Annotated in this window: 219 protein-coding genes, 5 tRNA genes and 5 pseudogenes (1 of these 229 running past the window's edge); 100 read left to right on the plus strand and 129 right to left on the minus strand. The window is 61.1% G+C overall.

The genetic code is table 11. The features are described 5' to 3' along the window. From A4A58_RS22445 to A4A58_RS22465, 5 genes and pseudogenes are all read right to left on the minus strand, one after another. Window positions 1–325, minus strand: a 325-nt coding sequence (locus tag A4A58_RS22445; RefSeq protein ID WP_139069904.1) for a hypothetical protein, incomplete at its 3' end; no start/stop codon positions are given. 125 nt (window positions 326–450) lie between these two features. Beyond that, window positions 451–1479 (minus strand): FecR family protein, encoded by a 1029-nt coding sequence (locus A4A58_RS22450; protein ID WP_158005722.1) that lies wholly within the window; start codon window positions 1477–1479, stop codon window positions 451–453. Then, window positions 1479–2039 (minus strand): RNA polymerase sigma factor, encoded by a 561-nt coding sequence (locus tag A4A58_RS22455; RefSeq protein ID WP_068736339.1) that lies wholly within the window; start codon window positions 2037–2039, stop codon window positions 1479–1481. Before A4A58_RS22455 ends, A4A58_RS22450 begins: the two co-directional genes overlap by 1 nt. Then, window positions 2036–2677: a secretin and TonB N-terminal domain-containing protein gene (locus A4A58_RS30870; RefSeq protein ID WP_349509590.1), complete on the minus strand. Its 642-nt coding sequence runs from the start codon at window positions 2675–2677 to the stop codon at window positions 2036–2038. Before A4A58_RS30870 ends, A4A58_RS22455 begins: the two co-directional genes overlap by 4 nt. Window positions 2678–3026: 349 nt before the next feature. Further along, window positions 3027–3858 (minus strand): annotated as a pseudogene (locus A4A58_RS22465) (alpha/beta hydrolase fold domain-containing protein). Window positions 3859–4160: 302 nt separating this feature from the next. On the opposite strand from A4A58_RS22465, the gene A4A58_RS30875 reads away from it, so the two are divergent. The 7 genes from A4A58_RS30875 to A4A58_RS30885 all read left to right on the plus strand — a co-directional run bounded on the left by A4A58_RS30875 (window position 4161) and on the right by A4A58_RS30885 (window position 11933). Then, complete coding sequence (locus A4A58_RS30875; RefSeq protein ID WP_158005724.1) at window positions 4161–4316, plus strand: hypothetical protein; 156 nt, start codon at window positions 4161–4163, stop codon at window positions 4314–4316. 2768 nt (window positions 4317–7084) lie between these two features. After that, window positions 7085–7594 carry a (2Fe-2S)-binding protein gene (locus tag A4A58_RS22490; protein ID WP_068736350.1) on the plus strand — a complete coding sequence of 170 codons (510 nt, stop codon included), beginning with the start codon at window positions 7085–7087 and terminating at the stop codon, window positions 7592–7594. Next, a complete protein-coding gene (locus A4A58_RS22495; protein WP_068736352.1) occupies window positions 7591–8607 on the plus strand; it encodes an FAD binding domain-containing protein in 1017 nt (338 codons plus the stop codon). Before A4A58_RS22490 ends, A4A58_RS22495 begins: the two co-directional genes overlap by 4 nt. 172 nt (window positions 8608–8779) lie before the next feature. After that, window positions 8780–10984, plus strand: coding sequence for a xanthine dehydrogenase family protein molybdopterin-binding subunit (locus A4A58_RS22500; protein WP_068736354.1), 2205 nt, complete (start codon window positions 8780–8782; stop codon window positions 10982–10984). Between the two features lie 126 nt (window positions 10985–11110). Then, complete coding sequence (locus tag A4A58_RS22505) at window positions 11111–11347, plus strand: hypothetical protein (RefSeq protein WP_068736869.1); 237 nt, start codon at window positions 11111–11113, stop codon at window positions 11345–11347. Window positions 11348–11547: 200 nt separating this feature from the next. After that, window positions 11548–11784 carry a hypothetical protein gene (locus tag A4A58_RS30425; RefSeq protein ID WP_139069905.1) on the plus strand — a complete coding sequence of 79 codons (237 nt, stop codon included), beginning with the start codon at window positions 11548–11550 and terminating at the stop codon, window positions 11782–11784. Continuing rightward, window positions 11784–11933, plus strand: coding sequence for a hypothetical protein (locus tag A4A58_RS30885; RefSeq protein ID WP_158005725.1), 150 nt, complete (start codon window positions 11784–11786; stop codon window positions 11931–11933). The genes A4A58_RS30425 and A4A58_RS30885 overlap by 1 nt, the downstream gene beginning before the upstream one ends. Before the next feature lie 401 nt (window positions 11934–12334). Here the strand turns inward: A4A58_RS30885 and A4A58_RS30890 are convergent, their stop codons facing one another. From A4A58_RS30890 to A4A58_RS29780, 8 genes and pseudogenes are all read right to left on the minus strand, one after another. Then, entirely contained in the window at window positions 12335–12589 is a 255-nt protein-coding gene (locus A4A58_RS30890; protein WP_068736356.1) for a hypothetical protein, read from the minus strand. Between the two features lie 501 nt (window positions 12590–13090). Then, window positions 13091–13264, minus strand: coding sequence for a DUF3606 domain-containing protein (locus tag A4A58_RS29775; RefSeq protein ID WP_081422003.1), 174 nt, complete (start codon window positions 13262–13264; stop codon window positions 13091–13093). A 475-nt stretch (window positions 13265–13739) separates the two neighbouring features. Continuing rightward, entirely contained in the window at window positions 13740–13955 is a 216-nt protein-coding gene (locus A4A58_RS22525; protein ID WP_068736360.1) for a hypothetical protein, read from the minus strand. Window positions 13956–14339: 384 nt separating this feature from the next. Beyond that, window positions 14340–14459 (minus strand): annotated as a pseudogene (locus tag A4A58_RS31565) (DUF892 family protein); the annotation flags it as partial. A gap of 399 nt (window positions 14460–14858) precedes the next feature. Then, window positions 14859–16985, minus strand: coding sequence for a catalase (locus A4A58_RS22535; protein WP_068736363.1), 2127 nt, complete (start codon window positions 16983–16985; stop codon window positions 14859–14861). 353 nt (window positions 16986–17338) lie between these two features. After that, complete coding sequence (locus A4A58_RS22540) at window positions 17339–18157, minus strand: hypothetical protein (protein ID WP_349509585.1); 819 nt, start codon at window positions 18155–18157, stop codon at window positions 17339–17341. A gap of 397 nt (window positions 18158–18554) precedes the next feature. After that, window positions 18555–18713, minus strand: coding sequence for a hypothetical protein (locus A4A58_RS30895; protein ID WP_158005726.1), 159 nt, complete (start codon window positions 18711–18713; stop codon window positions 18555–18557). 66 nt (window positions 18714–18779) lie between these two features. Continuing rightward, on the minus strand, window positions 18780–19004 hold the full coding sequence (locus A4A58_RS29780) for a hypothetical protein (RefSeq protein WP_081422027.1): 225 nt from the start codon (window positions 19002–19004) through the stop codon (window positions 18780–18782). Between the two features lie 299 nt (window positions 19005–19303). Here A4A58_RS29780 and A4A58_RS22550 point away from each other — a divergent pair, with 299 nt between their 5' ends. From A4A58_RS22550 to A4A58_RS30435, 4 genes are all read left to right on the plus strand, one after another. After that, window positions 19304–20047, plus strand: coding sequence for a class I SAM-dependent DNA methyltransferase (locus A4A58_RS22550; protein WP_068736367.1), 744 nt, complete (start codon window positions 19304–19306; stop codon window positions 20045–20047). Window positions 20048–20162: 115 nt separating this feature from the next. After that, entirely contained in the window at window positions 20163–20540 is a 378-nt protein-coding gene (locus A4A58_RS22555; protein ID WP_068736369.1) for a hypothetical protein, read from the plus strand. Window positions 20541–21093: 553 nt separating this feature from the next. Continuing rightward, window positions 21094–23001 carry a hybrid sensor histidine kinase/response regulator gene (locus tag A4A58_RS22565; protein ID WP_081422004.1) on the plus strand — a complete coding sequence of 636 codons (1908 nt, stop codon included), beginning with the start codon at window positions 21094–21096 and terminating at the stop codon, window positions 22999–23001. Between the two features lie 299 nt (window positions 23002–23300). Next, window positions 23301–23507, plus strand: a complete 207-nt coding sequence (locus A4A58_RS30435) for a hypothetical protein (RefSeq protein ID WP_139069907.1) — start codon at window positions 23301–23303, stop codon at window positions 23505–23507. Window positions 23508–23816: 309 nt separating this feature from the next. Here the strand turns inward: A4A58_RS30435 and A4A58_RS22570 are convergent, their stop codons facing one another. After that, a complete protein-coding gene (locus tag A4A58_RS22570) occupies window positions 23817–25472 on the minus strand; it encodes an acetolactate synthase large subunit (RefSeq protein ID WP_068736875.1) in 1656 nt (551 codons plus the stop codon). A 264-nt stretch (window positions 25473–25736) separates the two neighbouring features. Between A4A58_RS22570 and A4A58_RS22575 the strand changes: the two genes are divergently transcribed. Further along, complete coding sequence (locus A4A58_RS22575; protein ID WP_139069908.1) at window positions 25737–26006, plus strand: hypothetical protein; 270 nt, start codon at window positions 25737–25739, stop codon at window positions 26004–26006. Further along, entirely contained in the window at window positions 25985–27094 is a 1110-nt protein-coding gene (gene dinB, locus A4A58_RS22580) for a DNA polymerase IV (RefSeq protein WP_068736374.1), read from the plus strand. Before A4A58_RS22575 ends, dinB begins: the two co-directional genes overlap by 22 nt. A 153-nt stretch (window positions 27095–27247) precedes the next feature. On the opposite strand, the gene A4A58_RS22585 is transcribed toward dinB, so the two are convergent. The 4 genes from A4A58_RS22585 to A4A58_RS22600 form a co-directional block, all read right to left on the minus strand. After that, window positions 27248–27493 (minus strand): hypothetical protein, encoded by a 246-nt coding sequence (locus A4A58_RS22585; RefSeq protein ID WP_068736375.1) that lies wholly within the window; start codon window positions 27491–27493, stop codon window positions 27248–27250. A gap of 222 nt (window positions 27494–27715) precedes the next feature. Further along, on the minus strand, window positions 27716–28486 hold the full coding sequence (gene xth, locus A4A58_RS22590) for an exodeoxyribonuclease III (RefSeq protein ID WP_068736377.1): 771 nt from the start codon (window positions 28484–28486) through the stop codon (window positions 27716–27718). Then, window positions 28483–28731 carry a hypothetical protein gene (locus A4A58_RS22595; RefSeq protein ID WP_349509586.1) on the minus strand — a complete coding sequence of 83 codons (249 nt, stop codon included), beginning with the start codon at window positions 28729–28731 and terminating at the stop codon, window positions 28483–28485. The genes xth and A4A58_RS22595 overlap by 4 nt, the downstream gene beginning before the upstream one ends. A 122-nt stretch (window positions 28732–28853) precedes the next feature. Beyond that, on the minus strand, window positions 28854–29363 hold the full coding sequence (locus A4A58_RS22600) for a ferritin-like domain-containing protein (RefSeq protein WP_068736379.1): 510 nt from the start codon (window positions 29361–29363) through the stop codon (window positions 28854–28856). Between the two features lie 331 nt (window positions 29364–29694). On the opposite strand from A4A58_RS22600, the gene A4A58_RS31855 reads away from it, so the two are divergent. Further along, on the plus strand, window positions 29695–29916 hold the full coding sequence (locus A4A58_RS31855; protein WP_068736380.1) for a DUF6894 family protein: 222 nt from the start codon (window positions 29695–29697) through the stop codon (window positions 29914–29916). Window positions 29917–29943: 27 nt separating this feature from the next. On the opposite strand, the gene A4A58_RS29785 is transcribed toward A4A58_RS31855, so the two are convergent. From A4A58_RS29785 to A4A58_RS22610, 3 genes and pseudogenes are all read right to left on the minus strand, one after another. Continuing rightward, window positions 29944–30105 carry a DUF2934 domain-containing protein gene (locus tag A4A58_RS29785; protein WP_081422005.1) on the minus strand — a complete coding sequence of 54 codons (162 nt, stop codon included), beginning with the start codon at window positions 30103–30105 and terminating at the stop codon, window positions 29944–29946. A gap of 195 nt (window positions 30106–30300) precedes the next feature. Then, window positions 30301–30515, minus strand: a pseudogene (locus A4A58_RS31570) (hypothetical protein). 1147 nt (window positions 30516–31662) lie between these two features. After that, window positions 31663–33069: a PLP-dependent aminotransferase family protein gene (locus tag A4A58_RS22610; protein WP_068736382.1), complete on the minus strand. Its 1407-nt coding sequence runs from the start codon at window positions 33067–33069 to the stop codon at window positions 31663–31665. An 88-nt stretch (window positions 33070–33157) separates the two neighbouring features. Here A4A58_RS22610 and A4A58_RS22615 point away from each other — a divergent pair, with 88 nt between their 5' ends. From A4A58_RS22615 to A4A58_RS30440, 5 genes are all read left to right on the plus strand, one after another. Further along, complete coding sequence (locus A4A58_RS22615; RefSeq protein ID WP_068736877.1) at window positions 33158–33577, plus strand: cupin domain-containing protein; 420 nt, start codon at window positions 33158–33160, stop codon at window positions 33575–33577. 19 nt (window positions 33578–33596) lie between these two features. Continuing rightward, window positions 33597–34052, plus strand: coding sequence for a carboxymuconolactone decarboxylase family protein (locus A4A58_RS22620; RefSeq protein WP_068736384.1), 456 nt, complete (start codon window positions 33597–33599; stop codon window positions 34050–34052). Between the two features lie 39 nt (window positions 34053–34091). Then, a complete protein-coding gene (locus A4A58_RS22625; RefSeq protein ID WP_068736387.1) occupies window positions 34092–34736 on the plus strand; it encodes an HD domain-containing protein in 645 nt (214 codons plus the stop codon). Window positions 34737–35601: 865 nt separating this feature from the next. Then, window positions 35602–35955 carry a hypothetical protein gene (locus tag A4A58_RS22635; protein WP_244499836.1) on the plus strand — a complete coding sequence of 118 codons (354 nt, stop codon included), beginning with the start codon at window positions 35602–35604 and terminating at the stop codon, window positions 35953–35955. Window positions 35956–36501: 546 nt separating this feature from the next. After that, window positions 36502–36939, plus strand: coding sequence for a hypothetical protein (locus A4A58_RS30440; RefSeq protein ID WP_139069910.1), 438 nt, complete (start codon window positions 36502–36504; stop codon window positions 36937–36939). A 298-nt stretch (window positions 36940–37237) separates the two neighbouring features. Here A4A58_RS30440 and A4A58_RS22645 read toward each other — a convergent pair whose 3' ends face one another. Beyond that, window positions 37238–37534: a hypothetical protein gene (locus A4A58_RS22645; protein WP_068736392.1), complete on the minus strand. Its 297-nt coding sequence runs from the start codon at window positions 37532–37534 to the stop codon at window positions 37238–37240. Between the two features lie 1148 nt (window positions 37535–38682). Between A4A58_RS22645 and A4A58_RS22650 the strand changes: the two genes are divergently transcribed. From A4A58_RS22650 to A4A58_RS30445, 7 genes are all read left to right on the plus strand, one after another. Beyond that, entirely contained in the window at window positions 38683–39003 is a 321-nt protein-coding gene (locus tag A4A58_RS22650; RefSeq protein WP_068736394.1) for a hypothetical protein, read from the plus strand. A gap of 2 nt (window positions 39004–39005) precedes the next feature. Beyond that, complete coding sequence (locus A4A58_RS22655; RefSeq protein WP_139069911.1) at window positions 39006–39263, plus strand: hypothetical protein; 258 nt, start codon at window positions 39006–39008, stop codon at window positions 39261–39263. 65 nt (window positions 39264–39328) lie between these two features. Beyond that, on the plus strand, window positions 39329–40684 hold the full coding sequence (locus tag A4A58_RS22660; protein ID WP_139069912.1) for a hypothetical protein: 1356 nt from the start codon (window positions 39329–39331) through the stop codon (window positions 40682–40684). 225 nt (window positions 40685–40909) lie between these two features. Beyond that, window positions 40910–41149 carry a hypothetical protein gene (locus A4A58_RS22665; protein WP_068736402.1) on the plus strand — a complete coding sequence of 80 codons (240 nt, stop codon included), beginning with the start codon at window positions 40910–40912 and terminating at the stop codon, window positions 41147–41149. Window positions 41150–41197: 48 nt separating this feature from the next. Further along, window positions 41198–41416: a hypothetical protein gene (locus A4A58_RS22670; RefSeq protein WP_068736405.1), complete on the plus strand. Its 219-nt coding sequence runs from the start codon at window positions 41198–41200 to the stop codon at window positions 41414–41416. A gap of 81 nt (window positions 41417–41497) precedes the next feature. Next, a complete protein-coding gene (locus tag A4A58_RS22675; RefSeq protein ID WP_068736407.1) occupies window positions 41498–41737 on the plus strand; it encodes a hypothetical protein in 240 nt (79 codons plus the stop codon). 695 nt (window positions 41738–42432) lie between these two features. Beyond that, complete coding sequence (locus A4A58_RS30445) at window positions 42433–42978, plus strand: hypothetical protein (RefSeq protein ID WP_139069914.1); 546 nt, start codon at window positions 42433–42435, stop codon at window positions 42976–42978. Between the two features lie 86 nt (window positions 42979–43064). Here the strand turns inward: A4A58_RS30445 and A4A58_RS22685 are convergent, their stop codons facing one another. Next, window positions 43065–43868, minus strand: coding sequence for a hypothetical protein (locus A4A58_RS22685; protein WP_139069915.1), 804 nt, complete (start codon window positions 43866–43868; stop codon window positions 43065–43067). Here A4A58_RS22685 and A4A58_RS22690 point away from each other — a divergent pair. After that, window positions 43849–44547, plus strand: coding sequence for a hypothetical protein (locus A4A58_RS22690; RefSeq protein ID WP_139069916.1), 699 nt, complete (start codon window positions 43849–43851; stop codon window positions 44545–44547). The two genes, A4A58_RS22685 and A4A58_RS22690, sit on opposite strands and share 20 nt — an antisense overlap. Before the next feature lie 86 nt (window positions 44548–44633). On the opposite strand, the gene A4A58_RS31175 is transcribed toward A4A58_RS22690, so the two are convergent. Then, window positions 44634–44810: a DUF6471 domain-containing protein gene (locus tag A4A58_RS31175; protein ID WP_192855928.1), complete on the minus strand. Its 177-nt coding sequence runs from the start codon at window positions 44808–44810 to the stop codon at window positions 44634–44636. A 358-nt stretch (window positions 44811–45168) separates the two neighbouring features. Here A4A58_RS31175 and A4A58_RS22695 point away from each other — a divergent pair, with 358 nt between their 5' ends. Beyond that, window positions 45169–45348 (plus strand): hypothetical protein, encoded by a 180-nt coding sequence (locus tag A4A58_RS22695; protein WP_139069917.1) that lies wholly within the window; start codon window positions 45169–45171, stop codon window positions 45346–45348. A 19-nt stretch (window positions 45349–45367) separates the two neighbouring features. Here the strand turns inward: A4A58_RS22695 and A4A58_RS22700 are convergent, their stop codons facing one another. From A4A58_RS22700 to A4A58_RS22720, 4 genes are all read right to left on the minus strand, one after another. Continuing rightward, window positions 45368–45934, minus strand: coding sequence for a hypothetical protein (locus tag A4A58_RS22700; protein WP_068736417.1), 567 nt, complete (start codon window positions 45932–45934; stop codon window positions 45368–45370). 18 nt (window positions 45935–45952) lie between these two features. Beyond that, window positions 45953–46999, minus strand: a complete 1047-nt coding sequence (locus A4A58_RS22705) for a hypothetical protein (protein ID WP_068736419.1) — start codon at window positions 46997–46999, stop codon at window positions 45953–45955. 958 nt (window positions 47000–47957) lie between these two features. Further along, window positions 47958–48236 (minus strand): hypothetical protein, encoded by a 279-nt coding sequence (locus tag A4A58_RS22715; RefSeq protein WP_068736421.1) that lies wholly within the window; start codon window positions 48234–48236, stop codon window positions 47958–47960. Window positions 48237–48368: 132 nt separating this feature from the next. Further along, window positions 48369–48443, minus strand: a tRNA-Asn gene (locus A4A58_RS22720). Window positions 48444–48719: 276 nt separating this feature from the next. On the opposite strand from A4A58_RS22720, the gene A4A58_RS31180 reads away from it, so the two are divergent. Next, window positions 48720–48893, plus strand: a complete 174-nt coding sequence (locus A4A58_RS31180; RefSeq protein ID WP_170849674.1) for a hypothetical protein — start codon at window positions 48720–48722, stop codon at window positions 48891–48893. A gap of 50 nt (window positions 48894–48943) precedes the next feature. Here the strand turns inward: A4A58_RS31180 and A4A58_RS22725 are convergent, their stop codons facing one another. Genes A4A58_RS22725 through A4A58_RS22740 form a run of 4 tightly spaced genes read right to left on the minus strand, consistent with a single transcriptional unit; the run spans window position 48944 to window position 53712 of the window. Further along, window positions 48944–49648: an ABC transporter ATP-binding protein gene (locus A4A58_RS22725; RefSeq protein ID WP_068736422.1), complete on the minus strand. Its 705-nt coding sequence runs from the start codon at window positions 49646–49648 to the stop codon at window positions 48944–48946. Continuing rightward, a complete protein-coding gene (locus A4A58_RS22730) occupies window positions 49635–51515 on the minus strand; it encodes a branched-chain amino acid ABC transporter ATP-binding protein/permease (RefSeq protein WP_068736426.1) in 1881 nt (626 codons plus the stop codon). Before A4A58_RS22730 ends, A4A58_RS22725 begins: the two co-directional genes overlap by 14 nt. Then, the gene (locus A4A58_RS22735) at window positions 51512–52387 is read right to left on the minus strand and encodes a branched-chain amino acid ABC transporter permease (protein WP_068736430.1); all 876 of its coding nucleotides are present in this window, start codon (window positions 52385–52387) and stop codon (window positions 51512–51514) included. Before A4A58_RS22735 ends, A4A58_RS22730 begins: the two co-directional genes overlap by 4 nt. Window positions 52388–52395: 8 nt before the next feature. Beyond that, window positions 52396–53712: an ABC transporter substrate-binding protein gene (locus A4A58_RS22740; RefSeq protein ID WP_068736881.1), complete on the minus strand. Its 1317-nt coding sequence runs from the start codon at window positions 53710–53712 to the stop codon at window positions 52396–52398. Between the two features lie 348 nt (window positions 53713–54060). On the opposite strand from A4A58_RS22740, the gene A4A58_RS22745 reads away from it, so the two are divergent. From A4A58_RS22745 to A4A58_RS31575, 4 genes are all read left to right on the plus strand, one after another. After that, window positions 54061–55032 carry a LysR family transcriptional regulator gene (locus A4A58_RS22745; RefSeq protein WP_068736431.1) on the plus strand — a complete coding sequence of 324 codons (972 nt, stop codon included), beginning with the start codon at window positions 54061–54063 and terminating at the stop codon, window positions 55030–55032. Window positions 55033–55205: 173 nt separating this feature from the next. After that, on the plus strand, window positions 55206–55385 hold the full coding sequence (locus tag A4A58_RS22750) for a hypothetical protein (protein ID WP_068736432.1): 180 nt from the start codon (window positions 55206–55208) through the stop codon (window positions 55383–55385). Between the two features lie 86 nt (window positions 55386–55471). After that, a tRNA-Cys gene (locus A4A58_RS22755) sits at window positions 55472–55545 on the plus strand. Window positions 55546–55676: 131 nt separating this feature from the next. Further along, window positions 55677–56000: a hypothetical protein gene (locus tag A4A58_RS31575; protein WP_349509587.1), complete on the plus strand. Its 324-nt coding sequence runs from the start codon at window positions 55677–55679 to the stop codon at window positions 55998–56000. Between the two features lie 28 nt (window positions 56001–56028). Here the strand turns inward: A4A58_RS31575 and A4A58_RS22765 are convergent, their stop codons facing one another. The 5 genes from A4A58_RS22765 to A4A58_RS22785 all read right to left on the minus strand — a co-directional run bounded on the left by A4A58_RS22765 (window position 56029) and on the right by A4A58_RS22785 (window position 65914). After that, the gene (locus A4A58_RS22765) at window positions 56029–56763 is read right to left on the minus strand and encodes a tRNA-uridine aminocarboxypropyltransferase (protein ID WP_068736434.1); all 735 of its coding nucleotides are present in this window, start codon (window positions 56761–56763) and stop codon (window positions 56029–56031) included. Between the two features lie 56 nt (window positions 56764–56819). Next, a complete protein-coding gene (locus A4A58_RS22770; protein WP_068736436.1) occupies window positions 56820–59897 on the minus strand; it encodes an efflux RND transporter permease subunit in 3078 nt (1025 codons plus the stop codon). Window positions 59898–59929: 32 nt separating this feature from the next. Beyond that, entirely contained in the window at window positions 59930–63052 is a 3123-nt protein-coding gene (locus A4A58_RS22775) for an efflux RND transporter permease subunit (RefSeq protein ID WP_068736437.1), read from the minus strand. Window positions 63053–63114: 62 nt separating this feature from the next. Next, complete coding sequence (locus A4A58_RS22780; protein ID WP_068736439.1) at window positions 63115–64503, minus strand: efflux RND transporter periplasmic adaptor subunit; 1389 nt, start codon at window positions 64501–64503, stop codon at window positions 63115–63117. Further along, on the minus strand, window positions 64493–65914 hold the full coding sequence (locus A4A58_RS22785; RefSeq protein WP_244499851.1) for an efflux transporter outer membrane subunit: 1422 nt from the start codon (window positions 65912–65914) through the stop codon (window positions 64493–64495). The genes A4A58_RS22780 and A4A58_RS22785 overlap by 11 nt, the downstream gene beginning before the upstream one ends. Window positions 65915–66303: 389 nt before the next feature. Between A4A58_RS22785 and A4A58_RS31580 the strand changes: the two are divergent. The 3 genes and pseudogenes from A4A58_RS31580 to A4A58_RS22795 form a co-directional block, all read left to right on the plus strand. Next, a pseudogene (locus A4A58_RS31580) lies at window positions 66304–66419 on the plus strand (DUF1365 domain-containing protein); the annotation flags it as partial. 201 nt (window positions 66420–66620) lie between these two features. After that, window positions 66621–67850, plus strand: coding sequence for an SAM-dependent methyltransferase (locus A4A58_RS22790; RefSeq protein WP_068736444.1), 1230 nt, complete (start codon window positions 66621–66623; stop codon window positions 67848–67850). Between the two features lie 122 nt (window positions 67851–67972). After that, a complete protein-coding gene (locus tag A4A58_RS22795) occupies window positions 67973–69013 on the plus strand; it encodes a cysteine synthase A (protein WP_068736446.1) in 1041 nt (346 codons plus the stop codon). A gap of 11 nt (window positions 69014–69024) precedes the next feature. Here A4A58_RS22795 and A4A58_RS22800 read toward each other — a convergent pair whose 3' ends face one another. Genes A4A58_RS22800 through A4A58_RS22815 form a run of 4 tightly spaced genes read right to left on the minus strand, consistent with a single transcriptional unit; the run spans window position 69025 to window position 73537 of the window. Then, on the minus strand, window positions 69025–69771 hold the full coding sequence (locus A4A58_RS22800; RefSeq protein ID WP_068736448.1) for an amino acid ABC transporter ATP-binding protein: 747 nt from the start codon (window positions 69769–69771) through the stop codon (window positions 69025–69027). Window positions 69772–69777: 6 nt separating this feature from the next. Then, window positions 69778–71298, minus strand: a complete 1521-nt coding sequence (locus A4A58_RS22805) for an amino acid ABC transporter permease (RefSeq protein ID WP_068736450.1) — start codon at window positions 71296–71298, stop codon at window positions 69778–69780. After that, entirely contained in the window at window positions 71295–72506 is a 1212-nt protein-coding gene (locus tag A4A58_RS22810) for an amino acid ABC transporter permease (protein WP_068736452.1), read from the minus strand. Before A4A58_RS22810 ends, A4A58_RS22805 begins: the two co-directional genes overlap by 4 nt. A 14-nt stretch (window positions 72507–72520) precedes the next feature. After that, complete coding sequence (locus tag A4A58_RS22815) at window positions 72521–73537, minus strand: amino acid ABC transporter substrate-binding protein (RefSeq protein WP_068736454.1); 1017 nt, start codon at window positions 73535–73537, stop codon at window positions 72521–72523. A gap of 337 nt (window positions 73538–73874) precedes the next feature. Between A4A58_RS22815 and metC the strand changes: the two genes are divergently transcribed. Further along, window positions 73875–75071, plus strand: a complete 1197-nt coding sequence (metC, locus tag A4A58_RS22820; protein WP_068736883.1) for a cystathionine beta-lyase — start codon at window positions 73875–73877, stop codon at window positions 75069–75071. Between the two features lie 26 nt (window positions 75072–75097). On the opposite strand, the gene A4A58_RS22825 is transcribed toward metC, so the two are convergent. Genes A4A58_RS22825 through A4A58_RS22850 form a run of 6 tightly spaced genes read right to left on the minus strand, consistent with a single transcriptional unit; the run spans window position 75098 to window position 86325 of the window. Next, the gene (locus tag A4A58_RS22825) at window positions 75098–75436 is read right to left on the minus strand and encodes a lipid-A-disaccharide synthase N-terminal domain-containing protein (RefSeq protein WP_068736456.1); all 339 of its coding nucleotides are present in this window, start codon (window positions 75434–75436) and stop codon (window positions 75098–75100) included. Beyond that, window positions 75437–76192, minus strand: coding sequence for a glycosyltransferase family 2 protein (locus A4A58_RS22830; RefSeq protein ID WP_068736458.1), 756 nt, complete (start codon window positions 76190–76192; stop codon window positions 75437–75439). It lies immediately after the preceding gene. A 56-nt stretch (window positions 76193–76248) separates the two neighbouring features. Continuing rightward, entirely contained in the window at window positions 76249–77091 is an 843-nt protein-coding gene (locus A4A58_RS22835; protein ID WP_068736461.1) for a phosphatase PAP2 family protein, read from the minus strand. Continuing rightward, window positions 77091–78833, minus strand: coding sequence for an ArnT family glycosyltransferase (locus A4A58_RS22840; RefSeq protein WP_068736463.1), 1743 nt, complete (start codon window positions 78831–78833; stop codon window positions 77091–77093). Before A4A58_RS22840 ends, A4A58_RS22835 begins: the two co-directional genes overlap by 1 nt. Window positions 78834–78883: 50 nt before the next feature. After that, window positions 78884–81109, minus strand: a complete 2226-nt coding sequence (pbpC, locus tag A4A58_RS22845; RefSeq protein ID WP_081422008.1) for a penicillin-binding protein 1C — start codon at window positions 81107–81109, stop codon at window positions 78884–78886. Beyond that, window positions 81106–86325 carry an alpha-2-macroglobulin family protein gene (locus A4A58_RS22850; RefSeq protein ID WP_068736465.1) on the minus strand — a complete coding sequence of 1740 codons (5220 nt, stop codon included), beginning with the start codon at window positions 86323–86325 and terminating at the stop codon, window positions 81106–81108. Before A4A58_RS22850 ends, pbpC begins: the two co-directional genes overlap by 4 nt. A gap of 507 nt (window positions 86326–86832) precedes the next feature. Here A4A58_RS22850 and A4A58_RS22855 point away from each other — a divergent pair. Beyond that, complete coding sequence (locus A4A58_RS22855) at window positions 86833–87186, plus strand: hypothetical protein (protein WP_139069918.1); 354 nt, start codon at window positions 86833–86835, stop codon at window positions 87184–87186. A gap of 261 nt (window positions 87187–87447) precedes the next feature. On the opposite strand, the gene A4A58_RS22860 is transcribed toward A4A58_RS22855, so the two are convergent. The 5 genes from A4A58_RS22860 to A4A58_RS22880 form a co-directional block, all read right to left on the minus strand. Continuing rightward, window positions 87448–87524: transfer RNA gene (locus A4A58_RS22860), tRNA-Arg, on the minus strand. 1371 nt (window positions 87525–88895) lie between these two features. Then, on the minus strand, window positions 88896–89510 hold the full coding sequence (locus tag A4A58_RS22865) for an Isoquinoline 1-oxidoreductase subunit (protein ID WP_068736469.1): 615 nt from the start codon (window positions 89508–89510) through the stop codon (window positions 88896–88898). Continuing rightward, window positions 89507–90037: a (2Fe-2S)-binding protein gene (locus A4A58_RS22870; protein ID WP_068736471.1), complete on the minus strand. Its 531-nt coding sequence runs from the start codon at window positions 90035–90037 to the stop codon at window positions 89507–89509. The genes A4A58_RS22865 and A4A58_RS22870 overlap by 4 nt, the downstream gene beginning before the upstream one ends. Next, window positions 90034–92808 carry a xanthine dehydrogenase family protein molybdopterin-binding subunit gene (locus A4A58_RS22875; RefSeq protein ID WP_068736473.1) on the minus strand — a complete coding sequence of 925 codons (2775 nt, stop codon included), beginning with the start codon at window positions 92806–92808 and terminating at the stop codon, window positions 90034–90036. Before A4A58_RS22875 ends, A4A58_RS22870 begins: the two co-directional genes overlap by 4 nt. A 40-nt stretch (window positions 92809–92848) precedes the next feature. Continuing rightward, window positions 92849–93937 (minus strand): hypothetical protein, encoded by a 1089-nt coding sequence (locus A4A58_RS22880; RefSeq protein ID WP_068736475.1) that lies wholly within the window; start codon window positions 93935–93937, stop codon window positions 92849–92851. Window positions 93938–94319: 382 nt separating this feature from the next. On the opposite strand from A4A58_RS22880, the gene A4A58_RS22885 reads away from it, so the two are divergent. The 3 genes from A4A58_RS22885 to A4A58_RS22895 all read left to right on the plus strand — a co-directional run bounded on the left by A4A58_RS22885 (window position 94320) and on the right by A4A58_RS22895 (window position 96960). Beyond that, window positions 94320–94748 (plus strand): DUF1801 domain-containing protein, encoded by a 429-nt coding sequence (locus A4A58_RS22885; RefSeq protein ID WP_068736477.1) that lies wholly within the window; start codon window positions 94320–94322, stop codon window positions 94746–94748. Between the two features lie 292 nt (window positions 94749–95040). Next, window positions 95041–95898, plus strand: a complete 858-nt coding sequence (locus A4A58_RS22890; protein ID WP_204378197.1) for an FkbM family methyltransferase — start codon at window positions 95041–95043, stop codon at window positions 95896–95898. Window positions 95899–95988: 90 nt separating this feature from the next. After that, window positions 95989–96960: a TRAP transporter substrate-binding protein gene (locus tag A4A58_RS22895; RefSeq protein WP_081422010.1), complete on the plus strand. Its 972-nt coding sequence runs from the start codon at window positions 95989–95991 to the stop codon at window positions 96958–96960. Window positions 96961–96976: 16 nt separating this feature from the next. Here the strand turns inward: A4A58_RS22895 and A4A58_RS22900 are convergent, their stop codons facing one another. The 3 genes from A4A58_RS22900 to A4A58_RS31185 form a co-directional block, all read right to left on the minus strand. Beyond that, window positions 96977–97477, minus strand: a complete 501-nt coding sequence (locus A4A58_RS22900) for an FKBP-type peptidyl-prolyl cis-trans isomerase (protein ID WP_086937130.1) — start codon at window positions 97475–97477, stop codon at window positions 96977–96979. Between the two features lie 90 nt (window positions 97478–97567). Further along, window positions 97568–97747, minus strand: coding sequence for a hypothetical protein (locus tag A4A58_RS22905; protein WP_068736481.1), 180 nt, complete (start codon window positions 97745–97747; stop codon window positions 97568–97570). A gap of 136 nt (window positions 97748–97883) precedes the next feature. Next, window positions 97884–98045: a hypothetical protein gene (locus A4A58_RS31185; RefSeq protein ID WP_165826827.1), complete on the minus strand. Its 162-nt coding sequence runs from the start codon at window positions 98043–98045 to the stop codon at window positions 97884–97886. Window positions 98046–98354: 309 nt separating this feature from the next. On the opposite strand from A4A58_RS31185, the gene A4A58_RS22910 reads away from it, so the two are divergent. Further along, the gene (locus A4A58_RS22910; RefSeq protein WP_068736890.1) at window positions 98355–98699 is read left to right on the plus strand and encodes a DUF6481 family protein; all 345 of its coding nucleotides are present in this window, start codon (window positions 98355–98357) and stop codon (window positions 98697–98699) included. A 72-nt stretch (window positions 98700–98771) separates the two neighbouring features. Here the strand turns inward: A4A58_RS22910 and A4A58_RS22915 are convergent, their stop codons facing one another. Together A4A58_RS22915 and A4A58_RS22920 are read right to left on the minus strand one after the other, a co-directional pair. Then, a complete protein-coding gene (locus tag A4A58_RS22915) occupies window positions 98772–99260 on the minus strand; it encodes a cupin domain-containing protein (RefSeq protein ID WP_139069920.1) in 489 nt (162 codons plus the stop codon). Between the two features lie 125 nt (window positions 99261–99385). Then, window positions 99386–99628 carry a pentapeptide MXKDX repeat protein gene (locus A4A58_RS22920; protein ID WP_068736892.1) on the minus strand — a complete coding sequence of 81 codons (243 nt, stop codon included), beginning with the start codon at window positions 99626–99628 and terminating at the stop codon, window positions 99386–99388. A 250-nt stretch (window positions 99629–99878) separates the two neighbouring features. On the opposite strand from A4A58_RS22920, the gene dctP reads away from it, so the two are divergent. Further along, window positions 99879–100901 carry a TRAP transporter substrate-binding protein DctP gene (dctP, locus tag A4A58_RS22925; protein WP_068736484.1) on the plus strand — a complete coding sequence of 341 codons (1023 nt, stop codon included), beginning with the start codon at window positions 99879–99881 and terminating at the stop codon, window positions 100899–100901. Between the two features lie 27 nt (window positions 100902–100928). Here dctP and A4A58_RS22930 read toward each other — a convergent pair whose 3' ends face one another. From A4A58_RS22930 to A4A58_RS22945, 4 genes are all read right to left on the minus strand, one after another. Then, a complete protein-coding gene (locus tag A4A58_RS22930) occupies window positions 100929–101825 on the minus strand; it encodes a hydroxymethylglutaryl-CoA lyase (RefSeq protein ID WP_068736486.1) in 897 nt (298 codons plus the stop codon). A gap of 32 nt (window positions 101826–101857) precedes the next feature. Beyond that, window positions 101858–103870 carry an acetyl-CoA carboxylase biotin carboxylase subunit gene (locus tag A4A58_RS22935; protein ID WP_068736894.1) on the minus strand — a complete coding sequence of 671 codons (2013 nt, stop codon included), beginning with the start codon at window positions 103868–103870 and terminating at the stop codon, window positions 101858–101860. A gap of 2 nt (window positions 103871–103872) precedes the next feature. Continuing rightward, the gene (locus A4A58_RS22940) at window positions 103873–105477 is read right to left on the minus strand and encodes a carboxyl transferase domain-containing protein (RefSeq protein WP_068736488.1); all 1605 of its coding nucleotides are present in this window, start codon (window positions 105475–105477) and stop codon (window positions 103873–103875) included. Between the two features lie 166 nt (window positions 105478–105643). After that, window positions 105644–105949, minus strand: coding sequence for an ETC complex I subunit (locus A4A58_RS22945; protein ID WP_068736490.1), 306 nt, complete (start codon window positions 105947–105949; stop codon window positions 105644–105646). A gap of 263 nt (window positions 105950–106212) precedes the next feature. Here A4A58_RS22945 and A4A58_RS22950 point away from each other — a divergent pair, with 263 nt between their 5' ends. Then, the gene (locus tag A4A58_RS22950; RefSeq protein ID WP_068736492.1) at window positions 106213–107397 is read left to right on the plus strand and encodes an OpgC domain-containing protein; all 1185 of its coding nucleotides are present in this window, start codon (window positions 106213–106215) and stop codon (window positions 107395–107397) included. Window positions 107398–107488: 91 nt separating this feature from the next. After that, window positions 107489–107565: transfer RNA gene (locus A4A58_RS22955), tRNA-Pro, on the plus strand. 21 nt (window positions 107566–107586) lie between these two features. Here A4A58_RS22955 and A4A58_RS22960 read toward each other — a convergent pair. From A4A58_RS22960 to A4A58_RS22980, 5 genes are all read right to left on the minus strand, one after another. Further along, window positions 107587–108027 carry a DUF192 domain-containing protein gene (locus A4A58_RS22960; RefSeq protein ID WP_244499852.1) on the minus strand — a complete coding sequence of 147 codons (441 nt, stop codon included), beginning with the start codon at window positions 108025–108027 and terminating at the stop codon, window positions 107587–107589. Window positions 108028–108229: 202 nt separating this feature from the next. After that, entirely contained in the window at window positions 108230–108889 is a 660-nt protein-coding gene (locus tag A4A58_RS22965) for a cold-shock protein (protein ID WP_068736497.1), read from the minus strand. Between the two features lie 193 nt (window positions 108890–109082). Further along, entirely contained in the window at window positions 109083–109844 is a 762-nt protein-coding gene (locus A4A58_RS22970; protein ID WP_068736499.1) for an SIR2 family NAD-dependent protein deacylase, read from the minus strand. A 104-nt stretch (window positions 109845–109948) separates the two neighbouring features. Beyond that, a complete protein-coding gene (locus A4A58_RS22975) occupies window positions 109949–110359 on the minus strand; it encodes an H-NS family nucleoid-associated regulatory protein (protein ID WP_204378198.1) in 411 nt (136 codons plus the stop codon). A gap of 82 nt (window positions 110360–110441) precedes the next feature. Next, complete coding sequence (locus tag A4A58_RS22980) at window positions 110442–110681, minus strand: hypothetical protein (protein ID WP_068736896.1); 240 nt, start codon at window positions 110679–110681, stop codon at window positions 110442–110444. A gap of 143 nt (window positions 110682–110824) precedes the next feature. On the opposite strand from A4A58_RS22980, the gene A4A58_RS22985 reads away from it, so the two are divergent. Next, on the plus strand, window positions 110825–111298 hold the full coding sequence (locus A4A58_RS22985) for a hypothetical protein (protein WP_068736503.1): 474 nt from the start codon (window positions 110825–110827) through the stop codon (window positions 111296–111298). Window positions 111299–111422: 124 nt separating this feature from the next. On the opposite strand, the gene A4A58_RS22990 is transcribed toward A4A58_RS22985, so the two are convergent. The 3 genes from A4A58_RS22990 to A4A58_RS23000 all read right to left on the minus strand — a co-directional run bounded on the left by A4A58_RS22990 (window position 111423) and on the right by A4A58_RS23000 (window position 112353). Then, window positions 111423–111620 carry a DUF3606 domain-containing protein gene (locus A4A58_RS22990; protein WP_068736505.1) on the minus strand — a complete coding sequence of 66 codons (198 nt, stop codon included), beginning with the start codon at window positions 111618–111620 and terminating at the stop codon, window positions 111423–111425. 116 nt (window positions 111621–111736) lie between these two features. Continuing rightward, window positions 111737–111985 carry a DUF6719 family protein gene (locus A4A58_RS22995; RefSeq protein WP_068736508.1) on the minus strand — a complete coding sequence of 83 codons (249 nt, stop codon included), beginning with the start codon at window positions 111983–111985 and terminating at the stop codon, window positions 111737–111739. Between the two features lie 161 nt (window positions 111986–112146). Next, window positions 112147–112353 carry a hypothetical protein gene (locus tag A4A58_RS23000; RefSeq protein ID WP_068736510.1) on the minus strand — a complete coding sequence of 69 codons (207 nt, stop codon included), beginning with the start codon at window positions 112351–112353 and terminating at the stop codon, window positions 112147–112149. A gap of 283 nt (window positions 112354–112636) precedes the next feature. On the opposite strand from A4A58_RS23000, the gene A4A58_RS30905 reads away from it, so the two are divergent. Beyond that, a complete protein-coding gene (locus A4A58_RS30905) occupies window positions 112637–112804 on the plus strand; it encodes a hypothetical protein (RefSeq protein ID WP_158005728.1) in 168 nt (55 codons plus the stop codon). A 225-nt stretch (window positions 112805–113029) separates the two neighbouring features. Next, window positions 113030–113215: a hypothetical protein gene (locus A4A58_RS30455; RefSeq protein WP_139069921.1), complete on the plus strand. Its 186-nt coding sequence runs from the start codon at window positions 113030–113032 to the stop codon at window positions 113213–113215. Window positions 113216–113347: 132 nt separating this feature from the next. Here A4A58_RS30455 and A4A58_RS23010 read toward each other — a convergent pair whose 3' ends face one another. Next, a complete protein-coding gene (locus A4A58_RS23010; RefSeq protein WP_068736515.1) occupies window positions 113348–113671 on the minus strand; it encodes a hypothetical protein in 324 nt (107 codons plus the stop codon). Further along, window positions 113668–113883 (minus strand): hypothetical protein, encoded by a 216-nt coding sequence (locus A4A58_RS30460; RefSeq protein ID WP_139069922.1) that lies wholly within the window; start codon window positions 113881–113883, stop codon window positions 113668–113670. Before A4A58_RS30460 ends, A4A58_RS23010 begins: the two co-directional genes overlap by 4 nt. 247 nt (window positions 113884–114130) lie before the next feature. Here A4A58_RS30460 and A4A58_RS23020 point away from each other — a divergent pair, with 247 nt between their 5' ends. Both A4A58_RS23020 and A4A58_RS23025 read left to right on the plus strand, forming a co-directional pair. After that, window positions 114131–114382, plus strand: coding sequence for a hypothetical protein (locus A4A58_RS23020; RefSeq protein ID WP_349509588.1), 252 nt, complete (start codon window positions 114131–114133; stop codon window positions 114380–114382). A gap of 96 nt (window positions 114383–114478) precedes the next feature. Further along, window positions 114479–114844: a PRC-barrel domain-containing protein gene (locus A4A58_RS23025; protein ID WP_068736518.1), complete on the plus strand. Its 366-nt coding sequence runs from the start codon at window positions 114479–114481 to the stop codon at window positions 114842–114844. An 80-nt stretch (window positions 114845–114924) separates the two neighbouring features. Here A4A58_RS23025 and A4A58_RS29810 read toward each other — a convergent pair whose 3' ends face one another. Further along, a complete protein-coding gene (locus tag A4A58_RS29810; protein ID WP_081422012.1) occupies window positions 114925–115098 on the minus strand; it encodes a DUF3606 domain-containing protein in 174 nt (57 codons plus the stop codon). A gap of 216 nt (window positions 115099–115314) precedes the next feature. Between A4A58_RS29810 and A4A58_RS30910 the strand changes: the two genes are divergently transcribed. Continuing rightward, window positions 115315–115485, plus strand: coding sequence for a hypothetical protein (locus tag A4A58_RS30910; protein ID WP_158005730.1), 171 nt, complete (start codon window positions 115315–115317; stop codon window positions 115483–115485). A 31-nt stretch (window positions 115486–115516) separates the two neighbouring features. Here the strand turns inward: A4A58_RS30910 and A4A58_RS23030 are convergent, their stop codons facing one another. The 3 genes from A4A58_RS23030 to A4A58_RS31690 form a co-directional block, all read right to left on the minus strand. Continuing rightward, window positions 115517–115738, minus strand: coding sequence for a hypothetical protein (locus A4A58_RS23030; RefSeq protein ID WP_068736520.1), 222 nt, complete (start codon window positions 115736–115738; stop codon window positions 115517–115519). 294 nt (window positions 115739–116032) lie between these two features. Continuing rightward, window positions 116033–116218 (minus strand): hypothetical protein, encoded by a 186-nt coding sequence (locus tag A4A58_RS23035; RefSeq protein ID WP_116662218.1) that lies wholly within the window; start codon window positions 116216–116218, stop codon window positions 116033–116035. Window positions 116219–116426: 208 nt separating this feature from the next. Then, the gene (locus A4A58_RS31690; protein ID WP_283804905.1) at window positions 116427–116552 is read right to left on the minus strand and encodes a hypothetical protein; all 126 of its coding nucleotides are present in this window, start codon (window positions 116550–116552) and stop codon (window positions 116427–116429) included. Window positions 116553–116713: 161 nt separating this feature from the next. On the opposite strand from A4A58_RS31690, the gene A4A58_RS23045 reads away from it, so the two are divergent. The 4 genes from A4A58_RS23045 (at window position 116714) to A4A58_RS23060 (ending at window position 119135) form a co-directional block, all read left to right on the plus strand. Next, entirely contained in the window at window positions 116714–117238 is a 525-nt protein-coding gene (locus A4A58_RS23045) for a PAS domain-containing protein (RefSeq protein WP_068736524.1), read from the plus strand. A gap of 163 nt (window positions 117239–117401) precedes the next feature. After that, entirely contained in the window at window positions 117402–117569 is a 168-nt protein-coding gene (locus A4A58_RS23050; protein WP_244499837.1) for a hypothetical protein, read from the plus strand. A gap of 138 nt (window positions 117570–117707) precedes the next feature. Next, window positions 117708–118157: a VOC family protein gene (locus A4A58_RS23055; protein WP_068736531.1), complete on the plus strand. Its 450-nt coding sequence runs from the start codon at window positions 117708–117710 to the stop codon at window positions 118155–118157. A gap of 330 nt (window positions 118158–118487) precedes the next feature. Further along, window positions 118488–119135: a glutathione S-transferase family protein gene (locus A4A58_RS23060; protein WP_068736532.1), complete on the plus strand. Its 648-nt coding sequence runs from the start codon at window positions 118488–118490 to the stop codon at window positions 119133–119135. A 21-nt stretch (window positions 119136–119156) separates the two neighbouring features. Here A4A58_RS23060 and A4A58_RS30915 read toward each other — a convergent pair whose 3' ends face one another. Together A4A58_RS30915 and A4A58_RS23065 are read right to left on the minus strand one after the other, a co-directional pair. Further along, a complete protein-coding gene (locus tag A4A58_RS30915; protein ID WP_158005731.1) occupies window positions 119157–119309 on the minus strand; it encodes a hypothetical protein in 153 nt (50 codons plus the stop codon). 12 nt (window positions 119310–119321) lie between these two features. Continuing rightward, on the minus strand, window positions 119322–119576 hold the full coding sequence (locus tag A4A58_RS23065) for a PilZ domain-containing protein (protein WP_068736534.1): 255 nt from the start codon (window positions 119574–119576) through the stop codon (window positions 119322–119324). 327 nt (window positions 119577–119903) lie between these two features. Here A4A58_RS23065 and A4A58_RS23070 point away from each other — a divergent pair. The 3 genes from A4A58_RS23070 to A4A58_RS23080 all read left to right on the plus strand — a co-directional run bounded on the left by A4A58_RS23070 (window position 119904) and on the right by A4A58_RS23080 (window position 121048). Then, window positions 119904–119978: transfer RNA gene (locus A4A58_RS23070), tRNA-Glu, on the plus strand. A gap of 158 nt (window positions 119979–120136) precedes the next feature. Further along, the gene (locus tag A4A58_RS23075; protein ID WP_086937133.1) at window positions 120137–120676 is read left to right on the plus strand and encodes a hypothetical protein; all 540 of its coding nucleotides are present in this window, start codon (window positions 120137–120139) and stop codon (window positions 120674–120676) included. A gap of 135 nt (window positions 120677–120811) precedes the next feature. After that, entirely contained in the window at window positions 120812–121048 is a 237-nt protein-coding gene (locus A4A58_RS23080) for a hypothetical protein (RefSeq protein ID WP_068736536.1), read from the plus strand. Between the two features lie 21 nt (window positions 121049–121069). On the opposite strand, the gene A4A58_RS23085 is transcribed toward A4A58_RS23080, so the two are convergent. Next, complete coding sequence (locus tag A4A58_RS23085; RefSeq protein ID WP_068736537.1) at window positions 121070–121663, minus strand: DedA family protein; 594 nt, start codon at window positions 121661–121663, stop codon at window positions 121070–121072. 192 nt (window positions 121664–121855) lie between these two features. Between A4A58_RS23085 and A4A58_RS23090 the strand changes: the two genes are divergently transcribed. Then, the gene (locus A4A58_RS23090) at window positions 121856–122146 is read left to right on the plus strand and encodes a hypothetical protein (RefSeq protein ID WP_175368942.1); all 291 of its coding nucleotides are present in this window, start codon (window positions 121856–121858) and stop codon (window positions 122144–122146) included. A gap of 3 nt (window positions 122147–122149) precedes the next feature. On the opposite strand, the gene A4A58_RS23095 is transcribed toward A4A58_RS23090, so the two are convergent. After that, on the minus strand, window positions 122150–122410 hold the full coding sequence (locus A4A58_RS23095; protein WP_068736902.1) for a hypothetical protein: 261 nt from the start codon (window positions 122408–122410) through the stop codon (window positions 122150–122152). 156 nt (window positions 122411–122566) lie between these two features. Here A4A58_RS23095 and A4A58_RS23100 point away from each other — a divergent pair, with 156 nt between their 5' ends. Together A4A58_RS23100 and A4A58_RS23105 are read left to right on the plus strand one after the other, a co-directional pair. After that, the gene (locus tag A4A58_RS23100) at window positions 122567–123583 is read left to right on the plus strand and encodes a PrsW family glutamic-type intramembrane protease (RefSeq protein ID WP_068736540.1); all 1017 of its coding nucleotides are present in this window, start codon (window positions 122567–122569) and stop codon (window positions 123581–123583) included. Between the two features lie 123 nt (window positions 123584–123706). Next, window positions 123707–124282, plus strand: a complete 576-nt coding sequence (locus A4A58_RS23105; protein WP_068736541.1) for an HdeD family acid-resistance protein — start codon at window positions 123707–123709, stop codon at window positions 124280–124282. 23 nt (window positions 124283–124305) lie between these two features. Here the strand turns inward: A4A58_RS23105 and A4A58_RS23110 are convergent, their stop codons facing one another. From A4A58_RS23110 to epmA, 3 genes are read right to left on the minus strand one after another with little or no spacing between them, the layout of a single operon-like run. Next, complete coding sequence (locus A4A58_RS23110) at window positions 124306–124584, minus strand: hypothetical protein (protein ID WP_081422013.1); 279 nt, start codon at window positions 124582–124584, stop codon at window positions 124306–124308. A 40-nt stretch (window positions 124585–124624) separates the two neighbouring features. After that, the gene (locus tag A4A58_RS23115; protein WP_068736544.1) at window positions 124625–125725 is read right to left on the minus strand and encodes a lysine-2,3-aminomutase-like protein; all 1101 of its coding nucleotides are present in this window, start codon (window positions 125723–125725) and stop codon (window positions 124625–124627) included. Next, window positions 125722–126774: an EF-P lysine aminoacylase EpmA gene (gene epmA / locus A4A58_RS23120; protein WP_068736545.1), complete on the minus strand. Its 1053-nt coding sequence runs from the start codon at window positions 126772–126774 to the stop codon at window positions 125722–125724. Before epmA ends, A4A58_RS23115 begins: the two co-directional genes overlap by 4 nt. 138 nt (window positions 126775–126912) lie before the next feature. Here epmA and efp point away from each other — a divergent pair, with 138 nt between their 5' ends. Further along, window positions 126913–127479: an elongation factor P gene (efp, locus tag A4A58_RS23125; protein WP_068736546.1), complete on the plus strand. Its 567-nt coding sequence runs from the start codon at window positions 126913–126915 to the stop codon at window positions 127477–127479. Between the two features lie 167 nt (window positions 127480–127646). Then, window positions 127647–128876 (plus strand): lytic murein transglycosylase, encoded by a 1230-nt coding sequence (locus A4A58_RS23130; protein WP_068736551.1) that lies wholly within the window; start codon window positions 127647–127649, stop codon window positions 128874–128876. A gap of 9 nt (window positions 128877–128885) precedes the next feature. Here the strand turns inward: A4A58_RS23130 and A4A58_RS23135 are convergent, their stop codons facing one another. The 3 genes from A4A58_RS23135 to A4A58_RS23145 are packed head-to-tail and all read right to left on the minus strand — an operon-like array spanning window position 128886 to window position 132643. Further along, window positions 128886–130274 (minus strand): class II fumarate hydratase, encoded by a 1389-nt coding sequence (locus A4A58_RS23135; RefSeq protein WP_068736553.1) that lies wholly within the window; start codon window positions 130272–130274, stop codon window positions 128886–128888. A gap of 9 nt (window positions 130275–130283) precedes the next feature. Next, window positions 130284–131264: a tripartite tricarboxylate transporter substrate-binding protein gene (locus A4A58_RS23140; RefSeq protein ID WP_068736555.1), complete on the minus strand. Its 981-nt coding sequence runs from the start codon at window positions 131262–131264 to the stop codon at window positions 130284–130286. 29 nt (window positions 131265–131293) lie between these two features. Continuing rightward, a complete protein-coding gene (locus tag A4A58_RS23145; protein ID WP_068736557.1) occupies window positions 131294–132643 on the minus strand; it encodes a class-II fumarase/aspartase family protein in 1350 nt (449 codons plus the stop codon). 131 nt (window positions 132644–132774) lie between these two features. On the opposite strand from A4A58_RS23145, the gene A4A58_RS23150 reads away from it, so the two are divergent. Next, window positions 132775–133524: a GntR family transcriptional regulator gene (locus A4A58_RS23150; RefSeq protein WP_068736559.1), complete on the plus strand. Its 750-nt coding sequence runs from the start codon at window positions 132775–132777 to the stop codon at window positions 133522–133524. A 41-nt stretch (window positions 133525–133565) separates the two neighbouring features. Here the strand turns inward: A4A58_RS23150 and recJ are convergent, their stop codons facing one another. The 7 genes from recJ to A4A58_RS23185 form a co-directional block, all read right to left on the minus strand. After that, on the minus strand, window positions 133566–135404 hold the full coding sequence (gene recJ, locus A4A58_RS23155; RefSeq protein ID WP_068736562.1) for a single-stranded-DNA-specific exonuclease RecJ: 1839 nt from the start codon (window positions 135402–135404) through the stop codon (window positions 133566–133568). A gap of 47 nt (window positions 135405–135451) precedes the next feature. Beyond that, window positions 135452–136171 carry a haloacid dehalogenase type II gene (locus A4A58_RS23160; protein WP_068736564.1) on the minus strand — a complete coding sequence of 240 codons (720 nt, stop codon included), beginning with the start codon at window positions 136169–136171 and terminating at the stop codon, window positions 135452–135454. Between the two features lie 79 nt (window positions 136172–136250). Continuing rightward, window positions 136251–136703 (minus strand): GNAT family N-acetyltransferase, encoded by a 453-nt coding sequence (locus tag A4A58_RS23165; protein WP_068736565.1) that lies wholly within the window; start codon window positions 136701–136703, stop codon window positions 136251–136253. 10 nt (window positions 136704–136713) lie between these two features. Beyond that, complete coding sequence (gene glpX, locus A4A58_RS23170) at window positions 136714–137712, minus strand: class II fructose-bisphosphatase (RefSeq protein WP_068736567.1); 999 nt, start codon at window positions 137710–137712, stop codon at window positions 136714–136716. Between the two features lie 57 nt (window positions 137713–137769). Continuing rightward, window positions 137770–139092: a homoserine dehydrogenase gene (locus A4A58_RS23175; RefSeq protein WP_068736568.1), complete on the minus strand. Its 1323-nt coding sequence runs from the start codon at window positions 139090–139092 to the stop codon at window positions 137770–137772. Between the two features lie 77 nt (window positions 139093–139169). After that, window positions 139170–140390 (minus strand): LL-diaminopimelate aminotransferase, encoded by a 1221-nt coding sequence (locus tag A4A58_RS23180; protein WP_068736569.1) that lies wholly within the window; start codon window positions 140388–140390, stop codon window positions 139170–139172. A 93-nt stretch (window positions 140391–140483) separates the two neighbouring features. Continuing rightward, complete coding sequence (locus A4A58_RS23185; protein WP_433993651.1) at window positions 140484–140798, minus strand: hypothetical protein; 315 nt, start codon at window positions 140796–140798, stop codon at window positions 140484–140486. A gap of 339 nt (window positions 140799–141137) precedes the next feature. Between A4A58_RS23185 and A4A58_RS23190 the strand changes: the two genes are divergently transcribed. The 3 genes from A4A58_RS23190 to A4A58_RS23200 all read left to right on the plus strand — a co-directional run bounded on the left by A4A58_RS23190 (window position 141138) and on the right by A4A58_RS23200 (window position 144392). Then, window positions 141138–142877 carry a PHA/PHB synthase family protein gene (locus A4A58_RS23190; protein ID WP_244499855.1) on the plus strand — a complete coding sequence of 580 codons (1740 nt, stop codon included), beginning with the start codon at window positions 141138–141140 and terminating at the stop codon, window positions 142875–142877. 147 nt (window positions 142878–143024) lie between these two features. After that, window positions 143025–143426, plus strand: coding sequence for an MAPEG family protein (locus tag A4A58_RS23195; protein ID WP_068736572.1), 402 nt, complete (start codon window positions 143025–143027; stop codon window positions 143424–143426). Window positions 143427–143450: 24 nt separating this feature from the next. Next, a complete protein-coding gene (locus tag A4A58_RS23200; protein ID WP_068736575.1) occupies window positions 143451–144392 on the plus strand; it encodes a glutaminase in 942 nt (313 codons plus the stop codon). Window positions 144393–144499: 107 nt separating this feature from the next. On the opposite strand, the gene A4A58_RS23205 is transcribed toward A4A58_RS23200, so the two are convergent. Then, complete coding sequence (locus A4A58_RS23205; protein WP_068736576.1) at window positions 144500–144697, minus strand: DUF2735 domain-containing protein; 198 nt, start codon at window positions 144695–144697, stop codon at window positions 144500–144502. 516 nt (window positions 144698–145213) lie between these two features. Here A4A58_RS23205 and A4A58_RS23210 point away from each other — a divergent pair. Then, window positions 145214–146248 carry a glutamine synthetase beta-grasp domain-containing protein gene (locus A4A58_RS23210; protein WP_068736577.1) on the plus strand — a complete coding sequence of 345 codons (1035 nt, stop codon included), beginning with the start codon at window positions 145214–145216 and terminating at the stop codon, window positions 146246–146248. Window positions 146249–146315: 67 nt separating this feature from the next. Next, a complete protein-coding gene (locus A4A58_RS23215; RefSeq protein WP_139069923.1) occupies window positions 146316–146939 on the plus strand; it encodes a GNAT family N-acetyltransferase in 624 nt (207 codons plus the stop codon). Window positions 146940–146999: 60 nt separating this feature from the next. Here A4A58_RS23215 and argC read toward each other — a convergent pair whose 3' ends face one another. From argC to A4A58_RS23240, 5 genes are all read right to left on the minus strand, one after another. Next, the gene (argC, locus tag A4A58_RS23220; protein WP_068736583.1) at window positions 147000–148058 is read right to left on the minus strand and encodes an N-acetyl-gamma-glutamyl-phosphate reductase; all 1059 of its coding nucleotides are present in this window, start codon (window positions 148056–148058) and stop codon (window positions 147000–147002) included. Next, on the minus strand, window positions 148058–148741 hold the full coding sequence (locus A4A58_RS23225) for an FMN-binding negative transcriptional regulator (protein ID WP_068736585.1): 684 nt from the start codon (window positions 148739–148741) through the stop codon (window positions 148058–148060). The genes argC and A4A58_RS23225 overlap by 1 nt, the downstream gene beginning before the upstream one ends. Before the next feature lie 215 nt (window positions 148742–148956). After that, complete coding sequence (locus tag A4A58_RS23230) at window positions 148957–149946, minus strand: MBL fold metallo-hydrolase (protein WP_068736588.1); 990 nt, start codon at window positions 149944–149946, stop codon at window positions 148957–148959. A 145-nt stretch (window positions 149947–150091) separates the two neighbouring features. Beyond that, window positions 150092–151081, minus strand: a complete 990-nt coding sequence (locus tag A4A58_RS23235; RefSeq protein WP_068736589.1) for an MBL fold metallo-hydrolase — start codon at window positions 151079–151081, stop codon at window positions 150092–150094. A gap of 147 nt (window positions 151082–151228) precedes the next feature. Next, window positions 151229–151759: a DedA family protein gene (locus A4A58_RS23240; RefSeq protein WP_068736591.1), complete on the minus strand. Its 531-nt coding sequence runs from the start codon at window positions 151757–151759 to the stop codon at window positions 151229–151231. A 279-nt stretch (window positions 151760–152038) separates the two neighbouring features. Here A4A58_RS23240 and A4A58_RS23245 point away from each other — a divergent pair, with 279 nt between their 5' ends. Together A4A58_RS23245 and parE are read left to right on the plus strand one after the other, a co-directional pair. Beyond that, complete coding sequence (locus tag A4A58_RS23245) at window positions 152039–152419, plus strand: hypothetical protein (protein ID WP_068736593.1); 381 nt, start codon at window positions 152039–152041, stop codon at window positions 152417–152419. Between the two features lie 102 nt (window positions 152420–152521). Continuing rightward, window positions 152522–154570, plus strand: coding sequence for a DNA topoisomerase IV subunit B (gene parE, locus A4A58_RS23250; RefSeq protein ID WP_068736595.1), 2049 nt, complete (start codon window positions 152522–152524; stop codon window positions 154568–154570). Between the two features lie 144 nt (window positions 154571–154714). On the opposite strand, the gene A4A58_RS23255 is transcribed toward parE, so the two are convergent. Next, entirely contained in the window at window positions 154715–155311 is a 597-nt protein-coding gene (locus tag A4A58_RS23255; protein ID WP_068736596.1) for a TetR/AcrR family transcriptional regulator, read from the minus strand. A 134-nt stretch (window positions 155312–155445) separates the two neighbouring features. Here A4A58_RS23255 and A4A58_RS23260 point away from each other — a divergent pair, with 134 nt between their 5' ends. The 4 genes from A4A58_RS23260 (at window position 155446) to A4A58_RS23275 (ending at window position 158363) form a co-directional block, all read left to right on the plus strand. After that, window positions 155446–156414 (plus strand): SDR family NAD(P)-dependent oxidoreductase, encoded by a 969-nt coding sequence (locus A4A58_RS23260; protein WP_068736597.1) that lies wholly within the window; start codon window positions 155446–155448, stop codon window positions 156412–156414. A 103-nt stretch (window positions 156415–156517) separates the two neighbouring features. Beyond that, the gene (locus tag A4A58_RS23265) at window positions 156518–156709 is read left to right on the plus strand and encodes a hypothetical protein (RefSeq protein WP_068736598.1); all 192 of its coding nucleotides are present in this window, start codon (window positions 156518–156520) and stop codon (window positions 156707–156709) included. A gap of 94 nt (window positions 156710–156803) precedes the next feature. Next, window positions 156804–157574, plus strand: a complete 771-nt coding sequence (locus tag A4A58_RS23270; protein ID WP_068736599.1) for an SDR family NAD(P)-dependent oxidoreductase — start codon at window positions 156804–156806, stop codon at window positions 157572–157574. 18 nt (window positions 157575–157592) lie between these two features. Then, window positions 157593–158363 carry an SDR family NAD(P)-dependent oxidoreductase gene (locus A4A58_RS23275; protein ID WP_068736600.1) on the plus strand — a complete coding sequence of 257 codons (771 nt, stop codon included), beginning with the start codon at window positions 157593–157595 and terminating at the stop codon, window positions 158361–158363. A gap of 6 nt (window positions 158364–158369) precedes the next feature. Here A4A58_RS23275 and A4A58_RS23280 read toward each other — a convergent pair whose 3' ends face one another. The 3 genes from A4A58_RS23280 to A4A58_RS23290 all read right to left on the minus strand — a co-directional run bounded on the left by A4A58_RS23280 (window position 158370) and on the right by A4A58_RS23290 (window position 161573). Further along, a complete protein-coding gene (locus tag A4A58_RS23280; protein ID WP_081422015.1) occupies window positions 158370–159602 on the minus strand; it encodes an FAD-dependent oxidoreductase in 1233 nt (410 codons plus the stop codon). A gap of 73 nt (window positions 159603–159675) precedes the next feature. Next, window positions 159676–160071: a nuclear transport factor 2 family protein gene (locus A4A58_RS23285; RefSeq protein ID WP_158005732.1), complete on the minus strand. Its 396-nt coding sequence runs from the start codon at window positions 160069–160071 to the stop codon at window positions 159676–159678. A gap of 2 nt (window positions 160072–160073) precedes the next feature. Continuing rightward, window positions 160074–161573, minus strand: coding sequence for a caspase family protein (locus A4A58_RS23290; protein WP_068736603.1), 1500 nt, complete (start codon window positions 161571–161573; stop codon window positions 160074–160076). Window positions 161574–161805: 232 nt separating this feature from the next. On the opposite strand from A4A58_RS23290, the gene A4A58_RS23295 reads away from it, so the two are divergent. The 5 genes from A4A58_RS23295 to A4A58_RS23315 all read left to right on the plus strand — a co-directional run bounded on the left by A4A58_RS23295 (window position 161806) and on the right by A4A58_RS23315 (window position 167652). After that, window positions 161806–162114 (plus strand): hypothetical protein, encoded by a 309-nt coding sequence (locus A4A58_RS23295; RefSeq protein WP_068736605.1) that lies wholly within the window; start codon window positions 161806–161808, stop codon window positions 162112–162114. A 369-nt stretch (window positions 162115–162483) separates the two neighbouring features. Then, the gene (locus A4A58_RS23300; protein ID WP_081422016.1) at window positions 162484–163098 is read left to right on the plus strand and encodes a TetR/AcrR family transcriptional regulator; all 615 of its coding nucleotides are present in this window, start codon (window positions 162484–162486) and stop codon (window positions 163096–163098) included. A 120-nt stretch (window positions 163099–163218) separates the two neighbouring features. Continuing rightward, window positions 163219–164595 carry an MFS transporter gene (locus tag A4A58_RS23305; protein WP_068736608.1) on the plus strand — a complete coding sequence of 459 codons (1377 nt, stop codon included), beginning with the start codon at window positions 163219–163221 and terminating at the stop codon, window positions 164593–164595. Window positions 164596–164943: 348 nt separating this feature from the next. Next, window positions 164944–166461: a DEAD/DEAH box helicase gene (locus A4A58_RS23310; protein WP_068736611.1), complete on the plus strand. Its 1518-nt coding sequence runs from the start codon at window positions 164944–164946 to the stop codon at window positions 166459–166461. Between the two features lie 123 nt (window positions 166462–166584). Continuing rightward, window positions 166585–167652 (plus strand): GGDEF domain-containing protein, encoded by a 1068-nt coding sequence (locus A4A58_RS23315; protein WP_068736613.1) that lies wholly within the window; start codon window positions 166585–166587, stop codon window positions 167650–167652. 105 nt (window positions 167653–167757) lie between these two features. Here A4A58_RS23315 and A4A58_RS23320 read toward each other — a convergent pair whose 3' ends face one another. From A4A58_RS23320 to A4A58_RS23355, 8 genes are all read right to left on the minus strand, one after another. Next, window positions 167758–168204: a TfoX/Sxy family protein gene (locus A4A58_RS23320; protein ID WP_068736615.1), complete on the minus strand. Its 447-nt coding sequence runs from the start codon at window positions 168202–168204 to the stop codon at window positions 167758–167760. A 213-nt stretch (window positions 168205–168417) separates the two neighbouring features. Further along, complete coding sequence (locus tag A4A58_RS23325) at window positions 168418–168828, minus strand: HesB/IscA family protein (RefSeq protein ID WP_086937128.1); 411 nt, start codon at window positions 168826–168828, stop codon at window positions 168418–168420. A gap of 63 nt (window positions 168829–168891) precedes the next feature. Beyond that, window positions 168892–169293: an SUF system Fe-S cluster assembly protein gene (locus A4A58_RS23330; protein WP_068736616.1), complete on the minus strand. Its 402-nt coding sequence runs from the start codon at window positions 169291–169293 to the stop codon at window positions 168892–168894. Next, window positions 169290–170537 (minus strand): cysteine desulfurase, encoded by a 1248-nt coding sequence (locus tag A4A58_RS23335; RefSeq protein ID WP_068736618.1) that lies wholly within the window; start codon window positions 170535–170537, stop codon window positions 169290–169292. Before A4A58_RS23335 ends, A4A58_RS23330 begins: the two co-directional genes overlap by 4 nt. Continuing rightward, entirely contained in the window at window positions 170534–171853 is a 1320-nt protein-coding gene (gene sufD / locus A4A58_RS23340; RefSeq protein WP_068736620.1) for a Fe-S cluster assembly protein SufD, read from the minus strand. The genes A4A58_RS23335 and sufD overlap by 4 nt, the downstream gene beginning before the upstream one ends. Window positions 171854–171864: 11 nt before the next feature. After that, window positions 171865–172623, minus strand: a complete 759-nt coding sequence (sufC, locus tag A4A58_RS23345) for a Fe-S cluster assembly ATPase SufC (RefSeq protein WP_068736622.1) — start codon at window positions 172621–172623, stop codon at window positions 171865–171867. Window positions 172624–172778: 155 nt separating this feature from the next. Further along, the gene (sufB, locus tag A4A58_RS23350; protein WP_068736624.1) at window positions 172779–174260 is read right to left on the minus strand and encodes a Fe-S cluster assembly protein SufB; all 1482 of its coding nucleotides are present in this window, start codon (window positions 174258–174260) and stop codon (window positions 172779–172781) included. Window positions 174261–174368: 108 nt separating this feature from the next. Then, window positions 174369–175577 (minus strand): cysteine desulfurase family protein, encoded by a 1209-nt coding sequence (locus A4A58_RS23355; protein WP_244499839.1) that lies wholly within the window; start codon window positions 175575–175577, stop codon window positions 174369–174371. A 277-nt stretch (window positions 175578–175854) separates the two neighbouring features. Between A4A58_RS23355 and A4A58_RS23360 the strand changes: the two genes are divergently transcribed. Continuing rightward, window positions 175855–176502 (plus strand): alpha/beta hydrolase, encoded by a 648-nt coding sequence (locus tag A4A58_RS23360; RefSeq protein WP_068736626.1) that lies wholly within the window; start codon window positions 175855–175857, stop codon window positions 176500–176502. 99 nt (window positions 176503–176601) lie between these two features. On the opposite strand, the gene A4A58_RS23365 is transcribed toward A4A58_RS23360, so the two are convergent. Together A4A58_RS23365 and A4A58_RS23370 are read right to left on the minus strand one after the other, a co-directional pair. Continuing rightward, window positions 176602–178125, minus strand: coding sequence for a porin (locus A4A58_RS23365; RefSeq protein ID WP_068736628.1), 1524 nt, complete (start codon window positions 178123–178125; stop codon window positions 176602–176604). Between the two features lie 309 nt (window positions 178126–178434). Beyond that, complete coding sequence (locus tag A4A58_RS23370) at window positions 178435–179544, minus strand: anhydro-N-acetylmuramic acid kinase (RefSeq protein WP_068736630.1); 1110 nt, start codon at window positions 179542–179544, stop codon at window positions 178435–178437. A 157-nt stretch (window positions 179545–179701) separates the two neighbouring features. On the opposite strand from A4A58_RS23370, the gene tyrS reads away from it, so the two are divergent. The 4 genes and pseudogenes from tyrS to A4A58_RS23390 all read left to right on the plus strand — a co-directional run. Then, window positions 179702–180952: a tyrosine--tRNA ligase gene (tyrS, locus tag A4A58_RS23375; protein WP_068736632.1), complete on the plus strand. Its 1251-nt coding sequence runs from the start codon at window positions 179702–179704 to the stop codon at window positions 180950–180952. 84 nt (window positions 180953–181036) lie between these two features. Next, window positions 181037–182254: an MFS transporter gene (locus A4A58_RS23380; protein ID WP_068736912.1), complete on the plus strand. Its 1218-nt coding sequence runs from the start codon at window positions 181037–181039 to the stop codon at window positions 182252–182254. A gap of 110 nt (window positions 182255–182364) precedes the next feature. Then, window positions 182365–184059, plus strand: coding sequence for a methyl-accepting chemotaxis protein (locus A4A58_RS23385; RefSeq protein ID WP_068736633.1), 1695 nt, complete (start codon window positions 182365–182367; stop codon window positions 184057–184059). Between the two features lie 177 nt (window positions 184060–184236). Continuing rightward, window positions 184237–185928 (plus strand): annotated as a pseudogene (locus tag A4A58_RS23390) (methyl-accepting chemotaxis protein); the annotation flags it as partial. A gap of 78 nt (window positions 185929–186006) precedes the next feature. On the opposite strand, the gene A4A58_RS31860 reads toward A4A58_RS23390, so the two are convergent. Together A4A58_RS31860 and A4A58_RS23395 are read right to left on the minus strand one after the other, a co-directional pair. Continuing rightward, entirely contained in the window at window positions 186007–186777 is a 771-nt protein-coding gene (locus A4A58_RS31860; protein WP_081422029.1) for an SDR family oxidoreductase, read from the minus strand. Window positions 186778–186882: 105 nt separating this feature from the next. Continuing rightward, window positions 186883–188106, minus strand: a complete 1224-nt coding sequence (locus tag A4A58_RS23395; protein ID WP_068736634.1) for an ABC transporter substrate-binding protein — start codon at window positions 188104–188106, stop codon at window positions 186883–186885. A 240-nt stretch (window positions 188107–188346) separates the two neighbouring features. Between A4A58_RS23395 and A4A58_RS23400 the strand changes: the two genes are divergently transcribed. After that, window positions 188347–189090: an IclR family transcriptional regulator gene (locus A4A58_RS23400; protein WP_068736635.1), complete on the plus strand. Its 744-nt coding sequence runs from the start codon at window positions 188347–188349 to the stop codon at window positions 189088–189090. Window positions 189091–189135: 45 nt separating this feature from the next. Here A4A58_RS23400 and A4A58_RS23405 read toward each other — a convergent pair whose 3' ends face one another. Continuing rightward, window positions 189136–192369 carry a DUF3971 domain-containing protein gene (locus tag A4A58_RS23405; RefSeq protein ID WP_244499840.1) on the minus strand — a complete coding sequence of 1078 codons (3234 nt, stop codon included), beginning with the start codon at window positions 192367–192369 and terminating at the stop codon, window positions 189136–189138. Here A4A58_RS23405 and A4A58_RS31585 point away from each other — a divergent pair. The 5 genes from A4A58_RS31585 to A4A58_RS23420 all read left to right on the plus strand — a co-directional run bounded on the left by A4A58_RS31585 (window position 192325) and on the right by A4A58_RS23420 (window position 197721). Beyond that, a complete protein-coding gene (locus tag A4A58_RS31585) occupies window positions 192325–192885 on the plus strand; it encodes a hypothetical protein (protein ID WP_244499841.1) in 561 nt (186 codons plus the stop codon). The two genes, A4A58_RS23405 and A4A58_RS31585, sit on opposite strands and share 45 nt — an antisense overlap. Window positions 192886–193080: 195 nt before the next feature. Continuing rightward, on the plus strand, window positions 193081–193221 hold the full coding sequence (locus A4A58_RS30920) for a hypothetical protein (RefSeq protein WP_158005733.1): 141 nt from the start codon (window positions 193081–193083) through the stop codon (window positions 193219–193221). Between the two features lie 20 nt (window positions 193222–193241). Continuing rightward, the gene (locus tag A4A58_RS29820; RefSeq protein WP_081422017.1) at window positions 193242–194036 is read left to right on the plus strand and encodes a peroxiredoxin; all 795 of its coding nucleotides are present in this window, start codon (window positions 193242–193244) and stop codon (window positions 194034–194036) included. A gap of 91 nt (window positions 194037–194127) precedes the next feature. Next, the gene (locus A4A58_RS23415) at window positions 194128–195486 is read left to right on the plus strand and encodes a M23 family metallopeptidase (protein WP_068736916.1); all 1359 of its coding nucleotides are present in this window, start codon (window positions 194128–194130) and stop codon (window positions 195484–195486) included. An 87-nt stretch (window positions 195487–195573) separates the two neighbouring features. Next, window positions 195574–197721, plus strand: coding sequence for a carbamoyltransferase C-terminal domain-containing protein (locus A4A58_RS23420; RefSeq protein WP_068736638.1), 2148 nt, complete (start codon window positions 195574–195576; stop codon window positions 197719–197721). Here A4A58_RS23420 and A4A58_RS23425 read toward each other — a convergent pair. Then, a complete protein-coding gene (locus A4A58_RS23425; RefSeq protein WP_068736642.1) occupies window positions 197718–198698 on the minus strand; it encodes a tripartite tricarboxylate transporter substrate binding protein in 981 nt (326 codons plus the stop codon). The two genes, A4A58_RS23420 and A4A58_RS23425, sit on opposite strands and share 4 nt — an antisense overlap. A 196-nt stretch (window positions 198699–198894) precedes the next feature. Then, window positions 198895–199764 carry a fumarylacetoacetate hydrolase family protein gene (locus tag A4A58_RS23430; protein WP_068736644.1) on the minus strand — a complete coding sequence of 290 codons (870 nt, stop codon included), beginning with the start codon at window positions 199762–199764 and terminating at the stop codon, window positions 198895–198897. A 228-nt stretch (window positions 199765–199992) separates the two neighbouring features. Between A4A58_RS23430 and A4A58_RS23435 the strand changes: the two genes are divergently transcribed. Continuing rightward, the gene (locus A4A58_RS23435) at window positions 199993–200622 is read left to right on the plus strand and encodes a helix-turn-helix domain-containing protein (RefSeq protein WP_068736649.1); all 630 of its coding nucleotides are present in this window, start codon (window positions 199993–199995) and stop codon (window positions 200620–200622) included. Window positions 200623–200729: 107 nt separating this feature from the next. Here the strand turns inward: A4A58_RS23435 and A4A58_RS31695 are convergent, their stop codons facing one another. The 5 genes from A4A58_RS31695 to A4A58_RS23460 all read right to left on the minus strand — a co-directional run bounded on the left by A4A58_RS31695 (window position 200730) and on the right by A4A58_RS23460 (window position 207447). Next, a complete protein-coding gene (locus tag A4A58_RS31695; protein ID WP_068736651.1) occupies window positions 200730–201113 on the minus strand; it encodes a hypothetical protein in 384 nt (127 codons plus the stop codon). Window positions 201114–201286: 173 nt separating this feature from the next. Beyond that, the gene (locus A4A58_RS23445; protein WP_068736652.1) at window positions 201287–202165 is read right to left on the minus strand and encodes an NAD(P)-dependent oxidoreductase; all 879 of its coding nucleotides are present in this window, start codon (window positions 202163–202165) and stop codon (window positions 201287–201289) included. Window positions 202166–202168: 3 nt separating this feature from the next. Continuing rightward, a protein-coding gene (gene prfB, locus A4A58_RS23450) for a peptide chain release factor 2 (protein WP_139069924.1) occupies window positions 202169–203300 on the minus strand; the annotation gives its coding sequence in 2 pieces (ribosomal slippage) (window positions 202169–203230 and window positions 203232–203300; 1131 coding nt in all). 108 nt (window positions 203301–203408) lie between these two features. After that, window positions 203409–205901: a penicillin-binding protein 1A gene (locus tag A4A58_RS23455; RefSeq protein WP_068736654.1), complete on the minus strand. Its 2493-nt coding sequence runs from the start codon at window positions 205899–205901 to the stop codon at window positions 203409–203411. Window positions 205902–206148: 247 nt separating this feature from the next. Further along, the gene (locus A4A58_RS23460; protein WP_086937134.1) at window positions 206149–207447 is read right to left on the minus strand and encodes an N-acetylmuramoyl-L-alanine amidase; all 1299 of its coding nucleotides are present in this window, start codon (window positions 207445–207447) and stop codon (window positions 206149–206151) included. A 699-nt stretch (window positions 207448–208146) separates the two neighbouring features. Between A4A58_RS23460 and A4A58_RS23465 the strand changes: the two genes are divergently transcribed. Then, window positions 208147–211347 (plus strand): Rne/Rng family ribonuclease, encoded by a 3201-nt coding sequence (locus A4A58_RS23465; RefSeq protein ID WP_068736656.1) that lies wholly within the window; start codon window positions 208147–208149, stop codon window positions 211345–211347. Between the two features lie 286 nt (window positions 211348–211633). Here A4A58_RS23465 and A4A58_RS23470 read toward each other — a convergent pair whose 3' ends face one another. From A4A58_RS23470 to A4A58_RS23480, 3 genes are all read right to left on the minus strand, one after another. Next, window positions 211634–212974, minus strand: a complete 1341-nt coding sequence (locus A4A58_RS23470; protein ID WP_068736658.1) for a dicarboxylate/amino acid:cation symporter — start codon at window positions 212972–212974, stop codon at window positions 211634–211636. A 118-nt stretch (window positions 212975–213092) separates the two neighbouring features. Continuing rightward, window positions 213093–213704, minus strand: a complete 612-nt coding sequence (locus A4A58_RS23475; protein ID WP_433993653.1) for a biotin transporter BioY — start codon at window positions 213702–213704, stop codon at window positions 213093–213095. Between the two features lie 11 nt (window positions 213705–213715). Further along, a complete protein-coding gene (locus A4A58_RS23480; protein ID WP_068736661.1) occupies window positions 213716–214918 on the minus strand; it encodes a pyridoxal phosphate-dependent aminotransferase in 1203 nt (400 codons plus the stop codon). Window positions 214919–215032: 114 nt separating this feature from the next. On the opposite strand from A4A58_RS23480, the gene A4A58_RS23485 reads away from it, so the two are divergent. The 4 genes from A4A58_RS23485 to A4A58_RS23500 all read left to right on the plus strand — a co-directional run bounded on the left by A4A58_RS23485 (window position 215033) and on the right by A4A58_RS23500 (window position 219495). Beyond that, window positions 215033–216445, plus strand: a complete 1413-nt coding sequence (locus tag A4A58_RS23485; RefSeq protein ID WP_433993652.1) for a M48 family metalloprotease — start codon at window positions 215033–215035, stop codon at window positions 216443–216445. Window positions 216446–216559: 114 nt separating this feature from the next. Continuing rightward, entirely contained in the window at window positions 216560–217408 is an 849-nt protein-coding gene (locus A4A58_RS23490; RefSeq protein ID WP_068736665.1) for a DUF3313 family protein, read from the plus strand. A gap of 105 nt (window positions 217409–217513) precedes the next feature. Continuing rightward, window positions 217514–218239 carry a response regulator gene (locus A4A58_RS23495; RefSeq protein ID WP_068736667.1) on the plus strand — a complete coding sequence of 242 codons (726 nt, stop codon included), beginning with the start codon at window positions 217514–217516 and terminating at the stop codon, window positions 218237–218239. Continuing rightward, window positions 218236–219495 (plus strand): ATP-binding protein, encoded by a 1260-nt coding sequence (locus tag A4A58_RS23500; RefSeq protein ID WP_081422021.1) that lies wholly within the window; start codon window positions 218236–218238, stop codon window positions 219493–219495. Before A4A58_RS23495 ends, A4A58_RS23500 begins: the two co-directional genes overlap by 4 nt. 240 nt (window positions 219496–219735) lie before the next feature. Here A4A58_RS23500 and A4A58_RS23505 read toward each other — a convergent pair whose 3' ends face one another. From A4A58_RS23505 to A4A58_RS30930, 4 genes are all read right to left on the minus strand, one after another. Next, a complete protein-coding gene (locus tag A4A58_RS23505; RefSeq protein ID WP_068736671.1) occupies window positions 219736–220863 on the minus strand; it encodes a patatin-like phospholipase family protein in 1128 nt (375 codons plus the stop codon). A gap of 103 nt (window positions 220864–220966) precedes the next feature. Continuing rightward, window positions 220967–221119, minus strand: a complete 153-nt coding sequence (locus A4A58_RS30925; protein WP_158005734.1) for a hypothetical protein — start codon at window positions 221117–221119, stop codon at window positions 220967–220969. A gap of 47 nt (window positions 221120–221166) precedes the next feature. After that, complete coding sequence (locus A4A58_RS23510) at window positions 221167–222126, minus strand: MBL fold metallo-hydrolase (protein ID WP_068736672.1); 960 nt, start codon at window positions 222124–222126, stop codon at window positions 221167–221169. 97 nt (window positions 222127–222223) lie between these two features. Then, the gene (locus tag A4A58_RS30930; protein WP_081422022.1) at window positions 222224–224305 is read right to left on the minus strand and encodes a methyl-accepting chemotaxis protein; all 2082 of its coding nucleotides are present in this window, start codon (window positions 224303–224305) and stop codon (window positions 222224–222226) included. A gap of 389 nt (window positions 224306–224694) precedes the next feature. Here A4A58_RS30930 and A4A58_RS23520 point away from each other — a divergent pair, with 389 nt between their 5' ends. From A4A58_RS23520 to A4A58_RS23530, 3 genes are all read left to right on the plus strand, one after another. Then, window positions 224695–225954, plus strand: a complete 1260-nt coding sequence (locus A4A58_RS23520) for a GGDEF domain-containing protein (protein ID WP_081422030.1) — start codon at window positions 224695–224697, stop codon at window positions 225952–225954. A 133-nt stretch (window positions 225955–226087) separates the two neighbouring features. Next, complete coding sequence (locus A4A58_RS23525; protein ID WP_068736676.1) at window positions 226088–226870, plus strand: DsbA family protein; 783 nt, start codon at window positions 226088–226090, stop codon at window positions 226868–226870. 200 nt (window positions 226871–227070) lie between these two features. Continuing rightward, window positions 227071–227267, plus strand: partial view of a cation diffusion facilitator family transporter gene (locus A4A58_RS23530; protein ID WP_204378200.1) — the 5' portion only. The gene runs 709 nt beyond the window's last position; only the first 197 of its 906 coding nucleotides appear in the window; its start codon is at window positions 227071–227073; its stop codon lies beyond the right edge, outside the window.

Here is a 227267-nt window from a genome sequence, read left to right on the forward strand (position 1 = left end):
CCTGCACGGCCCGCATATCCTGCATGGCGCGCGCTGCACGCGCCAGCGAACCCTGTGTCTGCCGCGCCGCCGCAGCCGCCTGCTGCGCTGCATAGGTTGCGGCATCCGACGCGATGTTCGGTGCGGAAGTCGCCAAGGTGCTGCCGCCGTTCAGGGCGCGGGCATCAACGCCAGTCGATCCCAGCAGGACGCTGACGACACTGACGCTGGCCAGCATCAACCGGCGCGACAAAGGCGAGCCTGCAGACACGATCGCGACCGCCTGCATCCGCGCATCGCGCATCGATCGGGATTTCAGGCTGCAGCGAATCTTGCGTGCGGGCATCTCAGGTCCTTTCGCGAAAACAACATCGGTTTCATTACGAAGACGGATGCCACATGCGGTTTCCACCGAAATGACGACTCTTTTTTCGCGCCTAGTATGAACAGATGCCGCAGCGAATGGGATGGTCAGCCAACAAGTACGACACCGCCGGGCAGCGAGCGCACCCGCAGATCCATGGCTTTGGAAATGAAATCAATGACGTCGTCGATCCGGTCGAGGCGAAAATTAGCCACCACCTGGCGCCGCGCGAGCGCCGGATCGAGCAACACGACGCGACCCGCACGATAACGATTGACCTCGTCGATGACCTCCGCCAGGGGCGCACGTCGGAACATTAACAGGCCACGCTGCCAGGCCGTGACGAGTTCCGAATCGACTGGCGCGACATCGCCATTGCCGTCTTCGTCGTATTTGACCTGCTGCCCCGATGCGAGCGCGAATGACTTGTCGTGGCACGTGACATCCACGCGACCATCGATGCAATTGACGCGAACATTCGACCCGGTCTTGCGGATGATGAACGATGCGTCCCGCGACATCACACGTCCTGAACCAGCCACCACGGTAATGTCTGCCGCATGTCCAGGACGGCTGGCGATGGCGGCCTCGCCGGCCAACAGCTCAAGCTGCACATTGCCATCGCGTGGAGATCTGACGTCGAGACTGGTTCGCGTATTCAGCTCGATGGCGACCCGGTCGTGAAGATCGAGCTGGCGCTGCTCACCGGTTCCGGTGCGATAATCGGCCGCCAGTTCCATCGCCGAAGGCCACAGATCGAGCGGCGGCCTGACCACCGCGACGCCGGCTGCCGAAGCAGCCAGAGCGGCACCGCCGATCAGGACGCCGCGCCGGCTCGGCCGGAAATTTGAGCGCAGCACCGTCGCGGTTGCAGGAGCCGCAGCGGGAGCGCGCTCGGCCTGCTGCGCGGCATCGTGCAGCACCGTCCAGAGCAGCGACGCCTCGGCGAATTCGGAGGCGTGGGCCGGACTGATGGCGCGCCAGCGGTCGAGCGCTGCGAGGTCGTCTGTGGTCGCCTTGCCGCTCTGGAGCCGCCGCAACCAGCCGAGCGCTTCGGCACGCAGCGATGCTGCCGATGCGCCGCGGATCGGCGCCGGCATATCCGGATCGGTGCTATCGGTCTCGAACTGTTTCATCATGTCGAAGACGGTTCTCGACCGCCGCTTCCGCCCCCAATGTGACGATTTTTATTCAGGACATCGCTGAGATAGTCCAGCGCAAGGCTCAATTCGCGGTCGACCACCCGCACAGTGATGCCGTGGCGGACGGCGATTTCCTTGTAGGGCAGTTCCTCCAGCCGGGCAGCGATGAAGATCGCGCGGCGGCGCGGCGGCAGCTGATTGATCGCGACCGACAGCGCCTGCACCTCCATCCGCGCTTCGGCGATCCGACCGGGATTGAGATCATCCTGGGCGCGCCGATGCAGCGCGTCGAGCTCGGCGACGGTGACTTGGGCGCGTTCCGAGCGACCTCGATCGGCGGCCAGGTTAATGGCGATGCGATAGAGATAGGCACGAGGATTGCGCACAGCCATCGCCGATCCGCCGGCCTGGGCGCGGTCGAGCTTGAGCCAGGCTTCGTGCAGCAATTCGCTGGCGAAATCGGCCGACCCATAGCGGCGCGCCAGCCGTTCCCGCAGGCCATGATAATCGTCCACCAGAAGTCGGCGCAGCGTCGTGAAGAAATTTTCGGTCACCGGATATTGACCGCATTGCCCGGGATCGCGCCTATTCTGGCGCAATAGTCCGCGCTTGCGCCTTCCGAGGTGACCAGCAACGTGATTGGCTGCGGCAGACCGCTCGGCGGCGCGCCGAAGGCAAGGCCGCGAAACCGCGCCTTCAGCAAGGCATCGCGGTCTGCATCGCCCGATGATGTGAGTAATTGGGCGCGGTCGACCATCCCGTCGGCCCCGATCCATAGCCGCGCCATGGTCCGATAAGCGCCCGGTGTCGTATCCACCCGCTCGCACAACACCCTCCCCAATGCGATCTGGATCGTCGCCGAATATGACTCGAAGCGCTGCGCGGACGAAGGAGGCACCTCACGCGAGGAAGCAGATATGTTGCCAGTTGGTACGGGAACGATTGCAAATCCCTGCCCTTCGACGGCACGAACCGCAAGCCCGCTGCCGGACACCATCTGACGCAGCGCTGCCTCCGGTGTAAATCGCCCCACGACCGAATTTGAATGACGGCCATCCGTGATCGAAGCGTCGAGTAACAATTGTTCTTTTGAAATCCTGCCGAACGCCTCCAATGCCCGGTCAAGCGGCATCGTCGGCAGATTGAAGTCCAGGAACTTTTCGGCCGCATGCGCGAGATGTATGAGCGACATTGCCAGCACAGCGCCACTCAACAGCCGGAGAACGCTCATCATGAGCCCGCATTAATTCGTACCGCACCGCCGCGTTACCATGAACCATGATGTTATCGTCAAAGCGCGATCTTCGAAATAGCGCGCGCTGACCACTTGCATTCGTGCGGTTATCCGGCGTGTGGTATCCACAGCGTGTGACAATGCGGTGACAAATTATATCCTCAATCCTTCGATTAAGATTTGATGACATTAGAGGCATTGAGCCGATGTCCGCTTTGCGCCAAAGGCGGACGGCTTTGTTGCCGGTCGTTATCGTACCTCGATATTTACGAACGCAGACGACTGGCTCGCAATCCTTGCGCAGCCCCTACGGAACTAGATCTGACAATCGATGCTTGATGAATTGTCCGGCTGACCTAAGCGCCAACCTCGCGTCTGTAAGGCCGCCATTCCACAGAGGCCATGCATGGATCATGTCGGGCCATACCTCCAAGGTCGTCGCGACGTCGGCTATCGCGGCAGCCTCCGCGAAACGCGTCGCGTCTGCGAGCAAAGTTTCGGCTGACCCGACCTGAATGAGTGTTGGAGGAAATCCGCTGAGGTTCGAGAACAGCGGAGACAGAAATGGGCTCCTGCGGTCGAGCGATGCCGGAGCATAGGCGTCAGCCAGTTCCTCGAGGTAGCCACGGTGGATGATCGGATCGATCTGGTCCTTGCTCTGTAGCGTCGTCCCGGACATTGAAAGATCGGTCCAGGGCGAAATCAGCCAAGCGCATGCCGGCGGCTCCTCATTGGCGCTGCGCAAAGCATTGATCAGGGTAATTGTGAGATTGCCGCCAGCGCTGTCACCGCCAACTACGATATTGCCGGCATCTATGCCCTGCTGGCGCAGATATCGCCAAGGTGCTTATGCCAGCAGCCCGCCCCGCCTCTGTCACGAGGCGTCGATGACTGAGGATTGATCCCGAACAAAAACCGCCGCCATGAAAATACAGAAGCACGCGCGTCGTATCTGCCCCCGGTGAGAAGGACCATTCCCCCGCGACATTTCCGCAATCGACAGTCCGCAACTCGACATCGTCGGCCACCGGCCAGATCGACCCGACTTCATCAAGTCGCTGCCGGCGCTGATCCCACCCGACCGGGCGGGGCTTTGACAACAGTACTGCGCGAATATTCGCAATCCCACTTTCGGCCAAGGATGATCTCCCCCGAACATTGGTGAAAATTGAGCGGCAATGTCAAAACTCGCAGAAGCACGTCTAGAGGGAACGCGGGTATTGCGCCAGCAGCGGACATTGCGAGACAAATTAAGACGAAGTTTGACGGTCACATTGCTCGTCCGTGCGATGAACATCAGGCGCCTCGCCGCCAACTGATAGTCAATCGGTTGATCGAGTACTGAGAACGTCAATCATCATCGCGACTTACAGCAATCACACGCAGGCGCACTGTTGCACCGGGCCACGACTGGGCCACTTGACCTTATGCGATTGATTTCATGAATCCGCCGATGACGCTGCCGATTAGGCAAATCCATTCCATTGCCGGTGAGAACGCAATCTATGAAATATTCGCCGCCATTGCCGTCATCTGTGATCTGCCCGAACCTGATGACTCCTTCGTCTCGCAGCCAAATGACTATGTCGGCAAATAGGCGCTCGAAGTCCGCTCCCTCAGGGTAGCCAGCATTTCGGATGCCTTCCCGAAATTGATCAACGCCGAGATCCACACGAGCAATTCCGTTCTTTAGCAGCTCACGAAGTATCGCGGCGACGACCAAGCCCTGGGCATCTAGATTGTCCGGCCAGGAGCGAGGTTCATCTTCAGACCCATTTCGTGTCCTCCCCGATTCGTGATCAGGTACACAATTGCATGGATGGCAGGCGGCCGCGAGTCGCGGGCCGGTTGCTCCCGTTATTCACAGACTACGCGAAGGTAGATCATGTCGGAATTGGTCGCTTCAACTAGATGAAATGCGAGACGTCATATGGCTCTTGTTCTTGGCCCGAGCCCCACACTCCCGAATAGCAGCGGGGTATCTATGGTGCGTCAGGATTCTGCTTCTCGTTTCGAGTGCGCCCAACCAGAGGAACAAGCCCGTTAGCGATCCGAAAGGCAGCATAATCCATCCGAAGGCGGCCGGGAAATCTCGACCATCGAACGTGCCGCTAAGAAAGCCCCACGCTAGCCAGAGCAGCGGCACGGCAAAACACACTGCCATCATCTTGAACACATTGGGGTTCATCGAGGCCTACCTTAGAATATCGGAATCCGTTGTCGCCACTATCGGCTCACTCAAAGATCGCCCGACAATCGCATTGCCCCCTCTACTCCAATCGGTGCAGCGGTCCCGATCTCGATATCTGGATGCTTCCATTCTTCACTGCCCCAGTGGGGGGCATAGCTGTACTTTGTTTGATTGACGTCGGTCTGGCACGTCTAGCCGGAGTGACGAGCAGACCTCGCATCTCCCAACCAAACGACGACCGCCCCAATGAGAGCTCATGACAAAGGTGCAGAATTTGAGATGCCTACTATCATCGGAGCGCTTATTTTCTTGGTACCGATCGTCCTTCTAGCGGGCGACGGGTCGAAGCTTGCGGCGTCACGCTTATCTGCGGGTTGGGTTTGGCTAAAGATCGCGGTCGAGACGGTTATGCTCGCCGGTTGCTTGTTCGGCTTCATCGCTGCTTTGCAATTCTACCCAGACGAACTGGGTTCATCATTGATATTAATAGCGCTCGCGGGACTCGGGGCTATTGTGTGCGGGAGCGCAATTGTCGGCAACCTCCCAGGATTGCAGCCGCGCTCCTGACCAAGGACCCAATGTGCTTCTACTTTAACGGCACGACATCCCTTCGGACATGTCGCCCCAATAGCCGCACTGAGTGGCCGATGCAGCGGGCCTGTTTAGATGCGCGGATCGCGGGCGCTGAGATCGCTGCGGAAGAGGACAAGAAATGCAGCCGCCAGTACGGCAGCCGGAAGGAAGATGAATAATCGTTTTTTCATGTCGCGCTTCTTACGCGATCCCGCCCCGTTTTCCAAATGACGTCGCTAGACGGCCACCAGCTATCGCGAGATCATCCTAGACGCAACTACCCTATATGATGTTCTATTCTTGGTGTGTCGGCTACGTGATCTCCTTTGGAATCTTCCGAATGGCACTTTCTTGTATCGTGCGCGTGTGGCCGAAAATCAGAACCATCTCTAGAGAACGAGCCCAGCACTCCGGAATAAACAACGAGCAGCAAATGCGAACGCCTGCGATCATCCTACCATTGTCCGCGGCCGGGACGGTTATTTCCGGCCTTTGCTACCTCATCATCTCTACGCCTAACCACTTCGCGAAGGCCGCAGCCATAAGAGCAAATCCGAATGGTGACATATTTTGGCTAGAGGACTGGGAATTTAATCGAATGGCCAGCCTGGCATGCGCTGGCGTTTCGTTGGTCATCTTTGTCTGGTCTTACATTGTACTATGGAAAGCGCAGCGTGATGAACAGACGCCGCCACGTTCTTGAGCAGCGAGCCAAACCTTCCTGACCGATTGCAAACTCAGAGAACCGGGGACGTCACGATGAGTCTTTTTAGGAGAGTTGCGTTACTGATCGCAGCAGCGCTTCTTTTCGCCATTCTCGACGTGATTTTTGCGATCGTCTGTATGTTTGTCCACTCAAAACTTTGGCTGGGACGGGTCGATATCACCGCCTACCACACGGCGGCAGTCCTGCTCTGGCCGATGCTGCTGGGGGGATTAGTGTCCTGCGCTGGACTTTACTGGGTGTGGAGGAAGTCTGGCCAAGATAGGGCCAGCCCGCTCCAGCAAGGATGACGCCCTACCCCCATCGAATAAAATGGCGGGGTGCCAGACGTCCCCGGCGCCGTCTGAAAGTGGATTGAACAGCATATGCGCATTGAGCCAGGCGACTACGAAGTTCTCGTAAACGAACAGCGGACTGGCGGCACTTATGCCGATCTCAAGATCGCTGTCGCGGTTGCAGAGAGGCTGCACAAAAGCAATGCCCCTCACACGATCACTGTTCGTAGCATCTCTGCGGGCGTCACCGTCTGGCCGACTCCAGCCTCTGACGGATCCCGGTGACACCTCCCTGCTCGGCGGGCCGAACGCGGCGCACGACTCGGAAAGACCGTGGTGACACATGCGAAACGAAAGACGATTTCGACCACGGCTTGACGCTCCCCGATACCCCCCGCCAAATCCTGGCGCTCCGCCGACGCGACTTGGCGGCGAACGCACTGGGAAGTGTCAATAACGCTGACCGAAAGCCACAGATCTCGGACAGTTGCCTCAAGCAATGCTTCATGAGAGGCTGTGCTACTGGCCGAGCCTAAAAACCCGGGCCTATGACCCCGGTGCCGGCGATGCGTGACTCTCTTCGACTCGTGCGGGGGAATCAGATGACGCAAAACAACACGGTGGCGAAGACCCGTAATAACATTTCGGTAGCGTTGGTCGTCAACGGCACCGGACAGCGGTTTTCAGTTGCGCCTTGGACAACATTGCTCGACGCGCTCCGTGACCAGCTCGACCTAACCGGTACCAAAAAGGGCTGCGACCATGGTCAGTGCGGTGCTTGCACGGTGCTGGTTGATGGTCGCCGCGTCAATTCATGCCTGACGCTAGTAGTCATGAAGGACGGCGCTGAAGTGACAACTATTGAAGGCCTTGCGCCCAGCGGCGGCCTGCATCCGCTGCAACAGGCCTTTATCGACCACGACGCCTTCCAGTGCGGGTACTGTACCCCCGGACAGATTTGCTCGGCGGCAGGGCTGATCGCCGAAGGCAAGGCGAAGACCGACGATGAAATCCGCGAGCTAATGAGCGGCAATCTCTGCCGCTGTGCCGCCTATCCCAACATTGTTGCAGCGATCAGGCAGGCAATGTCCGTGATGGTTGAAAAGCCATGATCAATTTTCATTATTCGCGTGCGAGCGACGTTGCGGACGCAGTGCAGCAGATCAGGGCGGACCCGGCCGCCAAATTTATCGCTGGCGGCACAAACCTCCTCGACCTGATGAAAGAGGATGTCGAGCGCCCGTCCCTGCTCATCGACATTACACGTCTACCGCTCAAGACCGTTGGGGAAACAGCTGGCGGTGGTGTGCGGATCGGCGCACTCGTGCCGAACAGCGACTTCTCCTACCACCCTCTGATCGAGCAGCGGTATCCGGTCGTTTCCAGCGCAATCCGGGCCGGTGCCTCGCAGCAATTGCGCAATATGGCCTCAACCGGTGGGAACTTGCTGCAACGGACACGCTGCGCTTACTTCTACGATACGGTGACGCCGTGCAACAAGCGGACACCCGGCAGCGGCTGCTCCGCAATCAACGGCATTAATCGGGGGCATGCGATTCTCGGTACAAGCGAAGCCTGCATCGCCACGCACCCATCCGACATGTGCGTGGCTCTATTGGCCCTGGAAGCAACAGTTCACGTTGCGGGGCCCAAAGGTGAACGCGCGATTGCCATTGCGGACTTCCACCGGCTCCCCGGCGACACACCGCAGCGGGACACCAATCTGGATCGGGATGAAATCATCATTGCGATTGAACTCCCCGCGCAAGGCTTCGCCAAAAACTACACTTACCTTAAAATACGCGACCGTCTCTCTTACGCCTTCGCGCTTGTGTCAGTCGCGGTCGGACTAGAGATGGACGGCGGCACTATTCGCCAAGCGCGACTCGCACTCGGTGGCGTCGCGCACAAGCCGTGGCGGGATTTCGCAGCCGAAGCGGCCTTGAATGGTCAGGTTGCGAGCCCTGAGACCTTTAGGCGTGCTGCGGATGTGCTGCTACGTGACGCCAAGGGCTTTGCCCACAACACTTTCAAGATCGAACTGGCGCGCCAAGCGGCAATGCGCGCGCTGACCCAAGCTGCAAATGGCACGCCGCAGTCGCAATCGAATAAGAAGATCGCGTGAGGGCGCGATGGCCCAATTCACTGCTCCCTGCCCGCCGCGTGAAGGCGACATTAGCCGCCGCAGCGTCCTGCAGGGTGCTGTTGCGCTTGGGGCGCTCGGACCCGTCCGAGCCGCAGACGTGGTGCCTCATGCCGCCATCGCAGTCGACCACAAAAGCCAAGTGAGCAAGCCAATGACCTCTTACATCGGTACTGCGACCTCGCGCATTGACGGACACGCGAAGGTGACCGGCGGGGCTAAATACGCCGCCGAATTCAACGTGCCTGGCCTCGTCCACGCTTTCGTTGTCGCATCGACCATCGCTAAAGGACGCATCTTGCGTATCGATGCGAGCGAGGCGCTCCGCGTGGAGGGCGTAATCGATGTGCTGACGCACGAAAAACGGCCGCGCATGGCCGATACCGATCAAGCTTACAAAGACGATGTGGCGCCGGAGGGCACGCCGTTCCGGCCGCTTTATGACGGCAGGATCCTATTCAACGGACAACCGGTGGCCCTTGTGCTTGCGGAAAGGTGGGAGATCGCGCGCTTAGCCGCCTCGCTGGTGCACGTGGAGTACGAACAGGAAGCGCACGTCACGGACCCGTACCGTCAGCGTGAAGCCGCCTTCGTATTGCCGGAGCCGGCGAAATCGCGGGGCAATGCAGCAGAGGCCTTTGCCGCGGCCGATGTGCGCCACCAAGGCGAGTATCACGTCCCGATCGAACATCACAATCCCATGGAACCGTTTGCGTCGACGGTGACATGGGACGGCGGCGGCAAGCTGACGGTCTATGACAAGACCCAAGGTGTGCAGAACGTTCAGCGCTATGTGTGCAGCATATTCGACATGAATCCGGACGATGTGCGCGTCGTATCGCCATTTGTTGGTGGGGCGTTCGGCTCGGGACTGCGTCCGCAATATCAAGTGGTCCTGGCCGTGCTTGCGGCACGCGCGCTGGAGCGCTCAGTCCGTCTCGTTCTGACGCGCCAGCAGATGTATTCGCTTGGTTACCGACCCGCCATGATTCAACGAATTGAGTTGGGCGCGACTACCGGTGGAACGCTCAATGCGATCACGCACGATGCGATCACGGTGACGTCGCAATACGAAGACTTCTATCGGAACGAGACTACGTGGTCCGGCTTGCTCTACAAATCCGCTAATGCGCAGTACACGCACAAACTCACCCGACTCGATCTTCCGACATCATGCGACATGCGCGGTCCGAGCGCTACGACTGGTGTCTATGCGCTCGAATCCGCGATGGACGAACTCGCGGTTGCACTTAGCCTTGACCCGCTAGAACTGCGTCTGCGGTGTTACTCGGATCGCGATCAGAACAACGGCGACGTGCCGTTCAGCAGCAAGAATTTGCGCGAATGCTACCGCCAAGGTGCGGAAATGTTTGGTTGGGAAAAGCGCAACCGCGAGCCCCGTTCGATGCGCGACGGCAGCGAGCTGGTCGGCTGGGGCATGGCGACAGGCGTCTGGGAAGCGCTACAGGTCCCGATCACTGTCCGAATTAAGCTGACCGCGAACGGTCACGCTGAGGTGGCATGCGCAACCTCGGATATCGGCACGGGCACCTACACCATCATGGCCCAGGTAGCGGCCGACGCGCTCGGACTGCCGCTCGACAACATTAGTATCAAGCTTGGCGACTCCACACTCCCGCAATCGCCGGTAGAAGGTGGATCATGGATCGCGGCATCGGTGTCAAACGGGATCGTGACGACAAGCAACGCGATCCGCGAGGAATTACTGCGTCTGGCGAAGCGAGTGCCGGATTCGCCGTTCGCAAATGCAACAAGCGACGAGGTCGCACTTGCGGACGGCAGGCTCGTGAGCCGGCTAGATGCGTCGCGCGCGATATCGATCGCGGACGTGATGCGGGTTGGCGCAGTCGACCGCATCGAACAGGAGAAATCCACCAGCTTTGCCAATGACGGAAAGCATGCGCACAACGCGCATTCTGCGCTCTTCGCTGAAGTGAAGGTGGACGAACAGCTTAGTGTCATCCGCGTTACCCGCATCGTGAGTGCGGTTGCGGCCGGGCGAATCTTGAACCCCAAGACAGCGCACAGCCAGGTCATGGGCGGCGTGGTGTGGGGTATTGGAATGGCGCTGCACGAGGAGACGCTGATCGATCACAAGTTCGGTCGCATCATGAATGCCAACATCGCCGAATACCATGTCCCGGTAAATGCCGACGTTCACGACATCAAGGTGATCTTCGTCGAGGAGCAGGATCACATCGTCAATCCGCTCGGCATCAAGGGTTTGGGTGAGATCGGTCTTGTCGGCGTCGCCGCGGCAATAGCCAATGCGATCTACCACGCGACCGGAAAACGAGTGCGCGATCTGCCGATTACATTAGATAAGTTGCAGCGCTGATTTCTGCGGAGCTCGAGCCCAACAAAGCCGCCCGGGCTACACGCCTGACGGTCTCTTCGGCGCGGTGGGATATTGATTGATGGAACTAGCACCCCTGAGGCTGCTTGAGCCTTGCTGGAGGCAGGCATGCGCGCGGGCACGGTAGCTTTAATCGCAGCATTGGCGGCCCTTCTCGGTGCTGCTGGCTGGTACGCGTACCAAGGCCTCATCGTGCCTGGCGAGCCCATGCCGCGGGATAGCTACATCGCGCTGACGATCGGTGTGGTTTTATCCATTATCGTCGGCGCCGGGTTGATGACCCTGCTCTTCTTTAGCAGTCGGCGCGGGTACGACGAGCCGCCTACTTTCAAGAAAGAGGATTGAAACCGACTGGCCAGCAAAAAGTCGCGGCTATCGTCAGGTCACCTGCCAGCACAGGGCAATGAGCCTCAACGTCGCCCCAGCCGTCGATTGCAAAGCTACACAGCTATGAGCGCTACCGAACCGGCAGACCACAAACCTCGGCATATAGTTGACGTACAATTTGTTGGTGCGGCATCAGGTTCGGACCCGGGGATGGTTTATTGGACCACGAAATCAAGAAGCCCGCTCGTCTGCAACGGCTTCACGGCCTATCGATCCAGGTGCGTCAGATTGTCATCGGTCGCCTAGATGACTTGCAGGCTTGGCGGGTTTCCACCCTGCTGCGCGATGCAACGACGCCGGCGGAGGCAGACGAAGCGGAACGTCAACTAAAAGTCTGGGAATCACTAGCCCTGCAAGGAGAAGTCCGTGCAGGGTCTGAAAGAATTAGCTCATGATGGTTTATCAAGAAAACATCGCGCCGCCGACACCGCTGCCGTCAACCGACGACGAGACGACAAAATTAAAACTGAAGGTGGCCGCTGACGAAGATCGTTGGGTCAAAAACTTCATTGACCGTTTGACGGGCGCTCTTCGGGGTACTTAAGGCATCGAACAAGAGGCTAGCCACAGCGTCAGGTCCTGACCGCAAAGCGTTCGCTGGTATTGCACTTCGTGCATTCGAAGGTCCGCACGTCCATGCCCGGTGCAGTAGGCTCAATGGAGTCAAGCCGCATAGGTGTGCCGCATTTAGAGCAAGGCAGGATTCCGATTTCAGCGCGGCTGAATAGTGGATTTGGATGGATTGATGACATCATGCTTCCCCCTATTGGGCGGGAGCATTCGAGGACTCTCAGTCACCGGTAAAGACCACGAAGGGGCCGGTGATGGATGGAACTAGACGCCTCATAGGTCCGGTTGTCGGCTCAGTTCAAATTAGGCCACTGCCTACTTGCGCCCATCGTCCGGGTTCCGTCGCTGAAACTAATGCAATCTTCTCAACTAAGCTCAGAGGGATTCGTAGAGGGACCGTAGGCTCGCCGTAGCGACCGCTGCCAACATGACGGCCAACGCCGCGGCGAGTTCCGCCTCTTGCCTTTGGTCATGCGTGTCTGTCCACCATTGACCGATTCTGCTCTGCATATCCGATCCCGGCAATACGCTCTTGAGGAATATCTGCTCATCCGCTTTGCTGAGGAATGCGCGGGCTTTCCATGATGATCGCGGCGATAACGGCAGTGGCACTAATTGCGACAGCAGCATTTCTGCTGTCCGTCGCGTGGCTTTAAAGGCCTAACCGGCAGCTGACCACCAATGGAAGTATACCTTATGGCTTCCGCCTCTAACGCACGCTGCCGTTTGCGCGTCTCTCCCGTTGTAGGCAATGAGATCCCCAATCGGTTCGCCTGACGTCTGACGGCCTGCACATTACGTTTCATGGCCGCAGCAATTTTGATCGGCGATGCCCCCGCTTCAGCCATGGCTTTAAGTTTTTCACTTTCTTCGGCCGACCAAGGCCGGATTAGCGGCATCATCACTCATACTCCACCAATCGAAGCGGCGTCTTTTCCCTATGGCGCTCGTAGGCTGCAATCGCCTGGTTCGACAGCAGCAGAGGACTGACGACCCCCTGCCCGATCTGGCACGCGACATACTTCCCGATAAATTCAAACGCTTCTTGCGGATAGGGCAAGCGCCCAACCCCCGCGAGGTAATCCAGCGCGATCTTTACGGATTGCTCGTGCAGGGATTCCGCTGACTGGCTCAGGCTGCCAGCTCCTTGCGAACTGCGGCGGCTGAGTTGCCGACCTTGTCGACCGTCTTCTGCAGCTTGTCTTTGTCCACGCCGAGCTCCTTGGTCCAGTACTTGACCTCGTGCGCCTCGTGCATGTTGATCTTGCTGCGATCGGGCTGACCTTTATTCGTCAGATCGTCCATGGCGTCCTCCAGTGCTTGATGCCTAAAGGAACGAATTTCTGACCCTCTTGTTCCAGCGTGGTCAGTATGGCGGATGGCAGCAATAGGCCGGGAAGTCGAGCTCGTTGCGGTATTGATGCCGGCCTTCTAAAGGCACGAGGTGTCTTTTTGCCGCCGCTTGATCTGCACGCGCATGCGCGCGAATCGGCGCTTACGTGAGTCCCATGGCAACACGTTGGCCACGGCGAATGAACTTTGGGTTGAGTGGCGGGTTGAGACGTATGCCCAAGCGCACACGGACATCGGCTCCTATGGGCCTCCAACCTTCCCAGTCGGAATCCTGCTCGCAGATGATGCCGGCAATGCCGATGGCCGGAAATTCCAAGACCGGCCCATTTCGTCCGATCAAGAAATCGGCGAGCGACAAGGAGCGTGCTCACTCTGCGAAAGCGACGCTCCGTAAATCATTGCAGAAGCAGCGAGCTATGCAGCGCGGCTAGCTGTTGCGCTGAAGGTCGTTCTGCCGAAGGAACGAGAGGCCATGCACCGTAAGGCGGTGATGATCGGTCTCCCCTTCACCGTGCAGCTGGTCAAGATGCTGGGAAAGCTGGGCGCGGACGCCCGGTGCTTCCGAATGTCCTGAGAGGGCGCCATAAATATTGATGGCGCGGTCGACGGCTGGGATGTTCATGGCGAGCTTTCTGATGGTCATAGCTACCCGTTCACCGTCGCCATGTGCGACAGTTGTCTGGAGTCAAGCCCCGTTACTTCCGATCGTTCCGAAGTTTCTCAGTTCTCGGTCGTATCCAGGGGGGATCTTACCGGATGATGGATCGAGTTCGCATTCAGCCAGTCCTCGTTGTCTGCAGCTGAGATCCAGTAGTGTGCCATCTGTAAAAGCCGGAGAGCTTCAGCTTGGTCCGTGGCTTCTTTTGCCTGTCTCGCTGCATCGGATGCCATCAACCGAAACGACGTACCTTGGCGCATTTTCGCTCTCCATTTCAGCGAAAACATAAGCGACTGTTGCGCGAAAGGTTTCTTCGACGGACAAAGGACTTATGAGATCCGGCTCCAGTGAGGAGCCGGACATATAGCCTCAGAAATCATGCTCTGCTTCGACGTTAACAACAGATTTGGCCAGCGCGGTCAACGCAACGTCAATGGCCTTCTCTTCTTTCAGCGTTGCATCGAGAAGCGAGACAGCATCTGGCATCCCATGAATAAGCCGCCCCAGCTCACCGGGGCCTGCAACGCGCGATTTCTTTCCAAGACGCGATGACCGCATTCACCCAGCGCTAAGGTTCACCCGCGCCCTGTCGGGGCAAACGAGAAAAGGGCCCCCCTGAGGGGAGCCTTTTGATTTGAAGAGCAACGCGCTCAGCGGTGGCCGTGGTGCATTCCACGATGCATGTGACCATGGACGTCAGCAATGCGTCGCCGCCTTTTTTCTTTCCTCACTCATGAATTGGAACGGAAGCACGAAGAGCATTGCGGCAACTGATATTGCCTTCATTCCTCCCTACGTTTTCGATCAGCGTAGACCATCCCATTGCTGGTGAAATTCAAAGCAGGCCCCTGCGCTCGAAACAGACCATTCCATGCCGTCACATAAGAGTTACCGTTTTGTGGCGGCGCTTTTTTTCACCTTGGGCTCGCGGGTCCAGAGCCGAAGGTCGGCTAGCATTGCGACAAAACCTGCTATGTCCTTCTTCGCCGTCAAAGCGACGACGCCCTCGTCCAACGAGTCCTCGATGCCGGCCTTCGCGAACAATGGCCTTGCCGCTTCGACGTAAGCGATGAACTTGCAGTGCGCGAATGCATCGGCCACGAAATCGCGCGCTGTCGATTGAGCCAGCAGATCACTGATGCCGCTCTCGCCGGGGAGAAGGGCAACAGCATCGAACAGGACCGAAGGACCGCCATCGATCATCTCGTCGACCTCAATGAGCGTCCCGTCGTCGGCTTCTGCACCGGTCACCTTCGGTGCAACTATCGCGCAGCTCCCACCTGCTTTGATGACTGCCGCCTTCAAAGCGTTCAGTAGCTTGGCGTCGACACCGTCCGTCACAAGGATCCCCAGTTTCCGCCCTTCAAAGTGTTGCGGACCGTTCGTGACGATGCTGAGGGCAGGAGAGGCCTCCAGATCGTGTCGCGTAGCCACCGCCGCATCGGCGGGTTTGGGCATCTTCCTCAGACCGAGCATCTCGCCGACCTTGCCGGCGAGAACCTCGTCTATGTTCAACAGATGGGACACCATGCGCTCGCGGATCACCGGGGTCTTCACCTTGCTCAGTTCGAAGGTGAGCGCCGCAGCGATATGCTGCTGTTCGCCCTCGGTCTGGCTGATGAAGAACTGCCGGGCCTGGCTGTAGTGGTCTGCGAAACTCTCGGGCCGAAGCCTGCGCTTGGCCCCGTCTTCGATGTCGGCGAAGCTCCGGAAGCCCTTGGCAACCGACTCCCGTGGACCAAGCCCGAATGAGTTCGGCTGATAGTTCGCTCGGCCAACCGGATTGCGCATGGCCATGTGGCCGTCCTGCTGAAAATGGGCGAAGGGGCACTTCGGGGCGTTGATCGGAAGGTGCGTGAAGTTCGGGCCCCCAAGCCGCTTGAGCTGAGTATCGAGGTACGAGAAGTTCCGGCCCTGCAGCAGCGGGTCGTTCGAGAAGTCGATGCCCGGCGGTACGTTCTGCGTCATGAATGCGACCTGTTCGGTCTCCGCAAAGAAGTTGTCGGGCATGCGGTCGAGGACGAGACGTCCGATCGGGATGGGCGGAAGCAGCTCTTCCGGAATGATCTTGGTCGGATCGAGGACGTCGAAGTCGAACTTGTCGGCGAAGTCCTGATTGAACAATTGAACCTGAAGCTCCCACTCCGGATAGTTGCCAGACTGGATCGCCGTCCAGAGATCGCGCCGGTGGAAGTCTGGATCGGCGCCATTGATCTTAACGGCCTCGTTCCACAGCACGGATTGCAGACCCAGCTTCGGTTTCCAGTGGAATTTGATGAAGGTCGACTCGTCCTTGGCGTTGACGAGCCGGAAAGTGTGGACGCCGAAGCCTTCCATGAAACGGAAGGAGCGCGGCAAGGCGCGGTCGGACATCACCCACATGATCATGTGCATGCTTTCCGGCGTCAGCGAGATGAAGTCCCAGAAATTATCGTGCGCTGACTGTGCTTGCGGAAATGCGCTGTCCGGTTCTTCCTTCACGGCGTGGATGAGATCCGGAAACTTGATTGCGTCCTGGATGAAGAACACGGGGATGTTGTTGCCGACGATGTCCCAGTTGCCTTCTTGGGTGTAAAGCTTCACGGCGAAGCCGCGGACGTCGCGCGCCAGGTCGAATGACCCCTTGCTACCCGCCACCGTGGAGAACCGGACAAACGCTGGCGTGCGCTCGCCGGCGCGCTGGAAGAGATCGGCGCGGGTGTATTTCGCCTGAGACTTGTAATTCTCAAAGAAGCCGTGCGCCGCATAGCCGCGCGCATGGACGACCCGCTCTGGAATGCGTTCGTGGTCGAAATGAAAGATCTTCTCGCGGAAGTGGAAATCCTCGAGCAATGTCGGCCCGCGGGCTCCCGCTTTGAGTGAGTTCTGGTCGTCGAGGACCGGACCGCCCTGCGCCGTCGTTAAGGTCTCATCACCTGGGCCAGCGATTTGGTGGAGTTCGCCGCCCTCTCGACGAACGAGCTTCTGGTCATGGATGCTGGCGCTGGCGTCCGATCGCTTAGTCGATTTGGCCATGTGGGTCCCGCTCTCTCTCTCGAAGGATTCAAAACTGCGGCGTTCCAACTGAACCGGCAGTCATCCGTTCCGGGGGCGACCATCGATTCTGCGGTCGAATCCTCCGCATACCCAAAGGCGCAATGCACCTTGCTTCTCGGCTGCAAAGAGGTCCGCATCGACGGCCGAATAGCGATCCACCGGTCTCGTCGCGGTCGCGAGCGCACAGCAACTAACTGATCGACACAGGAGACTTAAAAAACGCCGCCGGTCCCCCGGCGGCGTTTCGTTCATATCACCTGAGTAACAGAATCAGGATGATCAGCGGGATCGGAATTCCAAGTAGCCATAGCAGAATAGGCATTATTCTCTCCTTATCGCTTGCGACGCGTTTTCCAAGTTCCGTCTCGAAGCCCACCACCCTCGGTCGCCGCCAAGCTCGCAGAGAAAGCGCCGATCAGTAGTGAAGCCGTGAGCCAAAAGGCGAGCTGAATCGCAGCCTTGCGAGCAGTATCGGCTGAGGCCTTGGCGTCATTGATGACTTCGGTAACGCGCTTGTCCGCGTCGGGTTCGCTCAAACCGGTGCGAGCGGCCACGACTTTATTGACGTAAGCGCGATCGGCAGGCTTCAGCTCACCGGCTCGGAGGCTAGAGGCCATTATGCGGGACAGTTCACCGCGCGCGTCAGCACTGTTGCCATCGCCGGAGGGTGTCGATGGACGCAATAGTGCGTCGATGTAGCCTTCGGCCGGTCCCGCCTGCGCCGCAGACGCGGTCGCACCGGCAGAGGCTCCTAACGTCACGCCGCTTAAAACGGTCGTCGCTGGCGAAGCCAGGAGTACTGCACCGAGCACCGTTGCAAATGCCCATGCCAGAAACCCATGCGCGGTGTCGCGGAAATAGACTTCATCCGAATGAACGCCAATCCAGCGCGACCGCAGACGACCAGCGAGATATCCGCCGATCGACGAAGAGATCATCGCGATGACGATCAGATAAATTCCCGTAGTGATTTTGAATGTCGTAGCCGATACACCGGAGGACCAGGGCGACACGACAGACAAGCCAAGCCCTGTTCCGAAAGCGATAAGAACGAGTGTCAACGCGAGCGAGACGACGGCACCAGCCGCGACTGCAGCCCACGAGACACCAGCAACTGAAGGCTCGTCTAGGCCAGGGGCAGCCGGCTGCACGACAACAGTATCAATCATTGTGAAATTCCCATTGGAGCGGCTCCGGAATAGATACCGATGCCCACACAATGTGCAGCCGAACGCATAGTTCCGCCCGGACTTAGCAAATGGGTGTCCCCACTCGGACGCCTTCTACAAAGGTGTCGCTAGACAGAGTCGTGGCAGCCCAAACTACTCGATGAACCCAGGATAGACTTTGTTGAAGAGCACGGTCCGCGCGTGGGAAATGTGCAGCGCGCTATGCCTGTCGAGATGTGTAAGCCGACGCCATCCTCTCGGACGAGAGAAGCACGATCCACTACGAAGATCCTAACGAACCGCGCATGGGACTCGAGGCTATCGGTCGGCCCGATAGATGAAGGTCGACAAAATGGAAGAGCCGCCCACTGAGGCGACCTTATTTCCCGCGTTCGATGTCGCGAGCTTGCTGTTCTAGTTCGTCGGTCAGTTGCAGTATGTGGCGTTGCGTTTCGGTGTCGGTCACCATACGCGCGAGCGCTCGATACTTCGCCACTTTATCCCGCAGCTCTCTGACGTTGTTTCGCCGATTGTCCATTATTCGCTCCCCGAGATTTATGACTCGGAAGCGCGAAGAATGTTTCAATGGACACAAGGGTTTCTCTTAGTCTGGGCCGGGTGTATCGTATTTTCTCGGCGGTCGAAGGCCCGGCGAGCTAAGCCAGTCCTCCATATGGGCGGCGATCTCGGTTTGCCGAGCCTTTTTCAGGACCTCATCCCGAATGGGTCCATATGCCAACATCTTTGCTTCGTGGCGCAGATTTTGCGCTTCTTCAAGCAACCGCTGTTTCAAAGATTCTGATAGTTTAAAACGTCGCCTATTGATCATGGCGCGCTCCTTTCCATCAGGGGAAGGCGGGAGCGCAATCGGCGTTCTCATCACCGATAAAAGCTACATACAGGGCGATGATGTCTATTGAACCGGCCAGGCTACGTAAGGTTCCTCTCTCTAAATCAAACTAGGCTACTACCGAAATCAAACTAGCCGCTGCGGCCGGAGACCGGCCAGTACCGAAACCGGCCATGACTCAATTTTCGCGGCCCATTCCGTTCTCATTCAAACAGATGAAGACCTCGCCCACGCATCGTGCTTAGCGTCCGGCCGTTCGGCTCACAGGACGCATCCTTATGCTCAACGGAGACACGTCCAGCGAGAGCTATCGCGCCAGCCACCAGTCGGCGGATATCGTTGCCGACTATGCCAAGACCTTCGAGGTGGGCTATTGCGCGGCACTATGGCGGAACGTCGAGCAGCCCTTGCTCGAAAGCATTCTGCGCCCACTCGGAGGGCCAGAGCGAACAAGTCTCGATTTCGCGTGCGGAACCGGCCGCATTACTAAGGTCTCAGCCTCGTTCTTCGGCTCGGTTGTCGGAGTCGACGTGTCGGAAGCTATGCTCCTGGCAGCGTCAGTACCCGATAATGTCACGTTACGCTGCATCGACATCACGAATGACCCTGGCCAACAGATATTTGACGTCGCCACCGCGTTTCGATTTTTCCTGAATGCAGAGGATGCGCTTAGGCGCGATGCCTTGCGGGCGATCTACCGGTACCTCCGCAAGGATGGCGTGCTGGTGTGCAACATCCAATTGAATGCGACGTCGCCAATCGGGATGGTCAGTCGTATCCTGAACTGGGCATATCCAAGGAGGCCTCGCAACACCCTGACCTTGGACCAATTTTCGAGAGTGCTGTCGGCTGAGGGATTTGAGGTAATTGAGAGCACGTATTACGGCTATCTCCCGCGACCGGGCAGCTTCCTTCCGCGCCTCTGTGAAGTGCTGGTCGGACCATTCGAAAAGATATGCCGGAGCCTCAAGGTCCCGGGTTTTCTCGCGGAGCATTTTCTCATTGTGTCGCGAAAGGCGTAGGCCGAACGCGCATCTAAATTCCGTCCTATCACAAGTTCCCGGCCCAAACGGATTCGACTTTTGTTCTTGATATGTTCTAATCAAGGATATGAGTGACAGACCCGCGAGCTGGCGCATGCCGACGCCCGAACAGATGGAAAAGATGGCTTCCAAGCCAAGCCGCCCACCGGAGCCACCTGTTCCGGCGCCCGGCCCTGCAGACGATCTGCCGGAGGCGTATTGGGATTCCATCATTCGGGATCCTCGCGGCCAGATCCGCACCGGTGTTCCCATCCAACAGCGACGCTTGTCCGAAATTCCTCGGCACGTCCTGAGAGTGACCTGTCGCCGCTGTGACCGCATTGTGGAAATCAAGACAGTGGATGCTGTGCGCCTCTATGGCCAATATGCCGTCTGGAAAGACGTGGGCATGAAGCTGCTCGACAACGGCTGCCAAGAACACACAGGACGCCTTGAGGAAGATGGTTGCTGGCCGTCATTTGAGACGACATAGCGCTTTTTGATTTTTCATTTTTGACTGTCACGCTTGGATGCCCATATGGCTCCGAAATATCACCCCACGCCCCTATCAGGCCGCAACCGGAAAGCTCTGAATAAAGAGCTCCGACATGCGCGCGGGATGACCGCCATCCTGGCCACCCAGTCCAACTAGAAAGCCCAGCTACGGGGCGCGCGGGACTTCTCCAAATTTGCCGGCCTTGACACAGCCGCCTTTGAGGTGCCGAACACTGCAATGGCAAATAAAGCTCAGTTCTCCATTCTCCCTTATCAGCGGCGCCCGGGATTCTGGCGCGCAGCTATTTCCCGCAAAGATGGGGCCGTCCTGACTATGAATGGCATTACATTGAAAAGCGTTGTCACGTCCGCGGATTTCCCATCAGAAGAAGAGGCTTATACGGACGCCGAGAAGGTTATCCGTATGATTTAGACAGAGGATTCCACCAGCTCAGTAGACGCGCGCTACCGGAATCGGACTGCGACAGCGGTGCAGCCTTGTGGGTACCGCCAAATCGGATGCGCGCTAGTAGTTTCGCGGGAAGTGAACGATGGCAGAGACAAACAACGCTGAACGCGGCCTTTTCGAAAGCGAGCGTGCCTTTCGGCTCCTCGTTCAAGGCGTCACAGATTATGCGATCTATCTGCTGGACCTGAACGGCATTGTAGCAAATTGGAATGCAGGCGCCGAGAAGATAAAAGGATATTCCGCAGATGAAATCGTGGGCCAGCACTTTTCGGTGTTCTACCCCCCGGAAGACCGGGAAGCAGGACTTCCCGCCGCTGCGCTAGAGATCGCTCGCCGGGATCAGCGCTTCGAAGCCGAAGGCTGGCGGATGCGCAAAGACGGTTCGCGATTTTTTGCTTCCGTCGTCATTGATGCCATTTATGAAGATGGTGTGCTTATCGGCTTCGCGAAAATCACGCGGGACATCACCGAGCGAATGCAGGCACGCTTCGCATTAGACGAGAGCGAAAATCATTTTCGCCTGCTGGTGGGAAATGTCACGGACTATGCTCTGTACATGCTTGATCCGGAAGGTCGGGTCACCAGCTGGAACTTGGGTGGCCAGCGAATCAAAGGCTATCTTCCGGAAGAAATTATTGGCCAGCACTTTTCGCGCTTTTACACCCCTAGTGATCGTGAAGCGGGAAAGCCGGCGCATGCTCTTGAGACTGCCCGCAAGAAGGGCCGTTATGAGGAGGAAGGCCTACGCGTCCGCAAAGACGGCACGTTTTTCTGGGCGAGTGTGGTCATTGATCCCGTCCGCAATGACGCAGGTGAGCTGATCGGCTTTGCCAAGATAACGCGCGATATCACGGAACGACGTAATGCAGCGCAGCAGCTTGAACGAATACAAAAGCAGCTGGCTGAATCACAGAAGATGGATGCGCTCGGTCAGCTGACCGGCGGAGTGGCGCATGACTTTAATAACCTGCTTATGGCGGTTACAGGTAACACTCGGCTCATCAAGCGCCACGCCATTGACCCTCGCGTGGTCAAGGCAGCAGACGCGATTGAGGCAAGTGTTCGTCGCGGGGCTGCGCTAACGCGCCAGCTCCTGACTTTTGCGCGGCGCCAACAAGTCAACCCGGTGCTGCTTGACGTTGGAGAGACGGTGCAGGCTGTGCGCGAAGTCTTGGCCACGGTCCTAGGCAGCGCGATAAAGCTCGAAATCTCCGTACCGGCCGGAATCTGGCCGGTCTTCGCGGATCCAACCGAACTCGAGACCGCAATCATCAATCTCGGCATCAACTCTCGTGATGCCATGCCCGACGGGGGCACGTTGACGATCACAGCAGAAAATCATCGTGTCGCGGACGATGATGATAAAGGCGAGCATGTGAATATCAAAGTGATCGATACCGGCGCTGGCATTCCTGAGGATGTCATTGCGAAGGTGTTCGACCCGTTCTTCACGACCAAACCTGTCGGCAAGGGAACGGGATTAGGGCTCTCGCAGGTCCATGGCTTTGTCAACCAGGCCGGCGGCAGGGTCGAGGTCAAAAGCAAGCTCGGCGCAGGCACGGAAATCGTCATTCGGCTCCCGCGCGGAGAGGGCCATGCTGGGACGCATGAGGCAGAGGTTCTGGCCGAAGGCGCCGGTACCGTTCTTCTCGTCGAAGACAATCCCGATGTTGCAACCTCCAGCACCGTTCTTTTGGAAGAGCTGGGATATCGCGTGAGATGGGTAACGGACGCAGAGTCCGCAATGCGCGAAATTGAGCGCGACGGCATCGACGTTGTATTCAGTGATATTGTGATGCCGGGAAAAATGGATGGTCTCGGCCTCGCTCGCAATCTCAAACGCAGTCATCCGCACATGCCGGTGGTTCTTGCGACAGGCTATAGTGACGCCTCACGGAAATCGGGTTCGGAGTTTCTGCTATTGCGCAAACCCTACGAGCTTCACGAACTCAGCAATGCATTGGAGACAGCTCGCAACAGTGTCGCTTGACAGCATCCTCTGATCATCCTTGTGAAGCGCGCCCGGTCGGGCCGGCTCTGCACCGCTTTCCGTGCTGAACCAGTTTCTAAAGGTGATTGCCTCTCACAACCGAAAATATGTTGTGCCACAGAGCGACCACCGCGCCGAGCTCGGCTCGGAACGATGTTCAGTTGATCGCATAGCCGGAACGGACAAAGTCCTCCCGAGGAGGAACACTACGGTATTTTGGGCGATTTATTTCTCCGCGGCTCTTTACGTCTGATTTATAGAGCGCAGAATGAGATCCATTATGCAGTCGGGAGGAAGCGATGAAAGAGCTTCTACACGCAAGAGCAATGGAGAGCATTTGTCGACAGCGCGCCTCGTTCTTTCCCGAGGAAAGCTGGAAATTTCTAGCAGAAGCCGAAATGTGGAAGCACCGGGCGCTTGATTTGATTATCGACCATCACGTTGACTGCAACCAGTCGGCTCCACCAGATGCTACTGAACCTTCTTGTATTCAAGGGTCGCACTAGGTCCTTCACTTCGGCACTGCGGGTTTTATTCACGTATCAGCGGCGAGCTGCGCCGCATACACGAAATCCAATGGCCCGAAATAGATACGCCTGCAGTTGTCATACGCGCCTCCGCGACGACGGAATCAAAACATGGACACGGCCGCCCTCGGCGCGACTGACGATCGCCATGCAGATTGGTTCTCCCAAGCACACCTCCGGGAACAAGAACAACTTTCGGTATATTGGACTCTCGATTTCGCAACATGGAGAGACCGACGAAGAGGTCCGTTGGTATTGCAAATGCTTCCAATAATGGTTTTTTCGCGCCTATTGCTGCATGTCGGCTAGTTCGTCCACCAAAACACGAACATTCTCGCTGTAGTCCACCGGCACCACCACGAGGTGGAGGCCACCGGCCGCGAAGGCCTTCTCCAGTGTCGGCGCCAGACCGCCCGCCTCGGTCACGCGATGACCCTGGGCACCGTAGGACTGCGCGTAGGCGACGAAATCCGGATTGCCGAAAGTCATCCCCGCATCGGCGAAACCGTCGACGGCCTGCTTCCATCTGATCATCCCGTAGGCGTGATCCTCGATTACGAGCACGACGAGATCGAGCTTCAGACGCTGGGCGGTCTCCAGTTCCTGCGAATTCATCATAAAACCGCCGTCGCCGGCGACAACGAGCACACGGCGCTTCGGATTCAGCAGCGCCGCCATCATGCCCGACGGAAGCCCCGCTCCCATCGTCGCAAGCGCGTTGTCGAGCAGCAACGTGTTGGCGACGTCCGTGCGGTAGTTGCGCGCGAACCATATCTTGTACATCCCGTTGTCCAACGCGACGATGCCGTCCGCCGGCATGACCTGGCGGACGTCGTGGACGATCCGCTGCGGCGTCAGCGGAAAGCGGTCTTCGCTGGCACGGTCGCCGATGTGGCGCAGGATGTCCGCGCGCACGCCGTCCCACTGCGTGGTCTGCTGGAGCTTCCCTTCGAGCTCGGTCGCCAACATGTCGAGACCTTTCGCGATGTCGCCGATAAGTTCAGCTTGCGGGTAGTAAACCTCCTCGACCGTCGCTGGCGTAAAGCCGATGTGAAGCACCTGATGGCGACCACGCCCCATGATGAATGGCGGCTTTTCGATGGTGTCGTGGCCGATGGTGATGATCAGGTCGGCGCAGTCGATTGCGCGATGCACGTAGTCGCGTTCGCTCAGCGCCGCGGTGCCGACATAGTAGTCGGACGCCCCGCCGACGGCCCCCTTCCCCATCTGCGTGTTGAAGAATGGGATCTTCACCCGGCGGACGAATTCGGAGAGCGCGGGCGCGAGCCTGGGCCTGCTTGCACCGGCACCGAACATGAGCAACGGGCATTTCGCCGAGAGGATGAGCTCGGCGGCCTTCCGGACGGCGTCCATCGAGGGCGCCGGGAGATCGGTCAGGTGAACCGGGACGACCGAAACGCCGGAAACCTTCTCCGCTGCGACATCTTCCGGAAGCTCCAGGTGCACGGGTCCGGGACGCTCCTCCATCGCAATCCGGAAAGCGTTCCGGACGACGGTCGCGATGGAAGACGCACCTACGATCTGCTGCGACAGTTTCGTGAGTGGCTTCATGCTCGCGACGACATCAACGATCTGGAAGTGCGCCTGCCGGCTGGCGTGGATCGCCTTCTGGCCAGTGATCAGGACCATCGGCATGCCTCCCAGCAGCCCATAGGCAGCCCCTGTAGAGAGATTCAGGGCTCCGGGCCCCAAAGTGCTGAGCGCGACACCTGGCCTCCCTGTGAGGCGCCCGTGGGTCGCAGCCATGAAGGCGGCGGGCTGCTCGTGACGAGTGACAACCAGTTCGATAGAAGACTTGCGCAAGCTCTCGACGACGTCGAGGTTCTCCTCGCCGGGGACGCCAAAGATGCGGTCGACGCCCTCGTTTTCGAGAGCCGCCACTAGCAAATCGGAGCCTTTCATTTCCCGGTCCTCGTTGTTCATCATCAAGCTCCTCCGTTCGCGCAGTACCGGTATTGGACAAACAGGTCCATTTAATGAAACGTTTGGTGGACTTGGCGCCTGAGGCGCGCCTTCGCAGATTGCTAGGATACGCGCCTCCTCGATAGCACCTGCCTGGAACCGACCGGCAGCCGACAGGACGATGGTTGCTGACCCGAGTTCGAGAAGCCATATCCTCGGCTGTTGACGCTCCGATCTGCTTGGCCTGTAAGATCGTAGTCCAAGGCCTGAAGAAGGATGCAACAGATGCGCATAATGTGGATCGGCGTACTTGCCATCATGCTGCCCGCTGCCGCGCTGGCGCAAGACATCACGCAGCGCCCCGTCCGAACCGAACGCATCTCAGGCACTCCAGTGGGCGTCGGCCTCTATGAGGTTGCTCCAGACGACACCGTTCTGATCGACTGGCGCGCCATCGAGGCGGCGGCCGATGGACCGGCCGATCGCGCATCGACCCCGGTTGCGAAGGCGATGCTGGCGATCAGAGACAGCAAATGGAAACCGATGGCGAGGTGACGGACGACGTCGCGCCAGAAACCCGACAGCGTAAGATCATCCATATCGACATGGATGCCTTCTACGCGTCAGTCGAACAGCGGGATAATCCAGAGCTTCGCGGCCAACCTGTCGCCGTCGGCGGCTCTCGGGAGCGCGGCGTCGTGGCAGCAGCGAGCTACGAAGCCCGCAAATTTGGCGTCCGCTCGGCGATGCCGTCCGTTACAGCCAAACGTCAGTGTCCAGATCTAATCTTCGTGAAACCGCGCTTCGAGGTCTACAAGACTATCAGCCAGCAGATCCGTGAGATCTTCGCCGAGCATACACCCATCGTCGAACCGCTATCCTTGGACGAGGCTTATCTGGACGTCACCGAAAACCTTCAGGGTATTCGACTAGCGCGCGACATTGCGCTGGCTATCCGCGCTAAAATCAAGGACGAGACCGGGCTTAACGCCTCCGCCGGCATCTCCTACAACAAGTTCCTGGCCAAGCTCGCCTCCGACCATCGCAAGCCAAACGGTCAGTATGTCATCTCTCCGGAGATGGGCCCGGCCTTCGTGGAGACGCTGCCCGTCGGCAAGTTCCACGGCATCGGACCGGCGACGGCTGCCAAATTCAATGCATTGGGTATCCAGACAGGCCTCGACATCCGGAACCAGACGCTGACGTTCCTGGAAGCGCACTTCGGCAAAGCCGGGACCTATTACTACTGGATATCGCGCGGCATCGACGAGCGGCCGGTCCACGCCAACCGGATCCGGAAGTCGGTCGGTGCCGAGAACACGTTTTCCGACGACCTCGCGGACTTCGATGCCATGGTCGCCGAATTGCAGCCCCTCATCGACAAGGTGTGGCGCCATTGCGAGAACACGGGCAATCGCGGAAGGACGGTGACCCTCAAGGTGAAGTTCTCCGACTTCGAGATCATATCGCGAAGCCGGTCCGTCGCCTTCATCGTCGGGAGCCGCGACGACCTCGCAAACATCGCCGTCGGCTTGCTCGAAAATGCGATCCCGCTGCCGAAGGCGGTGCGGCTGCTCGGTATTTCACTATCGTCGCTTCAATCGGACGTCGAAGAAGCTCCGCAACTCGATCTGCCGATGTAAGTTGCCGTTCGATGGCACAGGCGACCTACATCTTCACCGCGGAAAAGGGCGGCGTAAGCTTCGCGTGGCTGGACGGATTGCGCCGGCGGCACTTCCCCCGACCGTAACGTGCTGTTCGGCGCATCTCAAAATGGCGTCCGGCGATGCGGGACTTCAGCGGCGTCGAGCGAAAAGCATCCCGCCGATGAAGGCGATGGCTAGCATTCCGAGCGGTGCCGCCTTCGTTATGTCCTTTAGCATCTCGAGATAGGTCTCCGGCTGCTTAGCAGCCTCGATTTTGTCCTTGAAATGCCGCCCGACCTTGTCGACTTGCTCCGTCGCCGCGTTCACAGCGTCCTTCGCCGCGTCGAGACCTCTCTCGCCGAAAGTTCCAGCACCCTCATCGCCGTCCTGGCCCATAGCCGTTCTCCTGAATGAGACTGCACGACCAAGTGCCACGCGGACACTACGTTCCAATCCGCGCTGCAAATCGCATCTGCGGCCGAGGTACCACGGGCGCGATGTCCACTCTAAGGATTGTGACGGTGCGGCGGAGGGAATGCCATCTTCAGGCGTGCGCACTCGGTTCGGAGGCCCGCGATATCGGACATCCGGCATCACCGGTGGGACCGGGGCGCAACCCTACTTAAGAGTGATCCAGGCTGGCGCGTGATCGCTGGGATCCGGTTTGCCGCGCACCGCGCGGTACACGCCGGCCTTTTGGAGATGCGGTCGCAGCGCAGGACTGAGAAGCAGATGATCGATGCGAAGACCGGCATCCCGCTCGAAGCGGTTTCGCCAATACGACCAGAACGTATACATCGGTTCGTCGGGATGGCATTCGCGAAGCGCATCGGCCCAGCCCTGCTTTAGCAATTTAGCAAACGCCGCCCGCCCCTCGGGTTGAACCAAGGCGTCCTTGTCCCACGACTTCGTCGGATAGATATCGTTCGGCGTCGGCACGACGTTGAAGTCGCCGGCGATCACGGCGGGCGCACCGGATTTCAGCAGCTTGCCAGCGTGCGCGTTCAACCGCTTCAACCACGCCAGCTTGTAGTCGAATTTCGGTCCCGGCTGCGGATTGCCGTTGGGCGCGTAGACACACGCGATCAGCACGCCGCCGATGGCGGCCTCGATGTAGCGGCTCTGGTTGTCGTTGGCATCGCCTGGCAGGCTCCGTCGCGTCACCACGATCTCGGATTTCCGCGCGAGAATCGCAACGCCGTTCCAAGTTTTTTGACCGACCCACTCGGCTGCGTATCCGGCCTTGCCCAGCGCCCCTTCCGGAAACTCGGATTGAGCGGCCTTCAGTTCCTGAAGACAGACGACGTCCGGTTTGGACGACTTCAGCCAAGCAAGCAGATTGGGAAGCCGCTTGTTGACGTTGTTCACGTTGAACGTCGCGATCTTCACGCGTTCTCCCTCGTCCGACTTGCCCTCAGACTAGCGAACCATGCCGCATATGGCGTGTTCTTCACCATGTACCTGTTGACGTCCGGGTTGCCATTGGACCACCAGACCGGGCCGCGTTCGCCCAATGCCTGCTTGGCATCGTCCACGTCGCGATTGGCCGCCGCTTCCGCCTCCTCGTCACTTGCGTTCTTTGCGGTCCTGACCGCGCGTCGCGCCCGCATCAACTCGGTCACGAGCGCGGCCATTTTTGCTTCAGGCAAGAGGGATTGGCCAGGCGCAGAGGCGGCCCTTCACGACGAAGTACCTGCCGTCTGGCGTCACGGGATGCTGAAGCGTCACTTTCGATTGTCGGCCACGGGCCGACGCTTCAGGCCACCGCCTTCTTGTTGACGCCCTTCCGCAACGCGATGGTGTTCAGTTTGGTGTTGGCCGCCTTCTCTTCGTTGAGATTGGTCGTAAGCAGCCGCACGACGTCATCGTGCCCGAGCTCTTCCGCCCAAGCGATCAGGGTGCCATAGCGCGCGATCTCGTAATGCTCGACGGCCTGGGAGTTAGCAACGATGGCGGCGTCCAGGACCGCCTTGTCGTCGATCTCGCTTGCGGTCGCCTTCGCTTCCTTGATGATGCCGTCGATGGCCGGGCAATCTGTCGCGCTAGGCTCCTTGCCGAGCTTCTTGAAGACCTGTTCCAGACGGCCGATCTGCTTCTCAGTTTCATCGAGATGCGACGACAGGCCTGCTGCGAGGTCCCGATTGGTCGCCTGCTGGATCATCTGCGGTAATGCTTTGGTGATCTGGTTCTCTGCGTAGTAAATATCCTGAAGCCCATGCAAGAACATGTCTTCCATTGTCTTGATGTCCTTGGTGAACAATCCCATCGCATCCTCCTGTGTCGAAAGCTGCCGCTTCGTGGCGGCAGGTCCAAAACGGCGACAACGATGTAGAGTTCCGTTAGGGCGGCCATCTTCGGTGACACGTCGAGGCTTCGAGTACGCGGCGACAGCTACCTAAAGTGCAAGCCAGAAGTACGAGCGCGCCGCGAACGGGATCAGCGCCAGCACACTCTTTGCAATCTGTCATTTCCTCAATTGTCCGATCGAGAAGATTTTGAGCCAGCGAAAACAAAAAAAGCCGCGCTAGCCCTAAATGCGTCTTTAACAGTCCCCTTCGGGGTCAGGAACAAGCGCGCGTTATATCGATTGACCGAGCATGCCCAGATACTTTTTCCATCTCGCCGGACAAATCCCCGCTAACGACATTCTCGGCCACCAATGTGCCAGTGATGACGAGGCCAAGGATCACGGCAGCTTCATCGCCCATAGGATCGGGACAGAGAAGCCCACTATGATACGCAAAGAGAACTTTATCCGGGTGATGAACGAGAAAGGCGATGAGATCGCCAAGGTCCCCCTCGCCTCAACTAGGGTCTGAAACAATAGATCCGAGCAGGCCTTTGGTTTACTCTGGCATCGGCTTGGGATCTTCGTCGCCCGGCGCATCGCTTTCCAGCTCGCTTTTGGCCTGGTGCCAGAAGTCATCGGCCTTCCCTTCCGGGCGCCCCTCTCTCTCCCAAAGTTTATGAGCGTACTCTCGGATCTGTTCTTCTGAGTATTTGGGCATCGCAACGCACCTCACCGTCGGTTAGGTTCTAAAAAAAACGAAATATACGACGACAAAGGAAGTCACGACCAAGCCGAGGCTCCAAACTAAAACGTTGCGAACGGACGGCCGGGGCTCCGCGCCGCGTGCTTTGCGCGCCGACTTCACTTCGGCGCCATCTTCATCTTTTCCCAAATCATAATCCTTTCGCGACTTTTAGTTTGTCGCGCCACCAAGCGCCGTCTTGTTTCCAGCTTTGCTGCTTGGTGCGCTGACATGGACTTCGTGTCCCTGTCGGATGGCAAGGGATGCTGCGGCAACGGCAGCCTCAAATGCAGATTCTTTGGTCAGGCATTTTCCTTCAACATTCCCATCGTGAAGCACGCCCAACTATCTCCTGACTCGATAATTGCATAAGTTGCGAGTCCCATGGTGATCTCCGGAATGTTCGTTGTCGCCTGCCCCGGCGCGTTAAGCCGCCAGGCGAGCGGCTCTAACGTTGAAGCGCCAGAGCAAGGAAGCGCCACTAGGAAAGGCACATGGGCAAAGCCGCGCTGGGATTGTTGTTCCGTCGTTGCGCGATTTTTTCCAAGGGAACAAGAAACGGTCAACCGACTTCAGCTTGCTCGGGGATATGAAACGAGCGAGGAAAAACATGAAGAAGATGTTGATAGCAGCTACAGCGGCAACACTAATCATTGCTCCTGCCGCATTTGCACAGAGCGGCGCAAATCCGAGCGCGCCTCAGGTCAATTCCGCAGGCAACGGTGTTACACAGCCCGGCACTACAAGCACGGGCACGGCAGTTGATCGCCCGACATCGAGCACTCCACACGCGGCGCCGCACGCTGCAGGATCGCAGACCGGCAACAATGCGAGCTCCCTTAGTGGCTCGAACGCTGCAACGGGTACGACAGGCTCCAATAGCTCTGCTGAAGGTCGCACTTCCGGTGGGGGTGGCGGCGCAGGCGGCGGTGCCGGTGGCGGCAACTAACGCGAAAATTGGCCCCGGGAAACCGGGGCCTTTTTCGTTACTCCAAAGGCCGATCGTCCTCGGTCGGCGTTCCCCTCTTTGGCGTAAGATGATCCGGTCGCTTTCTACTCAAGAGTAAGGCCGCGGAATGAGTCCCCAAAAGCGCTGGACTGCGGAAGAGAATACACAACTGCTCGAAGCTGAAGACGAGCATCCGCGTGTTATCGCGAAAAAGCACCAGACAACGACGCTTGCGATTGTCGCAAGAGCGTCACGCTTGCGGCAGGCAGCTAGATTAGAAAAGCCGCACCATCCCGAGGGATGACGCGGCAAGTTTGTTCTGCGTCCATGCGATGGACGTAGGCTAAGAACATTAGACCGTTGTGTTCCGCAATGGAGCGAGGCGTGATGAGATGAGATGCGGTACCGCTACCGCGACAGCCGGGGTCATGCGTCAACTCGGTCATCGCCAGATGTGGGCGGGGTCGCCGGCTGGTACCCGACGTCATTCGCCCAGAGAGGTCAAACTTCTTTTTGCTTCCTCGCAGCCGCTTCTCGGTGACGTTCATTGGCGCGGACTAGGTGCCCCTCGGCTTTCAATCGGATCAGGTGAACCGGTGGATTACTTCGAAGAGCCGATCACAGATCCGAGCAAGGCTCCTTGTCGGCGCCGTCGCGACACCAAGCAGAAGCCCAGACTTGACGCCGTCGGTCGACACATACCAAGACGAAAGCGGCGATGGAGCCATGCCGAACGCCGAGACTTCGCGTGCGACCGCCAAATCTGACGTTCTGCTCGGAAATTTCAGCAATACGGCCAGGCCAGGCGTGGCGACGCGATCGGCGCCGACGGATGCCTGAAGACAATCCAGCAGCGCCTGCCGCTTGGCGGCATAGGCGCGCTTGGTGCGCCGGAGATGGCGCATGTAGTGACCCTCATGCATGAACTCGGCGGTTGCGAGTTGCACCGCGGGGCCGGGGGCGGGCGCGAGACACGCAGCGACCTCCCCGAACCGATCGGCTAGTTCGACCGGTGCGACCAGGAAACCGAGCCGAACTGTCGGACTGATCGTTTTGCTGAACGAACCGATGTGAATGACGCGCGCGTCGCGGTCGAGCGACGCCAGTGCCGGCGCAGCCCTGCCGACCAGTTGCAGTTCGCTCAGATAGTCGTCTTCGATCACGTAGACCTGGTTCGCGGCGGCCCATGCGAGCAGACGTAGGCGCCGCTCAAGCGACAAAGTGGCACCGAGCGGCGCCTGCTGACCGGGCGTCACGACGACGAGCTTCGCGTCCGGATGGTGGCGCAGGCCATGATCGATATCGATGCCGTCGGCATCGACCGGGATGGCGGCGAGGGATAGGCCTGCGAGTTCGAGTCCCTTTCTGGTGAATGGAAAGCCCGGATTTTCGACCCAGGCCGTCTGTCCACCGAGATTGAACACGCTGAGTGCCAGGCCGAGGCCTGCGCTGAAACCGCCGGTGACGATGACCTGCGATGGCAAACAATTGATGCCGCGGGCGATGGCCAGATAGCCGGCGATTTCCCGCCTCAGTTCAAGCTCGCCGCGCGGGTCGGGATAAATGGGCGGCGCACTCGCCTCGGCACGGACCGCATGCGCGCGAATGCGTGCGAACAAGGTTGCCGGAAACGTCTCGATAGCCGGCACGCCCATCTGGAACAACGCAGGTCCCTGCGTCATCTCCCGATAGGTCTCCATGAACGAGCCTGCGTCCGGCGGCTGCTCGCGCTTGACGACAGCGCGCGGACGCAACGCGACGCGCGTGCCGGTCGCCCGCGAGGCTTCGATCAACTGGGCGGCGGCCAGCTTCTCGTAGGCCGTCCGCACGGTCCCGCGCGCGACACCAAGCTGCGCGGCGAGATCCTGCCATGACGGCAGACGCGCACCGGGCTCCAGCACGCCGCCCTCGATGGCGGTCGTCACGCCTTTTCGGATCTGCTCCGCCAAAGGGACTTTGGCTTTACGGTCGATATTCAGGTTCAGGGTCATGGTGTCGAAGTATATGATTTCTTCGCGTTCTTGGTGCTTTTTTCTAGCCCAGCATGGGCCATCTTGGGGTTTGCAGAAGGAGAAGCCCATGACGATCCGCACCCTTGTCACCATCGCCTGCGCCGCGCTCGCTTTCGCGGTCGCCGCGCCCGCCTCGGCACATGACGGCCAGACCGAAACGGTCACGCCCAAATTCAATCAGGCAATTCCGAACATCCCTGGTAAGTCGCTCGTCGCCGTTGAAGTCAACTATGCACCGGGCGCGGCATCGCCGCCGCACACCCATGCGATGTCCGCCTTCATCTATGCCTATGTGGTTTCGGGCGCGGTCGAGTCGAAGGTGAACGACGGCGAGACCCGCATTTACAAGTCCGGCGAGAGCTGGTCCGAACCGCCGAACGCGACCCATTCCATCAGCCGTAATGCGAGCAAGACCAGGTCTGCGAAGTTGCTCGCGGTCTTCGTCGTCGACTCCGACGACAAGACGCTCACCACGCGCATCAAGTGAAACTCGAAGGATTGAAGCGATGACCAAAAGACTCGATTACAACCAGATTGCTCCGAACGGGATCAAGGCACTCGGCGGTGTCTATGGTTATGTCATGCAGAGCGGACTGTCGGGTGAGCTGGTGGATCTCGTTTATCTGCGGGTCTCGCAGATCAACAACTGCGCCTATTGTCTCGACATGCACACCCGCGACCTCATCAAGAAGGGCGTGAAGATCGAAAAGCTTGCGCTGGTGCAGGCGTGGGAAGAGGGTGGCAGTCTTTTCAGCGCGACGGAACGCGCCGCGCTGGCCTGGGCCGAGAGCGTCACGCGCGTCGCTGAGACCGGCGTGCCGGATAGTTCTTACAGAGCCGCGCGTGAGGTTTTCGACGAGAAGCAGCTCGTCGACCTGACGATCGCGATCGGCCTGATGAACAGCTACAACCGCCTGGCCATCAGCTTCCGGAATACGCCGCAGGCCGTACTCGAACATTGAGCCCGTGCTGCACCGATCAAGTCACGATGAGGACAAGCCATGACCCTTGAACAGATATCGGGAGTGCGCATCCCCGACAGCAAAATCGCGCGTGAAGTGACTGCGCTTATCCGTGACACTGAGAGCGATTTGCTCTTCCATCACTCCGTACGGGTCTATTTCTGGGGAGCCTTGACGGGAAAACGGACGGACCTGATCTTCGATCCCGAGCTACTTTACGCAGCGTCCATGTTCCACGACATCGGCCTCACCGCACATTACGAAAACAGCCATCTGCGTTTCGAAGTGGACAGCGCGAATGCCGCGCGCGATTTTCTTCGGGAGCATAGCATCTCCGAAAGCGATATCGAGACGGTCTGGAACGCTGTCGCTCTCCACACGACGCCCGGCATCCCTCAATTCATGCGCCCCGAGATTGCGCTGGTGCAGGCGGGCGCGGGCATGGATGTCGCTGGCCGCGGCTATGACCAATATACCGATGCGGAACGCGAGGCCGTGGTCGCCGCCTGTCCGCGCGGCCACGACTTCAAGCATGGAATTATCGATGCCTTTTATCAGGGCATGAAGCACCGCCCCGAGACCACCTTCGGAACATTCAACGACGACGTCCTTGCATTCAAGGATCCGAACTTTCGGCGGATCGATATGTGCAGCATCGTGCTTGCTTCGAAGTGGGACAGCTGAACCAAAGGAGCCGAGCAGGTCGAACATCAGAACCGTGGCGTTTATCGCAAGGTGCGAGCCATGAGCTCGGCGCGCGACGTATAACCCATGGAGTAGCCGATACATTAACCAAGCACCACCGGACGGCGGTCAGCCGGCAACGGTACCGCGCCAGGCGCTCGGAACGAATCATCGGCCGCGCTCTTGAATCAAGTTCTCTTGCAGCGACGAATTGGGAGGCGAGAATGTTGCTGACGGGGTTTGGAGCGCTGCTCGTCCTCGGCGGAGTCTTGTACATGGCACGCGCTGCTATTTGGCGGGGACCGCTTAGCGGCCCAGATTCCTCCCGGCCGGTTCGCGACACTCTGGAGCCGCCACGGCGCGGCATGAGATTCTTGGGGCTCGGAACGAACTGGCCGGGCATTCTCCTTATGGCAATCGGTGCAGTTCTGTTGGTGTCAGGGGCCAGTTTCTAGACCGCAAATGTTCGCGCCATGCAGGGGTCGGTTACTCCGGAAATGGAGCGGCTTGCCGAGAAAGAGCTACCCTGGACAGACCTTCGCCCAATTTCTCTCTACCCCGTCCGGATCTAAGCGCCTCAGAGATAAATGCATCTCGTGCGCCCTGATCGTGACCGCTGCTCGCGTCCGCCCGATCGCTTTAGCGATATCTTTGGGCGGCAGCGTCCCGGCCAGCACACGGAGCATGGCCGTTTCATCGTCAGTCCAGGGCCGGTGGATCATCGCCATCGTTACCTCTTGGTGTTGGCCCCAATCGTTCTGGTAATGCAATTGCTAGACCAGATGAGCGATGTCAGATGTGCAAACGCGGGAATGGTACTCGCTTCCTCGTAGCGGTCGATGCCGACTCGATTCTGGAACTAACAGTGTTTGCCGAAATTGAGTCGGCTGTTCAGTTGCGTCAGTCGAGTTTGCGGAGTTGCATTGTGTCCTGGTCGGCCCGATTTCCCGATCCTATAGCCCTGCCCGCTGGCGGTAAGCTGGCCACCCTGCAGGATGCCGGCGAGTATATCACCCGCTTGCCAAAGCAGGCGCACGACACACCACCGTGGCAGAATGCGATGCACGTCTTGATCCAAGCGGCCGAGTATGACGGGCCTATTGAGTTCGCCCGACTCGGCATGCTGCAAGCACTCTTTCCCAAAGGCACGCCGGTTTACCACTCCGTCGACAAGGATCCGAAGTGGCGCAACCGCTACAAGCTCGTGAGGGATCAATGATGCGCGACATCGACACCATCAACGATGCCACGGATGACGCTCGGGCCGTCTTACACAGCTACATATGGCCGGGGCCGCGGGACCCACAACTCGTCTTACAAACGCATGCTCGAAATACTTGACGATGAAGAAGTGGTCGCCGCACAGCAGCGGCTGCGCAAGGGCTACGGACAACTTCGGCTCGTGAAGTAGTTTAGTACCGCAAGCCTCAACTCTTAGGCCGATCAGCCGAACCGATACTTCTCACTACAAGCACCTCTCGCACCTCTTCCCTGCCGGCAGAGTATCCGAGGCAGAGGCCCACATATCCCCCTACCAGAAAACAAGCGAAGCAAGCCGTCAATGTTACCCACATCGCAGAGCCTCCCAGATTTCTCACAGGTTAGTACGTTGCGACACGCACACAAGTTTCGAAACCACCAATAAAGAGTCCCACAAGCGCTGGACTGCAGAAGAGGATGCACAGCTGAAAGCCCCAGATAACGACGATAGCGAGCTGCAGCGCTTCCGGGTGGCGCCTTCTCGGGCTTCGTGAACTACTAGACGGTGTCGCGTACAAAAAAGCCGTCCGGCATGGTCGCCGGGCGGCTTTCTGATGCGGGTGCCGGCTCGATACGCCGTCCGGTTCCGCCGCAACTTTTAGGCTTGTTTGACATCGTTAACGATCTCGTTCGTGCTGTCGATCAGCCCATCGGATTACTCCCAAATTGCCAATCGCCAACGTCAGTCGACGGGATGCCGAAAGAGGTGATTTCTTCGAAGCCGAAACAGCCGACTTGTGCCCGCCGCCTATTGGCTTTCTGGATCATTTCCTTCGGTGCTTTTTCTCGCGTCATCGTCACGCGGATCGACGTGACGCGCCGGCCGTCACTGGTTGACCATAGGTCGCGAGACGGCGTGGTCGTGCCGCAGATCGGTACCATGACGGTACCGATCTCTACACAAGCGGCTTTGCGGGCGCTGCTTCGCTTCAGCAGGGGCTAAAAGAAATGCGCACAGCAAAACGCACGCCGAGAACAGGCGGATCATTGAATTTCCTTTGGTTGTGATGCAGAAATTGCGGGCTGAGGATTGATCTCAAATCGCCCTAGGCAAGCCCGGCGCTCATGGATTCGGTTGAGCGTCGGGCCGTTTCATTGCCGAGGCTTTGCGGGAACGAAATTCGTTATTGCCAATTTTTCCCACGGTCGGCAGTTTCTGTGTGTCTGCCTTCCGGCTCGGCGGCGTGCCTTTGCACCCAACTCGACCGCCGCCGGGCCTCTCTAAATTTCAATCGCCGGGCTCATTCCGCACCGAGCTCAGTGAGGCGGCCCAGCGGTCGATTCCCATCCGCCGTCGGGCCGTTTTTATTGCGGCGATACAGATGCTGGCGCCGGGCTTCGAGGGCGTTGGTGAACTTGATTTGATGCTGGCGGTCCAGCGCCTCGGCATCGCCCTTCAAAGCAATGGCAAGCTTATCCAGCACCTTCATGAAATCGACGAACTGGCTTGCTTCCACGACGCCGTAGCAATGTTGACCATTGGCGCCGACAGGATCGCCTGCTTCATAGCGAATGATTTGCCAGAGCTGGTCGCACATCGTTTTCGTGTCCAGAAATTTAGGATTTACCCGGATCAACCGGGCGCGGTACGTCGTGCAGAATGATGGGACTGAGTAAAATCGTAGCCGTCCTGCGCGGCCTATTGATCGCAACGGCATTGCGCTAGCGCCCTACTTCTTGATGACCTGGCTCTTTCCGAGTGGCCAAACCGTGCTGAGCCCTTGGCGTTTCTAAATTAACCAATCTGAGCGTGGGAATAACGCGACCATGATTGGAACGTTTTTGCGAAATCAGCGTAGTCAGGGCGCTATGTCGCTACTGACCGATCCAACTTTCCAGATGTTGTTGCTGCTCGCTATCGCGGGCGGAGTGCCACTATAGCTCCGGCGTCGGGGCCATGTCTTGTGGCGGGAACTTCCGTCTGCCCCGCATGTTCCTGAACGGGAATTGGGGAAAGTTCCGATGTTTTTCGCCTGAAACAAATCAGATTTGGCTCGACTGCCTTATCGGCGTGGCCGTCATTGGCATAGTCGTCAGCTTCTTCGTTTATTAAGTGTCTCCGTCCCGGCCCTCACGGCCTGCCCCGTCGCGCCCCTCTTGCGGCCGATCGTCGGCACGGGACGTTGGCGGCCCAGCGGATCGCCTTGATTGCGCGGGACTTGGGGATCTTAGTGACGTTGACACTGTCGGACTAGTTTCCGCCGCGGCAGTAGTAATTCGCATCTTCGCCATCAAAGAGCATGACGTGGCCGGCACAGTGCGGCTGTAGACCATCACGGCGCCGGTCGTCGAAACCTTGAGGCGCTGGCCCCATTGTTCTTCGAGGACGGCGCTTCTCTCGTGGCGTGATGGCGCACAAAGCACTCCGGTCGGCCCCCACGTTTGCCTTTTCCACGAAGGGATCCGACAGGGGCCTAAACATCTGGACTTTCAGCGCGCCGCTTCCCTAAGCTATTTCATCCCAACCGGTTTGGAATCCGATGGAACAACATCCTTCGAGGATGGGGCTAGGCATTGCCCTAGGGGTGTGCCTTGGAGCTGTCCTCGGCATTGCCATCAGGAATGTGACCGCTGGCATCATTATCGGCATCGGCGTAGGGGCTGTGATTGCTGGTTACGCAGATCATCGATCCCGGTAGGATCCGATCTCTAAGGAACATGGCGTGCTGGTCGCCGTTTTCCCATTATGTCCGACGAAGACGAGCCCGTCACCGAGATCGCCGCTACGCCTGTCTTGGTCCCCGAAACCAATCGATTGTGGCGGTTAACACCTGCATTGGACCTGCTTGCGAAGAGCAGACAGATTGCCATCGTCCCGGCCGAGACCGAGGATGTGGCTCGCGCCATTGCGACGACAGCAGATCCCATGGGACGGGATTGGCGTGATCCCCACGCCTTTGCAGCCGACAGCATCGAAACGTCCGAGCGGCATGTCATTGGCGACGTCATATTCCGATCCACCCCGGCGCCGGCCGCGGCCAAAGCAAAGCGCTCCAAGAGAGGCTGACAATGCCCAAAATCAGAAAACCGACCATGAGCGACCCTCCCCTGAACATGCCGAAAAACGGCGATGTTGAAGCGCTCCTAGCGTTCGACGTCGGCGTCACGGCGCTCGCGGACTCTCCGCTCTTAGGAAGCTTCACGCTGATGACGCGCGATGGTCACTACGATTTCATGATCGACGAGCAGATGGCTAACGCGATCATTCAGGAAGTCCGGACCTTTCTTCGAGGCGACAGCCCGCCGCTTCCCGAAGAAGACGAATAGTCAGCTTGCCTTTGGTCCGTAGAGGTGTGAGCGATACTTGGGTCGTGTTCTAAATTGGGGTGCATATGTCTCTGTATATAATCTACGCAGTATACGGACTCTATGGACTAATCATCACAGCAAACATCATCACAGATCTCTTTAGGGCCATCGCATCTCTGTTTCGGCGCAAGCATACATTGCCCGTCGTCTTCTCCAATTGCGAATTAACCGATCCCGACCTGATAATCACCTTGGTGCACGGAACCTGGGCAAACGGCGCTCCGTGGACAACAGCCTCATCAGCACTTTGTCAAAAACTCATAGCAACGCTTGAAACCCAGAAAATATTGATTCTACGACACACTTGGTCAGGGAAAAACTCATTCGGTGCTCGAAGGAAAGCTGCGCGCCACTTGTCACTGAAACTCACCGCGGCCCAGGACCAATATACCACTGCAAAACATATTTTGATCGGCCACAGCCACGGAGGTTCGATAATCCTCAATGCAGTGCAACAGCAGCATCTTCCGGTCATTGCAGGTGTCGCTTGTCTTGCTACGCCGGTACTGAATGCGAGATCGGTTCAACTTGATCCAGTTTCAAAGTTCGCGTCTTACGGCGTACCGGCGGTGCTTTTGACTTGGGCAAGCCTCGGCATATTAGCTGTTTTCGGAATCGACGTTGACAAACTAAGTGAGAACGCTAGCACAGCGCTTTTTCTGACGCTCTTTATCTGCGGATTGGGTATTGGATGGATCGCCAGACTTTGGGCAATATCGCTGGACCTCTCCAATAACGATGTTGCGATTCCGAGTGACCGGGTAATTTTTGTTAGAGCCCCAGGCGATGAAGCCTCCGGCCTGATCAGTGCTACGCATCTTATCGCGTTCTTGATTGATCGAGTGACGACTACACCAATGCGAGCCATTCATAGAGCTCAGACGCAGATTCAAAGAGCGCGTGAGCTCGCTGCTCGACGCCCGATCATCTCGACGATAATCATCCTTGCATTGATAGCAGCTTTCGTGGCCCCATTTCTACAGAACTCCGCCAAACCTTCGGACATTCAGGTTGTAGTTCAGATGTCCGCCCTTCTGTTGTTGGCGATATCTTTCGCAATTCTGATTGAGATCGGATGGCAGGCGAAGTTGGCAACATTCACATTATCAGCCGTGTTGATGGCACCAACGTTCATTTTGCTAGCGGCGCTTGGCCTCGTGGCAGGCCCCGAAATGGCGATCGCTTCTCTTGTCTATCGAATATCGTCCGAACCAACTCCACCGGGTAGATGGACGCTGTTGGACGTCAGCGATACCTTAGATAACCCCATCAACAACACACAGACAGTATTGCAACACAGCTCAGTCTATCAAGCACCGGCTGCTATTAAAGCGATTTGCGACTGGACTTCGGACAGGATTTCTCATTCGTCATCCTAAAGAGACATCACACTGCCAAACCCGGGAGCATGAGTTGTTATGCCTGGTTCTGACACCTCATCTCGGAGTCGCCGAGCGCATCGAGCACGATGATTGCACGTTTGATCACCACTTTAAGGGCGGCGAGAAACATGGCGACAGAGTGATCATTCATTTCTGAACCTTCGCGACCGGGAACGATCCGCCACAGCGGCTGTTTTCTGGAAAACTCGCCGGAGCCAATCGATGAAAGTGATACTTTCTAAAAAGGAGCTGGAGCGCGAAGCCCTCGCGGAGATGAGAAAACGCCCAGGTTGCGAGACGCTGAAGGCAGTCGACGTCCAATACAGTGACCTTCGAGCCGATACGAACTGGACTCTGTATGCCTTCACTGAAGGTCGAATTGATCCAGGTGCTTTGCATAGCGCGCTGGAAATGACCGTAAACAAACTGCGCCATCAATATGAATTGCGCGCCCTGGAGTGATCCCTTACAGGAAGTCAGACACTCTCCTCTTGCTGACGTCTGATCTCCATGCCGAAAAAGAAAGTGACCGCCGACGAGCTGATCTGGCTCTTTCACGAGAAGCTTGCTGGCACCAATATGAGCAAGGTCCGGATTGCGATTATTCCAATCGGGGACGGCAATTGGTCCGCGCTGACAAATGCCACCGAACGCCGGCACTACCCTAATCTTGCCATCACTGTGGCGCGCATCGAGAAGCAGTTGCGGAATCGCTACAGCTTGAAATAAGACTGACTTCACGTCTGGCGACGCTAATACCGCCGGCTGCGGTCGTTTGCTGCTAAGGTTACTGCCAGAAGGCAGGGACCGATGGCAAAGAAGCCGATTTCCAAAGCCGAACTGGCGAAGCTTATCCGCCATCGCATGGACGAACATTCCGAGTGCCCGCCGGGAATTTCCGTTGAGATACGGAAGGTCAAGACTTCCGAAGGTCCTGGCTGGAGCGCCGTTACTAATCCCGCCGACAGCATCACCCACGTCAAATGCGCTCGTATCGTTGGAGCTCTCACCCTGGAGCTTCGGCAGAAGTATGCCCTCTCCGACGACTGATATGGTGTATTGAATGGCTTCATTTGAATGAACGACCGCGAGAGCCTTATAAAGGCCCATTACTGCAGATCGATTTTGAAGGTCGCCTCGATCAGTACCGCTCGGGAGGCGCGAGGACTGATGGAAGGTGTGACGACCGAGGAATCCACTGCGAACACGTCTGGTCCCATGGCAGAGGCCGAAGGAGCCGCTTTGACCGCGATCCGGGAGCTTGCCGGACATCAGCGTGATAGCACCTTGCCCCGGAGCTCCTTCGAGTGGACGCGGGCCATGCAGGCCATCGAAATTTGGTTGAACGTTCACAATCCATAAGCAGCCGAACGTACTACGAGTATCAAAGATAGCATCTGGAAACGCGAACGCGCATAGCATCGCCCAACCGCGCATCGCTTTGATGCGCTGGCTCTCTTACGTGCCAGCGGACGTTGCGTGCCGTGGTGAGGTAAGATAAATTGAGCAAGCTGTTGTGAGTGCGCTCGATACGCGACCTTCGATAGTTCTACCCCGGACGCAGTTGGGTGCTGCGATGGCTAGAACCGATGGGACGCCCTATGCGCCTGCACCTTGCCCCTCTTGTAGCTCAGTGCCCTAAATTCGCAGCCAGCGCCTCGGTGCCGACTTGAATTACGTTGATCGCGCCGCGAACCAAGCCGCACGAGCGCCTACCGCTCAATTCAATGCCGGGAGCAATTAAAATGATTGATCCGAGTCCTCCCGCCGGCACTAGCTATCCGTCATTCGTGCAATGCGAACCGGCAGCAAAACCATTTGAATTGCCCGTGGTCATTACGCATTGGAATCCTATTCGCTCTGGATCCGATGCAATTGATGCCGACCTGGGGCAACGCAACTTCGAGGCTGCAATTCACTTTGCGCAGCGAACGATTGGTCCGTTCTTCCTCATGCGGATATTGAGCGATATTCGGAAATCAGATCGCCTCGGCGCAATGGAGCTTGCGTTCGTGGCAGCATTGGCACGGAGAGCAACGGCAGGCGGTCGGCCCCGGCTATCTGGTATTGATGAGATTGAAACCGCAGCAATTGAATTTGACGCCGATGCGGGGATCATTCGCGAAATCGAATTGGCGACGCACAAGCATTTGGAATTGGGCAACCGCGGAGCAGCCCCTTCAATGATCAATGACCTGCTATTCGACTGGATGCATGGACGCGAATGCTGGGCGACGTCCGTCATTGCCTACGTCATCTGCAGTGCTGGGCTCAAAGGTTCGTTCCATTAGCGGTGCCACTTTGCCGTCCATCGCTTTTTATGGCGCAAACGCCGCAGGGACGGAAAGTGAGCGCCCGAGCTTTAGCGGAGCAATTATCATTCGTCTTTATCGAACAGCATAGACCCCCAAGACTTGAGTCCCGTCAGCCCGGGAATGCTCGCTGGATTGACCGAGGGAAGGCTGTCAGGGGGGTGGATTTTTATCGGCTTTAAGCCAACCGAGATACGGATCGTATCCGGCTCAAATTCGGGGACCGGCCGCCCCGCTTTCGCGGCTACGTCGCTCACCTTTATCTGCTCGGCGAGTGTCCCTGCGACCATGGAAAGCCGGTCACCAAGACTCGCTGCCCAATCAATTCTAATTCCATCGAGAAAGAACGATGGGGGCGACGGCGGGTTCTGTGACTTCTTCCAACCGGCCATACTCAGCAATGCACGAATTTGGGCAGCCATTCGACGGGACTCAGCGTCTGGCGTAAAAAAGATTGCATACTGCGTACCTGCAAACGGCTTCAGATTCTCAGATGCTTGGGCCTGTTCGATCATTCGGGGCGCAATAGACTTTTCAAGCTCAAGATTCTTTTCGCGTAATCCTTCCAGCTTTAGTTCAGCTTCTTTCGTGCGGGCGTGCGCCTCTGCAATTTGCACGCTTGCCTTGACTATATCTGCCTGCGCTGTGCCCAACGCCGCCTTCGCCTTCTCGCCTTCTGCAGAGATTTCGACAATTCTCTCCGTGGAACGATCCCTAGCTTCGTCCCAGTGCCGCTCTTTGACGTCCGTCGTTTGCACGACAAAGAAGGTCGACACGATGCCCGTGAGAAGACTTAGAAGTAGCCCCCAATTTGCTATCGTACCAAGCGCTGTCGCAGTCGATAGAGACATGTCGGAAAAAAGCCACATACGTTTTTCCTCGCTAGGTGGCTTCATTATGCCGCTCTGCCCAAGCAAAATCGATCTGGAGGGAGTGAGGGATGGAAGGTTGTTCGAAAAGAACTGCACTCTGCTTTATCGAACCGCAAAACCAAGTCTCGCGTTCTTTTTCGAAGGCATCGCGATAAGAGATACGTCCAAGCAAATAAAGGCGGTCAGTTGGCCCGGCATTGGCTATGTTCTGACCCTTCTCAGCCGCTCCCGGGACGAAGTCATTCGGACCGATAGATCGATTGAATTGGATAGCATTTTTCTGAAGCGTCGCGAGGTCGCCAGTCAGGGGCCAAGGGGCGACGCGAAAATCGGTGTCGATTCGAACGTTGTATGCGGGCGTCTGCCCGGAGTTTTTGATTTTGAACCTTGCCATGCAGAGGATTGCTTTGTTCGTTCCCCGCTTGAAGTCGAAGTGAGCAGGCTCAACACTGATATAAGCTCGCAGCTGGCGTTCGGCAGTTCGATCCGCGCCCCTTACCAATCCAACCGTGGCCACCCACAGCATCCATGTAACGATTCCGAGGAGCCACTCGCCAGGTTTGATACTGAGAAACGTGGTCTCTTGAGCGTGGTCGGAGGCCTCTTGGCCGCTTACGGCATTTTTGAATTGATGCTGGGAATCAATCTTTGGAGCTTGGCTGTATGGGTAATGTGATGGCCAAAGAGACACTACAGCTATGACTAGGCCGGCTATGACGGCCCATAACAATTCCCGCGGCGCGGTCCACTTCACGTTGCCCCCTATATTTCTTTCAAGGCTACGCCCTCAGGCTCCATAGCTGCAAGGCACGCGAGGAGGAACGTGGCAGAAAACGTGCCGCACTTGAGCTTCATCGTCATTCCGGCCTCTGTTTCTTTCAAACCGTGCTTTTTAAGCCGCTTAACCAATTCGGCGCGGGTGACCTCGGATTCTTTCATTTCGGCTTAGGCGACTGGCAAGTCTTAGGAAGGCGTCTGCATTGATGCAGAGCGGCGTTGTCGGCTTCTGGTAAATCACCTGGCTTCGCCTTCCTGATCTCCCTGTTGGGTGGCGTTTCCAGAACGGCGGTTTTTCCCCCGGCCTCCACAGCAAGGCGAGTTGCCGTCGAAAGCTCGCAGGGTGCACAATGAGGTTGGGCCCGAGAGCTTTCGCTCCCGGCCCCGCAGGGCGATTGAACAGGGCCTCGAATTGCCGAAGCATAAGGGCCCACACTCGACAAGCCCGATCACTCGATTAGCGGCTGATCGCTTTGGACTTCACCCGAACGAATGCGGCCAGATGCTAATCGCAGCGCGATTGTACAGCGATCGCATCTGGCTGGTGGAGAAGCTGTCGCGGGACGCGCTGTTCACGCTGTCGGCACCTTCAACGTCGGCGGAGGCGCGGGACGCCATCGAGCGCCGCTTGCGCACTGGCGAGAAAATTAGGGCCAATCAGATTCGGATGATGAGCAACGCCGAAAGCGCTAAACACTAACAATCGCATGGAAGCAGACCTATTGAATCCGATGGCCGTAGTTTTCAGGCGTCTTGAACGAGCTCCCCATTTCTGTCGGGATTTCGGCAAGGCGCTTTTTCGCATCCTCTCGCTGCACAGCCCGAACCATAAAGCGTGACTGTTCGCCCAGCAGGCTTAGGTCGCTGCTGACGATCTGAAAAAGGCGGACGACGACATATGCAAGGACTGCCCCGATCAAAGCAGAAAAGCATCTCCCTCCCCACTGCACGGGGAGGCTACCGGCCCAAGGACGAGCGAGCTCTAGCGCTGGGGCCGTCAGCAGCAGTAACCCCATCGTCAGCACTGTGACTGCTAGGAATGATCGTAGCGACCGCGCCAGCTGTATGACGGCACGCGTGATCTTTTCAATCTCTTCAGTTTCGAAATGAGATGCCGTCGTGAAGGGAAGCCCTCGAGAGAGACGGACGAGAGCAGCTGCAGCCGCGACCGAAAGCGCAGTGATTAAGCCAGTTTTTATCGTATCCCATGTAGACACACGAACGGTCGCTGCCGAGATCGCAGCGACAACGATGGGTACGAGCACTGGCGCAATCTTGAGCTTCATGGAACAAATATAGAACTTTTATTCGATTTTGCCATCATGAATAAAACGGCGATGGACTTCCAGCATCTGTTGCAGAGCGTGTTCCGGGTCCAACAGAGTGCTTGTCTCCGAAATGCGGCGGATGCCCATGTCCATCGATAGTCGAGCATCGTCGCCGCGGACCATACCGTTCTTGCCTTTCGCCACGATTTCACCGTCTGCAATGTTTCTGAGGCCGGCTTCGAGACTGGACATAACCTCGCGTTTTAACTTCCGTTTTTTAGCGCGGAAACCGATATTTACTCGCACATCAAGGGAAGCATCATCGGGCATCGATTCAATAATCTTATTTGTTTCCACTTCGCCGATAAGATCTTCGATGACTTTCCGGGCCTTGGCGAACGTCGCGGCGACTTTCTCGCCGATGGTTTCTCTTGTTTCCACGTCCTCCATTTTCGAGAGTTCCGCGGGTGTTAGAGCTACATCATGCACGGTTTCCGGCATCAATCCGCCGATCTGAATAGACTCAAGCTCGTCGTCGCCAACTTGCGCGCGATCAAATTTCCATTGGAGCATCACGGCTTCGGTTTGAGAAATGGCGCTGTTATCCCGTAAAAGCCATGTGAAGTATTCCTCCATGGCTTTGGCCTGCATTGAGACATGCTGGATTTGATAAAAATGGTCGCCGATGACGGTCCAGTACGTCATACCGTGAACGTATTCATGCCCAGCTGGTGCTGCAGTTTCCGCGATCTCCAGCGCGGACATTACCTCAGCCAGGTTTGGATGCGCACTGGAGGAATCCACCACTTTTAGCAGCGCTTGAAGCTGGCCCGGTAACGTCAGGCATACAGTTCCGAATACACATGCTGCGTCTGAATGATAAGTATTAAGCAGCCGTTCGGACCCTTCGCTGTTGGGAACGCCGGTTACACGATGCTTCGCCTTATCGCGAACCTTTGAGCCATCGGGCTTAGTGGTCTCCATGGCCGTCTGGATGCGGTCCTGCAGCGTCTTGTCGAGGGGAAAAGTTGAATCCTGCCTTAACAGGCGACGGTAGTGAATCTTCACGCGCTTCGATGCCAAGACGCTTCCCCATGAACAGTTGATTGGTTCGCAACAGACCACACAACCTAAGCGGGCCGATAGGCAGCGCTCTTGCTTGTAAACAGGTTTGCGTCGGATCACGCGCTGCGACCGCCCGGCGCCGCCCCGGGCATGCTCAGCACCACTCCGCTTGCGGCATAAGTCTCTTTTGAACGGCACGAAATTGTGCTGGTGGTCGAGTGAGGCCGATCGAGCAAGTTCTCACCCCCCGGCTGCCGGTCAGACACCGGCGGGCTGTGAGAAGCCAAATCGAAGAGCACGCGATGAAAATCCCACCAAGAAGCCAGGGAGCCCCCTGGACGCTATCTATCGACGAGTCGACCTGACCCCGGAGCAGATCTTTCAGGCGCTCAGCCGCCTGCGGCAGGAAGCTCAACAGCAGATCGAGTATCTGATTGCGCTGGTCGACGAGCTCGACGGTGACGTCGACCTCGAGCCAGACCCTACCGAGCAGAACCTCGCCTCAGTCAGTCAGAACGCTTACCACTGCGACCTAGAAGCCCACGACGACGCTGAAGAAGATGACTGCGAGCTAGAGGACGGCAACGACGACGAGCCGTCGCTGGGCTCGGTCAACCCGACCATGTCAGGAAGCCAGCGGACCTGGGGGCGGCGAACGTCGCAGGGCTCGACTACGAAGACGAGCATGACGGCAGCGAGCCGTCGCTGTGCGGCACCACCGCGGACACGGCGGCGTTCGGCAACGATCGCGACCTCGAACTCGACGATCCCGACAAGGAGCCGTGGATGGGCTGGCCGGAGGGCATGGCGCAAGGCCAAGGTCGCTGGGGTGACTGTAGCGATCGGGAGTTGGCAATCGAGCCGATGATCACTGCACGGCAGCGCGGGGCGGAGTGGCGCGTTGCCTGAACCTGCGCAAACTTCCGCCTCCTACCCGTCGGCTACGGCCGGCGGGCAAACTCATTCGGGCGCCTCGTCATTTACGGGGTTGAAGCATGGCCTCTGCCATCGCGGTAACGCGCTCGATCGTCTTGGTCATCTCGGTGCTGCGACCGTCGGTGCCGTCTGCTACTCCGAGCGCCGCCCCTTGAAGGCCGGCTACCATTCGGCTGAGCTTCTCCCGCGGAGCTTTGTCCAAGAGAGCGATTTCAGCCACCAGAGCTGCACAAACGCCTTGTATGGCAATATTTTGCTCTTTCGTCTGGCCGATCTGCAGAGTGAGATCGTCCAGCAGGCGCCGCAGGTCGTCATTCATTTTGTGGTCCCCGTGTTTGCTAGCAATACGTTTCGGCGAAGCTTTCGCACGAATGTGGCCCCTGATGTGGCCCCGACGCAATAAAGGGCGCCTCTTGAGCGCCCCAAAATCAGCTAAGCCATTGAAATTAAATGGCTCCCCGGGCTGGATTCGAACCAGCGACCATTCGATTAACAGTCGAATGCTCTACCGCTGAGCTACCAGGGAACGTGCGAAGCTTGTTCGCAGGCCGCAGCGTATAACAAAGCGATCCGCGCTTGGAAAGCAGGAAATGCACCTCTTCCCGCAGAGGCCGTCAATCGGGGAAAACTCAGAAAACGCCTGATGTTACGGGATCTTCTTGAGGTGTGGCCCGTTCCTGTCGAGACCACACCGCGTGCGGGCGAAGAATAATCTTTCCCACCGTGTCGCTATTTAGTCTTATTGCACCGCAAGACTGCCCTCCGCGACGTTGAACAAGTTCCGAATCGAACGAGGTGACCGATGCCAGCCACGCACACCGACCGCGCGCTTCCGACCGACCTCAACTCCCTGCCCTTTATCAGTGATGACGAATGCGTCACCCGGCTCGCCGAAGCCGTCGAGGCGCATGACAGCGATCACCTCGATGAGGTGGCGCTTTTGATCGGGCGCCTCGCGGTGCCGATCGAAATCTAGGGAATCACGTTGCCCGGGGACATTGTCTCCGGGATTATACGTCCCAGGAATCACATCCCGACGCCGAGGAAGTCCCGCATCAGGTCGGCACTGGCATTGAGATCGGCCGGCGTGCCTTCGAACACCACGTGGCCGTTATTGAGCCCATAAACGCGGTTGGCGAAACTCAATGCCGCCGCAACGTTCTGCTCGACCACAATCATGGTGCGGCCCTCGGCGGCGAGATTACGTGAGACCTCGACGAGATCACGCACGATCAGCGGCGCCAGGCCCTCGAACGGCTCGTCCAGCAGGATAATGCGCGCATCGCGGATCAGCGCGCGGGCGATGGCCAGCATCTGCTGCTCGCCGCCGGACAGCGTGCGTCCGGCCGATTTGCGGCGCTCCTTGAGGCGCGGAAACACGTCGTAGATGCGGTCGTAGGACCAGGCATTCGGCGCCGTCAGCGCCGCAATGCGCAGATTTTCCTCGACCGTCAGACCGCCAAAAATGGCGCGCTCTTCGGGTACAAGCTGGACGCCCATGCCGGCGATCGCCGAGGGCGGCAGGCCCTCGATGGATTTGCCATCGAGACGGATATGGCCGCTGCGTGGCGACAGCACGCCCATGATCGAGCGCAGCGTCGTGGTCTTGCCGGCGCCGTTGCGGCCGAGTAGTGCCACGACCTCGCCCTGCTCGACCCGGATAGACAGGTCGAACAGCACGTGGGAATCGCCATACAGCGTATTGATCTTGTCGACTTCAAGCAGGCTCATGCGCGTGCAGCCCTCCCAGATAGGCGTCTTGCACGGCCGGATTGCGCCGGATCTCGTCGGCGGTGCCGTCCGCCAGCAGCCGGCCCTCATAGAGCACGGTGATGCGCTCGGCGAGTTCGAAGATGGCGTCGAGATCGTGCTCGACGATGACCACGGTTCGCGAGCGCCCGATATCGCGAATGAAGGCGCAGGTCGCGATGCGTTCTGCCGGGCTCATGCCGGCTAAGGGTTCGTCCAGCAGCAATACGTTCGGGCTGGTGGCCAGCGCCATGCCGATTTCGAGCCGCCGCTTTTCGCCGTAAGCCAGGATATGTGCGGGCGTGTCGGCACGCTCGACGAGATTGAGCAGGCCGAGGATCGAGACGATCTGCTCCTCGACGTCGGGAATGCTGCCGGCTCCGCGCAACAGGTCAAAGCGCATCGGGCCGCGACGGCGTGCCAGTGCCGCGATCCGCAGGTTCTTGCGCACGGACAGGTTGGGAAACAGCTGATTGAGCTGATTGCTCTTGGCGATGCCGAGCTGCGCCGCGCGGCTGACGCCGACGCCCGTGATTTTCTCGCCGAACAGCAGGACCTCGCCGGAGGACGGGCTGACTTCGTCGAGCAGCATCTTGAACAGTGTGCTCTTGCCGGCTCCATTCGGGCCGATCACCGCATGGATCGAGCCGCGGCGGACCTTGAAGGAGACGCCATCGACGGCTTTGAGACCGCCATAATGCCGCGCCAGCGACTTCGCTTCGAGTGCAATGTCGCTATCGCCCGTCGTGGGCTCGGCAATGGTCAGCCTGACCTCCCTGGGCAGTGCCACGGGTTTGGTGATTGGATCGATATTGTGCGCTTCGATGGCTTCGGTCTTCGCTTCCGCCGCCTTCGCCGCAGCCAGATTACGGCGCTCGTTCCACCAATGGGCGATCTCGCCGCAGATGCCACGGCGCAGCCCGATGACCAGAATGATGAAGGCGATGCCGAGCACCAGCTTCCACAGGATCGCAAAGCCCGGAATGAGCTGCAGATTGTCGCGCAGCCACAGCCAGACAGCCGCGCCGACCAGCGGACCGATCAGCGTGCCGGCGCCGCCGACAATGGTCTGAACTACGAGTTGTCCCGACGTCTCCAGCGAGAACGCGTCCGGCGGCATGTAGCTCTGGAACGAGCCGAGCAGACCGCCGGCCAGACCAGCATAGAGCGCCGCGATGACGAAGGCCGTCAGCTTGTAGGCTGGTACGTTATGGCCGAGCATCGCGACGCGGCCGGTGTTCTCCTTGATCGCCAGCAGGATCGCGCCGACCGGCGAGCCAACGATGCGACGCGCCAGCACATAGCCGAGAAAGAAAATCAGGGCGAACAGGACATACATCGGCATGCCCGCGCTGATGCGGATCGCATGGGCGCCGAAGCCGAGCACAGGCACGGGCACACCGGGGATGCCGTTCTCGCCGCCGGTATAGTCCGACAGCGGCGAGTTCTCGATGAAATAGGCCATCTGGCCGAAGGCCAGCGTGATCATCGTGAAATAGATGCCGACCCGGCGCACGGCGAACCAGCCGACCAGGAGGCCGAACAGGCCGGCTGCGACGGTGCCGATCGTCAGCGCCAGCCAGACGCTGTCGATGGTGTGGGACACCAGCAGATAGGCGCTGACAAAGCCGCCGACGCCGAAGAACGCTGCCTGTCCGAACGACAGCAGTCCGGTGAGGCCGAACAGGATGTCGAAGCCGAGGCCGATCAGGCCCCAGTTCAACACACGTGTCAGCAGATCGGTCGAGAAACCGAGATGCGGGAACACGATGGGTGCCACGATCAACGTGCACAGTACTGCGAGTTCGGGAAGCCAGCCCCGCAAGCCGCCGGAACGAGGACGCATCATGCGCGGCCTTCCGAACCGAACAGACCCTGCGGGCGCATGATCAGCAGCACCGCCATCAGCGCGTAGAGCATCACTTCCGAATAGGACGAGTTGAAAGCACTAGTCAGGCTGATGATCTCGCCCGCGATCAGGCCGCCGATGACTGCGCCCGGGAACGAGCCGAGGCCGCCGAGCACGATGACCACGAAAGACTGCGCCATGAAATTGGCGCCCATGTCCGGCGTCACGGCCACGACCGGTGCATAGAGCATGCCGGCTAAGCCTACGGCGACGACACCGATGGCGAAGACCAGCAGAAAGGCGCGGCGCACATTGATGCCGAGGATGCCGACCATGCCGGGATTCTCGATACCGGCGCGGACCACCAGGCCCATCGAGGTGCGATAGAGCACGAGATAGAGGCTGAGCAGCAGACCGGCGATGATGGCGATCAGCTGCAGGCGATAGGTCGGATAGATCAGGAAACCCATCTGGGTCGCGCCCTGCCCCCAGGACGGCACCGGCACGCGCTGCGCATTGCCGCCAAAGGCTGCGCGCACGCATTCGACGAGCACGATGCCGACGCCGTAAGTGACAAGGATCTGATCCTCATGGGGACGGTCGTAGAAATAACGAATGATGATGCGTTCGAGCAGAAAGCCGAGCGCCAGCATGAAACCGCAGCCGACGACGATCGCGAGCACGAAGGACGAGGTGTATTGCAGCAGCACGAAAGCGGCATAGGCGCCCACGGCGAACAGCGCGCCGTGAGCGAAGTTGAGGACGCCAAGCGTGCCCAGGATGATCGTCAGACCGCTGCTGACGAGCGCCAGCAGCGTGCCGAGGGCCAGGCCGTTGAAGGCCTGCGAGATGAGGACGGGCCAGCTTGGCATGGTGATCCTTAGGTGTAGGGGCCGAGCTTGCAGCCGAAGAAGTCCGGCGCATTCATCACGCTTTCGCCGTCGGCGATATCGACGATCTCGTAGAAGTCTTCCTTGTTCTTCATCTCGGACGGCTTCTTGCCGCGCAGGATCGGGATCGGCCGCACCATCTGATGATCTTCGGCACGGAAATAGACCTTGCCGATGGTCGTCTCGTAAGGCTGCGCCTTGGAGCTCTCCATCGCCTTGATCACATCGACCGGATTGAACGTACCGGCGCGTTCGACCGACATCGCCCACAGATAGGTCTGCATGTAGCCGATATGCGCGCCCCAGCGCGGATAGTACTTGTTCTGCGCCACGAAACTTTCGACGAAGGTCTTGGCGAGCGGATAGGTGTCCTGCAGCCCCCACCAGAAATCGCAGCTGCCATAGACGCCCTGCATCAGCTCGGCGCCGAGCTCCTTGTCCTGGAACGAGGACAGGTTAGGAACCACGAGCTTCATGCGCTTCAGCACGCCGAACTGTTCGGCCTGTTTGGTCGACGCAACCGCATCGCCGCCAAAGGCGATGTTGACGAACACATCCGCGCCGCTGTTGGCGATGTTCAGGAGCGCCGACGAATAGTCTGTGGTGCCGAGCGGCACGACTTCCTTGGCGACCTGCTTCCAGCCCTGCTCCGCCGAGAACTTGGCGAAGCTGTCATAGACGGTGTGGCCATAGGTGTAGTCGGGCACGAGGAAGGCCGACTTTACATTCTTGCCGAGCGCCTTGGCGACGACGGGCGCCATCGCCTTCGCAGCCATGTAGGCGTTCTGCTGCGAGCGGAAGCCGTAACGCTGGCAGTTCTTGCCGGTGATGTCGTTGGAGCCGGCGATGCCGACCATGTACAGCACCTTCTCACGCGACCCGAGTTCTTCGAGCGCAATGGCGCTGGCGCTCGACACCGAGCCCGACACCATGATCGCCTTGTCGCGCTGGATGAACTGGGTGGCGCTCTGCACGTCGAGGTTGGGTTTACCTTCGGTGTCGGAGACCTTGTACTTGATCTGGCGGCCGAGCACGCCCTTGCCCTTGAGGCCCCACTTCTGCGCGATATCACCGCCGGCATTGATCTGCGCGATGGCCAGTTCATAGCCGAGCTTGAGATCGCCGCCGTCGCCCGAAAATACGCCGGTGAGCGGGATGGTCAGACCGACGAATACCGAATCCGCCGTGACGCCTTCCGGGAAAGTACCGATAGTGGCCGGCGATTGTGCGAACGCGCTGCCTGGAAGCATAAGGCCAGCGGCAGTGCCGACTCCTCCGAGCAAAAGCTGTCGACGGTCAAACTGCATGACACACCCTTCTGGTTCGATCACCGCCGCCATTGGCCGGTGAGCTGCGATGGGGGCTGGCCCCCGGCGAAATTGAGTTTCTGGAACGGGATGCCGTCGCGACTCTCGTGGTGCCTGCGAGATCATCGCAGGAGCCTCATTCATGGTCACTCGCTGAACCCGGAATACCGGCAGCGTCGCGTCCGCAAAGTGAGAGAGAACGGATCGTTCTTTGTTCCCGTCAGGCTAGGTTGCTTCGGATCGCGCGGGGTATAGACAATCCTGCAAAGGGCCTTGCAGACTGGCTTTTCCACCGCGACATGGCGTCCCAGCAACGCGTGCTGGCACAGCTCTTGCTGCTACTCTCGGATGGACAATTTCAAATCGCTCGATTGGGACGACCTCAAGGTCTTCATTCACGCGGCGCGCGGCGGCAGCCTTGGCAGTGCGGCCAGGCGGCTTCGGGTCGATCAATCCACCATCAGCCGCCGCATCGCGCATCTGGAGAGCACGCTGGGTGTGGCGCTGTTCGAGCGACTGCCGTCCGGATTGAAGGTCAACGAGACCGGCGACCGCCTGCTCTGCCACGCCGAGCGGATCGAAAGCGCCGTGATTGCCATGCGGGAAGACGTGCAATGCGGCGGCAGCCGTATGGCTGGCCGGGTCCGCCTTGCCACGATGGAAGGCATCGCCTCGCTCTACCTCGCCTACCGCTTCGTTGAATTGCGCAAGCAGCATCCGGACCTGACCGTCGAGTTGCTGACATCACCGCAGAGCGTCTCGGTGAACCGGCGCGAGGCCGATCTGTTTCTGAGCTTCTTCCGTCCGACCGGTCAGGGCATGGTCTCGGAGCGTATCGGCTGCTTCCAACTCGGGCTCTATGCGTCACAGAGCTATCTCGACGCACACGGCATGCCGAAGAGCGCATCCGAGCTCACAAAGCACAGCTTCGTCACCTATATCGACGACCAGATCCAGCTCGACTCCGTGCGCTGGCTCGATGACATCATCAAGAGCCCGCCAGTCTCGTTCCATTCCAACAGCATGTGCGCGCAGATGAACGCTGCGGCCGGCGGTATCGGGCTTGTACTGCTGCCGAGCTTTGCCACGGCACGTCGCCCCGACCTGATCCCGGTGCTGCACGATAAGCTGTCCACCACGCGAGAGCTGTGGATCAACGTCCATAACGATCTGCAATTCGTGCCGCGCATCCGCGCGGTGTCGAGTTTCCTGAAGTCGACCTTCAAGGCGGATCCCCTGATGCAGGCCAGCACCAGGGGCCGCAAAATGTTGGATACGCTGCTAGAGACGGACATACCCGTCACGGAGCAAACAGTTTGATGTTACCGCGAACCATCGGATTGGTGCATGGAAACCCCGCACCTGATTCAATGAGGTAAACGTCCCGGTAACCATGACGGGTCTCACGTGTGGATCGGTACAATTTGAACGATCCATTCAACAGCCCAACAAAGGCTTTGCGTCAGATTGCTCCCAAGACAGGGAGCTAAAAGATGAGCGAAGCCGAATTTGACTATCTGCTGGAGACAGTCCGGGCCGAAATCGAGGCCGATGTGCGGGACGATCTGCGCAGCCAGGAAATGTTCTTCGCCCCGATTCCGACCGCTGCGAACGACAATGACGGCCCCTGGCCGCTGATTCCGTTTCCGGATGGCTGGCAGGCCTCCTGCTGATCATTGTGTCGGTATGTCGGAACCCATGAAAGATTTCAGCCGGGCATTGCCTAAATGGCGAACGGTCTGTAACTAACCCGCTATGGGGCCATGTGGCGGAATGGTTACGCGCCGGTCTGCAAAACCGTTTATTCGGGTTCGATTCCCGACGTGGCCTCCATCAATCCAATCAATAACTTAGCCTGCCAGACCCGCGATCGGGGCGCGACTGCTATGAGTGGTGCGCTGCAACACTTCGCTTGGCAGGATTGGAGTATTGATCGTAGCATCCTGCCAACCCCAGGGGGCACGATGAACATCCGGGTCTTGATCGCCACGTTGCTGATGACCTCGCCAGGCTGGGCCCAGACCAAACCGCCCGTTCCGGTCCGCACCGATCCTTGCGCGCCGATTGGCCGGACCGCCGACGGCCAGTTGGTCTATTCCATGAAGTGCGAGAAGTTGCCGGTTCCGGTGGTGCCGCCGCAGGCCGCGGCCCCGGCATCGCCTCCCGCGCCCGTTGCGGAAGAAGCTCGTGGCGGACTGTTCCGCAATCCGTTTCCGTCGCTCGTCAGGCCATCATCATCGAGTGACGAGCGTGAAGCCGGCGTCGGTCCTCCGCCCAGCAGCCGATAGGGCCGGGATCAACCAAAACCGAACGCTATCAGGCGCGCTTCTTGCGCCGCCAGTCGCGCTTGGGTTTTGGCTTGGGCGCCAGTTCCGGCATGACGTTCTGCGCTTCACGATATTTCGCCAGCATCCGCTCGAAGCTTGCGTTCAGCGTCGCTTCGATATCCGGCTTCCGTTCGAGGCTGGCGAGCAGCATCCCCGCGGCTTCGATGGTCGACAGGCCGTCCTTGCGCGGTTCGCGGCGCAGCTTGCCGTAGAGCGACGGTTTGGCCGGTCCAAGAATGACGCGCTGGCATTTCAGCATCCAGGCATTGCGCCACCACAGCGCCTTGGCCTGGCTCCAGGTGCCGTCGAGCAGCACGATGCCCTGGATGTCCTTGAGCAGTGCGCGCTGGTTTTCCTCGGCCTGACCCTTGCGGTCGATGGCCAGAATATCCCGGTCGGTCTCGAAGTCGGAGACCTTGGCCGAGCCGAGATACAGGATCGCCCAGCGGGCGGGATCGGCGACCGGCTTGCCCAGCGCCTTGGCGAGGCTCGGCCAGGACAACCCGATCTTGACCGTGGCCTTCTTGAAATGCAGCGCTGCGACGCGGGCGGTGGCCAGCGCCCTGTCCTGCTCCTGCGGATGCTGCAGGATCAGGAGTTCGATCTTGTTGTCGATGGGCGTGATGCTGTCGCAGATGCACAGCGGCATCGGCTTTTGGCAATGCGGACATTCCGGGATCGCCTCGGCGACCTCGGCGGCTTGCAGATCTGATTTCTTGGACATTGCCCGCTATACGCCGCGCGGCCCGAGGCTTCAACCGCCGTAACGCCCGGATCTGGCTATTCAGCCGGGGCCGGCACCGGCGCCGGGCGGAAGCGGTTACGCAACCGGTCGATCAGGAGATAGATCACCGGCGTCGTGTAAAGCGTCAGCACCTGCGAGACGAACAACCCGCCGATGATGGTGATGCCCAGCGGGCGGCGCAGTTCCGTGCCCGGCCCGGTCGCGATTACCAGCGGGATCGCGGCGAACACCGCGGCCAATGACGTCATCAGGATCGGGCGGAAACGCACGGTGCAGGCCTCGAAGATCGCCTCGGCGGGCGACAGTCCGCGATGCCGCTCCGCCTCGATGGCGAAATCGACCATCATGATTCCGTTCTTCTTGACGATGCCGATGAGGAGAATGATGCCGACGAAGGCGATCACGGTCAGCGGCGTGTTGGTGATCTGCAATGCCAGCAACGCGCCGAGCCCCGCCGAGGGCAGCGTCGAGATGATGGTCAGAGGATGCACCAGGCTCTCATAGAGCACGCCCAGCACGATATACATCGCGATCAGCGCGCCGAGGATCAGCAGCGGCTGCCGCCCCGTCGTCTTGCTGAAGTCACCGGCATTGCCATCGAAGCCGCCGCGGATGCCTTCCGGCATATGCAGTTCGTCGACCGCGCGCTGGATGTTGCCTGTCACAGCATCGAGCTGCACGCCGGGCAGCGTGTTGAACGACACCGTGGTCGACGGGAACCCCTGCGAGTGGAACACTGCCAGCGCCGACAACGTGCGCGACATGCGCACAACCGCCGATAGCGGCACCTGCGACCCATTCAGGCCCGCGACATAGATGCGATCGAGATCGGACGGATCGTTCTGGAACTTGGGATCGATCTCCAGCACCACCCTGTACTGATTGCGCTGGGTATAGATCGTCGAGATCTGCCGCTGCGAGAACGCGTTGTTCAGCGCATTGTCGATATCCTGCACCTGGACGCCGAGACTTGATGCCATCTTCCGGTCGATGGTCAGCGTCAATTGCAATCCGCCGGGATCGCGGTCGCTTGATACGTCAGTGATGCCCTCGACGCTCTCCAGCCGTTTGCCGACCAGCGGCGCCCATTTTTGCAGGAGATCGAGATTGGTCGAGGTCAGCGTGTATTGATAGTTGGAATCGCTCTGGCGTCCGCCGGCGCGCAGATCCTGCGCAGCAAACATGAAGAGACGGATACCGGGGACCGCGCTGAGTTTCGGACGCAGCCGGTTGATGACGTCTTCGGTCGATGCTCCGTTGCGCTCCTCTGGCGATTTCAAGGCGATAAACATGGTGCCCCGGTTGGCGCCGCCGCCGCCCGGCCCGCCCGTGCCGCCAAGCGACGAACCAATACTGGCCACGCCCGGATCGGCCAGCACGAGATCGGCCAGATGCTGTTGAAGTCCGAGCATCGCCTGAAACGAAACATCAGCCGATGCGCGCGTTGCCCCGATCACGAAGCCGCTGTCGTCGTTCGGGAAGAAGCCTTTCGGTGTCTTGATGTAGAGCGTGATCGTGAGCGCGATGGTCGCGAAGAACACCAGCAGTGTCAGGAGTGGAAAGCCCAGCACCACATGCAGCGTGCGCTCATAGAACGCCACGACGCGTGACAGCGTGCCTTCAACAATACGGTCAAAACGGGTCTCCGTACTCGACAGACCGCTCTTGATATATTGCGCGCAGATCATCGGTGTCACCGTCAGCGACACCAGCGTCGAGACGACAATCGAGAACGTCAGCGTCAACGAGAATTCGCGCAGCAATCGGCCGACCAGACCATCCATGAAGATCAGCGGGATGAAGGCAGCAATCAACGACAGGCTGATCGACAGCACCGTGAAGCCGATCTGTCTGGCGCCCGCGAGTGCCGCCTGCACCGGCGCCATGCCCTCTTCGAGATTGCGGTACATGTTCTCGATCATGACGATGGCATCGTCGACCACAAAGCCGACAGAGATCGCCAGCGCCATCAGCGACAGGTTGTTGATCGAGAAGCCGGCCAGCCACATGCCGACGCAGGTGCCGGCCAGCGCCAGCGGTACCGAGACGCCGGCCGCGATGGTTGGCGTGCCGCGGCGCAGGAACAGGAACACCACGGCCATGACCAATACGGCCGTGGCAAACAGCGTCCACTCCATGTCCTCGACCGAGGCGCGAATGGTGCCGGTACGATCAGTCAGAACAGAAATCTCGATCCCGGCAGGAATCCATTGTTTCAGATCGGGGATCAGCGCTTTCACGCGATCGACGGTGTCGATGACGTTGGCGTCGCCCTGTTTGGTGATCTGGATCAGCACCGCCGGCTGCTTGTTGAACCAGGCAACCGAGCGGCTGTTGCGCGTCGCATCCTGAACATCGGCGACATCGGACAGTCGCAGATAGTTGCCGTTCGAACTCTTGACGATGATCTCGCGAAACTCTTCCGCCGTGCGCATCTGCGGATTCATCGAGATCGTCTCGCTCTGCCGCGATCCCTGGAAGATGCCGACCGGGCCGAGCGGATTGGCATTGACGATGGCGGTGCGCACGTCGTCGGTGGCAATCCCGGCATTCGACAGCGCGACCGGATTGAGCTGGACGCGCACCGCGGGCTGGTCAGCGCCGCTGGCCGTGACCTCGCCGACTCCCGGCACTTGTGACAGCCGCTGTACGATCACGGTATCGGCGACGTCGTAGATCGCAGACGCGGACATGGTCGGCGACGTCAAAGCGAGAATGAAGACAGGCGCGGCGGACGGGTTGGCCTTGCGGAACGTAGGCAGTGTCGGGAGATCGGTCGGCAGATCGGCCATGGATGCGTTGATGGCGGCTTGCACGTCACGCGCGGCGCGATCGACATCGCGGCCGATGGCGAATTGCAACTGGATGCTGGTCGAGCCCAGCGAACTCGTCGATGTGATCTGATCGAGGCCGGCGATAATGCCCAGACGTCGTTCCAGTGGCGCAGCAACTGTCGCCGCCATGATCGACGGATCGGCGCCGGGACGCGACGCCTGCACACGTATCATCGGGAAGTCGACATTGGGCGTCGCAGCGACCGGCAGGAAGTGATAGGCGACGACGCCGAGAAGAAACAGTCCGATCGCCAGCAACGTGGTGCCGACCGGCCGCATGATGAATGGCGCTGAGATGGAGATGGAAGCCACTAGGGTGGCCCCCCTGCTCCCGCCGTCCCGGCGGCACCCGCGACGGGGGGCGCTCGCTTCTCGAACCGGCGGCTGATGCGATCCAGCGCCAGATAGATCACCGGCGTGGTGTAGAGCGTCAGGATCTGGCTGAGCAGCAGACCGCCAATGATCGACACACCGAGCGGGAAGCGCAGCTCTGCGCCGGTGCCGCTTTCGATCGCCAGCGGCAACGCACCAAACAATGCCGCCAGCGTCGTCATCATGATGGGCCGGAACCGCAGCAGACAGGCTTCGACGATCGCCGCTTCCGGCGCCATGCCGCGATTGCGTTCGGCATCCAGCGCAAAGTCGATCATCATGATCGCGTTCTTCTTGACGATGCCCATCAGGAGGATGATGCCTATCAAGCCAATGACGGACAGGTCCTGTCCGGTCAGCATCAGTGCGAGGATCGCACCGACGCCAGCCGATGGCAGCGTCGAGAGAATGGTGATTGGGTGGATGTAGCTCTCATAGAGCACACCGAGCACGATATAGATTGTCACCAGTGCAGCGAGGATCAGCCATGGCTGCCCGGACAGCGATTTGGAGAATTCCGCGGCATCGCCGGAGAACATCCCGACAATGCTCGTCGGCATGCCGATCCGGGTCTCGATCTTTTTGACTTCCTCAACCGCGTCACCAAGCGCTTCGTTTGGTCCAAGGTTGAAGCTGAGCGAGATGGCGGGGAATTGCGCCTGATGCGAGATCGCCAGTGGCGCCGTGGTACGCGTCAGCGTGGCTACGGCCGACAGCGGCACCTGCGCGCCGGCCACACCGGGCAGATACAGTTTCGACAGCACGTCGGGATCGCGCTGCTGTGACGGCAATGCTTCCAGCACGACGCGGTACTGATTGGCCTGGCCATAGATGGTCGAAATCTGGCGCTGCGCGAAGGCATCATTCAGCGTGTCGGTGACGCCCTGCAGATTGACGCCCAATTGTCCGGCACGCTGCCTGTTGATATCGAGCGAAGCCCGCAATCCACCGGTCTGGGCTTCCGAGGAGACGTCCCGGAACATCGGATCGCGGCGCAATTCGGCGACCAGCTTCTGCGACCACTCGGTCACCTGTGCCGCATCAGTCCCGGTCAACGTATATTGATATTGCGAGCGACTGCTCTGCGTACTGATCTGGATATCCTGCACGGGCTGGAAATACACGGTCATGCCCGGGATCGCCGCGACGCGATCTTTCAGCCGCGCGATCACCGCGTTCATGTCATCCTTGCGCTCGCCGCGCGGTTTCAGCGTCATCACCAGCCGACCGACATTGGTGGTCGGATTGACCGAGCCGCCGCCGATCACCGAGATGATTCCTGTCACATCCGGATCTGCCTGGATCGCCGCTGCCGCCGCGCTCTGCCGGCTCTGCATCTCCGCGAATGACACGTCGGCACCGGCCTCTGTTACGGCAGTAATCGAGGCGGTGTCCTGCAGCGGCAGGAAGCCCTTGGGGGCGATGACATAGAGGCCCAGCGTTGCGACGATGGTCAGGAACGTGACGACCAGCGTCGCCGGCTGATGCTGCAACACCCACAGCAGCGTGCGGTGATAGAATGCCACCATACGGTCGATGAAGCGGCTGACGGCCCCGAGACCGGGCACCTGCCATTCATCCTTGGTGTGTTTCAGCAGCCGCGAGCACATCATCGGCGTCAGCGTCAGCGAGACCACGGCGGACATGACAACGGCGATGGTCAGCGTCATCGCGAATTCACGAAACATGCGGCCCACAAGACCGGACATGAAGAGCAGCGGGATAAACACCGCGATCAGCGACACCGTCAGCGAGATCACCGTAAAGCCGATTTCGCTGGCGCCAGCCAAAGCTGCCTGCATCGGGCTCTCGCCCTCTTCCATGTGCCGGACGATGTTCTCGATCATCACGATGGCGTCGTCGACCACAAAGCCGGTGCCGATGGTCAGCGCCATCAGCGAGAGATTGTCGAGGCTGAAGCCGGCGAAATACATCACGCCGAAGGACGTGATCAGCGACAGCGGTAGGGCCACGCCGGCAATCAACGTTGCCCGCAGCGACCGCAGGAACAGCAGTACCACCAAAGTCACGAGGATGACGGACAGCACCAGCGTGAATTGCACGTCATGGACCGAGGCGCGAATGGTCACGGTGCGGTCGCTCACGATGGTCAGCTTGACACCGGCCGGCATAGAGCGCTGCACCTTCGGAATTTCCTCGCGGATCTGGCGAACGACCTCGATAACATTGGCGCCGGGCTGACGCTGGATCTCGATGATCACCGCTGGCGTGCCTTGATACCAACCGCCAGTACGGTCGTTTTCCAGGCCGTCGACGATCTGCGCGATGTCGCCGATGGTGACAGGGGATCCGTTGCGATAAGCGATAATGATCGGCCGATACTGATCCGCCGCCGCGATCTGGTCGTTCGCGGCGATGGTGTAAGCTTGCTGCGCTCCGTCGAGCGAGCCCTTGGGGCCCGATACATTGGCACCGGCAATCGCCGTGCGCAGATCCTCCATCGAAATGCCATAGGCAGCGAGCCGAGCCAGATCGGCCTGTACACGCACCGCCGGCTTCAAGCCGCCAAGCACGGCAACCTTGCCGACACCCGAGATCTGGCTAAGCCGCTGCGCCAACAACGTATCGGACAGATCGCTCATCGATCGCAGCGAGATCGTGTCCGAGGTCAGCGCCAGCGTCATCACCGGCGCGTCGGCCGGATTGACCTTCGCGTAAACCGGCGGATATGGCAGGTTCTTCGGCAGAACGCCGGCGGCCGCATTGATCGCCGCCTGAACGTCCTGGGTCGCGCCATCGATATCGCGGTTCAGATCGAACTGCAGCGAGATCTGGCTGACGCCGAACGAGCTCGTTGAGGTCATCGACGACAGGGACGGAATCTGGCCGAGCTGCCGCTCCAGTGGCGCGGTGATCAGCGATGCGGTCACTTCGGGGCTCGCGCCCGGCAGCTGCGTCGAGACTTGCACGGTTGGGAAATCGACCTGCGGCAGCGCCGAAACGGGCAGCGCGAAATAGCCGAGGGCGCCGCCGATCAGCAGCGCGACGCCAAGCAGCGACGTCGCGATGGGCCGGCGGATGAAGGGTTCCGAGACGCTCATGACTGTGCGCTCTTTGGTATAGAAGTCATCAACTCAGGCGATCGATCGTGCGAACATCATGGCTACTTCGCTCCCGATGGCGCAGCGCTCGGGCTGGCTGGAGGCGGCGTTTGGCCAATCGGTGCCTGCGGATTGCCCTGGCCACCCGCACCACCCGAATTCTGGCCGCGCTTGCCACGACGTTCGCCGGCATCATTGCCCTTGCCCCCGCCACGCTTGCGTGGTGCCAAGTCGGCGGTCGGCTCCTGATCGCTGGTGCCGACTGACACCTTCGATCCCTCTGTGAGATTGGCAAAGCCCGTGGTGACAACACGCTCGGTCGCCGACAGGCCCTTGGCGATAACGGCCGTGGTCTCGTTCTGCTGCGTCACGGTGACCGGCACCGCCTTGACGATGTCGCCCTCCTCGATCACGTAACTGAACGTGCCGGCGGGACCGCGCTGCACGGCCGAGGTCGGCACCACCATCGCATCCTTCAGCGTCTCGACTTTCAGCCGCACATTGACGAACTGACCGGGCCAGAGCTGATAATTCGGGTTCGGGAATTCCGCCTTCAGCTTCACGGTGCCCGTGGTCGTATCGACCTGATTGTCGATGCCGGTGAGCGTGCCGGTGTCGATGACGGTGACGCCGTCATTGCCGAACACGTCGACCATCAGCGTGCCCTTGGCAGCAGCGGCATTGGCGCGGACGATCTGCTGCTGCGGCAGGCTGAACAGTACGGCGATGGGCTGCAGCTGCGTGATCACCACGAGGCCCGTGGTATCCGACGCATGGATGATGTTGCCCTGATCGACCTGACGCAGGCCGGCCCGGCCAGAGAGCGGCGCTATGATCTTGGTGTAGCTCAGCGTTGCGGCGGCATTGTCGATGGCAGCCTGATCGGCATTCACCAGCGCCTCCTGCTGGGCGACGAGCGACTTCTGGGTGTCGGCCTGCTGCTTGGAGCCAGCGTTTGAGGTTGCGAGCTGCTGGTAGCGGATCAGGTCAAGCCGCGCATTGGCCAGCGTCGCTTCGTCCTGCGCCTTCTTGGCGACGGCCTGATCGTACAGCGCCTTGTAGAGCACCGGGTCAATCTCGCCGAGCACATCGCCGGCCTTGACGTCCTGACCTTCCTTGAAATTGACCTTGATCAGTTTGCCGTCGACCTGTGCGCGCACGGTGACGTTGTTCAGCGCCTTCACCGAGCCGACGCCGTCGAGATAGACCGGCACGTCCTGGATCTTCGGCGTCGCTGCCAGCACCGGCACGGTCATCATGTCCGGACGGAAGCCGCCGCGGGCGGCCGTCTGCCGCTGCTGGAAGGCGTTCCAGCCGATATAGCCGAGCCCGCCGAGGATCAGCAGCGTCACGGCAATCGACACAGTACGGCGGCGCGCCTTGCCGGCGACCTTGGCGACGCCGTCGCCCGTCGCTTTCGCGGCCTCTTTCAACTCCGGCTTAAAGAGCATTGACCGGTCTTTCCATTTTCGGCTCCCAGCCGCCGCCCAGCGCCTGATAGAGGCTGATGATCGCCTGCAGCCGCGCCAGTTGCGCCTGAGACAGGACATCTTCCGCCTGGAATAGCGTCAGCTGGGTGTTTAGCACAGTTACGATGTCAGCGGTTCCGGCGCGCAATTGCTGCTCGGACAGATCGAAGGCCCGCTTCGACGCCCGGACCACCTCGCGCTGCAGCCGCAGCCGCTCGGTGGTCTGGCGGATCGCGACCAGCGCATTGTCGACGTCGGCAAAGGACTGCACGACCGTCTTGCGATAGGTCTGCAGCAATTCGTCCTGCCGCGCCTGGGTCAGCTCGAAATTACCCTGGATGCGCCCGCCATCGAAGATCGGCTGGGTCAGCCCGCCGACGAGGCTGAAGAAGGCGGCATTGGGCTGAAACAGCGAGGCCAGCGCAGCGCTCTGATAGCCTCCCGAGCCGGTGAGCTGGATCGAGGGGAAGAACTGCGCCCGGGCGCTGCCGACGTTAGCCGTGGCCGAGGCCAATTGCGCCTCCTGCCGGCGGATATCCGGCCGCTGGGTTAACAGCTCTGACGGCAGGCCGGGCGTGACGCGCGGCGCGGCGATAGTGTTCAGCGAACCGCCGGCCACGCGCACGCTTTCAGGGGGCCGGGACACCAGCGTCGCCAGCGCGTTGACGTTCTGCGCCAGCGTGGTCCGCAGCGGCGGCACCGCAGCGCGCTGATTGGCCAGCACGCTTTCCTGCTGCGCGACATCGAGATCCGTGCCGGTGCCGGCGGCGAAGCGTTGTTTGATGGCGTCGAGAATGCGCTGTGCGCTGGCGATATTGCGCTCGGCGGTGCGTATGCGGTCCTGCGAGGTCAGCACCTGGAAATAAGCATTGGCGACTGCGGCCATGGTGGTCAGCGCCACCACGTCGCGGTCGAAGCGATTGGCAGTCGAGGTTTCTTCCGCAGCCAGCGCGGCGTCGCGGTTCTTGCCCCAGAAATCGATCTCGTAGCTGGCCGAGAGCGAGGCCGAATAGGTCACTACCTCGCGGCCGCCATTGGTCAACCCGCTAGAGCTTGAGCCCGAGGTCCGCGAATAGGTCTCCTGCCCGCCGCCGCTCACGCTCGGCAGCAGCGCGGCGCCGGTGATTCGGGCCTGCGCATCGGCCTGCATGATTCGCGATGTTGCCGCAGCGATATCGAGGTTGACCGTCTGGGCTTCCTCCATCAGCTGCGTCAGTTCCCTGGAGCGAAAGCCGCGCCACCAGTCCAGTGTCGGCGTGGCACCGTTCGGATTGGCCAACCGCGCCGCCTTATAGCCCTCGGGAATATCGAGGGCCGGATCAGGCAGATCCTTGGTCAAAATGCAGCCTGCTGAACTCGCAACAACGGCAAAGGCGACGATCGAACGCCCGATCTTTTTCGCGAAGACGAGATTCACCGCACGAACATCCGGACAAGGCTCCGCCGCGCGCGCTTTGCGCCGGCATTCCGGGCGTTGGGGTATACAGCCTGAGACACGTTCACCGGGTGATGCTTGGTCAATGAAACGAGCCCGCATTCTAGCGGCCCAATCATCCTGCGGACAGTGTTCTTACGTGTCGCAACGTGCAAGCGGCACGGATGCAAGATGCCCGCGAATGAGCGGATTTGCACAGATTCCCCCGATTTTATCGGGTTTTTTGGCCGCTGACAGAAGCGCCCGGCAGATCAGGCTTACGAAGATTTCATGTGTTCATTTGTTGCTAACGCCCGGATTGCGTTCCCCTGTGTCATCGGCACCATTTTGAAACCCGCCGGGACGTGATGCATGCGCGGCTCAAGCCCATGGGCCATCGCTTCAGCTGCCGCGTGACGAGCTGTTGATCTATCTCGATCGGCTTGACGATGCGGACCGGATGTCACCGCTGTTCGGCGTCAATTGTGCCGCCTGAAGCAAGCCATGCAAGAAATACCGGCTTGGCGAGTAAACAAGGCCGCGCTTATACTCCTGTAAAATCGTCCGCGCGTTGATCGGATTTCGCAACGCACAAGGGCGGTCCTGTCCGATAGAAGAGCGGCGGCCACTCCTTCCATGCGACTTGAATTCGGGCACAGAACCACGAACTCTCCTGGATCTGCACATGTCTGATCTGATCGTTCTTACTCCGGAAAATGTCGACAAGGCGCTGCCCGATCTGCCGCGCATCGTCCGGCTGGCATTGGGCTTCGGCTCACGTCTGCGCCGCGGCACGCTCGACGTGACACTTCCCGATGGCCGGCGTGTCCGCCTCGGCGGCATGGAACCTGGTCCTGCCGCGGAGATGACGATCACCAGCTATGCGTTCGCGTCGCGTCTTGTGAATGGCGGCGATATCGGCATCGCGGAAGCCTATCTACACCGCGAATGGGACACGCCGGATCTCACGCAATTCCTGTATCTGTTCTGCGTCAATCACGATCTCATTCAGGCGATGCTCGGCAACAATCCGCTGATGCGCTTCGTCCAGATCGTTCGCCACTGGTTCAACCGCAATACCAAGCGGCAAGCCCGCAGGAACATCTACGCGCATTATGACATCGGCAACGCGTTCTATTCGGCGTGGCTCGATCCGAGCATGACTTATTCGTCAGCGATTTTTGAGGACGGCGCGCAGGATCTCACGGCCGCACAGAACAACAAGTATCGCCGGCTTGCAGAAGCGATCGATCTGAAGCCCGGCCAGAAGGTGTTGGAGATTGGCTGCGGTTGGGGTGGCTTTGCCGAATACGCAGCGAAGAACTATGGCGCGCATGTCACCGGCCTCACCATCTCGACCGAGCAGCGTGATTTCGCGCGAAAGCGAATGCAGGATGCTAGCCTTGGCGACAAGGTCGAGATCAAGTTTCAGGACTATCGCGACGAACGCGGCCAATATGACCGCATTGCTTCGATCGAAATGATCGAGGCTGTCGGCGAGCAATTCTGGCCGCAGTATTTCTCACAATTGCGCGACCGTCTGCTGCCGGGCGGGCTCGTGGGCATTCAGGCCATCACGATCCAGGACAAATTCTTCCAAGCTTATCGCCGCGAGGTCGACTTCATCCAGCGCTACGTCTTTCCCGGCGGCATGCTGCCGACGCCGGAGATCCTGAAATCCCTCGGCGACAAATACGGTGTTCCTGTCATCAAGGAACGCATATTCGGACTGGATTATGCCAAGACGCTGGCGACCTGGAGAGATAGTTTCCGCGCGGCCTGGCCGAGCCTGACGCTGCTCGGTTTCGACGACCGGTTCCGGCGGCTCTGGGAATACTACCTGGCCTATTGCGAGGCCGGTTTCCTGTCCGGGAATATCGACGTCCGTCAGGTCGTGTTCGCCAAAGCTCATTGATCGCACTCCGGAATTTCCGCACTGCGGCACCAAATGGGTGAGGCGAACGCTCCCTTGTATGGCCCTGCGGCCTCCACTAGGGTCGCGCCAGATCGACAACCCGAGCGAAGATTTTCAGCACCATGACCTTCAACAAAGACGTCGTCGAAGCTATCGGCAACACGCCTCTGATCAAGCTGAAGCGGGCGTCCGAACTCACCGGCTGCACCATTCTCGGCAAGGCCGAATTCATGAATCCTGGCCAGTCGGTGAAAGACCGCGCGGGCAAATGGATGATCCTGGAAGCGGAAAAGCGCGGCGATCTCAAGCCCGGCGGTCTCATTGTTGAATCGACTGCGGGCAATACTGGTATCGGTCTCGCCGTGGTGGCGAGCGCGCGCGGCTATCGCACGCTGATCGTGATCCCGGAGACGCAGAGCCAGGAAAAGAAAGATATGCTGCGGCTCAACGGCGCCGAACTGATCGAAGTGCCGGCGCTGCCGTTCGCCAATCCGAACAATTATCAGCATGTCGGACGACGGCTCGCAGATCAGCTGCGCAAGACCGAGCCGAACGGCGTTCTGTTTGCCGACCAGTGGAACAATCTCGACAACGCCAAAGCCCATTACGAATCGACGGGCCCCGAGATCTGGGAACAGACTGGCGGCAAGGTGGACGGCTTCATCTCGGCGGTCGGCACCGGCGGCACGCTAGCCGGCGCGACCCGCTACCTGAAGGAAAAGAACAACAACATCGTTACGGCCTGCGCCGATCCAAATGGCTTTGCGATGTATAACTGGTTCAAGCATGGCGAAGCCAAGTCCACGCCGGGCGATTCCATCACGGAAGGCATCGGGATAGGCCGCGTAACGCCGGTCATCGAGACCGCGAAGGTCGATACCGCCTTCCTGATCCCTGATGAGGAAGCCATCGCCGTCATCTATGACCTGCTCCAGCACGAAGGCCTCTGCCTCGGCGGCTCGTCCGGCATCAACATTGCCGGTGCAATCCGTCTGGCCAAGGAGCTCGGCCCGGGCAAGACCATTGTCACTATTCTCTGCGACTCGGGCGGCCGCTATCAGTCGAAGCTGTTCAATCCCGACTTCATGCGCAGCAAGAACCTGCCGGTGCCGGGATGGCTGGAGAAGAAGAGCGATATCTCGGTGCCGTTCGAGAAAGTCTGAAGCGGAACGCCTCAGCGGAGAATCTGGCTCAGGAACAGCTTCGTCCGCGCATGCTGCGGATTGGCGAAGAACTGGTCCGGTGTATTCGCCTCGATGATCTGTCCGGCATCCATGAACACCACCCGGCTGGCGACTTCCTTGGCAAAGCCCATCTCGTGCGTGACTACCAGCATGGTCATGCCCTCGCCGGCAAGATCGACCATGGTGTCGAGCACTTCCTTGACCATTTCCGGGTCCAGCGCCGATGTCGGCTCATCGAACAGCATCACCTTCGGCGTCATCGTTAGCGCTCGCGCGATCGCGACGCGCTGTTGCTGGCCGCCGGAGAGCTGACCGGGATAGGCATTGGCCTTGTCCGGAATGCGCACCCGCTCCAGATATTTCATCGCCGCGGCATCGGCGTCCTTCTTCGGCATATGCCTTACCCAGATCGGCGCCAACGTGCAGTTCTCAAGCACGGTCAGATGTGGAAACAGGTTGAAGCTCTGGAACACCATCCCGACATCACGTCTGATATCGTCGACGCGGCGCAGGTTCGGGCCGAGTTCGATGCCGTCGATGGTGATGCGGCCTTCCTGAAACTCCTCCAGTGCATTGATGCAGCGGATCAGCGTCGATTTGCCCGAGCCCGACGGCCCGCAGATCACAATGCGCTGACCGCGGCCGACCAGGAGATCGATATCGCGCAGCACGTGGAAATCGCCGAACCATTTGTTGAGGCCGGCAACCGAGACGATGGGATTCACGGATACGGACATATCACCTCAACTCCGCCGATGCGCATTCAGCCGACGCTCGACGAACAACGAATAGCGCGAGATGCCGAAGCACATCACGAAATACATGATGCCGGTAAAGGCAAAACCGGTGAACAAGGTTGTCGGCGTCGACCAGTTCGGGTCGGCAAAGGATGCGCGGAGCTGACCGAGCAAATCGAATAGCGCGACGATGGACACCAGCGATGTATCCTTCAGCAACGCGATGAAGCTGTTGACGAGGCCGGGAATGACATGACGCAGCGCCTGCGGCATCACCACCTGACGCGTGGTCTTCCAGTAGGACAGGCCCAGCGCACTTGCCGCCTCCGCCTGACCGCGCGGGATCGCCTGCAGTCCGCCGCGGATCACCTCGGCATTATAGGCGCCGGCAAACAACGCGATGCCGATCAGCGCACGCACCAGCCCATCGACAGTGAAATTGCCAGGCAGAAACAGCGGCAGCATATAGGTTGCAAAGAACAATACGGTGATCAGCGGCACGCCGCGCCAGAATTCGATGAAGGCAATCGAGAACAGCCGGATCAGCGGGATGGTCGAGCGTCGGCCGAGCGCCAGCGCGATACCAACGGGCATCGACGTGACGATGCCGGTGATCGATACCACCAGCGTCACCAGCAATCCGCCCCAGAGCCGCGTATCGACGATCGGCAATCCGCCGCGATCGAGCCGCAGCAGGGCGATGACGGCGGCGATGCCAGCGAAGACGGAGATACTGTTGGCCAGCGCATGCCAGCCGCTGCGGAAATGGCCGTTCAACAAGAAGATGAGCAGCGAGACAATGATGGCGGTTGTCGTCAGTTCGAACCAGACGGGCTTGCCGTGATTGACGCCCTCGTTTCGCAGCCAGTCGAACGATAGCGCGACGAGTTGCAGGCCGTCACCGAATGCCACGATACCGTTGCCGATCAACCTGAGCAGATCACCAACGACAGCAATATCGGACAGAAGGCCAATGCCCCTGAGCCTGCGACCGACATCCGTGATGTGGACCGCGACGGTCGACAGAAAATCCGCGGCCCAACTGATTCCGAAGCCATTGATGCCACCGCCATACAGCAGGAAAAACGCCACGACGGGGAAGGCAAGGAAGAACAGTCCGGCATTCACGCTCTTCGCCGGCAGACGCGGGATCAGCAGCGGCAGAAGCAATAGTGCACCGAGCAGGAATGTCAGGTTGACGCGCCAGCGTTCCGGCTCAGGATAAAAGCCGTAGATGAACTGCGTGAATTTGGCCTGCACGAATGGCCAGCAGGCGCCGACGGCGTGGCCAGTATTTTCCGGCAGGCACGCCGTGCGGTCCTGCCCCTGCCAGACGGCGTCGATCAGCAGGAATTTGACCGTGGGGGCAATGGTGAACCACAGCAGCAATAGGCTGACGACCGTCAGCAGAATATTGGTCGGTGAATTCAGCAGCCGCGTCTGCACAAAGCCTACGAAACCCGTGCTGCGCACCGGCGCGGCGCGTTCTGCAACCAGTTCTTTTGCAACGAAGCTGGTGTCGCTCATGCGCCCATGCTCCGCGAGATGCGCCAGCCATAGGCGCTCATGATGGCGCTCGTGATCAGCGAGATTACGAGATAGACCGCCATGGTGATGGCGATGATCTCGATGGCCTGCCCGGTCTGGCTCATTGTGGTGCCGGCAAACACCGAAACGAGGTCTGGGTAGCCGATGGCGACGGCCAGCGACGAGTTCTTGGTGAGGTTGAGATACTGGTTGGTTAGCGGCGGCAGGATCACACGCATCGCCTGCGGCACCACGATCAGCCGCAGCGTTGCACCCCGGCTGAGTCCCAGCGATGCGCCCGCCTCAGTCTGTCCCTTATGCACCGACTGGACTCCCGCTCGGACAATCTCGGCAATGAAGGCGGCGGTGTAGGTCGAGAGCGCCAGCGTCAGCGCGACGAATTCCGGCAGCACACGCAGGCCGCCCGAAAAATTAAAACCTCTCAATACCGGATACTCGAATGTCACGGGCTTGCCGAGCACGAGCGCCGTCAGAAGTGGTAAGCCGACGAGCAAGCTCAGGGTGATCGGCCAGACGGCTATCACACGCCCCTTGGCGAAGAGCTGCCGTCGCGCATAAACGCGCAACACCAGCGCGGCGATGATCGCAACGATCACAGCGACCGCGAACGCCGTGAAAGCCTCCGTCCCGATCGGCTTAGGCAATCCGAAGCCGCGATTGCTGAGAAAGAAACTGTCCAGCAGCGAGATACTCTGCCGCGGCTGCGGCAGCGTGGCGAGCACGGCGAGATACCAGAACAGGATCTGAAACAGCAGCGGCAGGTTACGGATCAATTCGACATAGCCGCCGGCGATCCGCGCCAGCAGCCAGTTCGGCGACATCCGGCCGAGCCCGACGATGAAGCCGATGATGGTCGCAAAGAAGATGCCAATCAGTGACACGACCAGCGTGTTCACGAGGCCGACAAAGAACACCTGCAGATAGGTGTCCGATTCCGAATACGGGATCAGCGCCTGACTGACCGCAAAGCCTGCTGTATTTGATAGGAAGCCGAAGCCGGATGCGATCTTCTGCGTGGCCAGGTTGGAGCGTGCATTCTCGACGATCTCATAGCCGATCCAGACCAGCGCCGCGACGAACACTATCTGGAGTACAAAGCCGCTCCAGCCCGCCTGCCCGCCCAGCACACGTCGCAATTTTGCAGCGAGTTGCAGCGGCGGTTTTCTGGCTTCGGTCGATGTCGCCACGGGCGATGATGCGCTCAGCGGATCGGCGGCGCGTATTGGATGCCGCCCTTATTCCAGAGCTGGTTCAGTCCGCGCGAGATCCCGAGCTTGGAGCCTGCGCCGACATTGCGGTCGAACACCTCGCCGTAATTGCCCGTCGCCTTGATGATGCGCGCGAACCAGTCCTTGGTGAGGCCCAGCGTTTCGCCGAGATTGCCGTCGGTGCCGAAGATGCGCTTCAGCTCCGGCTTGTCGGACTTCGCCTGGTCATCGACGTTCTTCTGGGTAATCCCGAGCTCTTCCGCATTGACCATCGCGAACAGCGTCCAGCGCACCACATCGAGCCACTGATCATCGCCATGACGCACCAATGGGCCAAGCGGCTCCTTGGAAATCACCTCAGGCAGCACGGCATGATCTGCAGGCACGGTGAGCTTCAGGCGCTCGGCATAGAGCTGCGAGATATCGGCGGTGAACACGTCGCAGCGACCGGACTCATAGGCCTTGATGGTCTCGTCGGCGGTCGAGAACGCGATCACTTCATACTTCATGTTGTTACCCTTGAAATAGTCGGCAACATTCTGTTCGTTGGTCGTGCCGGTCTGCAGGCAGATCGAGGCGCTGTTGAGCTCGAGTGCCGAATTCACCTTGAGCGCCTTGCGGACCAGAAAACCCTGGCCGTCATAGTAATTGATACCGGCGAAGTTCACGCCAAGCGACGTATCGCGCGACAGGGTCCAGGTCGTATTGCGCGACAGCACATCGATCTCGCCGGACTGCAAAGCAGTAAAGCGATCCTTCGCCGAGAGCGGCACATATTTCACCTTGGCGGCATCGTTGAAGATCGCCGCCGCGATGCCGCGGCACAAGTCGACATCGAAGCCCACCCAGTTGCCCTTGTCATCCGGCGCCGAGAAACCCGGCAAGCCCTGGGTGACGCCGCAGGACAGCATGCCGCGATCCTTCACGGTCTTGAGCGTCTGCGCAGATGCGCCTTGCGCGGTCAGACTGGCGGCAAGAGCGAGAGAGAACATCAAGGTTGCGCGTTTCATGTAAGGCCTCTTTGGGGACGTCAGGACGCTCGGTCGACGCAAAGAATTGAATGACGAGCCTACGGATCAGTTCCATAGCCGTGAATGGCCCGACCGGAAAGGCGAACTACAGCAGAGACGATCTAAAAAGACCGTACGAATCAGCAGGAAATCGCAGATTTCGCGGCAGGCCCCTCAACGTGCCGCAGGGGATCGACGAGGTCCGCAACAGAGAACGATCAGCCAGCCGGGTCAAGGGGTTGACGGCCATCTTCAGTGTCCTCTTAGTGACGGAACCAGCCATTCGGCAACCGAGATGCCAATGGCCTTGCAACACCTGCAGACCGGCGGCCCCATTATGACAGCTTCGAACGACAATCACGGCACCACCTCGCTCGACACGGACACCGTGATCGTCACCGCCGGCCGCGACACCAAATCGCAGAGGGGCTTCGTCAATCCGCCGGTCGTGCGCGGCTCCACGGTGCTGTATCCGACCGCCAACGATCTCCATGCGCATCGCGGCGAGTTTCAATATGGCCGCCACGGCACACCGACCACCAAGGCATTGCAGGAAGCGCTGATGGCGCTGGAGGGCCCGAAATGTGCCGGCGTGGGACTCGTGCCATCGGGCCTCGCCGCGATCTCGACCGCCCTGCTCTCGGTGCTCAAGGCCGGCGATCATCTCCTTGTCAGCGACAGCGCCTATCGGCCGACACGCAATTTCTGCAACGGCATGCTGGCACGCTACGGCATCGAGACTACCTATTTCGATCCGCTGATCGGCGCCGGCATCGAAGCGCTGTTCAAGTCGAATACCCGCGCCGTCCTGGTCGAAGCGCCGGGCTCACAATCCTTCGAAATGCCGGATGTGCCTCTCATTGCCAGCATCGCGCATGCACGCGGCGCGCTGGTGCTCGACGACAACACCTGGGCCACGCCGCTGTATCATCGCTCGCTCGAACAGGGCGTCGATATCAGCATCCAGGCGGCAACTAAATATATCGGCGGCCACTCGGACATCATGTTCGGCACCATCTCCGCCAATGACGCAGCCTGGCCGCTGATTAGCGAAGGCATCAGGCTGCTCGGGACATGCGCCGGCCCGGACGACGTCTTCCTCGCGCTGCGCGGGCTACGCACGATGTCGGTGCGGCTCGCGCATCATCAGCGCTCGGCGCTGGAGATGGCCCGGTGGCTGGAGACCCGCCCCGAAGTGCTGAAGGTGCTGCATCCCGCTTTGCCCAGCCATCCCGGTCACGCCATCTGGAAACGCGACTTTACAGGCGCATCCGGCCTGTTCAGCATCATCCTGAAGCCGTCGCCGCAGAAGGCCGTCGATGCTCTGCTCGACACCGTCAAGCTGTTCGGCATGGGCTATTCCTGGGGCGGCTTCGAGAGCCTCGTCATCCCGTTCGACTGCTCGGACTATCGGAGCGCGACGACATGGGCACCCGGCGGCCCCGCGCTGCGGTTTCATATCGGGCTGGAAAGTGTCGATGATCTGAAGGCCGATCTGGAGCGAGGCCTGGCGGCATTCAACGCGGCGCTTTGATCGGTGAGGACGCCAGACGAAGACGCTCAGCTATCGAGCGTCTTTGATCCGCTGCCGCGGTTCTTGATGATCAGCATGATGTTGCGGACATAGATTACGGTGGCAAAAGCCTGGCCGAGGATGATCACCGGCTCGCGCTTGGCGATGCCGTAGATCAGCGTCATGAACCCGCCAGCCATGGAGAAAAACCAGAACGCCATCGGCACAACGCTCTGTCCGGCGCGTTCGCTGGAAATCCATTGCACGAGAAAACGCGCGGTAAACAGCAGCTGCGCGATCAGGCCAAAGGCGAGCCAGAAATCGAACTTCGCGACGAAGACGTCGTAGATATAATCGCCAAGCGCCTGACCATATTGAATCAGCATTTATTTGAACTCGGTTGCGACCGGCGTCGTACGCTTGCGGCGGATCAACCACCAGACGCCGGCGAGATCCATGATGCCGATCCAGAGCCGATCGAAAAATCCATAATTGGACACACCGGAATGGCGCGGCCGATCGGTGACATCGACATAGGCGATGTCGAAGCCCTCACGGCGCACCAGCGCCGGAAGGAAGCGATGCAAACCATCGAAATAAGGCATCGACAAGAATACATCGCGGCGGAACGCCTTCAGACCGCAGCCGGTATCGCGGGTACCGTCCTTGAGGATCGCGTTGCGGACAGCATTGGCAATCTTCGATTGCGCTTTCTTGAAGCCGGTATCCTTGCGGCCAACGCGCTGCCCGGCGGCGAGACCAACGCGGCCGCCGCCATCCTGAATGGCCGAAATCAGGTTGGGCAGGAACGCCGGATTGTTCTGACCATCGCCATCCAGCGTGGCCACGATGGCACCGCGGGCGTTGCGCACGCCGGTACGCACGGCGGCCGACTGGCCCGACGATGCGGCGTGGTCGATGCGGCGCAGATTGCTGCGCGTCTGCATCAGCTCGGCCAGCCGAGCCGGCGTGGCGTCGGTCGAGCCGTCATTGACGTAGATAATCTCGTAGGGCCAGCGGCCGTCGAGCGCAGCGGTGATCTCGGCGATCAAAGGCGCGACATTGTCCTGCTCGTTGCGCACGGGCACGACAATGGAGACGTCGACGGGGGCAGCTTCGGGAGCGGACAAATCGGAGCTCATGGTTGGAGGGCAGTCCTGCGGGAACTTGTCGCAGCCGGCCCGGCGAAGACCGCTTATTATGGGGCCGCGGTCCCGCGGGCAACCCTTTTGAGATGGCCTGCGGACGGCCCTGGCAGCGGGTCGATCGTGCCGTCCTGGTGAATGGTGAACGCCAGATGTCGGGCCGCAAACCAGTATCGCACCGTCATGGCGCCAATCCAGCCGACCAGCCCGCCGCCGACCACGTCACTGGCGTGATGCGCCAGCAGGACGAGACGGCTGGCGCAGATCGCGACCGCATAGACGATCATCACCGTGCGCAGCCGCGGCCAGAGCGCGGCGACCGCGAAAGCCAATGCGAAACTGGTAGTCGCATGCCCCGACGGGAAACTGGCATAGGCCGGCGTCCAGGCGAAATGCGAAAAGTGGAAAGGATCCGCCGCGCCACTGACGAAAGGCCGGCCACGGCCGAGCATGCCTTTGATGATTTCAGCCACGAAGACCGACAGCGCGACCGACAGGAAGATGTACTGAATGCGCGTGCCGAAGCTGACAAGTACGGCGCGCGACATGCCGTGCCGCAGCGGCGCCAGCAGGGCCAGAACGATCATAAACGCGAACAACGCCAGCAGGACATATTCGTCCTTGCCGAAGTCAGTGAAGATACGCAGCGGCCACAGGCCAGCCGTGCCCCGCGCCGGCATCAGTCCGATCTCGGTCGCATCGACGATGAACATCAGCGCGATGATGATCACGGCTGTCACGGCGCCAAGCACCAGCGAACGGCGCGCCCAATAACGCGCAGCTTCGGCACGCCGCGAATGCGACGGTGCGCGAACAAGCTGTGCGAACGACTGCCAGACCAGCGCAACGAGTTGCGACAGATAGGTCTGTGGCTGCGATTTGTCCGGGGCTATCATTACTCGGTCCCTTCGGAGCGATAGATCGCCACCGAAATCGCTTTGCCCTGCGAGAAGTTATAGCCGTCGATGCGGGTTGCCATGTTGTAGCGCAGGCCGATGGCCTCGGCGCGCATCGCGAACTGGCGCTCCGAACGCAGTTCGACAAGCGCGAAGCGACAGCTGCCCTGCCCGAGGAAATCCGCCGCGCCGGCGCCATCAGTGAGTTGTGTGGATGTGCCGGTCATGAACACCAGGCTCGGCTCGTGATATCCCGCTGCCGCAGCCTTGGGACCGACGCAGACCACGTTACGCAGTGCACGTGCGATCTGCACGCTTGGAAACAGCGGTCGGAGCGACGGCAGCAGCACGCCGTAAAAGGCGGCGCTCATGAACAGCGAGGCCACAACCGCATTCAGCAACGAGCGTTCTGCGCGGGCGTTATCATACAGCCACCAGGCAAACAGGCCGAAGACCAGTGCTGCGGCGGCAAATGGCCAGGCCAGAAACACCGGATGGCGGACGATCGCGACGGCACCGATCTCGGCGACCACAGCGGTCAGCGCCGGGATCGCGAACCACCAGGCCGCACCGCGCGCCAGCCAATTGCGTGCCAGCACCTGGCGCTCAAGCGCACCGATGACGAGGATGGCGATCGCCGGATAGAGCGGCAGCACGTAATGCGGCAGCTTGGTCATCACGACTTCGAACACGATCCAGGATGGGATCAGCCAGGCCAGCAAATATTGTGCGCCGGGTTCGCGTCGCGCGCGCCAGATCGCCGGCGTGGCCATACCGGCCAGCGGTGCTCCGGGCCAGAAGGTGATCCAGAACAGCAGGAAATACATGCCCGGAGGCGCGCCGTGGGATTCCTGTGCAGCCAGTTTGCTCAACATGTCGCCGCCGAGCGAATTGGAGAAGAACGCTTGCCCCGACTTCAGGAAGATTGCGACAAACCACGGCAGCACCAGCAACAGCATCCAGACGACGCCAACCAGCGGCCGTAATCGCCACAGCCACGCGACCGAGCGATCCATGATTGCCAGTGCAATGATCGTTAGCCCGACGAACATCAGGATCAGCGGTCCCTTGACGAGAATGCTGATCGCCATCGCCGTCCAGAACACCGCCGGCTCCTGCCAGCGGGCCTTGTCGGCCTCCTCGCCGCGCTGCCACGCCAGGTAAATTCGCGCCATCGCGCCCATCACGGCAATGACGGTCAGCAGCAGCATGGCGTCGGTCTTGGCGAGCCGTGCCTCGACGTTGAGCAAGACCGAACTGCACATGATCAGCGCAGCCAACACGGCGCCGCGCCGCGCCAGGAAGGCCAGCCCGGTCCAGTAGGTCAGCAACACTGCACCAATGGCACCGATCAGCGATGGCACCCGGTAGAGCCAGATGCGGACTTCGGCGTTCTGCAAGCCCAGCGCGTCGGCGGTCTCGACCACGGCCGCCTGCATCCAGTAGATGCCGACCGGCTTCTTGTAGCGGACCTCGTCCTGGAACCGGATGTCGACGAAATCGCCGGTCTCGACCATCTGCTTGGTCGCCTGCGCGAAGCGCGCTTCGTCCCGGTCGATCGGCGGGATAGTGAAGAAGCCGGGCAGGAAGAACAGGAACCCGCAAATGGTCAGGAACGCGACTGCGCGGGCATGGCCGGAGCTGACGAAATCAAGCACGCGCACCAGCCTGCTGCCTGGATCGACACGGGTTTTCGGCTCGCGCGGGGCGCCAAATCGGGGTCTTGGATAGGTCTCGGCCATGCCTGTCGCATACGCTGAAACCGCCGACCGGACAACCAGTTAGCCCGCGCTTATTGGATTCTGACCACAACTGTGTCTGCGGTGCCCATGGCGTCCATGACCGTCAGCCGGACGAAACCCGGACCAGGCGGATCGACCAGCCGCTGGCGCCGGCTGTCGAGTTCCCCGGCGGCCATGCCGTTGACCAGAACGGTCATGGGCAGCACCCCGCCGGCCACCTTGACCGGCACTGCCGAAAGCTGCCCCTCGCCGCCACTGGCATCGATCCGGGAACCGTTCAGCGGGAACTGGATGTGCAGGGCCTGATCGCTGCCTGTCCGGATCAACTCGCCGACCGGGCGGAACCGACGCAGCGGCAGCGGCAATTTTGCATTACTGGCCATCAGCACGCCCTTGGGCGCCTTCGGCAACGGAGCCGGCAGCTTGCCGGTCCGGGCAAAGGCATCGAACAGGATCGGAGCCGCGGCCGTGCGACCGACCAGGCCGGGCACCGGCGCGCCATCGGGCCGGCCGACCCAGACGCCGATGGTCATCCGTCCGTCGAAACCGACCGACCAAGCGTCGCGATAGCCGTAGCTGGTGCCGGTCTTGAAGGCGATCCGGTTATGCGCGGCATTCTCCGGCGGCGGCGTGCCGATCAGGACATTGCCAACCTGCCAGGCTGCGACCGGGTCCATCAGCCGCAACGACTCGCGATCGTCGCCGCCATTGGCCTGCATGATCTCCCGCAGCGGCTTCGAACTGCCGAGCCGCGCCACGCCCGTATAGAGCTGGACGAGGTCCTGCAGCGTAATGCCGACGCCGCCGAGACCCATGGCGAGACCGGGTGCCTCACCCGGCGGCAGCACCAGATTGCCGCCCGCCTGTTTGAGCCGTGACGACAACCGCGACGCGCCAACACGATCCAACAGCGCAATAGCCGGCACATTCAGTGAGAGCTGCAGCGCCTTGCGCACCGGCACGGTGCCCTGAAAGCTCATGTCGAAATTTTCGGGCGCGTAACTGCCGAAGCGCACCGGCCGATCCTCGATCAGGCTTTCCGGATGCACGAAGCCATCTTCAAAGGCGAGGCCGTAGATAAACGGCTTCAGCGTCGAACCGGGCGAGCGCACCGCGCGGGTCATGTCGACCTGCCCGGCGCGGCGATCGTCGAAATAATCGGGCGATCCGACATGGGCGAGCACGTCGCCGCTCTCGTTATCGACAGCGATGAGGCCGATGGAGATATTGTTGCCCAGCGTCGCCGCGCGATCACGCGCGAGGCCTTCAAGCGCACGCTGGATACCCGCATCGAGCGCGAGCCTGATAATCGAGCGATCCTTGTGCAGTGATGTCGCCTGATCCGCCGAATGCGGCGCCAGGATCGGCATCGGCTTGCGCAGCTTTGGCACGCTGACGGATTTCGCCTGCATGGCATCGGCAGCCGACACCCTGCCCTCGCCGACCATACGTTCGAGCACGCGGTCGCGCGCCACGCGGGCATTGCCGGGATGGCGATCAAGCCGGCGGTGTTCCGGCGATTGCGGCAGCGCTACGAGCAATGCAGATTCCGCCAGCGACAGCCGTTTGGGCTCCTTGCCGAAATAGGCGATCGACGCGGCGCGAAGACCTTCGAGATTGCCGCCGAACGGCGCCAGCGCCAGATAGAGATCGAGGATCTGATCCTTGCTCATCTGCCGCTCGATCTGCAGCGCTCGGACGGCTTGTCTGATCTTCGCCGATATCGAGCGTTGCTGCCGCGGTTCGATCAGCCGTGCGAGTTGCATGGTGATGGTCGAGCCGCCCGACACGATCTCGCCCCGCGTCACGAGTTGAAGCGCGGCGCGGGCGAGCGCCAGCGGATCGACGCCATGATGGCTGTAGAAGCGCTTGTCTTCATAGCCCAGCAGTATGTTGAGATAGCCCGAGTCGACGGATGTCTTCGCGTCGACCGGCAACCGCCAGCGTCCATCGGTCATGGCATAGGCGCGCAGGAGTTTGCCGTTGCGGTCGATGACGGTGGTTGAGATCTTGCGGGCCTGTTCGAGCGGAAGCGGACCAAGGGAGGCCATCCATGCGGCGATGGTTGCACCACTCAGGACCACAAAAGCGGACACAGTAACGGCGACCTTCCGCAAGCAGGACCACCCCCTCCCATTCACGCTCCGCCCTCTCCCTACGTCATGGCTGGGTTGGACCCGGCCATCCACCTTTGCATCACCCGCGGCGTTCAAGATGGATCCCCGGGGCAAGCCCGGGGATGACGGAGTGTGTGGTGTGGAGGCCACCTCGCTCATTTCGCTTTCGCGACCTCGATCGAGCCCGTACCCGTCCGTCCGTAGCGCGACGGATTATACATGTCCTCCACATAGGCCTGCGGCAGCACGTATTTCCCGGGCGACACCGCGCGAACAATATAGGCGACCGTGAACACCGCCTTGTCGTCGCTCTTCCGGTCGATCGCCGCCGTGAAGCGGTCATCGCGGAATTCGGTGTTCTCGGGTTCTTCGCCATCCTCGATCCAGTCCAGCGTGCCGCTGTCACCCGACGACACCAAATGCGGATTGTCGATCTCGAAACCAGCCGGGAGATAGTCGGCCACCATGATGTGCCCGTATTCCGGCTTGGCCTCGGTGATCTTCAGCACCACGGCAAAGCGATCGTTCTGCTTAGCCTTGGTGACGTCTGCGGGCTTGCCGTCGAGCGTGAAGTAATTGCGCTCGATCTTGAAGCCGTTGGATGCCGCCGGCTCCGGCGTGATCGGCGAACCGGACACCGAGACGACCGCCTGCACCGGCGTATCGCCAGTGTTGGTGATCTTGATCGGCTGCCCGGACATCTCCGCTGCCTTGTAGCTCCGATAGAGCGCGGTCTTCACCGGCGAACCGTTGACGTCCAGCGCCAGCGTATTCGCTTCCCTGGCCAGCGCACGCGACGCCAGCACCAGCCACGCATTCTCCTGCGTGGAGGTGAACGGCGTCAGGCCGCGCGCGGCCTCGACGCGCTGGACGGCCTGCGTCAGCGTTGCCCGCGGCGCATTGCCTTCACTGGCAAGCGAGACCAGTGCCGCAGCATCGCGCAACGCCGAGCCGTAATCGACGCGGCCGAACTCGATGATCGGCTTTGGCGCGAGGCTCTCAACTGCTGCCGCATAGACACGCTCGGCACGGGCCCGGTCACCGACCAGCACCAGTGCCGCCGCCAGCTGCGACTTGGCAATCGGCGTTGCCAGGTTCTTCAGCTTGGTATCGGCGAGATAGCGCAGATCGCCGATCGGCGCGGTACCGTTCTTGGCCAGCACATAGAGGCCGTAAGCGAGATCGCGGCCGCCGTCTTTTTCCGGCTCGTCAGCATTGACGACCGAATTGCGTACGCGGTCCAGCGCTGCACGGAACAGCACGTCCGGCACCACGAACCCCTTCTCGCGCGCGCGGGTCAGGAAGTCCGTGACATAAGCGTCCAGCCAGGCGTCGTCGCCGCCCGCCGACCACAGGCCGAACGAACCGTTCGAGCCCTGACGCGCCAGTAGTCTGTCGATGGAGTCCTTGATGCGCTGATCGACACCGGTATCCATCGCCAGATGCGCGCCGGCCGCGAGATCGTTCACATAGAGGAGCGGCATCGCGCGGCTGGTGATCTGCTCGGAGCAGCCATAGGGATAGCGATCCAGTGCCTTCAGGATCGTTGCGGCATCCAGTGCGGTCGACAGGCTGACCGACAGCGAGACGCCGCCGGTGCCCGCCACGAGATCGGAGAACATGTCCGATGTCAGCGTCAGGCTCTCGCCCTTCGCCAGCGTGCGGATCGAGCGCCGCGCCAGAACCTGGGTGGCGGCCTTGACGTCGAGCACATAGTGCCGCGCCAGCGTCAGGCCATTCGGTCCCTTGATATCGACATCGAACTGCGCCGTGCCGGCACCGGATGCATCGATGGCCAGCGCCATCGAGGTCCGTTGCTTGGCGGCGAGCTTGATCGTCGTAGCCGGATTTCCGGTCACCTTGACGGGCCCCGAAGTCTTCACTGCGATGGTGTAGTCACCGGCCATGCCTTCGACATTGTCGAGGTCGAAGCTCATGGTGCCCTTGTCGCCGGACAACAGGAACCGCGGCAGCGTCGCCGTCAGCACCACGGGATCGCGCACCGTGACGTCCACCGTGGCGCGGCCGAGCTTGGTCGCGGTCCAGGCCACGGCCATCACGCGGGCGGTGCCGGCGAATTCGGGGATCTCGAATTCGATCTGCGCCGTGCCGTCGGCGGCCACGGTGACGATGCCGGAATACAGCGCCATCGGCTTCTGCGTGGGCGGCGAGCCCTCGATCTGCGCGCCGGCGCTATCGCCGCCAGTGCGTAGCTGACCGCGGGTGCCCTGCATGCCGTCGATCAACTGCCCATAGATGTCGCGAATTTCCGACGTCATGCGGCGCTGGCCGAGATAATAGTCATCGGGCGCCGGTGGCTTGTAATTGGTCAGGTTGAGAATACCGACATCGACCGCGGCAACGACGATCTTGGCGTCCTCACCGGGATTGAGCCCGCCGAGTTTCACCGGCAGCTTCAGCGTCGTGCTGGGCCGGATCAGCGCCGGCGGCGACAGTGCCACGTCGAGCGTGCGCGCCTTCTTGTCGATGCCGAACCACTTCAAACCGATGGCACGGCCCGGCATCCGCTTGGCGGCGGCATCGAGAGGCCGGCGCAGCGTCGCCACGATATATGCGCCCGTGCCCCAGTCCTTGCCGACCGGGATCTTGATCTGCGACTGCCCTTCCTTGACGGCGGTGTTCTGAGTCGTCAGCAGGCGGTCGCCGAGCACATTGATGGTCAAGCGGCCGGCGGTGCGGGCATTGACCGACACGGTCATGGTGTCGCCCGACAGATATTCCGGCTTGTCGATGGAGGTCTCCAGCAGGTCCGGCGTGTCGGCACTGCCGTCGGAATACCAGCCGACATCGAACTGCACCGAGGTGATCGGACCATCGGCTTCATTCGATTTCACGTCGAGACGATAACGGCCGGGCTGCGGCTGCAGCGAGATGCGCGCGGGCGCATTGGCGGCGATGGTGAGATCGCCATCGGCCACGCGTTTGGTCGACTTGACCGGCTCGTAATCCCAGGACGAATTCTGCCGGTACCACTGGTAGCGGGATTCCATCTTGAGCAATTCGTAACGAAGCCCGCTGCGCGCCAGCGAGGTTCCCTCCGGCGACACGACCACCACGTCGAAGGCGGCGTTATCGCCCTCGGCAACGTTCTTGTCCTTGAACAGTGGCTTGACGCCGATCATCGGCGCAGTAGGCGCAACCGGCAGCACGAACTTGCGCTCGACGGCGCGACCGCCGGCTTCGGTCATACGGATGAAGATCTGCGCTTCCTGCGGCCGGGTCGAGGACGGCGGCTTGGCAAGGCTGACCGGGAACGTGGCGACGCCATTAGCGTCAGCTTCGGGCAGCCCCTCGATCGGCGTGCGTTCGTTGCTGGCGCTTTCCTCGTCGGCCACGCCGAACTGGTAGCCGGCGAATCCTGGGCGGTTCGCGGCAGGGCTGACAAGCAGATCGCCTTCGAGCTGCAGGCCCGACGCGGGCGCGCCATAGAGGAAGCGACCATCCACCTTAAGTTCTACAGGAGCATTAGCTTTAATCAGCTTGTCTTTGGAAGATATGTCGAATTCAATCCGATCCGGGACGTAATCCTCGACCATGAAGGTGGTCTCGCCGATCGACGGCGCCTTCGGATCAGTAAAGGCGCGGACACGCCAGGTGCCGGTTGGGACCGCAGAGTTCAGCGGCAGCGTCAGGCTGCGACCGCCTGCGCCCTGGTCCTGCAGGACAGCGCGGCGGAACTCGACGCCATCCGGACGCTCGACGACGAGGGTCATTGGGCCCGAGGTGACGGCATTGCCCTGTCCGTCACGCAACAGCGCGGTGAGATAGACCGTCTCGCCGGAACGATAGACGCCGCGCTCGGCATAGACGAAGGCATCGGCACCGGCAGGAACCGCACGGCCCGAGACGCCACGATCCGAAAGGTCGAAGGCATTCGATTTCAGACTGAGGAATGCATAGTCGTTCTTGTCACTGGTGACCGTCAGCAATGCAGGCGACAGACCGCCCTCGCCCTTGGCGAGCCCCGCCTCGAACAGCACATGGCCGGAGTCGTCGGTCTTCCTGGTCGCGAGAATCTCGTTGTTGCGCGCCACGAGGCGGACGTTGGCCTTGGCCAGCGGATCGGTCGAAGCGAGCGAATTGACGAAGACGTGGATGCCGTCATTGCCCGAGAAGGCGGTCAGGCCGAGGTCCGAGACAATGAACCACTGGGTCGCCAGCGAGCCATCGTCGTCACCGCTGCCGGACCCCGGCCCCTTGGCCGCGGCGGTCATCACATAGACGCCTGGCTGCAGCTCGCCGATGGCCTGATCGACAGGGAATGCAGTGGTGACGTCGGCATTCAGCGTCGACGCCGTGGCCAGCTCGCCGGTCCAGACCTTCATGCCGCGCTCGTCGCCGAGGCTTTCGAGCTGGTATTTGCTCAGCGCCGTCTGGAAGTCGCTGCCGATGACGGTATTGATCAGGTTGCGGTCGCCGATCCGGAACACATTGACGGTGACCGCCTGGGTATTGACCGAGACCACGGGGATGCCCTGCTGGCCTGTGCGCGGCAGCACATAGGCGCGGCCGGTGAAGCGCACGAACGGCTTGCGGTCGCGCACATAGATGTTGAACTCGGCCGATTTCGGCAGACTCTCCTTCACCGTCGACGGCAGGCCGGCGCGCAGGTTGATATTGTAGCGCTCGCCATGCTTGAGGCCTTCGACGCAGAGCTGCTTGTCCTCGGAGGTCAGTGCCGGCTTGTCGCTGCCGGCCAGCGCCAGGAACGGCGCGAAATCCACTCGCTTGGCGAGTTCTTCGGAAAACTGGAAACAGGCTCGCGGCGAGGCGGAATCCGAGTCCACTGTGTAATCGAGCAAACGGAAGCCGTGATCGTCGCGGAGCTTCTCGTATTGACCGCGCACGTCGGCGACCTCGCGCATCTCGAGCGACAGGCGCAGCGCGTCCAGCGCCGGGCGCCACAGCTTGCGTTCTTCCATGGCCCGGCCAAGCACGGCCAGCGCCTCGGCCTCCTCGCCGGCATTGCCAGCGCGCTGATAGGCGATATAGGCGGCTGTCGCGGCGCGCTCGCGCAGGAACGTCGTTTCCGAGGAGGTTGCCGGGCGGATCTGGAAGATCGTCTTGGCAAGCCGCAGCCAGTTGGCGCTGTCATCGGGCGCAATCGCCACGATCTGGCCCAGCGTCTGCAGACCGGCGCGGAAATCGGAGCGTTTGAAGGCCGCGTCCGCGTCGGTGCGCAGCGTTGCCGCGCTCTTGGCGACAGGCCCCGCCTCGCTCTTGATCTGCGCCTCGAGCTTGATCGCTGAATCCGCCAGCTCATCCCGTCGGAAAGCCTTGTCGGCCGCGTGAGCCGAGACGAGGCCGAACGCCAGCGTGGCGCAGACAGTGACGGCGCGAACCAGACCAATCATGGACAACTCCCCTGCACGGACGAATGCCGCGCGGATTCAAATGTGCGTAAGAACGGTGACGGACTCATGGCCAGCTTGTTCGCGAGTCTCTCGACCGGCGCAACGCGAGACACGACAATTGCTGGCAACATCATGTGACGAACCCGGGTAACTCAAATCGCAGCCCCACGCGCAAGCCGCGGGCATCATGGCGGCGGGCCCCGCCGAAAGCAAAGCCACCTCACCGCCGATTGGTCGCGCCTGTGTGGGAATCGGTTCGAGCACGCGCTGACGATTTTGATGACAGATTTTCGGCCATCTGCGGGCGTGCAACCGGCCCCGTCCCACTCGTCATCGCCCCGCGCGTTTTAATCAAACGCGACACGTTAAGACTAAAAACAGCCTGCTGGGGACGACCGGAGATCACGGGTACCCAAGTCCTCCTGCTGCGGTCAGATGGGTGCGCCTTGCGGCACGGATGATCACGGCGATCACCCGACCGCTCGGCCCTTCTGGGCGCATCGCATCATGATCGAACTTCTTTTGGCGACAAGTTCACTGGCGGGCCTTGCCGTCGGACTCGTCGGCCCCGTCTGGGTCATTGTCGTGACGACCGTGCTGGTCGCTGTCCTGTCCGCCACCATCACGTGGAGCCAGGGATTTTCGGCGCTGGGCGGCGTTGCGGTCACGACGGGATGTCTGATCGCGTGCCAGATCTCCTATATGGCCGGCCGTTTCGTGACCAGGCAATACGGCTTCCCGGAGCAGCTATTTGAGGATGACGTCGACGGCGAGCCAGGCGAGACCGGCCAGCGCGGCATCTCCAGTGACAATGGCAAGGACGGCAAACCACCATCGCGGCCCCCGCCGTCGGAGCCTTAAGGGCCGCCAGTCTGCCGACGCCGAATCTGCGAGACGATCCCTGAACGGGACAGGAATCGGAGCGACGTCAAAGGCACAGACGGACGTTCGGTTTTGGGACGAAAAGCGGATCAAGTCGGCACACTTTCTGGCTGAAATCGCGGGTTCACCGCTCAATCAGCAAGAGAAAGGCCAGACTGGGGGCGCTGGCACGCAGCAGCACGGACAGCATGCAAAGCGAATGCGATACGGCGCCAAATATTTGATTTTGTGAGAAAATACTGGCGATCCCAGCAGGATTCGAACCTGCAACCCACGGAGTAGAAATCCGTTACTCTATCCAGTTGAGCTATGGGACCGGCGCGTCGTCATACCATCGTCGGTATGGCTTGGACAGACCGGGCAAAATGGCGGGATTCGCGGGATGCTTTCAAGGCCTCTGATCGGCGTCCGCGTCTGGCTTGATCTGCGGTGACTCGTTTTCTCTAAGTCAAATTACAGCTGTCCCGTTTGGTCCCGACGAGTGCGCGCAAGACGGACGCAACACGATATTCCAGAACCATTCTCTCGAAACGACGATAGTCGAGACCGCCTCAGGCATGCTGCGTAAGCAATGAGTTTGGATCGCACGTGGCATCGCGACGAACCTGCGGCCGTCGGCAACACGGTGCGACAGTACAAGTTGCTCGATGCTTTCTTCTGCAAGCACCGCGAAGACATCGGGATGATCTTGGCGCACCTCGCGTTTGAGACGACGGCAAATGTCCGATACCTCTCAAGCATTCACCAAGTCGCTTGTGTAGTCCTGCGTCGATCACAACCATCACCGTCGGCTGCACGTTAGTAAATGGCGTCCTAGTGCAGCGCTTCGCCGGGAATGCTGAAGCGAGACCCACTTACCGGGATTAGCCAAGAACGCGTGGCGACGCTGACGATGTCGTTAAACGCGACGGAAAGCGATAGCGCGCGAAACTGATCGAGGACGAGTTCTTATCGCGCCGCCATCATTGCCACTGTGTACTATCCATTCGCCGTTGGAAGCTTGCCCCGTTATGATCCCGACATGATGTGGCCAGACCACAACTACTCCAATGCCCGGGCCTCCGGCGCTCGAACCAACGCGCGCCCATTCGCGAGCACGAGCAAGACGTCGATCGGATTGGTGAAGGTATTTGCTGAGATATGTCCCACACCACGCGTGCGCTCGGTGATGACTTCCCTTGCGGGCTTCAGCCTGTGATGCAAAGCAGATAATCGCACAAGCAAGCAATGCGCTTTTCGACATAGCGTTACTCCGTATGAATGAAATGACCAACTTTCAAAAGCGGTCTTCAAACTTACGGTGTGTCCTTCAGTTCCTTGTTTTCCTTTCTGAACGATCTAAATCGCGCGAGAACAAGGACGAGCGGTAACTGGACACATTGTAGTATCGAAGAGGATTGCGCATCCAACGTTGAAGCGGTGCTACGCTAAGGCAACGCCGCCGCAAGAGCAGCGAAGGTCATGTTGTTTCTCCGGGGGGACGACGTTATGTCGGGTTGTGCGCTTATTAGAACTCGCGCCGATCTTCGAAAGACATCGACCAACTGCTCGCCGCGCAGTACGTCGATAGTACACGGTCACCGCATCTCCACGATTTCGCTGGTCATATAGCGGGCTACTACTCCGTGGATTGCAGCTTCGAATCCTGCTGGGATCGCCATCATGTCCAATGAAATGGCGTCGTGGCATCACCCCGGACACGCCGCGCCTGTCTTCGCCCACGCTTCCACGAGAGCGCCCGCCTCGGCCTGCGTGCCAGGCGCAGGCGCACGTCCGTAACCCGGCGCCCAGGCCCAGCCAACCAGAGTGTCCTTGCTGATGTGGTCGATCAGATCCTCGACCTTGCGGCCGCCATTACGCGCGGGGTCTTTGATCTGCACGCAGATCTCGGCAACAGTCTTGCCTTCCCATGCCATCTCGCGCGGCGCGAGGTGCCATTCGTGATGACCGGGGATGCGGCCCGGCTCGAAATTGGCATCCTTGTGACAGGAGTTGCAGCGCATCGCCGCGGTGCCGTGACCATCGGCTCCGCGAGCGACCGGCGGTTGATGCAGGCGCTGCGCATCGCCCTGCCGCGGCATGTCGCCGGCGGGATGGCAGTTCACGCAGCGCGGATGCGTCAGCACCTTGCCGAGTTCGGTGAAGATCGCCGCGGAGCGCGCATTGGTATCGGCGATGCCATTGAAACTCTCCGGACTAGCCAACCCTTTTGACGCGCCCTGCCCGGCCGCATAGGCCGTGAGCATGCTCATCCCCAGCGTCGCGACGACAACCAGAGTCTTGACGCGTGTCTCGGCTCTCATCCGCGCGGCTCCTGCATGAGATAGCGCTTCGCGTCGCTGAGGATCACGTCGAGCACGGCCTCATGATATTTGAAGTAGCCGGTGCAGCGACACAGATGCCCGTCGAGCGCCTCGGCGATCCTCTCTTCAAGGCCCGCGCGCGGCACAGGTGTCTTGGCCAGCTGCTCGAGCAGCACCTGCCCTTCATTGAGAAAACCGGCGGTACAGTAACCGCACTGGAACGCGAAATGCCTGATGAAGGCCTTCTGCAACGGCGACAGCTCGCCGTTCTTTGCGTGGCCCTCGACCGTGCGAATGGTCTTGCCGTGGAAGCTTGCCGCCGAGGTCACACAGGTCGGATTGGTGTGGCAGGTGCCGTCGGGCTCGTCGACGATCACGACACAGCTCAGGCACTGCGCGGCGCCGCAGCCGAACTTGGTGCCGGTCATGCCCAGATATTCACGCAGGAAGTCGTTCATGGAGAGATCGTCGCGCACCTCGGTGGGCGCATGGACCTGTCCGTTAATGGTGATGCCCAGTGTCGTCACGCGAGCGCTCCCTTGAGCATGGCCTGTGTCACCGGCAACGCCGCGAAGCGGTGTCCGATGGCGTCCTGGATGGCGTTGAGCAATGCCGGCACGATGGGGATCATCACCACCTCGGCCATGCCCTTCGGTAATTCGTCCGGCGTCAGCGGCGGCATCAGCTCGATCTCGACATCGCGCAGCGACAGGTCGGATCCGCGCGCCACCAGATACTGACCGAGATTCCATTGCCCGTTGCCGGGGCCGCCCTCGAACGGCGGCAGCGTTTCCAGCAGCGCGTAGCCGACGCCCATGGCGAAGCCGCCTTGGGCCTGGCCGAGGACAACCTCCGGCACCAGCGCCTGCCCGCATTCGAATGCGGTATAGGCTTTGGCGATGCGCAGCACGCCGGTCGCTTTCTCGATCTCGACACGCACCGTTGCGCCGCATGCCGCTGTATAGGCCGTGCCCATCCGGTTGTTATCGGTTGGCGGGAACAACACGCTGGCGCGGTTGATGCGCGTGAATTTGCCGGCGCCACGACGCAGCGCGAGCCCGTCGATCTCGGCGCGATACTGCTCGCCATTAATGGGGAAACGTGCGCGTGCCCACGCCCAGCGCGAGAACCCGTGCGCCACGGCGCCGGTGACCAGATTGCGTGCATGGGCCGCGGCGGCAAGTTTGTCCAGCGGCAGCGACGGCAGGCCCGCCATCGTGAGCTGTCCGTCCTTCCACTGCGCCTTGGCAAAGTCCTTGGCGCGTGGATCGCGCGGGCCGATATTCCATAGCGCCAGCGCCGCCGGCCACAGACCGAAGCGGAAGATCACCCGCGCGGCTTCCGCCGCGGCATGGGTACCGACATGGGCGCCGATGGAGGCTGACGTGGCCGAACTGATCGACGGCACCCAGCGCGGATCCTTCTCGGCCTTGTCCTGGGTCTTCTGGTCCATGGTGTAGCAATCGCCGGAGGTCACCAGCTCCATCGCATCGAACACGCCGACCTGCGACACCGCCACCTCGTCAGCAATGCTGCCGAGATGCAATGCGACGCGATTGGCCAGCGCCGTGCCAATGCCGTTGCCCATCTCGACATGGTCGCAGAAGATCGCGATCCTGCCGTCGGGGCTGAGTTCAACGCGACCGTTCGAACTATCGCCGCCGGTGCCGTAGTCCTTGGTCACACAGGCGACGCCGGTGCCGACCAATATGCCACTGGCCGCGCGCGCCTTCTCTGCAGCTCGTTGCTGCCAGATCGGGTGCTGCTCGAGCTTGTCGAGAACCTCTAAGCTCCGCACCGAGACGATATAGGGATTGCCGGTCATGGTGCGGCCATCCTGCTTCAGGGCATTGCGTCGCCGGAAGTCGATGGGATCTAGCTTGAGCGCAAGCGCCGCCTCGTCGATCAGAACTTCCAGCGCAGTCATGGTCTGCAGCGAGCCGTAGCCGCGCATCGAGCCCGCGGTCACGCCGCGGGTATGCTCTGCCACAGTCGTCACATCGACCTTCGGCACGTCATAGATACCAATCGCGGCCGTTGCGGCGCAGGTGGCGACATTGGCCGAGAAATTGGCGAGACCACCGCCATCGAGCACGTGATCGGCGGCGAAGGCCGTGATCTTGCCAGAGGCGCGATCGACAGACATGCGCGAGCGCATCTTGATGGCGTGGCGTTTGATGCCAGCCTGAAATTGCTGATACCGATCGTGCGCCAGCCGCACCGGACGGTCCGGGAAGAATATCGCCGCCAGCGTCACATAGAAAATGAATGGCGTATGGTCGCGGCCGCCGAAACCGCCCCCCACATAGGCGAATTGCGCGTTGATCGCACTCGGCTTGAACGGCGCCTTGGTTTCGCCAAGCAGAAACGCGATTGATTCCGCCGCTTCATAGGGCGACTGCACGCCCAGCACCAGTTCGAGCGCCTTGTCTTTTGCGTTGTACCAGCCCAGCCCGCATTCCGGCTCCATAAACATCGGATCGACAGACTGCGTATCGAAGGTGCGGTCCAGTACCAGAGCCGAAGACTCGCTGGCGGCGATCTCGGCGCGGATTTTGTCGCCGTGCACGGCAGCCTTCTCGTAACCGGCCTCGTTCTTGTGCGCGGTCGAGGACCATACCGGCAGCGCGGACGCCTGGGTACGGCCGGGCGTGACCCAGCCGGCAAGGACCGGCGAGTAGACATCGGGCGCATCGGGCGTGGCGCCGGCAACGCGGGTGAAACGATACGCCGCATAATTCGGCATTACGATCGGGCCGGTCTCCTCGCCAAACTGCACGAAGGTGCCGTCGCGCAAGGCGATCCGCGCGCGGTCATAGGTGTCGAACTGCTCAAAGATCAGCAGCGCAACGGGCTGGCCCATATAGAGCGGCGTCTTGCCGACGGGACAGAACAGATCGCCTTCATAATAGGCGGGAACGCGGATGTTGATCCTGGCGAGATCCGCCGCGGTGACGATCACCGTAGGCTTCAGCGCTCCGCTCAGCCGCGCGAGGTCCATGCCAAGATAGACATGGGTGGCATCGGGCGCGCGCACCAAAATCGCATGCGAGGTCTTGGCCGGCCAGCCCGGCAGATCATTCGCCCGGAAATCCGACGCATAGAGTTTCGAGCCGGTGACCTTGGCGACGCCATCGACACGGCCGGCGCCGCCGATAGCGGGGTTCAACTTGCCCCGCCCCGGCAGTGTCTCGCGTGCCGGGAACGCCACCGGCTCCGCCGCAGCTAGATGCGACAGGCTGAGCGAAATACCGCCCGCCGATACCCATTTCATGAACTCGCGACGCGAAGTCCGCATGCTTCCACCCCTGATCGACAGCCGTCCGCCGCTGCGCCGATTACTTGAGATCGGCGATGGTGGCCGGCCCCGGTCCAGTGGTGATCAGTGTCGGCCACTGGTTCGAGCCGAACGGCACCACCGGCGGCAGGAACGGCGTCATGCCGCGCTTGGCGCTCTCGGCGACGATGGCAGCGCGGGCGTCGCCCCCCATCAATTCGTAATCCATCAGATGATAGTTGCCGAAGAACAGCGAGCCCACCGAGCGATCGGCGATGATGCGGGTCAGCGACTCCAGCATATCGGCTTGCGTGGTGGTGAACGACACGGTCTCGATCAGCAGCAGGCGATCGTTGATGGCCTCCGGCGGGAAGAACTGCGCCAGCACGCTGAACAGCACGTTGTTCTGCCGTGCCACATAAATCGTGTTGCTCGCGGCATAGGCCTTGTCCCAATCGGGACCCAGCATCTTCTTCCAGTCGCCCAGTACGGTCATCCAGTGATTGACCTGGGTCTGCGCGGCCCAAGTCACGTTCTTCGCAAGGAACGGCGCCTGCTTCTTGCCAAATGTCTCCAGCGTATCGAAGGGGATAACGCCCTTGGCGATGCACTCGTCCATGAAAGCCAGGTTGTTCTGCAGGATGGTGCGGTTGTTGTCGCGCCAGTCGGCCTGCATGGGCGTGAGATCGAGGCCATCCAGCGCCGACTGCATGCGGCTGCGATAGGCTTTCATCGAACCGAGCCAGGATTTGTTGTCGGGATTGTTCACATAGGGGCCGACAACTTCGGCCAGTGCCATGGTGCTGTGGCCGACCGACTTGAGCAGCTGATAGACTATCGGCACCGAGGGCGCGTCGAGCGGCGGTTTGCCGGGCTGGTACAGCGTGAATTTGCCGCCGGCGCCGGAAAACAGGCCGAGGATCACGGGATGTTTGGCGAGGATATTGGCGCGGAAGACTTTGGCTGCGTCGCCGTAGAGCTCGAACATGCCGGTGTTGAGCGCGAGCATGTCCTTGGTGGCGGTCTCGGCAGGCGTTGTCGCGGTCAATCCCGAAATCGGCGCCATGTAGGACGGCAAGGTCTGGGCATGGACGGCGCCGACGCCCCCCAACAGGACAGCTGCAAGAGCGACAGCGTGGCGATACGTCATATCCGGACTCCTCCGAGTCATGTTGGCGACTGCTACTGTCACGACTAACGCAGCACATCTTAAAAATCTGCCTTTCCATTCAGCAGAAATGGTCGCGACATAGTTGATGAAAGCAAACACGCCGTGACGGGCGGAATGCTCTCGAATGCGACTGAACTGGATAAGAAAAATGCTACGAATCACGCAAAGCGCTGGTGGCTCAAAGTTACACGCAATTTCGTGACACAGGAATTGGTTCGCGATCCGGAATACGCAGTGCGTAGCCACTTTCGTTCGCCTGTAGTGGAGGCTGGACGCTCGAAAGAGGCGGGGTTACTTTCACGACACGTAGGTAAGCACCACCAATACGGCTGTATGGCACCGGGCGTCGGAGGGGGAGCGCATGGCCAAAAAGACGTCCATCAAATCGACGAGGATTGACGAGGCAGGTTCTCCCTCTCAGCTCATCGACGCGAAGATCACGGAGCTGGGTGACTGGCGCGGCGAGATGCTCGCTCGCGTCCGAGGGATCATCAAGCAGGCTGTCCCCGACGTGGTCGAGGAATGGAAGTGGCGCGGCGTTCCGGTCTGGGAACACGCGGGCATCATTTGCACCGGCGAAACCTACAAGGCGGTCGTGAAGATGACCTTTGCGAAGGGCGCATCGCTCGATGACCCGTCAGGCCTGTTCAACTCCAGCCTCGACGGCAACACCCGGCGGGCCATCGATATTCACGAAGGCGATAAGGTCGATGAAAAGGCGCTGAAGGCGCTCATCCGCGCTGCGCTGGCGCTGAACACCTCGACAAAGAAGAAGCCAAAGAAAGCGTGAGCGTCGTTATTTAGCAACCGGCCACGACAGATCGTAGGACATCACATAGATGACGATCGCTGCCAGGCACAGAACCACGCCAATCCAGAACAGCGGTGAATGATGGATGGGGCGGCGTCGTCTCTCTGTTGGTGCTTCATTCCGTCCCCCATTTTTCGGCGCAAGCGCCCTGACCGTCCGAATTGTCGCGCGACGTTCTGACACACAGATCGGACTCGCTGAAGCACGCATGGTCGCACCATTCGCAGGAAAGGTACGCATGCACGGCGCGAGTCGACGTAACGATGATGGCTTGTCCGCGCTACTCCAGCCTGCGCGGTCGACCGCTGTCGTCGATATCGGCGCCAACCCCATCGATGGTGACCCGCCCTATAAGCCGATGCTGCAAAGCGGACTTTGCCGCGTTACCGGTTTCGATCCGCATCCGCAGGCATTGGCGCAACTGCAGGCATGCAAGGGCGCGTTTGAGACCTATCTTCCTTATGCCGTCGGCGATGGCGGCAGCCATACGCTGAACATCTGCCGTGGCATTGGCTTTGCCAGCCTGCTGCAGCCTGAGCCGAAAACACTCACGCACTTTCCGAATTTTACCGAGCTCGGACGTGTCGTCGACAGGCTCCCGCTCGATACACGGCGGCTCGACGATATCGCCGAGATCGAGCACATCGATCTCTTGAAGATCGACATTCAGGGCGGCGAACTGTCGGTGTTCAGGAACGGTCGCAGCAAACTGGCAAAGGCCGTCGCCATTCAGACCGAAGTCTCCTTCGTGCCGCTCTATGAGAAGCAGCCGGTGTTCGGCGACATCGATCTCGAACTGCGCAGCCTCGGCTTCATTCCGCACATGTTCGTGGCCATCAACAAGAAGATGATCGCGCCCATGATGGGGCCGAATCCTGCTGCTGCCTTCAATCAACTCGTCGAGGCCGACGTCGTCTATGTCCGGGATTTCATCCAGGCCGAGGCGATGGATAGCGAGCAGCTCAAGCACCTCGCACTGATCGCGCATCATTGCTACGCCTCGTTCGATCTGGCGCTGAATTGCGTGCATCATCTGGCCAGCCGCGGTGCCGTCGCGCCCGATGCCAAGAACCGCTATGTCGCCCTGCTCCAGGCCAATCGCCCCAAAGTAGCTGGCGGCAGACTTTAAACTTCTCCGGTTCCGACGTAACATGTCGTCCGGCGCAGAGACCGCGCCGATGCGTGCATCATCTTTCCAGCCAGAACCACGGGTCAGACCATGCTTTCACGGCGTCGCCTTTTGCTGACTGCAGGACTGGCAATCGCCTGCCCCGCTGTGCTGCGTGCCGAGCCGCTGAAGATGCGCCTCGCCCATAGCCTGCCGACCACCCATCCCGTCCACCCGGCCATGCAGCACTTTGCAGATCTGGCGCGCGAGCGTTCGCAGGGCGAACTCGACATCGCGCTGTTTGCGGACGGGCAGCTCGGTCAGGAAGTCGACCTGCTGTCGCAGGTACAGGCCGGCAAACTGGATTTCCTGAAAGTCAGCGCCAGCGTGCTCGAACGCTTCCATCCCGCTTACAAGGTTCTCAACCTGCCCTTCACATTCCGCGATCGCGCCCATTGGCTGAAAGTGACGAGCAACGAGATCGGCAGCGACGTTCTGGGCTCGACCACATCGAAGGGCCTCACCGGCCTGACCTTCTACGATGCCGGCGCGCGCAGCTTCTATGGCCGAAAACCGATTCTGCATCCCGACGATCTCAAGGGCATGAAGATCCGCATCCAGCCGTCTGAGACGATGGTCAAGCTGATGCAGCTGTTCGGCGCCGAAGGCATCGAGCTGTCATGGAGCAATGTCTATGTCGCGCTGAAGTCGGGACTCGTTGATGGCGCGGAGAACAGCGTGGTGGCGCTGATCGTCGGCAAACATGCCGAAGTCGCAACGCACTACTCGTTCGACGAACACACCATGATCCCGGATGTACTGCTGGTTGGCGCTGGCCGGCTCAACAGCATGACGCCGAAACAGCGGGAGATCATCCGCGAAGCCGCCGCCCTGTCCTATCATCACATGAACAAGCTGTGGACCGCATTCGAGGCGCAGACGCGGCTGCAGGTCGAAGCGATGGGCGTGACATTCGTCAAGCCGGACAAGGCACCCTTCATCGCGAAGGCAGCGCCCCTTGCCGACATCTATGCCGGCGAGGAAGCGTCACGGACGTTGCTGCGCAGGATCGCGCAGGCATAGGTTCATCTGATTGGGCTTATTTGACGTCAAGCAATTCGACGTCGAAGACCAACGTCGCATTCGGCGGGATCACGCCGCCGGCACCACGCGCGCCATAGCCGAGATCTGGCGGAATAATCAGCGTGCGCTTGCCGCCGACCTTCATGGTGGCGACGCCTTCATCCCAACCCTTGATGACACGCGACATGCCGATCGGGAATTCGAACGGCTCGTTGCGATCGACCGACGAGTCGAATTTCTTGCCCTTGACGCCGTTCTCATAGAGCCAGCCCGTGTAGTGCATCACGCAGGTCTGTCCCTTGGCTGGCGTCGCGCCGGTGCCAACGGTGGTGTCTTCGATCTGGAGGCCTGAAGCTGTGGTCATGGTTTTTCCTGCGGCTGGTGCCATTTTCTGCGGCGCTTGTTTTTGAGGCGCTTGCGCCATGGCGGAAGAAAGGGAGACGTCGGACACGGCCACGATCATGGCCGCACTGAGCGCGACGGCCGTGGCTCTGACGGCACGCTGGGATATTCGCATCATGTCTCCTGGATGGTTGGGTCTGCGAGCGGCGCAGTCATGCCCCGTCATCGCACCGCAACGCAAGTCCCGGAGACGCGCGAATCCGTCTCAGTCGGGCTTGGGGCTGCGCCGGGCCAACTGGCCTTTGTAATTCTCAAGCAACCGGGTGGCGAATTCGGTCGCCTCGTCGCTGGCCTGGATCGACGGACCGTCGGACATCGGCTCTGAGAGCGAGACCGGGTGCCTGAAGGTGAAAGAGCGGATGACACGATCGATGGCTGCTTGCATGGAGAACTCCCGATGGCGACAGGAACTCCGCTTTCTGCGGAAAGTTCCTGATCAGTCAGCCGGAGGGCACCGCAGGTTCAAGGCCGCAACACGGCCGCAGCAAAGCCGCAACAAGGTCGTTCGGCTATTAATATTGCTAACCGCTTGCTTCTGCAGCGAATTGCAGCCCCTTGAAGGTCAGCCGCTTGGGATCCCGGACGCCCGACAGATATTGCCCGCGAATGAAGTGGGTCACCATGTCGCGATCGCAGCCGGTCAGAACGACCACCGCGTCGACGGCTGTCTTAAGGGCATCCATGTCAGTCCTCGCGCCGCACAGGCGGCCTACTCCGCGCGCTCCAAATCGGCGGATGACTAAAACATGCCTGATTCCCGGAATTTACGGATATACGCAGATCACCTCAGCGCGGGTCCTGCGTCAGCCTCACACAGGCTTCATTTCCGGCAAATCATGCGTAAGATCGCCGTAAATCGCAGATAGTTGATGCGTTGCTGCGCTGTCGGCTGTAAACCGCAGCAGAGTTTCGGCCATCGCCCGAGCATTTGCCCGGCTGCCGAACCCGACAATGACCCACCCCAAACGAAAGAAAGCGACAAGGCCTCGTTCATGAGCGGATTCAAGGAACCCAGCTTCGCAGATCGTCAGAAAGCTGCGATCGAAGCCAAGAAGAATATTCTGAACAAATTCAAGGCACAGCCGGGTCCAGACGATCCAGCCGTGAAGGCGCGCGCCGCCGAACGCGAAGCCGCTGCCGTCGCACGCGCGGAAGCCAAGGCCATCCGCGACGCCGAGAAGGCCGTCCAGAAGGCCCGGGAAGCGGAGGAAGCCGTTGCTGCGGCTGCCCAGCACGCTCGCGAACAGGAAGAGGCCGTCTTGGCCAAGGCCGCGCTGGAGGCCCAGCAGAAGGCCGCTCGCGACGCCCGCTATGCGGCGCGCAAGAAGCGCAAGTAACGACCTAACAAGTAAATACTTGGTCAGCGTGCCATCGCCCGATGGCACGCTGCGCGATCTTACAATCCCAGATCAGTTCGTTTTGCCGAATTGCGGCTCGTCGGGTTTGACAAAGTTGTTGCCGCTGGGGCCATAGCCGGTGATCTGGATCACCGCGCCCTCTTCCCGCGTACCGTCCCAATGCACAGCGCCAGCGGGATGCACCATGTAGCCGCCGGTCTTCATCGGGATCGCCTTTTCGGGCACGAAGGCTTCGCCCGTGCCGGTGTACCAGGTGCCCGACAGCACCACGACGTGACGATCTTCCGGATGCTTGTGCGGCTTGCTCATGATGCCGGGCGGCCACTTGATCCGCAGCACATAGATGCCCTGCTTTGAGGGATCTCCGTAAAGTGTCGCGACTTCGACGCCAACACCGAACGGGTTCTTCCAGACTTCCTCGCCCTGATTGATGCGCACGAAGCCCATCTCGTCGGTGGCGCTCCACGTCGTTGCGCTCGGAAACAGCGTTGCCGCAAGTACACAAGTCGCCGCAACGACGATGCGTCGTTCCTTCTTCATCATGACCTCCCCGGGCATTTTTTATCCGCGGAGGTTATGCCGAGTTTTCAAGTCCGACAACGAGCAGCGCAACATGACAAGCCCGTCACCCGGACGGGCCCGTCACAACGACGCAAGTGAAGGCGTTACTTCTTCATCGTTCCATCGTCCTTCTTCATCATGCCGTCTTTTTTCATGCCATCGTCCTTCTTCATGCCGTCGTGAGACATGGCATCCTTCTTCATTCCATCGCCCTTCGACATGGTGTCCTTCTTCATGCCGTCATCCTTGCTCATCTTGTCCTGAGCGAACGCGGCAGGTGCCAGCGCGAGGCTGAGCGAGACGAGCGCGGCGGACACGCCGAGCGCAAACCTGGTGGAGACGGTCATGATGTTTTTCCTCTGATCCATTTCTGAAGCGCGACGTCTGTCGCTATGAACCAGACGTACGGAGGCCGTGGTTTGTTACGTCGCATCAAAAAAGTCTTGATGATGCATCCGATAGCCATTGCGTGCGACGCAACATCACTTGCCCGCCGGTTCGGAATGTATAAACGAAGGGGCGCGCGGTGACGGAGCAACAGGACGCGGGCGCATTTTGTCCCGCCCGGCACCAGACGAACACTTTCAGGAGTTACGTATGCTGACTCGCCGCCACATCCTTGGATCGGCCCTCGCCGTGCCTGCGATCCTCCGTTGCGGTATCGGTACGGCGCAGGCAGCGACGACACTGAAGATCTCGCACCAGTTTCCCGGCGGCACCATCGACAACGGCGACTTCCGCGACCGTCTGGTCCGCACTTTCGCAGCCGTCATTGCCAAGCAGAGTGGCGGCGACCTTGTTGCCGAGGTTTATCCGGATTCGTCGTTGATCAAGGCGGATGCGCAATTTTCCGCCATGCGCAAAGGGACGCTCGATCTCAGCCTTTATCCCTTGCCCTATGCCGGCAACGAATTGCCGGAGGCGAATATCGGCCTGATGCCGGGTCTGGTCTCGACCTACGATCAGGGCCTGCGCTGGAAGAACCTGCCGATTGGCAAGGCACTGAGCGACATTCTCGCCGACAAGGGCATCATGCTCCTTACCTGGGTCTGGCAGGCCGGCGGTGTGGCTAGCCGCTCACGCCCGCTGGTTGTGCCTGAGGACGCCAAGGGGCTCACGGTGCGCGGCGGTTCGCGCGAGATGAACATGATGCTGCAGACTGCGGGCGCAAATGTTCTCTCAATGCCGTCCAACGAAATTTACGCGGCGATGAAGAGCGGCGCCTGCGATGCCGGCATCACCTCGTCGACCAGCCTCATCTCATTCAAGCTGAGCGAAGTCGCCAAGCATCTGACCTCCGGCGCCGGCGCGTCCTACTGGTTCATGCTGGAGCCGCTGATGATGTCCAGGGCGGTGTTCGACAAGTTGCCGAAAGCGCACCAGGATATTCTGGTGTCGGTCGGCGCCGAGATGGAAGCCTTCGGCAAGGCGGGCGCGCAGCAGGACGATGTCGAAGTGTCCAGGGTCTATGAGAAGGCCGGCGCCAAGGTCAGCGCGCTCGACGCTGCGACCGTCGGCAAGTGGCGCGATATCGCGCGCGATACGGCGTGGAAGGATTACGTCGCCAAGACGCCGCTCACCGCGAACCTCCTTAAGCTCGCAATGGACGTCCCGGCCTGACGTATCCTGTCGTCCGCCGGGCGGCACTCAGCGCGTCTTCGCGTTGAGTGCCGAAGCGACACGGCTGACCGGCGGACGGCCGATCAGAGCGCTGATGGTGTTGGTCGCAGCGATCAGCTTGTTCATATCGACGCCCGTGGCAATCCCCATGCCTTCCAGCATGTAGACCACATCTTCGGTGCCGACGTTGCCGGTCGCACCAGGCGCATAGGGGCAGCCGCCGAGACCGCCGGCAGCGCTGTCGACAACGCGACAGCCTTCTTCCATCCCGGCGTAGAGATTGGCCAGCGCCTGACCATAAGTGTCGTGGAAGTGCATTGCGAGCTTCGGCATGGGAACCGAGCCAGCAACGGCGCGCAGCATCTGCCGCGCCTTCGACGGCGTCCCGACACCAATCGTGTCGCCGAGCGAGACTTCGTAGCAGCCGAGATCAAACAGCGTCTTTGAGACATCGACGACCGCCTGCGGCGCGACGTCACCATCATAGGGACAACCGAGAACGCAGGACACGTAACCGCGCACGCGGATGCCGTCGGCCCTGGCGCGCTCGATCACCGGCTTGAAGCGCTCGATGGATTCGGCGACCGAGCAATTGATGTTGGCACGCGAAAAGCCTTCCGAGGCCGAAGCGAACACCGCGATGACTTTCGCGCCGACCGCCTTCGCGCCCTCATAGCCCTTTTCGTTGGGCACCAGCACATGGAATTCGCCGGGCAAATCGCGCACGCCGAGAAATACCTGATCCGAGCCCATCATCTTCGGGATCGCCTTGGGCGACACGAACGAGCCGACCTCAACCGTGTGCAAACCGGCCCCGACCAGCGCCTTCACGAAGGCGATGCGGTCCTCGACCGACACCGGCGTTTTTTCATTCTGCAAACCGTCGCGCGGGCCGACCTCGACGATACGAACCTGATCACTCATGCTTGTTTCAATCTCACACGTCTTTCAGAAGATCAGGCGCTCGGCTCGACTTCCGCGAGCTCGACGCCTTCTCCAACGATATCGCCAACCTTGCACTTGATGCGCTTGAGCACGCCGGCGAACGGCGCGCGCAGGGTCTGCTCCATCTTCATGACTTCCAAGGTCAGGATGGCAGCACCCTTCTCAAGGATTGCGCCCTCCTCGGCCAGCAACGCCACCACGGTGCCGGGCAATGGCGCAACGATCTTGTCCTCGCCGACCTGCTCTTCATCGTCGCCGCCGAACGGATCGACCCAGTGCATGTCGAACCGGCCGTGACGCGTGCGCAGATAGAGTTCGTGGCCCTCGATCACCGAGACGATGTGCGAGCGTGCTCCGTCCAGTGTCAGATCGAAATGCCCGTCATCGGCCGCAGCCGCCTCAAACCCCAATTCGCGAGCGCCGATCGAAATCGTTGCAGGACCGCTGCCGTAATTCAACGTTACATGCTGCTCGTCCGAACCATGCTTGAACTTGAACACCCGCTGGCGACGTCCGACCGGCATCCAGCCCGCTGTCTGCCAAGGTGACTTCTCGGCAGCTCGGGTGGCCTGCCTTTCGCTCGCGACGATGGCAGCCACAGCCGCGCAGAGTTCAAGATCGCCCGGCGTCGCCGAGTCCGGCGTCAACACTTTTAATTCACGCTCGATGAAACCAGTATCGATGGTGTTGGCACGCACATCCGGATGCGTCACAAGCGCCGACAGGAACGGTGTGTTGGTGACGATACCGCGAATATCGGTTTCTTCCAGCCCGCGATTGAGCCGGTTGATCGCCGCGTCGCGCGTTGGTGCCCAGGCAATCACCTTCGCGAGCATCGCATCGTAATTCGGCGACACCGCATCGCCCTCGCGATAGCCAGCATCGATGCGCAAGCCGTTCGTCTCAGCGGGCGTCCGCCAGGTGCGAATCTTGCCAACCGACGGCATGAAATTCTTGTGCGGATTCTCGGCGTAAACCCGCGCCTCGATGGCGTGGCCGTTGAGCTTGATCTCGCCTTGCGTCAGCGGCAGCTTTTCGCCAAACGCCACGCGGAGCTGCCACTCGACCAGATCAACGCCGGTGATCAGTTCGGTGACGGGATGCTCGACCTGCAGGCGCGTGTTCATCTCGATGAAGAAAACGTCCTTGCCGTCGGAGACAAATTCGATGGTGCCGGCGCCGACATAATTCACTGCACCAGCCGCCTTGCGGGCCGCCGCGCAAACCGCCTCACGCTGCGCGCCGTTCAACGTCGGCGAAGGTGCCTCTTCGATCACCTTCTGATGCCGTCGCTGCAACGTGCATTCGCGCTCGAACAGCGAGACCAGATTGCCGTGGCTGTCGCCGACGATCTGCACTTCGATGTGGCGGGGATTGTCGACATACTTCTCGATCAGCATACGATCGTCGCCGAATGCTGCTTTCGCTTCGCGCTTGGCACTGACGATGGCCGGAGCCAGTTCAGCCGCCGAGCGCACCACGCGCATGCCACGCCCGCCGCCGCCCGCTGAGGCCTTCACCAGAACCGGGAAGCCGATTTTGTCAGCGGCTTTGGCCAGTGTCGCCTCGTCCTGCGCTTCACCATGGAAGCCCGGCACCAGTGGCACACCAGCCTTCTCCATCAGTGCCTTGGAGCCCGACTTTGAGCCCATCGCGGTGATCATTTCCGCAGTGGGTCCGACGAAGATCAGGCCGGCATCGGCGCAAGCCTGCGCGAACTCGGCGCTCTCGGAGAGAAAGCCGTAGCCGGGATGGATCGCCTCGGCGCCGGTCTTCTTTGCAGCTTCGAGAATGCGCTCGATATTGAGATAGCTGTCGCGCGCACGCGCCGGGCCGATCAACACGGCCTCGTCGGCTTCCGCGACATGCAGCGCATTGGCGTCTGCCTCGGAATAGACCGCGACGGTGCGCAGGCCCATGGCGCGCGCCGTGCGGATGACGCGGCAGGCTATCTCGCCACGATTGGCGATCAGGAGCGTGCGAAAGCGGCGATATAAAGCTTTTGAAATTTCGGCTTTGGCCATCATCACATCCTGAACAGGCCGAAGCGCGTCGGCTCGATCGGCGCATTGGCCGACGCTGACAAACCAAGTCCGAGCACCAGGCGCGTATCTGCGGGATCAATCACGCCGTCATCCCAGAGGCGCGCCGTTGCGTAATACGGGCTGCCCTGGGTCTCGAACTGGTCGCGCGTCGGCTTGCGAAACGCTTCTTCCTCTTCGGTCGACCAGGTGCCGCCCTTGGCTTCGATATTGTCGCGGCGCAGCTGGCTCAGCACCATCGCCGCTTGCTCGCCGCCCATCACCGAGATGCGGGCATTGGGCCACATCCACAGGAAGCGCGGGCTGTAGGCCCGGCCGCACATACCGTAATTGCCGGCGCCATAGGAGCCGCCGACCACCACGGTGAATTTCGGCACGTTCGCCGTCGCAACCGCTGTCACCAGCTTGGCGCCATCGCGCGCAATGCCACCAGCTTCGTATTTCTTGCCGACCATGAAGCCGGTGATGTTCTGCAGGAACACCAGTGGGATGTTACGCTGGCAGCAGAGCTCGATGAAATGCGCGCCCTTCAGCGAGCTCTCGCTGAACAGGATTCCGTTGTTGGCGATGATGCCGACCGGGAAACCCCAGATATGCGCAAAGCCGCAAATCAGCGTCGTCCCGTAGAGCTTCTTGAACTCGTCGAATTCGGAGCCGTCGACGATACGCGCGATGATGTCGTGCATGTCGAACGGCTTGCGCGCATCGGCTGGAATGACACCGTAGAGTTCTTCAGATGCATACAGGGGATCACGCGGCGCCTGCATGTTCAGTGTGGCCCGCTGTGGTGGTTTCAGCGTCGCGACGATTTTTCGCGCGATGCCGATGGCGTGGCCATCGTTCTGTGCGTAGTGATCGGTCACGCCCGACTGCCGCGAATGGACGTCGGCGCCGCCGAGTTCTTCCGCGGTGACCACCTCGCCGGTTGCTGCTTTCACCAGGGGCGGACCGCCGAGGAAGATCGTGCCCTGATTGCGCACGATGATGCTCTCGTCGGACATCGCCGGCATATAGGCGCCGCCGGCGGTGCAGGAGCCCATCACCACGGCGATCTGCGGAATGCCCTGCGCCGACATCTGCGCCTGATTGTAGAAGATGCGGCCGAAATGGCGCTCATCCGGAAAGATGTCGTCCTGCTGCGGCAGAAACGCGCCGCCGGAGTCCACCATATAGATGCAAGGCAGATTGTTCTGCCGCGCGATGTCCTGCGCCCGTAGATGCTTCTTCACCGTCATCGGATAGTAGGTGCCGCCCTTGATGGTCGCATCATTGGCGACGATCATGCACTCCCTGCCCGACACCCGGCCGACGCCAGTTACGACGCTCGCGGAATGGACATCGCCGCCATAGAGGCCGTTGGCGGCCAGCGGCGAGAGTTCGAGGAAGGCCGTGCCGGGATCGATCAGCAGATCGACACGCTCGCGGGCCAGCATCTTGCCGCGCGCGGTATGCTTGGCGCGGGACACTTTGCCGCCGCCGCCAGCGACCGCACCGAGCTTGTCCTTGAGCTCGGCGACCTGCGCCTTCATCACATCGACATTGCGTTTGAATTCGGCCGAGGTGGGATCGATCGTGGAGCGAAGCGACATCGGCTTCCGTTTCCTGCAGGGTCTGTTTCTTGTTTGCACGGCGGCCCGGCAACGGGCCTGCCATGATGGTGTCACCCCGTCGTGGCGGGACGCAACCCTAACTTTCGGTGCTGGTCAGGGTGGGATTTAGAGCGTTAAGGGGGCTAATTTGCCCGCAAACCGATCGTCAGTGCGACCATGGCTCCGAGCGGCGGAACGCAAAATTGTCGGCATAGGCGATGGTCCGGGGCGCACGCATCTTGGGCTCGATCACCTGATAGGCGATGCCTTCGCGCTCGCAATAGGCGACCGCCTCTTCCTTACTGTCAAAGTGGATGGACAGCTGCTGCTTCATGTCACCGGACGACGTCCAGCCCATCAGGGGCTCGATCACCCGTGCCTGCTCCGGCTCATAATCGAGCTGCCAGTCCTTGGTCTTGGCGAGGCCTGCCTGCATGGCATTCTTGGGGGCTTTGAAGATACGTGCGGTCATGGAATGCGATAGCCTTTTAAGGATGGGCCTTCGTCTCGGGATTAGCGTCTCGGGATCGGCCTTGGTCAGCTGCGACACTGCGACAAATTGGTGAAAACGGCGGGGCTGGTATATCCAATTGTCACGAATTTGATCCGTGATTCCGTCGTTTGGCGGCTTCCTTATTGTGTATATTCGTTCCACGGCGTCGTGACAATCGGGGCACGAAGCGGTCTATCTGATCTCGCAATCCGGCATCATGAACGGCTCCTGAAGCGGCACCCATGGACATTCACGCCATCCTTCCCCCCAAAGGCCGCGACCTGCGGTTGGACCTGTTTCGCGGCATCGCTAACTGGGCGATCTACCTCGATCACATCCCCGACAATGTGGTGAACTGGGTCACGACCCGGAACTATGGCTTCTCCGACGCCGCCGATCTGTTCGTCTTCATCTCCGGCTACACGGCATCCTTCGTCTACGCCAAGATGATGCTGGAGCGTGGCTTCATCGTCGGCGCCACGCGCCTCACCAAGCGGGTCTGGCAGCTCTATGTCGCGCACGTCATCCTGTTCGTGATCTACATCGCCGCCATCGGCTATGTGGCTCAGCGCTATAACGACCCCGACATCATCAACGAGTTCAATGTCGCAGGACTCGTCGACAATCCAATCCAGACCCTGACGCAAGGTCTGCTGCTCAAGTTCAAGCCGCTCAACCTCGACGTGCTGCCGCTCTATATTGTGCTGATGGGCCTGTTCCCGCCGGTGCTGTGGATGATGCTGCGCAAGCCCGACCTGACGATGCTGGCCTCGCTGGCGCTGTATTTCGCGGCCCGCCAGTTCGGCTGGAATCTGCCCGCCTATCCCTACGGCGTCTGGTACTTCAACCCGTTCACCTGGCAGCTGCTGTTCGTGTTCGGCGCCTGGTTCGCACTCGGCGGCGCGCTCGAGTCACGCTCGGTGATCCGCTCCAAGGTGCTGCTGTATTTCGGCATCGCCTATCTCTTGTTCTCGCTTGTCATGACCATGGCCGGTCGCTTCCCGGACACCGGCCACATGATCATGCCGGACTGGTTGTTCGACGCGTTCAATCCGAACGACAAGACCAACCTCGCGCCCTATCGCGTGCTGCATTTCGTGATCATCGCCTTCTTCGTCACCCGCTTCGTGCCGAAGGAATGGAAAGGTCTGGAGTGGCCGGTGTTCCAGCCGCTCATCAAATGTGGCCAGCAGTCGCTCGCCGTATTCTGCGTCGGCGTGTTCCTGTCCTTCGTCGGCCACTTCCAGCTGATGATGTCGTCGGGCTCGCTGCTGGCGCAAATCTTCGTCAGCGCCGCCGGCATCGGCATCATGACCTGCGTGGCCTATTACATCTCGTGGTCGAAGAAGCAGGACAAGCCGTTGCCTAAGCCGGCTGCTCCCGCAGCGTCAGAACAGCAGGCACCGCCGTCGAAAGCCGCAGAATAGACCCGTTGTCGAACATGTTGCGGGACAGGCGAGAAATCGCCGGCAGATGCCTTGCTGCCCCCCGCCTAAGCGTGTATCGACACCGCATCGTCGGGGTATAGCGCAGCCTGGTAGCGCGGCGGTTTTGGGTACCGCAGGTCCTAGGTTCGAATCCTAGTGCCCCGACCATCCCCCATTACATTCAATGACTTACCGCTTCTTGAACAGCGGATGGATCACCTGGTCACCCGGCGCAATTCCATATTTTTTGGCGGTGCCGGCGACCACTTCGAGAACAGCCCGTGCCGGGCCTCCCGATGAAATGATCTTGAGGGATTGCGGCTCGGTATTCTCCGCGATCCGGAGCACCCGGCCGTCGCCGGTAATGAAGACCATGTCGAGCGAAACGAAGGTGTTCTTCATCCACATGGAGACCTGCTGCTCCGGCGTGAAGTCGAACAACATGCCGCGGCCGTCCGCGAGCTCCTTGCGGTACATCAGACCGGTCGCCCGCTCCTCGTCGGTCTTGGCGATTTCGACGGAGAACATCCGCACACCTGACTTGGTGACGATTTCGAGCGGCTGGAATTCGGCGGCTGCAGCTGGCTTGTGAGGGCCGACAAGGGCCAGAGCGGCGATCGCCGCCAGCATCGAGAGGCGGCAGCGGGCGGCGAAGCGAAACAGACTCATGAAGGGCAATCCACGCAAAGAGCCCGGTCAGGACGCCGGGCGGCGCGACCCTAGCCTGATGACGCGTGCCAGCGCCAGACGGTCGTGATGCACAGCCGCGTGATAGCCCTCGACGGCAAGGCTGGCAGGAAACCCGCAAGAAACTTGGAAAACCGTGGACGGCTTAGTGCGACGAAAGACCCGGCGTACCGCCTTCGGGCTGGATCTCGGCAGCCATCATGCCCTTGGAGCCGGGCCCGAAGCGCACCAGCACATACTGACCGGGACGCAGCTCGGTCATGCCGAAACGGCGCAGGGTTTCCATGTGGACGAAGATGTCCGGCGTGCCTTCACCGCAGCTGAGGAAGCCGAAGCCACGCAACCGGTTGAACCACTTCACCTGCGCCCGCTCGAGGCCACTGGTGGGCGTCACGCTGACATGGGTGCGCGGTGGCAGCATCTGCGCCGGATGGATTGCAGTGGACTCGTCCATCGAGACAACGCGGAAAGCCTGATAACCCTTGGACCGCTGGGTGCATTCCACAACCACACGGGCACCTTCATAGGCCGTCTGGTAGCCGTCGCGGCGAAGCACGGTCACATGCAGGAGCACGTCGGCTGCGCCATTGTCAGGAATGATGAAGCCATAACCCTTGGAAGCATCGAACCACTTGATGACACCGCTGATCTCGACGAGATCGACTGCGTTGCCTTCGCCGACGCCCGCAAAGGGGTCGAGTGCGTCGCGGCTTGCGTTGCCTGAAAGCTCATTCCCTGGTCGCGGACCACCCGCTCCGAGAATCAGTCCCCCCAACCGCTTGGACTCAAATGCGTCCGACCCCATGGCCCCGGATCCCACTATCATTTGCGCTGTCAGCCCTGTCAGCGCCATCTCACATGCCCCATCGAAGCTAATTCACGATGGCGCGGTGCGAATCTTTCGATTCGAAGATAACACTGTCGCCTGATCAGCAAAGACAAAAAACGAACACAGTGACAGCTATGAACAGCTTGCGCTCAAACGAATCAGATGCGCATCAATTTCCGACGAATGGTCCGAGCGTTTCGCCGATATCATGGCGGATGACAAGGTCGGCGTGATCGTCCTGCTCGGTCGCCTCATTGTTGATGATGACAAGGCGTGCACCGGCATGTTTCGCCATCATCGGGAATCCCGCTGCGGGCCACACGACGAGCGACGATCCAATCGCAATGAACAGATCGCAGTGCTGCGATAGCTCGGCTGCGCGACGCATCTCATGTTCAGGCATCGCCTGACCGAATGAGATCGTCGCAGTCTTCACAGGCTCGCCGCATGCCGTGCAGTCTGGCGCCTGTCTTTCGGAATCGAATCTGCTCTTCACCCAATCGAGCTCATAGCGCCTCGCGCAACCAATGCAGCGCGCATAGGTCGTATTGCCGTGCAGCTCGATCACAGCGTCAGCCTTGAAGCCGGACGCTTGATGCAGGTTGTCGATGTTTTGGGTGATCACAGCGGGAATCTTGCCGGCCTTGTAGAGCGAGGCGAGCGCACGATGCCCCCGACCAGGCTTGGCCGCGGCGAATGTCTCTTCCATCGCAAAGCGCCGGCGCCAGGCTTCATCCCGCGCATCCTGACTGGCGACAAACTCGTCGAACGGAATTGGCTGGTTACGGCTCCACAAACCACCAGGCGAACGGAAATCGGGAATGCCCGTTTCGGTCGAGATCCCCGCGCCGGTGAACGGCACGATGGTTCTGGCTTCGGCGATCATCTCGCCAAGACGATCCACGCCAGTGCGAAGGTCGGTTGCAATCATTGGAAGGTCCGAGAGGAAGTGATCCGACGACAATGCCGCAGACCGGGATCCGGTGCCATGCCGGGATCAACGCATGTTTTGCTTCGTCGCCACGTTTCCTGGATCTATTTCGCTTTGGCGCGTCCGTTCCTGGCGGGCTTGTCGATCAAAAAGTCTTCCCGCTTGCGGCCGGCGGCGATCTCCTTCGCGAGCCAGCCCGCAACACCGCCGCGCCCGGTCCAGGTCTCTCCCGTTTTGGGATGGCGATACTTCGCCGGAACCTTGATGCCTTTGACGCGGCTGGTTTTGCCGTCGACGCTTCTGATCTGTGCGAGTTGCGCCTGCAATTCGGCACGATGGGCTTGCAGTTGCTTGTCGATATCCTCCCGCAATGCGAGGAGTTCGGGAACCGAAAGAGATTTGATATCAAGGGTTGGCATAAATAAGCTCCGATCAAATACGTCCGCACTCCTTCCCCAAGGCGCGCAAAATATGTGCCAGCGTGCGTCAATTAAATAAAATGTGGGCGGTGTCAAAACACCGCATCTAAATGAAGTATCGGGGCGAAGCTGAAATGCGCTCCGCCCTCAAATAGTCAAATACCGATCTGCGAAATCTTTATGCAGCCCGCGAAACGTCGGTGGAGAGCTCACTCTTCGACAGATCGTCCTTCTTCGGCTTTGCCACAGGCGTTGCCTGAGACTTCTTCACGGACTTGCCGTACTGCGCGAGCTTATCGAGCTCGGCTTCGAGCTCAGCCTGACGTGCAGCAACTTTCTCCGCCAGCTTGTCGGATGCATGATCGCGCAGTGCCGCAAGTTCCTCGATACTCAGTGAGTCCAGATCGATCTTGGCCATGGAAATCTCCGTTTGTTCCGAACTAGCGGTAACATCCATGCGCCGCAAGCGCGGCAGCGAGATCATCCACCGAAGAGATGCAATTCAATTGACGTCGAGCTCGCGCTTCGCAGACAATGCATGCGGGATTGAGGAAACGCGTCATGGCATCCTGGAAAGAAGAGCGTGACCGGCTGGTCGCGCAGACGCTCGCATTCGTACAAGAGGTGGCCGCGGCGCATCCGGTCGCGGTCCAGCGGCTGAACATCTGGCAACCGCCGAGCCACGCACCGTCGCAAGCGCCTGGTTCAACGGAAACCGTCACCTCGCCTGCCATCATGGAAGCAAATCGCTTGATGGCTCCTGCTTTGATTGTACATGCGGCGAACGCGGCAATTGAAACCTCGGAGCGCAGTTCGCAGGACGTCCCTGTTGCAGTTCCAACCAACGTGCCATCTCCTGCCCGGAGAGATCCACTCTATTCGGGCCCATCTGAGCGGGCCGAGATCCTCAAGCGCGTTGCTTCGTTCAAGGCTCGCCAGGCCCAGATGATCCACGAGCGCGACGTCTACTACGAAGCCATGCAGACGCGTATCCGAACAACGCTGCGGAACGATTCCGGGCGCGACCGGTTGTAAAGCCGGAGCAGTTTCCCCGATGCTCTGTTTTCAGAAAGCCCCGTCCTCCCCCGGCGGGGCTTTCGCCGTGCGGGCTTCGACTTGAAAGGCGATCTGTTTGAGGGAGACGACCTGTCGGTCCGGGCTATTTGCCGAGGTGTCGCCGCACGGCGGCAACCGACGAGCCGACCTTTTCGATCGCAGCGTTCAATTCGGTCGGCGAGACACTCAACCGATAGGCCCAATAGTCGCGTTGGGAAGCATCACTGGAATCGATCACCGGCGCCGGCCGGACGCCGCGTTCGGACGCCAGGACGGCGGCGACTGGGACGAGACTGATCATGCTGGCAGGGTAACACGTCGCCCGTACAGCCCAAGCGAGTGCACACTCCAACGTTAACAGGCGATTGATGCAATCTCGGAAAGCCGTCCAGCCAAAGCAAGCCTTGCCGCGAGCGACTACTGAACCACCGAGCCCAGCGAGGCCTGGATCTCATTGAGCGGGATGCACAGCTTCTTGCGGCGCAGGCCGCGAATGGCGCCGGTGACCTTCAAGATCTTGCCGGCGGCACATGACCCGTCCTGGACCAGCGCGCTTTCGTAAGGCGCCAGGATGAGCGGTTCAGCTGTCCGAATGGACTGAGCGGCACATGGTGTGGCCAACGCCACCAGAGAAATTCCGAAAGTCCCCAAAACCCAAAAACGCATGGTCGTCCCCAACGCAGCAAATACGCACCGGTCCAAGGGTAATCGTTCACGCCCTTCAATTTTTGCAGCCGGCTCTCCCGGAGCCGTTACCGCAATTATTGCCCCGGACCACCACGAAACACAAAGCAATTTTCGCGCCGATTTCCGGTTTCAGCATAGGATCAGAGCGTGACCTGCTCGTGACCGCACTCCTTGCAGGTGAAAGACACCCGCGCGACGCCCTTTGGCGCCGAGACCTTGTTCGCCTCGCCGCACTTGCCGCAGGTCGTCATAATCCGTGTGTCGCCCTGCTTCACCACCAGCGCCTTGCGCTCCATAGTCTCGCGGATCAGACGCTCGGCCTCTTCGCGCATTGCCTGCTTGCTCATGCAGCTCTCCTGACAGACGCCGAAGCAAAAGGCCCCGATCGAGCGGCCTTATAGCTGATGACAATGACACTCTCCATCGCGATCAAAATCGGGAGCCCCGGATCGCACCATTCCCCTGCAGAATTTCCGTGCATTCCAATCTGCCGCAGCGAGATCCCGATAGACAGAACGGCTGACCTGAACTAGAACAAATAGAGAACATCATTCGCCAATGTTTTATCGGGACGTCACAGGAATCGCCGGGTTGGCGGGGCATACGCGGCTGGAAAACAGGGAGACTGACATGGATTTGCAGGCACGTATCGAGCTTTGGAAGAGCATCGACCCGGATCCGGAATTCTGCCGCAAGGCCGAACGGGAAATGCTGTTGTTGAGTTGTCAGGACGAAGACTGGGTCTACGCACGGATGCGGGATTTCGAACAGGCCCTCGCTCTGGAGACCACGAACTAGCGGAACCTTTCGACATCTTCGCCGTTACGTCACCGTCGGGAAATCCAACCTCGCCTCATAGCCCTGACGCGAGGTTTTGTTTTGCCGGCGATTCGGCAGAGATGGCCGGTTGAGTTGCGTGAGCGTTGCGCGCTGCGACTTATCCACTGGTCGCCTTGCAAAGATCGGATTGATGCCGCATTCGGCATCGATGCTCTCCTTGGGGAGCGAAACGAAGAGAAGAGAATGAACGAAGAAAGAATTTCAGCGGCACGCGCCGACATGGAACGGCGGGTGGCAGAATTTCGCGAGAAGCAGGCAAAGTTTCAGCGCGAACGTGAAGACTATTATGAGACCACGATCGAAAAGGTACGTGCCACCGACTGGAACGAGTTCGTGACACCACGTCAGGAGCGCCGCGTGCGGCACTAGCTGCGATCTGCGCGCGCAGCGGCGACCAATAAAAAGCCCGCCATTTCTGGCGGGCTTTTTATTGAATGCGAGTCACTGTGTGCAACGCAAAAGGCCCGAAGCAATGCTCCGGGCCTTGATATTGTTCAGCGCCTACCAATAGCCATAGCTGCGATAGTAGCGCGGGCCACCATAGGCATAGGGGCCTGGACCATAGTAGCCGCCATAGTAGGCCGGCCGATAATAGCGCGGTCGGTAATAGCCGTAGTCGGGACCGTAGCCATAATAGCGTGGTCCATAGCCGTACGGTCCGTACGCGCCATAGGCCCCCGCGGCCAGCGCACCTGCGGCAATACCAAAGCCGATTGCGGGACCCGGTCCCCAACCTCTACCCCATCCGCGCGCTTCAGCAGGCGCCGTAATGGCGGTCGTGCCGATGGCTGCGACAGTGGCCAGGATCAATGCTGCCTTTTTCATGTGATATCCTTTCTGTTCACCACTGGCCAAATAACGCCAAGCTTTTTTGTTGGTTTCAGGGCCTGTAAGATTTCACCGCTCGGGTTCCAGACCGGAAGTGCGTCATGATGCCCATTCGCTATCGCCGTGCGCAGCTCGCACGCCAGCTTCAGGCCTTTCACGCGGCGCACCCCGAATTCATCAGAGAGCGCCTTCGCGCTTTCGATGAACACAACGGACGCGACAAGATGATTCCCGTGACGCATCGCAAAATGAAGCCGTCACCCTACACGCGTCGCTTCGCTGCGCTCCCCCGCGACAAGGCGCCGATTAGCTCGGGGTGAAGCCTTAACGCGCCCACATCGCCTTCACGCTTCATTTACCATGAGCGGCCGGTTATCGGAACGGCTCGCAAAGCCGACGCTTTCCTCTCCATGATGTACGCGGTGTCGCACAGCCACGCGTGCGAGTGGTGGAGTAATGGCGATGATTGAACAGATCGCGAAGATCGACAAAGCGCTCGATGAATTACTCGTGGGCCTGGGTCAAATGGTGCTGCGATTGTCGAGTCCGCATGTGACGCGTACGCGCGAGGAACGCGAGGCTCTTGTCCGCTCCGTCAATCAGTTCTCCACCTGCGCAGCCCGCTCCAGCGATCCGCGGGTCCTCAAGCTTGCTGACGACTTGCAGAATACGTTGAAGCCGCGCCTGCGTCTCGTGGCCAGTCGCTGACGACGCTGGGCGTCCCAAAACATTTGCGCGGCAACGACGCAGGAACGTTTCTCCCTTTTACCTGTTGGCCAGACATAACCAAAAGGGAGGCTCTACATGCCCATCGAAGCAAGTGAACAAGGTAACCTGATTGGCAGCGACAAGGTCGAAGGTACCGCAGTGTTCGGCGCCGACGACCAGAAAATCGGTTCAATCGAGCGCGTGATGATCGACAAGAAGAGCGGCAGGGTGTCTTACGCCGTACTTAGCTTCGGCGGCTTTCTCGGCATCGGCGATGATCACTATCCCCTGCCCTGGCAGTCGCTGAAATATGACACCGCACTTGGCGGCTATCGCACCGGCGTCACGCAACAGCAGCTCGAGAATGCGCCGAAATACAGCAACGACAATAGCTGGAACTGGGCTGATACATCGCGGGCCCGCGCGGTGAATGACTATTACGGCGTTCCCATGGGCATCTGACGCCCGGGATATACCACACAGCAGAACGGCACCCGATCGGGTGCCGTTCTTGTTAGCCCACTTTGACAGATGCGTTGCTTCTAATGCGCCAGTTCCTTACGCACTGCCGCAGCCGCATTGCCAACTTTCTCCACCGCCGCCTGCAGCTGCTCACGGGAAACGCCGAGCTGATGGGTCCAGTATTTCACCTCATGCGCCTCGTGCATGTTGATCTTGCTGCGATCCGGCTGACCCTTGTTCTTCCGGTCGTCCATCGTCGTCGGCCTCTTCAATCAACTGGTTGATGGCGAGCTGCTCGCCGGCGTCTATGCCGTCTGGTGAGTGCAAAACATGCACGACTGTGACTTGTTCCGGGCGCCGCTCACCTGCCCCACAAGCAATCATTCAAATGCCGGAGATTCCGCCAACCCGGCTTTAACTGCACTTCCAGAGCACGGAGAACCTAGTCGCGCCCGCGGCATTATGGGGAGATGACGTCCACAGCTCTTGTCGTTCAAGCCGTCGAACTGAGGCCGAACCCGCCGCCTTACGGCCGGCTGTCATTGCGCACGGGGGCATGGGACCAGTTGCAGGCGAAACGGGCCTATGACGACCATCACGAGCCGCCGGAGGCGCCGGTCGAGCTCGACAAGAAGGTCTGAGGTAGCCACCTGTCTGGCGGCGATCCGCGCTCTATTGCGAAACGCCTCCACCGAAGCCGATGCTCCCGCCGATCCTGACGCAGGTCAACGTCCCCTCAACCTGCACGAAGCCGGCGCCGTATTGCGCACAGGGATCTGGTTTTCGCGGTGCTGGCTTCATGCTCTGCTTCGTTGCCGCCGGCTTCTTCGACGCCGCAGCGAAGGCCTGCAGCGGGATGACAGCGATCAGCAGTCCAACAACGACAATTCTCATGACCTTCCCCCGCCGCTCTTACGCGACCGTATAGCTGGAACGAACGCCGCAGTGCGGTGTTTCCATGGCATGGGATCGAGAGAAGAAGATAATGGCGTATTCCTGCTCATCGCGGTTGCGTTTGTCTGCGGAATGATCGCCTTCGTACCGTGGCTCCTCGAGCCGACACCCGCTGTTGCAAGCAAAAGCGGCCAGCGTGTCGCCTATGAGCGACCTGCGTCGCAAGAGCCCGTACGCGTGATCGTGCCCTTCACCCCGAACACCACGCCAAGCCAGCGTTGATGCTTTGCTTTTCTAGTTGGCAGCCACAGGCTGGCCGGCGGTGCGAGTGAGCTTGTCAGCTTTCAGCAGGACATGGTCCGTTGCCGGCTGCGGCCGCGCAAAGAAGCTCACAGCGACAAAGGCTGCGCAGAACAAAAATCCTACCAGCATCACTCGTCGATGCGTCGGCTTGTCGGCATTGTGAAACGAAGCGGACATGGTCACTCCCTCGATGGGAAATGAATAGCTCACTCTTATTTCAGCGCAATCATACTCTGGTTTTAACCTAACCGATGAAGGTTACTTAGCTGAGCGGATTTTAACGAAGCCGTTGTGGACTGTTAATTTTCGGCGCTCCCGCGATCAAACTAAACTACAGAACCGCATCGTGAAACGACCCTACCCGGTTCGCTACTTCCTCGGCGTGTTACTTCTTGTCGAGGTTGTCCTGCGAGATCGGCGGAGCGCACGTCTTCTTCGCATACTTCTCAGCGAGTTCGAATATTTCGCGACGGCGCTCCGGCTCGTTAATGGTGAGGTAAGTCACAACCATCTTTAAGGCCTCCTCGTCCGAAGCCCTTCCAAACCGCCACACGAGTAACACTCCCAAGTTGTACAGAAAGGTTTCGGAACCTTTTCCCTGTACGTTGAATTGAATGCTCATCAATATACGTAATATTACGATCAGTTGGCCAATAAGTTCCGGGAGCGGTGATGATTGTCGGGCGGCCCATCTCGGAGATCTGCAGGGAGCTCGCCATTTCGGCGCAGGCGAGCCATCAGACAGTCCTCGCACAGATCCTGCGGATGGCTTCGCTCGAAGCCGCCCAGAGCGGCGTGCGTTATCATGACGGCGACTCCAGCATCCAGGATCGATTGGTCGGCACCTGGGACTGGGACATCGCCAATGACCGCGTCTATGCAGACAGCAAATTCGCCCGCCTGTTCGGCGTCAATGCGGATTTGGCCTCGCGGGGCACGCCGTTGCAAGACTGGCTGGATGCCATTCATCCGGACGACATCGATGACGTCACCGCCGCTATCAATCGCTCACTGACGACCGGTCAGGTGTTCTCCCGCGAATATCGCGTCGTCTCTCACGGCGACACGCATTGGGTCTATGCGCGCGGCAAGTGCACGCTCGATTCGTCGGGCAAGGCGGTTCGGTTTCCCGGCGCCATCGTAGACATTACGCGGGAGAAGATCGATGACCATCATTTCAGCATCGTCCCGACCTAGTCCCGTACGGTTCGAGATTACCCTTTACGGCAGCGTTGCCGATAAAATGCTGCGGTCACGGCTTAATACATCGTCACCGGGAACGTAGCCTTGCGCTGCCGGTTATGCCCGCATGGCAAGGAAATTTTTTAGCGTCGTCGTCGTTCGCTCCGTCGAGGAATCCGTGGAGATCGTCGTGGAGGCCAAGAGCGCCGATGACGCCCATGTGGCGGCCATTCGGCATTTGCAAAAAAGCGGTGACGAATATGCGTGGGAGAAGCCGCGCAAGGATTTGACCGTCTGGCACAAGCGGGAAATCGATACGCCCGCCATCGTGGATGTCAGCGCCTGAGGGCAACGCTCTTCACAATTCAGATGGTGCGCCCTCTTTCTCAAGACGACATCTGCCATTTGTCTTGTTTAGCTGCTATGGCAAACGCTGCTGCCCTAGAGGTTGCACGCTTGTGTCGATCCCATGGAGACAATCCCAATGCGCTACCTTCACACCATGCTGCGCGTCAGCAATCTGGATGCAGCCCTGAAATTCTATGCCAATGCGCTCGGGCTCAAGGAAGTCCGCCGGGTCGACAACGACAAGGCGAAATTCACTCTGGTGTTCTTGTGCGCCGCCGAAGACGAGGCGCTGCTCGCCAACACCAAGGGACGCGGCGCGCCGCTGGTCGAACTCACTTACAACTGGGACGAAGAGAAATATGGCGAGGATCGCTATTTCGGCCATCTCGCTTATGAGGTCGACGACATCTACGCGACCTGCGACCGGTTGATGAAGCTCGGCATCACCATCAATCGTCCGCCGCGCGATGGCCAGATGGCCTTCGTGCGTTCGCCCGATCTACATTCCATCGAGCTGCTGCAGAAGGGCGACGCGCTGCCGCCGCAAGAGCCGTGGTCGTCCATGCCCAACACCGGACATTGGTAACTCACAAAACGTATCGCTGCAGGTGCAGCGGTGGAACGCCATGAGCAGTGCCGCGTTGTCAATGCGAAACTGATTTCATGGAGGCTGAGACGATGGGACGTGGAATTCTACTCTGGCTGCTGGGTGTGCCGATTCCGGTGATCATTCTGTTGTGGCTCTTCTTCGGTCGCTGACGCCTCCCAAGCTGAACCAATCAACAGGCCTCGCTCACGCGAGGCCTGTTTTGTTTGCGGGCTCGCTCCTTTGTGAGAGGTCGGCGCGAGACCGGCCTTGCGATGGCGGCGCGTTGCTGGCTAAACCTGCGGCGCTTATTCGCCAGCGAGGTTCATCGTGCCACAGACTCCCACTCCGTCCCTGCAGATCTGGGGCCGCGCCAATTCGGTCAATGTGCAAAAGGTTCTGTGGTGCTGCCATGAGCTCGAGGTCGCCTATGATCGCATCGATGCCGGCATGCAATTTGGCCGCAACGGCGAGGCCGACTATCTGGCGATGAATCCCAACGGCCGCGTGCCCACATTGGTGCAAGGCGATTTCGTTTTGTGGGAATCCAATTCCATCATGCGCTATATCGCCCTGGCCTATGGCGCTGCATCGACGCTCTATCCATCCGCCCCCAAGGTGCGCGCCGGGATGGAGCGCTGGCTCGATTGGACGCTGACGACATTGCAACCGGCCGAGCGCCCGTTGTTCTGGGGACTGGTGCGGACGCCCGTCGCCGACCGCGACATGGCCGCGCTGCAGAAAGCCGCGGACGCCAATGCAGCGCTGTGGGAAATGGTCGACCGGCAGCTCTCCCGTCAGACCTGGATAGAAGGTGACGATTTCAGCCTCGCCGATATCGCCACCGGTTGCTACGCGCGGCGCTGGTTCGGCGTCGAGGGTGTCATCCGCCCTGCACTTCCGCATCTGCAACGCTGGTATCAGGCAATTTCGGCACGGCCGGGCTTCCAGACCTATGTCGCGCCGCCGCTCTCCTGAGCGCAGGCGTTCGCTTGAACGTTAGTTCAACGAACGTTCGAGCAGCAGGATGCCCATGATCACCACCAGCGTGATCGCGGCCACGACCAGGCGCATGGTCCAGTTCATGCCGCGGCCGATCCACCACAGCAGCGCGCAGCCCATCAATACGGGAATGACGATATCGGGGCGCACGATCGTGGGGCCCTACGCGATGAAGCGAACGCCCAGCGTCTTGCCGCGGCGCCAGACCACTTCACACATACGCCCGGTGCGTGCGTCGCGCGAGAAGGCCAGCTTCATCTTGTTGGGGACCGACGTGGGATCGTCGACGACGACTTTCGCGCCGGAAGTCGAGAGATCCAGCACATTGCATTGCCGGGCCGCGAATCCACCGTCCAGCGTGATCCATGCGGCCTGGTGTACGGACCGGCGTGTGTCGCGTTTTTTCGTCACTGCCATCGCATTACTCCACGCCCCCGGGAGAGAGCCTTAAGCCTGCATGCTTTAAGAACCGTTGAGAGGTGCAAGAGTTCGAAATGTCCTGTGCACAAGGTCCGTGCGCCGCGCATGGGGATCATCCACCTGATCCCTCACCGCCCACTTGCCGACCCGAACAAACGTCACTATACGTTCGGCCGCTGGCACCAAACTGATTTGCTTTCGGTCGGTGCCGCCCGCGATAGATCAGCCCTAAAGCTTTGATGTTGCGGCGATTTTAGAAATAGCCGTGCAGAACCGCGGTATCCTTGGCCTGATTTCGGGCCGCTGGATCGGCCGGGGTTTTTTGCTCCCTTCGTCTATCGGTTAGGACGCCACCCTTTCACGGTGGAGAGAGCGGTTCGATTCCGCTAGGGAGCGCCATTCGCGCACTGCCCTGGGTCAGGCCACGTTATTGCCACCCGAGCCTTATTTTCGTTGAACTTGGCCGCGAACCTCCCGAAATTCACGCGTTCTGGATGGTTTTGTCGCGGATTGGAACGATCACACGCCATAGGACTTCGAGCTTCATGGTCGAAATCATGCCGAGCGCTTCCCAGCACAGTTACGCGTCCGAACCCAGTCACACCTGGCGCATTAGCCAGCAGCCGATCATGGTTGCGGCTGCGGCCCTGTTTCTGGTCGTGATCGGCATCGGCGGCATCTTCACGTGGCGCAGCTATAGCGGCGCAACGCCGGAGCCGGAGCGGCTCACCGCATCACGCCTGCAACAGGCCCGTGTGGCGCAAGCGTCCGAACAGCTGATCGAAAAGACGAAGGGCATCGAGGCCACGCAGCAGCAGTCGATTGATCAGCTCCAGGTCGTGCAGGATCAGTTGCAGACCATGCAGCGTCTGATGACAGCGCAGCAGAACGAAGCGCGCAAGCTCAACGAACAGGTCGGCGCTCTCACCTCGACGCTCGACACTCTCCGGCAGTCCTTTGCCAGCACCTCGGCGACTGACGACAAGCCTGCCGCGCGTGAGCAACCGCGCCGCTCACGATCCCGCACAGCCGCCAGCAAGGGCCGCACGAAGATGAAGATTGTTGTGCAGCGCAAGCGCCCGGGCGCGCGCGGCTAAGGCCTCTCGGTCGATTGATCCCGTGCACATGCGAAGCGCTTGTGCTGTTGATATCACCGCGCCTAGTCTGTCTGGCCGAACGCAATCTGCACTGCTCAAGGTGCGAGATCATGCGATCCCGGCAGGGAGCGAGACATGAAGCATGACGGCGGCGATCACCTTCACGCGCACGACAGCGCGATGACCGAGAAATACGGCAGCACCACACTGGCAACACTCCGCAAGATCTACGGCAAGTTCTTCGCAGCCGGGCACCCCGACACGCTCACCCTCAGTGAAGTGCTGCCGAAGCTCAACGACACGTCGCTCAGTCAGCTCCGCCGCGATCACGACACCGGACATCTCAAGAAGAAGATCTCGAAGGCGGCGTGATGCGACGCGTTGGCGCTGTGGCTAGAACGCCTTGCGCAGCAACATCACGGTCAGAACGATCACGACGACTGGCGCTCCAAATGCCACCGGCAGCAGCCACGGACTGTCGGCGTCGATGAGTGTGCCGGGAATGACGCCGATCAAGGCATGATCGACGATCCAGACCATTGCGGACACGATACTGGCGGTTTCGAACTTCAGACGCGGCATGCCGGCGATGCCCGCGACGCTGGTGACCAGCGCGCGCGCCGGCCCGATATGATAACCGACCATGATCGCTGCGATGCCGTAGCGCTCGAATAGCCCACGCACCCGCGCCACCAGTTGCTGACGCGATTGGAGCATCCGCATCTCCAGCAGCCTCGGCCCGTACCGTTTGCCGAGCTCATAGGACATGCTCATGCCGAGCACCGCGCCGCCGATGGCCCAGAGGACGAAAGTCCAGGACACCACGCCGGCGCCGATCAGCACCCCCGTCGCCGTCACGATGGCCGCAGCCGGAACGACGAAACTGGAGCCGACCAGACATCCGAAGAAGGCGATGACGAAACCGAGCGGTCCAGCCAAATCGGCTTGCGCCGCGATCAGCGCCGAGATTTTCTGAATAATGTCCATCAGGGTGGGATTCCGACCGGCACGCTGTGTTCAGGCTGTGTTTCGTCCATCACCAGCAATGAAACAAAACCGCGGTCGAAGAAACCGTTTCCTCGCCTCCGCGCAAACCGCCTGAAGCGAACGCCCTCTATCCCATCGCTCCAACGACGCGCCGATCGGCGCACGGATGGACACAAGATCGAGGGACACACGATGACATTCACCACCGCGAAGCTCGCCGCCGCCACCGTTCTTGCATTCGGCATGCTGACCACCGTCTGCCACGCCTACAGCGCCGAACAGGAACAGCTTTGCACGGGCGATGCGATGCGACTGTGCAGTTCGGAAATCCCGGATGTCGATCGCGTCACGGCTTGCATGATCCGCAACAAGTCTCAGCTAAGCGATGGCTGCAAGTCGGTCTTTGCGCCTGCCTCGGCCTATCAGCCGGCATCGCTACGGACCACGAAGCCGGTCAATCTGGTGCCGGCCCGGATTCGCTGACGCCTAGCGCCGACGCGCGACCGCGACGCCGAGCAGAAAAGCAACCAGCAGCGACCCCAGCGGCGCTTCCCGCGCAACATTGGCCAGGATGCTCAACGGCATCCCTGGCTTCTTGCCTGACTCGATGGCACCGCCGATACGGTGCGCGGTCTCGGTCACCGCCTCTTTCACATCCGTGATCGTTTCGGTGATTGTCGACCTGGCCTCAGGCACGGGTTCGACGCCTTCGTAGATGTAGGGCGGTGTCTTTGCGTCGTCGGCCATGGTCATTTCCCGTGCGGCATGAGCTGTGTCAGCCCAATCGACCGAACACTGATTGGTTCCGGCCCTGGCCCTGGCCCGCCAGCTTCTCTTTTGTCGCAGGCGGCTCCCCCAAGAGTCACTCTTTCCGGTCTGCTCGCCCGTCTATAATTAAGTTCCATGAACCTGCTCGAATCGCTCCCCACCGTGATCGGTATCGCTGCCGTCGCACCTGCTCTGCTGGTGCTGTGGCTGGTGATTGCTGCCGATGAACGGCCGGGACCGCCCGGGCTGGTCTGGGCGTCATTCCTGCTGGGGGCCGCCAGCATCTCCCTGCTCGGCTATGCCCGCGCGCTGTTCGCGGCAATTCCGGGTCTTACGGACAATCCGACCCTGGCCATGGTGCTCCACGCCGTGTTTGGCGTCGCCGCGCCGGAGGAGATCGTGAAGATCTTCGTCATCATCGCGGTGTCCACCCAACGCGCCCGCACGGCCGATCCAATGGACACTGTGGTTTATGGCGCCGCGGCAGGACTGGGCTTCGCGGCTTACGAGAATCTCGTCTATCTGCTGCAATATCCCGACATGTGGCGCACGCTGGCGGTACTGCGCAGCGTCCTGACCGTGCCGTTTCACGGCGCGCTCGGCATCATCGCCGGCGCCTATATCGCCATCACCCGCTCCGGCCGCGCGCTCGGCGCCCATCGCCGCGATGGGTGGGCCTTCATTCGCACGCCCATGCTGATCGTTCTGGCGCCGGTGACGCTGCATGCCTGTTTCGATCTTCCTTTGCTGACGCTGCAGCGGCATCCGGAAATCGTCGGCATGATGCGCCGCGTGCTGGAAGCCGCCGGCGTAGTGGTCGGATTCGGCACTATTGCGCTGGCGGCGCGGCTGGTCCGGCGGATTGGCGCGCATCATGCACCGCATACGGAGGTGTCACGCGAGCGGCTCAGCCAGTTGCGCGGCATGTGGGCACTGCTGGTTGCCGGCGGCGGCGCGGGCTTTGCCGGCAGTGCCTTTTTACTGACTTCGATTCATCACTGGTTTACGAACCCGGCGCGCAACGTCACCATGGTGCTGATCCCGCTCGGTCTGGCATCGATCGCCATCGGGGCCGTGCTGCTGGTGCTGACGACGACGGCCTATATCCTCGGCCGCAACCGCATGCGCACGGCCGCGCCAGCGCAGTCGTAACGTTCAAGAGCGCGCGCGACATTCGAGCTATTCCCGATCAACAAACTTGCCCGCATATGCGTGTGAGCGGATATATTCGAGGAACGGCCGGCATGCTGCCGGCCAGATCAGGACATCGCCGCCATGACCATGCCGCCCAACCTCGCCGAGCTGCAATCGAAGATGAGCGACGCCGTGCGCGCGCACTGGAAGGCATTTCTGATCGAAGGCATCGTGCTCGTCATCCTCGGCTTTGCCGCGATGATCGTGCCGCAGGTGGCCAGCATCGCCGTCACCGTCATGCTGGGCTGGATGTTCTTCATCTCGGGCGTCGCCGCGCTACTGATGACCTTCTGGGCGCGTCAGACGCCGGGCTTCATCTGGTCGCTGATTTCAGCAATCCTTGGCATCGGCGCAGGCATCATTCTGCTCACGCGCCCGGCCGAAAGCACGCTGACACTGACATTCGTGGTTGGCGTCTATTTCCTCGCCGAGGGCGTCGCGACCATCATGTACGCGCTCCAGCATCGCAAGGAACTGTCCGAGCGCTGGAGCTGGATGGCCTTCTCCGGCCTGATGGATATCGTGATCGCCTTCATCATCATCTCGGGCCTGCCCGGCACTGCAGCATGGGCCATCGGCCTGATGGTCGGCATCAATCTCGTGATCGGCGGCGCGTCGCTGATCGGCCTCGCGATGGCCGCGCGCAACAAGGCCTGATCCGGCCGATAATCTGCAGGGGCTCAGCAGCCCTTGCAGATATTCTTGATCATGCGATCAAGTTCGCGATCCTGCGCGTCGATGCGGGACGGATCGTTCTTGCCGGTCTCCGGCGGCAGATCACCCGGGCGCGGCTGGCGATGGCCGACGGGAGCCTCGGGCAGAGCGCCGCCGCTGTTAGTCTGTGTGGTCGGCTGCGAGCGCAGGCCCTTGGGTGGCAGGTTGCGGGACGAATCCTGCGCCAGAGCCAGCGAATGGCCGAGAACGAACAGGCCTGCCGTCATCACGAACAATGTTTTCATTTTTTGTCTCCGACACCAGGTGGCGCGTGTAAGCCGATCGCTACGGCTTCGGTGGATAGATATGAACGTCGCCGCAGTAATCCACCACACGATAGACCGATTCCGCAGAAGCTTCACCGTCAGGCTTGAGGCTGATTGAAGAATTCTCGGACAAATATTCGGGACCGATCGGCGCCTTGCCATAACCGCCGGGAATGTCGAGCACATAATCCGGCTGGCACAATCCGGAAACATTGCCTCGAATGGCGCGCATCAAGGCCTGTCCCTCCGCGATGCTGGTACGCAAATGTGCGGTGCCGGGCGCAAGGTCGCCGTGATGCAGATAATACGGCTTGATGCGGCACTCGACGAAACCGCGCATCAGCGCCGTCAGCGTCGCCGCATCGTCATTGACGCCGCGCAGCAGCACGGACTGGCTGACCATGGGAATGCCGGCATCCACCATCAGCGCGCACGACGCACGTGCAGCATCCGTCAGCTCGCGCGGATGATTGGCATGCAGGGCCACCCATGTGCTCGCGCCCGTGACTTTCAATGCAGCCACCATCTCCGCGCTGACGCGGCCGGGATCAGCCACTGGGACCCGCGTGTGCAATCGAATGATCTTCACATGCGCAACGGCAGCGAGATCCGTCATGATCTCGCTCAATCGTCGCGGCGACAGCATCAGCGGATCGCCGCCGGTGAGGATCACCTCCCAGATCTCGTCATGGCTGCGGATGTAATCCAGCGCCGCTGCATAAGCCTCGCGCGACAGCGTGGTCTCCTTGCCGGGGCCTACCATCTCGCGGCGGAAGCAGAACCGGCAATACACCGCACAGACATGCACCAGCTTCAACAGCACGCGGTCGGGATAGCGATGCACGATGCCGTCGATTGGCGCGTGGGCGTGATCACCGATCGGATCGGCGTTCTCTTCGGGCTGCGCGTTCAGTTCATCCACACTTGGAATGTATTGACGCGCGATCGGATCGTCGGGATCGCTGCTGTCGATCAGTGCAGCAACGGCTGGCGTCACCGCGACGGCATAGCGTGCGGCGACTTTCTCCAGATCGGCCAGTGTCGACGCCGGCGCGAGGCCGTTTTCAATGAGCTCAGCGGGTTGCCGCAGGGTCGTCGCAACTTTCACGTGACGGTTCATGACGCACCTGCTGGCGGCGTCCACACCACCTGATCGATCCGCGTCGCGCCGGACGCCAGCAACACCAGCCGGTCGAAGCCGAGGGCCACGCCGGACGCTGCCGGCATCGCCGCAACGGCTTCCAGAAACTCCTCGTCGAGCGGATAGCGCTCGCCATAGCGACTCTCTTTCTCGTCCATCGCTTCTGTGAAGCGTCGGCGCTGCTCGTCGACGTCGGTCAACTCGCCAAAGCCGTTGGCAAGTTCGACGCCGCAGGCATAGATCTCGAAGCGTTCAGCCACCCGCGGATCGCCTTCTTTGGTGCGCGCCAATGCAGCTTCCGGCGATGGGTATTCGAACAGCACAGTCATCCGCCCCTGCCCGAGACGCGGCTCGACATGTTCGACCAGGATCTTGCTGAAAATATCCGACCAGGTGTCGTCGTCGCTGATCCGCACCTTACCGGTCGCGGCAGCCGCCAGCGCAGCGCGATTGCCCTCGGCACCATCGATGCTCGCAAGCAGATCGATGCCAGCAAAGCGCGTGAACGCCGCTGCCACAGTCAACATCTCCGGCGCGGCAAACGGATCGGCAACCTGACCGCGAAACGTGAATTGTCTGACGCCCGTCGCCTGCGCCGCGCATGCAATGATCGCCACGCAATCGGCGATCACAGCCTCATAGCGCTCCTCGGCACGATACCATTCCAGCATCGTGAATTCAGGCAGGTGCTTGTCGCCGCGCTCCCGGTCGCGGAACACCCGCGCGAATTCGAAGATTTTCGTCTCCCCCGCCGCCAGCAGCTTCTTGCAGGCGAATTCCGGCGATGTCCGCAGATACCGCGAGAGCCGCTCGCCGTCGCGGTCGATCAATGTCGTCTTTGGCGCGTGCAGATGGATCTCATTGCCCGGTGAGACCTGCAGGACGCCAGTCTCGACCTCCAGGAACCTCTGAGCCTCGAACCACGTCCGAATACTCTTCGTGATCGCGGCCCGCGCCAGCAGGAAGCCCCGGCGGTCCTGGTGTCGCGCCGGGCTCCACCAGGGCGACGGACGGTCGGTTCCAGTCATCGGCAAACGGCCCTTTTGGGTTGCAAAACGCTGGCATCGCCGCGTGAAATCAGTATGTTGCCCCCCGAAACCGCTTCGCTGGCCACGGGACACACACGTCCGGATCGGTCCCGGGCCTGAAATCTAGGAAATATATCTGTGAAAGTCATCGCCAGTTCTATTCGCAAGGGCAACGTCATCGAGCAGGAAGGCAAGCTCTACGTGGTTCTGTCCGCGGAGAACATCCACCCCGGCAAGGGAACCCCGGTCAGCCAGATCGAAATGCGCCGAATCAGCGACGGTGTGAAGATCTCGGAGCGCTACAAGACCACTGACCAGGTGGAAAAGGCGACGATCGAGGACCAAAACTTCAATTACCTCTACAAGGATGCCGACGGCTTCCACTTCATGAACAACGACAATTACGATCAGGTTCAGGTGCAGAAGGACGTCATCGGCGATGCCGAGCCCTATCTGCAGGAGAACATGACCGTGAAGCTGTCGCTACATGGTCTGGTTCCGGTGGCGATCCAGATGCCGCAGCGTGCAACGCTCGAAGTGGTCGACACCGAACCGGTGACCAAGGGCCAGACCGCATCGTCGTCCTACAAGCCTGCCATGCTGTCCAACGGCGTCCGCACCAACGTGCCGCCGCATGTCGGCACCGGCACCCGCATTGTGGTGCTGATCGAGGACGGCTCGTATATCGAGCGCGCCAAGGACTAAAGGATCCCGGCTATCGCAAGATTGCCGCTAGTTTTTCGCAAGACCGCCGGAAGCCCGAAAATGGCTTTCGGCGGTCTTTTCATGTGAGGCTTCAGTATCTTGGCCGCCTTGTCGTAGCGCGACGCATTGCCCCTGCCGCGGCGCAAGTCATGCGGCTACAATGGGGCATGACCACGCGCGATTCCCTGATCGACCGACGCCGCCTGCTCCGCTCCGGCCTGGGTGCCGGCGCGCTGTTGGCGCTGCCCGGGACGGCCTTTGCGGCGCCCGCGGGCTTCGACGCGTGGCGCGACGGCTTTCGTGCAAAGGCAACTGCCAAAGGCGTCTCCGACGCGACCTATTCGCGCGTGATGGGCCGTATCGAGCCGGACATGTCCGTGTTCACCAAGATGCAGAAGCAGCCGGAATTTCACGAGCAGCTCTGGCAATACATCAACCGCCGCGCCTCTGACTGGCGCATCGCCGCCGGCAAGGACGCGCTGCGCAAGAACGAAGCCGTGTTCGACCGTATCGAGCGCGACTTCGGCGTCGAGCGCGGCACGCTGCTGGCGCTATGGGGCGTTGAGTCCGCCTATGGCGATCCGATCGTGCAGCAGAACCACATGCGTCCGGTGTTTCCATCGCTCGCGGCGCTCGCCTGGAACGAGCCGCGCCGCCGCGCCTATTGGGAAACCGAACTGATCAATGCGCTGAAGATCGTCGACAAGGGCTGGGGCACGCCCGACGAGATGCGCGGCTCATGGGCCGGCGCGATGGGGCATACGCAATGGATGCCTGAGGTGTGGCTCAATGTCGGCATCGACTATGACCGCGACGGCCGCGTCTCGCCGTTCGGCAAGCCCGACGATGCACTCGGCTCCAGCGCACGCTTCCTCGTCAATCGCGGCAAATATCCACGCGGCGAACATTGGGGCTACGAGGTCCGCGCCAACGGCGCCGGCTCATCGGATAGCAATCGCAGTTTTGCAGCTTGGTCCGCAGCCGGCGTGACCCGCGCCGACGGCCAGCCGTTCCCGCAGCCGAATGCCAATGCCAAGCTCTGGGTGCCTGTGCAGGGCGGTCCGGCCTTCCTGCTCGGCCAGGGCTTCTACGCCGTGCGCAGCTATAACCCGTCGATGAATTATGCGCTCGCGATCTGCCATCTCGGCGATCGCATTCTCGGCGCGCCGCCTTTCATCCAGCCATTCCCCGGCTCGGAACGGGCGCTCACACTCGCCGAAGTGCAGGAAGTACAAACTCGCCTCACCCGCGCCGGCTTCGACACCGGCGGCACGGATGGACGCGTCGGCAACGACACGATGAAAGCGGTGAAGGACTATCAAACGAAGATGGGTCTGCTTCCGGCGGATGGCTATGGCGGGCTGAAGGTGCTCGCGCGGTTGCGGCAAGGCGGCTGAGCCGTTCCGTCAAATGCCCGCCATCCGCTGCGGATCGACGTAACGATCATAGTCTTCACCCGAGAGCAGTCCCAGTGCGATCGCGGCTTCGCGCGGTGTGATGCCTTCATCCAAAGCTCTGGCTGTGATGAGCGCGACCTTGTCATAGCCGATCACCGGATTGAGGGCTGTCGCGAGCAGCGGTGCATTGGCGACATTCGCAGCGAGCTGTCGCCGATCGACGTCGAGATCGCGGATCAATCGGGACGTAAAGACATCGATGCCGTCGGCGAGGATGCGGATCGACTGCAAGACGTTGTAGATGATCACCGGCTTGGCAACGTTGAGCTCGAAATTGCCGGACGCGCTCGCCGCGGTGACGACAGCATTGTTGCCGGTCACCTGAAAGCAGACCTGCGCGAGCATTTCGGCAATCGTCGGGTTGCGCTTGCCGGGCATGATCGACGACGTCAGCCCGTCATGCGGGATGACGAGCTCGCCGAGTCCGCAGCGCGGACCCGAGCCGAGGAAGCGCACGTCGTTCGCGATTTTTAGAAGCGTGACGGCAAGGCCGTTCAGCGCGCCGGACACTTCGACAAGCGAGTCATGTGCGCCGATGCCTTCGAACTTGCTCGGGTTCGGGACGAACGCAACGCCGGTCAGTGCGTTCAGGTGCCCGCAAAAGGCGCTGTCGAATCCCGCGGGTGCGTTGAGCCCTGAGCCGACGGCTGTGCCGCCCTGCGGCAGCATCAGCAGGCGCGGGAACACGGCTTCGATGCGGTCGAGCGCATGGCCGATCTGACGGGCGAACGCATCGAACGCCTGCCCCATTGTCATCGGCACGGCATCCATCAGATGCGTGCGTCCGATCTTCACGACGTCGGAGAACGCGTCCGCCTTGGCGCGGAGATCGTCGCGCAGCGTCTGCAAGGCCGGGAGCAAACGCCTGCGCAACTCCAGCGCCGTTGCCACATGCATTACGGTCGGAAAGCTGTCGTTCGATGACTGCGAACAATTGACGTGATCGTTGGGATGAACGGGTGATTTGGTCCCGAGCGGCTGACCCAGCAATTCATTGGCGCGGTTCGCGATCACCTCATTGGCGTTCATGTTGGTCTGGGTGCCGGAGCCGGTCTGCCAGATCGGCAACGGGAAATGATCGTCGAAACGGCCCTGATGAAGTTCGAGTGCCGCTGTTTCGATCGGCGCCGCGATCTCCGGCGCGATCGTCCCGAGTTGCAGATTGGCGCGAACGGCCGCGATCTTCTGCAGGGCGAATGCACGGATCAGCGCAACCGGGAAACGCTCATCGCTGACCTGAAAGACCTCAAGCGCGCGTTGGGTCTGTGCACCCCAATAGCGATCCTGCGGCACCGCGATAGTGCCGAAGGCGTCGTGATCGGTGCGAACGTTACTCACGAATCTCGCTCACTGCGCGCCGACAACGCCCGCCGCCTTAATGATCGGCGTCCACTTGTCGATCTCGGATTTCAGATGCGCGGCCAGCGCATCGGGCGTCGCCCGTTCCGGCGCCACCGGCTGCACGCCGAGGCCGGCAAGCCGGCTCTTCACGGTCTCGTCCTTCAGCGCCACGTTCAGCGCGGCAACGAGTTTGTCGATGATCGGCTTGGGCGTGCCCTTGGGCGCGAACAGGCCGTACCAGACGGTGTAGGTAAACCCCGGCAAGCCGGCTTCGGCTGTCGTGGGCAGTTTTGGCAGCGCCGGCGCCTTCTCGGTGCTGGTGACGGCGTAGCCCTTGATCGTGCCACCGTCGACATTGCCGACCACGTTGACGATCTGGTCGCACATGACGTCGACCTGCCCGCTCATCATGTCGTTCATCGCCGGACCAGCGCCGCGATAGGCGATCTGGGTCGGCTGCGTACCGGTCGCTGCATTGAGCAGCAGGCCGCACAGATGCGAGGCCGATCCGATGCCGGCATGCGCATAGTTCACTTTCTCCTTGTTCGTCTTCATCCAGGCGATCAGCTCGGCGAGATTGGCTGCCGGGAGATCCTTGCGTGCCACGAACACTGATGGCAGATCGACAGCGAGACCGATCGGCTCGTAGTCCTTGATCGGATCGTATTTGAGCTTGGGATACAGCGCCGGATTGGTCGCGTGGCTGATATGGATCAGCAGCAGATTGTAGCCATCCGGCGGCGAGGCAGCGACCTTGGCGCTGCCGATCGAGCCGCCGGCACCCGTCGTGTTCTCGACGATGACCTGCTGCTTCAGCGGGCCGCTCATGCCCTGGGCCAGCAGCCGCGCGATGGTATCGCCGGGGCCGCCTGCCGAATAGGGCATGTTCATGGTGATGGTGCGTGTCGGAAAGTCCTGGGCCGAGGCCGGAACGGCAAGGAGCGCACCGGCGAGCACGAATGCGGTCGTCAAAATGTTCTTCATCATCGAAATCCTCCCCTGTTGTGTCTGTTGTCTCAGCGTCCGCTCATGCTCAGCACGCGATCCACCATCGGACCGCACAGGCCGAGATAGTTGGCCGGGTCGCAGTGACGACGGATGGCTTCCTTGCCGCCAAGCGCTTCGGTGATTTCCGGGACCTCGGCGAGGATATCCGCGAGCTGTCCGCCGCCTTCGATCGCCTTGCGGCAGGCGTCGTAGACAACGTCATGCGCATGCTGGCGTCCGAGTTGCGGCGCGGCGGCCATCATCACCGCTTCGGCGACGATAAGGCCGTGGGTGAGATCGAGATTTTCCAGCATCCGCTTCTCGTGCACAACAAGACCGGCGAGCATGAATTTGGCATTGGCCAGCGACGACGCCGTGAGCAGGAAACTCTCAGGCAACGACACCCATTCGAGATGCCACGGGCCGGTGGCGCGTTCGAAGTCGTGGATCATGCCGTCCAGCATGGCGGCCACGTGCTGGCGTACAGACTTGGCGGCGGCCAGCATCAATTCACTCGAGATCGGATTGCGCTTCTGCGGCATCGTCGAGGATGCACCGCGGCCAGGCACGAAAGGTTCGGAGACCTCGCCGAATTCGGTGGCCGACAGCATCATGACATCGGTGGCGATCTTGCCGAGGGTGCCGGTGATCAGGCCGAGCAGCGTGACCGCTTCGGCGATACCGTCGCGGGCGACATGCCAGGTGATCGAGGGCTGATGCAGGCCGAGCTCCTCACAGAACAGCCTCTGCATCTCCAGCCCGCCCTCGCCCACAGATGCGAGCGTGCCCGCGGCACCGGAGAACTCGCCGAACAGGATGCGCGGCAGTGCCTGATCGACGCGTTCGATGTGGCGATCGATGGAAGACAGCCAGACGGCGGCCTTGTAGCCGAAGGTGACCGGCAGCGCCTGCTGCAGATGGGTGCGCCCCGCCATCGGCGTGTCGCGATATTTGCGCGCCATCGCGACCAAGATGTCGCGGACCTCGCGCAGATCGCGTGCAACGATCTGCAGGGCCGCGCGGATCTGCAGGACGTTGGCGGTGTCCATGATGTCCTGGGTGGTCGCGCCCCAGTGGACGTAGCGGCCCGCCTCTCCGGCGGCCTCAGACAGTTGATGGACGAGCGGCAGGATCGGGTAGCCGACGATTTCGGTTTCGTGGCGGAGCTTGTCGAAATCGATCTTGATGGACTTGGCGGCAGCCTCGATGGTTTCTGCAGCGTTCTTCGGCACGACACCGAGACGGGCCTGGGCGCGGGCCAGCGCGACTTCGGCCTCGATGTAGCGGCCGACCAGGGCTTCGTCGGTGAAGACCGCCCGCATTTCCGCGGTGCCAAACATGTCGCGAAACAGCACTGAGTCGAAAACCGTGCTCCCCATAACGCTTCCTCTTATTATGTTCGTACATATTAAATTGTCCGAACATAAACTGTGTGTCAACCTCCTTCCTTGACGAATTGATGGGCAATCAGGCTTGCATGCGCGTAATCGGAAACATTCGAGGGACGGTGGTGGAGAAGCGATACGCGTTTGTGGCCCGTGCGCTGACCGAGGCCATCGCAGACGGACGGCATCCGGTCGGGTCCGTGCTGCCGACAGAGTTCGAGCTGGCGGACCAGTTCGCCGTGAGCCGATCCACCGTCCGCGCGGCGATGCAGGAGCTTCAGGCATCCGGCCTGGTGAGCCGCAAACGCAATGCCGGGACGCGTGTCGAGGCGGCCTCGCCGGCCAAGGGCCGCGATGGCTTTACGCAGGCACTCAATACGATCGAGGCGGTGCAGCAGTTCGGCACCGAGACCGAGCGCCACGTGCAGCGTGTCGCCGACATCGTCGCGGACAGCGAGTTGGCCAGCCAGCTCGGATGCCGGCCCGGCCGGCGCTGGTTGTGCATCTCAAGTCTGCGCACGATTCCGGGCGACGTCACACAGACACCGATCTGCTGGACCGATGTCTATATCGACGGCGCCTTCGCCGACGAGGTGCGCGCGAAGATGGGTGGGCATCACGAGATCTTCGGCACCCTCGTCGAGAAAATCTCGGGACGACGCTTTGTCGAGATCCGTCAGGACATCTCTGCGGTTGGCGTGTCGGACGCGATGGCGGAGCCACTGAAGGCAATGACTGGCGCACATGCGCTGTCCATTCGGCGGCAGTATCTGTTCGCCTCAAACGAGCTGGCTGAAGTCTCGCTCAGCATTCATCCGGCGGACCGCTATCGATACTCGACCAGACTGCTCCGCCGGCAGGACACAAATGGATGAGTGCGCCGGTCAAGCCGGGTGGCGACAGACTGAGATTGATATCATCTGATCATCTTCGGCCCGGGATCCGGCGCCGCCACATCGATCACGCGCATCTGCACGCGCTCGGCACCTTGCCAGCGATCGACGGTCAGCGAGCCTGCTACATGGACGGGCTGACCGCGCAACTCCTGCAACGCGTTGCCGAGCTTCTGTCCGACCGAGCGAAACGCGATGCCGTTGACCATGGCGCCATCGGACGCCTTGAAGCGTAGCCGCAGATGCGCCTGCCCGACTTCATCGACATAAGCGAGCTGATGCGCCGGCAGCGCAATCACCGGCTCGGGATTGGCCTGCCCGAACGGGCCGGCGCGATTGAGCGTGTTCACGAGATCCGTCGTCACGCCGCGCGCAGTGACAGCGCCATCGATGAATAGTTCTTTCTCGTTGCGTGACTTGCCGACATCCGCGGCCAGCGCGCTTTCGATATAGGCGCGGAATTCACCAAGACGCTCCTTGCGCAGCGTGACACCGGCGGCCATCGCATGACCGCCGCCCTTCATCAGAAGACCATCGGCGACGGCCTGCCGCACGGCCTTGCCGAGATCGACGCCGGAGATTGAACGGCCAGACCCCGTGCCGATGCCGCCGGGCTCCAGCGCAATAGCAAAAGCCGGCCGCGCGAATTTCTCCTTGAGCCGGGATGCGACGAGCCCGACCACGCCCGGATGCCAGCCTTCGCTGGCCGTCACGATCACGGAGCCTTTGTCTTCGAGCCCGAGTGACGCCAGCGCCTCGGCCTCGGCCTGCGCTTCCGCGGCCTGTTCGATCACGCGGCGTTCGATGTTCAGCCGATCGAGTTCGGCAGCGATCTTCGCAGCCTCGGAAATATCGCCTTCGAGCAGGAGCCGCACGCCAAGGTCTGCGCGCCCGATACGGCCGCCGGCATTGATGCGCGGTCCCAGCATGAAGCCGAGATGCCATGCTTCCGGCGGACCGTTCAAACGCGCCACATCCATCAGCGCGGTGTGCCCGATGTGATCGCGGCGGCGCAATGCGATGAGACCCTTGGCGACGAAGGCGCGGTTCAGGCCGATCAGCGGCGCGACATCGGCCACAGTGCCCAATGCCACGTGATGCAGCATGCCAAGCAGATCCGGCTCCGGCATCTCTGCGGTCCAGAAGCCGCGCTTGCGCAATTCGCGATTGACAGCGACCAGCGTGATCAGCACGAGGCCGACGGCCGCGAGATGACCGAGGCCGGAAATATCGTCGAGCCGGTTCGGATTCACGACCGCATCGACGTCAGGCAACTCCTCGCCGGTCTGATGGTGATCGATGACGACCACGGACATGCCGAGCTTCTTCGCTTCAGCCAGCGGTTCGAAACTCGTCGTGCCGCAATCCACGGTGACGAGCAGCGTGGCGCCCTTGCCGGCCAGCGTCTTGATGGCATCCACATTGGGGCCGTAGCCCTCGAAGATGCGATCGGGAATATGGATCTGCGGATCGAGCCCGCAATGGCGCAAATGCCAGGCCAGCAGCGCGGACGACGTCGCGCCATCGACGTCGTAGTCGCCGAAGATCGCCACTTTCTCGCGGCGCTGCGCGGCGTCTGCAATGCGATTGGCCGCCGCTTCCATCTGCGTGATGGTGAACGGATCAGGCATCAGCTTGCGGATAGTGGGATCGAGAAAGTCTTCGACCGCGTCAAGCTCGATATTGCGGCCGGCGATGACCCGCGCCAGCATTTCCGGCAATTGAAAACGCTGCACCATGGCCAGCGCCCGCGCCGCGCCGCGCTGATCGACCCGGTCGCGCCAGATCCGCCCGGTGGCGGATTCGGTGACGCCGAGAAAGGCCTGCTGGGATTCGACGGGAATGATGGTCGGTGGCGTCATGGGATCAGCAATAGGCCGCGCAGCCGCTTTCGGCAAATCTCAGGCCGTCAGCAGCCCATCCGCCTGGCCAGATCGTTGAAGTCGGCGGCGACCACGTCCCACGCACCCTCCGCCTTGAAATCGCGGTTCTGGTGCGGCCCGTATTCGGTGATGCGCGGCACGAAGGCGGTCTTCAGGCCGAACTTCTGCGCGGCGTCAAGATCGCTGTTATGGGCGGCGACCATCATGACTTCAGCAGGCTTCAGATTGAGCAGTGCGGCCGCGCCGAGATAGGCCTGCGGATCTGGCTTGTAGTGTTCGAACAGTTCCGCGCTCATGATCAGGTCCCATGGCAGGCCGGCGAACTTCGCCATGTTGGTTAGCAGCGCGACATTGCCGTTCGACAACGGGCCGATGACGTATTTGGTCTTCAGCCTGGTCAGGCCACTTACCGAGTCGGCCCACGGATGCAGCCGGTGCCAGCCTAGTGTCAGGTGATGCAGATCGTCGTCGGACAGCCCATTGATGCCGAACTTCGCGACCAGCACATCGAGGGATTGCCGATGCAGCGTATCGAGCTTGACGAAACCGCGCTCGGGATGATGACGCACCACGTCCATCGACGGCATGTAGGCCTGCCGCCAGGCGTCGACGAGCGCAGTCCAGTCCGCGGTAATGCCGCGCGCTTTGCCGAACGCGGTACAGTCAGCAATCAGGCTGGAACGCCAGTCAACCACGGTGCCGAACACGTCGAACACCAGAGCCTTGACGTTATCGGTCTCGCTCATGGTCTCATCCCCGTTTTGTTTTCTTGGTTTTTAGTTCGATTAATCCGAGCGCATGTTGGCGCGCTCGGATTGCCTTTATTTAGAGTATCTTCCGATACTGCATAAATCCGGAATTGTCGGCGACCTGATCATACAGAATGCGCGCCTGCGCATTCTCGTTCTGGGTCAGCCAATGCACGCGGCTGCAGCCATCGGCCTTGGCCTTTGCATAAACCGCTTCGATCAAAGCGCGACCGACGCCATGTCCCCGCGCGTTGTTGTCGACGAACAGGTCCTGCAGGTAGCAGTAGTTGCCAGGCGTCCAGGATGAGCGGTGATACAGGAACTGCACGATGCCGGTGAGCTTGCCGTCCACATAGGCGCCGAGCAGAAACATCTGCTCGTTGGCGTCATGGAAACGCTTCCACGCCGTGTCCGTCGCGACCTGTGGCAGCGTCGCCTTGTAGAACGTCAAATAGCCCTGCCAGAGCGGCTCCCAGGCAGCCCGCTCGTCGGGGCCGACCGGGCGGATGTCAACATTCGCCTTCGCCATGTGACCGAACTCAATCCAGGTGGAATTTTTCGAGCTGGCGATGCTCACCCTTGATGATGCGCACGGTGCCGGTCACCGAACGCATCACGATGGTCTCGGTCTCGATGACGTCGCCGCGGAACTTGACGCCCGACAGCAAGGCGCCGTCGGTGACACCGGTGGCGGCAAACAGGCAGTCGCCCTTCGCCATGTCCTCGATGCCATAGATCATCTTCGGATCGGTGACACCCATCTTCAGCGCGCGCTCGCGCTTCTCGTCGGTATCGAGGATCAATCGGGTCTGCATCTGGCCGCCGATGCAGCGCAGTGCTGCGGCCGCCAGCACGCCTTCCGGTGCGCCGCCAATGCCAAGATAGATGTCGATGCCAGATTTGGCGGGATCGGTGGTGTGGATGACGCCGGCAACGTCGCCGTCCGGAATGAGACGCAGCGCCGCCCCGGTCGAGCGGATCGCTGCGATCAGTGCTTCGTGCCGCGGCCGCTCAAGCACGAGGGCGGTAATCGCCGACACCGGCACGCCCTTGGCCTTGGCAAGGCGCTTGATGTTCTCTTCCGGCGATGCGTCGATGTCGATCACGTTCTTGGCGTAGCCCGGGCCAATCGCGATCTTGTCCATATAGACGTCGGGGGCGTGCAGCAGCGTGCCGCCGTCGGCCATCGCCATGGTGGCGATCGAGCCCGGCATGTCCTTGGCGCATAGTGTCGTGCCTTCGAGCGGATCGACGGCAATATCGACCTTCGGGCCGGCATTGATGCCGACCTTCTCGCCGATATAGAGCATCGGCGCTTCGTCGCGCTCGCCCTCGCCGATCACGATGGTGCCGTCGATCGGCATCTTGTTGAGCTCGCGGCGCATCGCATCTACCGCTGCCTGATCCGCCGCCTTCTCCTGCCCATGACCACGCAGCCGCGCAGCCGACACTGCCGCGCGCTCGGTCACGCGAACGATCTCCAGCGTCAGAATGCGCTCGAGCAGTTGCTGCGGCGGGACGGTAATATGGGTCGACATTGGCGGGCTCCTTCTACGGTGGGACGAATGTCCCCGTACAACTCTCAACGCGTGGATTTAGTTCTTCTCGATCCGGATAACTTGCGGCTTGCCTGATATCACCTTGTCGCTCTGCACCGCCTGCAGGGCGCGACGCATCGCGTCCTCGGTGGTGGCGTAGGTGATCAGGATAACAGGCACCGGTGACGATTTCGTGCTCTTGCCGACCGGCTCGATGCCGCCATTGGGATGGCGCTGCACGATCGACTCCAGCGAAATTTTCTGCTCGGCCAGACGCGTTGCGATACGCGCCGCCGTACCGGCGAGATCGCGTGCCATCAGGCGGATGTAATAGCCACCTTCGTGGCGCTCCATCGGAGCCTTGGTGGTGGTCTTGAGCTTCTCAACCGGCCGCCCGAAAGGCAGCGCGCGAACGTTGCGCGCGACATCGGCGATATCAGCCAGAACGGCAGACGCCGTCGCGGCGCCACCAGCGCCGGGACCGACCAGCGTGATCGGCGCAATGCCGGCACCGTCGACGGTGACAGCGTTGGTGACGCCCATGACCTGCGCAATGGAGGATGACAGCGGCACCATGGTTGGATGCACACGTTGTTCGATGCCAGTTGCGGTGCGCATGGCAACGCCCAGCAGCTTCACACGATAGCCAAGCTCTGCAGCAGCGCGCAGATCTTCAGCGGCGATGGACGAAATGCCCTCGACCGAAACAGCGCTCTGCGCGACCTTGGTCCCGAATGCGAGGCTGGCGAGAATGGCCAGCTTCTGCGCGGTGTCGTGGCCATCGACGTCGAAGGACGGCTCGGCCTCGGCGTAGCCAAGCCGCTGCGCGTCTTTAAGGCATTCCTCGAAGGACAGGCCCTCCAGCTCCATCCGGGTCAGGATGTAGTTGCAGGTGCCGTTGAGAATACCGTAGACGCGATTGATATCGGTGCCGGCAAGGCCCTCGCGGATGGTCTTGATGATCGGAATGGCGCCGGCGACGGCAGCCTCGTAGTTCAGCGCGCCGCCGTTCTTCTCGGCCGATGCCGCAAGCTTCAAACCATGCTTGGCGATCAGTGCCTTGTTCGCGGTCACGACCGACTTGCCAGCGCCCAGCGCCGCCTCGATCGACGACAGCGCGGGATCACCGACACCGCCCATCAATTCGACGAAACACTCGACTTCCGGATGCTGGGCAACCGCGAGCGGATCCTTCATCCAGTCGATGCCGCGCAGATCGACTCCGCGCTTCTTGGTCTTGGAGCGCGCGGTGACAGCAACCACCTTGACGCCACGACCGCAGCGCGCGGCCAAAATCGAGTTTTGCTGTTCGATGAGACGGACGACTTCGGCACCAACGGTGCCGAGTCCCGCGATACCCACTTTGAGGGGTGCGACCATTAAGCTTCAGACCTGTCGGAATTCTTGTTGAGCGATGACCGGTCCGAAAACCGGTTGCCGGTTTTCGGGGATCACGCCTATCGCCGGTTGGCGAGAGGAACCACGTTGTGCAACGTTTCGAGACCGCTTTCAAGGAAGCGGCGAATGCCGCGGGCAGCCTGGCGAATGCGCTGTTCGTTCTCGACCATCGCGATGCGGACGTAACCTTCGCCATGCTCGCCGAAAGCAACGCCGGGAGATACCACCACACCAGACTTTTCAACGAGAAGCGTTGCAAACTGCATGCTGCCGACCTCACGGAATTTCTCCGGCAGCGGCGCCCAGGCGAACATCGACGCCGACGGCGGCGGAATGTCCCAGCCGGCGCGGCCGAAAGACTCCACCATCGCATCACGACGCTTGCGATAGGTGTCGCGCATTTCGCGGATGCAGTCATCCGGACCGTTCAGCGCGGCAGTGGCCGCGACCTGCACGGGCGTGAAAGCGCCGTAGTCGAGATAGGATTTCACCCGCGTCAGCGCGGCAATGATGCGCTCGTTGCCGACCGCAAAGCCCATGCGCCAGCCGGCCATCGAGAAGGTCTTCGACATCGAGGTGAATTCGACGGTGAGGTCCATCGCGCCCGGCACCTGCAGCACCGATGGCGGCGGGTTCTTGTCGTCGAAATAGACCTCGGCATAAGCGAGATCGGAAAGGATGTAGATCTCGTGCTTCTTCGCGAAGGCGACGAGGTCCTTGTAGAAATCGAGCGTCGCCACCTGCGCCGTCGGATTCGACGGATAGCAGACGATCAGCGCGATCGGCTTCGGGATCGAATGGATGATGGCACGCTCGACGGCCGCGAAGAAATCAGGCGTCGGCTCGGACGGCACCGAGCGGATCACGCCGCCAGCCATCAGGAAGCCGAAGGCATGGATGGGGTAGCTCGGATTCGGGCACAGCACGACATCGCCGGGCGCGGTGATCGCCTGGGCGACGTTGGCGAAGCCTTCCTTGGAGCCCAGCGTCGCCACCACCTGGGTGTCGGGATTGAGCTTCACGCCAAAGCGGCGCTCGTAATAGCCGGCCTGGGCCTTGCGCAGGCCAGTGATGCCCTTCGAAGCCGAATAGCGGTCAGTGCGCGGCTTGCCCAGGGTCTCCTTGAGCTTCTCGATCACATGCGGCGGGGTCGCCAGATCCGGATTGCCCATGCCCAGGTCGATGATATCGGCGCCAGCGTTCCGCGCGGCGGCCTTGGCCCGGTTGACCTGTTCGAACACATAGGGCGGCAATCGGCGGATGCGGTAGAATTCTTCCATGGGATCGGGCTCCAGAACCGCTTCAGCATGCGGTTGAATCGTTTCTTTTTATCACGGAAGCCCGGTGACACCAGTCACGACGGGCAGTTTTGACTATTTGGCCGGCGGTTTGGCCGGCAGCACGACGGCCTGGCGATCGCGGGCGGCAGTCAGTTCGGCCTGCATCTTGGCCTGGTCCGCCGGCGCCATCGCGGCGCCTTCGCGGGTGGTCGGGAGGTCGTGAACCGGCAAATAGGTGCCCACCTCGGCCGGACGCGCCGGAGCGCCTGCGGGTGTGCCCACCATGGGCATGTCGGCGATGGTCGAGGCGCAGCCGCCAAGAGGCAAGCCAAGGCCCAGCGCCAACAGGGCGGCGGTTGCCGCTGCCCGTGCGCTGCGACCATCGATGAATGTGCCTCTACGCGTCACACCACAACCCTACATCGCATTAGAATCGATTTTATCCCTATCGCAGCGCACCATCCAACCAATCTGGTCACAAACGATTAACGCCGGGAGAACAGGATGTAGGCTTGGATCTTCAATATGACGGAAGCAAGACCTTTGACGCGGTGCAGCACATCGAATCCTGCGGCAATCCGCGAACTGTGCCATCATCGATTTGCGTGGCGACGTACCGTTGCCCGACTGGAATGAAGCTGTTGTTGCGCCATGACCGAAGTTGCCACCGACGCCAAAGCTGCTAACGACAAAATCTCGGGCGACACGTCCGCCAAACCGTTCAATCCCGAAGCTTTTGCGCTCAACATGGCCAAGGCGATGGAGAATGGCGGCAAGGCCTTGGCCGCGTATCTGCAGCCGCGCCAGACCGGCGAGACGGTCGACAAGCCGCCGAACGAGCTGACGGAGCTGATCAAGACCTTCAGCATCGTCGCCAATTACTGGCTGTCCGACGACAAGCGCGCCGCCGAATTGCAGATGAAACTCGGCAAGGCCTATCTCGACCTCTGGGGCTCGGCGATGCGCCGGATGGTCGGCGAAGCCACCTCGCCCGCCATCGAGGCACCGCCGCGCGACAAGCGCTTCAGCGATCCCGAATGGAAATCGAACCAGTTCTTCGACTTCGTCATGCAGGCCTATCTGCTGACCACGCAATGGGCCCACGACCTCGTCAAGAATGCCGAAGGTCTGGATCCGCATACCCGCAAGAAGGCGGAATTCTACGTCCAGCAGATCACCAATGCGATGGCGCCGTCGAACTTCGTGCTGACCAATCCGGAAGTGCTGCGCGAGACCGTGATGTCGAACGGCAGTAACCTGATGCGCGGCATGACCATGCTCGCCGAAGATATCGAGGCCGGCCATGGCTCGATCCGCATCCGTCAGTCCGACCCGAAGAATCTCGAAGTCGGCGTCAACATGGCGACGACGCCTGGCAAGGTGATCTTCCAGAACGAGGTGATGCAGCTGATCCAGTATCAGCCGGCAACCGAGAACGTGCTGCGCACCCCGCTTTTGATCGTGCCGCCCTGGATCAACAAGTTCTACATCCTCGATCTCAAGCCCGAGAAATCCTTCATCAAGTGGGCCGTCGATCAAGGCGTTTCGGTGTTCGTGATCTCCTGGGTCAACCCCGACAAGCGCCTCGGCACCAAGACCTTCGATGACTACATGAAGGAAGGCCCGCTGACCGCGATGGATGTGATCGAGAAGGTCACCGGCGAGATGACCATGCATACCATCGGCTATTGCGTCGGCGGCACCCTGCTCGCCTCGACGCTGGCCTGGCTCGCCGAGAAGCGCCGCGTCCGCGTGGCATCGGCAACGTTCCTGGCAGCCCAGGTCGATTTCACCCATGCCGGCGACCTCATGGTGTTCGTCGACGAGGATCAGATCTCGGCGCTGGAAAAGGACATGCAGGCGGCGGGCGTGCTGGAAGGCAGCAAGATGGCCATGGCCTTCAACATGCTGCGCTCCAACGACCTGATCTGGTCCTACGTGGTCAACAACTACCTCAAGGGCAAGCCGCCTTCGGCCTTCGATCTGCTGCACTGGAATTCGGATGCGACGCGGATGCCGGCGGCGAACCACTCATTCTATCTGCGCAACTGCTATCTCGAGAACAAGCTCTCGACCGGCAACATGATCCTCGACAACACCCGGCTCGATCTCTCCAAGGTCAAGGTGCCCGTCTACAATCTCGCCACCCGCGAGGATCACATCGCGCCGGCGCAATCGGTGCTGTACGGCTCGCAATTCTTCGGCGGCCCGGTGAAATACGTGTTGTCCGGCTCCGGTCATATCGCCGGCGTGGTCAATCCGCCGGCCTCCGGCAAGTACCAGTACTGGACCAACGACAACGCCCACGTCACCGATCTCGCCGACTGGATGAAAACCGCGCAGGAACATGCTGGCTCGTGGTGGCCCAATTGGCGTGAATGGCTCGCTGGCATCGATGGTGAGGAAGTTCCTGCCCGCCATGTCGGCACCGACGCATTCCCCGCGCTGGAAGACGCCCCCGGCAGTTATGTGCGGGTGCGGGCGTAACGGCCCGCCTCCTCCGCGCTTGCTTGGCGTCGTCACAGCAAACGTCTATGATTTCAGCCAGGACGCGTCGCATCCGCTTGCGGCGCGTGTGTTTTGCATGACCATCTCCGCGTTTTCCGCGGGAATTTCGACTGAAAGGATACCCGGATGACGCGCGAATTGTTCTGGCTGACGCTGACCGTGATTCTCACCGGCCTGCTCTGGGTGCCCTATATCATCAACCGCATTATGGTCCGCGGTGTTTCCGGCGCCCTGGCTAATCCGTCACGCAACGACAAGCCGCAGGCCGAATGGGCGAACCGCCTGATGTTCGCCCATGACAACGCCGTCGAGAATCTCATCGTCTTCGCGCCGCTGGTGCTGATCCTGAATGCTGCGGACGTTTCGACCCCGACCACTGTTCTGGCCTGCGCGGTCTATTTCTGGTCGCGCGTGGTGCATCTGATCGTCTATACGCTCGGCCTGCCAATTTTCCGCACGCTGGCCTTCGTGGTCGGCTTCATCGCCCAGGCGGTCCTCGCCGTCGCGATCCTGCGTATTCCGGTCTGAGGCCGGATACGCTAGTCCAGCGCAATGAGTCACCCCGCGCCAGACCTGCAAAGGATCGTCACCGAAATCGCCGACGAGATGGCGCAGCGAACGGATCGCGGCGACGTCGCAAGCTATATTCCGGAACTGGCCGGTATCGACCCCAACCAGTTCGGGCTTGTGGTCATCGATGCCGATGGCCAGGTTGCGGCTGGCGGCGATGCCGATGTGCCGTTCTCGATCCAGAGCATCTCGAAAGTCTTCACGCTGACGCTGGCGCTCGGCATGGTCGGCGACCGACTCTGGAAACATGTCGGCCGCGAGCCGTCAGGCAATCCGTTCAACTCCATCGTCCAGCTCGAACGCGAGCGCGGCGTGCCGCGTAACCCCTTCATCAATGCCGGCGCTATCGCCGTGACCGATGTCATCCTTTCTGGCCATCAGCCGCGCGAGGCGATCGGCGAAATCCTGCGCTTCATGCAGTTTCTGTCCGGCGATAGCTCCATCGTGATCGATGAGACTGTCGCCGCGTCCGAGAAACGCACCGGCTTTCGCAACACCGCGCTGGCCAATTACATGAAGTCGTTCGGCGTCGTCGAAAACCCCGTGGACTTCACGCTCGGCGTCTATTTCCATCACTGCGCCATCGCGATGTCGTGCCGCCAACTGGCAATGGCCACGCGCTATCTCGCTTACTCCGGCCGCAATCCCTCGACCGGTCTGTCGGTCGTCTCCTCGGAGCGCGCGCGCCGTATCAACGCGCTGATGTTGATGTGCGGCCATTATGACGGCTCGGGCGAATTCGCCTATCGCGTCGGCCTGCCCGGCAAAAGCGGCGTCGGCGGCGGCATCATCGCGGTGGCGCCCGGCAAGGCGTCGATCGCGGTCTGGGCACCAGGTCTCGACAAGCACGGCAATTCGCATCTCGGCCGCATTGCGCTCGAGGCGCTGACCAAGCGTCTGGGCTGGTCGATCTTCGGCGTCTGATGCCCGTCAAAGCAGCCATAAAAAGAGGGCCGAAACATCGTTGTTTCGACCCTCAATCACTTCAAATCTCCCGCGCGCTGCGCGGCGTCTCTGCCTGATGCCTACCATCAGTGTTCGGTGGTCCGCTTGGCGTCCTGGATGGCAGCCTCGTGGTACCAGCCGTCGACTGCAACAGCCGGGGCCGTCTGCGGCATTCGGAACAGGCTCGGCCTGGTGTCTAGCCGCCGCGGACCGACCGAGGCACGGCCGCCCACCGGAAACCGGTAGATCTTGGCAGTATGTTGATGCGGAATATTCGTCGTCATAGCTCTCACTTTTCCTTCCTGATCAGCTTTTCGCTCTGCGTTTTTCACGTCAGGGTCGGATTGTAACATCGGCGCACTTCTTTTGTGCCGAATGCCCCTTAAAAAGCAGATGATTGCCGACAATATGCGCACGAAGAGCCAATGCGCCTTTGGCACGCAGGTTTTGGTCGCGACATACTGGCCGCTCAGCTGTCAAATGAGCGCTTGAAGGGCAGAAAAGTTCCGGAGAAAGATCGCGTGCACCGGGATTGTGCATGGCGCTCTGGAGCGACTGAGCGCCATTGGGCTAAAAATCGCGAAATTACCGCCGATTCGAGCAGGCGACAGCGCTGGTTTTGGCCGTGTCAGATCGGCATTCCATGCGACATGACCTTTTTACGACCTGGACGGTTGCGCCGCGGCAAATTGGCATATTACGTGCTTTATAAGCTGTGCCGCTGGGGGCGGATTTTGCGTCCGCTCGCCGGCAAGCTCAGGGCTCACGCCCTACGCATCGCCAACTCATGAGAGACCCGCATGACAAAGTATAAGCTCGAGTACATTTGGCTCGACGGTTACACGCCGGTTCCGAACCTGCGTGGCAAGACGCAGATCAAGGAATTCGAAGATTTCCCGACCCTCGAACAGCTCCCGCTGTGGGGCTTCGACGGTTCGTCGACCATGCAGGCCGAAGGCCACAGCTCCGATTGCGTGCTGAAGCCGGTTGCGATCTATCCGGATGCGGCCCGTGAGAACGGCGCTCTGGTGATGTGCGAAGTCATGATGCCGGATGGCGTCACTCCGCACTCGACCAACAAGCGCGCCACCATTCTTGACGATGCCGGCGCCTGGTTCGGTTTCGAGCAGGAGTACTTCTTCTACGAGAACGGCCGTCCGCTCGGCTTCCCCGAGGCCGGTTACCCGGCTCCGCAGGGTCCGTATTACACCGGCGTCGGTTTCAAGAACGTCGGCTCGATCGCCCGTGAGATCGTCGAAGAACATCTCGACCTCTGCCTCGAAGCCGGCATCAACCACGAAGGCATCAACGCCGAAGTGGCGAAGGGCCAGTGGGAATTCCAGATCTTCGGCAAGGGCTCCAAGAAGGCCGCTGACGAAATGTGGATCGCGCGTTACCTGCTGCTCCGTCTGACGGAGAAGTACGGCATCGACATCGAATTCCACTGCAAGCCGCTCGGCGATACCGACTGGAACGGCTCGGGCATGCACGCCAACTTCTCGACCGAATATATGCGTACGGTCGGCGGCAAGGCTTACTTCGAAGCTTTGATGGCCCAGTTCGACAAGAACCTGATGGACCACATCAACGTGTACGGCCCGGACAACGACAAGCGTCTGACCGGCAAGCACGAAACGGCTCCGTGGAACAAGTTCAGCTACGGCATCGCGGACCGCGGCGCCTCGATCCGCGTCCCGCACTCCTTCGTCAAGAACGAGTACAAGGGCTATCTGGAAGACCGTCGTCCGAACTCCCAGGGCGACCCCTACCAGATCGCTTCGCAGATCCTGAAGACCATCTCGGAAGTCCCGACCGCCAAGTCGGCTGCCGCGTAAGCGTCACTTACAGATCAAGAACGAACGGCCCGAACTTGTGTTCGGGCCGTTTTTCGTTGTTGACCCGATGACGCTCAATCTTGTGTTAGCCGCAGCCACCAAAGGCATGCGAGAGATGTATTCGGCGTCGAGAACTGCGCCCCACCCCATCGAGTTTCAAATGCCTTCCGAACTACACGCGCCGCAGTCTTTTCAAATCGGCTGGTGCCGCGATCCCGACCTGGCCGACACGATCAGTGCGATGCTGCTCGCGATCGGTGACCCGGCCTATATCTCGCATGCCGAACTGCAATACGGCATCGCGGACAATCTGGGCCGCTGGGCCGACAACCGAGAGGCTCGGACCAGACAGTATGTCGCATCCATGCTGTCAGCATCGCCCGACAACGCAGAGGAAAGGCGCGTGGCCACGATCACGATCAACGCAACGATCGTCGGCTTCGCCCTGGTGGAAATCACACGAACAAATCCGGCAAACCCCTTTGCGATCTTGCATGATGTTGTGTTTTCCCCGTCGGTGCAGGGCCTGGGATTGGGCAACGCATTGTTTGATTGGCTTGCCGAACAATGCCGCGCGGAAGGCGTGCAACGCTTCTTTCTGGAGAGCGGCGTGGATAACCACCGCGCTCACGCCTTCTTCAAGCGCCAGGGCTTTCTCCAGACGTCGATCGTCATGATGCGCGATCTGTGAGAGCCGACGTTTTACAGCCCGGACTTCGCTTCGCTCCATCCGGGCTGTAAACGCATTCCTTTACGGGAACATCGCCGGCTGGTCGATGCCGAGCGTTTCCGCAAAACCCAGTACCAGATTCATGTTCTGCACCGCCTGCCCCGACGCGCCCTTGGTAAGATTGTCGAGCGTCGAGACGATGATCGCACGGCCCGGAATACGGTCAGCGGCGACGCCGATGAAGGTCATGTTGGAGCCGCGCACATGCCGCGAATGCGGCGTTTTGCCGAATGGCAGGATGTGCACGAATGGCTCCTTCTCATACTGCTTCACCAGCACCTCGTGGAGATCCTGCGCGGTCTTGCCGCGTCGGCCCCGCACATAGATGGTCGAGAAAATGCCGCGGTTCTGCGGCAGCAGATGCGGCGTAAAACTCACGACTACCTCCTTGCCGGCAGCCTTGGAAAATTCCTGATCGAGCTCCGCCATGTGCCGGTGATGACCGACGCCGTAGGCGTTGAAGCCTTCGGACACTTCCGAAAACAGCATCTCTTCCTTTGCCGACCGCCCTGCTCCGGTCATGCCGGATTTGGCGTCGATCACGATCTCGTCGGTCTCGATGGCGCGCGCCTTCAGCAGCGGCACCAGCGGCAGGATCGCGCATGACGTGTAGCAGCCGGGATTGGCGATCAGCCGCGCCTTCTTGATATCGCGCCGATAGATTTCGACGAGCCCGTAGACGGCTTCCTTCTGCAGTTCGAGCGCATGATGCTCGTGGCCGTACCACTTCGCATAGGCGGCCGCGTCCTCGAGCCGGAAGTCGGCTGACAGATCGACCACCTTGGTCTCCGGCGCCTTGGCCAGCACCTCCTGCAGCACCTTCTGCGTGGTCGCATGCGGCAGCGCGCAGAACACCAGATCGAGGCCGATGGTCGTCCAGTCGACCGAGTCGATGCTCACCAGCGTCGGCAGCTCATAGGGCGCGAATTGCGGGAACACATCGCCCATCGCCTGCCCGGCGCGTCGATCGGCCGTCAGCAGCACGAGATCAACCTTGGGATGACGCAGCAGCAGCCGCACCAGTTCGGCGCCGGTGTAACCAGACGCGCCGAGAATGCCGATTTTCTTCTTCGTGCTCATCACATCGTTCCTTCGAGACTCGCCATAACATTCAATTGTGACACGTCATCCGCGAACAGGTGCGGACGCAGTGCTTGCATCTCTTTGGCCAGCAACCGGGCGCCAGCATCGGGCTGCTGCCCCAACGCACTCGCGACAGCCACGTGATCCACATCGGACTTGTGCTGATTCAGCTTGAAGCTGCCTTCAACCTCTTCCACCGACATCACCAGACCGACAATCGCCTTCTTCATCGCCTCCAGCCGTCCGGACGTCATTTTCGCCGACGTCCATATCGGCTTGGGCGCGAGCCAGCTTTCGAACCTTGTGCTCAGCGCGTCAAGGTGGGAGCCGAGTTCGGCATCCGACAACAGGCGTACGGTCCCCGTCAGATGCACCGCCTGATAGAGCCAGGTGGGCACCTGGTCCGGCGAGGCATACCAATCGGCCGACACATAGGCATCCGCGCCATTGACCGCCATGACCCATGGCGACGCGCCGTCAGCCAGCCCCACTAGGAGATTATGCCGCGCCACGTGAAAGGCCACACGCGGCGTGCCGTCATTGCCATAATCGAGACAGAACGGCAGTGCCGAGGCAATCGGCTTGCGGCCGTTCCACGCACAGGCCGTGCCGAATCCACGCGACTCGGCGAATGCCAGAGCCTTGGCACGATCGGGCTGGAATTTGGGCGGCGTATACATGACAGGCTCCTGCTCTGGTGAGGGGCCGTCGGATCAGATCGCGCTTCAGGGAAAGACTGCCGCGGACCGGATCCGGCGGCAGTGAGAGATCAAAAACGCTTAAGCGCGCATATCTCCACCTGCCGCGAGAATGCGGTGGCGGCGGGCGATGATGCTGGTCGCAAGGTTGATCATGAGCGCGGTCATAGGGCCGCGCCCATGATCCGTCAAGATCATCAGAGCACCGGGCTCCAAGGCGCCGGCACCACGCGGTAGCCATTGCCATCCTTCTCGATGAAACCGTTGGCCGGGAACGGATAGTGGAAGCCCTGCACGCGCATCCTGTCGGCGACCAGCATGTCATAGACCTTGTGCCGGGTGGCTGCAGCCTGGGCCGGATCCTGATCGAACATGATCTGCCAGTCCGGATGGGTGGCGAACAGCGCCGGATGGTTGGTGACGTCCGACTGGATGAAGACCTTGTCCGATCCCGACGACAGCACATAGGACGTGTGGCCAGGCGTGTGCCCGATTGAGGCGACAGCCAGCAGCCCCGGCGCGACGTCCTTGCCCCATTCATAGGGCGTGACCTTCTTCTTCAGCCCGGCCTCGAACACCCGCCGATTGTTCTTGAACAGGCCGGTCATGCGATCGCCGGTGGCGCGGCTCATCTCGCCGTCGTCCATCCAGAACTTCCACTCGGTCGCCGGCACCAGCACTTCGGCATTGGGAAATGCCAGCACGCCGTCCGCTGTGAGCAGGCCGTTCACATGATCGCCGTGGAAGTGCGAGATCACGACCATGTCGATCATCTTGGGATCGATCCCCGCCGCCATCATGTTGGTGGCGAACTGACCGACATTGCCCTTCGTCGCCGCAAAGGCGCCGGGACCGTTGCCGGTGTCGATCACCACCAGCTTGCCACCGGTGTTGATCACCAGCGGCGCGTAGAAATTGGTGATCTGGTCCTTGGGCAGAAATGCCTTGGCCAGTGCGGCGTTGATATCATCGCGCTTGGCGTTGGGGATATAGGTGTCGGCCAGCGGAAACGTGGCCGCGCCATCGGATATCGCGTTCACCTGAATATCGCCGACCTTGTAGCGATAGAAGCTGGGCGCCTGCTTGTCGGCCAGTGGCGCGGCGGCCTTTGCCGGAGCCGAAGAAAGCAGTGGCGTCGCTGCGAGCGCGGCGGCGCCGGCCAGTGCATGCCGTCGTGACAGATCCATGAGGTCTTCTCCCATTGCTTTGCATGATCGCTGTTGGCGCGACTCCGGCACAGAGACTGGCACGGCGCGATGACGGAGGCGATGGATTTTCGCGGGAGTAGCCGGCCTGCGCAGCAGCGCAGGCCGGGAATGGTCAGGGTCTCGTTTAGATCACGGGGCTCCACGGCGCCGGCACCAGCCGATAACCACTGCCATCCTTCTCGACATAGCCATTCGCCGGGAACGGATAGTGGAAGCCCTGCACCCGCATCTTGTCGGCCACCAGCATGTCATAGACCTTGCGGCGGGTTGTTTCGGCCTGTGCCGGATCCTGATCGAACATCAGGTGCCAGCCGGGATTGGCGACGAACAGCGACGGATGGTTGGTGACGTCTGACTGAATGAACAGCTTGTCGCTGCCGGACGACAGCACGAACGACGTGTGGCCCGGCGTATGGCCGACCGACTCCACGGCGAGCAGGCCCGGCGCCACGTCCTTGCCCCACTCATAGGGCGTGACCTTCTTCTTCAGCCCATCGTTGAAGAGCTTGCGGTTGCTGGCGAACAGACCCTTCATGCGGTCGCTGGCGGCCTTGGCCATCTCGCCATCGTCGTTCCAGTACTTCCACTCAGCGGCGGGCACCAGAATCTCGGCATTCGGAAAAGCCGGCGTGCCATCGGCGGCCAGAAGCCCGTTCACGTGATCGCCGTGGAAGTGCGAGATCATGACCATATCGACGTTCTTGGCGTCGATGCCGGCGGCGGCCATGTTGTTGGCGAACTGGCCGACATTGCCCTTGGTGGCAGCGAGGGCGCCGGGGCCGTTACCAGTATCGATCACCACCAGCTTGCCGCCAGTGTTAATCACGAGCGGCGCGAAATGGATGGTCATCTTGTCCTTCGGCAGGAAGGCCTTGTCGAGCGCGGCGTTGACCTCATCTTTCTTGGCGTTGAGCACGAAAGTGTCAGCCAGCGGAAAGGTGTTGGCGCCGTCGGAGATCGCATTCACCTGCGCATCGCCGACCTTGTAGCGATAGAAGCTCGGCGCCTGTTTGTCGGCAGGTGGAGCAGAGGCCCGGGCGGAGCCGGTGGTCAGCAATGGAGATGCGGCGAGCGCGGCGGCTCCGGCAAGGGCGTGGCGGCGTGACAGGTCCATGATGTTCTCCTGGGTGAAGCAGTGAGAGGCGGGGGCTGGCGGAACTATCTACCAGCGTTCGATGACTTCTGCGAGTTGTCGCGGCATGCAGACACCGCGACATGTCAGCCCGTTCAACACCCGGACACGGCGGTTATTCCCGCCGGACTACTTCAGTTTCCAGAGCCATTCCACGGTCATCGACAGGCCGTCGCCGAACAGCAAAAGAACGCCCGCCCAGATAAAGGCCGAGGTGAAGTTGGCGACCTGGAAACGCCAATACGGCATTTCGAAAATGCCGGCAGCCAGCGGCACCGAGGCCCGCAATGGGCCGAAGAAGCGGCCGATATAAATGCTGGGCACGCCCCATTTCTTGACGAAGGCTTCGCCGCGCGGAAGCAACTCGGGGAATTTGGACAGCGGCCAGATCTGGGCAACCTGGTCCTTGTATTTGAAGCCGAACCAGTAAGAGAGCCAGTCGCCGAGCGCCGCACCGATGGCTCCGGCAATCAGCACCGGCCAGAAGCTGATGCCGCTCGCGCCGACAAGTGCGCCGATGGCCACCAGCGCGCCCCAGGCCGGCAGCAGCAGGGAGATGAAAGCGAGCGATTCCCCGAAGGCCAGCAGCAGAACGATCGGCGCCGCCCAGACCTGGTTCTGGCGCACGAATTCGATCAGCCCGTGCATCCAGCCTTCCATATGGAGAGTGTCCCTTTACGGCTCTGGCGCCGGCCTGATTGGCCGCGAACCGCTTTAACCTTCAAACGCCCGCGACAGGTAATCCGGCGGCACCGATCACATCAAGTCACAACATCTGAGGGGCCGATAGCCGCGGTGCGGATGCCCACCGGTAAATTTGAACCTTTTCCCGACTGCTCTGACCAAGGTCACAGACCGGCTTACCCAATGGCAATTCTGTACCGCCGTTGGGCTCGCTTCCCGCCCGGCTGTCAAAATCAAGAACGTAAAGGACTGAAGATGATCGGATCGCTGATGATGTGCGTGAGTGCGCTGGTATTGCTGATCGGCATGGTCGCCGGCATCGTGATGGGCATTCGCCAGGACTTCCTGCTGAGCCCCGCGCATGCGCATCTCAACCTCGTCGGCGGCGTGCTGCTGTTCCTGTTCGGGGTGTATTACCGCCTGATTCCCGCGGCTGGACGCTCGCTACTGGCCAAGGTCCAGGGCGCGATGCACATCGTCGGCGGCATCATGTTCCCCGTCGGCATCGGCATCACCCTGCTCGCCAACCACGCCTATATGGCCATTCCGATCATCGGTTCACTGATCATGCTCGCGGCCATGGCCCTGTTCGTTGTGATTGTGCTACGCACCGAGCGCTCTGGCGCGGCCGCATGAGCCCCGAGGTCGCAGCCACATTGCCAACCTGAACGTGGCATAGTCACAGCAACGATTCGCCGCGCTTCGCGCGACGCCACCCGAGACAAGACTTTAAGACATATGGCCAAGGCACAGAAATCAAACGCGAAAGCTGATCTTTTCGGCAGCGCCAACGCACCAAAATCGGCTGCAGCGCCGAATGCGTCCACCCGCTCCGCCAATGCCGAAGACGGCTATACGGCCGCCGATATCGAGGTCCTCGAAGGCCTCGAGCCGGTGCGACGTCGCCCGGGCATGTATATCGGCGGCACCGACGAAAAGGCGCTGCATCACCTGTTCGCCGAAGTGATCGACAACTCGATGGACGAGGCGCTGGCCGGCCACGCGACCTTCATCGAGGTGGAACTCACCGCCGACGGCTTCCTCTCGGTGTCGGACAACGGCCGCGGCATCCCGGTCGATCCGCATCCGAAGCATCCAAAGAAGTCCGCCCTCGAAGTCATCATGTGCACACTGCATGCCGGCGGCAAATTCGACTCCAAGGTCTATGAGACCTCGGGTGGTCTGCACGGCGTCGGCGTCTCCGTGGTCAACGCTCTCTCCTCGCTGCTTGAGGTCGAGGTCGCGCGTAACCAGCAGCTCTACAAGATGACGTTCGCCCGCGGCATTCCCCAAGGCAAGCTTGAGGATCTCGGCAAGGTTCATAACCGCCGCGGCACCCGCGTGCGCTTCAAGCCGGATACCGACATCTTCGGCGCCAAGGCAGCCTTCAAGCCGCAGCGTCTGTTCAAGATGGCGCGCTCCAAGGCCTATCTGTTTGGCGGCGTGAAGATCCGCTGGAAGTGCGATCCGGAACTGCTCAAGGGCCTCGAAGACACTCCGGCCGAGGACGAATTCCACTTCCCCGGCGGCCTCAAGGACTATCTCGCCGCGGCGATCCATGCCGATACGCTGGTCCATCCGGAGATCTTCTCCGGCAAGTCCGGCCGCAACGGCGCCCATGGCGCCTGCGAATGGGCTGTGGCCTGGACCGCGGATGCCGACGGCTTCATGTCGTCCTACACCAACACGGTTCCAACGCCAGACGGCGGCACCCATGAAGCCGGCATGCGCAGCGCCATGCTGCGCGGGTTGAAGGACCACGCCGAACGCGTCGGCCAGGGCAAGCGCTCCGGCACCATCACTTCGGAAGACGTGATGGTCGGCGCCGCCGTGATGCTCTCGGTGTTCGTGCGCGAGCCGGAATTCCAGGGCCAGACCAAGGATCGTCTCGCCACCGCCGAAGCCCAGAAGATCGTCGAACAGGCCATCAAGGACCCGTTCGATCACTGGCTGTCCGGCAATCCGGTGCAGGCCAACAAGCTGCTTGAATTCGTGCTGGAACGCGCCGACGAGCGTCTGCGCCGCCGCGCCGAGAAGGAAACCTCGCGCAAGACCGCGGTGAAGAAGCTGCGCCTGCCCGGCAAGCTCGCCGACTGCACCAATACCGCGACCGAAGGCTCGGAACTGTTCATCGTCGAGGGCGACTCGGCAGGCGGCAGCGCCAAACAGGCGCGCGATCGCAAGACCCAGGCCATCCTGCCGCTGCGCGGCAAGATCCTCAACGTCGCCTCGGCGACCAAGGAAAAGCTGACGGCCAACGCGCAGATATCAGACCTCATGCAGGCAATCGGCGCTGGCACCGGCGCGCATTACCGCGAAGAAGACCTGCGCTATTCGCGCATCATCATCATGACCGACGCCGATGTCGACGGCGCCCACATCGCGTCACTGCTGATCACGTTCTTCTACCGGCAGATGCCAAAGATGATCGATGAAGGACATCTCTATCTCGCGGTCCCGCCGCTCTATCGCCTCACCCATGGCAGCAAGACCGTCTATGCACGCGACGACGCACACAAGGATGCGTTGCTGAAGAGCGAATTCAACGCCAATGCCAAGGTCGATGTCGGCCGCTTCAAAGGCCTCGGCGAAATGATGCCGGCGCAGCTGAAGGAAACCACCATGGACCCGGCGCGCCGGACCTTGCTGCGCGTACAGCTGCTGCCGGAAGACCGCGACGGCACTGCTGACTCCGTTGAGCGCCTGATGGGCACCAAGGCCGAAGCGCGATTTGCCTTCATCTCGGACAAGGCCGAGTTCGCCAACGAGGAATTGCTGGACGTCTAAAAGCTCGTTTCTCGGATGCGCTTTACGCTCCGGTATCCGCCGAAGTCGAGCGCCAGGCGATTGGTGCCGAGTTTGCGAGCGTCGAGCTCACGCTTCAGCAATCATCCGGCGCGTGCCGGGAGCGATCTTTTGTTCCCTGCGTAGTCACCGTCCCTCGCGGCCCGGCGTGCGCACGCCGGCGATCAGGATATCGACGAGCCGCTTCGCGCTGGCTTCCCAGTTCGGGCCGGCGCTGACATTGGCCACGCCAGCCAGCGCACGCAACATATCGAGCGGATCGAGATCAAGGCGGATGTCGCCATCGGCAACGGCGCGGTCGACCAGCATGGCCATCGCAGTTTTGATCTGCGTACCAGCATCCGCATAGAGGTCCGACGTACCGCCGACGATCGAGCCCAGCACACCCGCCATCAATTGCTTCGTTGCGATGTGATCGACGAAGATTCGCATCCAGGCGCGCAAGGCCTCCACCGGGGGATGCGTGGCCGCAAGTTCCGCGGCAGCCTCAGCAAGTCGTTGTGTCTCGTTGCGGTAGACCGCCTCGACCAGCGCGTCGCGGGTCGGGAAGTGGCGATAGAGCGTCCCGATCCCAACGCCCGCGAGCCGCGCGATCTCCTCGAGGCTGGCGGCCTCCCCCTTTTCAGCGAACGTCACCTTTGCCGTTTCCAGCAGCCGTTGCCGGTTGCGCTGCGCATCGATCCGAGGTCCGCGAACGGCTTTCGGTTTGGCCTCCCGTGCCATTTGCGGTCACCCCTTGATAAACGGAGGAAGCCTCCGTATTTAACCGGAGACAGCCTCCACTTATACCCCCAAAGTGCCGTTCGACAAAGCTCGATCGGCTCGGAGGCGCGTCGCGCCCAACACAAGGAGCTATCATGGCTGGACCTTTCAGTGCCACTTCCACCACCGACGACGTGCTCGCTGGCGTCGACCTCCGCGGCAAGCGTATTCTGGTCACCGGCGTCTCGGCCGGGCTCGGCGTTGAGACGGCGCGCAGTCTGACCGCCCGGGGCGCGCAGGTGGTCGGAGCCGCCCGCGATCTCGCCAAGGCGGAAGCGGCGACCGCGCAAGTGCGCGCCGATGCCGCTGGCGGCGGTGGCCTCGAACTGATCGCACTCGATCTCGGTTCGCTGGCAAGCGTCCGTGCCTGCGCCGATGCGCTGGTCGCGGCGGGCCGTCCGTTCGACCTGGTGATCGCCAATGCAGGCGTGATGGCACCGCCGTTCGGCCTCACCGCGGACGGCTTCGAGACCCAGTTCGGCACGAACCATCTCGGTCACTTCGTATTGGTCAACCGTATCGCGTCACTGCTGTCGCCCACCGCGCGGCTGGTCAACGTCGCCTCGTCCGGCCATCGCTTCGCCGACGTCGATCTCGAAGATCCCAACTTCACCAAGGGGTCCTATGAGCCGTTCATCGGCTATGGCCGCTCGAAGACCGCCAACATCCTGTTCGCCGTCGAGTTCGACCGGCGGCACCGGGCGCGTGGCGTGCGTGCCACCGCGCTGCATCCCGGCGGCATCAAGACAGAACTCGGCCGCCATATGGGCGAGGCGACGATCGATGCCATGATTGACGGCATCAATGCCGAACTCGCCACCGAGGGCAAACCGCTGTTTCAATGGAAGACCATTCCGCAGGGCGCTGCGACTTCCGTGTGGGCTGGCGTGGTCGCCAGTGCCGACGAGGTCGGCGGCCGCTATTGCGAGAACTGCCACGTCTCGGAAATCACCGAGGGGCTGATCAGCCCGATAAGCGAAGGCGTGCGCGCCTACGCGCTCGATGCCGAACGCGCCAAGGCGCTATGGGCCAAGAGCGAGGAAATGGTTGGCGAGCACTTCTGATCGCACCTATCGAAATGAAACTGCGGTGACGAGCCAAACAGTTGGCTCGTCACCGCCACACCGGGCGCCTGAAACTCTCGGCTCCGCTCACCGTATCTCCCCCATGCGCGCGCCATTGCTCACCCTCGGCATCCTCGCTTTCCTGATCGGCACGCTCTGGATCGGCCAGGGCACCGGCCTCGTGAACTGGCCGAAATCCAGTTTCATGATCAGCCAGATGCAGTGGGCCTATTACGGCGCGGCTCTCGCCGCGCTCGGCGTCGGCCTGATGGGACTGGCGCTCGCAAGGCGCTGACGCCCCTCTTCCATCTTCCCGCCAGTCTTGCGATGATCCGTCCCAGACGCGCCGTAGAACGCGTCGGACATAACGCAATGCGGGACGGACACCTTTGACCAGCAATCTCTTCGACCTCACCGGCAGGGTCGCCATCGTCACCGGCGGCAACACCGGAATTGGCCTCGGTATGGCGCGTGGGCTCGCGAATGCCGGTGCCACCCTCGCGATCGCCGATCGCAACAGCGATAATGCCGCTCAGGCAAAAGCCGAACTCGAGAAGTTCGGACATTCCGTACTCGCGCTGACGACTGACGTCACCGACACCAAGTCTGTCGCACAGATGGTCGTCGCGACATTGGGCGCGTTCGGCCGCATCGATATCCTCGTCAACAATGCCGGCATCAGCATCTCCGCGCCGATCGAAGAAATGGCACTGGCCGACTGGCAGAAGGTCATCGACGTCAACATGACCGCGCCTTTCATCTGCGCGCAGGCTGTCTACCCGGCGATGAAAGCCGCAGGCCGCGGCAAGATCATCAATATCGCCTCGGTGTTGGCCACGCTCGGCGCCGGCGGCGCGGCGAACTACGCATCAAGCAAAGGTGGCATCCTGCAATTCACCCGCGCGCTGGCGACGGCATGGGCTGCGGACAACATCCAGTCCAACGCGATCCTGCCGGGCTGGATCGATACCGATCTGACCAAGCGCGCCAAAGAAATCCGACCCGAACTGCATGACCGCATTATCGGGCGCGTACCGGCGCAGCGCTGGGGCACGCCCAATGATCTTGCGGGCGCGGCTGTGTTTCTGGCCAGCGCGGCTTCGGATTTCGTGAACGGAGCCGCCCTCACCGTCGATGGCGGCTTTTCGATTCAAGGCTGATGCAATGAGGACAAAACCATGACTGCAGGACTGTTCGACCTCTCCGGCAAAGTGGCCGTCGTCACCGGCGGCAATGGCGGCATCGGGCTCGGCATGGCGCGCGGCCTCGCGCAGGCTGGCGCGACCATCGCCGTGGTCGGGCGCAACCAGACCAAGTCCGAGGACGCCGTTGCGGAATTAACCAAAAGTGGCGCCAAAGCCGTCGCGATTGCGGCCGATGTCACCGACAAGACCGCTGTCGATGGAATGATCACACGCGTGCTGAAAGAACTCGGCCGCATCGATATCCTCGTCAACAATGCCGGCATCAATATCCGCAAGCCGCCGCATGAGATCGCGCTCGATGAATGGGACAGTGTGATCAAGACCAATCTCACCAGCGCCTTCGTCTGTTCGCAAGCGGCGCATCCGGCGATGAAGGCCGCGGGCGGTGGCAAGATCATCAATATCGGCTCGATGCTGTCGATCTTCGGCGCGTCTTTCGCGCCGGCCTATGCCGCCAGCAAAGGCGGCATCGTGCAGTTCACCCGCTCCTGCGCCGTCGCCTGGGCGCCTCACAATATTCAATGCAACGCCGTTCTGCCCGGCTGGATCGATACCGAACTGACACAGAATGCACGCCGTGAAGTCGACGGCCTGCATGACAAGGTACTGGCACGAACGCCCGCCGGCCGCTGGGGCGCATCGGGTGATTTCGCGGGCATTGCGGTGTTCCTGTCATCGCGCGCTTCGGACTTCGTCACCGGCACAGCGATCCCCGTGGACGGAGGCTTCTCGGTGCAGGGATAGTCTGTCCTAGGCTTCCGGCGACTGCACGTGCTCCGGTCGTACACCAACAGCCAGGAAGCGCGCGGTTAATCCCTGCAGCGGTGGAAACGCACTGACCAGTCGCATGATCAGCGGCGGCGTCAGCGGCTCGCCGCCCTCGGCCAGTGCGCGGCTGATGATGTTGTTCTGCATCACGACCTGCATGCCTTGTGTTACGCGCATCGGGAATTCGCGGCGGCGACGCACCGCGCCGAGGTCGTCCTCGGTCACCGATCCCTTCGCCAGCTTCGCCGCCAGCAGGTTGGCAGTCGCGACGGCGTCCTGCACCGCGATGTTCACACCGACGCCGCCGACCGGTGACATCGCGTGTGCGGCGTCGCCAATGCACAACAGCCCCGGCCGGGTCCAGCGCTTCAGCCGATTGATCGCGACGGTCAGTAGCTTGACGTCGTCCCAGCTTTGCAGGTCCCCGATATGCGCGCTCAGGATCGGCGCCAACCGCGATGCCTCGGCGCGAAAAGCTTCAAGTCCACGCGCCTTGATCTCTTCATAGTGCCCCTTCGCGATCACATAGGCGCACTGCCAGTAGTCGCCGCGGTCGATGGTCACCATCATCTTGCCGGGCTCGAGCCGCGCGAACACACTTTCGGTCTCCGGGCCCTTGGCAACGCGAAACCACAAGATATCCATCGGCGCACCGATATCTTCGACCTCCAGCTTTGCCGCCGGTCGCACGATCGAATGCCGGCCATCGCAGGCCACGGTCAGATCGGCATGGATCTCGACCGGCCCCTGCTCCGTGATGGCCTTGACGCCGACCACCTGCTCGCCCGACCAGATGAGATCGGTCGCCTCGGTGTTCATCATCACCTTGAGATGCGGATAGCGCTGCGCTTTGTCGCGCAGGAAATTGAGGAAATCCCACTGCGGCATGAAGGCGATAAACGGATATTTCGCGCTGGTGCGGCTGATATCCGCAATGCGCAGCTTATGCGTTCCGAAGAAGCCATCCATCTTCTGGATACGATCGTGCTTGATCTTCAGGAAGTCGTCGATCAGGCCAAGCTCGTCCATCACCTGCAGCGTCGATGGATGCACGGTGTCGCCGCGGAAATCGCGGAAGAAGTCGGCGTGTTTCTCGATAACGATCGTATCGACGCCGGCGCGGCCGAGCAGATAGCCGAGCATCATTCCGGCAGGGCCGCCTCCAACGATGCAGCAGCGCGCGGTCAGCGAGTTCTCATTCGCGCCTGCAGCCATTCGCTTCTCCTCAAGCTCCAAATTACAACTTGAGCGAGACTGCGGGTTTCCGTCAACGGAAAACGCAGCGGCTCTAGACTGCGGGGATCGGCGTGCTCTGGAAAGCCAGCAACTGCCAGCCAGCATCCTGCTTGATCCATACCACCGTCGTCTGGCCGTTCAGCTTTCTCAAGGCCCCGGCAATGACCACCTCACCGGTCATGCGGCCCGTCACCAGTGCCGCGTCACCCGCGAGCCGGATGTCCTGATCAAGGAATGCGAGTTCGCGATAGTCGAAATGCCGTTGGCCAAGCTTGTCGAGATACTCTGCCTTGTTGTCGGTCGCCGCATTGGAATGCGTGTAAACCATCTGCTCGGCGAACAGCTTGTCCAGCGTCGCGACATCTGCTGCGAGCATCGCGACGCGGCGGCGTTCTTCGAGCTCTTTGATGTCCTGCGCAGTCTTGGCGTCGCGGGTCGTGTCAGTCATATTCATCGATTTCCCGAACGTCGGAAGCTCTTGGTTTCGGAGATGCTGCCGTCCCGGAACGTCAATTCGACCGACACGAACTTCGTCGAGGCCGGGATTTTGATGTAGGTCTCGGCGTCCGATGGCGTCGCAATGGGATCGCGCAGATCGCAGGGCGGGAGTTTCAGCAGCTTGTCCGGCACGGCACTATCGATTCCGACGCGGGCTTCACGAATGGCACAGCGATACGACATCAGGTGCGTATAGTACATCAGGGGCGTGTTGTAGCCGCCGAAAGCAAGCCAGCTCCCCGCCGTCATGTCGAGAATCTTGCGCTGATCGCGAACCAGCGCAGCCTCCGGATCGAAGCGGATCGGAAACGGCCCCTGCATCTCGCCGTTCGCGTCGACATAACGCAGATAGATCGTCGCCGCCGCCGCATCAGCATCGAGCTGGATCGCCGGATTCGGCATCCGCTTGCGCGTACGCGGATCGAGTGTGTCCATGAAGCCGGTCTCGCGGAAGCTACCCGCCTCGCCCATCCGCCAGGAGATTCCCAGCGTCGGATCGGCGATCGAGAACATCACGGTCCAGCCGCCGTTGTGGCGCGAGAAGCTGGCGATCGGTGCATTCACCGCATCGTTGGCCGGCGGCAGTTGCAGAACGTTGACAGGCGGTAGCGCAGCGAGCTGCTGCAGCGGTTCGGCCGGCCGAGCATCGGCCTGCTTGAGCGCCACACCATTGAGAAAGACGTCATCGACCATCTGGTCGAAATACACCGGCACCTGGCGGTGTTTCACGGTCTCTGCCATCTCGCTGACAGTCCGCCGGGTGCGCTGCGCGACCTGCACGAGGTTCAGCGATGGCTCCTGCAACTCCCTGATGAATGCGCGCGTAAAAACCGAGTTCGGGTCGGTGTCGTTGTTCGACAAACGATCCAGCGCGGTCTGCCGCGGCCCGGCCGAGAAGATCGAAAACACGCCTTCCGGGAGCGTCGTCATCGGGGCGAGGCCACCGCTGCCGGCCACAGCGCGGGTGCCAGCGCGCTCGAACGGATTGTTGCGACAGGCATCGAACACCAGAATCGATGTCCGCGCGCCGCGCATCTGCAGCCGCGTTACAATCCGGTCGGCGAGAATCGCTGAGTCGCGCACCAGCTCTTCCTGCCCTTCCGTGGCGGCAGGGACATCCGTCGGCAGCAGGAAATTCTGGCCGGCGATCTCGAAGCCGTGGCCTGCAAAAAAGAAAAAGGCCGTGTCGCCTTTTTCAATCGTCGAATCGAAAGCGAGCAACGACTGACTGAAGGCCTGCCGGGTCTGGTTCTCGGCGACCATGACGCTGAAGCCGAGATTCTTCAGTGCGTCCCCTATGCTGCGGGCGTCATTCACGGCCTTCTGCAGCTTCGGCACATTGCGATAGTCGTTATTGCCGATTACCAGCGCCACGCGTTTTGCAGCAAAAGCCGGCGCTGTCGAAAGTGCCGCCGCTGCCAGCGTTGCCAGCAGAATCAAAAGCCGTCGCATTGTTCTACCCCCGCCCCGCCAGCACATGTATCCGTGTGGTGGCTCGACCGCGTCATTGTCTGCCTTGGTCGAGGCAGAACTGCGGCCGGTTCAAACCGAGGTCTAGCCGTTACCACCCATTATTGTCCTGCCTGCTCAGGCAGATCATCTGCCCGCCGATTGCAGCCCCGCTGCCACATTTTCCGCCTTAATCTCCGCTAGCCCGAGCCCCAATCAGAGTCAGGAGATCGTCGTGAAATCACTCGTCCTCGCAGCCGCGCTGCTGCTTCCCACCATGGCACTCGCGCAGGATGCGGCCCCCGCCACTGCGGCGAAGCCCCCGGCTGCCGCCGCCAAACCGAAGCGCGCCCCGGTAGCCGCTAAGCCTGCACAGACCACCCCGGAAGCGCTGGATATCACCCAGATCATCGGGATCCGCCAGGTCGATCCGGCGACGTATGAGGTCGATGCCCGTCTACAGAGCGGCAGCGAGGTGCATCTGCGCATGAATGCTTTCGTGATGCAGAATCTCGGGATGCAGCTGGGCACTTACGGCAAATAATCAGCTTGCGGTATCCCTCTCACGCGCGCCGGAATAAGTCGGCTTCCGGACGCCTTGGCGTGCGCCCTCGATCAGGGGTGATGAGGTACCACACGTCGCGAAGTCCTGTGGATAAGGGTTACGCGGCAAATCATCGACATGATTGCCCTGACATGTGCTATGTGACAATTCATGAGGTCCGGAGCCAATCCGGGGAGCAATTGCTAAGATCGGCTCCTGCTACAGGCAACCAACATCAGGAAGCACGCCTGAGGAACTTTGCGTTCCTCCGTAGTTCGGCGATCCGAGGATGGGATTTTTAGACTGTAAGATTTCAGGCAGTTTTAATCACCCGCCCGAAGCCTGCTACGACTGGATACCTGACGACCAATGGCAAAGAAGATGATTACGCCCGGGCACGAGTTGCTGCTTCGGGTCAACCAGGCTTTCCTCGATCACGGCTATGCCGGTCTATCGATGGTCGGTCTCGCCAGAGAATGCGGCTTCACACAGCGCGCGCTCTATTACTATTTCAGCAATAAGGAAGAAGCATTTCGTGCGAGCGTCGCCCATCGCAACGAGGTTGCGATCTCGCAGGCGCTTGAGGCCGGCCAGAAGATCCGGGAAAGCGGCGGCAGCGCACTCGACATCTTTGCGACGATCATCGACCTGAGATACGGCGAGACGCGCCGGATGCTGACGTTCTCGCCGCACACTGTCGAACTCAATGCGGAGGCCTTTCGGCGCTGCCGCGATCTCATGATCGAGTCCGCCATCACCTTCCAGGCCGAGCTGGAAAAGCTGATCATCGATTTCCACTACAGCAAGCTGCTGATCCTGACCGGCCGTTTCACAGCCGCACAGATCGCGCAGGCGCTGGCCGACGGCGGACGGGCTGTCAATCAGGCACTCCCTCCGATCGCAGCGAATGACTTCTCGGCACGCTATCGCCAGACCTGCGAGATGATCCTGTATGGCTGCGCGGCGACGCCGACGCAGATTTAAGACGCTGCGGTTCGCCGCCACATACCCTCCTCTCGACTCATCGTGTTGCATCGACATATGGTCCGCGTGGGCTGCGGATGACGCGCATCGCGTTGCCGCCATGGGCTGTGGGGCTTTCACATGACCGACCAGATGCAAGCGCATAGTGCGCCGGCGAATTCTGCTGCGCTGACGGTCGCAGCGCGCCTCGACCGACTGCCGGTTTCCCCGCTTCATCTCGGGATTTTTGCGCTCTGTGCCTTCGGCCTGTTCGCTGACATTGCCGAAGTGGCGCTCAGCAACGCCTTTTCCGGCATCTTCCTCGCACCGCCCTACAGCATCTCGCGCGGCGAGCTCTCGCTGTTATTGGCATCGGTCTTTGCCGGCGGCGCCGTTGGTGCGCCTGTGTTCGGCTGGATTGCGGATCGCTATGGCCGCCAGATCGCGCTGCAGAGCGCGCTTGCCGTCCTGGCGCTAAGTTCGCTGGCCGTCGCCGCCAGTCGCGATTTGGCAACCATGACGGCCTTCCGCTTCATCTCCGGCCTCGCCATCGGCGGCTATCCGCCTTTGACATCGGCCTATCTGTCAGACCTGCTGCCGCCCCGGCGCCGCGGCCTCTTGATGATGCTGTGCGGCGCGCTCGCCTTTCTCGGCGCACCGGCGATCATCCTGATGATCCGCTGGCTGACGCCCATCGCGCCATGGGGCATCGAAGGCTGGCGCTGGGCTTTGATCTTCGGCAGCGCGTGCTCGACCCTGACAGCCCTGCTGTTCTTCCTGGTGCCGGAATCGCCGCGCTGGCTCGCATCGGTCGGACGCAATGCCGAGGCTGATGCCGCGTGCCGCCGCTTCGAGGCGTCTGCTCGCCATCCATCGCCTCTGGTGACCTCCGCTCCTGAAACCGTAGCTGCGGGATCCAGCGGTTTCCGGGCACTCGCCCGCGACCGGACAAGCCTGCGTCGCACGGCGCTCCTCGCCGCGCTCTACGTGCTGGGACCTTGGGCCACGATCGGCTTCCCGCTACTCAGCGCCGCGGTGATGGTGCAGAAGGGATTCCATGTCAGCGAGTCCCTACTGTTCGCGGGACTCACAATGTTCGGCCCATCGATCGGCATCGCTGCCGCGTCCGCCTTCGTCGATCGCATCCCGCGGCGCCTCGCTCTGATCGCCTGTGCCGCGGTGATGATCGTAACCGGCCTCACTTTCGCTGTCAGCACGGTACTGACACCGCTCATCGTTACCGGCATCGTGTTCAATCTCGCCAGCGCGGTCTACAGCGCCGTGCTTAGTCTCTATGCGGTCGAATTGCTGCCGACGCATCTGCGGGCATCGGCAACGGCGGGCGCATGGGGCCTCGGCCGCGTCGTATCGGCGCTGGTACCGATCGCGCTGCTGCCGCTGCTCGGCAGCCACGGTGCGATTGCGATGTTCACGGTCATCTCGACGGCGCTGTTGCTGAGCGCGGCGCTGATCGGCATTGCCGGTCCGCCCGGCCGCGAGCGCAGACCGGTCGACTAGATATCCCCCGGGACCTCCGCGCGCGGTGCCGCGGGAGACCGTCAAAACGAGCTTTTATGGCCATTTCCGCGAAAACATTAAGCTTTTTGGGGTGTTCCAAGGTGTGGCGGATTGACTTTGGCCGATTCCGGCCTATGTTCCGGCTCGACGCGGCCCGGTATCGAAACGCGATATCTTGAGTAAGCCGCCTGTCAGCGCCCAGCGTCTCCGTGCATGTTTGCGTGCCGCTCCGGGGATAAGCGCTGCAGTATTTCCCGAGAATCCAAGCGGCGGTTTCGACCTGAGGCGTGATTCCGAACGGTGATCATCCGGATACCGGATCAGATCATGCCCCCATACAGAGGCTCAATGTCCTTCTCCAATCTCGGCTTGTCCGACAAGGTTCTCGCCGCCGTTGCGGCCACCGGTTACACCACCCCGACCCCCATTCAGGAACAGGCGATTCCTCATGTGCTGGCGCGCAAAGACGTGCTCGGCATCGCCCAGACCGGCACCGGCAAAACCGCTGCCTTCGTTCTCCCGATGATGACCATGCTGGAAAAGGGCCGAGCCCGCGCCCGCATGCCCCGCACGCTCATTCTCGAACCGACCCGCGAACTGGCCGCACAGGTCAAAGAGCAGTTCGACAAATACGGCGTCGGCCAGAAGCTCAACGTGGCGCTACTGATCGGCGGAGTCTCGTTCGGTGATCAGGACAGCAAACTCACCCGCGGCGTCGACGTGTTGATCGCCACGCCGGGGCGCCTGCTCGACCATACCGAACGCGGCGGACTGCTTCTCACCGGCGTCGAATTGCTGGTCATCGACGAAGCCGACCGCATGCTGGACATGGGCTTCATCCCCGACATCGAACGCATCTGCAAGCTGGTGCCGTTCACCCGTCAGACGCTCTTTTTTACGGCGACCATGCCCGCCGAAATCCGCCGTATCACCGAGACCTTCCTGCATAATCCGGTGAAGATCGAAGTCTCCAAGCCCGCCTCCACCGCCGTCACCGTGACCCAGTCGCAAGTGGCCGTCGGCCGCGAGCCGCACGAGAAGCGCGAAGTGCTCCGGGCCCTTCTCCGCGAAGCCACCGACCTCAAGAATGCGATCATCTTCTGCAACCGCAAGCGTGAAGTCGCGCTGCTCGCCAAGTCGCTTCAGAAGCACGGCTTCAGTGTCGGCGCCCTGCATGGCGACATGGAGCAGTCGGCTCGCACGGCCGCGCTGGACCAGTTCCGCAAGGGCGAGCTGCCGATCCTGGTGGCTTCCGATGTCGCGGCCCGCGGCCTTGATATTCCCGCCGTCAGCCACGTCTATAATTTCGACGTACCGCATCATTCTGACGACTACGTGCACCGCATCGGCCGTACCGGCCGCGCCGGCCGCACCGGCTCCGCGATCTCGCTGGTGTGCCCGTCCGACCAGAAGTCCATGCTGGCGATCGAAAAACTGATCGGCCAGTCGATCCCCAAGGTCGAAACCGCCATAGCGATCTCCGAGCCTGTCGAAGGCGAAACCGCTGAGGCGCCGCGCCAGTCGCGCAACCGCACCGGCAACCGCGAAGCCAATGCCGAACATCCGCGCGGCAGCCGCGACGGTCATCGCAAAGATCAGCCCCGTGAAGGTGGACGGGATCGCAAGCCGCGCCGTGAGCGTGGCCCGCGCAGTGAAGGTGGTCGTTCGGAAGGCGGCGAGCGCAGCCCGCAGCCGCAACCCGCGGAAGCCGCCTTCGCAGCACCGGTGGCCGCCGCTCCGCAGCCGCAGCGTCCGCCCTCGATCGGCCGTGCCGAAGCCCCGCGCCCACGCCGCGAAGACAACGAGCCGGCGGATCATTCGCACCTGCCGGCCTTCCTGTTGCGCCCGGTCCGGGCACGCGCATAGGTAGTATCGCGCCAGGAACGTTTACTTGCCGTTCACTCTCGTCCCCTAATCTGAATGCGATATTTTTAACGAATTTGCATTTCAGAGGACCGCGTATACCCGCTGTCCACGAGGGCACAGAACGTGACCGGCATCCTGGACGAACAAGAGCGGACTTTGGCCTTTGCCGAAGTCGCGCTGGGCCAAATCCGATCGCTGCGCCAGACGGCGATTCCGCGTAACTATGAGATCTGGTACGTCTACGCGACGGGCTACAATTCGGCGCTCAACAAGGTCATCAATGAGACTCTGGCACGCAATGGCCGCCTGACCGAAGCCGACCTCGACCAGATCCACGACACTTATCTCTCACAGATTCGCACCACTGATCGCATCGATCAGGTCGGCGCCCGCGTCATCGGCGAGATCGACGACGTGATGACGCTGATCACCGATGCGCTCGGCATGACGACGAACTTCAATGCCAGCCTCGATGGTGCCAGCAAGGATTTGTCGCGCGCGCGCGATCCTGCTGCAGTGAAAGCCGTGATCGAGAGTCTCGTCAAATCCACCCGTGAAGTACACGACACGAACAAGGCGCTGGAAGAGCGGCTACTGTCCTCGAAGAGCGAGGTCTACACGCTGCAACAGAGCCTTGAGGCGATCCGCGCCGAGAGCCTGACCGATCCCCTCACCGCGCTCGGCAACCGCAAATATTTCGACCGTGCGCTGATGGCGGCAATCGATACCGCGGTGAAACGCGGCGAGCCGTTGTCGCTCCTGATGCTCGACATCGATCACTTCAAGTCCTTCAACGACAATTACGGCCATCTCACCGGCGACCAGGTGCTGCGTCTTGTCGGCCAGTCGCTGAAGCAGACCATCAAGGGCCAGGATATCACCGCGCGCTATGGCGGCGAGGAATTCGGCGTGGTGTTGCCGAACACGCCGCTGCGTCAGGCGCTCACCGTTGCCGATCACATCCGCCGCGCCGTGATGTCAAAGGAGCTGAAGAAAAAATCGACTGGCGAGATCCTGGGACGCGTTACGGTTTCCGTCGGCGTCTCGATGCTACAGATCGGCGACGATATGGAATCGCTCATCGGCCGTGCCGATGCCTGTCTCTATGCCGCGAAGCGCAACGGCCGCAACCGCGTGATCTGCGAAGTCGATCCGGAATATTCGGCGGAGCTGCAGTTTCAGGTGGCGTGATGCCCCACACTCTGTCCTCATGGTGGGGAGCGCATCTCGAACCATGAGCTGGCGCGCCCGCGCCTGTGGCTGAGCCTTCGAGACACCGCGCAAGCGCGCGGCTCCTCAGGATGAGGACTTGCGCTTCTTTGCGGCTTTACTCACTGTCTTGCTGGCGACCTTCTTGACCGCAACCTTCTTCACGACCTTCACGGTCGTCGCTTTCTTCGCCGTCCGCTTCTTGCTTGCCTTCGCCAGCGATGCACGGATCGCTGCGGCATGGGCGACCCTCGCCCATTCGGTGACTTCATCGGGATCGTCATAGAGCCGCTCCGGCAGTTGCCAGTAAGATCCGATCATCCGCAGCTTGCCGCGCATCTCATATTGAAAACACTGCGAGCCCTCGCTTTCGAAGCGCGGGATCGAGTTCTCATCGGCACGCAGATAGACCGCGCCGCGCAGCACCAGCGCGAAGTTGATGCCATCGGCGGAAATGCCGAAGCCGGAAAACATCCGGCGGATCGTCACCGGGCCAAAGCCGGCGAAAAGTTCGGAGAGAAATTCGCGGTCCATGGACGAAGTGTAGGATGGTCGCGAACCGGGTCAACACGGAAGCGGCTTGCACACCGACCTCTCCCCACGTCATGGCCGGGCTTGACCCGGCCATCCAACTTCGCTCCGTGCAACACCAAAAGATGGATGCCCGGGTCGTCTAGGCGAAGCCGCGCTTCGCGCTTTGCCCGGGCACGACAGCGTTTTAAATTGAGAGATCGAAGGCTAACGCCCTCAGCCGTCGATCTTCGCCGGCGTCAGTTGCACGGACTCGCCGCAGCCGCAGGCCGAGATCTGGTTCGGGTTGTTGAACACGAACTGGGCTTGCATGCGGTCGGTCTTGTAATCCATCTCGGTGCCGAGCAGGAACAACACGGCCTTGGGATCGACCAGGATCTTGACGCCCTTATCCTCGACGATTTCGTCGGTCGGCTTGATGTCGTGGGCATATTCGACAGTGTAGGACTGGCCGGCACAGCCGCCGTTCTTGATACCGACGCGCAGGCCGACGATTTCGGAATCGGCGCGCTGGGTCAGATCCCGGATCCGCGTTGCGGCAGCCTCGGTCAGGCGCATCACCTGCGGACGGGGGCGCGGCTTCGGCTTGGCAGCCGGTATGGTCGGGTTCGGTATCATCTCAGTCATGTGTTCAGTCCCTTCGGCGGTTCAAGGCCGCCATCGGCGTATTCAGCAAACCAGACGCAACCATCACCACATATTCAGAACGAGACGAGCCTCGTCGGTCATCCGATCCGGTGTCCAGGTCGGCTCCCAGACGATCTCGACCTTGACCAGACCGACGCCGGGTACGCTGGCCACGGCGTTCTCCACCATGGTCGGAAGCTCTTCGGCCGCCGGACAGTTCGGCGTCGTCAGCGTCATCTCGACCTGGACGGAGCGATCGTCCTTGATGTCCACCTTGTAAATCAGGCCGAGCTCGTAGATATCCGCGGGGATTTCCGGGTCGAACACGGTCTTCAATGCAGCGACGATCTCGGTGCCCAGGCGTTCGGTTTCGGCGGGATCGAGCGCCGAAGTGGTCTGTATGTGAGCGGGCTTCTCAGCCTCGGGGGTGGCGTCCGGCGTTTTGGCTTCTGCAATGTCACTCATGCAAACAACTCCCGTGCCTTGATCAGCGCCTGTGCGAGGTGGTCGACCTCCTCGCGGGTATTATACATTCCGAATGATGCACGGCACGTGGCCGTGACATTGAATCGCTCCAGAAGCGGCATCACGCAGTGGGTTCCCGCGCGGACAGCGACGCCCTGCCGGTCGATCACGGTCGCCACGTCATGGGCGTGAGCGCCTTTCAGTTCGAACGAAATCACCGGGCCCTTGTTCTTGGCAGTGCCGATGATACGCAGCGAATTGATCTCGCGCAGCCGGTCCTGTGCATAGGCCAACAGGTCGTGCTCATGGGCGGCAATCCGCTCCTTGCCGATCGAATTGACGTAATCGATGGCAGCGCCGAGGCCGATGGCCTCGACGATGGCCGGCGTGCCGGCCTCGAACTTGTGCGGCGGATCGCCATAGGTGACCCACTCCTTAGCCACTTCGCGGATCATCTCGCCGCCGCCGGCATAGGGCCGCATCGCGACCAGGCGGTCATATTTGCCATACAGCACGCCGATGCCGGTCGGTCCGTACAGCTTGTGGCCGGTGAAGATGTAGAAGTCGGCGTCGATGTCCTGCACGTCAACCGGCATGTGCACGGCGGCCTGGCTACCATCCACCACGACAGGAATGCCGCGCGCATGCGCGAGCTTCACCACGTCCTTGACCGGAACCAGCGTGCCCAGCGCATTGGACATCTGGGTGATGGCAACGATCTTGGTGCGGTCGGTCAGCAGTTTCTCGAACTCGTCGATCAGGAAGTTGCCTTCGTCATCGACCGGTGCCCACTTGATGACGGCGCCCTGGCGCTCGCGCAGGAAGTGCCACGGCACGATGTTGGAATGGTGCTCCATGATCGAGAGCACGATTTCATCGCCGGCCTTGATGTTCTCGCCACCCCATGCTGCCGCGACGGCATTCAGCGCATCGGTGGCATTGCGGGTGAAGATGATTTCCTCGGGGCGCCTGGCGTTGAGGAAATGCTGCACCTTGATGCGCGCGCCCTCATAGGCCTCGGTCGCCGCATTGGCGAGGTAATGCAGCCCGCGATGCACATTGGCATATTCGGACTTGTAAGCCTCGGTCATGCGATCCAGCACGGCATACGGCTTCTGAGCCGATGCCGCGTTGTCGAGATAGACCAGCGGCTTGCCATAGACCTTCATCTCGAGCGCCGGAAAATCCTCGCGGACGCGAGCGACGTCGTATGACCCGTTCGAGACCGCGGGATGCAATTTCATGCGCGCGACTCCAACCAGCGCTCCGCAGCCGATATCGCGACGTCGCGCAGATCGTCATTCACGATCGACTCCAGCGCTTCACCAACGAATGCCTGGATCAGCAGCGCCTGTGCCGCCTTCTCCGGCAGGCCGCGAGCCCGCAGATAGAACAGCAAGCTGTCATCCAGCGCGCCGATGGTCGCGCCGTGGCCGCACTGCACGTCGTCAGCGAAGATCTCGAGCTCGGGCTTGTTGTCGATCTCGGCCTCGTCGGACAGCAGCAGCGCCCGCGACATCATCTTGCCGTCGGTCTTCTGCGCGATCTGATGGACGTTGATGCGGCCCTGGAACACCGAATGCGCGCGATCATCAAGCACGGCGCGGAACAGCTCACGGCTGAAGCAATTCGGCGCCGCATGATCGATCACGAAGGTGCAGTCGCCATGCTGCTTGTCGCGCAGCAGGTGGACGCTGTTGGTCGACAGCTCCGAATCCACGCCAGCCATCGTGATGAAGCTCTGATAGCGGCTGACACCACCGCCGGTAGTGAGGCTGAAGGTGTTGAACTTGGTGCGCGCACCGACCGTGACGATAGCCGTTGCGATATTCGCGGCATCGCCGGCATCTTCCATCACGCGCACATGTTGCAGATCGGAATCGTCGCCGATCCAGATCACCACGGCATCATGGGCCTGATACGCCTTCGCGGCCTCTGTTGCCACGAAGCTCTCCACCAGCGTCACACGCGCACGATTACCGATGCGCACCAGCGACCGCGTAAATGCGGCCACGCTCGGGCGCGTTGCGACATGAACGACGTGCAGCGGCCTGGCCGGAGCGGCATCGTCCGCGATATCGATCAGCATGCCATCGGTCGCAAAGGCGGCATTCAGCGCGATCATCGGATCGACAATACGCGAGCGCAGCAGGTCGGCGCGCGTCGCGCTGGTCGCGTCATCGAGCATGGCGCTGAGCGCATGCACCGTGACGCCGCCGCCCGATGTCAGATCGGAAAGGCCTGCCGCGAACACGCCGTCCACGATAACCAGCTTCTGCGTATCGCCCGTGCCAAGCCCCTCGACCAGTCTGGCGGCCTGGGCCAGCGCGGGCTGATCAGGCGCCGGCGCAAGCGGCGCCACGTCGCGCAGCAGATTGCGCAGGTCGGTATATTTCCATTCTTCGATGCGCCGGGTCGGCAAACCCGTGCGCGCGAAATCGTCGAACGCCTGCTGGCGCGTTTCGGCCACCGTGCCGACGCCCGGCAGTCGGCCCCGTGCGGCGGCGAATGTGCCGTCCAGCGCCGCGCCCGTTGTCGTCTTTGCGAGAGCTACATTCATGATTGTCTCACTCAGGCCGCCACTTCTTCATACTGCGCGTAGCCGGTCGCCTCGAGTTCGAGCGCCAGTTCCTTGCCGCCCGATTTCACGACGCGGCCATTCGACATCACGTGGACGTGGTCCGGTATGATGTAGTTCAGCAAGCGCTGGTAATGGGTGATCACCACCATGGCGCGGTCCGGCGAACGCAACGCATTGACGCCGTCGGCGGCGATGCGCAGCGCGTCGATGTCCAGACCGGAGTCCATCTCGTCGAGAATGCACAGGCTCGGCTGGAACAGCGCCATCTGCAGCACTTCGTTGCGCTTCTTCTCACCGCCGGAGAATCCGACATTGACGCCGCGCTTCAGCATATCCATCGGGATGTTCAGCGAAGCAGCAACTTCGCGAACCTTCCTGAGGAAGTCCGGCACCAGATATTCGGATTCGCCGCGCGCCTTGCGCTGCGCATTCACCGCTGTGCGTAGGAAGTTCATCGTGGTCACGCCGGGAATTTCCACGGGATACTGGAACGCCAGGAACACGCCCTTGGCGGCGCGCTCGTCGGGATCCATCTCCAGCAAGTCTTCGCCCTTGAACAGGATCTCGCCGCCGGTCACCTCATAACCGGGCTTGCCGGCGATGACGTGGCTAAGCGTGGATTTGCCCGAACCATTCGGTCCCATGATGGCATGCACTTCGCCGCCATTCACGGTCATCGTCAGCCCATGGAGAATCTCGCGATCCTCGACACGAACCTGCAGGTCTTTCACTTCAAGCAATGCGGTCATCAGTCTCTATCCTTTGATCATCATCGTCACCCTCGCCTAAACGCACTCGGGTTCAGGCAGGAGTGCTCGCCATTCGCGGCGAGCCTCTAAGGATGGCTTTCAATTTTTCCGACATCCTGGAAGCGCCGCTGTGCGGGCATCCGCGATGGCGGGACTTAGCCCACCGATCCCTCAAGCGAGATCGAAATCAGCTTCTGCGCTTCCACTGCGAATTCCATCGGCAGTTGCTGCAACACGTCCTTCACAAAACCATTGACCACGAGGCCAACAGCTTCTTCCTGTGACAGGCCACGCTGGACGCAATAGAACAGCACGTCTTCAGAGATCTTCGACGTCGTTGCTTCGTGCTCGAACAATGTCGAAGAATTCTTCGCCTCGATATACGGCACCGTATGCGCGCCGCACTGATCGCCGATCAGGAGCGAGTCACAGGCCGTGAAGTTACGGGCATTCGTCGCCTTGCGATGCGCGGTGACGAGGCCGCGATAGGTGTTCTGCGACTTGCCGGCCGCGATACCCTTGGAAATGATCCGGCTCGTCGTGTTCTTTCCGAGATGGATCATCTTGGTGCCGCTATCGACCTGCTGATAGCCGTTCGAAATCGCGATCGAATAGAATTCACCGCGCGAATTGTCGCCGCGCAGGATGCAGCTCGGATATTTCCAGGTGATGGCGGAGCCGGTCTCGACCTGGGTCCAGGAAATCTTCGAGCGGTCGCCGCGGCAGTCACCACGCTTGGTGACGAAATTGTAGATGCCGCCCTTGCCTTCGGAATTGCCGGGGTACCAGTTCTGCACCGTCGAATACTTGATCTCGGCATCGTCATGGGTGACGAGCTCGACGACAGCCGCATGGAGCTGATTCTCGTCGCGCTGCGGCGCCGTGCAGCCTTCGAGATAGCTGACATAAGCGCCCTTGTCGGCAATGATCAGCGTTCGTTCGAACTGGCCGGTATTGCGCTCATTGATGCGGAAATAGGTCGACAGCTCCATCGGGCAACGCACGCCCGGCGGCACATAGACGAACGAGCCGTCGGAGAACACGGCCGAGTTCAGCGTGGCGTAGAAGTTGTCGGAGGTCGGCACGACCGTGCCGAGATACTGCTTCACCAGTTCGGGATGTTCGCGGATGGCTTCCGAGATCGGCATGAAGATCACGCCGGCCTGCTTCAGTTCCTTCTGGAACGTGGTTGCGACCGACACCGAATCGAACACGGCGTCGACGGCAATCCTGCGCTCACCCTCGGGACGCACGACGCCTTCCAGCGCCTCGATCTCGCGCAGGGGAATGCCGAGCTTCTTGTAGGTCTCGAGAATTTCGGGATCGATCTCGTCGATCGAGCCAATGGTCTTCTTCGGCTTCGGCGCCGAATAGTAATAGAGATCCTGGAAGTCGATCTTCGGATATTCGACCCGCGCCCACTTCGGCTCTTCCATGGTCAGCCAGCGGCGATACGCCTCAAGACGCCATTCCAGCATCCATGCCGGCTCGTTCTTCTTGGCGGAGATGTAACGGACGGTGTCTTCGGAAAGGCCCTTCGGGGCCTTCTCGGATTCGATGATGGTCTCGAATCCATAACGATATTGATCAACGTCGATCTGGCGAACCCGATCGACGGTTTCTTGTACGGCAGCCATTTTATCCTCCGCTCGCGGTTTCAAGGACCGCGGTGGATCAATCCAGAAACGTGAAACTCAAAGCTTGTCGGGGTTCTTTACGATGTTCCCGCGGGGAAATCACCCCTCTTAGAACCGTTCAAGCTGTGTTTCGTCGCTATGTTTAAGTAGTGTACCCGAGAGCTTTCGCCAAGCCTCCAGGCAACGATCGACGTCCGCTTCAGTGGTCGACCAGCCCAGACTGAGACGCACGGCACCCTGGGTCAGCTCCGGCCCGAAACCCATGGCTTCCAGCACGTGCGACGGCTGCACCTTACCAGAGGAACAGGCCGATCCCGACGATACCGCGATACCTTCGAGATCAAATCCAATCACGGCGGTCTCCGCGCGCAATCCGGGGGCGCCGAACAGGACCGTATTGGGCAGACGTGGCACATCCTGGGCGAACACAAGTCCGTTGCTGGATTGCCGCAAGCCTGCCTCAAGCCGCTGACGCAGTTTTTCGACCCGTTTCATGCCATCAAGCGACGCCATGGCGGCCGTCACGGCGGCACCGAAGCCGGCGATTCCGGGCACATTCTCGGTTCCCGCCCGACGCCCCAGTTCCTGCCCGCCACCGCGAAGCAGTGGATCAAGCCCGGCGACACCATTGGCTAGGACCAGCGCGCCAATGCCCTTCGGGCCGCCGATCTTGTGCGCAGAAATTGATAGAAGATCAGCCTGTAATAATTTGATATCTATCGATATCTTTCCGAGCGCTTGTACCGCGTCGACATGCAGCAAGCCGCCGGCGTCATGCACGATGCCCGCAAGCTCAGGAATCGGTTGAAGGGCGCCGGTTTCATTATTGGCCAGCATCACGGAAACCAGCACCGGTTCCCCACCCGCCAGGAGCACCCGCAACTCATCCGGTTTCACGACGCCATCGCGGTCCACGCCCAGCACCTGAAGGTCTCCCGCGGCGAAGCGTCCGCCCGCCAGCACCGAGGCGTGCTCCACCGCGGATACGATCAGCCGCCGCGCGGGCACGCCCGGCTTGCGCACCAACCCCGGCGTCAGCGCCAGCACATTGGCTTCGGTTCCGCCCGAGGTGAATACGACGTTTCGCGAATCTGCGCCCAAGGCGCCTGCGACCGCCGCACGGGCGTCCTCGACGATCCGGCGGGCCTGACGGCCCTCGGTATGAACCGATGACGGGTTACCAGCCAAATCCCATGCGGCCACCATCGCGGCTCGCGCTTCCGGGCGCAGCGGTGTTGTCGCATTCCAGTCGAGATAGACCCGGTCTTTTGCCAATTTTGCTGTACCTTGAAGGACTTGGAGCATCGATGGCAGCATCGAACATCATCCCAGTGCTGCGCGCCGTCACTCTTAGCCCAATTGCTCGTCGAATGCGCCCGCGGCAACGCATGTCACGGCCGCCGACACGTTCAATATGCTTGCTTTTCGCCCCTGCGCTCATGGTAGAACGCGGCCTCAACTTCACCCGGTGCCGCCCGCCATCAACCTGACGGTGCCCGATCGCCCTTTTCCTCGCAGGGTCCCCTCCGAGCATTCTCGCCGAGCCCTGCGCAAAACCGGCTGATCACGCCAAGAACGGGACCTAAGGATCACTATGCCCGAAGTCATTTTCACCGGTCCCGCAGGCCGTATCGAAGGCCGCTATCATCCGGCCAAGCAGAAGAACGCGCCAATCGCCATGGTGCTGCATCCGCATCCGCAATTCGCGGGCACGATGAACCACCAGATCGTTTACCAGTGCTATTACGCCTTCGTGCATCGCGGCTTCTCGGTGTTGCGCTTCAACTTCCGCGGCGTCGGCCGCAGCCAGGGCTCGTTCGACCACGGCACCGGCGAGTTGTCGGATGCGGCAGCCGCGCTCGACTGGGCACAGACCATCAATCCCGAAGCCCGCGCCTGCTGGGTCGCCGGCTTCTCGTTTGGCGCCTGGATCGGCATGCAGCTCCTGATGCGTCGCCCCGAAGTCGAAGGCTTCATCTCGATCGCGCCGCCGGCCAATCTCTATGATTTCTCGTTCCTTGCACCCTGCCCGTCGTCGGGTCTGATCGTGCACGGCGAGAAGGACGCGGTCGTGCCGCCGAAGGACGTCAACACACTGGTCGAGAAGCTGAAGACACAGAAGGGCATCGTGATCGATCAGCACATCATTCCGGGCGCCAACCACTTCTTCGACAACAAGCTCGAGCCGCTGATGGAATCGGTCACCGGCTATCTCGACATGCGCCTCGCCAACGTGCGCTGAAGCGTCGACCGGCCTCACGGCGGTCGCTTCATGTCTGCCAACAAAAAGCCCTCGGCCAGATCTGGCCGAGGGCTTTTCAATTTCAGGTTCTGATCGGGGTCAGAACGAGCGCAGGATCTGGACCGAGCCGTTATAGAGATTCTGATCCCTGATCTGGTAGGCCTGATTGGGCTTGCCGGTCACAGTAGCCGTATAAGTGCCACCGAGATTTTGATCGAGGCGGCTATAGGTGAACTCAGCCGACAGGGTCAGGTTCTTGACGGGGGTCCAGGCAGTTCGCGTACCGACCTGAGCTATCCCGAAATCGAAGTTGTTGGTCGTGCCAGTAATGCTGCCAGCCGTAGAGCCCGGGTTGGACGAACTGCTCGTTCCCAGGCGGCCGCCGGCCGGGCTGAATGCCGCAGCGAGCATCGCGTTGCCGGCATCGCCATAGGAGATATGGCTGTAGTTGCCGAACACCGAGGTGCGCCATGCCGTGTTCCAGTAGTGCTCATAGAAGGCACTGACTTCCCAGGCATCGCTCTGCTGGATCGAGCTTCCCGGCGAATACACACCGTCGAGCACGTAGCCAAAGCCAACCGTGTTGCCATCGAATTTGGCAAAACGACCGCCGCCGGACGTTTCGAGCGAGCCGCCGGTGAAGGCGTAGCGCGCAGCACCCTTGGCATAGGACGCTTCGATCTTCAGGCTGTCGTTCGCGCCTGTCGGCAGGACCTTGAATTCCACCGCGCCGCTGACCGCAAAACCGTAGGCGTCGTCGGGATGCCCAGTGGATTCATTTGCCCCGTAGAAACCCGCCGTCGATGTATGCATGGCCGCAGCGAAATGTAGCGAGCCCCACTTCTGATCGAGCCGGAGATTGCCCACGACATCGGGAATATGGTTGCCGCCCGTGGCGTTGCCGAAGAACGTGTTCGAATTGGTGCCGTAGAAGGCACCGGTGAACGACCCCGCGCCCGGCGCGACGATGAAGGTCGCGGTATTGTAGAGGCCGGCATTGCGATAGGGCGATGCATTCTCGAGCGCGATGGTGCCCGAGAAGCCGTTGCCGAATTCAGCTGTGTAAGCGATTTGCGGAATGCCGGTCGTATTGCTCGAACCGGCGAGGAAGCCCGACGAGATCCAGGGCTTGGTCAGCGCCCATTGCGGATCGAAGTTCGACACAGCCTTACCGAAGGTGAAGCCGGCGAACTGGATGAATGCAAAGTCCACTTCCGTGAAGCCGCCAGCGATGCTCTCACGGTTCTGCGTGAAGTCGAGCTGCATGTTCGCATAGGTACGAACCACACCATATTCCGACGCCGTGCGTGTGTCGGTCGTAATGTTGATGCGCTCGCGGGTGAGGTAATAATCCTTGGTCCAGAGATTGTTGCCACCGGCGCCGCCCTGCCAGAACGGCGCGTCATACGGGCCGCCATTGAAGGTTGTATCGAGCCGGATGGCGCCACCGATCTTGATGCAGGTGTCGGTGCCCGGAATGTAGTAGAAGCCGGCACCGTAGAGCGAGCAGATCTTCACATATTCGACAGCCTTGGCCTTCACAGGAAGGTCCGCCGCCTGGGCAGTGCTCGCTGCGAGCAACGCCGCTGCCGAGCCAAGGATCATTTGCTTCATCATGGTCATGTCGCCTCCGTACCGATCGCATCGGCACGCGCGATTGCCCCGGGCGTGCCATTCATGAGGCAGAGTTGTGGAAGATCATGTTGCGAAACAATGCGCGCGGTGGATTGTCGCAGCATCATTTTCCGGCTGTGTGCTTTCGGCAACATAATTGCCAAAGCCGCGGCATTTCCGTACCGAACTCATCACGAGATTTGATGATGTCCTCACGCATTCGTGCCCGCGGCGGCAATAACAAGCATAGACGCCGTTGTACGCGATCAACCTGATTCGTTGGGTGAGTCGAATCGCCCGAGCTACGGCAAACTCACACTAGCTCGCGAGATAGTCCGCTTTCACACCGCCCGTCATCGGCTCCGGCACACCGGTCGTCGCCGGATAGCTCAACGGCAAGCCCGCGAGCGAACGCACTGCCAGAAATGCAAAAGCCTGCGCCTCCATCGCATCGGCCGACCAGCCCAGGTCATTAGCACTCTCAACGCTAGCGGCCGGCAATCGCTCCCGCAGCATGCGCAGCATCGTCGGATTGCGTGCGCCGCCGCCGGTGATGATCCAGCTGCGCGGCGGCTTCGGCAACAGCGGCGCAATGCTGGCGATGGTCGCAGCGGTAAACGCCGTTAGTGTCGCTGCACCATCAGCCGGAGTCGTATCGCTCGGTTGCAATGCAGCGAAGTGATTGCGATCAAGCGACTTCGGCGGCGCTGCCGCAAAGAACGGATTCTGCAACCCCCTTGCGACCCACGCATCATCGACACGGCCCGGCGCCGCCAGTGCGCCATCCGCATCGAACGGCTGCCCCGTTGCGCGCAACACGAAATCATCGAGCAGCGCATTGCCCGGACCGGTGTCGCAGGCAATCAACGCGATGTCGCCATCAATGTAAGTCACATTGGACACGCCCCCGATATTGACCACGACAATGGGCCCGTCGCGATGCAGTCCCTGCGCCAAGGCACGGTGATAGACCGGCACCAGCGGCGCTCCCTGCCCGCCGGCAGCCACGTCAGCCGCGCGCAGATCGTGGATCACCGGCAGGCCGATCATCCCGGCAAGACTCGCCCCGTCGCCAATCTGCACGGTAAGTCGATCGGCGGGACGATGCAGCACGGTCTGGCCGTGAAAGCCGACGATGTCGATGCTGTCTCGTGCGATGCCATGATCAGTCAGAAACGCCTCGACGGCCTCGGCATGGGCCGATGTCACCACCCGCTCCGCCTCGGCCAGACTGCCCGGCCTGATATCGCGCCGGCTCAGTTGCACGGCCTCAGCCAGCGCCTGGCGCAACACGGCACGCTCAGCCTCGCTATATGGCCGATACCCCGACGGGCCGAACGACCCGACCCGTTCGCCATCGGTCTCGATCAGGGCGACATCGACCCCGTCCAGCGAGGTTCCGCTCATTAGTCCGATCGCGGTCAGCATATCAGGCACGCGGCAAAGCCCTCATTTCCGGTCAAAACTTGTGTCGAAGCGCCCAATCTTATAATGCCACAAGCACTTTGGGGCGGCCAGCACGTCCCCCACCTTGCCGCCAATCCATTGAGACAGCGTAAAATTATCCGAACCGAGCCGTAAACCGATGACCACCTACAAGTCCGATTTCCTCAACGTCCTGCAGAGCCGCGGCCTGATCCATCAGGTCTCCGATGCCGAGGCGCTGGACGCCGCCTGCTGCAAGGGACCGGTCACGGCTTATGTGGGCTATGACGCCACGGCAACCAGTCTGCATATCGGCAATCTGATCTCGGTGACCATGCTGTACTGGTTTCAGCAGACCGGCCATCGCCCGATCACCTTGATGGGCGGCGGCACCTCCATGGTCGGCGACCCGTCGTTCCGCGACGACCAGCGGCAATTGCTGACGGTCGAGAAGATCGCGGAGAACATCGAAGGCATCAAGAAGATATTCGGCAAGATGCTGAGCTATGGCGACGGCGCGACCGACGCACTGATGGTCAATAACGCGGACTGGCTGCTGAAGCTGAACTATGTCGAATTCCTGCGCGATGTCGGCCGACACTTCTCGGTCAACCGCATGCTGTCCTTCGACAGCGTGAAGCTGCGCCTCGACCGCGACCAGTCGCTGTCCTTCCTCGAATTCAACTACATGATCATGCAGGGCTACGACTTCGTCGAACTTAATCGCCGCTATGGCACGCTGCTGCAGATGGGCGGCTCCGATCAGTGGGGCAACATCATCAATGGCGTCGATCTCAGCCACCGCATGGGCGGCCCGCAACTCTACGCGCTGACCACGCCACTGCTCACCAAATCGTCGGGCGAGAAGATGGGCAAGTCGGCCTCGGGCGCTGTCTGGCTCAACGGCGATCTCTTCAGCCCCTATGACTTCTGGCAGTACTTCCGCAACACCGAAGACGCAGACGTCGGCCGTTTCCTCAAGGTCTTCACGCGCCTGCCGCTCGACGAGATCGCAAAGCTCGCTGCCTTGGGTGGTTCGGAGATCAACGAGGCGAAGAAGATACTCGCGACAGAAGCAACAGCCGTCGTGCACGGCCGCGATGCAGCAAATGCCGCTGCGGAGACGGCACGCAAGACCTTCGAGGAAGGCGCGCTCGCCGACAGCTTGCCGACTGTCAATATTCCGCAAGCTGAACTTGAAGCAGGCGTCGGTGTCCTCGCGGCCTTCGTCAATGCCGGTTTTGTCGCGTCGAACGGCGAAGCGCGGCGGCAGATCAAGGGCGGCGGCTTGCGCGTCAATGATGTTGCGGTGACCGACGAAAAGATGATGCTGACCTCCGCGCTGCTGACGGAAGGCGTCATCAAGCTCTCGCTCGGGAAGAAGCGGCACATCCTGCTCAAGCCTGCATAGCCACATTCGTCCAGCGCACTTGTTCATGCACTGCGAAACGCGCTCCATGGCGTAGCTGTCGCAAACGCCATGAAGATGAGCCAGATGGATTTGAAGACGTCCCAACGCACCGGACTGACTGTTCTCGGTGTCTGTTTCACGCTGTCCGTGCTGGGGCGCGGCCTGCAGGAGAGCTTCACGGTTTTCCTGCTTCCGATCTCGCAATCCTTCGGCTGGGACCGCGCCGAGGTCGTCTCGATCTACTCCCTCATCGCGCTCTGCGTCGGCCTTGCAGGACCGCTGGTCGGACGGCTGTTCGATCGCTCCGGTCCGCGCACCGTGTTCCTGACCGGCATCGCCCTGCTTGGTGGCTCACTACTCGCGGCAGCCTATGCAGAGAAACTCTGGCAATTTCAACTCGCGCTCGGCCTCTGTCTCGGTTTCGCAATCGCCTGTATCGGCAATGTGCCGAACTCGCTGCTGCTCGGACGCTGGTTCGGCAAGCGGCTACCGACCGCGATGTCCGTCGTGTATTCGGCAACCGGCGCCGGCGTGTTGTTGATGCTACCTATCGCCCAGTTGCTGATCGATCACGTCGAATGGCGTGGCGCCTATCGCATCTTCGGCTTTGGCGTCCTGGCCCTGCTGGTGCCCTTACTGTTCTTGCCGTGGAGCAGGTTCGGCGCGGGCTCACCACATCTCGAGAAGCCACAGGCGAGCGAGACGCTTATCGACGAAGGCTGGACTCTGATCGGCGCCATGCGCCATCATGCGTTCTGGGCTTTGTTCGGGACTTTCTTCTTCACTGCCATCGGCATGTATGCGATCTCGCCGCAGGTGGTCGCCTACCTGATCGATGTCGGTTTCCCTCCGCTGCAGGCGGCGACCGCCTGGGGCTTCAGCGGCGTGGTGCTGCTGTTCGGCATGCTCGGTGTCAGTTGGCTCGACGGCGTGATCGGTCGACGGCCGTCCATTCTGTTCAGCTACAGCCTGTCGCTCCTCGGAATCGTCATGCTCTGGCTGCTGCAATGGTATCCGAACTATGCGCTGCTTACTGGCTTCGTTGTCTGCTTCGGCAGCATGATTGGCTCGCGCGGCCCGCTGCTGACCGCAACGGCGATGAAGATCTTTCGCGGCAAGCGGGTCGGCACGATCTATGGGACGATCACCTTCGGCAGCGGGCTTGGATCCGCCCTCGGTTCATGGACCGGCGGCCTGCTGCATGACTGGACCCAGAGCTACAACTCGCTGCTCGCCTTTGCCTTGATCAGCGTCGTGATCGGCATGATCCCGTTTCTCGTCGTCCCCGCTTTGCGCCGATAACTCGATATGCACGCGTTCGCACAGCGAACTCATTGAGCTAGTCAGGCTTCACGATTGGTAAGCGACTCGCTGGTAACTTCCTGCCAGTAGTGCTCCGATCAGAGGTCGACATGAGTTTGCTTAGCCGTTTCACCATTCGCACCAAGCTCACCAGCATGGTGCTGGTCTCTGCTGCGTCTATTTGCGCCATCATCGCGGTAGCCGCTTCGCTGAGCCAGAAGCGCATGCAGCAGGACCGTATGGAACAGCTTCACACGGCGACCGACCTGATGCTCGGCATGGCCGAAAGCCTGCAGGAGGAAGTGGCGGCCGGGAAACTCAGTCTAGCCGACGCCCAGATGCAGTTTCGTATGCGCGCGCGCAACATGACGTTCGGCAACAAGCAGGGTTATCTCGTTGCCTATCGCCCCGACGGTGTCATCCTCGTCAATGCCGGCAATCCCAAACTCGAAGACAAGAACACGGGCGCCAAAGACTCCAATGGCGTCCTGATCTCGAAAGCGATCATCGACGCCGGCAAGCTGAGCGCGACCGGCGGCATGACCTATTATCTCTATCCACGGCCGGGCCAAACCGAGCCGACCGCCAAAATGGTCTATGCGCGTCACTTCGCACCGTGGGACGCTACGCTTAGCTCCGGCCTCTATGTCGACGATCTTGATGCCGACGTGAACGCTTTGCTGGTCCGGCTGGGTTCGCTCGGCGCCGGCGTTCTCGCCATGATGGCACTGCTGTCCTTTCTGATCGCCAGTGACATTCTCAGCGCACTGCGCCGCCTGCAGGCACGCATGCACGCGATTGCCAATGGTGCGCTGGACGAGAAAGTCGGCGAAACCGATCGCGGCGACGAAATCGGCCGCATGGCCGAAACGCTGGAAATGCTCCGCCAGACTTCGCTGACTGCCCGCTCCCTCGAAGCCGAACAGGCCAAGTTGAAGCAGATGAGCGAAGCCGAGAAGCGCGACGCGCTGATCGCCCTCGCCGATCGTTTCGACTCCTCGGTCGGCCAGTTGGTCGGCCTGATGGCATCTGGTTCGACCGAACTCGAAGCCACTGCGCAGTCGATGACCGGCACCGCCGCCCGCACCAACGATCAGGCGGGCATCGTCAGCACCGCCGCCTCCCATGCCAGCACCCGCGTACAGACGGTTGCCGCCGCCGCCGAAGAACTGTCGTCGTCGATTGCCGAGATCGCGCGTCAGATGGCGCAGTCGGCCAAGATCACCACCCATGCCGTCGATAGCGCCCGCCGCACCGACACCATCGTTCGCGCCCTCGCCGACGGCGCGCAGCAGATCGAGCATGTCGTCGAACTGATCTCGACGATTGCCGGCCAGACCAACTTGCTCGCACTCAACGCCACGATCGAAGCCGCCCGCGCCGGCGATGCAGGCCGCGGCTTCGCCGTCGTGGCGACCGAAGTGAAGAGCCTTGCCGGCCAGACCGCCGACGCCACCAAGGAAATCAGCACCCGCATCGCGCAGATCCAGGCCGCGACCAAGGAAGCCGTCGACGCTATTCAGGGCATCACCGCCACCATTGAGGAGGTTAGCGCCATCGCCACCACGATTGGCTCTGCGATCGAGGAGCAAGGCGCTGCAACGGCCGAGATCGCCCGCAACGTCACCCAGACGGCGCAGGCTACGCAGGATGTCACCACCAATATTGGCGGCGTCAGCGCTGCCGCGCATGAGACCGGCGACGCTGCCGGCATGGTGCTCAACGCCGCTTCCGGTCTGTCGAAGCAGGCCGAGCAACTATCCGGCGAAGTCACGACGTTCCTCGCCGGCGTGCGTGCTGCCTAAACACAGCTACATTCTTGTATGAAAGGCGCGGTCAGCGATGACCGCGCCTTTCTGCTTTAAGCGCCTGCCACCAAGCCGCACACACTGCCCCTTTTTAAGATGGTCGCAATCCGTGATTCACCATTGGTAAGCACGTTGACGGTATTATTGTCTGGTCACTCACATGTCGAGGTCCAGATGAGTCTGCTCAGTAACTTCACGATCCGCACCAAGCTCGTCAGCATGGTTGCCGTCTCTGCCATTGCGGTCTGCGCGGTCATCGCGGTCGCCGCCTCGCTTAGCCAGAAGCGGATGATGGAGGACCGGATCCTGCAGCTCCGGACCGCCGTCGATATCGTCACCGGCCTCGCGCAATCGCTGCAGGACGAAGTGGAGGCCGGCAAGATGAAGCTGCCCGAGGCCGAAGATCAGCTCCGTCTGCGCAGCCGGCGCATGTTATTCGACAAGGGCCAGGGCTACGTGCTCGCCTATCGCGCCGACTCCACCGTGATGGTCCACGGCACGCTTCCGAAACTTGAAGGCACCATCACCAACGGAAAGGATTCCAACGGCGTCCTGATCGCATCCGCCGTCATTGCAGCCGCCAACAGCAAGCCTGAAGGTGCGACCGCGACCTATCTGTATCCACGTCCTGGACAAGATGAGCCCCGACCGAAAGTCGTGTTCGCCCGTAAATTCGCGCCGTGGAACGTTGTCATCAGCATCGGCGTCTATGTGGACGATCTCGATGCCGACATGAACGCCCTGCTGATGCGCCTCGGCGCAATCGGCGCTGGCGTGCTCGCGCTGATGGCGCTGCTCTCCTGGCTGATTTCCAGCGACATCCTCGGTGCGCTTCGCCGGTTGCAGTCACGCATGCATGACATCGCCAATGGCGCGCTCGACGCCAAGGTCGAGGAAACCGATCGCGGCGACGAAATCGGTCGCATGGCGGAAACGCTGGAGATGCTGCGTCAGACATCGCTGACCGCGCGCTCCCTCGAGGCCGAGCAGACCAAAATGAAGAGCCTCAGCGAAGCTGAAAAGCGCGATGCGCTGATCGCTCTCGCCAATCGTTTCGACGCATCCGTCGGCCAACTGGTCGGACTGATGGCGTCGGGTTCGACCGAGCTCGAAGCCACCGCGCAATCCATGACGGGCACAGCCGATCGGACCAACCAGCAGGCCACGATGGTTAGCTCGGCTGCGACCGAAGCCAGCACGCGCGTCCAGACGGTCGCATCTGCCGCCGAGGAGCTGTCGTCGTCGATCACCGAGATCGCACGTCAGATGGCCCAGTCCGCCAAGATCACAGCGCATGCCGTGGATAGTGCACGCCGTACCGACACCATCGTGCGTGCGCTGGCCGATGGCGCGCAACAGATAGAACATGTCGTCGAGCTGATTCAGACCATCGCCGCTCAAACCAACCTCCTCGCTCTGAACGCCACTATCGAAGCTGCACGCGCCGGCGATGCCGGCCGCGGCTTCGCTGTCGTTGCCACCGAAGTGAAGAGCCTCGCCGGCCAGACCGCCGATGCCACCAAGGAGATCAGCACCCGCATCGCCCAGATCCAGGGCGCGACCAAGGAGGCCGTCGACGCCATTCAGGGCATCACTGCCACCATCGAGGAAGTCAGCGCCATCGCCACCACGATCGGCTCGGCCATCGAGGAGCAAGGCGCGGCAACCGCCGAGATCGCCCGCAACGTGACACAGACGGCGCAGGCGACCCAGAACGTCACCACCAATATCGGCGGCGTCAGTTCGGCCGCGCACGAGACCGGCAACGCTGCGGGCATGGTGCTGAGTGCGGCAACCGGCCTGTCGAAACAGGCCGAGCAACTGTCCGGCGAAGTCAAAACCTTCCTCGCCGGCGTTCGCGCCGCCGGACGCAGATATCCCTCAAGCACAAAGGGCGCGGTCAGCAATGACCGCGCCCTTTGCTATTTGGGGAGTGACTGCCGATCAACGCGCGGTGAAGCCGCCGTCCACCGGCAGCGCAACGCCCGTGATGAAGGAAGCATCGTCCGAACCAAGCCACAGCGCGGCATGCGCCACATCCTTGGCCTTGCAGAGACGGCCCATGGGCACAGCCGCCAACAGCTTGGCCTCGTTGGCCGCAGCTTCCGCGGCGACGCCCGAGCGGCCGGTGAAGCCGAGCTTCATCGGCGTATCTGCAAGACCCGGGCAGATCACGTTGACGCGAACGCCTTCGGGCGCAAAGGTCTGTGCCAGCGACTTGGTGAGGCCGACAACCGCGAACTTCGCTGCCGAATAGATCGGGCTCATCATGGAGCCGACAATGCCCGACACCGACGAGGTGAAAATCACCGAGCCGCCGCCGCGCTTGCGCATGTGCTTGATCACTTCACCGGCAGCCAGCGTGGCGGAGGTGACGTTGAGCGACATCGCGAATTCATAGGCCGCGAGATCGAGATTCTCGACGCCGGCCGGACCCGGCGTGCCGGCATGAGCCCACAGGATGTCGATGCCGCCGAGCGCGACAGCCGCATCGTTGATTGAGCTCTTCATCTGTTCGGTCTTCGACAGATCGGCCTGGATGGTGGTGAGCTCATAACCCAGCTTCTTCATGTCGGATTTGAGCTGCGCCAGCGCGTCCGCATTGACGTCGATGGCGGCGACCTTGGCACCTTCCTTCAGGAACAGTTCGACGCCGGCGCGTCCCATGCCCGATGCAGCAGCGGTGACGGCGGCGAGTTTATTGGCGAGACGCATTCTGTTGTCCTTGTGGTGGTTTTGAAATTGCAGTTCAGACGATGAAAAACGCGCAGCGCGGGGTCACCGACATCTGCGCGTTCTCATCGTTCTTTGTTGCAGCCGTTACTTGATCAGCGGGCAGCCGCCGTCCTTGAGCGGACGGAATGCGGTATCGGCCGGGATCGTCGCCAGCAAGTTGTAGTAATCGTACGGCTTCTTCGACTCCGCGGGCTTCTTGACCTGCAGCAGATACATGTCGTGCAGCACGCGGCCATCTTCACGCAGCGTGGTCTTGCCGAACAGTGGATCGTCGAACGTGCCCATCTCGCGGATCGCCTTCACAACCGCCGCGCCATCCTTTGGCGAACCGACCTTGGCGACCGCCTTCAGATAGGTGAGCGACGCCGAATAGGCGCCGGCCTGGTTCATGCTGGGATAGCGGCCGTTGTTACGCTTGGCGAACCGCTCGCCGAAGGTGCGGGTCTGCTCGTTGAGATCCCAGTAGAAGCCCTCAGTGAGCTGCAGGCCCTGCGCGGTGTTGAGACCGAGCGAGTGGATGTCCGAAATGAACATCAGCATGCCGGCAAGCTTCTGGCCGCCCTGCACGATGCCGAACTCGGAGGCCTGCTTGATCGCCTTGATGGTGTCGCCGCCGGCATTTGCCAGCGCGATGATGTCGGCCTTCGATGCCTGCGCCTGCAGCAGATAGGACGCGAAATCGTTCGAGTCTGTCGGATGCTTGATGCTGCCGAGCACCTTTCCGCCATTGGCATTGATCACGGCGGTGGCATCGCGCTCCAGCGACGCGCCGAGCGCGAAGTCGACGGTGAGGAAGAACCAACTCTTGCCGCCGGCCTTGGTCATGGCATCGGCGGTGCCATGCGCCAGCGCCCAGGTATCATAGGTCCAGTGCACCGAGTTCGGGGTGCAAGCCTTGCCGGTCAGGTCCGATGTGCCGGATGCCGTGAACAGTGCGACCTTGTTGAGCTCCGCCGTTAGCGGCGCGACGGCCAGAGACGTGGCGCTGGTCGGAATGTCCACGAGAACATCGACGCCTTCGGTCTCGTACCATTTGCGAGCAATGTTGCGCGCGATGTCCGGCTTGTTCTGCGGATCGCCCTGGATCACCTCGACCTTGAACTTGTCAGCGCCCGGCAGCTTGTTGAAGTCCTCGACCGCCATCTTGGTGGCATCGAACGAGCCCATGCCGCCGATGTCCGAGAAGATGCCGGACATGTCGGCGAGAACGCCGAGTTTCACCGGCGTCTGCGCCGACGCCATCGGCGCGGACAGCAATCCGAGCGACAGTGCCACGGCTGACACGGCAACAGTATTGCGAATGGTCATCTATTCCTCCCCTGACAAATTCCGTGTTTCACCCTGGCAAGGCGCCAGCCCAGCGATCACGTGAATAATTCTTGTTTATGAATTTATAAGACCTATACGTGAATTATAAGTCAAGACCGTCGCTGCCGATCTGGATGGCTTTCAAAGCCATTTCAGCGATACAGAGGCCAACCAGACCATGCGGAAACGCGGGCACTTCGCCATTCGTGGCGTACCCCAGAGGGAAGAACGAGAAATCCAATGCTGGTCAGACAAGCTGCCAACGTCCTCGAATTGATGGAGTATTTCGCTCGTCGCAAACGCCCCGCGACGCTGGCCGAAATTTCGGATGACCTCGACTGGCCGCGCTCCAGCACGTTCAACCTCGTCGGCACCATCGCCGAGAAGGGCTGGCTCTATGAGCCCCGTGCGCGTAACGGCTACTATCCCAGCCCCCGCTGGCTAATGCTTGCCCGCACTGTCGCAGATGCCGAGCCACTCCCGGACGCCGCCCATGCGCTGGTTACCGAAATCGCCGACCAGACCGGCGAGACGACGGCCATTGCCGCCCTCGCCGGAACGTCCGCGATCTTTCTGGATGTCGTCGAGTCCACGCATTCAGTGCGCTACTTCGCCCAGATCGGCGATCGCGTTCCGGTCCATGCGAGTTCGGTGGGCCGCGCCATTCTCGAGCAGCATTCGCCCGAGGAACGCAAGGCGATCTATCGCAAGATCAAGTTCGAAGCCTTCTCCCACACAACGCCGACAACGGCAGAGGCGATCGAAGACGAACTCAGAGAGGCGGCCGAGCGCGGCTATCAGCAGAGTTCATCGGAATATATCGCCGACCTCGCGGGCGTCGCCGTACCCCTGCCGGTGCAACATCGCCGGTTGTCGCTGGTGGTTGCCGGTCCGACATCGCGTTGCTTGATGCGACGTCCCGAAACTGCCGCCATCATCCAAAATCTGATGCAGCGCTTCGCATCCGAACTCGCGTCCAGCTAGGCTCGGCGCAACGCGGTGAACGCTGCGCTTGAGCCACAGACGTCGTTAGTTGCTGTTATTGTTCTGATTCGGGAATTCGACCGAATTGTTCTGCTTGCCGGTACCGAATTCGAAGATCTTGCGGAACACACCCGGTGCCATGGCCGAGATCGGATTGACGCGCAGCACCGGCGCACCGGGCGTACCGACGACTTCATAGGTGACGCCGATCAGGCCTTCATTGCTGCCGCCGCCGAGAAACAGTCCGACGATCGGGATCTGGCCGAACATGTTGTTCAGCCCATACATCGGCACAAAGGTGCCGCTCATCCGAACCTGATTGAGCGGGTAATCGATGCTGCCTTCGATGGTCGCGCCGACGGTCGGGCCTTTGACGACGCCGTCCCGAATGGTGAGCTGGCCGTTCTGTCGCGTGAATTCGGCCCGCAGTCGCGAAAAGGCGACACTGCTTTGCGCCGCGTTTTGCCCACCTCCGGCAACGCTGGCCAGTTGCGCCTCGCCCTTGACGTTGAAGTCGCGGATGTTGATCAGGCCTTCCTTGGCGCGAGTGTCTGACGATGGCGGATCCATCGCCAGCGCGAGCTGGCCTCCCGACATCTTGGAATAGGTGTCGGTCGCGCGCAGGAAGGCGCCGGCATCGTTGGTCTCGATATAGATGACGTCACGGCCGGCACCCTGGGAGCGTCCGCGCATATCGCCTGTCAGCGGTGTGTCGCGTCCGAGCTTTCCGCTCAGGGAAAATTTCTGGATCGTGCCGTTACGCCGCGAAATCTTGGCATCGACGCTGCGAACCGCTTCGCCGTAATAGCCGGCAACGGCGCCGAGCTTCACATCAATATCGAAGTCGACCGATTTTGTTTTGCTCTTGGGATCCCCATCCTTGCCGGAAATCGCCGATTTCAGGAAGCCACGACCGTCGAACACGTCGCCACGCATCGTGACTCTCAATACGCCATCCGGACCACGGTCCGCCTTCAACGACGTCTTGTCGCCCTCGGACGGCGAATAAGTCGGGAAGTTCACACCGACGAGGTCACCGTTCTGATCGACTTCGACGGAGCCCTTGATCGAAGCCCCACCACCATCGACGACGATGTCTTCCAGACGGGTAGTGTCACCCTTCTTCACGACGTTGAAGACAGCGCGAGCACTCTTGCCGGGTAGCTTCATCCAACCCGGCAGGATGTTGTCGAGCTTCAACGGCGTCAAATCCGCGTCGACCCCGAGCTTGCTATCACGGTCCCCGGAGCCGATCTTGCCGACAACCTTGATCGGGAGATTGCCGACCACCGCCGGTCCGAGGTCCACACCGAGCCGCGCGCGGCTGGCATCGTCGAGCGTCGCGTTGAGACGCACATCGGCATCGCCATCGGTTGGCTTGCGATAGTCGAGCGATGCCGCCTGCCCGTTGATCTTGACGTCACCCTTGACCTGATAGCCCTGATTGTTTGCTGTGACCTTCAGCGAATTGGCTTCGAGCTTCTGGTTCATCACCAGCTTGTCGGCGGAAAATGCCGTCAGATCCGCGGTGATGTTGTAGGTCGTATCGGCCTTGGTCAGTTCGTGCTGGATAGGCATGCCCATGGCGACCTGCGCGGTCACATTGCCCTTGCTGGCTGCCGGGTCGAGCATGTTGCCGGTGACTTCGCTCAGACGGTTGGAGTTGAGGACATCGGCCACGGCCGCCACCGGTCCCTCCAGCTTGAAGCGCACGCGAGCCGGCGATGGCTTCGGTGCCATATCCGGAACTTCAAACACGATATCGCTGAGATTGAGCTTGCGTCCGCCCGCCGTCTCGGAGTTTGCCTGACCGATGGTCACGGTCGCGGTCCGTCCCGTGACGCGCGCGCGCAGATCGCCGTCGCGGATCACCGGCATGCCATCCACCGGACGCAGCGCCACGCCATTGGCGAGGATCTTCACCGACAGCCCCTCATCGGGGATTGGCGGCCCGCGCCGTGTCAGGTTCTTGGTCGGCGAATTGACCCCGATCTCGATGCTCTGAAGCTGCCCGCCCTCGATGCGCTCGGTGACCCATTCGCGCACTTCAGGCACGATCAGAATCGGCCACATGCGCTTGAGCGCCGAGGCGGACATCGGCGTTCCCGCAAAGCCGAGGGTCATGCGCGGCTCGCCCGCGTAGTCAATGCTGCCTGTGCCGGCGACGCCGATCTCGCCGTTGCTGATATTCGCCCGCGTCAGCAAAACCCGCCGGTTGTCGGAATCGAAACGCAAGCCGATGTCGATGCTGTTGAAGATCAGCGGCGCTTCACCCGGACCTCCACCCAATACGATGGTGCCGCCGCTGATCCCTGCCTGCCAAGAGTCGGTCGCTCCATTGGGCGGCTCGACATGGGCAAGCGAAGTGACGCGGTTCTCACCGGACACGAACTTGAACGGAGCCAGCAGCACACGGCGGCCGGCATCCCACTCGACGCTCAGCTCCGCCTGATCGATTGGCATCGGATAATCCGGCGTGTCGTTATCGATGATGTTGCCGGCGCCTGCAGTGAGCTTGCCGCGGAAATAGGTCGGGAGGCCGTCGCGCCCGATTTCGCCCCTCAACTCACCGGTCAGCGGCAGATCGGCGCTGTAAGTGAGATCCTTCATGCGCAGCGCGAGCAGGATATTCCGGGTCGAGACCTTGTCGGCCCGCAGACTGACCGCACGCACGCCATTGGCTGGCGCACCGACCGTAACGCCGAGTGTCCATGGCGCTTTGCCGCCTTCGCCCACTGTCATCATGACGCCGCCGCCGCTCGGTCGGCGCAGGGTCAGGCTGATATTGTTGAAATCCCACGTATTGCCGCGCTGTTGGTCGTCGACCACCAGCTTGCCGTTCTTCAGACCGATCTCGTTGAGGTTCTGTCCGTCGAGGCCCGACAGGGTCAGGCTGTCGAGCCAATCGAGACCCGCAAGCAAGCCGGTGGATGCCTCGCGCCTGTCAGCAGGGGGCTGTGGAATCTGGACCACCGGCGGCTGCGGCTGCCGCGGGAAAGTGAGTTCCGGTTGTCTGCCCGGACCGAGCCACGACCCTGGTGTACGCGGCGACGCGACGCCCGTCGCGATCGGGCGAGCATTCTCGCCGGTCGACACCGTCACCTGCCCATCCGGCGTAATGCGCACGGCCAGCACAACATCGACCAGGTTGAGGCTTTCGGCACGCAAGCGGCCCATCATCATGGCAGCAGCGGAGAGCCGGACTTCGGCCTTCGGAGCACTGGCCACGACGGCATGATCACGATCGCGGACGACGATGTCGCGGATACGCACAGCCATGCGGACCCGCCCGGCGCGTTCGATCTGCGTGCCGCCAACTTCGACCGTATTACCCTGCCCGATATTGTCCTGGATCGCGTCGACCAGCCACGGTGTGGCCATGTCGAAATTGATCGGGCCTGCACCCAGCCGGACCCACAAGGCGCCAAAGCAAACGCCAAAAATAATCAGAAGGATGCCGAGAACAGCCGCGATCCGCTTGACCCATCGACCGCCGGACAGCCAATCGCGAACAGCAACGAGCCGATCGCCGAAACGGTGCCAGCCACTATCTTTCTTGGACAGCAAGCGGCGTGCGCGGTGATGCCCGGCCTCGTCATGCTGATGATCCCAATCGGCATCATCCCATTGCAAGGACTCGTCATCAGCGCGCGATCGATACGCTTGTGGTGGCTTATTTCTGGCCATTGCCTCTCGGTGCTGGCGCTGACTATGAGAATGATCGTCACCGGCCCTTCGCGCATCGACAACCGACGAGCGCTGTTCTGCCGGCATCGCTGCCAATCCTCGGTTTGAATTATAACTCGTCGTGCGGTCGTTGCGGCGCCCCTATGGCGCACCGAACGTGTGTTGCGTCGAATCCTTTGTAACCATACTCCGAGACCAGCATATTTGGGCCAGCGCATTTGCACTGCAACGTGCCGCCACCCGGTCGCCGGTGCTTTGCAATGCCATCACACTGAGCCGCCGAAAGCGACGAAAGGAAGGCGTATGTCCAAGAAATCGCGCAAGAATCCCTCGAAACGGGCCATCTGTACAGTGGCAGAAAACGCATCGGGCGCGAAAGCCGGACTGACGCTGGAAACTGCGGCCAAGCGCCTCGTCGGGCGCGCCGCCCAATTGAACCGCTGAACGCGAAGAAAGGAACATCCATGGCCAAGAAAGCCAGCAAGAAACCCGCCAAGGCCGCCGCCAAGAAAACGGCCAAGACTGCTTCTCCCTCGAAGGCGAAGAAGCCTGCCAAGGCTGCGGCAAAGTCCCCAGCCAAGAAGGCTGCCGCCAAGCCAGCCAAGCCTGTGGCGAAAGCCGTGTCCAAGGCGCTAGCCAAGCTAGCCGCCAAAGTCGCGAAGGCTCCTGTCGCCAAAAAGGCTCCAGCGACTAAGACGATCGCCGCGAAGGCGTCGCCCAAGGCAGTTGCGAAGCCTGCGCCGCCCTCCGTGGCGGCACCGAAAGCAACTCCCGAGAAGATCGCACCGGCGCCTCGTGTCGCAGCCGAGGGCGCTAAGGCTCCGGCCTTCCAGTTGCCCCGCGACGGCGGCGCCACGGTCTCACTGTCGGACTATGCTGGCCAGAAGCTGGTGATCTTCTTCTACCCCCGCGCCAGCACTCCGGGCTGCACCAAGGAAGCCATCGACTTCACCCGCCTGTCCGCCGACTTTCAGGCAGCTAACGCCGCCGTGCTTGGCGTCTCGGCCGACCCACTAAAGGCTCAGGAGTCGTTCCGCGACAAGTTCGCGCTGGGAGTTCCGCTGCTGTCGGATGCGACGCAATCGATGCTGAAAGCCTATGGCGCCTGGGGCGAGAAATCGATGTACGGCAAAACCTTCGAAGGCGTTCTTCGCACCACGGTTTTGATCGATGCAAAAGGCAACGTCGCGAAGATCTGGCACGGCGTCAAAGTGGACGGACACGCAGACGCGGTGCTCGAAGAAGTACGTCGGATTTGATCAATGTCATTTGCTCAAAATTAACCATGAAGGGCTCAAATCGCCTCCGTTGAGCCAGCCGACGAGTCTCCGGCTGGCATCAGGAGTGCTGATGTCGAACCGCCCTACCCAATATGCCGAGTACCCTCAGCACCACGCACACGACCATGGACGGCCACAGGCGCGCCGCGTCGGGCCGGTCAAGGTGCCCGCCTCCAAAGCCAGTCAAAGCGATTACACGATCGCCCATCGTGGCAAGCAAGTTCGCATCGGACCTGTGGTGTTCTGGATCGTCGTCGGCACGGTGACCGTGCTGGGGGCGTGGTCTGCGGCCACAGCCACTTACTTTGCCTTTCGCGACGACGTGCTGACCAAGCTCATCGCACGCCAGGCGGACATGCAATATGCCTACGAAGATCGCATCGCCGAACTCCGCGCCAAGATCGACCGCACCACCAGCCGCCAGATGCTGGACCAGGAGCAGTTCGACCAGAAGCTCGATCAGGTCATGCGCCGGCAGACTACGCTGGAATCGCGCGCCACGGCGCTCGGCGCCATGCCCGATCTGTCTGTTACAGGTTCGATCGGCAAGCCGCCGGCCCGTGGCGCCGCGATCGAGCCGACGACGTCAATCCCCAAGCCCTCACCGATCAGCGACACGGTGACCTTCGTGGCGCCGCCGGATCGCGAAGCGCGGCTTGAGTCCCGTACCCCTGCACTCACGGCCCAGCAACCGAACCAGTTCGCCAAACTCGGCGGCGTCGACAATGTGATCGGTCGCCTGCAGGCCTCGCTCGATCAGGTCGAGAGCCGACAGATTGCGACGCTCGCCGCGGCCGAAGAATCCCTGGACTCCAAGGTTCGCCGCATGCGCGGCGCGATCTCGGACCTCGGGCTCAATATGGCGAAACTCGAATCCGCCACACCGCGCGCGCCCATGGGCGGTCCGTTTGTGCCGGTCAAATTGTCATCGAGCGCGGATCCGTTCGAACGCCAGCTCTACCGCATCCACGTGACCCGTGCGCAGATGGACAGGCTGAATCGCACCATGGCGCTGGTGCCCTATCGCAAGCCGGTCGTCGGCGAAGTCGAATTCACTTCGGGCTTCGGCGTCCGCAGCGATCCGTTCCTCGGCCGCCCCGCAATGCATACGGGCCTCGATTTCCGCGGCGCCACGGGCGACCCGATCCGCGCCACAGCCAACGGCCGCGTCGTTTCCGCAGCCTATGCCGGCGGCTACGGCCGCATGGTCGAGATCGACCATGGCAACGGATTGTCGACCCGCTACGGCCATATGTCCGTGATCAACGTCAAGGTCGGCGATGTCATCAAGATCGGCCAGGTGATCGGCCTGGTCGGCTCGACCGGCCGCTCCACCGGTCCGCATCTGCACTATGAAACCCGTATCGATGGCGAAGCCGTCGATCCGCAGAAGTTTCTCCGCGCCGGCGTCCGCCTCAACGCAGGCTAGGTGCGGCACGCAGACGGGGCATGGAGGGCATTGTTGCCCTGCCCTGACTGTGGTTGAAGCGGGTCTCCGTCAATCCGAGGCAGCCCGTTGAAATCCCCCCGACGCATCGGTCCCCGTTTCCCCCGTCTCGGCCGGTTCTGTTTCCGCGCCACACGACGGGTCGCGACCTGGGCGATGACGCTGGCAAGTTTTCACGCCAACGACTCCCATTTCACGGTCCGTCGCATCGCAGAGATCCGCGCCAAGCTTGCGCGCGGTGAGACAGTCTTGCTTGCCGGCCTCGGACTGCCCGGGACGCACAATTCGGGCGTGGCGCTGGTCGAAGTCACGCAGGCTCAGGGCCCGCGCCTCATCATCAACAACGAAGAAGAGCGCTTCTCGGGCGACAAGCACACCACGCAATATCCGCGCGCCGCGCTCGATGCGATGCGCGTCACGCTGCAGGCGATGGGCCGTGACGTCGCTGATATCGATGCATGGCTGACAACCTGGGACTACCCTGATCTGCTGGGCACGCTGGTGCGAAGCATCGCCGAAGAACTTCCCGACGGATTGAAGCTGCTGCGCACCAGGAACTCCGTCAGCTTCGACGCACGACGCCTCGAGCAGATGACGCGGACCCCGAAACTGCTCCGCAAGCAATTCGGCCTGCCTGCGCGTGTCCCGCTGCTGATGATGCCGCACCACGACAACCACGCCTGGTTCTCATTTGCAGCGTCGCCCTTCCCCGATGACGAACCGGTCGCGATCGCCGTGCTGGATGGTACAGGCGATCAGGGCTCGATCTCGCTCTATGTCGCTGAGCACAGGGAGATGCAGCGGCTGTATTGCAATAACAGCGTGTTCGACTCCCTCGGTGCGTTCTACAGCGTCATCTCGTCGACACAGGGCGGCTGGACCTGGCTCTCCAGCGAGGGCCGCTATATGGGCGCGGCCGCCTGGGGCGACATGGATCGCGCCAGCAATTCGTATTACGCACGCTTGCGCGAGGTGCTGCATTTCGGTGCAAATGGCGAGATCCAACTCAACCGCGCCATGGGCAACTGGTACTGCGACCCGTTCGAGGCGCCTTATAAGTCCGCATTGATCAAGATTCTCGGCGAGCCGCTCAAACCAGATCAGCTCTGGAATCCGGACGCCGTGCTGCGCGTCGAAGATATTCAGCATCGACCGGATACGCAGGATCGCCTCGATAAGGCCGCGGCCACGCAACTCGTCTTCGAGGACGCGATGAAGCACGTCGTCGATCATCTGCTGCGCACCACCGGCGCGCATCGGCTGGTGCTCACCGGTGGCGTGGCACTGAACGCGCTCGGCAATATGCGACTGCTGCAGCATTTCGATGAGGCGTGGTTCACACAGGCTCAGGGGTGTGCAAAGCGACTGCATCTGTGGATTCCACCAACGCCTGGCGATCCCGGCGTGACCATCGGCGCAACCTGGATGTTCGCGCATCTCATCGGCGCGCCACGCGGCGCCGCGATGACGCACGCGTTCTATTGCGGCGATGCGCCGACGCAGGGCGACATCACCGCGGCACTGCAGGCTGATGACATCAAGACACAGACGATCGGCAATATCTCAACGCCTGAGGGCTGCGATGCAATTGCCGACCTGATGGCCTTCATGGTCACGCAGAACGGCATCATCGCGCTTTATCAGGGCGCGGCAGAAACCGGTCCACGCGCGCTCGGTCATCGCTCGATCCTCGCCAACCCCTGCGACGCCGGCACGCGCGAACGGCTCAATGAACGCGTGAAATATCGCGAGGCGATCCGCCCGTTGGCGCCGATGGCGACGCTTGACGCGGCGCACGAGTATTTCGATTTGCTGGAGGGCGCGTCCGACGCGGACTACAATGCCTATAACTACATGGTGCTGACGGCACAATCGAAGCCGCATGCACGAGAGAGAATTCCGGCCGTTATCCATGCCGATGGCACCGGCCGTATCCAGATTGTCCGCGCCGAGGACGATCCGCTAACCTATGCCTATCTCAAGGCGCTCGGTCGCCATATCGGCGTCGAGTTGTCGGTGAATACCTCATTCAACGTCGCCGGCCCGATCGCACAGACGCCGCAGCAGGCCGTCGAGACCTTGCGCCGTTCGGCGGGTCTCGACGTGGTGCTGATGGTTGCAATAGACGGTCAGGTAACCGCCGCCTGGCATGGCGGCACCCCCGACAGCGGCCGCTTCACGGCGTGGCTATCGGAGTGGACGCGCAGCCGCAGTTAGACCTTGCCGATCTTTCTTGCGACGGCAACCAGACGCGCACTGTCCTTGGCCACGAACGCCGCGAACTCTTCCGAGTCCTGATAGGCGGGCATGTTACCGGCAGCCTCGAACGTCTTCGTGACTTCCGGATCGCTCATCGCCTGCTTCATCGTCTCACGCAACTTGGTCACGACCGGTGCGGGCATTCCCTTCGGCGCGAACAGGCCTGCCCAGATGTAGAACTCGACATCGGGATAGCCCAGTTCCTTGAACGTCGGCAGATTCGGGAAGGCAGCGAGGCGTTCTCCGCCGAAGTTCGCGAGAACACGCAGTGTCCCGGCATCGACATGCTGCTTGAGCGTGCCCGGCGCCGAGGCCAGCGCCTGGATTTGGCCGCCCAGGAGATCGCTGATCGCAGGGGTCGCACCACGATACGGCACATGAAGCAGCTTGATGCCTGCCGCAATCGCGAACATCTCCATCGAGACGTGCAACGTACCGAACGGGCCCGACGATCCGTATGATATCGCTCCGGGACGCGCCTTGGCGTCGGCGACGAATTCCTCAATCGACTTCCAGGGCGCGCTGGCCGGCACCGCGAACAGGGTCGGATCCGCGAGCACGCGCGCGACCGGCTGCAGTTGGTCGACCTCATAGGCAACTGGCCTATCGTAGATGCGATCCGACTCGGGCAGCACCGCAAGCGAAGACAGCGTCATCAGCAGCGTATGCCCGTCAGGCTGGGCGCGGGCAACGGTCGCGTTGCCGAGCGAGCCGCCAGCGCCGCTGCGGTTGTCGATGATGATCGGCTTGCCGAGGACCTTCTGCATATAGCTCGCGACCGGACGCGCGGCGATATCGGCCTGCCCGCCGGCCGGAAATGGCACGACCATAGTGATGTTGCGGCTTGGCCAAGCTTCCTGCGCGCGTACACCCTGACCGGTCAAAGCGAGCGTCGACAGGCCCCCGAGGCCTGCAATGAAGTCACGACGTTTCATACTTGTCTCCCGTTTTGTTTTTGAGCAACGCATTGGTTTCAGTCGCATCCAGGGGACGACGCGCCATCTCGGGAGACAGCGCCTGCGCGCCTTGGAGCTCTTTCAAAGCTCTAAGTTGTTGAAGTTCGCAGAATTGAGCGTGGGGCAGATGATGCCCCGCGCCTCTTCATCAAAACCGCAACCTATGTAGGCTTAATCAGCCGACCGGGTTTTCGAGTTTGCCGATGCCGCTGACCTCGATCGTAACCACGTCGCCCTTCTTCAGGAAGCGCGGCGGCGTGAAGCCGAGGCCGACGCCAGCCGGCGTTCCGGTCGCGATCAGATCGCCCGGCTCCAGCGTGATCCCTGCCGAGAGCGTCTCGATCAGCGTCGGAATGTCGAAGATGAGATCGGTCACCGACGCATCCTGGCGCCTTTCGCCGTTGACGGATGTCGTCAGTCGCATTTTCGTCGGGTCAGGCATCTCGTCAGCGGTCAGGATCGCCGGACCCATCGGGCAGAAACCGTCGATGCCCTTGCCGATGAACCACTGGCGATGCTTGTGCTGCAGCGTGCGTGCCGTAACGTCATTGATGATAGTGTAACCGAACACATGCGCCAGCGCGTCCTGCTTCTTGATGCCGCGGCCGCCAAGCCCGATGACGACCGTCAGCTCGCCTTCGTAGTCGGTGCTGTCGGTCGGATCGAGATAGTTCGGGATCGACTTGCCGGAACCAATCACCGTGCTCGACGGCTTCGTGAAGATGACTGGCGCTTCCGGCACGACTTCCTTTGCCGAAGAGTCGAAACCGCTACCCGCGAATTCCTTCGCGTGCTCATGGTAGTTCTTGCCAACACAAAACACGTTGCGTGCCGGACGCGGGATTGGCGCAAGAAGCTCGACGCTGGCGATAGGAAGGGGAGCGCCCGCTGAAGCGGTAAGCGTACCCTTCAGGCTATCGAAATTGGCAATTAGCGCAATCATATCGGGGGCAACGTCGCGCGGCAGCGGCGAGACCTGAGTGAGCGCCTGATCTGCAATGCCGACCGTGGCCCGGCCCTCATGCAGGAAAGTAACAAGGTGCATTCTTCCTCCTGATATGTCTGCTTGTCCGGCGAACGGATCGCCGGCATCTTCTAAAGATACATCTATCTTCGATAGAAGATTTTGGCAAGCTGATCATCCCAGCTATTTATTCTTTAGAAGATGCGCGCGGTCATCTGCCGCAGCAGGATGTGACATGGCGAGCAACGGCGCCTAAGATGGAATCACCAGCGGATTACATCCGCGAATGACATTGGAGCAGCACCCGATATGGCGAAACCGGCGACGCGGAGGGTCGTTCGTGAAGACCCCGTCAGTCGCGCATTCGGCGATCGGGTTCGCATATTGCGTGAACAGGCCAACCTGACCCTGGAGCAGTTCTCCAAGCAGTCCGGTGTCAGTCGGGCGATGCTGTCGAAAGTCGAGCGCGGCGAGAAGAGCCCGACGATCGGGGTCGCGCGACGTATCGCGCTGGCTCTGGAGACATCGTTCTCGACGCTGATGGGCGACGACGACGCGCCGCGCCGCGCCTTCGCTGTGGTGCGCAAGGATCAACGCCAGATCTTTCGCGATTCAAAGACGGGCTTCGAGCGCTTCCTGCTGTCGCCCGTCATGGCCGGCATGGCAGTCGAAGTCGTCCTGCATCACCTGCCCCCGAAAACCTCGACCGGCAAATTGCCCGCCTACCCGCAGGGCACATCCAAACACGTCCTTGCCACGCACGGACGGGTCACCGTGAGAACCAAGGATACCGAGACGGTTCTGGATGAGGGTGACTCGCTGTATTTCGAAGTCGACGTCGAGCACTGGTTCGAGAACAAGACTGCGCGCCGGTGTGAATACTATCTCGTGATTTCGGTGCCTCCTAGTTACGGACGACGCAGCGACGGCAAGGCCTAGCACGCGTCCGCAAGTTTGAAGGCCCTCGCTCACCTGCGAGCGAGGGATCGGTTTGCTAACAGCCGATTTCAATCTGCCACACAATTACTTCTTCAGGCAGAGACCAACTACTTCTTCAGGCAGAGACCAACGGTTGGTGTCGTGGTGCACTTGGTGCCATCCGGTGCGCCGCCACTCGGGCAGACAACGGACACCAGCGTCTCCGTCGCCTCGCAGCTAATCGCGCCATCTGCCTGCACCGCACGGAAGCTGACCGGTGCCGCATCGCCCTTGTCACCCTTGGCGCCGGGCGTGCCCTGCGGACCTTGCGGTCCCTGTGCACCCGCCTGTCCCTGCGCGCCGGGAATGCCCTGAACGCCTTGCGCACCCTGCGGACCGGCCGGCCCCTGCGCGCCGGTCTCACCCTTCGGACCTGCCGGTCCGGGATCGCGACCGCAGCCGCCCAGCATCAATGCAACGCCAACAGCAAGAATTGGAATGATCTTGTTCATGCCCCACACCCCGTTGAATTCGTGACACCGCGATATGCGGCGTCGGGATAAGCCAGCGCCGGATATTGAGTTCCGGCATGGGGATGATATCGGGTGGCAAGAAGAACGGAAGCGGCCGCGCAGCGACGCGACTGTTTCAAGACGCCGCAGACTTTGGCGGGCGGTTAGCTTGCTCAGCCGTCTCTCGGTTGCGAGAGGAGCTCGATCATTTTGGCTTCGTCATCGTCGGGCGCGAAAGCCTTTGCCTTTTCATAGGCTTCAACAGCCGCCGCGCCGACCAGCGGCCTGGCCTGCAAAAGCTGCTCCGCCAATCTCACAGCATAAGCCGCATCCTTATGGCGCAGTGCAGCGGTGAAGGATGCACCTGAATAATCGCGCGCCACCATCCGCGGCGCATGTCGCAGCACCTGTGGGCTTGCCGCGACGCCGCTCGCGATGGACTCCAGAACCAGCTTCATGTCCAGCCCGGCATGTTCTGCGATGGCCAGACCTTCGGCGAGCCCAGCGATATGGATTGCGCCCATCAGGTTGTTGATCAGCTTGTAAACCGTACCCGATCCGACGGGGCCGAAATGCCGGATCGTCGATCCGATCGGCGCCAGGAACGGCCGGGCCTTGTCGAGGTCCGCAGTATCCGCGCCGACCAGCAGCGTGAGTTTGCCGCTCGCAGCCGCATCCGGCAGACCGGTGACCGGACTATCGATATAGATCAGGCCGCGATCCTGCAGCACTTTCGCAAGATCGAGCGCATGCTGGTGCGACACCGTCGAACATTCGATCGCCAGTGCGCCCTGCTTCGCAGCCCGCCCGGCGCCATCGGTGCCCAGCCACACAGTCTGTGAAGCCTCGTCATCGGCGACCATCGTGACGATGGCATCGGCGCCTTCGGCTGCATCCGCCGGCGAAGCTGCCCAGCGTGCGCCACGTGCGATCAGATCTTCTGCTTTCGTCCTGCTGCGATTCCAGACGGCAACGCTGAAACCAGCTTCGAGATAGCGGCCGGCCATGCCGTGCCCCATGCGTCCCAAACCGATGAACGCAATATGGGGCATGGCTCAGTCCACGTCGTCGATTGCGCCTGGCGACGTGCCGAAGGCGCGCTGCGCCAGCGTCGCCGCCATGAACTCATCAAGATCGCCGTCGAGCACGCCTGAGGTATCCGACGTCTGCACGCCGGTGCGCAGGTCCTTCACCATCTGATAGGGCTGCAGCACGTAGGAACGGATCTGGTGACCCCAGCCGATATCGGTCTTGGCAGCCTGATCGGCAGCAGCCTTCTCTTCGCGCTTCTTCAGCTCGATCTCGTAAAGACGCGCACGCAGCATGTCCCAAGCCTGGGCCTTGTTCTTGTGCTGCGAACGGCCGGCCTGACAGACCACGGCCACGCCGCTCGGAATATGCGTCAGACGGACGGCCGACTCCGTCTTGTTGACGTGCTGACCGCCGGCGCCACCCGAGCGCATCGTATCGACGCGCACATCGGACTCGTTGATGTCGATCTTGATGCTGTCGTCCACGACCGGGAAGATCGCAACGCTCGAAAACGAGGTGTGACGACGGGCGTTTGAGTCGTAAGGCGAGATACGCACCAGACGATGCACGCCGCCTTCAGTCTTCAGCCAGCCATAGGCATTGTGGCCGGAGATCTGGATCGTCGCCGATTTGATGCCGGCTTCTTCACCCTGCGTCTCTTCGAGATACTCGATCTTGAAACCGTGTTTTTCAGCCCAGCGCGTATACATGCGCAGCAGCATCGAGGCCCAGTCCTGGCTCTCGGTGCCGCCAGCGCCGGCATGGACTTCCAGATAGGTATCGAAGCGATCGGCCTCGCCAGAGAGCAGCGCCTCCAGCTCGCGGCGCGCGACTTCCTTCTTGAGCGCTTTGAGCGCATTCTCGGCTTCCGTCACCACGCCCTGATCACCCTCGGCCTCGCCGAGTTCGATCATCTCGATATTGTCGTCGAGTTCGCGCGTGACTTTGCCGATGCCCTGAAGCGAATCCTCAAGCGAGGTGCGCTCCTGCATCAGGCGCTGGGCCTTTTGGGGGTCGTTCCAGAGATTGGGGTCTTCGGCGAGAGCGTTCAACTCTGCAAGTCGTGCCGTGGATGCATCGACGTCAAAGATGCCTCCTCAGCAGCCCGACTGACTGCTTGATCTCTTCTACGAGGCGTTCGATTTCAGCGCGCATGGAAACTCTGATCTGGCGGCATCAGCCGCAATACGAATGGTGATCGGGATGTAGCGGCGTGCGCGGCAAAGCGCAATCCGCAAGGATCTGCTGTAGGTCAGATGAGCCTCAATACAGGCCGCCCGTTCCCGGTCGCATGAAACTGCGGTCGGTTTCCGGCGACACCGAGAGCGAACGACCATCCGCATCGGCGACACCGATCACAGAGTAGTTGTCCGGCGGCGCGGTGCCCGGTTTGAAGGCCTCAAGGATGGTGCGGCCGCCATCGCCCGGTCCGGCGCGCATGCCCGACTTGGCGTCGACGCGGATCAGCTTGATGCCGGCAGGCACGCGGAAGGGCACGGCCGGCTTGTCGGCGAGCGCAAGCTTCATGAAGTCCTTCGCAATCGGCGCAGCCAGCGCACCGCCGGTGGCCTTGTTGCCGAGGTTCCGGGGCTTGTCGTAACCGACATAGATACCGACCACGACGTCCGGCGAGAAACCGATGAACCAGGCATCCTTCTCGTCATTGGTCGTGCCGGTCTTGCCGGCGATTGGCTTGCCGACTTCGCGGAGCACGGTCGCGGTGCCGCCCTGCACGACGCCTTCCATCATCGAGGTGATCTGGTAGGCGGTCATGGCGTCGAGCACCTGCTCGCGGCGATCGACCAGCTGCGGCTCGGCCTGGTTCTTCCAACCCTCCGGCGCGTCGCAGCCGCGGCATTCGCGCTGGTCGTGCTTGAAAATCGTATGCCCGTAGCGGTCCTGAATACGGTCGATCAGCGTCGACTTCACGCGGCGGCCGCCATTGGCGAACATCGAGTAGGCCGTCACCATCCGCATGACGGTCGTTTCACCGGCGCCGAGCGCATAGGAGAGATAGTTCGGCAATTCATCATAGACGCCGAATCGCTTGGCATATTCGCCGATCAGCGGCATGCCGACGTCCTGCGCCAGTCGCACTGTCACGGTGTTCAGCGAGCGCATCAACGCATTGCGCAGCGTCACCGGGCCATAATACTTGCCGGTCGAATAGTTTTCCGGACGCCACACCCCGGCGCCCTGCCCCTGATCGATCTCGATCGGCGCGTCGACCACGACGGTGGACGGCGTGTAGCCATTGTCCATCGCTGCCGAATAGACCAGCGGCTTGAAGGATGAGCCGGGCTGACGATAGGCCTGCGTGGCGCGGTTGAACTGGCTCTGGTCGAACGAGAAGCCGCCGACCATGGCGAGCACACGTCCGGTCAAGGGATCCATCGCAACCATGGCGCCGGACACTTCCGGATACTGCCGCAGCCGGAACTGGCCTTCGACAACCGAGCCGTCCTTGTTTGTGAGCGGATCGACATAGATCACGTCGCCCGCGGCCAAAACCTGCGACACGGCCGTCGGTGTTTTGCCCTTTGTCGGGCCGGCGGCGGGTTTGGCCCAGCGCACGCCGTCCAGCGTGAGGATGCCGGTCTGGCGATCCTTCAGCACGGCGCCGCCGAGTTCACGGCCCGGCTGGAAGCCGATCCGCGCCGACTGATCGCTGACATCCAGCACGACGGCGAGCTTCCACGGAGCGATGTCGGACAGCGCCTTCACTTCGGCAAGTTTCACGCCCCAGTCGCCGGAGATATCGATCTTGTTGGTCGCACCGCGCCAGCCACGGATCTCATCGAAATTGATCAGACCATTGGTCATGGTCTTGCGGGCCATCACCTGCAGCTTGGGATCCAGTGTCGTGCGGACCGACAGGCCGCCCTCATAGAGCTTCTTTTCGCCGTAGCGTTCCAGGATGTCGCGGCGCACTTCCTCCGCAAAATACTCGCCGGCAAAGATGTGACCCGAACTGTTGCGGCCGGTGACGCTCAGCGTCTCCTTGCGCGCCTTGTCAGCATCGGCCTGCTTGATCCAGCCGTTCTCCAGCAGACGATCAACCACATAGTTGCGGCGCTCGATCGCGCGGTCGCGGTTCTTGATCGGATGCAGCGATGACGGCGCCTTCGGCAGAGCTGCCAGATAGGCCGCTTCCGACACGGTCAGTTCATTCACCGACTTGTCGAAATAGACCAGCGACGCAGCGGCGATGCCATAGGCACCGAGGCCGAGATAGATTTCGTTGAGATACAATTCGAGGATCTTGTCCTTCGAATAGGTGCGCTCGATGCGCATCGCCAGTAAGGCTTCCTTGATCTTGCGGGTGAAGGAGACCTCGTTGGTCAGAAGGAAGTTCTTCGCAACCTGCTGCGTGATCGTCGACGCGCCCTGCGGCCGGCGGTTGGAGCCAAGGTTCTGCGCGTAAAGCACCATCGCGCGCGCCATGCCCGAATAATCGAGGCCACCATGCTCGTAGAAACTCTTGTCTTCGGCCGCGAGGAACGCGTTGATCACCAGCTTCGGCACGGCCTGAATCGGCAGATAGAGCCGGCGCTCCTTGGAGTATTCGCCAAGCAACGCACCGTCCGCCGCGTGGACGCGCGTCATGACCGGCGGCTCATAATCCTGAAGCTGCGAATAGTCTGGTAAGTCCTTGGAATAATGCCAGATCAGCCCGGCTGCGGCGGCGACGCCCACCAGGAACACCACGGTTCCTGCAGCGAACAAGAAACCCAGAAACCGCACCAGCAGACGCATTATCGACGATCCGTTTCAATCGCTGTGCCGCAATATAGCATACGGCGGCCCCCATGGGCGCGAAGTCAGCAACAAGTCCCGCGGCAAAAATCAGCTAAGGAGACAACCCAAAATGGCCGTCAGTCTTGACCGATTCTGACAGCCGCACGGAAATTTTTATAGAGCCCCGGCTGTGGCCAAACTAGGGCTTTCATACTGAAGGCCAGGGCTTTCGTACTGAAAGATTTGTCATTTTCAGTTCCGGTCGTCAGTTTCCCGGGCCGGCAGAGACCATCCGCTTGGAGAAGAACCCGTCGATCGCCTTGGCGACCGCCCCGACAGTCTTGGAGCGCCAGTTCTCGGACATCAGTTGCTGGAGATCGTCCTTGTTGGACACGTAACCCAGTTCGATCAGCACCGAGGGGACGTCCGGGGCCTTGAGGACGCGGAAACCTGCCGATTTCAGGGGATGCTTGTGCATCCGCGCCGTGGTCTTCATCTCGCCCACCACCAGCCGGGCAAAGCGATTCGAGAAGGTCCGGGTTTCGCGCTGCGCCAAGTCGATCAGGATGTCGGCGACGTCGGTTGGTTCTTCCGTCAGATTGACGCCGGCAATGGCGTCCGCCTTGTTTTCCGAGTCTGCCAGCCGCTCCGCCTCCGCGTCGGAGGCCTTGTCGGACAGTGTGTAAACAGTAGCGCCCTGCGCATCCCCCTCGCCGCGCGGCAATGCGTCGGCATGGATGGAGACGAACAAAGCGGCCGACTGGTTGCGCGCCACCTTCACCCGTTCATCCAGGGGGATGAACGTATCGTCGGCGCGGGTCATCACGATCCGGTATTTGCCGAGCTTCTCCAGACGATCGCGCAAGGCCAGACCGAAACCCAGCACGATGCCCTTCTCGCTCTCGCCGCCGGCCTGGGTGCCGTTATCGATCCCGCCATGACCGGGATCAATCACCACTACGGGACGGGTATCCGGAGCCGCGTCCGGCGCGGCGCTGGCAACCACCTTGGTAGCCACAGGAGATGCCGCAGCAGCCGTTCCGACGGTCGGTCGCAGATCCGGGCGATTCTCGACCGCCAGCGCCTGCACGAATGTGGTGCGATCGACCGATTCGAGTTCGATCACCATCCGCGCCGGCTGCCCGTTGGCGGGATCGAGCGCGTAGGAATTCTTGATCTTGGCCGGTCCGGTCAGGTCAAACACCATGCGCGACCCGCCCGGCATCACCAGACCGTAGCGGAACGCCTTGATCAGGCCGCGGGAGACCGTCCCGGCGCCGGGATCGAGATGGAAATTGACCTGGGGAAGATCGATGACCACCCGATATGGGTCAGCCAGCGCAAAGGCACGCAGCGGGATCTTCCTGTCGAGATCGAGAATGAAACGGGTCTGCTTCTCGTCGCCGGCGATCCGCACGTCTGAGGCGATCGGGAACACACCCTCGACTTCCGCGCGTGGCGCCTCGCCGGCGGCCCGGGTAGAGTTCGGGCACCAAAACAGCCCAAAACCGGCGCTGAAGAGCACCGTGGCCAGCCTGACGATGTGGTTTGCGCGGCTCGTCAACGAATCCACTGCCTCCGAAGCAGCCCCTCATTAACCCAATAGGATTGCAGGGTTAACCGCAGCTTAAGTCTGCGGTATCGAATAAGCCTGAGTGTTGCAGCCTTGTGACGCTTCCCTTGCATGCGACCCCCATTCCTCGTATGTACGAAGAGCTGACGGTTTAACTCCCGGTTGTGTCGCGTTCAGCCTCCCGGTGCAGCGCTCTTTCCCCCGACTATCTCTCGGTGGATTCAGCGTTTTCCGGCTTCCCCTCTACAACCAGCGCAGCGCGCGGTTGCCCAGAGTGGCGGTCCTAGCCCAGGCGGTGTCCGGTCCCAGGTCCTTTCTTGCTCCCGGGGCGGCTTTAGACACTTCATAACCGATTATTCCGGCCTTACGGGCGGAGTATGCGACAGCCGGTGACCGCGTTCTGCGGCACGCCGGACGTCAGCAAAAGGCGGCGCCTTTGCCGCCAAGATGTTCAGACGGGCCGACGCTTGATGCGCCAGACTGTGATGCCGACCGAGACCCAGGTGGGAACTATGCCGATGCGAGGCTCAAGCCTCGCGCGTCGCCCCGCACTGACCTCGCGATCGGCACGGCGTTCAGGGCTGTGTATCGGCCTTCCCCTCACCCCCGAATCAGGTGGACCGTTGCGTCACCCGGCCGCGCGATACGCGCTTGCCGCCACGCACGCCGTCCGCCTCCATGAGCTTCCAAATGCCAAACAAAATGTTGATCGATGCGACCCACCCGGAAGAGACCCGGGTGGTCGTGGTTCGCGGCAATCGCGTCGAAGAGTTTGATTTCGAGACTGCGCAGCGCAAGCAGCTTCGCGGCAATATCTACCTCGCCAAGGTCACGCGCGTCGAACCGTCGTTGCAGGCCGCCTTCATCGAATACGGTGGCAACCGCCACGGCTTTCTCGCTTTCAGCGAAATCCATCCGGACTATTACCAGATCCCGGTCGCCGACCGTCAGGCGCTGATCGAGGCGGATGAACGCGCCCATCGCGAAGCTGAGGAAGAGACCGAAAACCGCTCCAACCGTAAGCGCTCACGTCATCGTAACTCCCGTCGCCGCGACCGTGGCGAGCGGATACAGAGCGATGTCGTCGATGCGACAGCGATCGATCCGTCGCAGGCCGAACAGCCGCGCGATCCGGCCTTCGAGGGCCACAGCTATCCTCATGATCATGCCCATGATGACGGACATCACGCCACCGATCACGACCATCATGACCATGACGGTCATGAGCATACCCATCCGCATGAACATGCCGAAGGCGATCACGCGCACGATCATGACGACCAGGCCCCCGCGCCGGTCGCGTCCGAGAGCGTCGCTGCTGAAGCCGCAGCTCCCGAGATCGTCGCGTCTGAGGTCGTTGCATCCGAGCCCGTAGCCGAACAGCCGGTTTCGGCAGGCTTCTCGCCTGCTCCGGTCGAAGCCGTGGCGGAAACGCCGGCGCCAGTCGCCGCCGAAGCGCACGATCATCATGCCCATAATGATCACGCCCACGACGATCATTCGCACGACGAACAGATTCAGGCCGCTCACGCCGAAGAAAACGCGGCGCATGCCGAGGACGTTCACCACGAAGAGCGTGCCGAGGGTGAGCACACCGCTGCCGCTGACAGCGACGAACACGACGACGAGGAAGACGAAGAAGACGGTGAGGAAGAAGCCGAAGAGGATCAGGTCGAATCCGTTGGCGGTGACGACGTTCTCGAGGAAGTGCCCGAGCGCGCCTTCCGTCCGCGTCGCCAGTACAAGATCCAGGAAGTCATCAAGCGTCGCCAGGTCATGCTGGTGCAGGTCGTCAAGGAAGAGCGCGGCAACAAGGGCGCTGCACTGACCACCTATCTGTCGCTAGCCGGCCGTTACGCCGTGTTGATGCCGAACACCGCCCGTGGTGGCGGCATCTCGCGCAAGATCACCTCGGCACAGGATCGTTCGCGTCTCAAGGAAGTGGTGTCGGACCTCGACGTGCCGGAAGGCATGGGGATCATCCTGCGCACCGCCGGTGCCTCGCGCACCAAGCCGGAAATCAAACGCGACTTCGAATACCTGATCCGGATGTGGGAAACCGTCCGCGACATGACGCTGAAGTCGCAGGCCCCGACCCTCGTCTATGAGGAAGGCTCACTGATCAAGCGCTCGCTGCGCGACCTCTACAACAAGGAAATCGAAGAAATCCAGGTTGCGGGCGAAGCCGGCTATCAGGAAGCGCGCGACTTCATGCACATGCTGATGCCGAGCAATGTCCGCGCGGTGAAGCAGTATCGCGACGGCCAGCCGCTGTTCTCGCGCATGGGCGTCGAGAGCCAGCTGGACGCGATGTTCTCGCCGACCGTGCAGCTCCGCTCGGGTGGCTACATCGTCATCAACCAGACCGAAGCGCTGGTCTCGATCGACGTGAACTCGGGCCGTTCGACCCGCGAACACCACATCGAAGACACCGCGCTGAAGACCAATCTCGAAGCCGCCGAAGAAGTCGCGCGTCAGCTCCGCCTGCGCGATCTCGCCGGCCTGATCGTGATCGACTTCATCGACATGGACGAGAAGCGCAACAACCGCGCTGTCGAACGCAAGATGAGCGACTGCCTGCGACAGGATCGCGCCCGCATCCAGGTCGGCCGCATCTCGCATTTCGGCCTGCTCGAAATGTCGCGCCAGCGCATCCGCGCCAGCGTGCTGGAAAGCTCGACGGATATCTGCCCGCATTGCGGCGGCAGCGGCCACGTCCGCTCGGTCTCGTCAGTAGCCCTGCAGTTGCTGCGCGGCCTCGAAGAGATCCTGATGAAGGGCGCCACGCATAACCTCATCGTGCGCACTCGCACCGATGTCGCGCTCTATGTGCTCAATCACAAGCGTGGCCATCTGCGCGATCTCGAAAACAGCTTCAAGGTGACGCTCGCCGTCATCGCCGATCCGAATGTCAGCGGTCAGCAGTCCTTCGTGATCGATCGCGGCGAACAGGTCCACACACTGGAAGCCGCCAAGGCACTTCTCGCGGCTCAGGTCGCAGCCTTCCCGCCGCCGCTGGAAGAAGAACCCTTCGACGACGAAGATCTGTTCGAGACGGAAGCCGAGATCGAAACCGAGGAGACCGAAGGTCTCACCGACGACGAGACCTCGGGTGAAAGCGCCACCGGCGATGCAGACAGCGATGGGCGCAAGCGCAAGCGCCGTCGGCGCCGTCGTGGTCGCTCTGGTGAGGCACGCGAAGGCGGCGCCCCCGGTCGCGAGGGCGGCGAGTTCCAGAACGTCGCTGAAGGCGCGGTTGAAGGTAACGTCGAAACCGTTGGCGACGACAGGGAAGGCGAAGACGACGAGGGTGACGATCAGCCCCGTGAAGCCCGTGCCGACCAGCCGGCCGATGGCGAGCGACGTCCGCGTCGCCGTGGTCGTCGTGGCGGTCGTCGTCGGCGTGGTGGTAACGACGAAGGTCTGGCCGGATCGATTTCCGATGAACTCGGACCGACGCAGAGCTCGGAAGCCAGCGATGCTGTGGCCGATCTCGAAGGTCAGGACACGCGCCACGACGCAGAGCCGCGCCAATACGCAGTTCCGGACACCGTGACGTCTTATGCAGCGCCGCAGCCAGAGGCCGAACAGAGCCGTCACGACGCCGTACCGATGTTCGCGCCACCAGTCCCTGAGCCCGCACCAGTCGCTCCTGCACCCGTGCAGGAAGCAGCGCCTCAGGACGACGACAAGGCCGCAGCCCGTCGCCGTTCGACGGTGCGCGAGAAGGTCAACTTCGGTTCGACGCCTTCGGAGCCGCAGCCCGTAGCTACACCTGTGGTCGCTACGCCGGAGCCGACACCTGCTCCTGTGGCCGCGCCTGCGGCGCCAGCAGCCGAGGCCCAGCCCCGCAAGGCTGGCTGGTGGTCACGCGTCCTCGGCAACGACTAAGCGCTTTTAACGCAACAACGAAAAAGCCGCCCGGCAAAACCGGGCGGCTTTTTTGTGTTCTCTGCGCTGTCATTCCGGGGCGGGCGCTGCGTTCGCTGCGCGCGCCCCTCACCCATTCCAATTGGAATGGCGGGGAAATCCCGACATGTTCAAAACACTTCGGGATTCCGGGTCTGTATTCCAGCCGGCTTCGTCGTCTTACATACATCCCGGAATGACGGAGCAGACAGCAAAAAGCCGCCCGATTGCCCGGGCGGCTTTTGTATCTGTCGTTTGCGATCCTCGATCAGCCCGTCGTGATCGCCGTTTCTACATCCGACGGATCGATCGTCTTGTTCAGGTTAGCGTGCATGGTCTCGTGATCGAGCTCGCCTTCCCACCACGACACGAACACCGCCGCGATGCCGTTGCCGGTGATGTTGGTCAGCGCGCGAACCTCGCTCATGAACTTGTCGATCGAAAACACGATCGCCATACCGGGCACCAGACGCGGATCGACCACCGACAGCGTCGCCGCCAGCGTAATGAAGCCGGCGCCGGTGACGCCCGAAGCGCCCTTCGAGGTCAGCATCGCCACGATGAGGATCGTGATCTGCTGGCCGAACGACAGATCGACACCGAGCGCCTGAGCAATGAACAAGGTCGCCAGGGTCATGTAGATGTTGGTGCCATCGAGGTTGAACGAATAACCGGTCGGCACCACGAGGCCGACGACGGACTTCGAGCAGCCCAGGCGCTGCAGCTTTTCCATCAACTGCGGCAGCGCGCTTTCCGACGAAGAGGTGCCGAGCACGATCAAAAGCTCATCCTTGATGTAAGCGATGAACTTGAAGATGTTGAAGCCGACGATGCGCGCGATGAAGCCGAGTACGATGATGATGAACAGCGCCGCAGTCGCATAGAACAGCACGATCAGGCTCAGCAGGTTGGTGAGCGCCGCCGGGCCGAACTTGCCGATGGTGTAGGCCATTGCGCCGAATGCACCGACCGGGGCTGCCTTCATGACGATGGCAATCACGCCGAACACGGCATGCGATGTCTCATCAATCATGTCGCGCAGCCTGTGGCCACGCTCGCCCAGCGCCATCAGTGCGAAACCGAACAGGATCGCGAACAACAGCACCTGCAGGATGTCGCCCTTGGCAAAAGCGCCGACGACGCTGTCGGGGATGATGTTGAGCACGAAATCGACCGACTTCGTTGCTTCGGCCTGCTTGACGTAGTTAGCGACTGCGCCCGCGCTGCCTTCGGTCTTGGTCACCAGACCATGGCCGACCTGGAACAGGTTGCCCATCACAAGGCCAAGGATCAGCGCGAAGGTCGAGACGACCTCGAAATAGACCAGCGCCTTGATGCCGACACGGCCAACCTTCTTGGCGTCCTGGATATGGGCAATGCCAGACACCACGGTACAGAAGATGATCGGCGCGATTACCATCTTGATCAGCTTGATGAAGCCGTCACCGAGCGCCTTGATCCATTCATTGGTGGCGAACTGAGGCTCCAGCCACCCAACCAGCACACCGATCACGATAGCGATCAGCACCTGGATATAGAGTACCTTGTACCAAAGCTTTTTGACCGGAGCAGCCGCTCCCGGACCCGCCGTTGCCGTTACCGCAGACATTCCGCTTCAACTCCCTGAGCATTTTTACTGCCGCGGTCATTAGTCACATGGACGGCCTCTTGCAAGCCGCCACGCGGAATTACTTGGGCGACTAACGAACAAATATCGCGCCACGCGTTCAGCGATACCGGCGATCAACCATGCCGCGCAGGACGGGTACCAGGATCGCGCCCAATGTGTTCTTCACCAGCGCGCCCGCCAGGAACGGCATCACGCCGACCAACCAGGCTTTCTCGGCGCCGAGCTTCATGCCGTAAGCCAGCCACGCAAAGCCCATGGCCATGATCACGATGTGGCCGATGGCCATGGCAACGAACAGACGGACCATCGAGCGATCCCATCCACGTTCGCTGAACCAGCCGGTAATGAACGCGGCAACGACGAAGCCGGACAGGAAGCCGGCCGTCGCTCCTGTGAGCGGTTTGAGACCGCCAACGGGCCCGGCGAACACCGGCAATCCCAACGCACCGACGGCGAGATAGGCGATGATCGTCACCACGCCGAGGCGCCAGCCATAGACGGCGCCGATCATCAGAACGACCAGCGTCTGCAGGGTCATCGGCACATGGGGCAGCGGCAGATTGACCTTCGCCGAAACTGCCAATAGCGCGACGCCAAACGCCGCCAACACCACGGCGCGTCGCACGACAGCAAAGCCTTTGCGGCGGGTCGGCCACCACACGTTGGCGATGGGGACATGACGCGCGTCCGCGGTGGCTGCATCCGACAAGATGGGCTCGCTCACTTCGGACCACCCTGCCCGAGCCATTTGCTGATCCGCGCGACCGCCTCATGCATGTCCTCGGTCGAGCTCGCATAGGAGAAGCGAATATAGGACTTGCCGTGGATCGGATCGAAGTCGCTGCCGGGCGTGGCGGCGACATGTGCCTGTTCCAGCATCTGCTTGGCGAAATCGAAGCTGTCCGACGTGAATTTCGACACGTCTGCATAGAGATAGAAGGCGCCATCCGCCGGCAGGAAGTCCGTGAGGCCGGCCTGCGGCAATCCTGCGGTCAGGATGCGGCGGTTCTCCTGATAGCCATGCTTGATGTCTTCCATCTGCGCACGGCCGTCGAACGCAGCTTCAGCCGCGATCTGCGACAGCGTCGGCACCGAGATCGACAGGTTCTGCTGCAGCCGCTCCATCGACCGCACCAGCGGCTTCGGCACGACCATCCAGCCAACGCGCCAGCCGGTCATGCAGAAGTATTTCGAGAACGAGTTGATGACGAGCGCATTCGGCGACAACTCGGCTGCGGTCACTGCCGGGAATGAATAATCGAGGCCGTGATAGATCTCGTCGGAGATGAAGCGAATGCCCGCATCATCGGCCGCGTGGATCAGGCTGGTCAGAGCTTCGCGCGACATCATGGTGCCGGTGGGATTGGCCGGGCTCGCGACGAGCACGCCTTTCAGCGGTTTTTCGCGATGCGCGGCGAGCAGATCCTCGGCGGTCATGGCGTGGCGCTTGTCGGCATGGGTTTCGATCAGCACCGGCTCGCAGCCGAGCGCAGTCAGAATATGCCGATAGGGTGGATAGCCGGGCACGGTGACGGCGACGCGGTCGCCAGGCTCGAACAGGGCCAGGAACGACAGGATGAACGCGCCGGAGGAGCCCGTGGTCACCACGATCTGTCCCGGATCGACCGCGCAGCCATAGGCGTCGCGATAATGCCTGGAGATCCGCGCACGCAGCGATGGGGTGCCAAGCGCGGCGGTATATTCAATCCGCCCGTGCGCCAGTGCGGCCTGCGCAGCCTCAATGGCCACCTTGGGCGCGGGCGCTGCCGGCTGCCCGACTTCCATATGGATCACATGCCCGCCAGCGGCCTCGATCCGCGCCGCGGCGGCCATCACATCCATCACCATGAACGGGGGAACGTCGCTGCGTCCGGACGCCGCAAGAAGGCCGTGTGCCCGAGTTTTGAGGATCGTATCTGGCATGGAAATCTGCTATCTGCGCGGCGTTATGCACGTTACGACATGGGAGCAACGCCGCGCTCCCGCCGCAATATTTGACTTGTTAGGGCTTATATCGAATCCGAACCTCGGCCAATGATGAAAGACTTGCAGCTGCAGCCTAAAAGGGCTGTATCTCGATTGTTCTCGAAGCTGACCACGCTGCTGACCGCGGCGGCGTTGACGCTGACACCAATGGCGGCCCATGCGCAGCAAGGCGACGCTCCGCGCCTGCTGCGCGACGCCGAGATCGAACAATTGCTGCGCGATTACACCCGGCCGATCCTGCGCGCCGCCGGGATGGAAAAGCAGAACATCCAGATCGTCATCATTAATAATGCCAGCTTCAACGCCTTTGTCGCCGACGGCCGCCGCATCTTCGTCAATCACGGCGCGCTGATGCAGTCGCAGACACCGAACCAGCTGATCGGCGTGCTCGCCCACGAGACCGGCCATCTCGCCGGCGGCCATCTGTCGAAGCTGCGCGAGCGGATGGCTCAGGCGCAGACCCAGATGATCGTGGCGATGCTGCTCGGCGTCGGCGCCATGGCCGCTGGCGCGCGCGGCGGCAACACCAATGGCGCCGCCGGCAATATCGGCGCGGCGGCGGTCGCCGCTCCGCAGGCTATGCTCATGAACACCATGCTGTCCTATCAGCGCCAGCAGGAGGAGAACGCCGACCGCGCTGGCGTCAAATTCCTCAACCAGACCGGCCAGTCCTCCAAGGGCATGTACGAGACCTTCCAGCGCTTCGGCACCGACAGCCTGTTCGCGGCGCGCGGCGCCGACCCCTATATGATGTCGCATCCGATGCCGCGGGAGCGCGTCGCCGCCCTCGAGGAGCTCGCGAAGTCGAGCCCCTATTGGGACAAGAAAGATGATCCGGCGCTGATGTTGCGCCACGAGTTGATGCGCGCGAAGACCGCCGGCTTCATGGAACAGCGCGACACGGTGCTGCGGCGCTATCCGCCGTCCGACACCAGCCTGCCCGCGCAATATGCCCGCGCCATTGCCACCTATCGCCATGGCGATCTGCGCGTGGCTGTCGAGCAGATCGATGCGCTGATCAAGGCGCAGCCGAACAATCCGTATTTCTACGAGCTGCGCGGCCAGGCGCTGCTGGAAGGCGGCAAACCCAATGAGGCAATCGCGCCGCTGCGCCGCGCGGTGCAGCTCTCCAACAACGCGCCGCTGATCGAGATGATGCTCGGCCAGGCGCTCGTCGCCTCCGACAACAAGGCCTATACCGACGAGGCGATCCGTATCCTGCGCACTGCGGTGGCGCGCGAGAACGAAGCGCCCGTCGGCTATATGCAGCTCGCAATGGCCTATGGCCGCAAGGGCGACTATGCGGAAGCCGATCTCGCTTCGGCCCAGGCGGCCTTCCTGCGCGGTGACAACAAGACCGCCCGCGATCTGGCGTCACGTGCGAAGGCACGCTTCGCGGTGGGCACGCCCGGCTGGGTGAAGGCGGATGATATCATTGCCGCGAAAATGCCGGGGAAGAACTAGCGCGGCTCCCGCTGCAATGTTCTGCAACAAACGGCCTCCAATCCGTAATCTTTCGCAATGTAGCTGACAATTTGTCTCCGTACGCAGTGTCCCTGACTTTTGGGGGACATCTCGATGCGCGCGACCGCGATCAACCACGTGTTGAAACTGATATGCCTGCACGCTCTGACGGCATCTGTCGCTGGATGCGCCACGGCGCAGCTGGAGACATCAGGGTCCCTCGCCTCATATAACGACCTCGCGCCCGCCGACGGCGTCACCACCAAATCCAAGATGCGCGTGGACAAGGCCAGCGTGCTGGCGGCCAGGAGCGTCAGCATTATGCCGACGTCCTTCTCTCATGCCGCATCGCGAGCCGCGCTCACTGACAAGCAACGTCGCGTCATCGCGAATGCTGTCGACCGTTCCGTCTGTATCGGCCTGAGCGACCGCTTCAATATCGTCCCATCGGGGCAACCCGCCGACCTGACGGTGCATGTCACCGTGACGCGTGTGACCGTCACCGATCCGAATGTCGCTGGAGCCGCCAAGGTTGCCTCCGCCGCACCGATGTTCATCAGCGCAGGCTTTCCTATCGTCGTGCCCCGGATCCCGTACGGCATGGGAGGCCTGTCGGTCGAGGCGGAAGCCCGCGACCTGCAGGGCCAGCAGAAGGCGGCATTTGTCTGGGCCCGCGACGCCGACATGCTGACCAGCACGCCGCGCGTTGCGGCATCCGGCGATGCCTACGATCTGGCGGGTGAGTTCGGCGCAGATTTCAGCAAGCTCCTCATTACCGGTGAAAATCCGTTCGACAAGAAGCTGTCCACGCCCAGTATGCAGCGCGTGAATTCAGCCTTTGGGGGGAAGCCCAAATACGCCGCCTGTGATGCTTTCGGGCGCACCGGCGTTTCCGCCTTCATCGGCGGGAAAATGGGAGCACCTCCCGAGTGGAACGACGACGCGATGCCGGTGACGGAATGACCGGACATGCATGACAGTGATTGGCATCTCTCCACCCAGGACAGCTATGCTACGACATCAACTGCCGAGTTGACCGAACAACCGCCTGGAGCCGGGTGCCGCCCAATGCAGAGCATGTCTCACATCCTCATCGTCGATGACGATCTTGAAATACGAAAACTGCTGGGGCGCTATCTGACCGAACAAGGCTACCGTGTCTCCATCGCCTCTGACCAGCGAACGATGAAGGAGGCGCTGCAGACCAACGAGGTCAGCCTGATCGTCCTCGATGTCCTGCTGCCCGACGGCTCCGGCCTCGATATCTGCCGCGATCTTCGGCGCGAAGGCTCCGAGATCCCGGTCATTCTGTTGACCGCGTTGAAGGAGGATGTCGACCGGATCATCGGCCTCGAAATCGGCGCGGACGACTATCTTGGAAAGCCGTTCAACCCGCGCGAGCTGCTCGCCCGCATCCGCGCGGTGCTCCGCCGCAAGGTGACGCAGGATATCCAGCTCTCCCAAGTGCTCGAACATCGCTTCGGCAAATTCAAGCTCCATCCCGGCGCGCGGCAGTTGCTGGACGAAAACGGGGATCCCTTCGACCTCACGACCGCCGAATTTGAACTATTGCTCGTGCTCGTCAGACGGCCCGGCCGCCTGCTCTCCCGGGATCAACTGATCGAACTGACCAACCGCAGCTCCGACGACGTGTTCGATCGCTCGATCGACGTGTTGATGAGCCGGCTGCGCAAGAAGCTTGGCGACAATGACGATTTCCAGTTGATCAAAACCGTGCGCAACGGCGGTTACATTTTCTCGGCACGCGTTGAAACCATTGGCGCAGACACATGAACTCCATACGCATTCGATTTTCCTTGATGCTGGTGGGCTCGGTCCTTTGTGTGGTGATCCTGGCCAGCGCCGTGATGTCGCAAATGATTCTCGCGCTGGTCGAAAAGGATTTTCGGGACGGACTGACGTCTCGCGTCGCTGCATTTTCCAACAGCCTCACCTTTCGCGGAAACGATGCAATCTTTCATCTTCAGCCCACGCCCATCGAGGGCAAGCTTCTGGAAGCGCCGACGAATCTTCTGCAGGAAGCATTTCGGAAATCGCAAGCCAATCTCGACATTTTCGTCAAGCAAACACCGGACGGCCAACGATGGGCGTCTATCAAGATGGGCCCCGGCTGGCTGAGCTGGCCCATACGTGAGCACGCCCCCCCTCCTGAAGTATGGTGGGGCCTCGCCGGCTGGATGGTACTGATCACGGCTGGCGTCATCGGAGTCGCTCTTACGGTCGCCCATCAGACGACGAACCAGCTCAAATTGCTGCAGAGCATGGCGATGTCCGTTGGCAAGGACGGCGTACTGCCCGTACTCAAAGAAGAAGGGTCTATCGAAATCAAGGCAACCGCCCAGGCACTGAACATGATGGGCGCAAGTCTGAAAAAAGCGATGGACAGCAAGATCAGACTTGTGGCTGCCGCTGGGCACGATTTGCGGACACCCATGACACGCATGCGCCTGCGCGCCGAATTTCTCAACGAACGAGAGCGTGAGGAGTGGCTGCATGACCTCGATGAAATGGATCACATTGCCGACAGCGCCATCCAGCTCGTTCGGGAAGAGACCGTCGGAAAAGGCACCGAACACGTCAGACTCGACGAACTCGTCGGGGACGTTTGCGCTGAACTGATCCTGATCAAGATGCCGGTGACGATTGCCGAGCTCGATCCGGGTAACGTCAAGATATCGCCGCTCGCGCTCAAGCGGGCTTTGCGCAATCTCATCATCAACGCCGCGACACATGGCGGTGGCGCAATCGTGAGTCTGGAATCCCGCGAGGGATTTGCGGTCGTCATTATCGAAGACAACGGTCCCGGCATTCCCGAAACATTCCTAGCAAGCGCCTTCGAACCGTTCTTTCGCGTCGATCCGGCCCGGCGCCAGTCAATCCCCGGCGCCGGGCTCGGCCTTGCCATCGCCAAGGAAATTGTCGAGCGGCAGGGAGGCAGGCTCCAGATCGAGAACCGGCAGCCTCACGGGTTAAGGCAGACGCTTTCCATTGAGTTGGATATCACGAACGTATCGTCGGTCGCAGCCTGACCGACGCACGCGCTAACCGACCACAAGGTGCCATTGCAGAAGATCGCTAAAGAATAGGCCTTCGTAAGCAGCGCCTGTTCAGCCGGACCAGAGGATCATCGCGATCCCGAAGACGAGCAACGGATAATACGCGATCTCCACGCTCAGGAACGCGATGTCTTTTGTGCGAGACCAAAGGCGCCAAACGGATATCCGTATTCGGGAGCGTTCCAAAGACGCTGTTGGAGCGATGCGACACATCTAGCTACCCTGCCCCCTCAACCCTTCCAGGTTGGATTGAAATCCACTGGCCGAACCGCCCTTGGCGCGACCGTAGACGTAGAGCTCTTTCATATAATCGGTATCGAAATTGGTTGGATCGCTCGTGGTGAGCTTGCCCGCGTCGATGGCCGTTGCTTTGAAATCCCAGTTGTTGCGTTTGCAGAAATCGTATGTCGCGATCATCGCATTGCGCGTATTGGCCTTCACCGAGGTCTGAAACGAGCGCGCTACGATCGGAAGCGTCAGATCCGATGTATAGGAGGCGTCGGGCGACAGCTTGCCGTTGACGATCACGAAGACCCGAGACTTCGTAGCCAGCGATCCAGCATGGGCCGTTAACACGCTTTCCGGCACAGCCAGAATATTCGACGTCACGCCACCATCGACATGCATCTCGGAATACATGTTCCCGCCGGACTCGACGGCGATCAGGGCCGGCGGGAAAATCCCGGGAATAGCGGCTGACGCCGCGAGCAGGTTCCGGAACAACTCATAGCGGCCAGGACTATCGCTGCTCGCGATTTCTCCCATATTCCAGAGCGTCGTCCCTTGCGTGTCGAGGTTCGTGGTGACCACAATGAGCATCTTGCCCTTGCGATACCGCGCACCGACGGCATCGATAATCCGGTCGTCGGCATATTTCGAGATGAGGTCTTTCATCGGCCCCGCCTTGAAAACGCCCGATCCAACAACGGCGTTGATCCCCGCGATACGCATCAGATTTTCAGTCACGCCGCTGGTGAAGATCGCTTCAAGACGGCCGTCATAGCCTGGGCCGAGAAACGCGAATGGCGCAATCAGGGCGCCGACGCTGGAGCCGGTGACGATATCGAAATCGGGGCGCAGCCCGGAGTCGGACCAGCCTTTCAAGAATCCTGCGCCATAGGAGCCGTCAGCGCCGCCGCCGGACAAGGCAAGGATGGTGAGCGGTACGGCACCGCGCCGCGATCCCGCGAAGATGCGATAGCCATCATCGGGCGATATCCTGGCCAACGGAATCTGCGGGATCGTCGCCCGCGCACTTGCGATGAGCGGCGCACGCGGCAGTGACGCACAGGCCGAAAGCAGCAGCGCCGTGCAAAGGATGGGCAGCGTCGCGCGAGGCATCACGCGAGCTCTGCAACGATCAAAGTGAAATTTAAGAATCTAACCATGCGGGTTTCCATATGTGGAAACTCTTGCACGGCACATGCGCCATTTGTTTGCGCGATTATTTCACTATATTGCCCGCGGACTGCAGACCGATCACGCCCCCGGGCAGGATCGGCAGATCATGGGTTACACTGAACGCGACGCCGGCAACGTCACCGGCCGCGACGATCGTTGCGAGAACTCTCAGTTTCCGTTCAAGTCTGGCGTTCATGATGCCTCCCACCGGCACCGCTGATGGGAGTTATAGCAGATCGGGCCTTACAGCTCGATTTCCATCAGGTCCTTCGCGACCATGATCGGGCCGCTATAGTGCTTCCTGGCGTCTGCGGCCCACATCTCGTCAGTGATCGACGGATCGTCGCCGGGCACGAAATGCGTCATCACCAGTTTCTTGACCTTGGCCATGGCCGCGATCTTGCCGACGTCTTCGGTGGTGGTGTGCGATGCCAGGAGATGCTCCTTCAGTGTCGCTGCGTTCTTGACGCGCTTCACCATGGCATCGACGCCGGGGACATAGATCGTCTCGTGAATCAGCACATCGGCGCCCTCGGCGAATTTCGCCAGTGCCGGGTTAAACGAGGTGTCGCAGGCATAGACGAAGACGCCATCCGGGGTCTCGAAACGATAGGCGAAATTCTCGGTGATCGGCGGATGCGGCGTCCTGAATGCCGTCACCTTGACCTTGTCGTTGTTCATCACAGGGCCGGAATCCTTGATGTCCCTGGACACCAGCAGCTTGCGCGGATCTGGCTTGCCTTCATCGGTGATGCGGATATCCACGTCGAACTTGATGCTTTCCCAATAGGCCTTGGTGAGCGCCTCCATGCCGACCGGCGCGAACGCCTCGACCGGATGGTTCAGGCCGGCGGACCAGCCGCCATAGACCATGTTGCCAAATTCGAGCACGTGGTCCGAATGCAGATGCGTCACGAACACATAACGCACATCCGGCAGCGCCACCTTGGCTTCGACGAGACGCTTGGTGACGCCGGGGCCGCAGTCGACCACATAGGGCACGTCGTCTACGATCAGCACATTGGCCGGATTGGAGCGGCCAAGACCAACACGCGGGCCGCCTTTGGTCCCGAGACAAATCCAGCGGGCGCGCTTCTTCGGCGCCTGGGCCAGTGCCGGCGTAATTACGGGCGTAACGGCTGTCGCGCCGACCGCAGCGCCAGCCAGAGACAGTTTGAGAAGCGTACGCCGATCGAGAGTCATAGAGAGATCCTTGGTTTTGATAGACAGGTGGTGAGACGACTGACCTGCGCGGCGTGTGCGGCTGCAGGGCAGCCACACGCCGTTCAGATCATAACACTCAGGCAGCGCGAACGTTGCTGAGGAAGCTGGAGATGCGCTCGGTCAGATCGCTCGAGCGCGCGGAGAGATCGTCGGCCTTGGCGATCATGCGCAACGCCGCGGCCTCCGCTTCGGACATGGCGGAACTGACCGCGCCGACATTGGACGACACGTCCTTGGTGCCGCTGGCCGCCTGCTGGGCATTGGCGGCGATCTCGCTGGTGGTCTGGCGCTGCTGGGTCACCGACGCGGAGATGTCGGCGGTCACCGCATCGACCCGACCGATAGTCTCGGCCACGCTCTTGATTGCCTGAACCACGGCACGCGTCTCCGCTTCGATGCTGGAAATCTGCGCCGTGATTTCATCAGTCGCCTTGGCAGTTTGGGTCGCCAGGGCCTTCACTTCACCGGCCACCACGGCAAAGCCCCTGCCCGCATCGCCGGCTCGCGCTGCCTCGATTGTCGCATTGAGCGCCAGAAGATTGGTCTGGCTGGCAATGTCCTGAATGAACTTGATGATGTTGCCGATGCGCTCGACCGCGTGATCGAGACCGACGATGCGCTTGTCGGCATCGCTGACTTCGCGCACCGCATTGGCAGCGATCACCGCACAGGCCTCCAGCCGCTCGGCAATCGAGGCCACCGCGACGCTCATTTCCTCGGCGGCACTGGCGATGGTGCTGACGCCGACGGAGGCCTCCTCGGCGCCGGCCGCCACATTGGTCGCACGCTCCGACGTGCCGGTTGCGAGCCTGGAGCTGGCTTCGGCATCGCGGCGCATCGCATCGCCGGCGGCGCCCACGCCCTGGATCACCTCGTTACTCGCTGTATCGAATTCCAGCGTCAGCGCCTCGATCCGTGCCGCGCGCGCTTCGCGGGCTTGTTGCTGCGCGCGGTGCTCGCTTTCAAGACGCGCGGCCTCGATGGCGTTGAGACGAAGGGTCTCCAGCGCCCCGGCCATCTCGCCGATCTCGTCGCGGCGGCCACGCGCAGGTACGTCGATCTCGCGGTCGCCCTCGGCAAGGCGCGTGATGGCAGCCGTAATGCCGACCAATGGCTGCACGACGCGGCGAACGAACAACATGGTGACGCCGATCACTAGCAACGCCACCAGCGCCATGCCGACGGCGACCAGCGACAGACGCGTCAGCGCACTGCCGCGGGCAGAATCGGCGAGCGAGGTCGCCTGCGCCATTGCGGCATCGCGGATGCCGAGCGCCGACTGCGCGGGACCGACAAGACGCTTCAATACGTCCTGAAACGATACGCCGTAATCGGTGCCGGCAAGACCCTTGGCGGTCAGCTCGGCGATGAACTTGTCGGTATCGCCGAAGAATCGGGTCTCCGCGGCCTTCACTGCGGTCGACAAAGCGGGATCCTCGCTTAGTTGCGAAACAGTCGCCTGCAGACGGGCCCAGGCGTGGCGAATTTCGCCGGTGGATTCGGAGACTCCCTGGATATCGCCAGTCGTCAGCATCTTGCTGTTACCGGCGGCACGCGTGAAGTAGCTGGCGCGGCGTCCGGCGGCATCGCGCATATCCCATGACAGGCGCGCGATCTGGATCAAGCTGCCGACGCTCTCATGCGCCGCTGCGGCACTGCGCTCGAGTCCGTTCACCACACCGTCGAGCAGCGTGTTGAACTGCAGCATGCGTGGCACGTAGTCCTTGATCAGCGCGGCATCGCGCTGAGCGCGCGGTAATTTGTAGGCGACGTCGAGCTTGCCATAGATCTCGGCGAGATCGCCGCCGAGCTTGTCGAGGGCAGCGAGGGCCCGGACGCGTTCGGGATAAGTTGCCGCGGCAACTGCGGTCCTGGCGCCGGTCAGTTCATCGGCGAGTAACTTGCGGGCATTCGCGACCGCAGTCAGCGCGCCGGGATTGGCGACTTCGTCGGCAATCAGCGCCGCGTTCTGCGGACCACGGCTGACGGCCATCTGTTCGGTCGTGCGCAAGACGCCGGCAGTCGCAGCGGATAGATAGGCGGCCTCGCTGGCACTGCGATAATTGCCCCACTCCTGCACGACGAAAACCGTGGCGGCGACAGCGATGATCGCGGCCATCGCAGAGACGCAAAGCATAAACAGGACACGAACGCGCATCGATACAAGACCCCTTCTTCCTCAGCTGCGCGCAAAGCTACGGCCTCAAACTTAACGTCTTTAGAAGAAAGGTATTCACATACAACATAGCACCTATGAGGAGCTAGCGTCATCAGACATTCATGGGCGCGCCGCCGTCGGCACAGCCTCTTGCCGGCTAGCAGCTCGACGCATCGGCCCGAGCACCGGGCTCGTGCGTGGATCGATATGATCTTCATCATTTCACAACCACTATCGGCTTCTCGCCGGCAGCGGTCAGGTTCCGTTAACGGAACTCGCTGCATTTAGTGAAAATGGATGCGCTCATCGCGTCCGGCGGGGAGACCAATGCAGCCATCGGATCACGAAACCGCACACAGCGGCGTCACACGCACGTGGGACCGGCGGCGATGAGCACGACGACCATCTTCTGGTTCACGCTCGCCAACTTCCTGTCATCAGGTCTCGTCTGGGCCTATGTCGCACGCTGCTATCCGAACTTCGTCCCGGCCCGCTACTGGAGCGCCGCTTCACTGAGCGCGTCGGCCGGCCCTGCTCTCGGCCTGCTGTTTCCCAATCCCGTCGGCCTGCTGTTCGCCGCGCAGATGACAGTTCTCGCTTTCTGTCTGTCAGGGGTCGGCATCCGCCGCTTTTACGACAGGCCTACATCCTGGATCGCCACCGCTCTGGTGATTTCCGCGAGCCTGGCCGGCTTCCTGTTCTTCAGACTGGGCATCGACGAATATGCGATGCGCGTTGTCGTCTACTCGCTGAGCCAGGGCGTTCCCGTGGCGCTGACGCTACCGCTGCTATTGTCGCGTGATCATCGGCGCAGCAATCACGGCGCACGGATGGCCGGCTACCTCTCGATTCTCTTGCTGGTTGCTTTTGCCTGCCGCGCGATCGCCGCGCTGCTACATCTGGGCGATGGCGAGCCGACCATAGTGACCGTCGATGCGGTACAGGCAGGCTTCATGCTGGTGGCGGCATTCCTCGCCATGACATGGAATTACGGACTGCTGATGATGGCGATCGACCGCCTGCGCGGCGACGCAGCCGAACTGGCGCTGATCGACGATCTGACCGGCGCCGGCAATCGCCGCCGCCTGTTGCAGCGGATGGACGAGGAATGTGCGATGGCGCGGCGGACCGCACGGCCATACGCACTGCTGGCGATCGACCTCGACGGCTTCAAGGCGGTCAATGATGGCTTCGGTCACAGCGCCGGCGATGACTGCCTGAGGCAATTCGCCCAAGCGGCGCAAGATCAGTTGCGCCCCGGCGATACGCTGGCCCGATGCGGCGGCGACGAGTTCTGCATCGTGTTGCCCGACACCGACCTGCAGCAGGCCGGCGATATCGCGCGGCGTGTGCTGGCGGCCTGCCCGCGACAATTTGGCAATGCCGGACACACAGTGAGGACCCTATCCGCCTCCATCGGCGTCGCGCAGTGGTCCCCCGACCTCATCGCTTCCCCCGAACGATTGATGGCGGCTGCCGATCACGCCCTGTATCAGGCCAAACACAGCGGCAAGAACCGGGTCGTGCTCTATGAGCCCGCACCACCGCTGGCACCGATCTTCGATGACGAGATCGGAAGCGCTCCATTGCCGGCACCGCATGCCCTCACTGCAATGACCGGGCCGGATCACCACCATTCCGGCTTTTGAGACCTGCGGCGCAATGATGAATTGCGCGTGACCGCCTTCACAAATAACGCGTATTTCGCCCTCAAAATGCTAAGCAGCTTCCCCAATGACACGTGGCTTTCTGACTCGGCCTTTTCCAAAGGATAATTTGCCCATGCCTTCGTTCCGTTTTCTCGCCTCCGCCGGCCCGGCCCTGGCTTTGGCCCTCGCGCTGTGTGGCGCGCCCGCGGTCGCATCGGCGCAGACATTCAATGACGCCCAGCGCGGCGAGATCCAGAAGATCATCAAGGACTACCTGATCACCCATCCGGAAATCCTCGAAGAGGTCTCAGCCGAGCTCACCAAGCGTCAGGCCCAGGCCGAAGCCGAGAAGCATCAGGCTGCAATCGCTGCGAATGCTAACACGATCTTCAATTCGCCGCGCGGTGTCGTCGTCGGCAACAAGGACGGCGACGTCACCTTCGTCGAGTTCTTCGATTACAATTGCGGCTACTGCAAGCGCGCCATGGACGACATGGTCGGCATCATGAAGAACGATCCGAAGCTCAAGGTCGTGCTGAAGGAATTCCCTGTGCTCGGGCCCGGCTCGGTTGAAGCCGCCCAGGTCGCTGTCGCCGTGCGCATGCAGGACCCGACCGGCAAGAAGTATCTCGACTTTCACCAGAAGCTGCTGAGCGGCCGCGGCCAGGCCGACAAGGCCCGCGCCTTGGCAGCGGCCAAGGAAGCAGGTCTCGACGTCGTCAGACTGGAAAAGGACATGGCCAGCCCGGAAGTGCGCGCGACCATCGAAGAGAACTTCAAGCTCGCGGAATCCATGGGCATGAACGGCACGCCGAGCTACGTCATCGGCAAGCAGGTGATCATCGGTGCCGTCGGCGCAGACGCGCTGAAGGAGAAGATCAACCAGGCCCGCTGCGGCAAGGCGCTCTGTTCGTAATCCCGGACACCGGCAGGGTGATTCATACCGTCGCCCGCGCCGACACAAACATCTCGGAAATATGACAAACCGGCTGCATCGCAGCCGGTTTTTTATTTATCTTACGGTAGCGGTCAAAGCCGCTGAGCGCCATCTGTGATAGCGTAACCTATCCCCAACGGTAAAAGGATGCAGCGGACACCCCGCCTAAGTTCCCAATGTTGACCGATACCAAACAGGAGCAGCGGCTCCTGAAGATTTCGATTTACGTCACGCTTCTCATTTCATTTGCCAGCATCGCTTTCGGGCTCGCCATCAGTTCGCGCGCCATCGCCTTCGACGGTTTTTACACGTTGATCGACGCAGCCATGACCGGCGTTGCATTGCTGACCGCACGACTGATCAGCAGAGGCGAAGA

The sequence above is a fragment of the Tardiphaga robiniae genome, assembly GCF_001618955.1.
Taxonomy (GTDB): domain Bacteria; phylum Pseudomonadota; class Alphaproteobacteria; order Rhizobiales; family Xanthobacteraceae; genus Tardiphaga; species Tardiphaga robiniae_A.

Excerpts from the sequence above, each read along its gene's own strand:
- A4A58_RS22450 (WP_158005722.1), bottom strand. The coding sequence starts at position 1,479 with ATGAAACAGTTCGAGACCGATAGCACCGATCCGGATATGCCGGCGCCG.
- A4A58_RS30870 (WP_349509590.1), bottom strand. The coding sequence starts at position 2,677 with ATGTCGCTCATACATCTCGCGCATGCGGCCGAAAAGTTCCTGGACTTC.
- A4A58_RS30875 (WP_158005724.1), top strand. The coding sequence starts at position 4,161 with ATGAATCCGCCGATGACGCTGCCGATTAGGCAAATCCATTCCATTGCC.
- A4A58_RS22490 (WP_068736350.1), top strand. The coding sequence starts at position 7,085 with ATGACGCAAAACAACACGGTGGCGAAGACCCGTAATAACATTTCGGTA.
- A4A58_RS22495 (WP_068736352.1), top strand. The coding sequence starts at position 7,591 with ATGATCAATTTTCATTATTCGCGTGCGAGCGACGTTGCGGACGCAGTG.
- A4A58_RS22500 (WP_068736354.1), top strand. The coding sequence starts at position 8,780 with ATGACCTCTTACATCGGTACTGCGACCTCGCGCATTGACGGACACGCG.
- A4A58_RS22505 (WP_068736869.1), top strand. The coding sequence starts at position 11,111 with ATGCGCGCGGGCACGGTAGCTTTAATCGCAGCATTGGCGGCCCTTCTC.
- A4A58_RS30885 (WP_158005725.1), top strand. The coding sequence starts at position 11,784 with ATGGTTTATCAAGAAAACATCGCGCCGCCGACACCGCTGCCGTCAACC.
- A4A58_RS30890 (WP_068736356.1), bottom strand. The coding sequence starts at position 12,589 with ATGCTGCTGTCGCAATTAGTGCCACTGCCGTTATCGCCGCGATCATCA.
- A4A58_RS29775 (WP_081422003.1), bottom strand. The coding sequence starts at position 13,264 with ATGGACGATCTGACGAATAAAGGTCAGCCCGATCGCAGCAAGATCAAC.
- A4A58_RS22525 (WP_068736360.1), bottom strand. The coding sequence starts at position 13,955 with ATGACCATCAGAAAGCTCGCCATGAACATCCCAGCCGTCGACCGCGCC.
- A4A58_RS22535 (WP_068736363.1), bottom strand. The coding sequence starts at position 16,985 with ATGGCCAAATCGACTAAGCGATCGGACGCCAGCGCCAGCATCCATGAC.
- A4A58_RS30895 (WP_158005726.1), bottom strand. The coding sequence starts at position 18,713 with ATGGACAATCGGCGAAACAACGTCAGAGAGCTGCGGGATAAAGTGGCG.
- A4A58_RS29780 (WP_081422027.1), bottom strand. The coding sequence starts at position 19,004 with ATGATCAATAGGCGACGTTTTAAACTATCAGAATCTTTGAAACAGCGG.
- A4A58_RS22550 (WP_068736367.1), top strand. The coding sequence starts at position 19,304 with ATGCTCAACGGAGACACGTCCAGCGAGAGCTATCGCGCCAGCCACCAG.
- A4A58_RS22555 (WP_068736369.1), top strand. The coding sequence starts at position 20,163 with ATGCCGACGCCCGAACAGATGGAAAAGATGGCTTCCAAGCCAAGCCGC.
- A4A58_RS22565 (WP_081422004.1), top strand. The coding sequence starts at position 21,094 with ATGGCAGAGACAAACAACGCTGAACGCGGCCTTTTCGAAAGCGAGCGT.
- A4A58_RS30435 (WP_139069907.1), top strand. The coding sequence starts at position 23,301 with ATGAAAGAGCTTCTACACGCAAGAGCAATGGAGAGCATTTGTCGACAG.
- A4A58_RS22570 (WP_068736875.1), bottom strand. The coding sequence starts at position 25,472 with ATGAACAACGAGGACCGGGAAATGAAAGGCTCCGATTTGCTAGTGGCG.
- A4A58_RS22575 (WP_139069908.1), top strand. The coding sequence starts at position 25,737 with ATGCGCATAATGTGGATCGGCGTACTTGCCATCATGCTGCCCGCTGCC.
- dinB (WP_068736374.1), top strand. The coding sequence starts at position 25,985 with ATGGAAACCGATGGCGAGGTGACGGACGACGTCGCGCCAGAAACCCGA.
- A4A58_RS22585 (WP_068736375.1), bottom strand. The coding sequence starts at position 27,493 with ATGGGCCAGGACGGCGATGAGGGTGCTGGAACTTTCGGCGAGAGAGGT.
- A4A58_RS22595 (WP_349509586.1), bottom strand. The coding sequence starts at position 28,731 with ATGGCCGCGCTCGTGACCGAGTTGATGCGGGCGCGACGCGCGGTCAGG.
- A4A58_RS22600 (WP_068736379.1), bottom strand. The coding sequence starts at position 29,363 with ATGGGATTGTTCACCAAGGACATCAAGACAATGGAAGACATGTTCTTG.
- A4A58_RS31855 (WP_068736380.1), top strand. The coding sequence starts at position 29,695 with ATGCCCAGATACTTTTTCCATCTCGCCGGACAAATCCCCGCTAACGAC.
- A4A58_RS29785 (WP_081422005.1), bottom strand. The coding sequence starts at position 30,105 with ATGCCCAAATACTCAGAAGAACAGATCCGAGAGTACGCTCATAAACTT.
- A4A58_RS22610 (WP_068736382.1), bottom strand. The coding sequence starts at position 33,069 with ATGACCCTGAACCTGAATATCGACCGTAAAGCCAAAGTCCCTTTGGCG.
- A4A58_RS22615 (WP_068736877.1), top strand. The coding sequence starts at position 33,158 with ATGACGATCCGCACCCTTGTCACCATCGCCTGCGCCGCGCTCGCTTTC.
- A4A58_RS22620 (WP_068736384.1), top strand. The coding sequence starts at position 33,597 with ATGACCAAAAGACTCGATTACAACCAGATTGCTCCGAACGGGATCAAG.
- A4A58_RS22625 (WP_068736387.1), top strand. The coding sequence starts at position 34,092 with ATGACCCTTGAACAGATATCGGGAGTGCGCATCCCCGACAGCAAAATC.
- A4A58_RS22645 (WP_068736392.1), bottom strand. The coding sequence starts at position 37,534 with ATGTGCGACCAGCTCTGGCAAATCATTCGCTATGAAGCAGGCGATCCT.
- A4A58_RS22650 (WP_068736394.1), top strand. The coding sequence starts at position 38,683 with ATGTCCGACGAAGACGAGCCCGTCACCGAGATCGCCGCTACGCCTGTC.
- A4A58_RS22655 (WP_139069911.1), top strand. The coding sequence starts at position 39,006 with ATGCCCAAAATCAGAAAACCGACCATGAGCGACCCTCCCCTGAACATG.
- A4A58_RS22660 (WP_139069912.1), top strand. The coding sequence starts at position 39,329 with ATGTCTCTGTATATAATCTACGCAGTATACGGACTCTATGGACTAATC.
- A4A58_RS22665 (WP_068736402.1), top strand. The coding sequence starts at position 40,910 with ATGAAAGTGATACTTTCTAAAAAGGAGCTGGAGCGCGAAGCCCTCGCG.
- A4A58_RS22670 (WP_068736405.1), top strand. The coding sequence starts at position 41,198 with ATGCCGAAAAAGAAAGTGACCGCCGACGAGCTGATCTGGCTCTTTCAC.
- A4A58_RS22675 (WP_068736407.1), top strand. The coding sequence starts at position 41,498 with ATGGCAAAGAAGCCGATTTCCAAAGCCGAACTGGCGAAGCTTATCCGC.
- A4A58_RS30445 (WP_139069914.1), top strand. The coding sequence starts at position 42,433 with ATGATTGATCCGAGTCCTCCCGCCGGCACTAGCTATCCGTCATTCGTG.
- A4A58_RS22690 (WP_139069916.1), top strand. The coding sequence starts at position 43,849 with ATGTCGGAAAAAAGCCACATACGTTTTTCCTCGCTAGGTGGCTTCATT.
- A4A58_RS22685 (WP_139069915.1), bottom strand. The coding sequence starts at position 43,868 with ATGTGGCTTTTTTCCGACATGTCTCTATCGACTGCGACAGCGCTTGGT.
- A4A58_RS31175 (WP_192855928.1), bottom strand. The coding sequence starts at position 44,810 with ATGAAAGAATCCGAGGTCACCCGCGCCGAATTGGTTAAGCGGCTTAAA.
- A4A58_RS22700 (WP_068736417.1), bottom strand. The coding sequence starts at position 45,934 with ATGAAGCTCAAGATTGCGCCAGTGCTCGTACCCATCGTTGTCGCTGCG.
- A4A58_RS22715 (WP_068736421.1), bottom strand. The coding sequence starts at position 48,236 with ATGAATGACGACCTGCGGCGCCTGCTGGACGATCTCACTCTGCAGATC.
- A4A58_RS31180 (WP_170849674.1), top strand. The coding sequence starts at position 48,720 with ATGCCAGCCACGCACACCGACCGCGCGCTTCCGACCGACCTCAACTCC.
- A4A58_RS22725 (WP_068736422.1), bottom strand. The coding sequence starts at position 49,648 with ATGAGCCTGCTTGAAGTCGACAAGATCAATACGCTGTATGGCGATTCC.
- A4A58_RS22730 (WP_068736426.1), bottom strand. The coding sequence starts at position 51,515 with ATGATGCGTCCTCGTTCCGGCGGCTTGCGGGGCTGGCTTCCCGAACTC.
- A4A58_RS22735 (WP_068736430.1), bottom strand. The coding sequence starts at position 52,387 with ATGCCAAGCTGGCCCGTCCTCATCTCGCAGGCCTTCAACGGCCTGGCC.
- A4A58_RS22740 (WP_068736881.1), bottom strand. The coding sequence starts at position 53,712 with ATGCAGTTTGACCGTCGACAGCTTTTGCTCGGAGGAGTCGGCACTGCC.
- A4A58_RS22745 (WP_068736431.1), top strand. The coding sequence starts at position 54,061 with ATGGACAATTTCAAATCGCTCGATTGGGACGACCTCAAGGTCTTCATT.
- A4A58_RS22750 (WP_068736432.1), top strand. The coding sequence starts at position 55,206 with ATGAGCGAAGCCGAATTTGACTATCTGCTGGAGACAGTCCGGGCCGAA.
- A4A58_RS31575 (WP_349509587.1), top strand. The coding sequence starts at position 55,677 with ATGAACATCCGGGTCTTGATCGCCACGTTGCTGATGACCTCGCCAGGC.
- A4A58_RS22765 (WP_068736434.1), bottom strand. The coding sequence starts at position 56,763 with ATGTCCAAGAAATCAGATCTGCAAGCCGCCGAGGTCGCCGAGGCGATC.
- A4A58_RS22770 (WP_068736436.1), bottom strand. The coding sequence starts at position 59,897 with ATGCGGCCGGTCGGCACCACGTTGCTGGCGATCGGACTGTTTCTTCTC.
- A4A58_RS22775 (WP_068736437.1), bottom strand. The coding sequence starts at position 63,052 with ATGAGCGTCTCGGAACCCTTCATCCGCCGGCCCATCGCGACGTCGCTG.
- A4A58_RS22780 (WP_068736439.1), bottom strand. The coding sequence starts at position 64,503 with ATGCTCTTTAAGCCGGAGTTGAAAGAGGCCGCGAAAGCGACGGGCGAC.
- A4A58_RS22790 (WP_068736444.1), top strand. The coding sequence starts at position 66,621 with ATGTCTGATCTGATCGTTCTTACTCCGGAAAATGTCGACAAGGCGCTG.
- A4A58_RS22795 (WP_068736446.1), top strand. The coding sequence starts at position 67,973 with ATGACCTTCAACAAAGACGTCGTCGAAGCTATCGGCAACACGCCTCTG.
- A4A58_RS22800 (WP_068736448.1), bottom strand. The coding sequence starts at position 69,771 with ATGTCCGTATCCGTGAATCCCATCGTCTCGGTTGCCGGCCTCAACAAA.
- A4A58_RS22805 (WP_068736450.1), bottom strand. The coding sequence starts at position 71,298 with ATGAGCGACACCAGCTTCGTTGCAAAAGAACTGGTTGCAGAACGCGCC.
- A4A58_RS22815 (WP_068736454.1), bottom strand. The coding sequence starts at position 73,537 with ATGAAACGCGCAACCTTGATGTTCTCTCTCGCTCTTGCCGCCAGTCTG.
- metC (WP_068736883.1), top strand. The coding sequence starts at position 73,875 with ATGACAGCTTCGAACGACAATCACGGCACCACCTCGCTCGACACGGAC.
- A4A58_RS22825 (WP_068736456.1), bottom strand. The coding sequence starts at position 75,436 with ATGCTGATTCAATATGGTCAGGCGCTTGGCGATTATATCTACGACGTC.
- A4A58_RS22830 (WP_068736458.1), bottom strand. The coding sequence starts at position 76,192 with ATGAGCTCCGATTTGTCCGCTCCCGAAGCTGCCCCCGTCGACGTCTCC.
- A4A58_RS22835 (WP_068736461.1), bottom strand. The coding sequence starts at position 77,091 with ATGATAGCCCCGGACAAATCGCAGCCACAGACCTATCTGTCGCAACTC.
- A4A58_RS22840 (WP_068736463.1), bottom strand. The coding sequence starts at position 78,833 with ATGGCCGAGACCTATCCAAGACCCCGATTTGGCGCCCCGCGCGAGCCG.
- pbpC (WP_081422008.1), bottom strand. The coding sequence starts at position 81,109 with ATGAGCGAGGTGGCCTCCACACCACACACTCCGTCATCCCCGGGCTTG.
- A4A58_RS22850 (WP_068736465.1), bottom strand. The coding sequence starts at position 86,325 with ATGATTGGTCTGGTTCGCGCCGTCACTGTCTGCGCCACGCTGGCGTTC.
- A4A58_RS22855 (WP_139069918.1), top strand. The coding sequence starts at position 86,833 with ATGATCGAACTTCTTTTGGCGACAAGTTCACTGGCGGGCCTTGCCGTC.
- A4A58_RS22865 (WP_068736469.1), bottom strand. The coding sequence starts at position 89,510 with ATGAGAGCCGAGACACGCGTCAAGACTCTGGTTGTCGTCGCGACGCTG.
- A4A58_RS22875 (WP_068736473.1), bottom strand. The coding sequence starts at position 92,808 with ATGCGGACTTCGCGTCGCGAGTTCATGAAATGGGTATCGGCGGGCGGT.
- A4A58_RS22880 (WP_068736475.1), bottom strand. The coding sequence starts at position 93,937 with ATGACGTATCGCCACGCTGTCGCTCTTGCAGCTGTCCTGTTGGGGGGC.
- A4A58_RS22885 (WP_068736477.1), top strand. The coding sequence starts at position 94,320 with ATGGCCAAAAAGACGTCCATCAAATCGACGAGGATTGACGAGGCAGGT.
- A4A58_RS22895 (WP_081422010.1), top strand. The coding sequence starts at position 95,989 with ATGCTTTCACGGCGTCGCCTTTTGCTGACTGCAGGACTGGCAATCGCC.
- A4A58_RS22900 (WP_086937130.1), bottom strand. The coding sequence starts at position 97,477 with ATGCGAATATCCCAGCGTGCCGTCAGAGCCACGGCCGTCGCGCTCAGT.
- A4A58_RS22905 (WP_068736481.1), bottom strand. The coding sequence starts at position 97,747 with ATGCAAGCAGCCATCGATCGTGTCATCCGCTCTTTCACCTTCAGGCAC.
- A4A58_RS31185 (WP_165826827.1), bottom strand. The coding sequence starts at position 98,045 with ATGGATGCCCTTAAGACAGCCGTCGACGCGGTGGTCGTTCTGACCGGC.
- A4A58_RS22910 (WP_068736890.1), top strand. The coding sequence starts at position 98,355 with ATGAGCGGATTCAAGGAACCCAGCTTCGCAGATCGTCAGAAAGCTGCG.
- A4A58_RS22915 (WP_139069920.1), bottom strand. The coding sequence starts at position 99,260 with ATGAAGAAGGAACGACGCATCGTCGTTGCGGCGACTTGTGTACTTGCG.
- A4A58_RS22920 (WP_068736892.1), bottom strand. The coding sequence starts at position 99,628 with ATGACCGTCTCCACCAGGTTTGCGCTCGGCGTGTCCGCCGCGCTCGTC.
- dctP (WP_068736484.1), top strand. The coding sequence starts at position 99,879 with ATGCTGACTCGCCGCCACATCCTTGGATCGGCCCTCGCCGTGCCTGCG.
- A4A58_RS22930 (WP_068736486.1), bottom strand. The coding sequence starts at position 101,825 with ATGAGTGATCAGGTTCGTATCGTCGAGGTCGGCCCGCGCGACGGTTTG.
- A4A58_RS22935 (WP_068736894.1), bottom strand. The coding sequence starts at position 103,870 with ATGGCCAAAGCCGAAATTTCAAAAGCTTTATATCGCCGCTTTCGCACG.
- A4A58_RS22940 (WP_068736488.1), bottom strand. The coding sequence starts at position 105,477 with ATGTCGCTTCGCTCCACGATCGATCCCACCTCGGCCGAATTCAAACGC.
- A4A58_RS22945 (WP_068736490.1), bottom strand. The coding sequence starts at position 105,949 with ATGACCGCACGTATCTTCAAAGCCCCCAAGAATGCCATGCAGGCAGGC.
- A4A58_RS22950 (WP_068736492.1), top strand. The coding sequence starts at position 106,213 with ATGGACATTCACGCCATCCTTCCCCCCAAAGGCCGCGACCTGCGGTTG.
- A4A58_RS22960 (WP_244499852.1), bottom strand. The coding sequence starts at position 108,027 with ATGCTGGCGGCGATCGCCGCTCTGGCCCTTGTCGGCCCTCACAAGCCA.
- A4A58_RS22965 (WP_068736497.1), bottom strand. The coding sequence starts at position 108,889 with ATGGGGTCGGACGCATTTGAGTCCAAGCGGTTGGGGGGACTGATTCTC.
- A4A58_RS22970 (WP_068736499.1), bottom strand. The coding sequence starts at position 109,844 with ATGATTGCAACCGACCTTCGCACTGGCGTGGATCGTCTTGGCGAGATG.
- A4A58_RS22980 (WP_068736896.1), bottom strand. The coding sequence starts at position 110,681 with ATGGCCAAGATCGATCTGGACTCACTGAGTATCGAGGAACTTGCGGCA.
- A4A58_RS22985 (WP_068736503.1), top strand. The coding sequence starts at position 110,825 with ATGGCATCCTGGAAAGAAGAGCGTGACCGGCTGGTCGCGCAGACGCTC.
- A4A58_RS22990 (WP_068736505.1), bottom strand. The coding sequence starts at position 111,620 with ATGATCAGTCTCGTCCCAGTCGCCGCCGTCCTGGCGTCCGAACGCGGC.
- A4A58_RS22995 (WP_068736508.1), bottom strand. The coding sequence starts at position 111,985 with ATGCGTTTTTGGGTTTTGGGGACTTTCGGAATTTCTCTGGTGGCGTTG.
- A4A58_RS23000 (WP_068736510.1), bottom strand. The coding sequence starts at position 112,353 with ATGAGCAAGCAGGCAATGCGCGAAGAGGCCGAGCGTCTGATCCGCGAG.
- A4A58_RS30905 (WP_158005728.1), top strand. The coding sequence starts at position 112,637 with ATGGATTTGCAGGCACGTATCGAGCTTTGGAAGAGCATCGACCCGGAT.
- A4A58_RS30455 (WP_139069921.1), top strand. The coding sequence starts at position 113,030 with ATGAACGAAGAAAGAATTTCAGCGGCACGCGCCGACATGGAACGGCGG.
- A4A58_RS23010 (WP_068736515.1), bottom strand. The coding sequence starts at position 113,671 with ATGAAAAAGGCAGCATTGATCCTGGCCACTGTCGCAGCCATCGGCACG.
- A4A58_RS23020 (WP_349509588.1), top strand. The coding sequence starts at position 114,131 with ATGGCGATGATTGAACAGATCGCGAAGATCGACAAAGCGCTCGATGAA.
- A4A58_RS23025 (WP_068736518.1), top strand. The coding sequence starts at position 114,479 with ATGCCCATCGAAGCAAGTGAACAAGGTAACCTGATTGGCAGCGACAAG.
- A4A58_RS29810 (WP_081422012.1), bottom strand. The coding sequence starts at position 115,098 with ATGGACGACCGGAAGAACAAGGGTCAGCCGGATCGCAGCAAGATCAAC.
- A4A58_RS30910 (WP_158005730.1), top strand. The coding sequence starts at position 115,315 with ATGACGTCCACAGCTCTTGTCGTTCAAGCCGTCGAACTGAGGCCGAAC.
- A4A58_RS23030 (WP_068736520.1), bottom strand. The coding sequence starts at position 115,738 with ATGAGAATTGTCGTTGTTGGACTGCTGATCGCTGTCATCCCGCTGCAG.
- A4A58_RS23035 (WP_116662218.1), bottom strand. The coding sequence starts at position 116,218 with ATGTCCGCTTCGTTTCACAATGCCGACAAGCCGACGCATCGACGAGTG.
- A4A58_RS31690 (WP_283804905.1), bottom strand. The coding sequence starts at position 116,552 with ATGGTTGTGACTTACCTCACCATTAACGAGCCGGAGCGCCGTCGCGAA.
- A4A58_RS23045 (WP_068736524.1), top strand. The coding sequence starts at position 116,714 with ATGATTGTCGGGCGGCCCATCTCGGAGATCTGCAGGGAGCTCGCCATT.
- A4A58_RS23055 (WP_068736531.1), top strand. The coding sequence starts at position 117,708 with ATGCGCTACCTTCACACCATGCTGCGCGTCAGCAATCTGGATGCAGCC.
- A4A58_RS23065 (WP_068736534.1), bottom strand. The coding sequence starts at position 119,576 with ATGGCAGTGACGAAAAAACGCGACACACGCCGGTCCGTACACCAGGCC.
- A4A58_RS23075 (WP_086937133.1), top strand. The coding sequence starts at position 120,137 with ATGCCGAGCGCTTCCCAGCACAGTTACGCGTCCGAACCCAGTCACACC.
- A4A58_RS23080 (WP_068736536.1), top strand. The coding sequence starts at position 120,812 with ATGAAGCATGACGGCGGCGATCACCTTCACGCGCACGACAGCGCGATG.
- A4A58_RS23085 (WP_068736537.1), bottom strand. The coding sequence starts at position 121,663 with ATGGACATTATTCAGAAAATCTCGGCGCTGATCGCGGCGCAAGCCGAT.
- A4A58_RS23090 (WP_175368942.1), top strand. The coding sequence starts at position 121,856 with ATGACATTCACCACCGCGAAGCTCGCCGCCGCCACCGTTCTTGCATTC.
- A4A58_RS23095 (WP_068736902.1), bottom strand. The coding sequence starts at position 122,410 with ATGGCCGACGACGCAAAGACACCGCCCTACATCTACGAAGGCGTCGAA.
- A4A58_RS23100 (WP_068736540.1), top strand. The coding sequence starts at position 122,567 with ATGAACCTGCTCGAATCGCTCCCCACCGTGATCGGTATCGCTGCCGTC.
- A4A58_RS23105 (WP_068736541.1), top strand. The coding sequence starts at position 123,707 with ATGACCATGCCGCCCAACCTCGCCGAGCTGCAATCGAAGATGAGCGAC.
- A4A58_RS23110 (WP_081422013.1), bottom strand. The coding sequence starts at position 124,584 with ATGAAAACATTGTTCGTGATGACGGCAGGCCTGTTCGTTCTCGGCCAT.
- A4A58_RS23115 (WP_068736544.1), bottom strand. The coding sequence starts at position 125,725 with ATGAACCGTCACGTGAAAGTTGCGACGACCCTGCGGCAACCCGCTGAG.
- epmA (WP_068736545.1), bottom strand. The coding sequence starts at position 126,774 with ATGACTGGAACCGACCGTCCGTCGCCCTGGTGGAGCCCGGCGCGACAC.
- A4A58_RS23130 (WP_068736551.1), top strand. The coding sequence starts at position 127,647 with ATGACCACGCGCGATTCCCTGATCGACCGACGCCGCCTGCTCCGCTCC.
- A4A58_RS23140 (WP_068736555.1), bottom strand. The coding sequence starts at position 131,264 with ATGATGAAGAACATTTTGACGACCGCATTCGTGCTCGCCGGTGCGCTC.
- A4A58_RS23145 (WP_068736557.1), bottom strand. The coding sequence starts at position 132,643 with ATGGGGAGCACGGTTTTCGACTCAGTGCTGTTTCGCGACATGTTTGGC.
- recJ (WP_068736562.1), bottom strand. The coding sequence starts at position 135,404 with ATGACGCCACCGACCATCATTCCCGTCGAATCCCAGCAGGCCTTTCTC.
- A4A58_RS23160 (WP_068736564.1), bottom strand. The coding sequence starts at position 136,171 with ATGAGCGAGACCGATAACGTCAAGGCTCTGGTGTTCGACGTGTTCGGC.
- A4A58_RS23165 (WP_068736565.1), bottom strand. The coding sequence starts at position 136,703 with ATGGCGAAGGCGAATGTTGACATCCGCCCGGTCGGCCCCGACGAGCGG.
- glpX (WP_068736567.1), bottom strand. The coding sequence starts at position 137,712 with ATGTCGACCCATATTACCGTCCCGCCGCAGCAACTGCTCGAGCGCATT.
- A4A58_RS23175 (WP_068736568.1), bottom strand. The coding sequence starts at position 139,092 with ATGGTCGCACCCCTCAAAGTGGGTATCGCGGGACTCGGCACCGTTGGT.
- A4A58_RS23180 (WP_068736569.1), bottom strand. The coding sequence starts at position 140,390 with ATGGAAGAATTCTACCGCATCCGCCGATTGCCGCCCTATGTGTTCGAA.
- A4A58_RS23190 (WP_244499855.1), top strand. The coding sequence starts at position 141,138 with ATGGCCAAGGCGATGGAGAATGGCGGCAAGGCCTTGGCCGCGTATCTG.
- A4A58_RS23195 (WP_068736572.1), top strand. The coding sequence starts at position 143,025 with ATGACGCGCGAATTGTTCTGGCTGACGCTGACCGTGATTCTCACCGGC.
- A4A58_RS23200 (WP_068736575.1), top strand. The coding sequence starts at position 143,451 with ATGAGTCACCCCGCGCCAGACCTGCAAAGGATCGTCACCGAAATCGCC.
- A4A58_RS23205 (WP_068736576.1), bottom strand. The coding sequence starts at position 144,697 with ATGACGACGAATATTCCGCATCAACATACTGCCAAGATCTACCGGTTT.
- A4A58_RS23210 (WP_068736577.1), top strand. The coding sequence starts at position 145,214 with ATGACAAAGTATAAGCTCGAGTACATTTGGCTCGACGGTTACACGCCG.
- A4A58_RS23215 (WP_139069923.1), top strand. The coding sequence starts at position 146,316 with ATGACGCTCAATCTTGTGTTAGCCGCAGCCACCAAAGGCATGCGAGAG.
- argC (WP_068736583.1), bottom strand. The coding sequence starts at position 148,058 with ATGAGCACGAAGAAGAAAATCGGCATTCTCGGCGCGTCTGGTTACACC.
- A4A58_RS23225 (WP_068736585.1), bottom strand. The coding sequence starts at position 148,741 with ATGTATACGCCGCCCAAATTCCAGCCCGATCGTGCCAAGGCTCTGGCA.
- A4A58_RS23230 (WP_068736588.1), bottom strand. The coding sequence starts at position 149,946 with ATGGATCTGTCACGACGGCATGCACTGGCCGGCGCCGCCGCGCTCGCA.
- A4A58_RS23235 (WP_068736589.1), bottom strand. The coding sequence starts at position 151,081 with ATGGACCTGTCACGCCGCCACGCCCTTGCCGGAGCCGCCGCGCTCGCC.
- A4A58_RS23240 (WP_068736591.1), bottom strand. The coding sequence starts at position 151,759 with ATGGAAGGCTGGATGCACGGGCTGATCGAATTCGTGCGCCAGAACCAG.
- A4A58_RS23245 (WP_068736593.1), top strand. The coding sequence starts at position 152,039 with ATGATCGGATCGCTGATGATGTGCGTGAGTGCGCTGGTATTGCTGATC.
- parE (WP_068736595.1), top strand. The coding sequence starts at position 152,522 with ATGGCCAAGGCACAGAAATCAAACGCGAAAGCTGATCTTTTCGGCAGC.
- A4A58_RS23255 (WP_068736596.1), bottom strand. The coding sequence starts at position 155,311 with ATGGCACGGGAGGCCAAACCGAAAGCCGTTCGCGGACCTCGGATCGAT.
- A4A58_RS23260 (WP_068736597.1), top strand. The coding sequence starts at position 155,446 with ATGGCTGGACCTTTCAGTGCCACTTCCACCACCGACGACGTGCTCGCT.
- A4A58_RS23265 (WP_068736598.1), top strand. The coding sequence starts at position 156,518 with ATGCGCGCGCCATTGCTCACCCTCGGCATCCTCGCTTTCCTGATCGGC.
- A4A58_RS23275 (WP_068736600.1), top strand. The coding sequence starts at position 157,593 with ATGACTGCAGGACTGTTCGACCTCTCCGGCAAAGTGGCCGTCGTCACC.
- A4A58_RS23280 (WP_081422015.1), bottom strand. The coding sequence starts at position 159,602 with ATGGCTGCAGGCGCGAATGAGAACTCGCTGACCGCGCGCTGCTGCATC.
- A4A58_RS23285 (WP_158005732.1), bottom strand. The coding sequence starts at position 160,071 with ATGACTGACACGACCCGCGACGCCAAGACTGCGCAGGACATCAAAGAG.
- A4A58_RS23290 (WP_068736603.1), bottom strand. The coding sequence starts at position 161,573 with ATGCGACGGCTTTTGATTCTGCTGGCAACGCTGGCAGCGGCGGCACTT.
- A4A58_RS23300 (WP_081422016.1), top strand. The coding sequence starts at position 162,484 with ATGGCAAAGAAGATGATTACGCCCGGGCACGAGTTGCTGCTTCGGGTC.
- A4A58_RS23305 (WP_068736608.1), top strand. The coding sequence starts at position 163,219 with ATGACCGACCAGATGCAAGCGCATAGTGCGCCGGCGAATTCTGCTGCG.
- A4A58_RS23310 (WP_068736611.1), top strand. The coding sequence starts at position 164,944 with ATGTCCTTCTCCAATCTCGGCTTGTCCGACAAGGTTCTCGCCGCCGTT.
- A4A58_RS23320 (WP_068736615.1), bottom strand. The coding sequence starts at position 168,204 with ATGGACCGCGAATTTCTCTCCGAACTTTTCGCCGGCTTTGGCCCGGTG.
- A4A58_RS23325 (WP_086937128.1), bottom strand. The coding sequence starts at position 168,828 with ATGACTGAGATGATACCGAACCCGACCATACCGGCTGCCAAGCCGAAG.
- A4A58_RS23330 (WP_068736616.1), bottom strand. The coding sequence starts at position 169,293 with ATGAGTGACATTGCAGAAGCCAAAACGCCGGACGCCACCCCCGAGGCT.
- A4A58_RS23335 (WP_068736618.1), bottom strand. The coding sequence starts at position 170,537 with ATGAAATTGCATCCCGCGGTCTCGAACGGGTCATACGACGTCGCTCGC.
- sufD (WP_068736620.1), bottom strand. The coding sequence starts at position 171,853 with ATGAATGTAGCTCTCGCAAAGACGACAACGGGCGCGGCGCTGGACGGC.
- sufC (WP_068736622.1), bottom strand. The coding sequence starts at position 172,623 with ATGACCGCATTGCTTGAAGTGAAAGACCTGCAGGTTCGTGTCGAGGAT.
- sufB (WP_068736624.1), bottom strand. The coding sequence starts at position 174,260 with ATGGCTGCCGTACAAGAAACCGTCGATCGGGTTCGCCAGATCGACGTT.
- A4A58_RS23355 (WP_244499839.1), bottom strand. The coding sequence starts at position 175,577 with ATGCTGCCATCGATGCTCCAAGTCCTTCAAGGTACAGCAAAATTGGCA.
- A4A58_RS23360 (WP_068736626.1), top strand. The coding sequence starts at position 175,855 with ATGCCCGAAGTCATTTTCACCGGTCCCGCAGGCCGTATCGAAGGCCGC.
- A4A58_RS23365 (WP_068736628.1), bottom strand. The coding sequence starts at position 178,125 with ATGACCATGATGAAGCAAATGATCCTTGGCTCGGCAGCGGCGTTGCTC.
- A4A58_RS23370 (WP_068736630.1), bottom strand. The coding sequence starts at position 179,544 with ATGCTGACCGCGATCGGACTAATGAGCGGAACCTCGCTGGACGGGGTC.
- tyrS (WP_068736632.1), top strand. The coding sequence starts at position 179,702 with ATGACCACCTACAAGTCCGATTTCCTCAACGTCCTGCAGAGCCGCGGC.
- A4A58_RS23380 (WP_068736912.1), top strand. The coding sequence starts at position 181,037 with ATGGATTTGAAGACGTCCCAACGCACCGGACTGACTGTTCTCGGTGTC.
- A4A58_RS23385 (WP_068736633.1), top strand. The coding sequence starts at position 182,365 with ATGAGTTTGCTTAGCCGTTTCACCATTCGCACCAAGCTCACCAGCATG.
- A4A58_RS31860 (WP_081422029.1), bottom strand. The coding sequence starts at position 186,777 with ATGCGTCTCGCCAATAAACTCGCCGCCGTCACCGCTGCTGCATCGGGC.
- A4A58_RS23395 (WP_068736634.1), bottom strand. The coding sequence starts at position 188,106 with ATGACCATTCGCAATACTGTTGCCGTGTCAGCCGTGGCACTGTCGCTC.
- A4A58_RS23400 (WP_068736635.1), top strand. The coding sequence starts at position 188,347 with ATGCTGGTCAGACAAGCTGCCAACGTCCTCGAATTGATGGAGTATTTC.
- A4A58_RS31585 (WP_244499841.1), top strand. The coding sequence starts at position 192,325 with ATGATCACGATCGCGGACGACGATGTCGCGGATACGCACAGCCATGCG.
- A4A58_RS23405 (WP_244499840.1), bottom strand. The coding sequence starts at position 192,369 with ATGGCTGTGCGTATCCGCGACATCGTCGTCCGCGATCGTGATCATGCC.
- A4A58_RS30920 (WP_158005733.1), top strand. The coding sequence starts at position 193,081 with ATGTCCAAGAAATCGCGCAAGAATCCCTCGAAACGGGCCATCTGTACA.
- A4A58_RS29820 (WP_081422017.1), top strand. The coding sequence starts at position 193,242 with ATGGCCAAGAAAGCCAGCAAGAAACCCGCCAAGGCCGCCGCCAAGAAA.
- A4A58_RS23415 (WP_068736916.1), top strand. The coding sequence starts at position 194,128 with ATGTCGAACCGCCCTACCCAATATGCCGAGTACCCTCAGCACCACGCA.
- A4A58_RS23425 (WP_068736642.1), bottom strand. The coding sequence starts at position 198,698 with ATGAAACGTCGTGACTTCATTGCAGGCCTCGGGGGCCTGTCGACGCTC.
- A4A58_RS23430 (WP_068736644.1), bottom strand. The coding sequence starts at position 199,764 with ATGCACCTTGTTACTTTCCTGCATGAGGGCCGGGCCACGGTCGGCATT.
- A4A58_RS23435 (WP_068736649.1), top strand. The coding sequence starts at position 199,993 with ATGGCGAAACCGGCGACGCGGAGGGTCGTTCGTGAAGACCCCGTCAGT.
- A4A58_RS31695 (WP_068736651.1), bottom strand. The coding sequence starts at position 201,113 with ATGAACAAGATCATTCCAATTCTTGCTGTTGGCGTTGCATTGATGCTG.
- A4A58_RS23445 (WP_068736652.1), bottom strand. The coding sequence starts at position 202,165 with ATGCCCCATATTGCGTTCATCGGTTTGGGACGCATGGGGCACGGCATG.
- A4A58_RS23455 (WP_068736654.1), bottom strand. The coding sequence starts at position 205,901 with ATGCGTCTGCTGGTGCGGTTTCTGGGTTTCTTGTTCGCTGCAGGAACC.
- A4A58_RS23465 (WP_068736656.1), top strand. The coding sequence starts at position 208,147 with ATGCCAAACAAAATGTTGATCGATGCGACCCACCCGGAAGAGACCCGG.
- A4A58_RS23470 (WP_068736658.1), bottom strand. The coding sequence starts at position 212,974 with ATGTCTGCGGTAACGGCAACGGCGGGTCCGGGAGCGGCTGCTCCGGTC.
- A4A58_RS23480 (WP_068736661.1), bottom strand. The coding sequence starts at position 214,918 with ATGCCAGATACGATCCTCAAAACTCGGGCACACGGCCTTCTTGCGGCG.
- A4A58_RS23485 (WP_433993652.1), top strand. The coding sequence starts at position 215,033 with ATGAAAGACTTGCAGCTGCAGCCTAAAAGGGCTGTATCTCGATTGTTC.
- A4A58_RS23490 (WP_068736665.1), top strand. The coding sequence starts at position 216,560 with ATGCGCGCGACCGCGATCAACCACGTGTTGAAACTGATATGCCTGCAC.
- A4A58_RS23495 (WP_068736667.1), top strand. The coding sequence starts at position 217,514 with ATGCAGAGCATGTCTCACATCCTCATCGTCGATGACGATCTTGAAATA.
- A4A58_RS23500 (WP_081422021.1), top strand. The coding sequence starts at position 218,236 with ATGAACTCCATACGCATTCGATTTTCCTTGATGCTGGTGGGCTCGGTC.
- A4A58_RS23505 (WP_068736671.1), bottom strand. The coding sequence starts at position 220,863 with ATGCCTCGCGCGACGCTGCCCATCCTTTGCACGGCGCTGCTGCTTTCG.
- A4A58_RS30925 (WP_158005734.1), bottom strand. The coding sequence starts at position 221,119 with ATGAACGCCAGACTTGAACGGAAACTGAGAGTTCTCGCAACGATCGTC.
- A4A58_RS23510 (WP_068736672.1), bottom strand. The coding sequence starts at position 222,126 with ATGACTCTCGATCGGCGTACGCTTCTCAAACTGTCTCTGGCTGGCGCT.
- A4A58_RS30930 (WP_081422022.1), bottom strand. The coding sequence starts at position 224,305 with ATGCGCGTTCGTGTCCTGTTTATGCTTTGCGTCTCTGCGATGGCCGCG.
- A4A58_RS23520 (WP_081422030.1), top strand. The coding sequence starts at position 224,695 with ATGAGCACGACGACCATCTTCTGGTTCACGCTCGCCAACTTCCTGTCA.
- A4A58_RS23525 (WP_068736676.1), top strand. The coding sequence starts at position 226,088 with ATGCCTTCGTTCCGTTTTCTCGCCTCCGCCGGCCCGGCCCTGGCTTTG.